The organism is Mucilaginibacter xinganensis (assembly GCF_002257585.1).
GTDB lineage: Bacteria > Bacteroidota > Bacteroidia > Sphingobacteriales > Sphingobacteriaceae > Mucilaginibacter > Mucilaginibacter xinganensis.
The window spans coordinates 2,306,861-2,537,546 of the sequence record NZ_CP022743.1 but is presented as its reverse complement, the minus strand read 5'-3'; the positions used below and the strand labels follow the sequence as shown (position 1 = coordinate 2,537,546).

Sequence of the window (230,686 nt, the reverse complement as noted above, 5' to 3'; positions counted from 1 at the left end):
TCGATATTTATGCCATAGAACTAAAGACTTTCCACTTAAGGTTAGGCTTCCGGTTTATCATCCCGGTGAAGATTATCACTCACTTGGTCGTGGTTTAATTTTGCCTGGATGGCTGATGAACTGTCATTGGCATAAGTACCAAAAGCATTAACCAATACACCCTTTAAGTTGTATTTTTTTGAAGTAACCGCATATACTATAACATTATCATCAGGATTACTGGCACCTTCAAAACGGTAGAACTCATCAATCTCAATATCGTCCGCCGTCATGTGGATATTTTTCTCCTTATCGTCAATGGTATCGCCTTCCAAACTAAGGTTTTCGGTGTACCCTCTTTTCATCAAATCGTTAGTGGCTTCCACTAAATTGTTATATGTTATCATGGTTAAGTTTGTATAAGTAGAGTTATGTTGCTTTTATAACCGTAAAACACGCGGGTTGTTTACTTTTTTGATGATTTGCCATGATTAGTTACATTGGTTAAAAGACTAATTCATCATTTTCCCCGGCGGTGCTGAGCAGGCTTCTGCACCATTTGTACATTATTATCTTAATAAATCAGTTTTTATGTATCTTAGTTTCAATTACCAAAACCTCCTATGAAAACCTGTAAAATACTTATTACCTGCGCATTTCTTTTCTGTGTTAAAATAAATGCAGCTGCACAATCTCCGTCAGATATCAGCGAAAAGATCAGGCGTGTTGAACAAAACCTGCTTCCAAACATCCAAACCGGGAACGAGGGACCTATGACCATACAGGACAGGATGGCATTTTACAAGGTACATGGCGTAAGTATTGCGGTTATTCACAATTACAAGCTGGAGTGGGCCAAAGGGTACGGCTATGCAGACGACAGCCTGAAACTGGCGGTAACACCGCAAACACTCTTCCAGGCGGCATCCATCAGTAAATCAATAAATTCCGTTGGGGTGCTCAAACTGGTGCAGGATAAAAAGATTGATCTTTATACCGACATCAACACTTATTTAACCACGTGGAAATTTCCTTATGATTCACTTTCTAAAAACAAAAAGATAACGGTTGCTAACTTATTGAGCCATACGGGTGGATTGACGGTGCATGGTTTTGGAGGTTACGAAAAAGGGGAGCCACTGCCCACAATCCCGGAAATCCTCGATGGTAAAAAGCCGGCCAATTCAGATGCCGTACGCTCCATGTATGCACCGGGAATAAAGTCCGAATATTCAGGTGGGGGTATTACCATTTCACAACAGATAGTGATGGATGTTACGCATCAGCCGTATGATAAATTCATGTACGACAATGTGTTGAAACCATTGGGGATGACCAGCAGTACCTATGCCCAGCCGCCTGTTAATAATAAGCCCTGGCTACTGGCGACGGCCTACCGCGACAACGGAAAGGCGTTAAAAGGGAAGTATCACATTTATCCGGAGCAGGCAGCGGCAGGCTTGTGGACCAATCCTACCGACCTGTCAAAGTACATTATAGAAACACAACTGGCTTTAAAGGGAACATCTAAAAAGGTGCTTGATCAGCAAACCACAAGATTAAGATTAACTCCATACATTGATAAAAATGCAGCATTGGGCGTTTTTATTGACAGTTTACAGGACGGTGTGAAGTATTTTGAGCATGGCGGAGCAAACGAAGGCTTTAGGTGCCAGTATTACGGTAGAATGGAAGGCGGCAATGGCGTGGTAGTAATGGTAAATTCAGATAACGGCAATATTATGAGCGAGATTGTTAATAGTGTTGCCAATGTTTATGACTTTAAGGGATTAAACCGCTCAAAAGTGAGAAAAGAAGTAGCAGTAGCCGACACCACCCTGCAAAAGTATACCGGTAAATATGAACTTGCCCCGGGTTTTATTTTAACCGTGACCCGAGAAGGTAACAGCTTGTTTGGGCAGGCAACAGGGCAGGGAAAGATACAGCTCTATGCAGAAAGCAACAATAAATTCTTTTTAAAAGTGGTTGACGCCGAAGTTGAGTTTGTAAAAGATGATAAGGGGCAAATAACCAAAGCAGTCCTTTATCAAAACGGGATTCACGACGCTAAAAAGATTGAGTGAAACATTTGAATTTCTGCTATAGCATATAGAAAACTAAATCACATTAGCTAACCTTAAACAAAAGCTAATCAAATGCAAGCATTGAGTGATACCTGAAAAGATTGAAATTATTAATAAAGAATAACATTCCGTTGCCATTTAAATACACAACAATTTACAATCAGTTTTAACTCACAAAGATCACCTAAAAGCATTCTTTGTGAGGTAGGATTTGCCCGCGCTATTTTAATTATTGGGCGTTTTTTGAAGATATATGATGGTCAGGCCGCTTGTTTTACCGGAGCCTGTTTAGTGTTACGTGCTTTAAAACGTTCAAGGTCTTGCTGCAATAAAGCTTTCAATTCAAGGTCAATTGCTTTTAACATTACGATGGTTTTTGTTGAAGTTTTCATGGTTAAGTTTTTAGTTATTTTGTACAATACCAACCTTGTGCCATTGTAATTATAACATCACCAAAAATTCCATTTAAATTTAATTTTTTTCATACCGGAAGCTTTTTTTTCTGCAAATGGCTCAAAAGCACATTTTACAATGTTTACTTCAACACCCGGAGTGTATATAAAAACATCCACTGAAGATATTAAATTTATAGCATATCCGGGGAAAACTAAAAAGCCCCCCATATCGGATGCCTTTTTAGCTTATAGATTATTGTTGTACCGGCGGCGCCTGTTCAACCGGCTTTACGGGCTGAGGCTTTACAACTTCAGTTCTTGGCCTTGGCTGCACCGGCGGCTTTACCACCGGACGAGGTTGCTGCTGAATCGGCCTTGGCCGATCATCAGTTGACCGTTGTTGTACCGGCCTTGGCTGTTGTTGAACAGGTACAGGCTGTTGTTGCACAGGCCTTGGCTGCTGTTGAACAGGTACAGGCTGTTGTTGTACAGGCCGTGGCTGCTGTTGAACAGGTACAGGCTGTTGTTGTACAGGCCGTGGCTGCTGTTGAACAGGTACAGGCTGTTGTTGTACAGGCCGTGGCTGCTGTTGAACAGGTACAGGCTGTTGTTGTACAGGCCGTGGAATAGGTTGCCCTTGCTGTGGGTTAGGATTCGCCTGACCATTATTAGGCCTTGGATATTGCTGGTTTTGCTGCGGGTTGGGGGTTTGATGATTCCCTTCGCCGGTAACCGGCCGTGAATTTGGATTGCTCTGTTGCTGACCGGGATTTTGGTTATTCCCCCGTTCATTATTACCCCTTGGATATTGCTGCCCCTGCTGCGGGTTAGGGTTTACCTGGCCATTATTTGGCCTTTGATTTTGTTGATTGGGGTTACGGTGATCGCCACGATCAAAACTTACCACACGTGCTGGTGCAGGTCTGTTACTGCCCTGGTCGGGGTTTTGTTTAATAACCGGCCTGTAAACATTTAGCTGGTTATTTGACAACGATTCTCCCGGCTTTTGGATAATGCCGATCCGCACCGGCCGTATTGTGGTATTGGTACGGTTTTCGACATCCACAACACGCGGACCACGGTTATAAGTAAAACCACGGTGACCATTACCACCATTGTTATTTCCGCTGCCATTATTATAGTTGTTGGTGGTATAGTTATTAATAATGGTTGTATTGTTAATAACAGTAACATTATTCCTGATAATATAGTTATTAATGTTCCTGCGATTCATATAACCGGCGTGTACATAACTCCAGTCTTCGTTTCGCGGCCTCCAGCCGTTGTTATATCCTCCATTTGGAGATAAAGGTGCCCAGCCGTAATAATCGCCGCTTTGCCCCCAGGTAACCCACGCGGGTGCCCATTCGCTGCCGGGCATCCAAAGCCAGCCGTAACCGCCGTCATAAAACCATCTTCCGTAATGGAACGGCGCCCATCCCCAGCTGTAATTTGACACCCATGTCCATCCATCTTCGCTGTAAACCCAATTGCCGTTGGTATCATAAGGCCTAAAATCCCCGTCAACGTTTGGCTGCCAAACGTATCCAAAGTCAGGGTAATCTATCCATTGACCGTAAGGGCTAAGCTCATCATAAAACACCTGGTCAGTTACCGGCTGCTGTACATATTGCGACTGATCGTTATAAACCGGCTGCGGATTACTGCTATATATGATAGGTGAGCAGGAACTTATCATTGCTGCCACCGGAATTATATAAAATATCTTTTTCATGATAAAGGCTGTTTAATATGTATATAATAATTTCTATATACATATGACAGGCACAAAATTATTAAGTTTAACCGTTGCTAATAATTATTATTCATATTTAATCGGGAAAACCAGCAACGCTGCAGCGTTTAACACTTTTATAAATTCTGCAGGTGTAAAAAAGGCGTAGTTTGGGTTTATACTACACTTTTAAGTTACAATCAGGGAGCAATAGCAGCAGATCTACTTTCGACTCGTCATCAACTGTTTTAACATATTTATTCCCCTGCGGGCATATCGCAGGTATAAGGTAGGTTTTATTGCCTTTATCATCTGTAACGTAAGCCTCACCGTTCCCGTTTTTAATCCAGTCATGAATAAGGGTACGTTCGGTTACGCCAGTAACATTTATTCGTTCATTTATCCATTCAAAATAATCAATTGCTAAATAAGGGTTATCGCTACTGTCTTCATCTTTCTTAATACAAATTATTCGTACAGCCATTTCTAAAGTGTTTAGTTAATCAGGTACTGTAAAAATAGATCAAACAGATAAACCGGCTTTGAGTATTTACCCGCCATTTTAATACGTAAAACTACGTATTGTCCTGCGCCGCATAACCCTCATTTAATTTCATAGAAATAAATTATTTCACAAGGCAACCATATCTACAATACAACCGTGATAGCTATGTAACATTTATTAAATCCAGCGCATATGAAAAAGCAGCTTATTTATTTATCATTGATAGTTTTTGCCGGCATATTAGTTATGTACGGTTGCTCATCAAACAAGGCCAAGGTAAACCCTACCCCCTCTTCCCCTGCCGCTACTGTGTCCATACAAAATTTCGCTTTTGATCCGGCAACAGTAACTATCAAGGTTGGCAGTTCAGTAACATGGACCAATATGGATACCGCTCCACACACTGCCACTGATCTGGGCAATGCGTTTGATAGCGGCAGCCTTGCAACCGGTAAAACCTTCAATTTCACATTTAATGCCGCAGGTACTTACACATACCATTGCCTGATTCATTCAATGATGAAAAATGCAACAGTTATTGTAACTAATTAACCAAAAGACGTTTTTGTGTAAGTGGGGTAAAAAAGGGATACTGCGGAACACCGCAGCATCCCTTTATAATTTAAGCATGACCGTAAAATCCAATGGTGAAACTAAAATTTTATCTTTCGCATCAAATTGTTCTTTTAAATTTACATACACCGGAACGCTTACGCCGCTAACCGGCACCTGGTTAAGTTTAATTTTCTCTGTTTTGGTAACAGGTCATTTAATTACAAAATGATTTACGCCATACCGGGGAGTTTCGTCCTGATAAAAAAGCAGTGAATAATTTCTCTGTTTTCAACTTAAAATTGATTCAGGCATTTTATTTATAATTCACATCCCAGTTAATCAAACCGTTACCTGTGGGATGTAAAGTAATCTTTCTTATTTCGCCATCCTTTTCATTTTTTACCACGGACGCGTTTTTTAGTGTAACGTCTCCAAAATTAAATCCGCTATTTTCATGGATATAAATAACATAATCATCATTTAAAACTGCCTGGCTTATGCCGGACAAGCTATTATTCTTCCATTGCACATTGGTTAGCTCCAGCCCTCCGCAACTGATATGCCTGTTTGTAGCCATTATTTGCGGATGATCTTGTTTTTCCCTGAAACAAAACACCTGGCAGTTAAAAACGGTATCAATTGTACCCGGAGTAAACTGCGTTTTAAATGTACCTTCAAAATGCTTTGTCCAAAATTCAAATACCAGGTATTCTTTTTTGTCATCCAGTCCAAGATCTTTAAAAGGCAGTATTTTATCCCTTTCATCTACGCGCCCGAGTACTATCCAATTTTCAAACGGCTTATTCAGTTCCAGTTCAAACAATCCGGTAGTTGTTGTGCTGCTGGCGTCAAAAGGCCTGGGCCCGCTTCCGCTCATCTCAACATCAGCCTGGCTGATTAACGCCGACCGCGATGGATCAACGTCATAAACCTGGCCCGGCTGGGTGTATAATACCGGGATAGACCGGCGGGCGGCCTCAATAAACGGCGAGTTTTTATAGATGCCGGGTTTGTCGGTAAGCATAAAAAGCGAACCTGTTAGCGATGTAGCAGCGCAACTGCGATAAGCTTCTTTTTGACTTAACACAATATGATCAGGGTCGTTCCGCCAAATAATATTGTTGTACGAATTAAATTGAGCCAAACCTGCATAACTATAACCATCATTACCTATCCTGCACCCGTCAACAAGTCCCACAAGTTCCGGTCGAATCCCCCAGCATGCCAATAGAAATTTTCCTTTTCCGGCTTTCTCCCTTACCTCTCTCACTACATTCCTATAGGCGTCGTTTCTATCAGCGTTTTTTTCGGTAAAATAATTTTTAAACGAATTATAGCCTTCATATTTCAAATGGCGCAAAGCGTCGAGCTTAAAATAATCAAACCCATCATCATTTAAACCCTGGTAAACAGGGCTTATCAATTGCGCAATAGTTTGTGGATTACTGCCATCCATCACGTAACCTACCCAGTTACCCAAAGCTGGTTGTCCTTTTTCATCCTTTACAAAAAGCGCTTTATTTTTATAAGCATCGGCAGAATCGGCAAAGGCCACGTTTGTCCAGATTCCGGGAATCAATCCTTTCGATTTAATATAGGCAGCCAGGCTTTTTAGGCCGGCAGGAAATTTCTGATTAGGCTTAAGCCAGGTATGCGGCAAACCAATTGGCACCGTTTGATAGCCGTCATCCATCTGCAGGTATTCAAGCCCGAAAGGTTTTAACTTTTCACTGATCACATCGGCAGTTTCTTTTATATCCGCCTCCGTTATTTTATCAAAATAAGCAAACCAGCTGCACCACCCTACAACCGGTTTTTTCCATACAGCATAAGCTGATGGTTTAAAATTAGAAAGCCCACGGTGTTTCTGGTAATATTGTGGCCTAAAACGGATAACAATTTCCCATCCATTTGCAGTGAGGCTATAATTATGATCGTCTTTTGGAGTGATTTTTACCTTGGGATAAACTTTATCAATAGAGAGTAACCAATCGTCTTTCCGTTCATATACCGCATTATTTATTAAACTACTGCTTTTGCCTACTACATGCCTTACTATATTTATATGGTTATCGGCAGGCTCACTCTCGCATGCAATTGCCTCATCACTCGTAAACACTGTAGCACTTAATTGAATAGCTTTAAAATTATTACTGGTTATGGTAATGGTTTGATACATACAGCCATTCACCGTTTCATTTTGCCGGCGAAATAAATAGGTGGAATGGGATGCTGATATCCCGGCAGAAAAAATTACTGAATTATTGTATTTAATCAAAAGGGAATCTCCTTTATGATCGATAGTGGCAAAACCTTGCCCAAATGAGTAAATTGTGAAAATTGAAAAAATCAGTGATAGAAAATATTTTTTCATTAGAATTTAGATGATTAGACAGGTTTAATTATCAAACTTAAAATTTAATTTAAAAACCACAAACACCAGCTGTATTATTAATTACCTGTTTCAGTAACGCTGCGTAAGTTAAAAATACTGCACTTCAGTAAAGCGCAAATTATCATATTTTAATAAATTAAGATATTTTATTACCAAATCATCATTTTTTGGAGTTATAAATATTATACCATTTAGAAAAATTTAAAAATTTTAAGATATTTTTAATTCAAACCTGCATTTAGTAACTTCGTAGTTGCACCATTTATAAACTTTTATTAAGACAATGGATCAAGCTGAAAGCCAACAGGGCCTTTACCGGCCAGAATTTGAACACGACTCGTGCGGTACCGGATTTATTACTAACATTAACGGTCATAAAAGTTACCAGATAATTGATGATGCACTCACCATGCTCGAGAACATGGAACATCGCGGCGCTTGCGGCTGCGACCCTGATTCGGGTGATGGCGCGGGAATTTTAATACAATTGCCCCATGAATTTTTCATGGAAGAGTGCTCAGACCTGGAAATAAGTTTACCTGAGCCGGGCGAGTACGGTGTGGGGATGATATTTTTCCCAAAAGAATCAGCGCTTAAAAAAGCCTGTAAAAACATCATTGATAATGCGGTTGAAAAATTAGGACTGCATACGCTGGGTTATCGTAAAATAACCACCAACTCATCTGTTATTGGTGAAACCGCCCGCAGGGCCGAACCAAATGTTGAACAGATCTTTATTTTAAGGCCGCATAACATTACCAATGTAGATGATTTTGAACGCAAACTGTACATACTGAGGCGTTATATTAATAAAACGGTTTCTGAAACCATTAATGCTGCAACTGAGCATTTTTATTTCACATCGCTTTCCTGTAAAACCATCGTTTACAAGGGCCAGTTAACCACTTACCAGCTGCGTAAATATTTTACAGACCTTTCTGATCCACGGATCGCGTCCGGCTTTGCCATGATCCACTCGCGCTTCTCAACCAATACGTTTCCATCGTGGAAGTTGGCGCAGCCTTTCAGGCTGATTGCCCACAACGGTGAAATTAATACACTTACCGGTAACTTAAACTGGTTTTATTCCGGTTTAAAATCATACGCTTCAGCCTATTTCACCAACGAGGAAATGGAAATGCTGTTGCCGGTAATTGACAACAATCAGTCTGACTCTGCATGCCTTGATAATATAATTGAAATACTGCAGCATACAGGCCGTTCATTACCGCACGTAATGATGATGCTGATCCCCGAAGCGTGGGATGGTAATGAGCAGATGGACCCAATTAAAAAGGCATTTTACGAGTTCCACGCAACTTTGATGGAGCCATGGGACGGACCTGCTGCAATTACCTTTACCGATGGCAAACTGGTAGGTGCACTGCTTGACAGGAATGGGCTGCGCCCGCTACGTTTTGTGATCACTAATGATGGCCGTGTTATTGCCGCGTCAGAAGCTGGCGTACTTAACCTTGATGAGAGCCTTGTATTGCGCAAAGGCCGCCTGCAACCGGGGAAAATGTTATTGATAGATACCGAAAAAGGTATGATCATTACGGATGAAGAGATCAAACAGCAAATTGCATCGCGCCAGCCTTATGGCCGTTGGCTGGAAAATTATAAAATAAGATTAGGTGAGCTTGCGGAGCCACGTTTGGCTTTCGCCAGTTTATCTGAAGCATCCGTGTTCCGTTACCAGCAGGTTTTCGGATATACCCGTGAAGATATTGATACCATTATTAAGCCAATGGCTTTAGACGGTAAGGAACCGATAGGCTCAATGGGTACCGATGTTCCGCTGGCTATCTTGTCTGATAAGCCGCAGCACCTTTCAAGCTATTTTAAACAATTTTTCGCGCAGGTAACCAACCCGCCTATCGATCCGATTCGAGAGCGTTTGGTAATGAGCCTTTCAACCTTTATAGGTAACAATGGCAACTTGCTTGACGAGGATAAAATGCACTGCCATTGCGTGGTATTGCAGCACCCTATCCTAAAAAACCATCAGCTTGAAAAATTGCGCAGTATTGATACCGGCATGTTCCATGCTAAAACACTGCAGACTTATTATAATGCCGACGGCATGCCCGGATCGCTGGAAAGAGGTATAGCAAGGCTATGCCGCTATGCGGAAGATTCAGTTGATGATGGTTTTGAAGTATTGATACTATCAGACCGTGCTATTGATTCGGAACATGCGCCAATACCATCATTATTGGCGGTATCTGCTGTACATCATCACCTCATTAAAAAAGGACGCCGTGGCTCAGTTGGGCTGGTTGTTGAAACCGGCGATACCTGGGAAGTGCACCACTTTGCCTGTTTGCTTGCCTTTGGCGCAACCGCAATTAACCCGTACCTGGCACTTTCAACCATTGAAACATTGAAAAACAATGGCAGCCTTGAAACCAGCCTTGATCTGAAAACGCTTTATAAAAACTACGTAAAATCTGTTAACGACGGCTTGCTGAAGATCTTCTCAAAAATGGGAATCTCAACGCTGCAGTCATATCACGGTTCGCAGGTTTTTGAAATACTGGGGATTAATCAGGCTGTTGTTGATAAATACTTTACAGGTGCCGTGACCCGCATTGGTGGCTTAGGCCTTGATGAAATTGCCCGCGAATCATTATGCAAGCACAAAATAGGCTTTGGCGGTTCAAGTTCCGGCGCGCATTTATTGCCCGAGGGTGGTATTTACCAGTGGAAACGCCGTGGCGAACAACACTTGTTTAACCCAACAACCGTACACTTATTACAACACGCTACCCGCAGCAACAACTACCAGGTATATAAAGAATACGCTAAAGCTATAAATGAGCAAAGCGAAAAGCATTTCACCATCCGTGGATTGCTCGATTTTGCTCATCACCGCGAGGCTATAGCTATTGACGAGGTTGAACCTGCCGAAAATATCATGAAGCGCTTTGCAACAGGCGCTATGTCGTTCGGTTCCATTTCGCACGAGGCGCACAGCACAATGGCTATTGCCATGAACCGCATAGGCGGCAAAAGCAATACCGGCGAGGGCGGCGAAGACGAATTACGGTATGAATTGATGCCTAACGGCGATTCCATGCGTTCGGCTATTAAACAGGTGGCATCTGCCCGTTTTGGGGTTACCTCAAACTATTTGACCAATGCCGATGAACTGCAGATAAAAATGGCTCAGGGTGCAAAACCGGGCGAAGGCGGCCAGTTGCCGGGTCATAAAGTTGACGACTGGATTGCAAAAACACGTCACTCAACGCCGGGTGTTGGCTTAATATCGCCGCCACCGCATCATGATATTTATTCTATTGAGGATTTGGCCCAGCTGATCTTCGACCTTAAAAATGCTAACCGTGCTGCGCGCATCAACGTTAAGCTGGTATCAAAAGCCGGCGTAGGCACTATAGCGGCAGGTGTTGCCAAAGCCCACGCCGATGTTATTTTGATTGCCGGTTATGATGGCGGTACAGGTGCCTCTCCTATCAGCTCCGTTAAACACGCCGGTTTACCCTGGGAGCTCGGATTAACCGAAGCACATCAAACACTGGTGCGTAACAAACTGCGCAGCCGCGTGGTCCTGCAAACAGACGGTCAGCTAAAAACCGGTCGTGACCTTGCTATAGCAGCCTTAATGGGCGCCGAAGAATGGGGTGTTGCCACCGCAGCTTTGGTTGCAGGCGGCTGTATAATGATGCGTAAGTGTCATTTAAATACCTGCCCTGTGGGAGTTGCTACACAAGACCCAGAGTTAAGGAAACTTTTCTCGGGCAAGCCGGAACATGTGGTTAACCTTTTCCGCTTTATGGCAGAAGAGTTACGCGAGATAATGGCTGAGCTGGGCTTCCGGACCATTAATGAAATGGTTGGCCGGGTACAGTTCCTGAAGGTAAAAGATGGCCTTAAAAACTGGAAAGCACAAAAGATCGATCTTTCAGGTATTTTGCACCCGGTAAATAATCCTAAGGAGGTTACGCTTTACAACAGCGAAAAACAAGATCATGGTATGGATGCCATTCTTGACTGGCAGTTGCTAGCAGCCGCAAAACCTGCACTGGAAGACAAGACACCTGTATTCGCAACCTTTGATGTGAAAAATGTTGACCGTACAATAGGTACCTTGTTATCAAACGAGATCTCGAAAATATATGGGTCTGCCGGGTTACCGGATAACACCATCAATTATAAGTTTAAAGGCTCGGCAGGGCAAAGTTTTGGTGCGTTTGCTACCAAAGGCATTTCGTTTGAACTGGAAGGCGAAGCAAATGATTATGTAGGCAAAGGCTTATCAGGTGCACAGCTGGCCATCTATCCGTCAGAAAAAGCAACTTTTACACCCGAAGATAACATCATTATTGGCAACGTAGCCCTGTATGGCGCTACATCAGGCGAGATGTTTATCAGGGGTATGGCCGGCGAACGTTTTGCTGTGCGTAACTCAGGCGCTACCACTGTTGTTGAAGGTATCGGCGACCACGGTTGCGAATACATGACGGGTGGCTTTGCTTTGATATTAGGCGAAACAGGCCGCAACTTTGCTGCCGGCATGAGTGGCGGTATTGCATGGATCTATAATCCAAACAATACTTTTGCTGAAAACTGCAACACCGAAATGGTAGATCTTGATCCCCTGTCTATCCGGGATGAAGAGCAAATAATTGCATTGCTGCATAAACACATTCACCTGACAGGCAGTAAGGTGGCACAAAAATTACTTAAAAACTGGAACATCGCCTCAACTCAGTTTGTAAAAGTATATCCAAGAGAGTACAAAAAAGTTTTAGAGAAATTACAATATCAAACTATCAGCTAATGGGAAAACCAACAGGATTCCAGGAGTTTAACAGAGAGCTTCCCGCAAAAACGCCGGTTACAGAACGTGTTAAAAACTATAATGAGTTTGTACACGCCTATTCCGACGAAAAATTAAACCAGCAGTCGGCCCGTTGTATGAATTGCGGCATTCCGTTCTGTCATTCAGGCTGCCCGCTGGGCAACATCATCCCTGAATTTAACGATGCCGTATATCGCAAAAAATGGGAAGAAGCTTACAACATACTTTCCTCAACCAATAACTTCCCGGAGTTTACCGGCAGGATTTGCCCTGCTCCGTGCGAGTCGGCTTGTGTGCTTGGCATAAACAAACCTGCGGTTGCTATTGAAGAAATTGAAAAACACATTATTGAAATAGCTTATTCAAAAAACCTGGTTAAACCAACCGCTCCACTTGTTAAAACAGGCAAAAGCGTTGCCGTTGTAGGTTCAGGCCCGGCAGGTTTAGCCGCCGCCGCGCAGCTGAGCAAAGCAGGTCATGCAGTTACGGTATATGAACGTGATGACCGCGCAGGCGGCTTGTTACGTTACGGCATCCCCGACTTTAAGCTTGAAAAATGGGTAATTGACCGCCGCCTGGAGGTGATGGAAAAAGATGGTGTTGAATTTAAATACAATACCGAAGTGGGTAAAGATATTTCTGCCGATGAGATCGTTCGCAATAATGATGCGGTTATCATAGCAGGTGGCTCAACTATCCCGCGAAACCTTAATATCCCAGGCAGGGAATTAAAAGGAATTTATTTTGCGATGGACTTTTTAAAGCAGCAAAATAAACGCGTTAGCAATATTGAGGTTACTGCCGAAGACATTTTAGCCACAGGCAAGGATGTAATAGTAATTGGCGGTGGTGATACCGGTTCTGACTGTGTTGGCACTTCAAATCGCCAGGGTGCACGTTCTATTAAGCAATTTGAGGTAATGATGCAGCCGCCGGTGCAACGTACCGAGCACATGCCATGGCCAACTTACCCGATGGTGTTGAAAACCACCAGCAGCCACGAAGAAGGTGCTGACCGTTACTGGGGTATTAATACCGAAGAATTTTTAGGTGACGAAGACGGCAACCTGCGTGCGATCAGGGTAAACGAGGTAAGCTGGGAACTGGATGTAATGGGAAGGCCAATTAAATTTAACAAAGTTGAAGGTTCAGAACGGGAAATACCATGCCAGCGTATTTTCCTTGCCATGGGCTTCTTAAACCCACAATACGAAGGAATGATAGAGAGCCTGGGTATTGAGCTTGACCCGCGTAAAAATGTTAAAGCTACCGAAGGTGCTTACCGTACCAGCGTTAGCAAAGTTTTTGCTGCCGGCGACATGCGCCGCGGGCAATCACTCGTTGTATGGGCTATATCAGAAGGCCGGGAAGCTGCAAGAAAGGTGGACGAGTTCCTGATGGGGCATTCCCTGCTGGAAAGCAAGGATGCGGTGAACCAGTTTGAACAGGCGTTTTGAATTAGCGATTAGAGGCTGGAGATTAGAGATTAGCTTTTCTTATCATTTGGACTCGATAAAAAATCAATAAACAAATTAATGTAAACCGGATAGTGAAAGCTGTCCGGTTTTTTTGTTGTATAAAATTATTGGTGATGCGTTAATATTTAAAATAGTTATAAATAACTGAATATAAATACATTACACCTCATCTAACACTCTTCGGGATATTTGTATTTGTTTAAAGGCTTATAAAAACAAATTGTATCATCCCGGTATTATGAAATATGTAAAACCAGTGTACATTATCCCGTGCAAATGAAAGTAGGAATTGCCAGGTATTCGCGAATTTCTGTAATTAACTGATCGGAAAGGTTAGGTAGCGGTGTGGCAGTGAACCTATTGCTAATGTGGATATTGCCAATGAAGTATTTGCTTTAGGCGCTACAACAGTTTCTCTTAGCCTAAAGCTGTTTAGTTGGCCTGCCGGAAAATACCCCGTGGTGCTATCCAAATCTACACGCTTTTGAACTTAAGAGGAAATATACCTGCCTTTATCCTTACCCCGATGGTAAATATCACTAAAGCAATGCGCCTGACACGTTAGTTCTGGTTTAGCGCCATATAGGTCATAGATATTAAAAAATGTGATTATTTTGACACTGTTTGTGAAACATATAACTATGTTTGTCTGACTTAAACGTCAAACAAATTAGTTAAAAAAATGGCTATTAGAGACACCGGCACCGAGCAATTAATTAAGGATACTGCCAAACGAATATTCTTTTCAGAAGGCAAGTTTAATGCCACCACCCAGGACATTGCTGATGCAGCAGGCATCGCCAGGACGGTCATCAATTATTACTTTAGGTCCAAGGAAGCCTTATTTCAACAGGTATTCCAGGAAGCGATGGATGAAATGAAGCTGCGCTTAGAAGAAGTATTACTTTCCAAGCTACCATTCAAAAAAAAAATCGTCCGGTTTATTGATGTGTTTTCAGCAGAACTGCGTGAGTATCCCTATAAAGAAACGTTTATGATCAGCGAAATTAATGCCCACGGTTTTGTTATGCCCGAAAAGGAACCATCGCCGGCACTTCAATATTTTTTTAAGGAAATACAACAGGCGATAGACCGGGGCGAGATCAGGAAAATGTTGCCTGTGAATTTTATGCTCAACCTCCTCTCGCTGATCGCTTACCCTTTACTTACACGCCCTTTATTCAAGCAAATGCTGGAAATTACTGATATTAAATTTGAACAACTGATGCACGAAAGGAAGAAAATAATCGTCGAAATGCTGTTCACCTAATTTTTTTGCTTAAAAACTGACAAAAAAGTCAAACATAAATGTCAATTTAATATTTAACAAGACGCATAAAAAAAATGAAAATACAAACGTTCCAACACCTTGCTTTTTTAAGTTTAGCGCCCCTGCTGCTAATGGCCTGCGGAGGCTCTCAAACCCAGGCGGGAGGCCCGGGTGCAACTCAGCCACCTGCAAACTACCAGGTATTTACAATCGAAGCAAAAGATGCCACCTTAAGTAATGACTACCCGGCCACACTACAGGGAGAACAGAATATAGAGATCCGCCCGAAAATTGACGGCTTTGTGGAAGCCATTTATGTGGATGAAGGTACAGTGGTGAAAAAAGGGCAGTTGCTTTTTAAACTGAATGCCCCTCAATATCAGCAGGATGTAAATAATGCCATAGCGACGATAAATAGTGCTGAAGCGGAAGTTAAAAGCGCTCAGTTGCTAGTCAACAAAACCAAACCGCTGGTTGACAAAGATATCATCAGCCCTTATGAGCTGGAATCAGACCAGTTTGCGCTGAACACCAAAAAGGCTTCACTGGCCCAGGCCCGTACTTCCCTGGCAAATGCCAAAACCAATTTGGGCTATACTACCATTACCAGCCCGGTAAATGGGGTTATTGGTACACTGCCTTATAAAGTGGGTAGTTTAGTGACCAGCGCCACTACCAGTCCATTAACTACGGTATCAAATATTGATAAGGTATACGCTTACTTTTCCTTAAATGAAAAGCAATTGCTTGAGTTTTCAAGAACGGTAAAAGGCAGCACTCTTAAAGAAAAGATTGCCAATACCCCAGCTGTATCGCTCATCCTATCTGACGGATCGAACTACACCGAGCACGGCAAAGTGGAAACCATTGCCGGTTTAATTGATACCCAAACGGGGTCGGCCAGTTTCCGCGCCGCATTCCCTAATCCAATACGTTTACTGCGTAGCGGCAGCAGCGCCAGTGTGCGCATTCCGCAGCCGGTAAAAAGCGGCATATTTATTCCGCAGCGCTCGGCTTACGAACTGCAGGGCAAGCATTTTGTGTATGTTGTTGATCAGACCAATACGGTTAAAAGTGTTGAGGTACAGATTATGGACCTTTTAGCGGGACAATACTATGTTGTAACCGACGGCCTAAAAATTGGCGATAAGGTAGTATACGATGGCAACAGTTCACTGAAAGACGCCGCCCAAATAAAGCCCGAAGTTATGGGCGCCGACAAGGTTTACCAGGACTTAAAATAAGTTATTTCAAATCATTTAACATTAACCAACGTTATGTTACGCAAATTCATTGAACGGCCGGTGCTCTCAACCGTAATATCGGTCATTATCGTTATACTGGGTATATTGGGTTTAACCTCATTGCCCATCTCTCAATACCCCGAAATAGCGCCGCCAACGGTGCAAGTATCCACCTCGTATCAAGGGGCCAACGCTGACGTTGTGATGAGCAGTGTGATTGTGCCGCTTGAAGAACAGATCAACGGGGTAGAGAACATGACCTACATGACCTCTACCGCCAGTAATGATGGTTCAGCATCGATCACGATTTACTTTAAACTGGGAACCGACCCCGACCTGGCTGCTGTAAACGTACAGAACAGGGTATCAAAAGCGACCAGCCTTTTACCGGCTGAAGTGACTAAATCCGGCGTGACTACCAGTAAGCGGCAAAGCAGTATGGTGATGATTTTCTCCTTATACAGCGACAATAAATCATTCGACCAAACCTTTCTCCAAAATTACGCCAACATCAACCTGCTGCCACAGATCAAAAGGATTACCGGAGTGGGCGACGCCAGCGTATTCGGCACCCGCGATTACTCGATGCGGATTTGGCTGAAGCCGGATGTGATGGCCACCTACGGTTTAATTCCGGATGACATTAACACTGCGCTTGCCGATCAGAACGTGGAAGCGGCACCCGGGAAATTTGGCGAAAATGACAACCAGTCTTATCAGTACACTATTAAATACAAAGGCCGCTTAAAATCGGTTACCGAGTTTAACAATATCATTATCCGCGCAACCACCAGTGGCCAGGTTTTACGTTTAAAAGATGTGGCACGTGTTGAACTGGGTTCACAAACCTACTCTGGCAATACCAAAACCAACGGTATGCCATCAATAGGCATTGCCATTAACCAAACCGCCGGCTCCAACGCCCACGAGCTGATCAAGCAGTTGGAAAGCACTATTGCGGGCGCATCCAAGTCTTTCCCGCCGGGTATTAAATATACCTCTCTGCTAAATGCCAACGACTTTTTAGATGCCTCGATTGATAAGGTGATCCATACCCTCATTGAAGCTTTTATCCTGGTGTTTATTGTTGTTTTCGTCTTTTTACAGGATTTCCGGTCTACACTTATTCCGGCCATCGCCGTTCCGGTGGCTATCGTGGGCACATTCTTCTTTTTAAACCTTTTTGGCTTTACCATTAACCTGCTTACCTTGTTTGCCCTCGTGCTGGCTATCGGTATAGTAGTAGATGATGCTATTGTGGTAGTGGAGGCGGTGCATGCCAAGTTAGATGCAGGTGCGAAATCGGCTAAGGGCGCTACCATCGAGGCCATGAACGATATCAGCGGCGCTATTATTTCTATTACCTTAGTAATGGCGGCGGTGTTTGTCCCTGTGTCCTTTATCAGCGGTTCGTCGGGTGTATTTTATAAACAATTTGGTTTAACACTTGCTATCGCTATTATTATTTCGGCAGTAAATGCTTTAACACTCAGTCCGGCGCTCTGTGCCTTGTTGCTTAAACCGCATGCTGAAGGTGAGCATCACAAAACCACCTACAAGCAACGGTTTTATGATGCATTTAACACCGCATTTGAAACCGTTACCGGCAAATACAAAAGATCGGTGAGCTTTTTGATAGACAAAAAATGGCTGGCTGGTTTAGGTATAGCAGTTTTTACGGTTATTTTTTACATCCTGCTAAAAACTACCGCAACCAGCTTTGTGCCTAATGAGGATCAAGGAACATTGTTTGGAAACATAAGTTTACCTGCCGGTTCGTCATTAGAGCGCACAGCAGTTATTGCCGAACAGGTGGACGGTATTATCCGTAAACTACCCGAAGTACAAACTACCTTACGTATTACCGGGCAAAATTTCATAGCCGGTGCCGGCGGTTCATACGCTATGATCGTTGTCAAGTTAAAACCATGGGATCAGCGTACTGGAAAAGGCCAGGATATTAACAGCCTGACCGGTAAACTTTTCGGAATGACCGCAGGGATCAAAAATGCGCAGATCTTCTTTTTCGCCCCTCCAACATTACAGGGTTTTGGTAACAGCAGCGGCTTTGAGTTTCAGCTACAGGATAAAACCGGCGGCGAAATCAACAAATTCAGCGAGGTGAGCGGTAAATTTTTAGCAGCGCTGAATAAGCGCCCCGAAGTGCAATACGCCACAACTTCATTCAATATCAATTTTCCGCAATACCAGGTTGATGTTAACGTGGCTAAGGTCAAGGCTGCCGGTTTAACAGTGAGTAGCATACTGGTTACCCTGCAGGGTTATTACGGCGGCTTATACGCATCAAACTTTAACGAATTTGGTAAGCAATACCGGGTGATGATACAGGCCGATAATAGTTACCGTGGCTCACCGCAAGGCCTTAATAACATTTATGTGCGTAACAGTAATAACATTATGTCGCCCATATCCGAGTTTGTTTCGCTGAAACGCGTTTACGGCCCCGAAGCAATTAACCGCTTTAACCTTTTTACGTCCATTGCTGTACAGGGTTCTCCAAAGCCCGGCTACAGTTCAGGAGATGCAATTAAAGCTATTGGGGAGGTAGCCGCGCAAACTTTGCCTGCGGGTTACAGCTATGAATATTCGGGCCTTACCCGCGAGGAATTATCCAGCGGTAGCCAAACGATATTTATTTTTATGTTGTGTTTAATATTTGTTTATTTTTTATTGAGCGCGCAGTACGAAAGTTATATCCTGCCATTCGCAGTCTTATTTTCATTACCTATCGGGCTTGCAGGAGCATTCATCTTCGCCAAAATATTTGGTGTAGAAAACAACATCTACCTGCAGATCACTTTAATTATGCTCATTGGTCTGCTGGCAAAAAACGCTATCCTGATCGTAGAATTTGCGGTGGCCCGGCGCAGGCACGGACTAACATTGGTAAATGCCGCTATTGAAGGTGCCGTTGCCCGTTTAAGACCAATTTTAATGACCTCTTTCGCTTTTATTTTAGGTTTAATGCCGTTAATGTTTGCATCCGGCGCAGGTGCGGTAGGTAATCGTTCCATTGGTACAGGTGCCGTAGGTGGTATGTTGATCGGTACCCTGTTCGGCGTGTTTGTGATCCCGGTGCTGTTCATCATTTTTCAATCGCTTCAGGAAAAGATAAGCGGGCATCCTACAGCTACCATGCCAGAAGCTACCAGTGAACCAGCCATCTAATAATTTAAATCATGAAAACAAGAAACCAACCATATATCATCTTAGGATTAGCTGGCTTATTAGCCCTTTCATCCTGTAAAGTAAACAAAGTTTATGAACGCCCGGGCGAATTAAAAACAGTGAACCTGTATCGCGACAGCTTAAAAACGGATACGACCACGATGGCAAGCCTGCCATGGCGCTCATTGTTTGCTGATACTATACTCCAAAATTTAATACAGGAAGGGATCAATAACAATCTTGATCTGAAAACGGCCGTGCTTAAAATTGCTGAAGCACAGGCCACCTTAAGGGCCAGTAAGGCGGCTTATCTGCCTTCTTTGGATGCTGGCGTACAAGTCACCAAGGCTAAGTCATCGCAGGCAGCGTTGAACTTCCCCGCAGGTAGTGGTATTAATTTAAATACCACTACCTATCAGGCATCGTTAAATGCCAGTTGGGAAGTTAATATATGGGGACAATTGAGCAGTTTAAAGCGCCAGGCATTAGCCAATTTTTTAAAAAGCGATGCTTCTAAGCGTGCGGCGCAAACACAGTTGATTGCTGATATTGCCAATTATTATTACAACCTCTTATCTTACGATCAGCAGTTGCGCATTACCGAAGAAACGGTACAAAACCGGATAAAGGATGTGGAAACCATGAAAAGTCTTAAGCAGGGAGCTATTGTAAATGGTGCGGCGGTAGTGCAAAGCGAAGCCAACCGTTATGCTGCCGAGGTATCTATCCCTGATTTGAAACAAAGCATCCGCGAAATTGAGAATGCCTTGTGCATCCTGTTAGCCCGGGCTCCGGGCCCAATTAAAAGAGGCGTTCTTGCGGATCAGGTACCAATTAAGCAATTAAATATCGGTTTATCAGCGCAATTACTCAGTAACAGGCCCGATGTGCAGGCATCAGAGTATGCTTTCCGCTCGGCGTTTGAGAATACCAATGTGGCACATTCTTACTTTTATCCAACGCTTACCATTACCGCCAGTGGTGGCTTATCTAGTTTGCAGTTGAAAAACTTTTTTGACAATTCTATTTTTTACAATCTGGTAGGCGGCCTAACACAGCCAATATTTAACAAAGGTCAAAATAAAGCCCGTTACCGTATAGCGCAGGCGCAACAAAAGGAAACGTTTAATACTTTTCAGCAAACGCTGCTAACTGCTGGTCAGGAGGTGTCAAATGCACTGAATTCCTATGAAAATGCTATTAGTAAGCAACAAATACGCGACAAGCAAATTGCCGCTTTGACCAAATCTGTCGACTACACCAACGAACTGCTACGTTACAGTTCGGCTACTAATTATACCGATGTATTAACTTCAGAGCAAAGCCTGTTAGCCGCGCAGTTAAGTGGGGTAAATGATCGTTTACAGGAACTACAAGCCATTGTTAATTTATACAGGGCATTGGGTGGAGGCTGGCAGTAATAACAGGCAAAAGCTACTGCCTGCTTAAACCAATGCATTCTTATGCTACTGAGAAGTGCGAATAGAAATGAGAGTGCCTTTTTATAAAATGGATATTTTTTTTATTCTTCAAGTTCCAGGTATGTGGCTTGCATCAGATAATCAGCCGCCAATGTACCTGTCTTTAAAAGAGTCAAAAAACGTATCGAAACATTATTCGCACAGTTTTGTGATCAATTTATACCAAAAGAAATTATGCCAAGTTTGTCGCTGGTATAACACTAGGAATTTAAAATGGGATAGTCATTATTTGATCTGACAACTTATAAAAACACCAAACTGTCAGATCAAATAATGACTATTACATTTAACTAAACATTATACCCTTATTTTTCAACCTTATCCAGCAAGTCTTCATTTAAAAACACAAACTGGTTGTCGAACATATCGAGCTTGATCTTGCTCTCTTTATCCACCTTCCCGGCAAGAATCTGTTTTGAAAGTTCATTCAGGATCTTTTTCTGAATCACCCGCTTCAGCGGCCTTGCGCCAAATTGCGGATCGTAACCCAACTGTGCCAGCCAGTCCAAAGCTTCGTCTGATGCATCCAGGGTGATACCCATTTCGGCCAGTGTTTGCTGTACCTGTTTAAACTGAAGTTTAACAATATCGGTTATTTCATCACGGGTAAGCGGGGTGAACATAATGATCTCATCAATCCTGTTCAAAAACTCCGGACGGATTGTTTTTCTTAACAGGTCAAACAGCTGGTTCTTGGTTTTAGCAACCACCTCATCCCTATTGCTGTCCTGCAGCTCCTGGAAGTTATCCATTATCAGGTTTGATCCGATGTTGGAAGTCATGATAATGATGGTATTTTTAAAATTTACAACGCGGCCTTTGTTATCGGTTAAACGGCCATCATCCAATACCTGCAACAATATATTAAACACATCGGGATGCGCTTTTTCAATCTCATCAAGCAACACCACACTGTATGGTTTACGGCGCACAGCTTCGGTTAACTGGCCACCTTCATCGTAGCCCACATAGCCCGGAGGCGCTCCAATCAGTCTTGAAACAGCATGCCGTTCCTGATATTCGCTCATGTCTATCCTCACCAAAGCACCTTCATCGTTAAATAAATATTCGGCAAGAGCCTTAGCCAGTTCGGTTTTACCAACGCCGGTAGTCCCAAGGAAGATGAATGAGCCTATCGGCTTGCGTTTATCCTGTAACCCGGCACGGCTGCGGCGGATAGCATCGCTTATAGCTTCGATGGCTTCCTCCTGCCCTGCTACACGTTTATGCAGCTCATCCTCCAGGTGCAATAACTTTTCACGTTCGCTCTGGATCATCTTTGAAACCGGGATGCCCGTCCAGCGTGAAACCACACCGGCAATATCATCAGCGGTAACTTCTTCCTTCAGCATGCGGCTATCGCTCTGGTTTTCAAGTAAGGCCTTTTTCAGGTCTTCAACTTGCTGTTGTGCTTTCACTATGGTACCGTAGCGCAACTCTGCAACCTTCCCGTAATCTCCCGCGCGTTCGGCCTGCTCAGCTTCCAGCTTGTAGTTCTCTATCTGTTCCACCTTCTGGTTAATGCCGTCAACAAGGTCCTTTTCGCCCTGCCATTTGGCACGTAGTGAATCACGCTCGGCAGACAGGTTCGCTATTTCCTCGCTTAATTCTTTGACTTTTTTGTCATCGTGCTCACGTTTTATGGCTTCACGTTCAATTTCCAGCTGCATGATCCGGCGTTCCAGCTCATCAACAACCTCAGGAACCGAGTCCATTTCCAAACGCAGCTTGGAAGCGGCTTCATCCATCAGGTCGATGGCCTTATCAGGCAAAAACCTGTCTGAAATATAACGCTGTGACATTTCAACCGCTGCAATAATAGCCTCGTCTTTAATTCTCACCTTGTGGTGGGTTTCATAACGTTCTTTCAACCCGCGTAAAATAGAAATCGCGTCAGCGGTGTCCGGTTCATCTACCAGCACCATCTGAAAGCGGCGCTCAAGGGCCTTATCTTTTTCAAAAAACTTTTGGTACTCATTTAATGTTGTTGCACCAATCGCTCTCAGTTCGCCGCGGGCAAGTGCCGGCTTTAAAATATTAGCGGCATCCATTGCACCTTCGCCACCGCCTGCGCCAACCAGCGTATGAATCTCATCAATAAACAGGATGATCTCACCATCGGCCTGGGTAACTTCTTTAATAACTGCTTTTAACCGCTCCTCAAACTCGCCTTTATACTTTGCCCCGGCAATCAAAGCGCCCATATCAAGCGAATAAACAGTTTTTGTTTTTAAACTCTCCGGTACATCTCCTTTAATTATCCTAAAGGCTATACCTTCGGCAATGGCTGTTTTACCAACACCTGGCTCGCCGACAAGTATAGGGTTGTTCTTGGTTCGGCGTGACAGGATTTGGATAACCCGCCTGATCTCTTCATCACGGCCAATTACCGGGTCGAGCTTTCCTGATTCGGCATATTCATTTAAATTCCTTGCGTACTTATTTAAAGCATTATAGGTTGCTTCCGCATTTTGGTCGGTCACTTTGTTATCGCCGCGTAAACTTACAATAGCTTTTTTAAGGTCTTTTTCATTTACACCATAATCCTTTAATGCTGTACTGGTTTTATCATTAACAGATAAAATGCCCAGCAAAATATGCTCAACAGATACAAACTCATCCTTAAACTCCTTAAGGTATGCTGTTGCTTTTTGCAAAGCTGAATTTGAACCGGATGACAGGTAAACGTTGCTGCCGCTAACTTTTGGAAATGAAGCGATCTGCTCATCCAACGTAACGTTTAAACGGTTCAGGTTGACGTTCAGTTTTTTGAGCAAATATGAGATTACGTTTTCATCAACCAATAGTAATCCTTTAAGCAGGTGCGCAGTTTCAATGGCCTGCTGCTGGTTCCCAGAGGCAATTTCCGAAGCCTTTTGGACTGCTTCCTGGGCTTTTATGGTAAAATTGTTAAAATTCATAGCGATGTATTTTGTTTTAAATGGGCCGAAAGGGCAACTTTATCTACCCATTCCACTCAACCAACATAAGTAATCAAATCACCTGCCATATTCCTAAAAATGCTAATTTGTCATTACAAAACAAAACCAACCGCTACTTTGTCATTGCGGGTAATTTGATATTTATTGCCGCTTTCTTAGTCAAAAAAGCATACTTTTGCTATAGCCTAAGAATAACCTTGATTGTGGATAAACACCTTTTTAAAAACTTACCCGGTAAATATAAAAATGCCTACCGCAACTACTACACCAGTCAAAACCTGGCTGCTGTGCGCGTGGGGAGCATTATATTTTTAATATTAAATGCCATAATACGGTTATTGTACTTCATTTTTCCGCTTAGCCTTACGCGGGCCGAAAACTTCCCGGAGTTTAATATTGCCAACTGGGTATTCATGATCTCGGCGCTGCTATTTTATATCATCAGTAACTTTTTAATTGAGAACTTTAGGAAAAACAAAGCAACTACTGCCATAATGTCCTTGTTTGTTTTTTCGTTTTCGCTTTACATCATCCTTTGCGGTATGTTCAGTAGTTTTATTGCTACAGCCAACCCGCGCAATGCGTTAACACTTTACCTTATATCGCTTATCATCATTAGCATTTTATGCGTTTTCGAGGTTTATGAAACAATTATGCTCATGGTGGCTGTTGAAGTATTATTTACGTCGCTGCTAACCTTTAGCCATACTGACCCTACCGAAATGATCTACAACCAGTTGGTGTCTTTTATACTGCTGGGCGGCTTTTACCTTATATCAAGGTACTTTTTCTCATACAAAGCAAATTTTTGGATGCAGGTGAACGAGATAAAGGAGAAAAACCTTGAAATTGAACGCGGCAGCGCATTTAAAAGTCAATTATTGGGTACTGTTGCCCATGATCTGCGTAATCCTATAGCGGCGGTTGAAACATTGGCTATGATGATGGAGATGGACGATATTGATGCCGATACACAGGACACCCTGAATTTAATGAAAGCTTCGTGCATAAGGGCCCGTACCATAATTGACGACCTGCTGGAGTCTGCCCGGAATGAGAATTCTGGAGATTTTACAACCGTAAAAACCGAGCTAAACGGTTTGATAAGGGATAATATAGACGTTTGGAAAATTCATCGGGAAGCCAAAAACACAATTGAGCTAATCAGCTCAATAAGCCCCGCTTTTGCAGAGGTAAACTATGAGAAATTTACCCGCGTGCTGGATAACCTGGTAGGCAATGCGTTAAAATTCTCTAAAGAAAAAAGCAAAATAGAAATATTTTTGACCAGGGGCAATCAACAGATTATTATAGAGGTTAAGGACCGTGGCCAAGGTATCCCGGCCGATATGCTGCCGGTTATTTTCACCCCCTTTTCAAAAGCAGGCCGCCCGGGATTAAAAGGTGAGCAATCAACAGGCCTCGGCTTAAGCATTGTAAAACAAATAATAGAAAAACACAAAGGCAAAATTGAGGTAGAAAGCGAAGTGGGCATTGGTTCTACCTTCAGGATAGTATTACCGGAGATTGCGGATTAGTGAATACGAGATATTGCATTAAAGATTGTAACGCAATATTAAAAATCCATCCCGTTCAGGTCCTTAACAATTTTCAATGTGCTATCGAACATAAAACGGCAAGTGTCTGTTTTCACCATACCCTTTTTATCTTTTGCTTTGTAGATCAGTCTAACATCCCAGCCAACCACAACATTTTTAAAGGTCTTTTCCTTCTGCCTGATTGTTGCTTCAGTTTCTTTGATATTAGCGGAATCCGCATTTATGTAGAAATTATTAAGCCCAAGCATTAAGGTCCTGTATTCTTTGGTATCGTGAAAAGTAGTGTAAATGCTATCGGGTTTAAAAAATTGGATAGTATCAACCGAAGCGGCGTTTGAAACTTTGGTTTTTAAATATTCAACCGCTATTTGTTTATAGTTGGCGTTTGAAGCGCATCCGAAACAAAACAAGCCTATTAATAAAGCAGGGATCAACCTTTTCATAATTGCAAAGATATCATTATAAGCAGAAATTCAAGAAGGCAGGAACCTGGTTAACTGATCAAGCTATAGCATTATTAAAAAAGGCAAGCGTTAAGGCCCAGGCTTCCTTTGCAGCCTTTTCATGATAGCTGCTGCGCTCATCGCAATTAAAGCCATGGTCGGCATTTGCGAATTTCACATTAACATAGTCTTTACCGGCCTCATCCATGGCGTTAATGATCGTATCTACCTGGTCCTGACCGATATGTTTATCAAGTCCACCCCAAAAAAACAAGTGCCTGCAACTTACGCCGGGCGCCCTGGCTGCCAGAGCCTGGATATTGCCGCTGTAATAGCTAACACCTGCTTTTATTGGCAGCGTAGCGTTAGCTAAAAACGAAATTCGCCCGCCCATGCAATAACCTATGCTGCATATATTTTCAGGGTTTACCAGCTCATGATGGCACAACCAGCGGTGCGCAGCTTTCAAATCAGCTTCATTATTTTCAAAGGTCAGTGCCATAGCGTGCGATCTGACGGCTTCAAAATTATCATAGCTGCCCTCAAAATAGGGCGGCGCCGTACGGTGATACATTTCCGGCGCTATCACTACAAAGCCCTGTGCGGCAAACCTGTCGGCCATATCGCGAATATGGTGGTTTACGCCAAAGGCTTCCTGAACCAGAATTAAGCCGGGGTTGGTTTTGCCAAAGGCAACCTGCGGGAGCGCTGTGTAGGCCTTCATATCGGTACCATCAGCTATTTTAAGGGTGACATATTTTTCCATCTGGTTATAAATTAGACTATTAACACTTAAAATATTGTTACCGGCACAATAAGTTCAAACCTATTGCGCCCGTTGCCACCAAAAATATCTTCGTCAAGCAAACGGCTATACCTTAAGCCAAAGCTTATGGATGCCTGGTTAAAAAATTTGGTATCAAAAAACACCTCCGTGCCTGTTGACCGGAAAGTACCTTTAAACTGTTTGCCGCTGGTGAAAAAATCGGTAGCGCGGGTATCGTCATAAAAAGCGTTCCCCCGGATGCGAAGCAGGTAAAAAACATTGGCGAAACCAGCATCCGGGTAGGCTATAGGCAACTGGTAACTTGCCCTCCAGTTATTCATATCATGCAGATTTTCTGCCTGGTACCCCCGGGAGAAGGGAAAATCATTAGAAAAACTGATGACATTATTTTTACCTTTTTGCTGGTGTGCCGCGCTTAACACCAGGCTATGATTGGTGAACAAACCCGGAAAGAAAAAACTACCCGAAGCTAAAAACTGGTTAGCTGTTAAACCGGACACAGCCGACTTATACGACAAACTGATCCGCTGGCCGAACATGGGATAAATATTTTTGCGGGCCTGCTGTGTGCTATTGCTGAAAGAAATAAAATTACTGCTATACAGGTATGAACGGTCATTAAAAATACTCCGGTAGGCCTGCTGAAAACTGGTTTGCGAATAAACCAGCCCGCTGCCAAACTGCAGACCGGTTAGGTGCGTACCTGCCGATAAGTTAAGCGGCACCTGCAGTCCGGCATTAATTTGGGTTTCGTTCCAGTAAACATTGGCCCCTTTGTAAAATCCGCGCCTTTCTGCCGTGTAATTAGCTCCTGCTGAAATATAGGGAAACAAAGCGCCATAAATTGCATCAAACCCAAATTGCTTATAGCCCTCATCCCGGTTATAGTTGAAAGAGAGGTTGGTTTGCAGGGTATTCAGCACGTTTTCTCCCGCTATAGATATTTCGTAGTTAGGGTCGCTAATATTTGGGATAAGGCTGTGAAAATTTAACAAATGATAAGACTTGGAATAATTTGATATGCCTAACGGTTCGTTTTTTACCGATGCTAACAGGTTGGCTGATGAATCGCGTTGCAGGGCTGTTATAGCCAGGTCGGGCAGCGTACCCGGAATTCGACCAGACGAGATTTCGTCTGATTTAACATCCTTTTTATCAGCTTCATTCACCTGCCAGCCTGTGGATGTAAAGCCAACCCAGGCAATTTTATTAATGCCAATAGCGGGTTGATAATTCCCAATTGACTTTTTATGGCCAATAACTGCCAGCGCATTCAATTTGCCCGATTGTATGCTGATGGCAAATAAACGATCATTGATGCCACTGGTAGCCGAAAAATAAACCGTATCATTCTTCACTTTCGGAAACACTATTGGCTGATATGAAAATGGCAACAGGTATTTCGCATCCCCCGTTTTTATATTGATGAGCGCTAAAGACATCTTGCCTTTTGAATTCCGTACCGCGGAGATTACCCTATCATCCCCGTAAAATACCGGGAATGTATAATAAAGATTCTGTTTGTTTGGAATAACAGCTAGCAGCTTACCATCAGCAGTATTTATTAAATGCAGATCACTTTTACCTGATGAAGCCTCTTCTACGGTTACTATAGTTTTGCCGTCATTGCTGAACGAGGGTGAAAAGTATTTCGTTTTCCGGGTAAGCCGCTGTTCTTTCCCGGTTTTTGTATCCAATAAAATAAGTTCGCTAAAATTGCGGTAACCCCACCTGGCATCGGGGCGGTACCCGCTATATATTACCTTCCCATCGTGATAATCGAAGTAATCATCAACAGAAAGCCCTCTTACACCAATATTTTTTTCTTTACCGCCATTCCTGATCACAAAAACAGGCACATGATCATAACTGCTTTTTGTATAGATTACCGTACTATCGTTTACAAAAGCCGGGTATTGCCGGTCGGCGTCAAAGTGCTTCGGGGTATTCTTGTCCCGGCCCGCAGTATCACTAACAAATTGCTGCCTGAAATGCGCCAGTCCTTCATTCCGGAATTGAGTAAATGTTTTCCCTGAATACTTTTTTATGGCTCTTTGCATCGGATAAACGCCACCTTTAAATGCGGCAGCATCATGCGTTACCTTTTTCCAGAAATCGTCACCGTATTGCTCACGCCCGTATGCCACCTGCATATATCCTAATGGGTACCAGTCAGGCACAAAATCGCGGTAAGATCCGTTGCGGATCTTCATATAGCTGTAATCTTTCCCCTCCGCCCATAATGATCTGAAACCATTGAAGAAATACGGAAGCCTGCCCCTCCCCTGTTCGCTAACATGGGTTTCGTTAAAAACCGCATCCCCCTCAAAAAACCAATCGGGTACAGATAGTGCGTTACCTAAAGCCTGTCCGCCTTCGCCAAAAATCACTTTCAGCAGGTGAGATACCCCAACATTAAAATTGTTGTATTGCTGCACGTGCCTGAATTCGTGGATCGCCAGCTGCGCATTCCAGGGCAGGCTCCCCAAATCAAAACTATTTTGCTCAGGTGTTAAATAAAACTCACTGCGAAATGGTGCAAGGCCAACGTAAGCATTGGCTACCGTGGTTTGGTTTTGCATAACAATGCTAACCTGCTTTTGCTCATATCCAATGGTTGGCTGGATAGCACCGTTCATCTGCTGCACAATGTTGGCTACCCTCAGCGCCATAGAATCAAGCCCGACCGGAAAAATAACTTTGGCGGCGGGCGTATTCACTTGTTTCCACTTTATAGACGGCGGATTGCCGCCAAAGGTTTGCGCCTTTGCAATACCCGCGACGGCATTTAAAATCAGCAATAGATGGATAAACCTGTGGCAGCGTTTCATTGGTGTGAAAGTAATTACATTTTGGATATATAGTGAGCAGGAATTTAAAGAATTAACGGAATTATCTTCCGCTAAGTTTCCATTCCGGCTATTAAATCAACAATCAAAAACACTGCTATGACACACCATCAGCTAAAACATACTACATTTGCGCGTGTTAATTAATAGTAATGGCTAAAGTTTCTATCAACCTGGCAACAGGTTCTATACAAAAAGAAGAGTTAATAGTTGGGATTGACCTGGGTACTACCAATTCGTTGGTCGCTTTTATCAACCCGGATAAAAACCCGCAGGTAATAAACGATACCGGCAAGGGTGTTTTGGTTCCTTCTATCGTGCACTTTGGGCCCACCGGCGAAATCACCGTGGGTAACGAAGCAAAGGAATACCTTGTAACCGACCCTCAAAATACTGTTTTTTCGGTTAAGCGCCTGCTGGGCCGATCTTACCACGATATTGAAAACTACAAGGATTTTTTCTCCTATAAAGTTATTGACGATGATTCCGAAAGCCTGGTGAAAATAAAGGTAGGCGATAAATTTTATACACCGATAGAGCTTTCCGGCCTGATATTAAAAGAACTGAAAGCCCGTGCCGAACACGCTCTAAAAACCCCTGTCAATCGCGCTGTTATAACTGTTCCTGCGTATTTCAATGATTCGCAGAGGCAGGCAACCCGGGACGCCGGAAAACTGGCCGGACTTGATGTGCTTCGTATTGTTAACGAACCCACTGCAGCCAGTTTGGCTTATGGCATTGGCCTCAACCCCGAAGAAACAAAAACCATTGCCGTATATGACCTTGGCGGCGGAACATTTGATGTTTCCATCCTGCAGATCCAAAACGGTATCTTCGAGGTATTGGCTACCAATGGCGATACCTTTTTAGGCGGCGATGATTTTGACAGTGCCATAGTTGACTACTGGATAGAAAAGAATCAGCTGAACAAAGCCGATCTTATAGCGGATAACAAGCTTGCTCAGCAGCTGCGCCTTAAAGCCGAAGAAGCAAAAAAAGCCTTTGCACATCAAAGCCTGGTTAACGAAAAGATTGGTGACATTTGGTGCACTATTGACCGTAATACCTTTGAACAACTGATATTGGCTAAGGTACAACAAACTATAACGTGCTGTCAGAATGCGCTCAAAGATGCTAAACTAGATATAAGTCAGATTGATGAAGTGATAATGGTTGGCGGCTCAACCCGGACTGCCCTGGTTAAAAAAATGGTGGCGGAATTTTTTGGCCGCCCGGTGCACGATGAGGTTAACCCTGATGAGGTTGTTGCCCTTGGTGCAGCCATCCAGGCTGATGTACTGGCTGGTAACCGGAGTGATATCCTGCTGCTTGATGTTACCCCGCTATCGTTGGGGATCGAAACTATGGGTGGCCTGATGGATGTGATCATCCCGCGTAACTCAAAAGTGCCTACTAAGGCGGGCCGGCAATATACCACCTCGATAGACGGACAGGTAAATATGAAAATTGCCGTGTACCAGGGTGAGCGCGACCTGATAAAAGAAAATCGAAAACTGGCTGAATTTGATCTTAAGGGTATTCCTTCAATGCCCGCCGGCTTCCCTAAAGTAGATATTAACTTTTTGCTGAATGCCGATGGGATACTGAAGATCCAGGCGATGGAATTGCGCTCAGGCGTAAAACAAGAGGTTGAAGTTAAACCGACTTATGGCATTACTGACGACCAGGTTGAACAGATGTTGATGGATAGCATCACCCATGCAAAAGACGACGTAAGCCAGCGGATGCTGATTGAGGCGCGCGTTGAAGGGGAGCAAATGGTAAAAACGGTTGAAGGCTTTTTGAGAAAGAACAATGATTTTATTTCGGTTACAGAAATTGCCGATACACATAAATATATTGAAACCCTAAAAAATTCATTAACCAGCGGCGACAAGGATTTAATTCACAAAGCTATAGATGAACTTAATGAATTTACCCGCCCCTTTGCCGAGCGTTTAATGGACCAGGCAATAAGCCATGCCATGAAAGGTAAAAGCATAGAGTAAAACAAATAAATCCCCTGCCTGGAATAATTCGTTTACAAAAGAATTAATTACACATCTATAAATACCTATTTTGAAAAACATCAAATTTGCCTCGCTTCTGCTGATTCTTTGTTGCTTTTTTAGCATTTCAAATGCAGCTGCAACAAAAATTCACATTCTTAACTTAAGTGATACCACTGGTAAAAAGCTGGATACAGCTTTGTACGATTCATTAATGCACAAATTGGCTAATGGCGATAAACGCTGGCCTGTTAAAACAAAAGCTTATCCGCTGCCGGGCGCTATACTCCCGTTTAACCGCATTATTGCTTTTTATGGTAATATGTATTCAAAAAACATGGGCGTATTAGGGCAATATCCACCTAAAATTATGCTCGCAAAATTAAAAGCTGAAGTAAAGAACTGGGAAAAAGCGGATACAAGCACACCAGTTGTGCCGGCCCTCCATTATATCTGCGTTACAGCGCAGGCTGATGCGGGGAGAAACGGTTTGCATAACCTGCGGATGCCATTTAAACAAATTGACAGCGTGATCAGCATGGCCAAATCAATAAATGCGCTGGTATTTTTGGATTTGCAGGTTGGTTTCAGTACTGTGCAAAAGGAAGTACCCTTACTGGAGAAATACTTAACAATGCCTAATGTGCACCTGGGTATTGACCCGGAGTTTTCAATGAAAGAAGGCAGTGTTCCGGGAAAAAGGATAGGCACTTTTGATGCGGATGATATTAACTATGTAACCCAATACCTGGCTTCGCTGGTTAAAAAATACAACCTACCGCCAAAAATTTTTATTGTGCACCGTTTCACAAAAAAAATGGTGACCAATTACCAAAATATTAAACTGCGCCGCGAAATTCAATTTGTGATGGATATGGATGGCTGGGGCGGCCCCGATTTGAAGAAAGGCACCTACAAATATTTCATTCAGGGCGAACCGGTGCAGTTTACCGGATTTAAGCTTTTCTATAAAAATGATATCAAGAACGGGCCAAAACGCCTGCTAACGATGAAGGAAGTTTTAGATTTGAAGCCTGCTCCTATCTATATCCAGTACCAGTGAGGAGAAACGTTAACAGTTAAAAATAACACAAAAGGTGCAAGGCAGAAGCTAAATTCCGCCTTGCACCTTTTAAATTTTCGGCAATGTACCTCCGTCGATAATAAACTTAATTCAGCTTAGCACACTGATTTTTAGATACATTATCGGAAATATACTTTTCTTATCAGCACGCTTTATTTTTTGCAGTCTGTTATTTTAAACTTAAATCTGCCCCTTTCAAAATCAATTGGTTTGATTTTACTGAAATATGAATTACCTAAATAAGTTTCAATTACCCCTACTCCCAACGCCAGCCCCCCACCTTTTTTTAAAAATGCCAGGGGATTTTTATTAACAATATTTTTTAGGGTTCCTGTTGTGAACGAATAGTCGGCAAATAGCGTATCACCGCTATATTTACCATCCACCGCTCCTTCGTTTTTAGCATCTTCCGCATATTTAAAAATAAGTTTTCCTGATACTTTTTTACTTTTATGTATTTCAATATTTAAAAAGGCTGTGTCTTTATTATCAACGGCTATATAGCATTGTTTATTAAGTACCGCATCATTCCTGTAAAAATCTTTTTTTCCATAGTCCACATTGCAGCTTATCACAAAAAAGGGAGCGATTAATGTCCATAAAATCCATAGTTTTTTCATAATCAGTTTATTATTTTTGAAATTAAAGAACAGGGAAGCGGGCATAATAAGGACAACGGTTTAGATATTTTATACCCTACTATTTAAAGATATAAAACAATTTGCATAGAATAACTAAAAAACATGCTGCAAAAAAGATAAACTTCACGCGCGCTTACCTGAAATTACGCCCTTTATGAAACACTTCCTTCACAGGCGCGGGTGACGTTGTTTCATCTGAACGGGAGAGTGTGAGCACAGGCAAATTCTCATTTTCGGTTGCAGTGAGCCCCCGTAATAAAGCTGACAGGTTAAAGCAACGTTTTACAATAACGTGGATCACTTCGCCTTCTATCTGCAATTTTCCTTCTACCATCAGCAGGCGTGCCTGCAAAATTTCTTTGCGGTGCGTTTCAAAAACTTTCTCCCATACAACCAGGTTAGAGAATCCCGTTTCATCTTCAATGGTTATGAATAAAATCCCCTTGGCTGTGCCCGGCCGCTGCCTTACCGTTACCAGCCCGGCAACTTTAACCGGGTCACCATCTTTCATATTAGCCAATTCACCTGTAGCAGTTACATGCAACAGCCTAAGTTTTTCACGCACAAAACTAACCGGGTGTGCTTTTAAGGACAGCCCTGTGGAAGCATAATCCTGCACCACGTGTTCTGCCTGGGTCATAAAAGGTAAGGTAATTTGCGCTTCGTAATTACTTTCCGAAGGCTGCCCGGCAAATAAACCAACAGGCTTATCACTAAGCGCGGGCACTTCCCATAAAGCTTCACGCCGGTCAAGTTTCAGCGAACGGAATGCGTCTGCATCGGTCAGTCTTTCAATGGCTGCCTGCGACACACCGGCGTCGCTAAGCTGGCTGATACTCGTATAACCTTTCCCCCGGGCCACAATAAGCGCCTGTATATCATCTTCCGCAAGTCCCTTTACCTGCCTGAATCCTAACCGTACCGCAAAATATTTACCTGTCTTTTCCTCAAGTGTATTGTCCCACATAGAATTGTTAATATCCACCGGACGAACCGTAACCTCATGCCTTTCCGCATCAATCACTATCTGCGCCGGTTGGTAAAACCCCATCGGCTGACTGTTTAGCAATGCGGCCGCAAATACATCCGGGTAATGCCATTTTAGCCACGAGGAAACGTACACAAGGTGTGCAAATGAAGCAGCATGGCTTTCAGGAAAACCGTAGCTACCAAAACCTTCCAGCTGTTTAAAAATACGGTTGGCAAAATCTTCAGCATATCCTTTTTTCATCATGCCGTCAACCAGCTTTTTCCTGTGCTGGCTAACCAGGCCTTTTGCTTTAAAAGTTGCCATGCTGCGGCGTAGCTGGTCGGCTTCGGCCGGGGTAAAGCCGGCGGCCACAATAGCTATCTCCATTGCCTGCTCCTGAAATAGTGGAACGCCCAGCGTACGGCCCAATATTTCTTCCAGTTCTTTTGATGGGTATTCAACCGGATCTATACCGTCCCGCCGGCGCAGGTATGGGTGTACCATATCCCCCTGGATTGGCCCGGGCCGCACAATGGCAACTTCTATGACCAGGTCATAAAAACACCGGGGTTTCAGGCGCGGCAACATTGACATTTGCGCCCGGCTTTCTATCTGAAAAACGCCAAGCGTATCGGCATGACAAATCATTTCATACACTGCAGGATCATCCTGCGGGATATTGGCCAGTGTAAGGTCGAGTTCATAATGTTGCTTAGCCAGTTCAAAACCCTTGCGAATACACGTCAGCATCCCCAATCCAAGTACATCCACTTTTAAAATACTCAAAGCCTCCAGGTCATCCTTGTTCCATTCCAGCTGGGTACGGTTTTCCATACGGGCATTCATTACCGGGCAAATATCAGACAGCTTACCCCGGGTAATAACAAAGCCCCCGGTATGCTGCCCCAATTGACGGGGGAAGCCCATAAGCTGTTCTGTGAGTTCGAGCACTTTTCGCAATTGCGGATCATCAGGATTCAACCCCTGTTCCAAAATCCGCTGCCGGTCAAATGCCTCTTCCGAAAAATGCCATATTGCACCTGAAAGCCTTTTGATCGTATCTTCTGATAACTCCATTGCTTTACCCACATCACGAATAGCGCCTTTATGGCGCTCCTGGGTAACTGTAGCAACAATAGCGGCCCGTTCACGACCATAATCTTCATAAATAAACTGGATGATCTCTTCACGGCGTTCATGCTCAAAGTCAACATCTATATCTGGCCACTCATCCCGGGCATCTGACATAAAACGCGAAAAAAGCAGCCTTGACTTCATAGGATTAACTGCAGTAATTGCCAGGCAATAACAAACGGTAGAATTGGCTGCCGATCCGCGGCCCTGGTAAAGAATATTTAACTCTTCTGCTTTACGTGTATATCTATATACCCGCAAAAAGTAAGACGCAAGGTTTTTACGGCCAATAAATTCCAGCTCAAACTCAATTTGCTCTTTGATCCTTTCGGGCACATCAGCTCCAAACCTTTTCCTTGCACCTTCCCAGGTAAACCGGGTTAAACGTTCCTGTGGTGTAAGCCCATCGGGGCTAATTTCTTCAGGTTCGATGTATTTTAAGGTATCAAGAGAGAATGTACATGCTTCAGCTATTTCCAGGGTCAAACCGGTAGCATCAGGATACTGCCGAAACAGCCGCTTCATTTCAGCGCTTGGTTTAAGGTGCCTCTCGGCATTTGGATGTAACAGGAAACCAGCATTTTGGATGGTACGCTTTTCCCGCACACAAGTCAAAACATCCTGTAATTCCCGGCGTGCCGGTTCATGGTAATACACATCATTAGTGGCTACCATTGGCACCCCTAAACGGGATAGGCGGTAAAGGCGTTTAGCATCGTCGCCATTATAAGATTTGCTGGCAGCCAGGTAAAGTTCCCTGCCAAAAACCTCGCGATATTCATTTAAAGCTATTTTAAAGGAATCGTCAAAATCAAACTGTTTATTTAGCGCAGCAGGTGGCACCGCCATAAATTTCATGCCTTTGGCCTGTGTATACACATCCTGCTTATACAAGTAACACTCCCCCTTTTCTGCACGGAGATTGCCGGTGGTGAGTATTCCGCAGAGCCGGCCCCAGGCTTCCTGGTCAGTAGGATATGCCAGTAAACTGGGGCCATCCAGCAAATCAAGCCGGCAGGCAGGGATAATTTTCATTTCTCTTGCTTTGGCTGCTATATGAGCACGTACCACTCCTGCTACGCTGTTCCGGTCAGTAATGGCAATTTTTACCTGTCCATAATCAGCCGCTTGCGTCACCAGTTCCTCCGGGTGCGCCCCACCGCGCAGAAAACTAAAATTGGTTGTTACCTGTAATTCTATGTAACTCATCTTCACCCCTTTCTCATGCAAAGAATCCATGAATAAACCACTGCCCCAATTGTTCGCCTGAATAATGGCCCGACCTAAACAGCCAGTAACGCCGGCCTTCATCGTCTTCCACATGATAATAGTCCCGGTGTTCGCCACTTTCCAGCCACCATTCCCGTTCTATCCGCTCCGGGCCATCCGCTTTTCTAATCTTGTGAACCTTACTTTTATAGATAAATAACATTGGCGGATAATCAGGAACCAGGGAGGTCACTTCCACCCGCTCAGGGTATGGCAATAATAACGAGGGCCGGGGCCTGTCTGTTCGCCATGCCGTTGCAGGTTTTTCCTGTACCGAAGCTGCAAGCCTGATGGACCGCTCCGGCCAGTAATGCTCATCAGGCAAGTACCGATGGATACTTCCCTGTCCAATTTTATTTGCCAGCCTGTCCAGCAATTCCGCTAAACCTATTTCGGCCAGGCCACAGGCTTCAACTGCCCAAAGCGCTTCCTGCCCTGGCAATACATCTTCAACCTTTGGGGCATCAAGTGTAAACAACTCAATCCCCAAAGCAGGTTCTATAGATGCTATTTTAAGTTCGAATAACTTAAATAAATGACTGGCTTGATGTGAGGGACGGTTAGTGCCTATACTGGCTTCAACCAACTTCCCATCTACCCGGTAACATTTTAAAACAGCCGTTCGTAACCCCTTCCCTTCTCCCTGCAAGCGCCGGCAAAGGCTTTCGAGTAAATTTTTTATAGCAATTTCAATACCGGTTGCCGTACGGATAGGCTCCAAACAGGGCAGCCGTTCCTGGTAAGGTTCAACAGGTTTCAATAACTGCATCGGTTCAGCCTCGTTACCCAGAGCCTGGTCCAGTCGCAGTAGAAACTCTTGCCCAAAACGCCGGCGCAGTACTGAACGGCCCATGCCTATAAAGCTTTTAACAGCATAAAAACCAAGCTTTTGCAGCCGTTCCAAAATAACAGGCTCCAGCCGAAGCGCTGCCGGCGGCAAAGAGAGTAAAGCATCTGCTTGCCCGCCGGGTTCAATAATTGGCTTTAACCGCCCAAAACGTGCCACTGCCCAGGCCGTGCCTGCTGTATCGGCCATTGCCCCCCTGGCGTCATAGCCTTTACTTCGCAATACCTTAATAATTGCGCCCAGGTAATCCCGCTCGCTCCCCCATAAATGTGCACACCCCGAAACATCGAGTATTAAACCATCAGGCAAATCCACCGCTATTAAAGGTGTATAACGAATACACCATTCCCCCAGCGCTTTTAATAATTTGGGGGCCTGGCCCGGCAGATCATCTACGACCTCCAATAACGGCACTATAGCTTTTGCATCGGCTGCCGCCATGCCAATTGTTATTCCATGTTTTTCTGCTAATGCGTTGGCAGCCGTAATCACTATCCGCCCCCTTACAGGTGTAACAAAAGCAAAGGGTACTTCACGCAGTTCGGGCCGTCGAAGCGTTAGCCAATCAGTAGTTAAATGACGGAACCAGACAGAGACAAAACGTTTTTTCATATCAGCCGGCTTTAAGTTGCTGCATTTCGTTTACGCTGGATTTTTCTGTTATGGTCACAAAATGGCCATCCGCCCATTCCAGCTGCCAATTGCCCGGGTTTCCGTTACGTACTTTTAGCAGTTGCACCTGCCAGCGCGGAAAGCCTACGCCGGGCAGATCCTCTTCCAGCTCACTTGGCAAATGCATTACCTGCCAGCGTGCCACACAGGTAGTTGAACCTAATTTCCGCGGATCGTTACGTAATATAAAGCCTGTTACCCTGCTATTTTCAACCGCCAGCTGCAAACGACGTGATTGGGCAAAACTAATCTCCCGCAGTTCAGCAACCACCGCAGCAAGCCCCACGCATTTCAATGCTTCTTCTGTGGCCCACAGTACATCTTTTTCACGCTTTACATCAATAAATATCACCCGGTCGGGCTCCACATCAAAAGCCATTAAAGCTGGTGGAAAAAGCTTTCTTGCTGTGCCTATCCACAGGCATATCCCGCCCTGCTGCATTAATGTTGATAGCAAACCAGCCATAAAACCACCTGTTGCTGCCGATTGCTCAGGCGTTGGGCAAACCATTTCATGAATGGCACCTGTAGGAAAAACGCCATTTGGAAAAGCCGCTTCAATGGTCCCTAAGCCCATAATATTACCATTACCTGCTTCGGGCGGCTTAAAGCCTTCCCAAAGCAAAATATCCTTTCGGAGCTGGTTAATAATATCCTTTTTAGTGTCGGGCATAAACTTCTGATTCGGGTTACAAATTTATGCTAAAATTTTTAGCATTTTATGTAAAGATTTACAAAATAATTTCCACTTTTGTTTTATCATGATGAACAACACTTATTTGATAAGAGAAGCCAAGGCATGGATAAAACGCAAACAGGGGCCTGATGAAATTATACGAATTGTTCCCGGTACAGACAATGGCGGTGCGGTACTTAGCTATGAGTTATTTACGGCGTTTGATGAGGTTCCGGATTATTTAGGCCGGATATTGTTTGATACAAAAGGTTACTGGATATATGATGGTGAAACACTAAGCGTTGCCGAACAGGAACAGGTGGCAAAGTTTATTATTAACTATACAGAAACACTATAAGCACGCTAACTGCGTTTTTAATATTCAATTCAGCAAACAAAAAGGATGTAGCTGCCTTAATAAACTATGAAAAAAGAAAAATGGCTGATAGCTTTAGCTGCAGGCGCCGGTGTGGCTGCCGTTGCTTATAAATTATTATCGGAGGATCTTCCGGCAGGTGCGGCACCTTTTCAACCATTTGATAAAAACCGATATATGGGATTGTGGCACGAGATTGCCCGTTTGCCCAATCTTATTGAAAAAAATATCAGGCGCCTTACCGAAGATTATTCCCTTAATGCCGATGGTACCATAAAAGTTATCACAAAGGGATTTAATGTTAAAAAAACGGAATGGAAAGAAGTAACAGGAAAGATAAAATTTAACGGAAACGAAGACACCGGCATGCTTAAGGTTTCCTATTTAGGGCCGTTTTACCTGGCCTATAATGTGCTTGACCTTGATCCCGACTACCGTTACGCACTTGTTTCCGGCAGCAGCCACAACTACCTGTGGATCCTGTCGCGCGAAACAACTATCCCTGATGATATTAAAATGCAATTTTTAGATACAGCCAGCAAAGCGGGTTTTGCGGTGGAGAAACTGGAATGGGTGTAATATATGCCTGGCCTACCCTCCCTATTTATTTACAGGGACTTTAAAAAGCAGACGAACCACCTATGCGCTGGCGTTTTTTGCGGGGAGCACTTTCAACTACCGGTTCAGGTACCGGCTGTTTTTTCTCGGCTATTCTCACGCTAATTGTCCTGTCATCTATTTCTGCGCCATTAAGCGCTGCAATGGCACGCCCTGCCCCTGCTTCGTCTTCCATGTGCACAAAACCAAACCCTTTACTTATACCTGTTTGTATGTCAGTTACAATGGTTACTATTGCAACCTGGCCATAAACGCTGAAAATTTCCAGCAGCTCGGTCTCCTCCATATCCCTCGGTAAGCCTACCACAAATAATTTGGTCATTGTTCTTTGTTTTTTTTTGCAAAGATAAACAGTTGATAATAAATCTGATTATTTTTTATTTGATACCTAAATGGATATAAGAAATAATTCCCTGAATAGCATAATCAAAAAGGGAATAAAAAGTTAAGAGGCCATTATTACCAGGCCTTATCGCCCACCAATGGCACAAACCTGAACGTGTCCAGCACAATTTTTTCATAATCATGCTCGGCAACTTTAATAATGGTTACCATTTTTTGTGAATGCTCATCGCCTACAGGAATTACCAGGATGCCTCCTATTTTTAATTGCTTGAGTAATACATCAGGCACAGTGGGGGCACCTGCTGTTACAATTATTTTATCGTAGGGGGCATGTTTAGCTATCCCTATTGACCCATCGCCAACAAAAAAATTAGCCTTATAGCCAATATGCGGCAAAACCTGGCGGGTGTGGTTGTATAATTTCTCCTGCCGCTCAATAGTGTAAACTTTTGCGCCGAGTTCAAGCAATACACAGGTTTGGTAACCGCTGCCAGTACCAATCTCCAATACCTTATCACCTTTGTTAATGTGCAACAGCTGGCTTTGATAAGCAACCGTGTAAGGCTGCGAAATGGTTTGCCCCTCACCTATCGGAAAGGCTATATCTTTATAGGCCTGGTTCCAGAAAGTTTCGTCAAAAAAATAATGGCGTTTTACTTTACCTATGGCAGCTAAAACATTTTCGTCATCAATCCCTTTTTTCTTTAACTCTTCAACCAGTAGTTTGCGCGCACCCTTTTCGCGGTAATTGTCGATATACTTATAGGCCATTATAAGTACAAATCTAACATGATTTATGGATTAAACAGGTTTAACAGACCAACGATTTATAATCGGTTAATTTCCAGATTTATTTTCTTTTCACAACGCTATCAAAGCCTAAAATCATACCGCAACAAAAGAGGGCTTATGCAAAACAGGGAAGTTAACAGAGTTAGCCACAAAACACATTTTATTAGCTTCATGATGCAACGCGTTGGCTTTCTCAATCATTGATGCATCACTAACTGTAACAACCGGATGTAAAGTTACCTCTTTAAAATGGCCGCTGCCGTTTACTGCTTCAATCATAATACCTGTAGCTTCATCGGTATAATTAACTACCACAACACCTGCCGCGCTGCACAAATGCAGATACCACAACATGTGGCATGAAGAAAGTGATGCAACCAATAATTCTTCAGGATTATACCTTGCTTTATCGCCCCTGAATGAGGGATCGGAAGATGCTGGTATTTCCGGCTTTCCATCCACATTTATAGCATGGTCCCTTTTGTATGCTCTGTAATCACTGGTGCCAACCCCCTGGTTCCCTGTCCAGGTAATGGTTGTTTTATAATTATGTTCGCTCATAAACAAACTTATTAAACCTTAATATCAATAAGGATCAACATCGGGCTGTACAATGCTTCCTTTGCTAAGCCTTGTAGTTTGAAACTGTGTGATGATATCCCTGATGACTCCTTTTACTTTATTAATTGATACGCCATCTTTCTCAAATTTGAGCATAATGGTTTGAATATAGTAATTCCTTATCCGGCTAACCATTGGGGGTTGCGGGCCTATTACCCTGTCGTCAAATTGTTTGCGAAGTTCATTAGCCAAATAAACAGATTGGTTATGCACAATTTCAGGATCCTTATGCTTTATGTCGAGGTTGATGATCCGGTAAAACGGCGGATACTTGAAACTTCGGCGCTCTTCCATTTCTGTAAAGTACAGGCCTTTATAGTCATTTTCAATTACCTGCCTGATCACCCGGTGCGCGGGATCATAGGTTTGGATCACCACTTTGCCCTGCTTACCTCTGCGCCCTGCCCTGCCGCTAACCTGAGCCAGCATCTGGTAGCTGCGCTCATTGGCCCGGTAATCGGGGAACTTCAAAAGGCTGTCTGCGTTAATGATCCCAATAACGGTAACGTCCGAAAAATCCAATCCCTTTGCAACCATTTGCGTACCAACAAGTATATCAATCTTTTTTTCCTCAAGGTTATTCAGTATGGTTTGCAATGAGTTGCGTGACCGGGTAGTATCAAGGTCCATGCGGGCCAGCCTGGCATCGGGCAAAAGCATAGCCAGGTCATCCTCAATCTTCTCGGTGCCAAAACCCTTATATTCCAGATGCGTTGATCCGCATGCCGGGCAAATTTTTGGTGAGTCGTCTTTATAACCACAATAATGGCAATGCAGTTTACCGCTGCTTTTGTGATACGTTAAGCTAACATCACAATTGATACATTTAGGTGTATAAGCACAGATCTTACAGATCAGCAACGGGGCATATCCCCTTCTGTTTTGGAACAATATTACCTGCTCTTTTTTTTCAAGGGCCATATTGATGTCAGCCATCAGCACACTTGAAAAGTGCGATTGCATAGTTTTTTGTTTGGTTTCCAAACCTATACTTACCACCTCAATTTCAGGAAGTTTAACACCGCCATACCTTTCATTGAGTTCAACCAGACCATATTTATGGATCCGGGCATTGTAATAACTCTCAAATGATGGGGTTGCAGAACCTAACAGCACTTTGCCTTTATGCATGTTAGCTAAAAAAATGGCGGCATCACGGGCATTATACCTTGGCGCGGGATCAAATTGCTTGTATGAAGTTTCGTGCTCTTCATCAACAATTATCAGGCCCAGATCATTAAACGGCAGGAACACAGCCGAACGTGCGCCAAGCAAAACTTTATATTCTTTAGTAATAACCTTTTGCCAAACTTCAACCCTTTCATTATCATTAAACCGCGAATGATAGATCCCGATACTAGCGCCAAAATACACCCTCAGCCGCTCAATAATATGGGTAGTGAGTGCAATCTCCGGCAGCAGGTACAAAACTTGCCGCCCTGAGTTTATTATCTCTTCTATAATCCTTATGTAGATTTGTGTTTTGCCTGAAGAGGTTACCCCATGCAAAAGCACCACATCCATTTTATTAAAATGCTCTTTTACTTCGTTTAACGCAACATTTTGTTTTTCGCTTAGTTCAAAGTTGCTATAAAGCTCTTCTTCTTCAAAAAACAAACGACTAACGTTCTTTTCCTCTATAATAAATACTTCTTTCTCTTCCAGCGATTTAATACTTGCTGCACCTGCGCCGCTCTCCTCTATCAATTCAGTTTTTGAAATACTTTTTTGATGACGCGCCAGTTTGATATAAGCCAGTACAGCATCAGCTTGCCTGGGTGCTCGTTTTTCAAGTATGCCAAACAATTCTTTCAGGTTATCAGGATTTTGGTAAACAGGGTTTAGTGTAATAAAACTTCTGGTTCGCGGCTTATACCGCTCACTTACTTCTTCTGATATATTGATTACGTTTTTTTCAAACAACGACTTCAAAATAGGCATAACCGTTTTTTGTCCAAGCAATTTCACAATATCGCTCACGGTTAGCTCCGGCTGTATATCAAGTGCCTCAACAATTAAGAATTCTTTATCGTGCAATACGGAACGGTCAACCTCGAAATCTTTGTTTAATACAATCTTTGTTTCACTGGCCAATTTCAGGGCCGAAGGCAGGGCGGCATTCATTACCTCACCCAGTGTGCACATGTAATATTCCGACATCCACTGCCAAAATCTTAATTGTTCGCCGGTAACAACCGGACGATCATCCAGCAGCTCAATAACATATTTTGCCTGGTATTTTTCGGGCGCCAGTTTACCTGTAGCAGCAATTATTGCTGTATAAAGCTTGCTTTTACCAAACTGCACTACTACCCTTTTGCCAACCATTACCGCATCATTCATTTCAAATGGGACACGATAAGTGTAGTTTTTAGCAATAGCTAATGGCAAAATCACTTCAACAAAAAGTGTTTCCCTTTCGGTAAATTGTGCTTCAGCAAACTCTAACATTCAGTTATTTATTTTTAAAAGCAGCCACTCCCATGGTTATCCAGCCACCAATAAACAGTACCCCACCTAATGGCGTTACAGGCCCTATTATATCTGCCCATGTCCAGCCCGTCAATCCGCGGGTGGCAAGCAGGTATAATGAGCCGGAAAAAAATACAATTCCAAGTGTAAAAAGGTAATAGCAATCTTTAATAAGCCTTGTTTGATACCGGCTAAGGCTTGACAAGCCCAGCAGGGCGAAAACATGATAAAACTGGTATTGAACAGCGGTATTCCAAACCTGCATCTCCTTTGCAGTTAAACGCCCCTGCAAACCATGTGCTGCAAAGGCCCCGGCAATAACTGCCAATGCTCCTAAAACCGAGGCAGTGATAAATATTTTTTTCTTCATGGATTATAAACGGCTAAGTTAAGGTTTATGGGGTGGAAAAAATTGCAATAGCTTCAAAAGTTGCGCTAATTTACAATGCTTATAACAATTAAAAGACAATTAAGGCGCTATGCAAATTGAGAATTTATTGCGTGCGTTTTTTTACACCGCTTATAATCATTACAAACTTTTACCCCTTTAAATAGCTTACATTTGCACAGCAAGCAGCAATGAAAAAGCAGATAATTATTACCCTGATCTTATTGATAGCTACAGCGTACATAACGGTTGTTTATTTTAAAAACTTAACTCCGCCTGGTACGCGTACCAGCCAGGTGATGCACGCAATACCGGATAACGCTGCTCTGATATTTGAATTCAATAACGACAAAGGTTTTTATGATATTTTTAAAGATAATAAATTATTTGAAGCTGTTATTGGCAAACAGAAACTGGGTTGGTTAGACACCTTAAGACAAAAGCTACTTCAGCACCCTTTGCTGGATAAATACTTTGCCGGGCAAAACATCTTTATCTCCTTACATCCTTCAAAAACAGACGGAATAGAATTCCTGCTTTCCATGTCGCCGGCTAAGGGGTTTGAACCAGGTGTATTTGATCAGTTGGCAAAACAGCCAAACAGCGGCTTGCTTATTACACCTATCCGTACTTCGGGAGGAAGTGGTTATAATATTTACATTAATGCTTTAAAAAAACGGTTTTACATCATAAGCAAAGCAAACAATGTCTTTTCAGGCAGTTTTTCAAAAGAATTAACGGAACATAGCGCCTCCCACAAAAATAGTACTGATAAAAAAAGCTTTGTGTTACTTTCTGAACAGCAAAGCAATAATTCGCTGGCTAACCTGTATGTAAATTACAGCCAGCTTTCACCTTTGTTTGAGCAATTATTTAAAAACAAAAATACCGATATCTTTAAGAACTTCCGAATGCTGCCTGCACTTGCAGCATTAAGCCTCAATTACCGCAACGACGCGCTAATGTTTAACGGATCAACTTTTGTGCAAAAAAACGACCTTGCAAGCTATCTAAACCTGTTTACAAGCCAGCAGCCGGTTGTTAACCATTTAAAAGATATCTTTCCATCAACAACGGCATACAGTACAAGTTTTTCAGTCTCAAACCAATCAAAATTTGGCACAGAGCTGGCTGATCATCAAAACAAAACAGGACTGGCAACTGAACGAGATCAGCTGTTCAGCAAAATAAAAACTGAATCGGCAGTAAAAATCAGAACTGAATTCAATAGCTTACTGGGTAATGAGTTTGCCGTTATTACAACCCGTTATTTTGAAAAATTCGCCATAATTAACGTCAGGGATGGATCAAAGCTTAAATTGATCATAACTGCAATAAGCACCATGAACACGGAAGACATAGGCCAGTTAAGCTATGATAAATTACCTTTTTTTTTACTGGGCGATGCGTTCAGCATTTTTAAAAGGCCTTATTTTATAATTATTGATAACTATTTAATCCTGGCCAATAGCAGCGCCGAATTAGCAAGCTATTATGATATTTATATAAATCGTAAATTTTTAAGCAAAAACGAACAATACAACCAGTTTGACAACCTGCAGGCTGCTCAAAGCAATGTTTCTTTCTTTTTCCATTTTAAAAATGCACAACCCATACTTGAAAGAGATATGAATACGGAGACATACGATGATTTTAAATCTAATGAGCCGGGCTGGAAAAATTTTTATGCCGCATCGTTCCAGTTCACGGCTGCCGATAAAAATTTTTACACCAATTTCTGCATTAAATTAAATTCAGATACTGTAGCTACCAAATCAAAATAGCTCACGGTTTAAACAACTATAAATCTTCAGTTTCGTTTAAATGGGTAATTATCATTATTTTTCCATTAATCGATTTGGAATTTTATCTTTAAGACGAATATAAACACCCGGCATTGCGCGATATATGAAGAAGATTTTACTAGTTTTTTTGTTACTGTCATTCTCCGTTAAAATTTTTGGCCAGCAATTTTCCCAGTATAATACAGGTAGTTTGTATGACTCTTTTGAGAACCCTTCGCAAAAAGCTTTCATTACCGACTCGAGCAGACAATTTTCGTCCAATTTCCTGGTACCCAACTTCAATGCTAATTTTTTTATTACCGGCAATGCCCAGGCGACGTTAAAAGGCAGAGCATTTAACAATAGCTATAACAATTCGGCATTGTTAATCAACCAGGGTAAATACAACCACGTAAACACAAATTTAAATGCTTATTTGGTAATGTTTAAAATGTTTTCGAGCCTCAACGGCGATGTGGAACTTGGGTTTGCTGCACAAACAAAAATGGAAGGAAAGGGAGTCTTTACCGATGAATCTATAGCATTATTAAACGGCGCAGGAAGTTTTCCGGCCAACGGGTATTCAGACATTTTCAATAACAACTTCTACTTTCAGTCGTACCACCAAATCAGTTTCACTTATAAAGAGAAGATCAATAAACAGTTTTCTTTTGGCGCGAAATTAAGTGCGTTATTAGGGATTCAGTATGAAGAATTAAAAGTTAATCATTCGCAGGTTGCTTTTAACAAACCCGATGATTCAGCTATTATCGGACTTAACGGCGTTTATTACACCAGTTATATACCGGGACATTTAACCCCCCGTGATTATTTACCTTCTTTCCGCAATCCCGGTGCCGCTATCTCGCTGGGGGGAACATTCAGAACAGAAGACAGCTTTTTTATTCAGGGTAACATCAAAGATCTTGGCTTCATTCACTGGAGCAGCCGCTCGCACGCAGGCGCCTTTAATGATATTAGTACAGTAAAGGGCCTATCAACCCGCGGCCGGGAAGACAGTGTTTACAATGGCGTAAGCAGAATAATTCATGGCAATGCAGTACAAACATCATTCACTACCCCGATAGATGGCCGGGCAGAGTTAAGTGTTCACAAGAAATTCTGGTTAGATGACGATAAGAACTTCAGATATTTACCTACACTTATCGCATCAAAAGAATTATTTTATCCGGGCTTTACCGGTGCGTTGGTTAACCCTTTTCAATATAAAAAATACACTTTAACCTTAACAACAACTTATGATGATTTAAAGCTGTTTAACCTGGGTGCACAATTTATGATGCAAACACCAAACTTTGAGTTTTTCATCGGAAGTGATAAAGTAGCGCAAACAGGCAGTTTATTATCAGCACAATTAAATAAAAGTTCAACACAAGCTTACACAAACAGTGCATTTACCGGGGCTGATATATTTTTAGGATTTTCGCTTAAGTTTGGGCCGGTAATAGAACACCCGATGAACGCCAGCACCATTCCAACAGGCGAAAAAGGATTCCTGGGCCGCTTATGGGGGCGTTTATTTAAAACGAACGAGTAAGGAGCATTTAAGACATATAGTTAACAGAAAAAGCGAATTTTCAGCTGTATATTACCCGGAATTAAACAGCTTTTTTACCGGCAATAAAATCTTTCAGATAGTAAGGTTCAAAGTAAGCAACATCTTCAAATTCTTTACGCTGAAATTTATCAGCAGCTTTTTGAGTAAGCCAGGTGGCTGAGTTTACGAAATCGGGTAAAAAAGAGGCGTTAGGGTTATTATTTAAAACATTAAAGCACTTTTCCGCACCGTCTCCAAAAAAAAGCACTTCATTTCCCGTTAAAAGATCATTAAAGCTACTTTCATCAACTATTGTGGCGGCTGTTGGTTTTATACGCTGGCCACGCACTGTAAACGCAGCTGTGTAAACCTCCATTCGGCGTGCGTCGATCATTGGACATAAAATCAGGTCCTCTCTCGCTGCGTACTGTCCCATCGCAATAACACCGTCGGCCATGGCTGCCAACGTTTCAATTGCTATCAGAGGCTTATCAAGTGCAAAGCATAAGCCTTTAGCAGTTGAAATACCGATACGTAAGCCGGTGTATGAACCTGGCCCGCAACTCACTGCAACAGCGTCTAAATCCGGATAATTGAACCCTGCTGCTGCAATTATCTCCTCAATAAAACGCGTAATTACTTCGGCATGTAAATTACGTTCATTTACCTGTTTAAAGCCCAGCACAACCCCGTCTTTTGCCAAGGCAACAGAACACGATGTGGTAGCGGTTTCAATTTGTAAAATCAGGCTCATTGTTTTAATCTTGAGTTATATCATTTAAGACTTAAAGCTTTATTTCATGGTACAGGATCGTGCCCGTGCCCCCCCCATGGGTTACAGCTGGCAATACGTTTTAACGTTAGCCATCCGCCTTTAAACGGCCCGTGCTTTTTGATTGCCTCCACTCCATATTGTGAACAAGTAGGCGTATACCTGCAAGCAGCACCGGTTAAAGGCGAAATAAAATACTGGTATATTTTAATAAGGAAAACAAATACAGATCCAACTATTAGCTTTAGTATGTTGCTGATAGCTTTCATTTTGCAATTTCAATACACAGTTGTGTTAAAAGCTTCAGCATCTTTTTTTCTGCAAAATCATACTCAACAATTTCTTTACCGATAAAACCTATCGAAAGCATAATCGGGATGTTGCCACTATTCAACACATTGTATAAACACTCCTGCTTATTTAACCGGTAGGCCTCACGCATCCGTCGTTTTATCAAATTACGATCAACTGCACGTTTATAACGTCTTTTAGAAACTGAAAATACAACTTGAACAGGAGCAGATTCACCGGGCTCCTGGACAGGCAGCCACGACGCCTTAAATGGATAACACAAAAAAGAAGAACCGTTATGAAAAAGCTTATCAATAAGCTTCTTATTACATAACCGTTCTTCTTTTTTAAAAGTATACATTGTTGCTGATGCTGAACCGAATTTTAGTATATAACCGGCTCAGGCCCTTATCCGGAAGAGCAACCAGCTTTATGCTTTGTGACTACGCTCGTCAGATACTGATAATCTCTTTCTGCCTTTAGCTCTTCTCGATGCTAATATTCTTCTGCCGTTAGCAGTTGACATACGCTCACGGAAACCGTGTTTATTTCTTCTTTTCCTTTGTGAGGGCTGAAACGTTCTTTTCATGGCTATTTATTCTATTCGTCGTTTTTAAAACAAGAGCGCAAATGTAGTAATATTTTAAATATTTTCAAACATTAGTTTAGGTTGTTGAAAAGTAGTGATATGTTATAAAAGTTTATAGTAGTTAAATTACCTTGCAATTGTATAAATTGCCCTTATTAATCATCGAAGTGATTTACAGCAATCTCAAAAAAAAAACAAAATGAAAGCCTCTTTAATCATCCTCTTTTTCATCCTTCCATTTGCAGCTTTATCGCAGGATTCACTATCTGCACATTATAAAATCTACAGCACATCAAAACAAAAGCTGGTGACTGTTGACGAAATTGTGAGCAATATGGATAAGGCCGATGTTTTATTTTTTGGCGAAGAACATAACGATTCAACCGGCCATTACCTGGAGCAACTGATATTTAAGAAATTGGCTGATAAATATCCCGCCAAACTGGCGTTATCAATGGAAATGTTTGAAACCGACTGTCAAACGCCCCTCAATGAGTATCTATCTGGCTTTATTCGCGAGAAAAACTTTATAACAGAAGCCCGTGCATGGCATAATTATAAAGATTACCGCCCTATGATTGAATTGGCCAAAGCCAGCCATATCCCGGTTGCTGCTGCCAACACCCCGGCACGCTATGCCAACATGGTAAATCGGTTAGGGCTTGCAAGCCTGGACCAACTTGACACCAAAGGCAAAGCTTTTTTACCACCATTACCTATAGACACAGCAACGGGGAAATACTACGATAAATTTATTGAAATAATGGGCGGGCATGGGAGTATGGGGAATATGAAAATGTACCAGGCCCAAAACCTTTGGGACGCAACTATGGGCTATAATATTGCGCAACTGTACAAAAGCCATTCAGGATTCAAGATTTTCCAGGTAAACGGCGGTTTCCATAGCGAAGAAAAACTTGGAACAGCCGCACAATTGAGAAAATACGCACCCAAAGTGCGTATAATTAATATTGCAACCTATGCAGATGATAGTTTTGAGAACCCCGACTGGAGCAAATTTATAAGCAAAGGCGATTATATCATCTTTACAGATCCTAAATTACCCAAAACATTTTAGTTCATATATAGTGGTTCATAGTTCATGCTCGAAAGATTTCGGCTATGAACCATGAACAATCACTATAAGCTTTTACGCTTTCTTAGCCAATAAATCTCTTATTTCAGTAAGCAACACTTCTTCTTTTGTTGGTACCGGATCAGCTGCTGGTGCCGGAGCTTCTTCTTTTTTCAAAGAGTTAATTCCCTTAACCACTATAAAAATACAGAAGGCAACAATAAGAAACTGGATTATGGCATTTATAAAATTGCCGTAATGTATTGCATTTTCCAATATCTTATGCGCCGGGTCAGCTTCTTTCAAAACAATTTTTTTGTCTGCAAAATCAACGCCACCTGTTATATAACCGATGGGTGGCATGATAACGTCCGCTACCAGGGAAGCAACTATCTTGCCAAAAGCCGCACCAATAATAACCCCCACGGCAAGGTCAACAACATTGCCGCGCATGGCAAACTCTTTAAACTCTTTTATTATAGCCATAATTAGTATTTAGTTTATTAAAGGTAATTATAAAAAATAAAGATGAAATGATCTTGATCAACTTTTTAATTATTAAAAACAATTCGCTTATTTTTTTAATTTAACAACATTGTCAACCATCTGCTAACTTATTTTCAAGTTAAAAGTAATTGATGTATTTTTGGCCGATCTATTATGCTAAAACAAAATCTTCAACAGAAACTTTTACAAAAACTCTCTCCTCAGCAAATACAATTTATAAAATTGCTGCAGGTGCCCACTGTATCATTAGATACCCGCATCAAAGAAGAATTGGAAGAAAACCCGGCACTTGAAGATCTTAGCCTTACCAATTTAAACGAGCCTGAAGAACAATATCCCGACCGCGATCCGGAAGACGATAATTTTAACGGTGATGAAGAAAAGGGTGAAGCTGATGAGTTTAACATTGAAGATTACCTGCAGGAAGACAATTTGAATGAATATGGTTCAAAATATGATCAAAACGGTGAGGACGAAGATGAGCGAAAAGAAATACCCATTGCTGTGCAAAGCTCGTTTTTTGAAAGCCTGCAACAACAGCTCGATCTCCTTCCTTTATCAGACAAAGATTTCAGGATAGGGAAACAAATAATAGGCAGCCTGGATGATGACGGCTACCTGCGGCGCCCTATAACCTCGCTTACCGACGATCTCGCCTTTTCGCAAAACGTTTTTGCAGAAGATGATGAGGTGGAAGACATGTTGAGGGTGATTCAAAGTTTCGATCCCGCAGGAGTTGGCGCGCGCAGCCTTCAGGAATGCCTGGTGATACAGTTGAGAAAAAAAGACCCAACAGACCCGATCATAAAAAAAGCCATGCTGGTAGTTGAGCACTACCTTGATGAGTTTACCCGTAAACATTATGACAAGCTTGAAAAATCATTAAACATGACCTCGGCCGAGTTAAAAGCCGTTGTAAATGAAATTTTAAAACTTAACCCAAAGCCTGGTGACTCTAATGAAATAAACACCAAGCAAATGCAGGTGATCCCTGATTTTCATATCAGCAATAATGATGGATTCCTGATCCTTACCCTAAATTCAAAAAACGCACCCGAACTTAGAGTAAGCCGCTCCTACCAGGAGATGTTTGAACACTACGATAAAGCATCGGCAAAAGACAAAAAACTTAAAGAGGCCGTTCAGTTTGTAAAACAAAAGCTCGATTCAGCAAAATGGTTTATTGATGCTATTAAACAGCGCCAGCAAACATTGTTAAAAACCATGAATGCCATTATGCAATATCAATACGAGTTTTTCCTTACCGGCGACGATAAGAATTTGAAACCAATGATCCTGAAAGATATTGCAGACCGCATCAATATGGATATTTCAACAGTATCAAGGGTGGCCAACTCAAAATATGTTCAAACAGAATTTGGTACGTTCCTGTTAAAGTCCTTTTTCTCTGAAGCAATTCAAACCGAAAGCGGCGAGGAAGTATCAAACAAAGAAGTTAAAAAAATATTGGAAGAGCATATCGGTAAAGAAGACAAACGCCATCCCCTGGCTGATGAAAAGCTTACCGAGATTTTGAAAGATGCTGGTTACAACATAGCCCGCCGCACGGTTGCAAAATATCGCGAGCAGATGAATATCCCGGTTGCAAGGCTACGGAAGGAACTGTAGAAAAGTTGGCGGTTATGAATTGGCGATAGCTGTAAATACTTCAAACTAATTTACGCAGGTAATTGTGAACTGCCAACCGCAACTACACTCTTAAAATAGGTGCTGCGGGCAGGTAACTTTATAACGGTTATTAAGCAGTAAGCCAATTACAATTTCATGGGTCCCATTACTTACGGTATTTAACGCTGAAGTGGTGATGTCGTAAGAATACCCAATATTTATAAACGAACTTACATTTACGCCGGCCAGTACACCAAATGAATCGTTATGCCGATAGGAACCGCCAAACCAAAATTTATCACTAAAAGAAAATTTGGCATTCAAATCGTAGGTTATGGGCGTAGGCTCTATAACTTTTATCAGGAATGATGGCAGCAGGGTAATTTCGTCTGTTAGGAAAACCTTCACCCCCCCTGTTAGAAAATACTGTGGAACTGTTTTGCTTTGATTGTAAGAATTATTGGTGCTAAAATAAAGGTTTTGAGGGATCAGTTGCTGCACAGATGCTCCAATATAGTAGTTTGATGAGTACAGCCATCCACCAACACTTACATCCGGCTTCCATTGGCTATTGTTGCCGTTACTTATAGCCGGATCAAGCGGATTCTCAAGGGTGATTAATGAAGTATTAAGGCTAATATGATTAACACCGGCGGAAACGCCTACAGCGAGGTTTAAATTGCCGGAAAGCCCCAGGTGATAGGCATATGATGCAGCAATATTGGTTTGGTTAATAGGCCCTGCCTGGTCACTTACTACCATGAAACCAATACCATGGTGCGGCTCTGCAGCCATATAGTTTTGGGTGTATAACCTGCTCGACGGATTTATTCCTCCGCTGGCCGGGAACGCAGTTGCGTCGCCCTGTAAAAAATTTTGCCCAAGCGGCGCATTTACAGTTAGATAGCTTGTTACGGGGGCTCCCTGCAAGCCCGTCCACTGGCTCCGGTAACCAGCTTTGACATCCGTATAATTTTCAATACCTGCTACGGCCGGATTTAAAAGATAATTATTAAAAACATACTGCGTGTACTGCGGCTTCTGTTGCGCTGATGCAAGTTGCGAACAGGCAAGAAAAATCAGCAATAAGTATAAAAGTTTCTTCATCAATATCTACTGCTCTAATATAGCCACGGCAAATTTTATGAACATCTTTTGGACTATGTTATAATTAACCCAATTAATTATGCTCCTCACGGTGTGCTATTGCTGCAAACCCAAAAAACCAATGTACGAATATACTTTTTTCTCACTATCGCTTGTATATCCTAAAACTGTTTTATTTAAGCAAAAATCAAGTTGTTAGCTAATAATTTAAAGGTTATTATCCCAAATATATAATTTGATGATCTAATATAACACAGTATCATACTATTCAGAAAACAGTTAAGCCTTGACAATACTTTCTTCCCTAAAAAAACTTGTCAGGATTAGGCACTAAATTTAAAAATCTTTCAAAGTTTTCGGTATAGTGTGATTGATCGAGCTTGTAATAAAACGCTCCTTTTTTAGACGAAAATTTATCTTTTTCGGCCAGCTTAACCAGCAAGCCTGTTGATAAAAGTTTGCGGCTAAAGTTACGGTCATCAAACGTGGTGTTATAAACGCCTTCGTAAAGGGCCTGGAGTTGTGGAATAGTGAATTTTTCGGGGAGTAACTGGAATAAAATCGGGTGCAGTGCCGCTTTATAGCGCAACTGCCTTTGAGCTAGTTTAACCATTTCATTATGGTCAAAGATCAGTTCAGGCACATCCTTAAGCAAAAACCATTCTGCATGGTATTCATCACTTATCTGTTGTTCATACTGGTGAATATCAATAAGCGCAAAATAAGCGATGGATAGCGTTCGCTCAACCGGGTCCCGGTCAGGCTTGCCAAATACCTGAAATTGCTCCATGTAAACATTTTTCAAACCAGTACGTAATTCTAAAACCCGGTTCGCAGCATCCTCCGGAGACTCCGATGGCTGAATAAAACCTCCCATAAGGCTCCATTTGTTTTTTTCGGGCTCAATGTTACGCTGAACGAGCAGTAATTTTAAATTCCATCCGTCAAATCCGAAAATTATACAATCTGTAGCAACTAAAATTCGTTTCTGACCTGTATATCTCTGCATAATAGGTTTATAGTTTATTTACAAGTGTATAAAAAAAATTGGAGATTAGCGGTTAGAGTTGAGAGATTAGTTAAGAATAGGGATTAGCCGTTAACAGTTTACAATTAACCGTATATCAGCCTGAAAAGATCTGCTTACACCAACATCAGCGATAGGAAAACAATCTCTTTCCGGTCTATTATCCCTAACCTCAACTAACTCTTTTTCCCTGTAATAACATGTCCATTGCGTGATCGAACGACCCGGCGCGAACCACTTCGCCCGAGTTAACGAAGAATATTTCGTCTGCATTTTCAATCGTATTCAGCCTGTGTGCTATAATTACGCGGGTTGTTGTTGCAGGCAGGTTATTTAAAATATCACTTAATAATTTTTCAGTAATCGTATCAATGTTTGCAGTTGCTTCATCTAAAATAAGTAATTCGGGGTTTCGTAAAACAGCACGCATAAAAGCGATCAGTTGTTTTTGCCCAAGACTGATGCTATCACCACCTGATAGCACTTTTGTATCCATGCCGCTCTCAAATATAGCCAATAAACTACCCAGATTGGCCTCGCGGATTACCTGTTCCAATTGTTCATTGTTATAGTTAACGTACAGATCATTGCCATATAAAATATTTTCACGCACGGTACCCGTAAACAGAAATGGCTCCTGTAAAATAAACCCTATCTTTTTCGTACGATCAACGGGTTCATAACTCCTGATGTTTTTCCCGTTAAGTAAAACCTGTCCTTTATCAGGGTCATATAACCTGGCTATCAATGACGCCGTGGTAGTTTTCCCGCCACCTGTGGGGCCAACAAGCGCATAAGTTTTACCTGATTCGAGTTGAAAACTTATGTTATGTAAAATTTCTTTATCAGCCTCATAGCCAAAATACACATTCCTGAATTCCAAAAGGGGCGCATTTGGCTCTGTTTCGGCGCTCGTCTCAATTGCCAGATCTGAATCCAAAGAAAGAATCTGCGAGATCCTGTCCCAACCCGCCATAGCAACCTGGAAATTTGTCCACAATGCAGCCAGCTGCCTTAAAGGATTGTAAAAGTTGTTAGCATATGATAAAAAGCTTACCGCAAGTAATCCAATGCCCAACTCGCCTTTCGATACCAAATAAATACCATAGGCCAATACAATAAGCTGCGCAAGGCTTGAGAATAAGCCGTACACGGGTACATACGAGTTATTGGCGATACCTGCACCTATGGACGTCCTATAATTCTCCTGATTCGCCTCGTCAAAACGTTTACGAAAATAATCGCGGCGATTAAAAGCAATGATTACCTTGAAATTATTCAGGCTTTCCTGTATTTCGGCACTCATACCTCCAACACTTTTTAAGTTCACTGCATTCTTTCTTTTAACCCATGCTGATGTAGCGCTGGTAAAAATTAAGATAATAACCGCCGGAATAAGCGTTGCTGCACCAAGCTTGATATTAATAGCCAGTAAAAATATCCCTGCGCCAAGCATGGTGGCTATGCTGCCAATAAATTGCATTAAAGACTGCGAGAAGAACTGGTTAAGTTTATCCGTGTCATTATTAACCCGTGAGATGAGATCTCCCGCTTTATTCTGATTGAAAAAACCTACCGGCAATAACTGCAATTTATTAAAAATAGCGTTACGGAGGGTAAATAACATGCGCTGCCCTACTCCACCCATCAGCATAGTTTGCACATAACTGGTTACCAGCGAAACGAGGTACATGCAAAACAAAATACCGCAATTTACCAATACCCCATAATAATTTTTGTGCGCTGTAAAAATGTAATTATCAATGGTTTTACCAATAACCAGCGGCCCCATTAAGTTTATGGTTGAGGTGACCAATATGGTAAAAAAAGCCAGCCAAAGGTTTCTCCTTTCGTGCGCAATCAACTGTAGCAGTTTATTTAAAGACGCCCAGGTTGAGGTTTTTTGCGCCTTTGCCTGCAGCTCATTTAGGTTGTAGTTCATAATTGCTGGTACTTTGTTGCGAATTATAGATCTGTACGTATTCAGGGCTTGTTTTCAGCAGGTCGTCGTGCTTGCCGCTGGCTACAATTTCGCCCTGCATCAATAAAATTATCTGGTCGTAATGTGCTACGGATGCTATTTTTTGAGTGACCGAAAGCAAGGTTAAACCCGGATAGTTTTTTTGAATATTTGCCAATATCTTATTTTCGGTATTGGCGTCAACCCGTGCTGTGAAGTCATCCAGCAACAACACCTTTGGATTGATTGCAAGCGCCCGCGCCAGCATGATGCGCTGCTTTTGTCCCCCGGACAAGCTCGAGCCTCGTTCCGATACTACGGTACTGAGCTTCTCAGGAAGACTTTCGACGAACTCTCTCAATTCGGCAGTATCTATCGCTTTTTGTAACGATTCATCAGTGACAGTGTCGCTGAAAGCTATATTTTCACGAATGCTCATGTTAAAAATAATGCTGTCCTGAAAAACAAACCCCACCTGCTTGTAAAACACCTCGCTGTCGTACTCGTCAATACTCTTGCCATCAAACAATATGGTTCCGCTACCAGGCTTAATTAAACCGGTAAGCAGGTAAAGCAGCTGCGTTTTACCCGCAGCTGTTGGACCTATAACCGCAATTTTAGACCCAGCTTTTATATCCATCGTTATAGATTTAAGCGCAGGCTTTTGCCCATAAGACAATGAAACATCATTTATTTGAATATTTCCCAATAAAGTCGTTTTTAAAACACCGGTTTCAACATTGTCCGACGCATTCAAAACCATGTTTATCCTTTGAAATGAAGCCGTTGCCTGGGCTATAATATTGCTCATGAAGCCAATAACGAGGATTGGAAATATTAACTGCGCCAGATAGCTGTTAAAAGCCGAGAAATCGCCCAGGCTCATTGTCCCATTAATAACAAAGTGCCCTCCCAGCGCCAAAATGCTGAGCATGGCAATATTTGCTGAAAATGTAATTACGGGGATAAGGCCGGCGAATAGCCGCAAAATGGAAAGGCCGAAATCTTTGGCTTTGGTATTGGCCTGTAAAAACTTATCAAACTCCAGCTGTTGCGAATTGATAACCCTTATTAATGCCGCTCCTAAGATACTTTCGTTTATTACCTTGTTCAACCAGTCAATAACCTCGCGGCTTTGTATAAAAAGCTTTCGTACCTTTTTTAACACGTAAAAAAACGTACCCCCAATTATAGGAATGATAGCAATAACGCACAACGCCAATTTCCAGTTGATGGTTAACAGCAAAATACTGGCACCCACAATAATAAATACTGATGATACGATTGATACCAGCGCCTGCGATACAAATAACTTTATGGAATCAACATCTGCAGTAAGGTTGGTTAAAAGCTTTGATGGATTTACCTGCTCAACAAAAGCATAGCTTTGGCGTGAAATCTTGTCCGAAAGCCTTGTTCTCAGGTCGCGGGCCACCCTTTCAGAGGTATAGGTCTGAATGATACTTTGCAGATACGAACAAATAAAAACAAACACTACCGCCAGTGTAAATTTGATAATAACCGGACCTGTATCGAAATGAACCCTCCGCATCATGCTATGAATATAATCATCAATACCATGTGCAATTATTTTAGGGAGCCATAAGTTTACACTGTTGCTAAACAACGCAAATAATATCAGCAAAAATACCAGTCCCGAATATGGCTTTAGCAAGCTGAAAATTCCCGGTTGTTTTGGTTTGTCTGCAGGCATAAGTTGTTATTTTATATTTTAATATAAAAGCAGGTAAAAATAACAATGAATTTTTACTTATTGAGGACGATTGAGTAAAGCAAAGATTTTAAGTGTTATATGATACTATGCGTCAATTGAAAAATAGCAAATAAATGGTGTGCTTCATGCAGTAGAAAAAACTCGGTCCATTCTAATATATCTAACTTTCCATATTGGGGATGCGAGCCCTTTCGGTCAAGCTTATCAGGCGATAATTTAGTTACAAGATTATAAATCACTTCCCTGTCAGTCGAGATCTTTTTCAGCAACTCATAGGTGGTAAACGCGCAATAAATCTCAAAGCCATCATCATCCTCAGCGCTATACTTTTCAAATTCAGGGTTATCCATTAATAATATTTTACGCACCCTGTCGATAAAAACAGGCTGATATTTGGCCAAATGGGCAATATGTTCATGAATGCTCCATTTACCACGAATTACATGTTGTTGTATTTGCCTGTCATTGAGCTTTATAATAATGGGGGTAATTGCCCTGTGCTGATCTTTTAGACGGTGTGTTAAGGAAGATTGGATCATATTTTTATATAACGGATATTATTACGGATGGTTGGCGTCATTTTAAAATTCGCTCATTAATTGTCCTAATTTTTTAAGGCTTTTATCAATTTCTTCATTATATGGCGTTCCAAAACTGATCCTTATAAAATTGGTAAAGCGGCTGTCAGTACTGAAGATTTGTCCCGGAGAGATGCTAATTTTAAATGCAATAGCCTGTTTATAAAGTTCAAAAGCATCAACTTTTTTATTTAGTTCAATCCATAATACATAACCACCCTCCGGCCTGCTAACCTTAACGTCGTCCGGAAAGTATTCAGTAATGGCCTGGGTATATCTTAAACACTGCGTGTGCAGCGCCTTACGCAGGTTTCGCATGTGCAGGTCATATCTGCCTGTTTCGAAAAAGTGGCCGATTGCCGCATGTGTTGGCGATGCTGATGAAAGCGAGTGCATCAATTTTAAATTAATGATCTGCGCCTTAAACCTGCCCGGAATGCACCAGCCTACCCGATAGCCGGGTGCCAGTGTTTTTGATACTGACGAGCATAACATAACCAAACCTTTAGCATCGTAACTCTTGCAGGTGCGTGGCCTGGTTCTGCCAAAATACATTTCACCATAAATATCATCCTCAATAAGTGGCACTTCATTTTTGGCTAACAGTTCAACCAGCTTCTTTTTCTTTTCATTGGTCATACAATAACCTAATGGGTTACTAAAGGTGGGGACAAACAAACAAACTTTTATTTGATGCAGATTGATTGCCTTTGCTAAATAATCCAGGTCGGGGCCTTCGGTTGAGCTGGTAGGGATCTCTACAATTTTAAGGCCCAGGCTTTGTACAGTGCTGAAGATCCCGAAATATGTTGGGCATTCAATTGCTACCACATCGCCCGGTTTGGTTACCGCACTCAGGCAAAACACAAGAGCTTCCATACAGCCTTGCGTCGTTACAACATCGTCAGGTAATATATTACCTCCCCAGGCAAAAGCCTGCCGTGCTATGTGTGTTCTTAAATTTGCATTGCCCTGAACAGCCTCATAGCTGATACAGCTATCAGCGCTTAAACGAACAGCCTCTGCCATTGATTTATTAAGTTTAGCCAGCGGCAACAGAGATAAGGCGGGTGAAGCCATGGATAATTTGACAATACTATCCGCCGAAAAATTACGATACACCATAGCGATCATCTCGTCAAGACTTACCTTTTCTGATTCGCCCGCAAGCCGTTCGCGTTTTGGCTCGTTAAAGGAACGGGCGGGTGTGTACCGCACGTAATAGCCGGATTTTGGCCTTGCTTCTATTAATCCCCTGATCTCTAACTGCACATAAGCCTTATATGCTGTGCTCAGGCTTATCCCTTGCTCCTGACTCAAAGCGCGAACAGAAGGCAATTTTTCTCCGGTCCTTAATATCAGCTGATTGATCTGGCTGCCCAACCTGTCGGCAATTTGCATATACAAAAAGTCTTCATCAGGCTTGGTGGTACGTGTTAAGCTATTAACCATTTATTAGCAACTATCGGGTTTTTAATCTTAATTGAAGGACACAACTTAGCAAAATTTAGAAAATGAACCGCGTAAGCTACTTCTGTTATGTGCAAAAATAGCAAATCTGCATCTGTTTTATTAATTATTTATACGCCACTTTTGTAATGCAAATAACTTTTATGAATGAAATAAGTTCAAAGCCAGAAATTGGGCTAGACCCTGTAGATTGGGATGATATTAAAACTTTAGGCCATCAAATAATTGATGACATGGTCGATTATTTAAAAGGCATTGGTGAAAAACCGGTATGGACTCCGGTACCTCAACTGGTAAAAGCCGAACTAAGTACGCCCCTGCCCCATCAACCTGAAAATATCTTTGATGTTTACCGGGATTTTAAGCAAAATATTTTTCCTTATCACGGCGGTAATATCCATCCAAAATACTTTTCTTGGGTACAGGGTACGGGTACACCAATGGGCGCATTTGCAGACTTACTGGCAGGGGTAATGAACAGCAATACTGCTATTGGCGATCAAAGTGCCTTGTATGTGGATAAGCAGGTTATCAACTGGTGTAAACAATTGATGAATTACCCGGCAACAGGTAGCGGCATATTAGTTAGCGGCGGCTCTATAGCTAATATTACAGGTCTTATTGTTGCACGCAATACCATTATTGCCAATGCAAAAAATGCCGGCGTTTATGCTGCTCCCGGCAAATTAATTGCCTATTGCAGCAGCGAAACCCACAACTGTATTGGTAAAGCCGCCGAAGTAATTGGTATAGGCAACCAGCAATTGAGAAAGATAGCGGTAAATGATAATTTTGAAATTGATACAGAAGCGCTGAAAGCTAAAATTAAGGAGGACAAGGACGCAGGTTTTCTTCCGTTCTGCATAATTGGCAATGCAGGCACTGTAAACACCGGGGCTATTGACCCGTTAAGTGAACTTTTGCAAATAGCACGCAAAGAAAAGATCTGGTTTCATATTGACGGCGCTTTCGGCGCATTGGCCAAATTAGCCCCGGCTTACAGGGACAAGCTTAAAGCAATTGAAGAAGCCGACAGCGTTGCCTTTGACCTGCATAAGTGGATGTATATGCAATATGAAGTAGGCTGCGTGTTATTTAAAGATGCGACAGCACACAAGGCTGCCTTTGCAACAACAGTTAACTATCTGACTGCCCATGACAGGGGCCTGGCAGCCGGTCCCGAAACCATTTCGAACTATGGCATGGAACTTTCAAGGGGCTTTAAAGCCCTGAAGGTTTGGATGAGCCTAAAAGAACATGGCGCTGATAAATATGCCGCTATGATATCACAAAACATTGACCAGGCGTTTTACCTGGGCAACCAGGTTAGTAAGCATCCTGAGTTAGAATTGATGGCTTCAGTTACCATGAACGTAGTGTGCTTTAGGTACAACCCGGGAAATATGGATGATAATCAGTTAAATATTTTAAACAAAGAACTATTGATGAGGATGCAGGAAAAAGGAATAGCTGCCCCTTCGAGCACATTATTAAATGGTAATTATGTTATTCGCGCAGCCATAACTAATCATCGTACCCGGCGCAGCCATTTGGATGAAATGATAAACGGCACCATTGCAATCGGTGATACCCTGGTAAAAACGTACGATTCAAGATTATTCAAATTTGACTTTTTAATACAGTAAATATGACAGCGCTAAACTATGATCAAAATATGAACTACATACTGGAAGACGAGCGCGTGTTGCTGAGGCCCTTGCTTGAAAGCGATTACTATAATCTGTTGCCTTTTGCGCTGAACGAACCTGATACATGGAAATATTCTTATTTAAGCGCCCGCGGGGCCGATGGCATGCGCAGGTATATTGATGACGCTGTTACCAACAAAGCTACAGGGAAAGAATACCCGTTTATTGTATATGATAAGCAAAGCCAAAGCTATGCCGGCAGCACCCGTTTTTATGATATTTTGCCTGCATGGCAAACCGTTCAGCTAGGTTACACCTGGTATGGCGAAAAATTCAGGGGTACCGGCTTAAACAAGCATTGCAAATATTTGCTGTTGCAGTTTGCCTTTGAAACGTTAAATGCTTTAAGGGTTGAATTTAGAGCCGACGCAAGAAATGAACTAAGTATTTCAGCAATGAAAAGCATTGGCTGCGTACCGGAGGGGATATTGAGAAACAATATGCCGCTGCAGGAAGGCGGACGGCGGGACTCAATTGTTTTAAGTATATTACAGGAAGAATGGGAAAGCGTAATTAAAGCCCGCTTAAAACAAAGACTATAAGCGTGTTTTATAGTAGCCTCTTTTAAAGCAGGAACGAACATCAACATAAGTACTGGCAGCAACGTATGTCATTGAAGTATAACTTTTACAACATTTGCAACAACTGAAACTCAATTTAGCCTGAAATAAGTAACAAAAACATATTTTCACTATCTATAAATAAATAAGGCTAATAGTGGAAAATATCCTTCGTATTTCAAATCTTACAAAAACATATCAAAGCGCAGGTAAAACCCTTACTGTGCTTGATCATATAAATTTCGCCGTTATCGCCGGATCAACAAATGCCATTGTAGGGCCATCGGGCAGCGGTAAAACAACGCTGCTTGGCCTTTGCGCAGGGCTTGACAGAGCCACATCTGGAATTGTAGAATTAAACGGCATTAACCTTGGTACACTTACCGAAGACCAGCTGGCCCAGGTGCGTAACCAATATATCGGCTTTATTTTCCAAAATTTCCAGCTGTTGCCTACCTTAACCGCGCTGGAGAATGTAATGGTTCCGCTGGAGCTTCGCGGCGAAAAAAATATCCGTACAAGGGCAATGGATCTATTAGACAAGGTGGGGCTTGCGGACCGAAGTCACCATTACCCTACCCAATTATCCGGCGGCGAACAGCAAAGGGTGTCGCTGGCCCGGGCATTCTCAAATGCGCCGAGGATCTTATTTGCTGATGAACCCACCGGAAACCTTGACGCCGAAACCAGTGAAAAAGTTGTAAAGTTACTTTTTGACTTGAACAGAGAGGCTGGTACAACGCTGGTTGTAGTAACGCACGACCTGGAACTTGCAGCCAAAACGCAGAGGATCATCCGCATTAAAGGTGGTAAACTGGTGGCTGATGATTTAACTGATAAAGGATAACCGGGCGATGGACATCAATTCAATTACTAAAAGAAAAATAAATATCTCCTGGCTTTTTCAAATGGCCCTGCGGGATAGCAGGAAAAACCGCTCGCGGTTGTTGCTGTTCATTTCGGCCATTGTATTTGGAATAGCTGCTTTGGTGGCTATTTATTCATTCAGGTATAACCTGCAAAATGATATTAATGCACAGGCGGCAACGTTGATCGGTGCCGACCTGGTGATATCGGGAAACAAACCCGCGGATACTGCAGTAAAACCATTACTTGATTCGCTCGGAAACCAGCGATCAGAAGAACGCGACTTTGCTTCAATGATCTATTTTCCAAAAACGCAGGGAACCAGATTAGTACAGGTACGGGCATTACAGGGAGGTTTTCCCTATTACGGCAGCCTCGAAACTGAACCGGTGGCAGCAGGCTCTTCCTTTAAAAAAGGAAAAACAGCCCTGATTGATAAAACATTGGCCTTACAGTTTAATGTGCATGTAAATGATTCTGTCAAAGTAGGCGAGGTTACCTTTTTAATTGCCGGGATCCTGGACAAAGCACCCGGACAAACAGGTGTTTCGTCGGGCATAGCACCAATTGTCTATATCCCCCTGCAATACCTCCAGCAAACCGGCCTCTCCAAAAAAGGCAGCCGCATCAGCTACAACTACTATTATCAATATAAAAAGCCGGTAAATATATCAAAGCTGGTAAAAGCCATCCAGCCAAAGCTGGACAAAGCGGAAATGAACGTTGAGACTGTCGAGATCCGAAAAGAAAACACCGGCCGCTCTTTTGGTGACCTCACCCGTTTTTTATCGCTTGTTGGCTTTATTGCTTTGCTGCTAGGCTGCGTGGGCGTAGCCAGCGCCATTCATATTTATATCCGCGAAAAGATTGCATCCATAGCTATAATGCGTTGCCTGGGCGTGAAAGCTTCAGAAGCATTTTTAATCTACCTGATCCAAATTGTAGGTATAGGCATCATTGGGGCTGTAGCGGGTGCGGTGCTGGGCACATCTATTCAGCGCCTTTTACCAATGGTAATGAAGGATTTTTTACCGATCACTATCTCTACCGACATTTCCTGGCTGGCCATAGGACAAGGAATTTTACTGGGCGTAATTATTTCCATCTTATTTGCGCTGTTACCGCTCATTTCCATTCGCAATATCTCGCCGTTAAATACGCTGCGAATGAATTACGACAGTGTAAACGTGGCCCGCGACCCGTACAGGTGGCTGGTTTATTTGCTCATCGTACTTTTCGTGCTTTCTTTCACCTTTTTACAACTCGACAGCTGGCTGGCGAGCATATTTTTTACCATAGGCATTATCATCGCTTTCATGGTACTGGCTTTCACCGCATGGCTTTTAATGACCTTAATGCGGCTTTTTATCAAGAGCACCTGGAGTTATTTATTCAGGCAGGGTTTTGCCAACCTTTACCGCCCCAACAACCAAACTATCATCCTGATAGTATCAATCGGGCTTAGCACGACGTTTATTTGCATCCTGTTTTTTATTCAAAGTATTTTGATGGGGCAAATCAGCCTTTCGTCAAGCGGCAACCAATCAAACATGATCCTGTTTGATATTCAAACCGGCCAGCAAAAAGCAGTGGCCCAATTAACTAAACAGCAAGGCTTGCCGGTACTTCAGCAGGTGCCAATTGTAGCCGTTAAACTGGAGAAAATCAACGGTAAAACTGAGGCTGATGTAAAAAAAGACACCACGCTTAAAATCCCTGTTCGTGCTTTTACATGGGATTACCGGGTTACTTACCGCGATACCCTTAGCGCCACCGAGAAAATAATAAAAGGCGAGTGGGTTGGTAAGTCGGCACCGGGCAAAGAGATCCCGGTTTCTATTGAAGATAACTTCTCTAAACGCAACCATGTGAACGTGGGCGATCATCTGGTGTTTAATGTGCAGGGAGTGCCCATGCCCGCCATTGTTAGCAGTGTAAGGCAGGTAAACTGGAACAAGATCCAAACTAATTTCCAAATCGTATTCCCGGCCGGAGTTTTGGAGGATGCACCACAGTTTCATGTGCTGCTTACCCATGTTCCGTCGGCAAAAGCGTCGGCAAAATTCCAGCAGGCGGTAGTTAGGCAGTTCCCTAATATCTCAATAATTGACCTCGGCCTGGTTTTAAATGTAATTGACGGGCTTTTAGATAAAATAGGCTACGTTATCCGTTTCATGAGCGCTTTCAGCATCATAACAGGGATAGTAGTTTTAGTTGCGTCAGTAAGGATCAGTAAATACCAGCGCATCCAGGAGAGCGTGTTACTGCGTACACTTGGCGGCAGCCGTAAACAAATATTTACCATCGCCGCTTTGGAATACCTGTTTTTAGGATCATTATCCGCACTTACCGGAATAGTTATAGCAATTTCCGGTAGCTGGCTTTTAGCTAAATACAGCTTCGAAGTGCCGTTTACTATTAATTTATTGCCCGCAGTAATATTGTTTTTTATAATATCGTTGCTAACTATAATCATCGGCTTATTGAACAGCCGCGGTGTCTTGAATAAACCTCCTTTAGAGATTCTAAGAGGAAATTAGTTAATCGACCCGGAACTTTTAATTGAAAATTGACATGCACAAATTAAAGATCATCTGCTTACTAACTGCACTTTTTTTTCTGGGAGCCTGCGGCGATAAAAAAGCAAAACCAGCAGAGCCACAAGTAGCTGCTAATAAACCTGACTCTTCGTTTAGTGATAAAACCGTTTTGTTTTTTGGCGATAGCCTTACAGCCGGCTATGGGCTCGATGATCCGTCACAGGCGTTCCCGGGAGTGGTACAACAAAAAATAGATGCGGCAAAGCTCCATTACAAAGTGGTAAATGCGGGCGTAAGCGGCGAAACCTCTGCCGGAGGGAAAGCGCGGATCACCTGGATACTGAAGCAAAAAGTTGATGTGTTTGTATTGGAGCTGGGTGCCAATGATGGCTTGCGGGGTATCCCGGTGAGCGAAACCGTTCAAAACCTGCAGGCTATAATTGATACTGTTAAAATAAAATATCCCAATGCCAAATTAGTGATGCTGGGCATGCAGGTACCTCCGAACATGGGCAGCGCCTATGCCTACAGTTTTAAAGCCATTTTTCCTGAACTGGCAGCCAAAAACAAAATGACCCTGATGCCTTTTCTTTTAAAAGATGTTGGTGGTGTACCTGCGTTAAACCAAAAAGATGGCATCCATCCAACCGTTGAAGGCGCTAAAATAGTGGGTAATAATGTTTGGCAGGTGCTGGAAAAAGTATTACTCAGCAATAGCTAATTTAAATCAAGGTTCAGGAAGCAGGAAGTTACGCAGCACCCGAAAGGCCTTATTCAAACTGGATAAAGCCTGTATTGATTGTATCAATTATCCTTCCGGTACGCCTAAAAACACCTACCTGGCCATCGCTGCTGTTTGCACATACGTTACCTTCAATTGTGGTTAACATGCCATTTTCGTTTTTCTCAACAAATCCGGAATGCCCCAATCCCGGCCCTGTGGAAATAATGAATACCTGTCCGGGTAAAATAAGTGAGGTATTTAGCTTGGCATCATGGTTGGTTAATATTTTCCCTTTTGCTTTTAACCATCCCTGTGTTACATCACCAGTTTTAAAAACAGGGTTTTCCATTACTAAATTTGTACAAGCCTGATTAAAACACCAGTAAACAAACGCCATTGACCAGCGCTGTCCACTAGCAATACCGGCGGCATCATGGTATTTATATACGCTTGGGCCATCATTACTTCCGGCGGGAAACTCTGTAACACCAATTTGCGACCTTGCGATGTCCAAAACTGCGGAAAGCAGCCTGTTTGGCGGTGTAACTATAGCCTTAATATTTTTCACGCCAAATAACGCAGCCCAGGTAATAGGGCCAACAATGCCGTCAGCGTCCAGCGGGTTTCCGTTTACGTCATTAAATCGTGTTTGAAAAAGCATAACCGCATAGCATGTGTCAAGGTCATAGTCGCCATTAACTTTAACAGGGCCACAGCCCTTTTCATTTAATTGTTGTTGGATGGCTTTAACACTTGTGATATCAACAGCATGCTGCTGAATGGTATAACCGGGGTACGTCATAACTGGCTTAGGTAAAATATATAATTGGTTAAAAAGGCGTTGGTTTATTAAAGTTCAAAATATTTTTTTAATATTCCTCAACTGCTTGGTTCTACTAAATAACGCAGTTTCCGTAAAAAATTGCATCTGTTATTTAATTAGAATTTATCTATATAAGCAACATTTTATTACTGATGCCAAAAGGATATGTTACCTTCGCAAAAATCAAAATTTATGGAAAAAACTAAACTTACTATAAACAATAATGGCTCTGTAAAAATAGAGGGCGACTTTGAAATTGTTGATATGCAGGGTAACGAATATGGCTTACAAGGCCGTACTATTGTTTCCATTTGCCGCTGCGGCCTTTCAGCAAACAAACCATTTTGCGATGGGTCTCATAAAGGTCACTTTGAACATAATGCAATTGCATTTGATCTCCCCCCAAAGAAAGTGTAATTTGATCTTTCAAAAACTTACGAAGCCTTAAAAACTTCGTAAGTTTGGGTTCTGTAAAAAATCCCTTTCAAATGCCTGTAATTTTAGCTAATAACGTAAAAATTTACTATAAACTAACCGGGCAGGGAGACCCAATCCTGCTGGTGCACGGGCATCCTTTTGACCACACTATGTGGGCCCCCCAAATCGCATCGTTTTCAACTTTATACCAGGTTATTACACCTGATTTAAGGGGATATGGAAAAAGCGGCTTACCCAAACTAACCAGGTTTGAAGATTATGCGACAGATCTGCTGGCGTTAATGGAAGCTTTGGAGGTTGATCGCTTCCATTTAGCAGGGTTATCGCAGGGCGGGCAAATCATCATGGAAATTTTCAGACAGGCGCCCAAAAGAATAAAAAGTTTAATTTTTGCCGATACATTTGCCGGCATGGATACGCCAGAAGTAAAGCAGGGCCGGTATGATACCGCTGATCGTTTGGAAAAAGAAGGGATGGACTCTTATTCCAACGAGGTAATCTATAAAATGTTAAAACCCGAACATGTTTCATCCCAACCGGAAGCAGCTGCCCATGTTTTAAAAATGATGAAAGCATCTTCACCGAAAGGAGCCGCAACTGCTTTACGGGCAAGGGCCGAACGGATTGACTATCTCAAAGTAGTTTTACCAACCATAAACATCCCTACCCTTGTAATAGTTGGCCGGCAGGATGAATTTACCCCGGTTGCCAAAGCAGAAGAATTACAGCAAAACCTTCAAAACTGCAAATTGGTTGTGATTGAAGACGCCGGCCATCTGCCTAACCTGGAGCAACCCAACGCATTCAATGCAGCAGTACTTGATTTTCTGAAAGGGATAAGTAATTCGGGCTCTTTTTAACAGGTTGATTATTCATCTAAAGAAACCATTGCCTTTATTACCCCCGTTTCGGGCTTTAACCAGCTTCCAAACTCCCTTTTCACTTTACTAAAGCCAACCTTATGTGTTATGTAAGTTTTGGGATCAACTAACCCATTTTTCATACAGGCAATTACGTGCTCAAAATCCTTGCGGGTAGCGTTCCTGCTGCTCATTAAAGTTGCCTCCCGCTTATGAAATTCAGGGTGACTAAAACTAAGGTCTCCTTTCTGCAAGCCAATCAGCACAAACCGTGCACCATGCGCCATGTATTGGAAGGCATTATTAATCGCTTTCAGGCTTCCTGTGGCATCAATCACTACAGCAGGCATGTCGCCCCCGGTTATTGTTCTTAACTCTTCCGACACATTTGCATCTGCCGCATTAATTACATGATCGATTTTCAAATGGACTTTACAAAACTCAAGCCGCGAAGCATTTACATCCATGGCTATTACCCGGGCGCCTGCTATTCTTGCAAATTCCATCACACCCAAACCTATAGGGCCCGCTCCAATCACCAAAACAAATTCTCCGCTCTGTACATAGGCGCGGCTAATACCATGCGCACCAATGGCCAAAGGTTCAACCAACGCCAGTTCATCATAGCTTAAGCTGCCGCCATGCACCAGAGAATAAGAGGGCACAGAAAGATATTCTACCATTCCGCCATCAATATGCACACCGCAAACTTTTATGTTTACACAGCAGTTAGGTTTTTCGCTGCGGCAGGCTATGCAAGTTCCGCAATTAAAATATGGAATAAAGGTCACCTGCTCACCGATGTTGAACCCGGGAGCGTCGTCAAATTCAATTAACTCACCCGAAAGCTCATGCCCCAGGATGCGCGGGTAGTCAAAATAAGGCTGCGTGCCTTCAAAGGCATGCAGGTCTGTTCCGCAAATGCCTATACGTTTTACTTTTATAATAGCATGGCCTTTTTGCAAAACAGGCTTTTCACCCTTTTTATATTCCAGGCTGCCAGGAGTGGTACAGATCAATGTCTTCATTTTATAATTCAACTCTTTTCATGGTGGGCGAAAGCAGGTGCATAATTAACCAGGCCAGTAAATAAGCAAACCCGCAAATGGTGAAAATAATATTATAACCAATTACAAGGTGCCCGGCTTCTTTATAGGTTTCCAAAATATAGCCGATTAGCGCAGGAAAGAATATGCCCCCTACAGCACCCGCCATGCTCCCAATACCCACTACAGAACTTATTGCCCTTTTTGGAAACATATCTGAGGCCGTAGTAAAGATGGTTGCGCTCCAGGCCTGGTGAGCGGCAGCCGCCAGCGCTATTAAGCCAACTGCCTGCCAAATTCCCGTAGCGAACCGCGCTGTTATAATCGGCACTACACAAATTGCAAATATCAGCATAGAAACCTTCCGCGCCTTAAAAACCGGCCATCCTTTTTTTATAAGCCACGAAGAAAGATAACCACCACCAATACTACCGATAGTAGTTGCAGAGTAAACTATTACCAAAGGCAAACTTGGCTTTTTCAAGTCGAGGTTAAACGTACTTGCGAAATATGAGGGCAGCCAGAATAAAAAGAAATACCAAATGGGATCTGTTAACAGCTTTCCGGCAACAAATGTCCAGGTTTGTCTTTTGCTCAAAAGCGTTTCCCATTTAACTTTCGGCTCATCAACTCCGTCAACCACAACTTCATCTTCGTCGCTGTGAATATGTTCATATTCGGTTGTAGTTACCTTTTTATGCTTTGAAGGGATTTCATAAAATATCAGCCAAAATATAAGCCAGATAAAACCAATTGCACCCGTAATTATAAATGCCATTTGCCAGCCGTAAATCCCTAAAATCCACGGGACGAGCACAGGTGCAGTAACCGCACCGATGTTAGCTCCTGAATTAAATATCCCCGTAGCGAACGCGCGCTCTTTTCTGGGAAACCACTCCGCAACCGCTTTTATGGCTGCCGGAAAATTACCTGATTCACCAATACCCAACCCCATCCTTACAAATATAAACCCTGTGGTACTTTTAACAATAGCATGAAGCATCGCCGCTAAACTCCACAGAATTATAGAAATAGTGTATCCTAATTTGGTGCCTATTCTATCAATGATATTACCAAAGATCAATAAACCGGCAGCATAGGCAGCTGTAAATGCTGTTACAATATGTCCATAATCAATTTCAGTCCACCGGAACTGCGTTTCCAGTGTTGGTTTCAATAAACCAATAATCTGCCTGTCCAGATAGTTAATTGTTGTCGCAAAAAACAAAAGGGCTACTACTACCCACCGGTAGCTCCCTACCCTATTTTCTTTCATACTTATTGATTTTCGGTTAATTACATTGCAGCTTTAACCAGTTCAATAGCTTTAATAGTATCGGTATATAACTTGTCGTAAAGCTTTTTATCGGTAATTTCTTTTGTAATTAATTTGCTGCCCATGCCAACCGCGCAAACCCCGGCATGGAACCAGGAACTTATATTTTTTGTGGTTAGCTCAACCCCGCCAGTCGGGATAAAAAGCTGCCCCGGAAAGAGTTCTCTGATAGAACTTATAAACGCCGGACCCAATACGTTGGCCGGAAAAATCTTGATCAGGTCTGCACCGTGTTTTTGCGCCAGGTAGATCTCTGTAGGCGTCATACAACCGGGGATCCAAAGTAGTTTATGTTTATGGGCAACTTTGCCAACCTCCGGGTTTATGATCGGCGAAACAATAAAATCAGCACCCACATCAATAAAGGCTTCCGCTTCCGATACGTTTTTGATGGTGCCAATCCCTAAAAGAAGATCGGGCATCTCTTTGTTCGCCGCTTTCTTTAAGGCCTTAAAATTATCTAAAGCCTGTTTCCCTCTGTTGGTATATTCAATTACTCTTATACCCGCTTTATAAAGCGTGCGGGTTACCTGCAGGCTTACTTCAGTATCTTCGTTAAAAAACAAAGGCAGCATTCCCTGGGTTAAAATACTGTTTAATACCGCTTTTTTTATCTTCATTTCATCGCTTTTTTTATATCCATGACCGTTTTATCAGTAGCATCGCTTTTTACAAACAGCTGCTCAAAAGCCGCTGCGGTGGCAAATTCTAAAGTTTCAACCGGATCTGAATTATTAAAGAACCCATAAATTATTCCGGCCATAAAACAATCGCCGCTGCCAACCTTGTCCGTCACCTGTTTAGTTTCATACTGTTTTGAACTGTAAAACTTCCCGCCGGTGTAAAGCGTCGTATAATAATCGATATTTGCTGATGCATCGAACCGGAAAGTATTTGCTACTGCTTTACATTTTGGATATAGCTGCATGATACGCTCCGATGTTTTCAACGCTTCCTTTAAGTAGGTGCTTTTTTGACCCGATTCATGAATATTGGGTTCAACAGCAATTCCAAGCATGGTTTCAGCAGCCCAAACGTTACCCATTATCAAATCGCAGTATTTTGCCAGCCCTGGCATTATCTCTAATGGCGTTTTACCATATTGCCATAATTTTGAGCGGTAATTTAGATCAACCGAAATGGTGATCCCTTTTTTTGACGCCGCTTGCAAGGCTTCCGAACAAACGTCGGCCACTTGTTGATTAATTGCCGGACAAATAGCGCTGAAATGAAACCAGCTTACATCCTGCAGCATCTTGTCCCAATCAATAGTACCCGTTTTTAGCAGCGAAAATGCCGAACCTGCACGGTCATATATTAAGGCATCATGTTTAAGGTCCTGCCCTTTTGTTAAATAATAAAGGCCCAGCCTGCCCGCACCAAAAGAAACCGAGCGGGTATCAATTTTTTGCTGCTGCAGATATTTAACAATTTGAACTGATAAACCATTATCAGGCAAAACCGTAAAATATTGAGATTGCAATCCCCATAAAGCTAAAGCTGTTGCCACATTTAGTTCAGCTCCGCCAACATAAAATGGCAGCTGATTATTATTGAGCCACTCGCCATTGGCATCCGGCGTTATCCTCAGCAATAGCTCGCCAAAAGATAATATTTTACCCGATCTGTTTATTTTAAAGGCTGCGCTCATTTTATTTTGTCAAAATCAAAGTATTTTTTGGCGTTGTAATAACAAATATCACTTATCACTTTACCTGTCCATTCCAGGTCATTTGGCAGTTCCCCGTTCTCAATATCGTTACCAAACAAATTACAAAGGATCCTTCTAAAATATTCATGCCGGGGAAATGACAAAAAGCTACGGGAATCAGTAAGCATCCCTACCATACGGCTTAAAAGCCCCATGTTGGACAGGGCGTTAATTTGTTTGATCATCCCGTCCTTCTGATCTAAAAACCACCACGCCGAACCATATTGCATTTTTCCTGCAATTGTACCGTCGTTAAAATTACCCGCCATTGTTGCCATTAGTTCGTTGTCTGCCGGGTTAAGGTTATATAAAATGGTTTTAGTTAATCTATTTCCTGATTCAAGCTTATTCAAAAATCCCGACAATGCTTTTCCCTGCGAAAAATCACCCATGGAATCATAACCGGTATCAGGCCCGACTTCACTTAGCGCCCGGGTGTTATTATTGCGCAGCGCACCCAGGTGGTATTGCTGAACCCATCCTTTTTCATTATCCCAACATGCAAAATGGTACAGCATGGCCGATTTAAATTGTGCTGCTTCATCTGTAGTCAGGCTTTGCTCATTTCTTATTTTAGTAAAAATGATCCTTATCTCCAGCTCTGTATAATTTTCAGCATACAAATGCTCCAATCCGTGATCAGACAAGCAACAGCCGTTTTCCGCAAAGTAATCATGCCTGCTCTTGAGGGCTGCCAGGTATCTGTTAAAATCAAAAATTGAGTAGCCCGCCAGCGTTTCCAAATTGCCGATATAGGCGTTTAACGTTTTGGTATCATTAGCTTCCATTGCTTTATCAGGCCTAAAAGCGGGTAAAACCTTTACGCTGTAACCATCATTTTTTATTTTTTTGTGATGTGACAAGCTATCCAAAGGATCGTCGGTGGTACAAACTACCTCCACATTCCTGCTTTTGATAATACTCCTTACGCTGTATTCCGGCGAACTCAGTTTTTCATTGCACTCCTCATAAATCCTTTTTGCCGTTGCCGGTGATAAAATCTCGTTGATATCAAAGTATCGTTGCAGTTCCAGGTGTGTCCAGTGATATAATGGATTCCGCAGAGTATAAGGAACGGTAGCGGCCCACTGCTCAAATTTCTCCCAATCAGTTTTATCACCTGTTACATAGGCCTCGCTTATCCCGTTTGCGCGCATTGCACGCCATTTGTAATGATCTCCGTTGAGCCATATTTGTGTTAGGTTTTTAAAGTTGAGATCTTCGGCTATCTGGTCGGGTGGCAAATGGCAGTGATAATCAATTATGGGTAACCCGGCAGCATAGTCGTGATACAGCCGCTGTGCCGTTTTGGTTTCCAGTAAAAAATCTTCATTTAAAAAACTTTTCATTTCAATTAGTAACTGCCGGTGGGAAGCAGGCTTATAGGTTTAATTTGCTTTTAGTTTTGCAGGGGCAATATACTTTTTATCCAACCATAATCCCAAAATAAAGCCTGATTTACAATCTGAATATATTTTTTTTATTTCACGCTGTTTTTCACGCCTGATACTGAATACCATTATTAGCTGTAAGTTTTAATTTTAATAATATTGAAAAGCATATTATTATAGTGGAATAATTATAAAAGCCAGGCACGATTCAGGTCAATAAGGAATACTGCTTTTTATTATGCTGTTTTATTGGTTGACAGGAACATTGTATTGTAAACTGACGTTTGTCCAACGCTCTTAACTATATTAATTGTTAGTTTTGCAACCGATAAAAACCTTAAAAATGTCTATAACTACCGAAAGCGAAAGAATTGGAATGCAAGAGGCAAGCGACGCTGTTGCCATTACACTTAAAAAGATGCGTGAGTTTGCCAAACCGGGGCTTTCAACAAAGGAACTTGACGAATACGGCGGTGAATTGCTGGCACAAATGGGTGCAAATTCTGCACCCAAGCTAACCTACGGTTTTCCGGGCTATACCTGTATAAGTGTTAATGAGGAGGCTGCGCACGGCATGCCATCGGCAGATAAAATATTGAAAGAAGGCGACCTGGTAAATATTGATGTATCGGCAGAATTAAACGGCTATTGGGCAGATAATGGCGGTTCGTTTGTATTAGGCGAGGATATCCACGGCCATGGCAAACTGGTGGCAGCATCCAAAGACATTTTAAGGAAAGCAATCAGCAACATTAAAGGTGGCGTAAAAATATCAGAGATTGGCAGGTTGATTGAGACTGAAGCAAGGAAAGCCGGCTACATGGTAATTAAAAACCTCACCGGTCATGGTGTTGGCCGCAGCTTGCACGAAGAACCCCACGAGATAGCTAATTACTGCGACAGGTATAACACCGCGCGGTTCAAAAAAAATTCGGTAGTAGCTATAGAGACATTTATTTCTACACGGTCTACAATTGCCGATACACAAGCTGATGGCTGGACACTAAGCGGCAACAAAGGTGGTTTTGTTGCGCAGCACGAGCATACCATTATGGTAACCGGAGGCCAGCCGATAATCTTCACAGCACAGAACGGGATCTGGGATTAATTATCGCCTAAGTACAAAAAAGGAATATCAAGACAACCTTATCGACTGTTTGTCGGCTGTTTAAAGCCTGCTTTTGTTTCTAAGGAAGAGAGTAAGTGTTGTATGATCAACCGCTTCGCTGCTTCTATTACATGTTGCGCAAGGCTTCCACCGGCACCAATAATTATTACTTTCTTCATAACATCAAATTATTCAGTTTTTGGGGCAAGTTCACCGTACCAATACGCCGCAGTGACGCCGCCATCCATTAAAAAGTCACTGCCGGTAATAAATGCGCCGTGGGGGCCCATTAATAGTTCCCCGACTGCTCCAACCTCATCGGGCGTTCCGGCGCGACCTGCAGGCGAGATTGCTATCATTTTGCGATATCCTTCGCCGCGCGGGCCGGACAATTCATCTTTGGCAAGCGGCGTAATAATTATTCCCGGGCTAATGGCATTGATTCGCGCCCCGCGCTTACCCCAGTTAACGGCCTCTGCCATAACGCTTAACGAGTTTCCCCTTTTAGATAGCTGGTAAGCATGCAGAGAATCTTTAACCTGGCCCGGCTGCAGGAAATCCAGCGAAAGCAGTTCGTCGGCAGGGGTGGTAGCCAGTGCTTTATCCTGTTCGGGTGTTAATGCAGGCAGCCGATGGCCGCTTCTCCAATTTTAGCCAAGTCGGCTGCTGTCAGTTCCACCGCAACCGCCCCCAGGTTTTCGCGCAGGCGATGTGATTTTGTGGGTCCGTTAATCGAACTATCCAGGGCTTTTGTTCCAGCAACCAGCCCAGCGCTATTTGTGCGGGCGTTGCACTTTTTTCTTTCGCAATACCTGTAAGCAAATCGACCATTGCCTGGTTGGCTTTACGCGAATCCGCTGAAAAGCGGGGTAAGCTTCAAACGAAATTTCCCACCTTCCGATATGCTGGCTCCTTGACGCTAACAATAACTCTTCAGAAGCACCCGGATTTAATTTTAAAATCCACTTATACAATTTAACGGCAAAGAAATATTCCTGCGGCTCACTTACACCATCAAGGGCAAGACTGCGTGGGTCCTGCTTGTTGTAAGCATCAAAAAGCTCAAATGCGCTGTCCGGTTTATTCATCGGTTCAAAATAAATTATTTATTATAAAAGTACTACAGTTTTGAAATTGATCGTAAACAGGAGTGTGCAGTTAATTCAACTTGTTAACATCTTTTCAGCGAAACCGCTTACGCTATCCAGCAGGCGTAGCCGATTGCCGGTTACACCCTTTATAACGTTGATAACTTATATTGTACCAGGTTTGTTACATAACTTAAGTTTACTAACTTTACTTAATAATTAACCGCAAGGGTTTCGTAATAATTAACAGGACTTTTAAACAAAAAGAATGCCCGCTGCGTAAAAGCAGTAATATAAATGACTGACAGTCATTTATAGCCGATAAATTAAGTTAGAAAATTGAAGCTCATAGCTATTTATGAGAAAATGTTTATTTGCCCTTGTCTTTTTTTTATTGTCAGTAGCAGGGTACGGCCAATGTACATTAAGCGTTAACTTGTCGGCATCAGCTACCAGTATCTGTTCCGGGAATAAAGTAACGCTTACTGCCAATGCTTCCGGGGGAACCGGCCCTTATACCTATGCCTGGAAAACCGGCCAAACCACGCCATCAATAGACGTTAATAAGGAGGATACCTATACGGTTATTGTAAGTGACAAAACGCCGGGTTGCCAGCCTGTATCAAAAAGCATAACCATTCTTACCGCGGCCACACCCGATGCTCCCTCTGTAAACCCGTCAAGTGCGCTGGTTTGCACCAATACTTCCGCAACGCTTAAAGCAACTTCCCCGGGCGGCTTTTATCAATGGTTTGACGCCCCTACGGGTGGGAATTTTTTGGGAAGCGGGGATACTTTTGTAACACCACCCATTAATTCAGGAATAACTTTTTATGTGCAAACAACAGTAAACGGATGCACGAGTTTACGAACCGGTGTTTTTGTAAATGCCACCGGCAATCCAACGGTTACCGGGATGACTGTTTGCTACGGTAACGGCGCTGTTTTAACTGCAAGCGGCGGCAGCAACTACGAGTGGTATGCTGCTTCAACAGGGGGCGCGATATTGGCTACAGGGCCAGCTTTCTCAACTCCGGTACTTACAGCAACAACTACCTATTATGTTGTAGCTACAATAAATGGGTGTACCAGTGCGCGTACGCCTGTGATAGCTAAAGTAACGCCGGCTCCGCAAACACCGGTTACCCAAAACATTTCCATTTGTTCGGGTTCAAAGGCCAGCCTGCATGTAACTCCGGGACAAGGGATTTATTCGTGGTTTGACGTTCCCAGCGGCGGACAACCACTGATATTAAGCCCCGATTACACCACCCCGGCGTTAACGGCTTCTAAAACTTATTATGTTCAAAACTCTATAAATGGATGTGAAAGCGCAAGGGCTTCGTTAACAGTTACAGTGAATCAAATCCCGGCTGCACCGGGCGACCAGGTTCAAACTACCTGTAAAGGATCGTCCATATTACTAACCGCTTCTACCACACCTACCGGCATATATCAATGGTATGATACTGCGGTTGGCGGAAATTTACTAAAAACGGGCATTACTTATCAAACTCCGGTCTTAAACTCGTCAACCAATTATTACGTAGAGGCTAATAATATTGGCTGTTCAAGTCTCCGTTCGCTTGTAAGAGTTGTTATTACCCCTCCTCCTGCGGCACCTTCTGTTTCCGGTACCATTATTTGTAACGGGTCTTCAACAACATTAACGGCAACCGGGCCGGGCGGCACCTATGAATGGTATGATGCAGCAGTAAACGGAACTTTATTGCATACCGGCACCAGTTTTACCACACCTGCGTTAACGGCAACTACAAAATATTATGTACAAACTACTGTAGGTGGCTGTACCAGTGCCCGCACCGTTGTAACGGTTTCGGTAAATCCCATAGTTTTACCCCCGGCAGCAAGTAACGCAACTACCTGTGCGGGCAGCACGGCATCACTTGCTGCAAGCGGCGGCGCAGCGGGGAGCACTTATGAATGGTATGACAGTGCAACTGGCGGTGCATTGCTGGCATCAGGCCAGGCTTATACCACGCCCGCCCTAAACTCAACAAGCATTTATTATGTGCAAATAACAAAAAACGGTTGTTCAAGCGCGCGAAAAGCAGTTACCGTAACGGTTAATGCGGTGCCATCCGCCCCGGCTGTAACTGGAAATACAGCTGTATGTACCGGCAAATCAACAACTTTAACCGCAAGTGTTGCTGCTGGCACGGTTCAATGGTATGATGCCCCTGTATCGGGTAATTTGGTTAAAACAGGTGCCGTATTTGTCACACCAGCCCTGTTTGCAAATACAACCTATTATATACAAAACACAGTTGGACAGTGCGTTAGCGGCAGAACACCGGTAACCATAACCATAAATTCACCCGCACAGCCGCAATTTAAATACCCAACCGGTTCGGCTTGTATTTTCGCGCCAAACCCAATACCTGTTATTTATAATCCTGCAGGCGGCACTTTCAGCGCCACCCCGGCTGGGATGGCTATTAATCCAACAACCGGCGAAATTGATCTTGCTAACAGTACCGCCGGAACTTATACTATTACTTTTGCCGGCAACGGTACCTGCGCGGCACCGACAAAAATTCAATTCAAAATATTTACCAATGCGGTAGCAAACTTTAGCTACAGTGCCGTTTATTGCCAGGATGCAGGTAACCCGCTCCCGGTTATCGGCGCGGGTGCCAGCAGCGGTACTTACAGTGCAACACCTGCCGGCCTGGTATTCGTTAATACCAGCACCGGCGAAATAGATCTTAAAAAAAGTATTCCGCAAACGTACACTGTTACCAATACTATTCCTGCAGTTGGCAGCTGCGGAGGTGCTACAGCGTCATCTACCGTTACTATTGATCCGGGGGTTATCATCAGTGCAGGTCCTGATCAAACAGTGCCCGCGGGCAGTAACATCCAGCTAAACGGCAGCGTAAGTGCCGGTGCCACTGCAAAATGGTCGGGAGGAACAGGATCTTTTTCAAACATAAATCTCCCAAATGCGATTTATACGCCGGGTGCGGCAGAGACTTCCGCCGTGCTTACGTTTACCTCCAGTGACCCGCCCGGCTCATGCGGGCCAAAATCAGACAACGTTACAATAACTTTTAAAAACACGCCTTTATCACCAACAGTTACGGGCAATGCTACTTGTTTGGGCAGCAGTGCAACTTTATCAGCCATTGCACCCGGCGGCACCTATAACTGGTATGATGCTGCAACGGCGGGCACATTGCTGTTTATCGGCGCCAGTTACACTACCCCAGCGCTGCTAACAAATACTACCTATTATGTTGAAACGGTGAACAGTATTGGGATTGCAAGCCCGCGCACCGCTGTAACGGTAACTGTTAATTCGGTACCCAATGCGCCGGTTGTGCCTAACGTACCGGTATGCTCCGGCAATAGCGCTATCCTTACACCAACAGATTTAACGGGAAGCTTTGTATGGTACGATGCGGCAGTAAACGGTAATATTTTATCCGTCAACCCTACGTATACAACACCTGCATTAACTGCCAGCCAGTCATACTATGTTCAAAAAACAGTAAATGGCTGCGTTAGTCCGTTAACACAGGTTGACGTTACGGTATCACCGCTTCCGGCGATTACCAGTTCCTCAATAGCATCAGTTTGTAGTGGCAACGCATTAAATTATACTATAACAGCTAACATACCAACTGCTACTTTTTTGTGGAGCAGGGCGCAGAAGGCCGGAATAAGCAACCCAGCCGCAGCAAATCAAACCAGTAATACGATTACTGAAACTTTGATTAACACCAGCAGTGCAGCTGTTGATGTTACCTATATTATAACGCCGGTAAATAACGGTTGTTCCGGAAATCCATTTAACTATGTTGTTACTGTTTACCCCACTCCTGCTGTTATTAGCCCTCCAACTGCTACTATTTGTGATCAAAACCCTGTTAATTATGAGATTAAATTTAATACGGCAGCAAACTTTGAATGGAGCAGGGCGGCAGTTGCCGGAATTGGGAACACCGCTATTTCGGGGCAAAACACAGGGACTATAAGAGAAACGCTGATCAACACCACTAACGTGCCTGTTGATGTAAAATACATTATCCAGTCAGCAACAAGTACCTGCGCCGGAGCACCTTTCATATTGACCGTAACCGTTAATCCTTCGCTGCATATAACCAGTTCGCAAACCGCAAATGCATGCAGCGGGGAGCCGCAGGATTATACCATTACCTCGAGTTTACCGGGGACAACTTACAGGTGGAGCCGTGCAGCAGTACCAGGTATCAGTAACCCTGCGGTATCCAATCAAACATCGGCAACTATTACCGAAACATTAATAAATACAGGTACTGTAGCTACACACGTGGTTTATATTATAAACCCATCCGCTAACGGCTGCTCCGGGCCAACCTTTTTTTTAGTAGTAATTATTAATCCGCAGCCTGCAAAGCCCATAGCCAACAGCAACTCGCCCATATGTATTGGCAGTACAATTAAATTACGAACAACCGACCTGGCTAATGCTACTTTTCAATGGACAGGACCTAACGGGTTTACATCTACACAGCAAAATCCGGATATTCCAAATGTAACGCTGGCTAATTTAGGCACCTATAATTTAAACGTGTTTGTGGATGGTTGCCCCAGCGTTACCTCAACAGCTGCCGTAGTGGTACGGGAACCTCCGCATGCCAACGCAGGCCCGGACCAGTTTGTTTGCGTTTTAGCACCGGATATTATACTCAATGGCCAGGTTACCGGCGGTACATCAACCGGGATATGGTCCACCACTGGCACCGGAACATTTTCCCCTTCAATAACCGACTTGCACGCGCAGTATTTACCTACCGCAGCAGATAAAGCCAATGGCAGAGTTAATTTTGCCCTGACTTCAACAAGCGACGATGATTGTGCGATATCTGTAGACAGTGTAAGCGTGTTTTTTGGCCCGGCACCGGCAGTGAATGCCGGTCCTGATCAAAGCGTATGTTCACAAACAAGCAATGTGCAACTGGATGGAAACGTTAAAATAGCCGGTGGCGGTTTATGGAAAACATCAGGAACAGGAACATTCAGCCCTTCGGCAAACCAATTAAATGCAGCATATATGCCAAGTGCGGCAGACGTTGCGGCAGGCTCCGTTAACTTAATTTTATTTGCCACCAGTGCCGGGCCATGTGATATTGCCAGCGACACGATGAAAGTGAGCTTTATACCTCCGCCAACCGTAAATGCGGGTGGCACACGATACGTTTTAAGGAACCGGACAATAACCTTAATGCCAACAGTAGGCGATGAAAATGTACAATATTTGTGGACGCCAAACCTTGATATAAGCAGCAACACGGTAAAAAACCCGGTGATTACAGGTGTTGTTGATCGTACTTATACATTGCAGATCACTGACGCGCGCGGCTGTATCAACACAGATACTGCAAGGGTCATTGTCTCGCCGGAGATAATTACTCCCAATACTTTTACCCCAAATGCTGATGGTGTTAATGATCAATGGAATATTAAAGGGTTAATAGCATACACAGATGCCACTGTTGACATTTTTACCAGGTATGGCCAAAAGGTGTATCATTCCATAGGTTATAGTAAACCATGGGATGGCGTATTTAACGGCAAAAAATTACCGGCGGGCGTTTACTATTATGTAATTGATACTAAACTTTTTCAACAGGTTTTATCGGGCAGCCTTACCCTGATAAGGTAAAATGCAAGCAGGCGGAAGTATTTTTGGTGTTATTTCCTTTTATAAAAAGATATGGTGGCCAGTTTACCCGGATGGTCTCTTATTTCTGTGCTGGTATAATATCCTGACCCGTCTGCCGCAAAGCAGATTCCTTCTCCCTGCGGTTCATTGTTAAAATAGGGCGCTCGTTGCGGCTGAGTAAGTAAACCTGCCGAAACGGTTACGCCGGAGGCCAGTTTCCAATACCAGATTAGTTCATTGCTTCTGAGTAAAATTTCAGACCCATCGGCTGAAATGTCGCCACTGGTTGCTTTGTTAAAAAACAGCTGCACTACAGGTGTCATTACCGTAGCTGAAGTAATACTTTGCGGGTATCTGGCAACAAATATTTGTGAAAGGTTACTTGATTTACTGGCGATATAAATATCTTTTGTAAGCGGGTCAACCATCAATGTTTCAGCATTGCACGGCCCGGTCGGATATTTTAATTCTATTATATCAACGTTTGAAATAGCTGCAATGTATGGTGATGCTGCTCCTTTTAAATCAGGTTCAGGAAATCTGTAAACAAATACAGAGGAATAAACGGAGCGGTTATCGCCTATATCGCCAACATAAATATAATTTACGCCAGCTACGGGGCCAGGGCCAACAGCTATATCTTCCCAATCCCTGTTACCAACCGGAGTTAAGGTAATAGTTCCCCTGTCTGCTCCACTCCCATCCGTAAGATAAATTTGGTTGAGATTACCACTGTCATTATGAATGTACAGTATACCGGGATTAAGCCTGCTGGCTGCAACACCAGAGATTTCCAGAAGATCTTTTCTCGAAAGGTTATTAACAACCGGGATAGGATTAAACTGCGTGGTGGTATCAAGGGCCGACGGATCGTACGTTGTTTTTGGGAATGAAACCGTTACCGGTGGCACAGTACCGGTGGAATCCTTTAGGGGTGCTATCGCAGTACCTGATTTTTTGCAGGATAATACCGCAAATATTAAAAAGCATAACAACCCGGTTTTAAAGTATTTCATATAATTATCTTTTTAAAAATGGGTTGTTATGCTGTACGGGGTTTATAAAAAATTAGTGTTGATTTCCTGTGCCATCCAACTGGTAAGCGCCGATGTCTTTACCAGGACCGGTTATACCGCTTGAACCAAAATTCGGATCAATTTTAATGCCCGCGGTAATAGGTTGGAATGCGGTGGTGGTTCCTTTACCAACAGCTGGCGAACCTGCCTGTAAATGAAAGTTAAAACCATCAACAGAAGCCTGTGTGATCCAGGCATTATTAGCTGCGGGAAGTGGGTAGTTTACAAACATTGGGTTGTTTTTACCTACTAATGAGCTACCGTCATAAACAAAGCCAAACGTGTATGATGCACCTAAAAATGCAGCCATATTTGGAATATCGGTAGCCTGGGGATGCGTTACAACGGGTTGCGCAACGCTGGTAGGCACAAACTGGCCTGTCATTGCGGCATTATCACCATAAAAGAAATTGTAACCATAAGCAGTTTTTTTGATTACGCTGGATGCATTATACAAAGTATCGGCCAGGTAAACTTTTGCTCCGCCTGGTCCGCCGGCAATACGTACGCCAAAATTACAATCAACAATAAGGTTGTTATAAACTAAAGCCCTTGAGTTGTTTTCTATTTCCACCGAGCCGCTTCTTGCACCGTAAACACCGTCATTCCTGAACCCGTCATTAACATAGGTGTTATTGTACATGGCAAACTGGCATTCGCCTGCTGTGGTTCCGTCACTTGCGCTTTTTGTACCATTGGTTGCGCCGCCAATAATTAAGTTATAAGCCATGTTACCTACGCTGCTGCCTTTTGCATTAAAGCCGTCGCCGCCTGTGCTTCCGCATTTTTCCATGGTATTTCTCATGATATTATATGTACCTCCATAAAAACGAGTTGCATCATCCGGCGATCCATACATCCACGAATCCTCCATTATAAACAACCCATTAGGGTTCTCAAAATATAGGATATACTGTGAGCCTGCTTTTAAGCCGGTAGCCTGCGGAAAAGGAAGTGCCTTTAATGCTGCGCCGCCAAAATCAAGGTGTGTCCATTTTAACACTACCAGGTTTGCCGAGTTGCTGCAGTAAATACCACCCCAGCCGCCTACGTATGCAGAATCTGTAGCCACGGTTGACGAACCGGTAGTTTTGGTGCGGCGCGGGTCGGTAATGGTTACCGGAGCGTCTTTTGTACCCAGGCTTATTAAATCGCCGTTGACGATAAAATTGGCACCTTTTGCCATATTTATTTTAACACCTTTTTGTATCAGCAGGGTATCACCCGCATTAATGGTGATGTCGCCGCCAACGGTATAAGTTTGGTTAGCCAGCATGGTGCCTTTATAATTACCTGCCGGCAAAGTGGCGGAATTGCTGATTGCTTTACCAATCTGGATCTGTGGTACTGACACCACAACGCTATCACTTTTCTTACTGCACGCGGCAAGGGCGAAAAGCGATATACATAATGAAATAATTTGTAGTTTTTTCATGACTGATGAAATGAATAATGGTTAATTTATTTTATTGCTTTGTTAATGATTAAAAATTAAAGCGGGCACCTAAGTTGTACCGGGCGTAATACTGATCGTACTGGATGGTGGTATAATTGGGGCTTTCCTGGTGAGGATATTTTAAAATGCCCGTGTAATTATTGATGTTGTTTTGTTTGATGAATAACTGATAAGGTGTGTTTAATATGTTGTTGACCTTTACAAAAATCACCCAGTGTTTGCTAAATGATTTTTGCGCCGAAAAGTCAAGGTTAACTGATGCTTTTTCCCAGGTATCAAGCCCATAATACTCAGATACAGCCCTGATCCTTTCACCGGTGTAGGCTACGGCTAACTGGGCATCCAGGCCGTTCCTGGTATCTTTATATAATAGTGAAAAGTTGCCGATATGGGTTGCCTGCCCTTGCAACGGGCGTGTTTGATCGCGATAGGTAGGCTCTGACTGGTTTACCACGTCAATTCTTTTAACTGAGGTGATAACTGAATGGGTATAAGTATAATTTGCACCGAAGCCAATATTCCCGAAGTATTTTTTCGCGGAGAATTCAAGCCCGTAGTTGTGGGCATTGCCCAGGTTAACAGGCTGTAGTACCAGGCTTTCGCCGGTACCGTGTATAAATTGCTGCTCAATAGGGTTGATCAGGTATTTGTAAAAAGCGCCAAACAACAGTTCATCAAACGCACCGGGAAACGCCTCGTAACGTAAATCGAAATTATTGATGGTGGTGTGCTGCAAATATGGATTTCCCTGGGTTACATAGGTTTCGCCTGTAGCATCCGGGTACGGAATAAGATCAGCATAGGCAGGCCTTAAAACCGACTGAAAATAAGAAGCCCTGATAGCCTGGTTTTCCGTAAGCGAATACTTGGCGTTTATGCTTGGTAAATAATCGGTATAATTTATGGTTGCTGTTTTGCCGGGGAAGGTTACCGGAAGCGATGAATCATAATGCTGGTAAGTTTTCTCGCCCCTTAACCCAAAAAGTATATTTAAACGGTCACTTAAGATATATTTTAAGTCCGCATATACGCCCTGGATATTTTCGGTAAAAGTATATACGCCCGGATCGCTGTAGGATGATCCGCGTGCATACTCAGGTGAGTTAAACTGAAATTTTGAATCGGGAACAGACACATACAATTCATCGGAAGTTGGCGAACCCGGATCAGACCCATGGTTTAAAGTGTACCTATCCACAAAATTGTCCCTGGTTTTATGCCTGAACATACCACCGGCGGCAAATAAAGCCTTGCGTCCAAAAATTCTGGTATCGTAATGCAGGTTTAAATATGCAGAAATATCTTTATCGGTGTTATGAGTCCAAACCCTTGATTCGTCCTGCACATATCGAGGGCCATTAATTATGGTGGAGGCCACATAGGTTGAGCTTCCCGGGTTTCCGGGGGTGGGTTCATTGGTGCCGTTGGGCCCCGGGCTGGTATTATAAGCAGTTTTAAATTCAGCAATATCCGGTTGCTTGTGCTGTGCCTCGGAGTTTGCTACCGTCCAGTCAAATGCAAACGCATTGTTTATTTTATGATTGCCCTTGAGGGTAACGTTATAAATGCTTTGCAGGTCTGTACGGGTTTCGGTTAAATTATCAATCCCGTTAGTGTAATGATAGCCCTGGTAAGAATATCCGCCATATACAAAGTTTTCGGTTTCCCTAACCCGGTGCTCATTCAGCTGTAAATAGGATCCAAATAAGTTGATAGAATTATTGGCATCGAACTTATAATCAACGGACGCAATGGTACCTAGCCTGCTGATTTGAGATGAATATTTGCGATTATAGGAACTCTGAAAGTTTGTTTCTGTATTTACAGAATTAACGTCTGGCGCAGGGCCTACGGTATGGGTTTGCACCATTTCAAAGCTATTGTTACCGGCGTAATCATTGCGGTACGAGCCCGAAAAAATCACGCCTAACTTTTTATCCAGGAAACGATCGCCAATGGTTAAACTAAAATCAGCATTAGGCGGAGCGTTCTTTGAACGGGTAACCAGGTTTTGGTATGGAAAATCGTTGATGGAAGCTAAGCCGAGCGGAGGTAACGTTTCGCCGGGGGCTTTACTGCGCACCTGGCCCGAATTAAAGGTTTTAAATCCCCTGTTAATAAATAACTGGCTATACCCTGTACCTAAGTAGCCATCTATCCTTAATTTATCAGGTGCGGTTTTCATCACCAGGTTTATCACGCCGCCGGAGGCATCACCTTCCATTTCGGGTGTAAGTGACTTTGAGATCTCTATTTTTTCAACCAGTTCCGCAGGAAAAATATCCAGGGGAACATACCTGTTTTTATTATCAGGACTTGGGATTTTTACCCCATTGATTAAAGTAGTGTTATATTGCTTGTCCATACCGCGGATGATAGCATGCTGCGCGTCTCCGGTATTACCCCTATCTACCGAGATGCCCGAAACACGGCTAAGTACGTTGGATACCAGCACATCCGGCGAGATCGCAATGGAATGGGCCGATACCGCATTCATTGTATTATTAGCGTTCCGCTCGTCGCTTCTGGCCGACTTATCGCTTTCTTTGCTTGCGTGCTCGGTAATGGTCACCTCGTTAAGAGAAGTGGAATTATCAGCCATGGCCACATTTAACACAGCTGTTTCAGTACCGGTTACTTCAACGGAATAATCGTTGGTGGTTTTATAGCCAACAAACTTTACCTGTAAAGTGTAAATTCCTGCCGGTACATTTTTAAAAACATAAGTACCATCAAGCCTAACGGTAGTATTGAGGTTAAAATCGCCTTTTTGAATATGGACAGTGGCCCCTATTAATGTTTCGCCGTTTTTAGCGCTGGTAACGCTCCCTTTTATGGTTTGCGCAAAAGAAACAGCGTTACAAAGTACAAAAAGTGCAGTAAGTAAAAAGCTTATTTTAATTGATCGTAATTTTGATTTCATTAATGATGTGTGTATAAATTGTTTTCAACAGGGGGTTTGAAAAAAAGAACGGCATGAAACCCAATCAGATGGATCGGTATATGGAGAATAAAAGGGTACCCAACACGTTTTTAAGGGACACAGAAAAAGAATTTACGTTATTGAATAATTGCTCCATGACGAGTTTTTTTTGCAAAGAGAGCTGCCAGAATTTGTAGAAATTCTGAAGTTTTGCCCCCGGATTACTTTGTTAATAAAATGGTTTTATTTAATTAACATTAGGGGAATTATACCTCAGAAAAAAGCTAAACATCCGCTCATTTCTTAATATTAAATTAAAACACAATTAAGCCCTGCGAGATGCGCCGGTGTACTTGTGTAACAGCCCTGATAGTTTATATTTGAGGTTAAAACAGCAATCAAACATTTATTACATGCATACAACTTTACGTTACAGCAATTTCCTCAAATTTGCAGCCCTCACCCTTTTAACTTTTGCCTGTCATCTGTCATTTGGCCAATCAAAGTACAATCCGTCTGATTTATTCCCGGCGCTACCGATTTTACCGGCGGGTAATGAGTACCGGGCAGCCACCGGGGAGCCAGGCCCTGCGTACTGGCAAAACCAGTCGGATTATGTAATAGATGTAAGCCTTGATGATAAAAATAACCTGGTAACGGGAACCGTAACAGTAACCTATACCAATAATAGCCCTAAAGCGCTTTCTGCTTTGTGGATGCAGCTGGAACAGAATGTGTATAAAAAAGATTCAAAAGGCGTGCTGGCGGGCCTGTTCCTTTACAAAAACCCCGAAGAAAAAATAACCGACGGCGGATTCGATATTACAGATATTAAGCTGAATGATAATAACGGGGCGAAAATAGATTACCAGGTTTACGACACCCGGATGCAGCTGCATTTGCCACAGACGTTAAAAAGCGGGCAAAAAATAAGCTTCAGTATTCATTACAGCTACCGGTTCCCGGTAAACTATAAGAATGCCGATTTCCAGGTTAACCGGACGGACCTGCTGCAAACCAAAGACGGTAATATTTATGCTGTTGCTCAATGGTACCCAAGGATGTGTGTTTTGGACGATGTTGAAGGATGGAATACCCTACCCTACCTGGGCAACGGTGAATTTTACCTCGACTTTGGCAACTTCAACGTGAACATTACGCTCCCCTCTTCCTATATTGTTGAAGCCTCCGGCGACCTGCTGAACCCGGAGGAGGTTTTAACCCCTGAACAGCTAAAACGCTGGAAACTGGCAAAGGATAGCTCAGAACCTGTTTTTATAAGATCGGCAAAAGAGGTAAAAGATGCAGGCTCAAGGCCGGCGAAGCCTACCTGCACGTGGAAATTTAAAATGGATAACACCAGGGATTTTGCCTGGACGGCCTCAAAATCGTTTATCTGGGAGGCACTGAGTTTTCCGGTTAGCGATGAAAAACGCATTATGGCCTGCTCACTGTACCCGGCTGAGTCGCTAAAGCCTAACAGTTGGGCCCGGTCATCCGAATATGTAAAGTTCACGCTGCAGTATTTCTCAAAAAAATGGCTCACCTATCCTTTTAACAAGGCGGTAAACGTGGCATCAAATCTTGATGGTATGGAGTACCCGGGTATGGTGTTTTGCGCGGCAAAAGATACCGGGAACATGTACTGGGCAGTGGTAAACCACGAATTGGGCCATACCTGGTTCCCGATGGTGGTGGGCAGCAATGAACGCAAGTATGCATGGATGGACGAAGGGTTTAATCTTTTTATGGATAACATGGCAACCAAAGAATTCAACAAAGGCGAATTTATTGGGTACAAAGAAATTGACATTCCGGTAACCGCGCTTTTTGCAGATACGCTGAAACCGATTATTACCCGGCCAGATGCCATACCCGGCAACCAGGTTTATACTATAGAATACCAGAAGGTTGCTTATTTACTGGCACTGTTACGCAACCAGGTGCTTGGAGCCGGGCGTTTTGACCGCGCTTTCAGCCAATACATCCGCAACTGGGCATACAAGCACCCTACCCCGTTTGATTTTTTCAGAAGCATTAACAATTCAACAGGCGAAGACCTTACGTGGTTCTGGAAATCAATGTTTATAGAAAATTTCAAGCTCGATCAAAAAATAACCAGGGTAGAAAACTCTGCTAAAAACAAAACCCGGATCGCTATTGAAAACATGGAAAAAGCAGTCATGCCGCTGGTAGTTGAAATAACCTACGCCAGCGGGCAAAAGGAACTGCGGACCTTCCCTGTCGAAATTTGGGAATATACCCACTCCTATACCTTTACCGCCAACAAAGCTGAACCCGTTACCAAAGTTATTATAGACCCTGAACAGGTTTACCCGGATGTAGACAGGACGAATAATGTTTACCAGGCCAACTAGGTTAAATCATTCACTTTTAATACCAGTGAATGAAATTGTTATTTGGCTAACATGGCTTCAATATCGGCAATCACACTTGCCGGGGTTGAACGTGTTGACCGGTTAACTTTTTCTTCCTGTAAATGACAATAGCCCCATTTAACTATCGTTTCAATAACCGGGATGAGCGTTAAACCCTGGGGCGTAAGCTTGTATTCTACCCTTGGGGGAATACAGGCAAATATTTCTTTTTGAACGATCCCTGCCTGTTCAAAAAACTGCAAGTCCTGCGACAATACTTTATCACTAATTCCCGGCAGCATATTTTTCAATTCCACAAATCGCGCTGGCTGCTTTTTCAAATTTGAAAGTATGGCAATTTGCCATTTCCCGCCCAGGTATTTCCGCGCGTGCTGCACGGGGCACCCAACATATAATTCTTTTGCTGACATAGTGTTTGTTTTATTACCTAAAGGTAAGTCTATTACCTTTAGGTAAATCATTCTAATTCACATTTTTTAACTGTACTTTGCTTTTGATTTACAGCAGCTTAACCTTCACTAAGTAAAATAAAAAATGAAAAAAGACATGAGCGTGTCAAGACGCAATTGGGTGCAAAACATGGCAATGGCTACAGCGGGTGTTGGCCTGGCACAGTTTGCTTTCGGCAGGGAACAAACCCAAAGCAGAGATGAACAAAAGGACTCCCAGCCCCTTTTACCTTTTTATTTGCCGCCGCAACAACCTTTGCAGCCGGGCTCCGGCGGAATTGACATCCGTACCTGGGTAAGAAGTTCGAAAACAAACATGCAATTTTCGTGCGTGGAAACAGCAGTTGCCCCCCGCACCATGGGGCCCGCACCGCATGTTCATAAAGGACTGGACGAATTGATGCTGGTACTTGAAGGAACTGCTACCGTTATAGTAGATGGCAATGTGGAAGAAATCAGAGCCGGTGGCTGGCATTTCAGGCCGAGAAAACTTGAGCACACATTTTGGAATGGGTCTGAAAAGCCGCTTCGGTTTATTGATATGTATTTCAATCAAAATTTTGAAGATTTTTTGGAAGAACTATTTCACCAGATCTTCCCGGATATGGTGAAGAATAACCTGTCGCCGCAAGACCCTCAAATTGCCGCCAGGTTAAAAAATCTGGATAAGCGGTTTGGGATAACAACCTTCCCCGAAAAAAGACAGCCAATTATTGAAAAATATGGTTTAAAGGGTTAAGTCAGCTAAAATGCAAGCCAATTTTTAATAATGCAGTCTTAAGCAACCCTATCGGGCCCGGTTTAAACGAATAGAAAACACAAAGAAATACAGCCTTCACTTTATTAATTTATTTATGAAACGCGACGATAATTCACCTGGGAATTTTCCCATAGCTCCGTTATTCCCTGTAAACGCCAAAATAATATTATACTTTTTTATCGGCATTTTATTTATATCGGTTTTGCTTTTTACCGAGTTGCCGCTCATTACCGTCAATAACGATAACCACAGGCGGATGGCAGAGATGCTATGGCTAATATTTCCGCATGCTTTATGCGGCGTAACTGCGCTTATCGCGGGGCCGTTGCAATTCTCGTCGCGGGTGCGCAAAACAAACCCGCTGTTGCACCGCAGGCTTGGCACAGTTTACATTTGCGCTGTTTTGGCTGCTTCGGTGCTGGCGCTGATTATCCAGGAAAAATACCCGGTTCCCGGAAGCGGAGTTCACCTGGAATCAGCGGGGACTGCACAGGCTATACTTTGGTTTGTAACAACGCTTATTGCTTATGCCGCCGCAATTAACGGGCAGATCGCAGCGCATAAGGTTTGGATGAGCAGGAGTTATGGAATCACTCTCATCTTTGTTTTGTCGCGCGTGCTAAATCCGCTTCCTTTTTACAGCAGGATAACACCCGACGATTTTAGTATTGTGCTATGGTCATTAATGCTTTTTGCGCTGGTTGTTCCGGAATTACTGCTAAATGGAAGGGAAATATTCACCCGCAAAAAAAGTTACCGGATTAAATTGCAAAACCGCTGATTGGAAGGCAGATTATCTGAAGCTACGCGATCATGATCTATCTAAAACTTAATTTATTGATTGAAAGGATTTTATCGACCGTTTCAATCAAGAGCTACGGCTCTTTCTAGTCTTTAAAATATTATATATTTTTGAGTTCAAACCTCAGGCATGTTCAATTATCGCAATTCAATCCATGTTAGCTTTTCGTATCCCGGGAAATTAATCATCGCATCTTTAATTTTACTTAACCCGTTTATTACTAACTGTTTCGGGCAAAAATTAAAAAACGCACCCGGCTCGCCGCTGCCCATCCACACTTATCCAATTACCGACAGCCTGAATGTTTTGCTGGCAGATAGAAACCATATCAGGGCGCTAAAGGAACAGTTGAAAAAAGACCTTTTGTCGGACCTGGGCCATTTTGAAATACGGGACACCGCCGTTTTAAAATCATATTATCGGATTTTAGGCGACCTTGCCTTTTATGAAAGGAATAATGATCAGGCATTGGCCTATTATGACACCTTAAGAACGCTGGAAGTTAAACCCGCTGCCCAGGCAACAAGTGCTTTGGTTAAAAGATCATTAATAGCGTCCGGCGATCCGGAATCGGCTGATTACATGGTCAATTTCCACGCTGTGTTTACAAAAAAGATAAATGCCATCGCTTATGAGTCTGCTGCGTCGTCATTGCAGCGCATAAGGCAGCAATACGCCAACCTCACCGCAGCTGAATATGTTAAAATAGCTGCAAGTGATTTAAACCCGCCAATTGCTAATGGACCGCTTTCTATCAGGAACCTGGATTACGTGTTATTCCTTTTTTATGAAATGCACGATTTCGACAAAGTCAGCAAGGTAGTTACCTTAGTTATGGATAGTGTAACCCGTGCCGCAGCACGCAAACAGGTGAATATATGGCCCGCACGCGAGTTGACCCTGCCACCGGGAAAGCCTTACACGCCGGTAGTTATTTGTGTTTTTGACCTCGGTACCGACATATCTGTTTTTAAAGACAGGTTATATACCAATAAAAAAGAGAAGATTGACGGCCTGGATAATGATCATAATAGTTATGTGGATGATGTTCACGGTGTGGCGTACGATTTACAGGAAAATAAAGACAGCCACTTGCTGATGCCTTTAACAGCAGAAAGGCAAAAATCGTACCCGGATGCCGTAAAGCTGCTGAAGGGCTATGGCGACGATGAAGCCGGCATAGAAAGCACTGAATTCAGGTACTTCAAAGATGTAACCACCAAAGCAAATGTGGTACAACGCGATTCCATTTGGAACTTGATTAATCTTGTTGCCGACTATGTGCATGGCACCCACGTAGCAGGAATTGCGATGCGTGGTAACCCGTATGCCAGGTTACTTACGGTAAGATTTAGTGAAGATGTAGGATTTACACCGGACGCAAAATCTCCTGCTGTAGAAACAGAGTTGAAAGTGGCCAAAAACTTGAAAGACCTTGTAAAATACTGGAAGGCGGCCAACGTTCGTGTAGTTACCATGAGTTGGGGCTACTTTATCAGCGACTATCAAACTGATATTGCCAAATACAACCCAAAGATGCCCGCAGATGAGCAAAAAAACCTTGCTGTAAAATTATGGACCATGCGTAAAAACGCCCTTTACGAAGCGTTCAGTTCTGCACCCGGGATTCTTTTCGTAGCCTCCAACGGGAATAAAAATTCTAACTCGGATATGGATTTAAGATATCCTGCCGCGCTTGATATTCCAAATATGATAGGCGTTGGCTCAGTTAACAGCGCAGGTTTGGAAACTGATTTTACTGCCACCGGGAAAAAGGTTGCAATCCATGCAAACGGGTACCTGGTTGAAAGCTTTGCACCTGGAGGCTCTAAGATCTTGCTATCCGGCACCTCAATGGCTACGCCTTATATAGCTAACCTGGCGGCGAAACTTATCGCAATGAAACCATCGCTTAGCCCGGCAGAAGTAATTACGCTGATCAAAAAGGGAGCCGACATTTCAGCCGACGGACGCATTAAACTGGTTAACCCAAAACGTTCCTTTGAATTGTTGACCGCATTGAAATGAGATTTTAGCAGGGAATAATAAGAAAGGGTCGCAATCACTAAAAGTGCACAAACCCATCCTTCGGTATTTATGTAATATTAAAAAGCCTTCAGATGTATTTATCTGAAGGCTTAATCATGTTATCGAATTATATTATTGAATAATCTTAATTATATCAGTTCCGTTATCTTTCATGTATAAATTACCTGCACCATCTGACTGGAACAAAAGGCCGATATTTGATCGCGGCTGAGTATAAGCCGGCACATTAAATGGCGTTGTAAATTTGAGCAGTAGTGAACTGGCTGCGGCTGTGCCATTTTTAGTTTTGCGAATTACATAGTAATCATTATAAAAAGACGCTGCATCACCGGCAATAGGATATAAGGCATAAAAATTTTCGCTGTTATCTATAGCGTATCTTGACTGCACATCCAAACTGTGGCTGTTGCTGCCTATATCGGCGTTATCCTGCTTAAACAGGGCTTGCAAGGTAAAATCTGTCGATGTGCCATTTTTGGTTAAAAGGTTGTATTTAACAAAGCCAACATCTGTGCCTGACGCATTGTCAACATAAATTCCATCGCCCTGGTAAAAAGTGCTGGTATAGCTGGTGTAAGGAAAGGTAGCATTTCGGTCGAATTTATTAGTTGCGGTATTTAGTTTTTGGCCATATCCATTCCAGATACCTCCTTGTGAATCTACGACTAAGGGATAGTTACCCCCACCCAGATTTACATTGGTGGCAAGCCCGGTAACAGATCCTGTCCCCGGATCTACTTTATACACATTTACATTAATGCCTTGTTTATCTACGCCTGTAAACACAATCACATTACCAGTCGCATCTACCCCTAAATTAAATACGGTGTTTATGCGGCTATCAGTAGTGAGGGGTGTGGGCGCGCTGCCGTCCAGCTTCAATTTATAAACGGTGCCCGCGTGTGAAGCAGCAAAAACTGTATAGTCAGCATAATAAAGCACATTATTTTTTTTATCGACTACCATTGCGCCGATTTCTGCCGGTGCAGAAGCTATTTTAGAAACTGTGGCTGTTCCGCCTAAAACTTTAATATAGTTTATAGGTGAACCTGTACCGCCTGTTGAAGTATTAATGGTAAACGAAGGACCGGTAATTATGGCTGCGCTCTTTACACTTAAAGAGATTGTGCCCGTTGTTGCTGTGGCGGGCACACTAACAGTTAATGCGGTAGTGGTAGCAGCGCTTACCGTAGCAGTTACCCCGTTAAACTTTACTACATCATCTGTTGCGGTTGCACTGAAATTTGTGCCTGTAATAGTTACAACGTCACCCACTTTTCCCGATGTTGGATTAATAGATGTGATAGTTGCTGCCGGAACCAGCGATGGTTTAGGAGTAATTGTAGCCTTTTGAGGGTCTGTATTATTGGCTATTACATTTTTAATCGCCACGGCAATATCGCCTGCAGTTATCCCAGCTGGCAGTGTAAATTTGATTTCGGTAGTTGTAACCGATGTTATGGTAACGACCTGTGCACCGATGGTTACTTTTACATCAGTGGCTATTGAACCAAAGCCGGTTCCGGTAATGGTTACCACATCACCGGGCATAGGATCTTTCGGTTGCACATTGGTAACCACGGGCTTTACAGCGGGGGGCGGGTTGGTTTGATTATCCTTTTTACAGGAAATAATGGCGCTTACTATTAAAAAACAGGAAACAGCAATTCTTAAAACAGGAGTAAAATTTTTCATAAAATTTAAAATGAATGGGTTATTTGGAAATTTTTGTGAGCAGCATATGGCCTTCGGTAATGGTTTTGGCGGTACCCGTATAGGGATACTGTTTTGCAACAAAATTAAAATCGCCTTCAATTTTTTTACCTAAAGTATCGCAAGTGGTTAATGTTAACACGCCGGATTGTGAATCGTAGCTTTGGGTTGCCGATTCCATATAAGTTAAAAATGCGCCGGCACCTAATACAGTTCCCGCCGCCTTCACTCCTGTTTTTGGGTCAAAATGAAATTCCAGGATCTGGGTGCCGCTTTTATAAGCAAATACATCCATTTGCCTGCCCATTGGCGTTGAATACAAGATAGCATTGGCAGAATCAATAACAATCCGCGCGCCGTCTAACTTAAAAACAAACTGCCCGGTGGTATTCGCAGGCTTGGCTTCGGCACCTGAATTTTTTTTGCAAGCATTAAATGTGCCCGCCAGTAACAGTAAGAAAAAGATGAGTTTTAGCTGTTTTTTCATGACATTAAGATTTATATAAATATCTTAATGCGCTGTTATTCAAACAATACCGAGCAATCGGCATATTCAGCTACGTACCTTTCGCGCTAACAATACAGGCTTAAATGATCTTTCTTTCGTACGCGTATTTGAGTAAACCAACAACCGTTTGTGTATTGGTTTTATGGAGGATATTTTTACGATGGGTTTCTACGGTACGTTCGCTGATGAACAGGGTTTCCGCAATCTCCCTGGTGGTCATATCCTTTTCAATCATCCGGATAATTTCTACTTCCCGGTCGGTAAGTTTAGTTTCTTCCTGGTTGCGTTTAAAGGATTTCATCAACTGTAAGGTAATTTCCTGGCCAAAGTAATTTTGCCCGTCTGAAATCTTTGTCAGGGCTTCAACCAGTTCTTTTTTTCCCGCGTTTTTTAAGATATACCCGGAAATGCCGGCGTCAATCATTTCTGCAATAATTTGGCTGTCGCCAAACATTGAAAGGGCAAGTATTTTGATGTGAGGGAATTTGTTTTTTACAGCCCGGGCCAGTTCAACACCACTCATACCGGGCATGCCCACATCGGTAATTAAAATGTCTGCCGGAATATTAGCCAACAATTCTAAAACAGCAAGCGGTTGCGTACTTTCACCAACAGTTAAAAATTCAGGCCTGCCTTCAATCATCAGGTTAATGCCGTCAATCACCATCTGGTGGTCATCCACTATAAAAATACGCTTGGGGTCGGTTTTTTCCATACTAATTCAAAGGGATAAAGATGGCAACCAAGGTTCCTTTACCAGGAGCAGAAGATATATCTACCGTTCCCTTCAAATATTCTACCCTGCTAATCATATTTTTTAAACCAATACCCGCGAATTTACTTTTATCCACACTATCGAACCCTTTACCATTATCTTCAATTGATACCGTTATTTCCTTAGCATCGCACAATAACAAAATATCAAGTGATGTAGCACCTGCGTGTTTAATCACGTTGTTTACAGATTCTTGTATCACCCTGTATAATACTGTTTCGGTGGTACTTTCCAGTGATTTATCAATCCCCTTGGTTTCGAGTGCTATTTTTAACTTATCAGTTGGTATTTTATTGATAAAGTCGCGCAGGGCAGACACCAGTCCACTTTTAATTAAAGCATTCGGCATCATTTGATGGGCTATAGATCTTACTTCAATACAACTTTCATCAACCATCGCCATTGTTTTTTCAGCCAGCTGATCGGCGTCCGGTTGCCTCACCAGGAAACGCTCCATTAAAATTTCCAGGTTCATTTTAACGGTAGTGAACAATTGCCCTACACCATCGTGCAATTCGGCGGCTATACGCTTGCGTTCGCATTCTTCAGCTTCAATTATACCTTTAGAAGCCAGCGTTTGTTGATTGATCACTTCCGCCTGTAAGCGGGCATCTTGTTTAAGCTTATAGCGGTTATAAAATAGACCGCCCATTAATATTGAGAATATAAATAATAATATGATGATTAATATGGTAGTATTTCTACTTGAGATAGAGAGTTTTTGTATAATATTTTCTTTGTTCAGCAATACAATTTTTTGCTCCTTTTTTTCTGTCTCAAATTTGGTTTGCATTTCTGCGATCTGGCCCGTTAGACTTTTCTGATAGATGGTGTCCTTCAAGCGCTCCAGCTTGTCTTTATAGTCGTACGCAGTTTTGTAGTCTCCCGTTTTGGTATAAATATTACTAATGTTGATCAGCGCATTCTCCAGGTCCTCGTTGTTATGATTTGCCTTAGAAAGTGCTATTGATTCTTTACAATAAGCAATAGCCTTTTTATAGTCCTTTGTGTTTTCATACAATTCGCCCAGGTTGGTTAAGCAACTGGTTACTCCCTGGATGTTGTTTATTTTTTCGAATTGCATTTTCGCATTCAACAAGTTTACTTCGGCCTTTTTATAGTTCTTTAACAACACGTTAATGCCACCTACATTTAAATAAGCGTTTGCTAACGCGAGCGGGTCTTTCAATTTTTCGCGAATACGCATTGAGGCTTCAAAAAACTGCGCCGACTTAAGAAATTGATTGTTTTCGCCATATAAAATGCCGTAGTTATTGTATAGTTGGGCCAATCTGCCGGCATTTTCCAGTTTTTTAAAAATTATGTCTGCCTCGCCGTATTGTTTTTCAGCTTCGGTAACAAGGTGCTGCTGTTGAAAAAGGTAGCCGAGGTTAACATAAAGGTTACCAACAGCAAGGTCATTGTTTTGGGATGAATATATCCTCATGGCATCAACGTAGGCAGCTTCGGCATCTTTGAAATTCCTTTTGGTCATGTACGCATTGCCTTTTAAATTAAGCGCAGCGGCTTCAACCTGTCGGTTTCCTAATTTGGTGGCCAGTTCAAAGCTTACATTGGCATATTTAATTACACTATCAGGTTTTCCGGTATTATCATAATAATCTGCATAACCTTTGTTTAATAGCATTGACACCTCGGCTGTCATTTTCAATTTCCCGAACTTGCTGGCGGAGTCCAGGTAACTTTTTGCAACATCCATTTCACGGTGCGACAGTAATTGAGATAATTGAAGATAATTCTTGGCTTTGATATTAGGGTCTTTAGTTTGGCTTATCCTGTACTTTAAGCTATCGGCAGTTCTGTTTATTTGAGAAAAAGCGGAGATAGGTACCAGGAATAAAATACACAAAACTATTAAGCAGTTTTTTTTTCTTTGAAACTCAATTATAACTGGCTGCATTTGTTTAAATATGATTGGGTTCGATGAATATAGGTATTAGCAACAGATTGCACAATATTAAATAAGTTGAAACCCATAATAATAGTAATAATAATAATAAACATTATTCTACACCAGATCCATGGCATTTATAACAACTTGAATATACCCGCTCTAACCGGTAGGTTTCCCTACTGCCACCTTGTGCAGCTCCGTAGTTAGACCAATCCTCTGTTTTGGAAATCTTTCCTGTACCAAAGCATACCGAACACGGCATTTTAACCCTTTCGGTTGAGGCTTTGGCCTGGCGGGTGTCCCCCCGCAGGTCGGCGCCCATTGGTATCACGGGTGCCGGAGGTATTACGGCCCTACCATTTACATAAGGGATAGACATGCCCGTAACCGAAGTAATTATACCATTATATTCATTTCCGTTACTATCATAGTTACCTGTGTATTTAGCCCCCGTGTTAAAATAATAAGTTCCGTTGGCTTTTTGATTATTAAGCCATTCTCCTTCAAATTTATCGCCGCCGGCAAAGTAAAATATCCCTCTGCCTTCCCTCCTGCGGTCATTAAACATTCCGGTGTATTTATTGCCCGACGGAAACTGGTAAGTGCCGTAACCGGTAATACAGTCGCCACTTAAACAATGTACATCCTGTACAACAACGGGCTTGTAGTCTTTTTCGGCAACTTTAGCCAAAACAGAGGTTACTTTTTTACCGGCCAGGTACGTTACGTTTTCCCGCGATCCGTCGGCATGCGTGATTATCCCCTCCCCGTCTTCCAGCCCATTCTCAAAATGCCCGGTGTAGGTATAATCATCATACTTCATGCTGCCTCTGCCCTGGGGTTTGCTGTTTTTAAATTCACCGGTGTAAATGCACCAGCCATAATTATAGGTCCCGGTGCCGGTAATACAGTTGCCTGATGTACATTGGGCATTTAGGTTACCAATGGCAAGGCTAAGTAATGTGAGTGCGGCAAAAGTTTTCATCTCATTTAATGTTAGCCGCTAATTGTTTGGCTTTCAAATCATCGGCATCCGCAAGGGAAACAAATCCCTTATCCCTGTACATAGAAGCCCGCAGACTATAAAGTAAATAATATTCAGGATTGATGGTTATGCCCTGGCTAATGGTTTTTATGGCCTCATCGTATTTTTCCTGGTTAAAAAAGGCAGACGCTTTCCACATATAGCCCTCCGGCGCTTTTGGGTTAAGTTCAACAGCCTTATTGGCTGCTGTTAAAGCGTCACTGTTTTTATCCGTATATAAATACAACCGCGCCTGGATCCAATAATACTCCGCTGCGTTTGGTATCAGGGCAATTGCCTTATTAATTAATGGCAATGCGGCGGCATAGTTTTTTATTTCCAAATAAGTCCCAGCCGCCTGGTAATATGCCGGAGCATAATTAGGGTTGATAGTGACAGCCATATTAAAATCAGCAATAGCCTTGCCTATTTGTTGTAACGCCTTGTAAACCTCGCCGCGAAAAGTTAAGATCTCTGCATTTTGCGGCGTTAGTGCAATCGCTTTATTACAGTCGGCCAGGGCTTCGTTGAGTTGGGCGCTATGATAATAGGCAATCCCCCGGTGGTAATAGGCTTCGGGGTCATCATCCCGTAATGAAATGTATTTATCGTAATCTTTTAATGCCTGCGGATAACGGCCAATCCCCTCAAAGTCTTCACCCCGCGCCAGGTAAGCATCCGGAAAACCTGCATTGGCGGTAATGCTCTGGCTAAACAGGTTTAAGGCCTGCTGCCTGTCGCCCAACACATTATACGCGCCTCCTTTTAAAAAAAGCATCATAAAATCGGGCTGGTGCGTAGCCAGATATTTATCTATCATGTTTAAAGCTTCCTGGGCCTTATTTATCCTCATAGCCGCCTTAGCCTTTACTACTATAAAGTTTGGTGCGCCATTTGAAAGCGCGATCCCCTTTTCAGCCACCAGGTATGCATCCTGGTATTTTTTATCCATTAAGTAAAGGTTACCCAGGGCATTTATGCTGTATAAGCTGGTTGGCTTTTCAAGCAACGCTTTTTTAAATGATGCAATGGCGGCTTCTGTTTTACCCTGTTTATAAAAATCGGTGGCTTCTGTTTCGGTGGCGGTTATATTAGCCTGGCTAAATACCGATAATGATGCAAAAAGCAGCATTATACCGGCGATATAATTTTTTATGCTATTCATTAGTTTTTGCTTTTGTACTTAAGTAGCCTTAGTATAAATCTTTTAAATAGTCGCAGTCATACGAGGTGGAGACTTTTCCATCGTTATCATAATCAACTTTTACAACCATCAGGTCCTTTTTACCTGTTTCCTTTTGCCGCACAACTGTTACCGTACAGGATTTATTATCTGCAGTAGTACAAAGAAAAGCCACCCACATTACCAGGATATTGTTCCCGGTAACGGCCGTCTGTTCCGGAGCGATAACTGAAATCAAAAGCTTTTTGGCAGGATTTTCATTTATCACAATAACTGAATCTTTGGTATTGATATGAATGTCGCCCTCTATTTTACTTTGATTTGCAGGATTGGTAGTAGTGATTTTTGTAAAATGAATTGGATTGAAATTTTTTTGTGCGAAAGTTGTACCTATTAAACAATGTAATACAAGTACCATTAATAATTTTTTCATTGGTGATATCAATTAGTTATGCCGGTTTATTAAAGTTCTTTTAAGTAATCGCAGCTGTAAACAGTATAAGTGTCGGCAGCATATATCACGAAAATCTGCATCGCATCTTTTTTACCAGGCTGGGTTTGTCTGAATATTTTAACCGCACAATTAGCGTTGTCTTTGTCCTTACAAAAAAAAACAAGGGTTTTAAGCGACACATTATCTTCATAAACGGCGGTTTTTTCGGGAGCCAACTGGTAGAATTTAAAGCTGGTTACCTTCGTATCGTTTATGGTAATAACCGAATCTTTGGTGTCAATGCTGATAGTGCCATTAGCCATGCCTTTTGTTATCCCGCCCTTTCCCCAAAAACTGCTGGTAAACGTAAAATGAATTGGCTTAAAGGTTTGCTGGGCAAATGCGGTAAAGAAGATACCGCTTAAAATGATGGTTGTAATTAATTTTTTCATGTTGCTGGTTTATTTAATTGTGATTGATCCGTATATATAAATGCGTTGAATTACTGTATCACTGTTGCATCGCCAGTGTATCCTAATATCATATTATCGGTTACGTCTGCCCCTGTACTATTTTTATAATCCTTGGTTTGGGCCCGGGCGGCAAAATGGAAGGTAAAAAGAGTAAAGAAGGGGAACAGATTTTTCATGATTTGTTAGCAACTGATATTTATCAAAGCTAACCCGGTTGAAATAGCACTACAATACCGATGGATCGGTATATTAAACTACGTAGTTGCTGTAAAGTGGCAGGAAGTAATTTTTACTATTGATTTTCAACCCGTTACAGGGTAGGTGATCTTTGTCGTCCGTTGAATTCAATGGAAGCAATCATAAAACTTATGCGATCGCAATCAGCAGCGCGGTTTCAAGTTTGGACTCGTCGTTAGTCCAATGCCCGTATATTTCGATGTACGGCAGACCGGGATTCAGCCCCAGCTTATATATTTCATTTCGCATATTGTCGCCGGCTTGTTTTAACCCGCTGTACGGGCCAATATGTTTGTACCGGGCGTATTTTGAAAGTAAAATTATTTTCCGCTCCAACCCTGTACCGGTTAAGGCCGGATCTTCCAGTTGTACGCCGGCAAATACTTTTTCCCGTTGTTCGTAGATCCAGATATTTAACCCCTTATGCTTTAGATTCTTTGATTTAATTACCGGCCAAATCTTATCCATTAATGCAAAAGCGGTACCCGCATAGTTTTTATTTTGCGCGATCCCCGAAAAGCCGGAAACATCCAGCTCAAGTTGTTCCGTTATTATTTCAATTTCCATTTTGGTAAAGTTTTCGTATTGACCAGGAAGACCTGTTTCAAAAGTAGCAGTGTAAAATAAAAGAAACAAATAATGTTTTGAATGTTTTTAACCCCTTATGTTTTAGATTTTTTGATTTAATTACCGGCCAAATTTCATCCATTAATCGTCTTATTGATTTGACTTTTGCGCCTCTGTTGACCGAGACTACGTTTACGAACGTTAACTTTTGCATTACAAAAATCATGATTGAAATCCAACAGAACTCTACGGTTATTATACTTTCTTCTCAAGTGTTTTGTCTAACGATAACAAATCTATTTTTACCCTTACAGCTTTTTTTATTGACAAACGCTCATCAATTGGCTTAATGAAGTGATGCCAACTGAATTTGCAAATGTATATGGACCCCGTTACTCGTTTCAAACGATGCATCGCCATTTATTTCTTTCATCCTTTTCTTTATGTTTTTTAACCCGTTTCCAAAGAGATTTTCGTTTGATAAGCCCCCGCCGTCATCATGTACAATTAACGTCAGGAAATTGTTAGACATGCCAATATCTATCCATGCATTTCTTGCTCCCGAATGTTTAAACACATTATTCAGCGCTTCCTTCACACACAAAAAAATGTTTTTGCGCTGTAGTCCGCTTAACTGTATGTTAGCAGCGACATCCGGTAAATTGCATTTAAATTCAATAAGACTGTCTTCAAAAAAAGCAAACCCATATAGCCTGATATACTCACTAAGGCTTTGAAGAGTATCATTTTCCGCATTTAAGGCCCAAACAATGGTGTTCATCCGTTGGGTTACTTCTTTAGTGATGCCCGATATTTTAAGGGCATATTGGTTCAATTGTTCTGTTTGTTCTTTCTGCTCAGCTATCAGGTCGCTTACCATTCTTATCGTACTTAGCCCACCGCCAACATCGTCATGCAAGTCGGCAATAATACGTTTGCGTTCATCATCCTTTGCATCGGCTATTGCTTTTTGCATTTTTCTCTCGTTCTCTGTCAAAATTTCACTAATTTTTTGTTTTTGCTTCTGTTTCCTGTATTTAAGTATCATTAAGCCTAAAACGGATAATAACAGCAGCAAACCCGTTATTCCATAAATAAAATATTGTTTCCTGTCGAGATCATATTTTTGTTTAATGATGGTGTTTTCTTTTTTTTGAGTTTCATATTTGGTTTGCATTTCAGCAATAGCTTCGGCAGTGTTTTCTTTATAAATGGAATCCCGCAACTTTAATTGCTCAAGCTGTACCTCGCCGAGTTTTTTGTAATTACCCGCAGATGAATAGATTTCGGCCATGACATCGTAAACAGCCGCTTTAGATAAGATGTCCCCGCCATTCTGGTTGGCAAGAAGAAGCGCCTGTTGGTTGATGGCTATTGCTTTCGCATTATTATTGCTCTTTTCATATAGTGTAGAAAGCAAGGTCATGTCGCCTATTATAGAATGGATATCACCTATTTTTTTTCTCACCTCTATCGCTTCGTTAAGCGCAATTTTAGCGGGTTTTAGCTTTCCATATTCTGCCAGGGTGCTGCCGTACATCACGAGGCCATTCGCCAGGTTAGTTAGGTCATAGCCCTTTCTGGCATAACGAATGGCCTTTTGCTGGTACATCTCAATGGAGTCTTCGTTTGCGCGGGTGTCATTCAATGTAGCAATATGGTAGTAAACTATGGCAATATTTATATAGACAAAACTGCATTTGGATTTAAGTTCATCGGTACGCATTAAACTAAGGGCCCTGTAGTGCCATTGCAGAGCATCTGCTAACTTCTTCAGCCTCAGGTAAACATTACCAATACCTGTACTAAAGCGTATAAGCGAAACGGTATCATTATGTTTTTCGGCCAATGGCAATAATTTGAAGTTTTGTTTAAGCACCTCACCGAAATGTAGTCCCCTCATTAAAATGTTCGCGCGTAGCCCATAATAGATGGAATACCTGTTGGCGTAAGGGGTAGTTTTTGATATCTGCTTTATAACATCATTAATGGTATTGAGTGCCGTATCTAACTTGTTGTTTTGAAATAAATAAGCGGCTAAATAATAATCGCACTGCAACAAGGCATCTTTGTTTTGAACGCCAACGGCAACTTTATGAGCCATTTGGGTGTATTTGTGCAAGGTATCGGGCGTCATAGATTCCCATTCATCGCAAAAAGTAAGTAGTGCCTGCAATTTTAATTGTGGTGCAGCCGCCTTGTTGATATTATGTTTTAAGCTGTCAAGCCTTGTTATTTGGCCAAAACAAGTTACCTGCATTACCGCAGTAACAAAAAGGAACAACACTATTGCTTTTCGCATATTTATCTTTTTTTAGGCGTAATATCTTAATCGCCCGAAGTGAAATTCGGGCTTACCGTTTTAAGTACAAATTCACTGCTTCCACCCGGGTGTTTACATGCAATTTTTCGTAAATATGCTGTATATGTGTACGAGCCGTTGCCGGGCTCATATTTAGTTCATTGGCCACTTCTTTATTCATCAGCCCGGTGGCAATCAGTTCTAATACTGCTTTTTCCCTGTCTGTAAGCGTTTGGATCAATGCGTGTTCTATTTCTAAATGAGCAAAACTGCTTACCACTTTGCGGGCAATACTGCTGCTCATCGGGCTTCCGCCGGCAAGCATCTCTGCCAAAGCATCCATCATTTTGGCGGGACCCTCGCTTTTCAATATATAACCGCTCGCGCCCGCTTTCAGCGAGTTGAATATTTTATCATTGTCTTCATAAGCTGTACACATCAAAAAAAGCATTTTTGGAAAACGGTTTTTTAACGCCGCCACGCAAGCGATGCCCGAGCTGCCCGGAAGGTTTATATCCATCAATACTGCATCAGGCACAATCCTCGTAATGGAAGGCACAGCTTCTTCCGCACTGGCATAACTCCCGCCAATAACAAGTCCATTGGTTAACTCTACCATCATCACCATAGCGTTGCGCAATTCGGGTTTGTCCTCTACAATGCATATTATTTTTTGATGATTCATTTTGCAAAACTACTATACTTTTTTGTTGTCCGGACTACGTAATTGTGATGAGGCCGGTACATGCCAATCGGTTCATGACAATGTGGCTATAACAGCTAATCTCTTCAAAATCAAGGCTAATAATTACTTTAAGACTTGACATATACGACTAATTACGTATTGTGGGCGCAGGGCCGAAGCCCAATATTTGTGACCATAACAGGTTTGATTTAAAAATAACAAAAAGACAGTTCATGAAAACAAACAACTATATAAAAACACATGAACTACCAAACTAAAATAGATATTATGAAAAAGAAAATTACAATCACTTTACTAGCTACTGTATGTTTAGCGTTGTTTACAGTTCTGTCCGCAAACGCGCAATTTTCCGGAGGGGTTAGAGCAGGAACCAACCTCGCAACACTAAACGGGACTTTTGATGGCTACCACAAAGTTTTCCCCAGAATCTATGGCGGCATTTTTGCCAATTACAAAACCTCCGATGCCTTTGCTTTGCAGCTGGAATTGAGTTATACTGGTGCGGGCGATAAACTAAGTGCTTCATCCAGTGACGCCACTATTACCGAACGCCTGAAGGCAAATTACCTCGCCGTGCCTTTGCTGGCGCAGTACAGGTTTCCATTCGGAGGTTTTATAGAACTAGGCCCACAGCTTGGTTTTTTACTTTCGGCAAAAGACGAGGCAGATGGCACTACCACCGATATTAAAGAGAATATTAAAAGCACCGACTTTGAAGCCGTATTGGGGATCGGATACGAATTGAAAAAAACCTCCCTCGCCGGCCTGGGCATTAATGTACGCCTTGTACGCGGATTAACCGATATTTCAAAAATACCATCTGAAGGTGGGAAAATTACAAACAGGGGATTAAATATTGGCTTGACTTACAGATTTGGGCAGCATAAATAATTATCCAAGTTCTTAACATGCTAAACAAACGTTTTTAACTAATAACACGATGAGAATATTTAAACTATTCAGCGCGATATTTTTACTGGCAACTATTGTATCCTGTAGTAAAAACAATCCGGTAGCCCCGGTTAACCCTGTAACGCCTTCCGGTGCTAAAGATGTGTATATGGCAGGTTTCCAACTGAGTGGAAGTAAGTTTGTTGCCACCATCTGGAAAAACGGGTTGGCCACAGCTATTAGTAATGGTACCCAAAATGCATATGCCAATTCAATTTATGTAAGCGATACAGATGTTTATGTTGCCGGATATGAAAGTAATGGGGCTCATAATATTGCCACTATGTGGAAAAACGGTGTGGCAACAGCCCTTAGCGATGGCACGCAAGATGCTACTGCCGCTTCTGTATTTGTTGCAGGCACAAATGTTTATGTGGCCGGGAGTGAAAATAATGGGACATATCAAATAGCCAAATTATGGAAAAACGGCACGGGAACCGCGTTGATTAGCGATAATAAAGCCTCTTCAGCAAGTTCTGTTTTTGTTATTGGCACAGATGTATATGTATCAGGTTTTGAAGACAGTGGAAATAAGGCAACAATAGCCAAATTATGGAAAAACGGTACGGCTACTGCCCTTACCAACGGAAGCCAGAGTGCACTTTGCAGTGCTGTTTTTGTTGCAGGCGCAGCTGTTTATGTAGTAGGGCAAGAACAAAGCGGCGTATTTCTTCATGAAGCCTCTATAGCTAAAGTGTGGAAAAATGGGGTAGCTACGGCACTTACTGATGGAAGCCACGATGCCAGTGCCTTTTCGGTTTTTGTTGCAGGATCCGATGTTTATGTAGCCGGTGAAGAATATAATGGCAGTAATGCTGTTGCTAAAATATGGAAAAACGGCGCGCCAACTGCCCTAACCGACGGCACCCAAAGTGCTTATGCTGTTTCGATGTTTGTTGCCGGCACAGATGCGTATGTAGCCGGATATGAAAGTAATGGGACTCATATTGTTGCGAAATTATGGAAAAATGGGGCCTCTATCCCACTTAGCGATGGAACTAAAGACACGTATGCCTTTTCGGTTTTTGTTGCAGATAAATAAGCCCGATGAAAATACCAAAAGACCATAAAAATCAAATCATGAAAAAATTAAAATTATTATCCGCTATATTTTTACTGGCAGTTATTGCATCGTGCAGTAAAAACAGTGTAAAACCTAACACACCTGGTAAAAAAGATAGTACCACCACAACCGGAGTAACCGTAAACGGCGGTCCGGGCGTTTACGCAGTTGGGCATGATGCGTCGAAGGTAAATCCGGGCAACCTTTCGCGTTTTGCCACGCTGTGGAAAAATGGCAAGGCTTATAGGCTAAGCGACGGTAATTTTAACGCCACCGGAAATTCGGTATATGCAGACGATAAGGATGTTTATGTAGCAGGTTTTGAAACCAATAGCGCCGGTATAAAGGTGGCTAAACTCTGGGTAAACGGCGTTGGCACTAATCTTACCGATGGAAAATATGAAGCCGTTGCCAGTTCTGTATTTGTATATAATGGCAAGGTGTACGTAGCAGGTTACGAAGTTTCGGACTATGATGCCAGCGGTGGGTTTTATAAGTCGGTAGCCAGACTCTGGATAAATAAAGTAGCCTCTACGCTCAACGGAGGCGCCCTGGCAAGTTCAGTGTATATATATAAAAATGATGTTTATGTAACCGGCAGCACTTATGAGGCCAATGCAGTGATATGGAAAAACGGCGTACTTACTGCATTGAATGGCAGCGGGGCGCAGGACTACCCACCAACATCAATTTTTGTAGCGCAAGACCATGTATATGTAACCGGCCAGGGATACCCAACGGGCAGCTTGGACGCCAAATGGTTTCTAAAGCTGGATTCTGTTGGGAAGGCTTATCTCAAAACCGGCAATTTCATTAATGGGAGTTACGTATATGGTTTCCCCTACCATATAGCCGTAGTGTGGAAGGATGGGAAGGCAGACAACCCTGTGATAGGTGATAATTACCAGGCCCTAACTTATGCAAGTGCAGTTTTTGTAAGTGGTGGCGATGTTTACATAGCAGGAGGCAATCAAATCGGTGTAGCTACATTATGGAAAAATGGCGTAAACACCGATCTGACTGCCTATACCAGTCCTTCACTGGCATATTCGGTATATGTAAACGGTTCCGACGTATATGTGTCCGGTATGGGGACCAACGCGAATGGGAAACGGGTAGCCACAATATGGAAAAATGGGGTAGCCACCAACATCGGGAGTAGCGATAATGACGCAAGTACGCCCGGTCAAATTGGTGGTGGCGTAGCAAATTCGGTTTTTGTGGTACAATAGCAACTAAGCGGCAACAATAAACAAATGCCATAAAAACTTAAAAGCTGTAATAAGCTTTCAAAATACCTTTCAATCAAAGTAATCATGAAAACTTTAAAACTATTATCCGCTATATTTTTATTGGCAGTTATTGCATCCTGTAGTAAAAATAATCCGGTAGCACCGGTTAAGCCTATAACACCAACAGGGACAAAAGACGTATATGTGGCAGGAGCCATTAATAATGTAGCCACTATATGGAAAAACGGCGCAGCTACTGCACTAAAAGCTACCGGGATGCACGCTACTACTGCTGTTGCGGTTTGCATAAAAGCATCTGATGTATATGTAGCAGGAAATGGGTATGATGCGAGCAACAATAGCTTTGCCATACTATGGAAAAACGGATCGGCTACGTTGTATGCTAAGGGTACTATTGCCAATTCGCTTTCTGTTGACGCGGCCGGAACTGTTTTTGTAGCCGGAACTTCAACTATCCAGTATCAAAGTAATAGCCCATACCCATACAACGGAACCCAAACCTACCAGGCGGCAACTTTATGGACAAACGGCACAGCCAAAGTGTTAACCGACGGCAATAAAGCTTTTTATGATAACAATGCAAAATTTTACGGTGGAGAAATTAACCGGAATGCCGGGGCTACCTCCGTTTACGCCGGTGTCACAGGTGCCTATGTGTCGGGTTGGGAATTTCAGGGCGCTTATGGGCAAGAGAGTGCCACACTGTGGAACAACAAAAACAAGTTGGCACTCTATAACAGTATTGGCGGCAATTACCAGGCTAACGAACCGTACCCCGGCCTGGTAGGTAAATTTTTCGGCGGCGACACGGCTTACATTATTCCGCCCACTTTTTCGCTGATCAGCCTTAACCAGGCCTCTTCAGTTTTTGTAGATGCTGCGAATAATGTTTATGCAGCAGGCTATGTAACACAGGGAAACTTTACTGCTGCTTACGGCGCAACTCCTCCTCCTCATAAAGCCACGCTATGGAAAAACGGAATAGCCACAAGGCTGGGCGACAGTACGGTGTACGCTAATCCTCAATCGATTTATGTGAGTGGTGCCGATGTGTATGTAGCGGGCATGTCAATTTCAAAAGATGCCAAGAATGAAGCCACGCTGTGGAAAAACGGGGTAGCTGCGGCGCTGAGCACCAATACTTCGAACGCTGCTTCGGTTTTTGTTGCCGGTACTGATGTGTACGTTGCAGGGATAACCTATAACGGAACAATAGCTGTAGCCACCATCTGGAAAAACGGCATAGCTACCGTACTTATTGATGGAGCCCAAACCGCATACGCTAACGCTGTTTTTGTTGTTAACGGTATTCATTAAAATAAAAGAGTATAAAAAAACGACTATCATATATTAACCTATAAAACTTAAAAAATGAAACCCATTTATTATTCATTATCAATTATAGCCATATCATTTTTATCTATATTATTCTCCTGCTCAAAAAAAAGTGGTACGCCAGCACCTTTGCCTCCGGCAGGCGGAAGCAAAGATGTATATGTTATGGGTTATATTGGAAATGTAGCCACCGTATGGAAAAATGGGGTAGCTACTTCTGTAAGCGATGGGAAACTATTTCCTTACGTGAATGCGGGTTTTGTGTCCGGGAATGATTTGTATGTAGCGGGATCACAATATACTGGTCCAAATCCGGTTGGTGGAAGTTATTATGTGCCCACGCTATGGAAAAACGGAATAAAAATGTCTTATAATACCGTAGGGGATCCTTTTGGTAAATATCTTTTTGTGTCCGGGAATGATGTCTATCAGGCAGGGGTAGCGCAAGTAGGGGCATACGGTCAGATTACTGTGTGGAAAAACGGTAAAGCTACTCCGGTAAATGATGGGAAGAATCCCTGCTCTTTTATTGCGCTTTATATAGCTGGAACCGATGTATATGTGTTAGGCGAAGAGCATAATGGCATTACAGGTTTGAATAGGGTTGCCCTTTGGAAAAATAGCGTAGCCGTTTCGTCTTTCAATGCAAATAGTGGTTTTTTACCAAATATGCTTTATGTATCCGGAGGGGATGTGTTTTTAGCACAAACCGGGATAGGAAGCACGAATACTAAAATATATAAAAATGGGACGGCAACGTCTTTAGTTGATGCCGATAGTTATATAACGTCTATTTATGAGGGGAAGAACGGGGTTTATGTAACAGGCGTTAAGAGTTACGGGCAATATGAATGGGCTACTGTATGGAAAAATGGCGTGGCCGCCTCTCCGCTAACCAATGGGATGGTTAATTCTTATCCATTTTCGATTTGTGAATCAGGGAATGACGTGTATGTAGCCGGAATGGAGGGTAATAATTACGGAACTGGTGGCGTGGCTAAGCTATGGAAAAACGGGGTCGCGACTGACCTTGGTGGAGGTGGCAGTATTGGTGCTAATACCCTTTCTGTTTTTGTGGTGGATAAGCCCTAACCAAAATTTCACAACCCTGAACGGAATATTTTATTGGTTATTAATAACTTAAAAAACATAAAAAATGAAACAAACACTAAACTTCACAATTGTACTATTGATTTTTTCTGTAGCTTTTGTGGCATGCTCAAAAAAAGGAACTCCTGCTCCTCCTGCTACCACAGGCAGTAATTTTTACCATGGTAACATTCTTGGGTCTCCTACCACTATTATTGGCCCCGGAAATGCAATTTTATTAAGGAGCGATGGCACCATGAGGGAGTATGCCAACGATTATTATTCGATCGGAACAAGTATGACAGCAGCCGACACGGCGAGCGCAAAAATAAAAATCGACGGCACTTATAAAACCGTCGTTAATGGCAGTGTTCCTACAATTACCGCAACCTGGATTCAGCCGAATGGCTCGCCTGTGCTGACTTACACACTTATAGGCACCATTAACGGCCACGTTATGACAGGTACTTTTTCATCTGCAGGAAACGGGATCGGCTCATCCACACAATTTAAATTTAGCGACCTTACCCAAAATTAGTCCATCAGTAGGGTCAGCAATTTTATTAATCGTCTACACGAAAACATTCTACACCACCTACCCAAATAATTAAGAAAAAGGGGCTGTTTCTACACTTATGAGACAGCCTCCTTTAAGTTTGGTGTTTGGTGGGGTACTTTAAGGCCATAATCTTTGAAATAGTCATAAAAAAACCCTTAAATCGATGATTTAAGGGTTTTTGATACTGGTTGGTATCGCTTTTGTCGGGATGGCAGGATTCGAACCTGCGGCCTCCACATCCCAAATGTGGCGCGATACCGGGCTACGCTACATCCCGAAAGGGAACGCAAAGGTAAGATTTTAACTTACTGTTGCAAACTTTTTTTTCAATTAAATTGAAGCGGATTTTAGTAGTACCTTATGCATAAAACCGCCAAAAGATGTACCCGCTTAAATTCAGCAACTTAGGTATAAATGTATTGAATAACCGCCGCCTTAATTAATGGCGTGTGAGGTAAAAACTCCTCATTTATTTTTATACTTTAACCGTAACTGACCAATTAATTACAATTATGGCCAGGCAAACGGCGCAAATTAATCCCAGGATCACCATCGTATAAAATATAAATCTTTTCATCAGCGGTTGGATATAACTTAGGGTATCAAATCAGGACTAAAGCTAGCGAAAAAATTCTGCCCGCAAAAGTCCTTCTTCCTGATTTTCTGCTGTTTCAATAAACGGATTCAATGCTGCTGATTCTCCCCTTATGAACCTTTCGGGTGCTTTTTTTGTTTCAATTGCCCTGGTTGCGGGCTATGGATTAAAAAACAATGCTTTTATATAACCCGATTTATGTTGATTTTTGAGAAAAGCAATTTTGTATGCAAATTAAATTTTTTTGCCCCAAATGGGGTTCTGACGGTATCACCTGGGATAATTTCTGCGCAAAAGTAAAGGCTGCAGGTTACGACGGCATTGAAACGCCTGTTCCATTTGATGCAGGCGAAAAGAAAGACATTGCTGCCGCTGTAACAAAGCATGGCCTGCTGCTGATCGTCCAGTATTACCAATCGTTCGAAAAGGGTTTTGAGGCGCATAAAATAAATTTTAAAAAGCACCTCGAAAACTTAACAGGGATGCGGCCTTTACTTATTGATTCGCAAACGGGAAAAGACTATTTCAGCGCGGGTCAAAACCGGGAGCTTTTTGAAATGGCCGCTGCCGTAACCGCCGATTCCGGGGTACCGATAGCACACGAAACCCACCGCAACAAGGCGCTGTTTGCTGCACACGTAACCCAGGCGCTGCTAACAGAAAACCCGGACGTGAGGATTACCGCAGATTTTTCGCATTGGTGCAACGTATCTGAAAGCCTGCTGGAACAGCAACAGGAAGCGGTTGACCTGGCTATCAGCAGAACCATTCATATCCACGCCAGGGTTGGCCATGCGGAATCGGCCCAGGTAACAGACCCAAGAGCGGACGAATGGCAGCCGGAAGTAGCAGCACACCTGCTATGGTGGGATGCTATTATACAACAACGGCTAAAAAATGGCGCCCGATTTACAACCATAACCCCGGAGTTCGGCCCGGCCCCTTACATGCCTGCATTGCCTTATACTAAAATGCCGGTGGCAAACCAATGGGATATTAATGTTTACATGATGGAGCTGTTGCGGAAAAGGTACGCCGGAAAAATAACCGGTAAGTAAAAAATGTCATAAGCATTGATTTTTTACGGCCGATTTTGTTCCGCTTGTTCACATTTGTTCCACTTGTTCCACATCGCCAATTCCTGTTCCACTTGTTCCGTGTGTTTCGCCTGATCACACTTGTTCCGCGGAACAGCGATTGTAACCCATGAATTTATGAGCGAAATTGCCGGAATTTTACCTATTTTGCCGTACCCTAATTTTGTTTAACCAAATTTGATATAATTACTCCCCGTGCTCATAAAAAAACTATTCCGTTTTGTATTTAAGGATAAACAGGCCATTGCTTTAAAAGCCTGGTACAATGACAACGGTGATGAAACCCTGCGCTTAAATTATCCCGGCCTGAATAACAGTTCAGTTGTAATGGACCTTGGAGGATATGAAGGACAATGGGCAAACGAGATCTTTATAAAATACAATTGCACCGTATATGTATTTGAACCTTACCTGCCCTACGCGGAAGGGATTGAACTACGATTTAAGGATAATAGCAAAATAAAGGTATTTGCTGTAGGACTAGGCAAAACTGATGCTGATGAAACGCTTCATATCTCGGCAAACCGGTCATCCCTGTTCAAAAAGGAAGGCCCTAAAAGCGAAGCAGCAGCAGATTATACCACAACGATCAAAATAGTTAAAGCAACCGACTTTATAAAGCAACACGGAATTGACGTGATCAGTTTAATGAAGATCAATATCGAAGGCGGAGAATACGATCTTTTGGAAGAACTGATTGACGAGGGCACGATCCAGAAAATAGAAAACATCCAGGTTCAATTCCATGATTTCTTCCCGGCTGCGGTAAAAAGGATGAAAGCCATCCGGAAAAAACTGGCTGTTACCCACCAGTTAACCTACCAATATGACTTTGTTTGGGAAAACTGGAAATTAAACGCGGTGGTTAACACCCGTTAAAGGGGCATTCCACCAAATAAAATTTGGTTTACCCAGTTAAATATCAAAAAAATAAAATTTTCTATTGACAATTACATTTTAACGTGTACATTTACATCGCAAACAAAAACAAATGAAATTTAACAGCGCATATTTTTATGGTTACTACTTTTACTTTAACAGTAAGAGCCGGGACTAATATGCGATAACAAACATATAAGAAACTGAAAAGTCCCGGCCAAAAACCGGGACTTTTTGCTTTAAAGGGAATTTAGGAACCAAATTAATGAAAAACGAAAATCTGAGAGTTGCAATACAGGGAATCCGCGCTTCTTTTCACGAAGAGGCCGCACTGAAGTATTTTGGTGAAAACATACAAACCATTGAGTGCAACTCTTTCAAACAAACGTTCGAGGCATTAAAAAACAAAAATGCGGACTATGTGGTAATGGCTATTGAAAATAGCATTGCCGGTAGTATTTTACCTAATTACTCTCTACTGCTTAGCTATGCCTTCCCCGTTGTTGGCGAAATTTACCTGCCCATCCAGCTGCATTTAATGGCATTGCCGGGCGTAAAGTTTGAGGACGTTAAAAACGTAACCTCCCACCCTATTGCCATCCGTCAATGTGTTGACTTTTTTGATGAATATCCCCATTTAAACATTGTTGAAAGCAACGATACTGCAGCCTGTGCAAAACGCATCCGCGATGAGCAGCTTACTGATACGGTTGCCATAGCAAACACCTTAGCGGCACGGCTGTACGGATTGGACGTTTTGGAGCGTAGAATTGAATCGAACAAAAAGAACTTTACCCGTTTCCTGATTCTTACCCATCATGAAAATGTAGTTAAAAAGAATCCTAACAAAGCGTCGTTATGTTTCCAGGTGAGCAACAAGGTTGGCGCATTGGCAAAAGTGCTGAACATTTTTGCCGAGCAAAGCCTTAACATGAGTAAAATACAGAGTATGCCCATACTGGGGAAACGTAATGAATATAACTTTTACGTAGATGTTGAATGGGATGATGCCAAACAATATGATACTGCCATCAGGCAGATCCTTAAATACACGCAAAATTTCAATATACTGGGTGAGTATGAAAGACATGATGAAGAGAACAGCACTTTACCCAAAACAGTAAGAAATGAAAAAGTGCCGCGCACGTATATAAATATGAAAAAGATGAGTTGAGGGAGCAGTCGGAAAACTCCGGAAGCCGGAAACTCCGAAAGAAACATGCAAAACAGAAAACCTGATTTCTGAAAATAAAAGAGCAAAAAAACAATTAAAATATATAAAAATCATTCCCCGGATTCGGGACAAAAAAAATAAACGATGAAACTGAATTTAAACATACAACCATTAAGTTCCTGGATTAAAACGGGCAGTGAACCCTTATTAATTGCAGGGCCATGCAGCGCCGAAACAGAAGATCAGCTGGTAGCAACCGCGCATTTATTAGCAAAAACAGGCCGTGTATCGGCTTTGCGCGCAGGGATCTGGAAACCGCGTACACGTCCGGGTGAGTTTGAAGGTATTGGAAGCATTGGTTTGGAATGGCTTAAACGGGCTAAAGCAGAAACCGGCTTGCCTACCGCTGTGGAAGTGGCTACCGCGAAACACGTTGAAGAAGCTTTAAAAGCAGGTGTTGACATTTTGTGGGTTGGCGCACGTTCAACTGTAAACCCTTTCACTGTACAGGAAATTGCTGACGCTTTACGCGGCGTTGATGTACCCGTGATGGTTAAAAACCCTGTTAATCCTGACCTTTCATTGTGGATTGGCGCACTGGAGCGGATTAACAACGCAGGCATAACCAAGCTGGCCGCCATTCACCGCGGGTTTTCATCACACGAAAAGAGTGCTTTCCGTAACGAACCAATGTGGGACCTTGCTATCGGACTTAAAACGCTTGCTCCGGAATTGCCTTTAATAAATGATCCAAGCCATATTACAGGTAATCGTGACCTGATTGGCTATATCTCACAAAAAGCGCTTGATCTTGATATGCAGGGACTAATGATTGAATCGCATATTGACCCAAGTGTAGCGTGGACCGATGCTAAACAACAAGTTACACCTGATGCGTTGGTGGAGATAATTAAACACCTGACACTACGCAAACCCGAGATCCGCAACTCAGAGGTTAAAGATAAGCTGGAAGAACTGCGTAACCAGATTGACAAAATTGATGACCTGGTAATCCAAAAGATGGCTGAGCGAATGAAGATTGTTGAGCAGATAGGTAACTATAAAAAGGATAACAACATCACCATTTTACAGGTTAACCGTTGGGATGAGATCCTTAACAAACGTACCAACTATGCTAAGGCTTTAAAACTTAACACTGATTTTACAGAGAAATTGCTGGAACTTATCCACGCTGAATCTATCCGTAAACAAACCGAAATAATGAACAAGGACGAAGCAGGTCAGGCAGCTGATAAATTAACGCACGCGTAAACCAAACTCCGCAGAGACGCAATATATTGCTTTTCTTGAACTGGAAATCATATACAGAGACGCAAAATATTGCGTCTCTACAGGAATATATTTTAATGAAACATAACATCATCCTTACCAAAAAAGGCAAATCAGTAAAAGGTACGGTGCAACTCACCGGTTCAAAAAGTGAATGTAACCGTGCATTGATCATTGAGGCGCTAAGTAATGGCAAGGTTAAGGTTGAAAACATATCAGACGCTGCAGATGCCGTTTTACTTGCCGGAATTTTGCGCGCAGAAGTTAAAGACAGGAAATTAGAGATCAGCGGTGCGGATGATTCCCGCATTGAACATCCGCTATCCGAAATAAATGTTGGTCCTGCCGGTACAGCTATGCGCTTCTTAACTGCCTACCTCGCTTTGCAGGATGAAGGAGTAATACTAACCGGCAGCGAACGGATGAAGCAACGCCCGATAGGCATTCTGGTGGAGGCATTGCGTGAACTGGGTGCTCAAATTGAATATGTAGAAAACGAGGGCTTTCCTCCTATCAAACTAAAAGGCAGCTTAGTGCAGCAGTCTAATAAGGTCAGTATAAAAGGAAATATAAGCAGCCAGTACATTACTGCGCTCTTGCTTATAGCAGCCCGGCTGCCTTTTGGTTTAGAGTTGCATATCGAAGGCGATCTTACGTCGCGCCCTTATGTAGAAATGACGTTGGCCATGCTGCAAACTGCAGGTATTCAGCATACATGGCAGGTCAATGTGATAGCCATTAAAAATCAGGATTTCACAACTACTTCCCTGTATATTGAACCGGATTGGAGCGCTGCCTCATATTGGTATGCCATTGCGGCATTAGCTGATGAGGCCGAACTATTTTTACCGGGACTAACACAGTATAGCTTACAGGGCGACAGTGTAATCACCGAGATTATGGCCAACTTCGGCATCACTTCACAATTTAAGGATGGTGGTGTTTACCTGCAAAAGGAAGCAAAGGCTATCTCCCGGAAGATCTTTGACTTGAAGGAATGCCCGGATCTTGCACAAACTATTGTAGTGATATGCGCCGCATTAGGGCACGAAGCTACCTTTACCGGGCTGGAAACTTTGAAGATAAAAGAAACAGACCGCATAAAGGCTTTGCAAAACGAGCTTGCCAAGATTGGGGTGAAACTGACAGAAAAAGGCCAGGTTTATAAGCTGGATTGCAGCGAAAAACAAATTCCCGAATACGTTTTCATAAACACCTACGACGACCATCGCATGGCGATGGCCTTTGCGCCGCTGGCCTTGCTAATCCCGCAGGTTGAAGTTGAAGATGCAGATGTGGTTGAAAAATCATATCCGGCGTTTTGGAAAGATTTGGAGAAGGTAGGATTTGAGGCAGAGGCGACAGGATAAAGGCAAAAGGCGAAATTTTTAATAAACTTGTCATTACGAGGTACTAAGCAATGACAATGGAAAAAATCAGTAGAATCATTCACCAATCGGTGAAATCAAAAAAATAAAAATGGCAGGCAATTCATTCGGACAACTATTCAGGATAACAACATTTGGCGAGTCGCATGGTGAAGCTATTGGTGTAATAATTGATGGCTGCCCGGCACAGCTGGCAGTTGATATGGATTACATCCAGGGGGAACTTGATAAACGCAAACCGGGGCAATCAAAAATCACTACACAGCGCAAGGAAAGCGATACAGTAAAAATACTTTCAGGTGTGTTTGAAGGCAAAACTACCGGCACCCCAATTGCTATGCTGATCCCGAATGAAGACCAGCGCTCAAAGGATTACACGCATAATGTGGATGTGTTTCGCCCTTCGCATGCTGACTATACCTACCAAACAAAATACGGCATCCGCGACCATCGGGGTGGTGGCCGCTCATCTGCCCGCGAAACTGCTGCCCGCGTGGCGGCGGGTGCCCTGGCTAAACTGCTCTTAAAAACACAGGGCATTGAAATTGTTGCCCACGTAAGCAGCGTTGGTAAAATTGATGCCCCAAACGTTGAAATAAAAGCCGCCCAGGAATTTATTGACGAACGTGAAAAAAACATCGTTCGCTGTGCAGACCCGGCAACTGCGGAAGAAATGATCGAATATATTGATTCCATTCGCAAACAAGGTGACACGGTTGGCGGTAAAGTAAGCTGCCATATTTTAAACTGCCCGGTTGGTTTGGGCGAGCCTGTATTTGACAAGTTGCACGCAGATTTGGGTAAGGCCATGCTGAGCATCAACGCGGTACACGGTTTTGAGTATGGCTCGGGCTTTTCGGGCAGCGAAATGCGCGGCTCAGAACACAACGACATCTTCATCAAAAATCATTTGGGCGATATCAGCACCCTTAGCAATTATTCGGGCGGTATCCAGGGTGGTTTAAGCAACGGCATGCCTATTGAATTTAAGGTAGCCTTTAAACCGGTTGCCACCATTATGCATAACCAGGCCACTATTGACAGTGAAGGCAACGCTGCAGAGATCTCAGGCAAAGGCCGTCATGATCCATGCGTGGTTCCACGTGCAGTACCCATTGTTGAAGCAATGGCAGCCTTGGTGCTGGCCGATCACTGGCTGCGCAACAGGAACGCGATATTGAGGTAAAATGCGAAAGGAAAAAGGCAAGACGGCTTCAGTTTAAAACCTTTCGCCAATTACTTTTAACCTTTCGCCTCAACCATCTAACTTTGTGCAACCATGTTTACCTCCTTTATCCAATTATATAAAAAAGCTTATAGCGGCCTTTCGCGTAACAGTTGGTTCCTTAGCATTGTAATGCTGGTTAATCGCAGCGGTACCATGGTGGTCCCTTTTATGAGTATATATTGTATCAAGCAATTACACTTCAGCATAGTTGAGGCCGGGACCGTTATGAGTTTGTTTGGTGTAGGATCAATAAGCGGCGCATTTATCGGCGGTAAACTAACCGATAAATTTGGCTTTTATGACCTTCAGGTAGGTGCCTTAATAAGCGGCGGCCTGCTATTTCTAGTTTTAGGCTACCAGCATACCTTCTTAACCGTTAGCATCGGCACGTTTATATTAAGCCTCTGCAATGAATCCTTCAGGCCGGCAAACTCAACAGCTATAGCGCATTACAGCACGCCCGAAAACAAAACCCGGTCCTACTCGCTCAACAGGCTGGCAGTAAATTTAGGATGGGCAGTTGGAGCAGGCCTGGGTGGCCTGATAGCGGCGGTAAATTATCACTTATTGTTTTGGGTTGATGGGCTGACAAATATTACAGCTGCCCTGTTTTTGCTGAGATTAATGCCAAGGTCCAGCGTGGTTAACAGCATAAAAAAAATAGAAAAAGGGATTGTAAAGATCTCAGCCTACAAGGACCGTATCTACCTGGTTTTTATCTTCTTCTCAACCTTGTTTGCTATGTGTTTTTTCCAGTTTTTCATCATGGAGCCTGTGTTTTATAAGCTCCAGTGGCACTTTAGTGAAAGTTTTATCGGTTTCCTTATGGCGTTAAACGGCATACTGATAGGGGTTGTTGAAATGGTGCTGGTCCATAACCTCGAAGGCAGGCGAAACGGTTTACTATATATCATAACAGGTGTTTTAATGGGCGCCTTTGGGTTTGTAATGCTGGTGTTTTTACCAGCGGGAACGGTGGCCGCTATATTTATAGTTTTGTTGATGACTTTTAGCGAAATGCTGGCTATGCCGTTTATGAATACATTCTGGATCAGCCGCTCAACAGACTATAACCGTGGCGAGTATGCCGCTTTGTACACCATGTCATGGTCGGCAGCACAGGTGGTTGCTCCGCTCACCGGTGGTTTAATAATTGCCTATGGCGGTTTTAGCCTACTGTGGTGGGCACTTTGCGGGTTGAGCATGGTAGCAGCTGGTGGGTATTACTTATTATACAGGCTTGTAAAAAGCCTGTAGTTTTATGTTAAATTCCTATCCCTGAACCAAACCTCATCCGGCTTAATCTCAATATTATCCATTAGGTTTACCAATTCGATAGCATCGCCTGATGTTAAAACCAGGGCTCGGTTAGCCGGCTTCAGAAATTTTTGCTCAACCATTACATCCATTTGTTTGAGGAGCAGGTCATAAAACCCATTGACGTTTAATACGCCTACCGGGTGGGTGTGCAGGCCAAGCTGTAGCCAGGTTAAAACCTCAAAAAATTCCTCCAGCGTGCCAAAACCGCCTGGCAGCATAATTATCCCATCACACAAGTCATTCATCAGTTGCTTTCGCTGGTGCATATTCTCAACTATATGCAGTTCGGTTAAGCCGCGGTGCCCAACTTCCTTATCCATCAAAAACCGGGGAATAACTCCCACCGCCTTTCCTCCCCTGTTTAAAACAGCATCAGCTAAAATTCCCATTACCCCAACCTTCCCGCCGCCGTACACCAGGGTAATTTCCCGGCTCACCATAATTGCGGCCAATTCTTCAATTGCCTGTTGCAATAGCGGGTCACCGTTGAAATTGGCACCGCAAAAAACACAGATTGCTTTCATAGTAATGGTTTTATAGTGCCGAAGGTCGTAAAAAGTAGATGACTAAAAAAAGTTTATGGTATTATTTTGTTAAAATTGTAAACCGTTATTTACATCCGCTATTCAACAGGCTATTAGCCGTCATTAAACCTGAATAATGAAAAAACTTATACTCTTTGCATTGCTTTGTATTGCCTGCCGGTTTTCATTTGCACAGCAGGCATCAGAAAACTATCGCTTACTGTTAAAGGAAGGCTGGAACATGCAATCAGCCGTTACCGACCAATCAACAGGTGCCAAGGTATCCAATACGGGATTTAACACCGGCAAGTGGTATAAGGTAAGTGTACCCACAACCGTTATTGCCGGCTTACTGGCCAACAAGGTATATGATTTTGATCCGTTTTATGGGAGGAATTTCGAGAGGCTTAATGATGCGCGGTTAGATAAACCATGGTGGTTTCGCAAGCAATTTAAGTTGCCCGGATCTGAAAGAGGTAAAAATGTAGTACTAAAGCTCCAGGGGATAAACTATAAAGCCAATGTTTGGCTTAACGGAAAACTAATTGCTGATTCAACGCAGGTAGTTGGTCCTTTCCGGATTATTGAACTGGATATCACTAAACAGATAAAATACAACAGCCCAAACGTATTGGCCGTTGAAGTAAAACGCCCTTTTGATCCTAATAAAAGAGGCGGAGACCTGGCAATTGACTACGCCGACTGGATCCATTATCCGCCCGATTTTAATAACGGTATCATAAATAATGTTGAAATAAAAACCTTTCGGAAAGTTGGGGTCGAATACCCGCTCGTAACAACCAAATTTGATCTGCCTTCATTGGCGGTAGCACATTTAGAAGTTGATGCTATAGCCGTTAATTACACAGATGAGCCGCAGGATGCTCTGGTAAAAGGTAAGATCAATGGTAACAGCAGCTTTGAGCAGAAAGTTCGTTTATTACCCCGCCAAAAGAAACAGGTAACTTTTAATGCGCTAAATTACCCGCAGCTGAACATTAAAAATCCACGTATCTGGTGGCCGTGGGAATATGGCAAGCCGGAGTTGAACAGGATACAGCTTTCAATACATAGCAGCGGGAAAATCAGCAATGAACTGGCAGAGAATTTCGGGATCAGGCAGGTATCTTCTGTTATGATAGACAGCAATAAGGCCAGGAAATTCATCATCAATGGCAAACCAATTATGCTGCGCGGTGCGGCATGGTCGCCTGATATTTTCCAGCGCCGTTCAAAGGAACGCCAGGAACAGGAACTGAAACTTGTGAGGGATATGAACATGAATATTGTTCGCTCGGAGGGCAAACTGGAGGACGATAATTTTTACGCTATATGCGACCGTGAAGGCTTATTGGTAATGACGGGATGGATGTGCTGCGGCGCCTGGCAATACCCCGAAAGGTGGGATGCCGCGAAAAGGACGGTAGCCATGGCATCAGACAGCAGTGTGATGTACTGGCTGCGTAACAAACCGTCAATGCTTACCTGGCTTAACGGAAGTGATATGCCGCCCCGGGATAAAAAGGTAGAAGCTGACTGGCTGTCAATCGAGGCAGACCTAAAATGGCCAAACCCTACCATAGCGAGTGCCAATGAAACCCCGTCAAAAATATCGGGGCCCACAGGCGTTAAAATGGCCGGTCCTTATGATTGGGTGCCACCCGCGTACTGGGAAGCCGATACGGGCAAGTATGGCGGCGCATGGAGTTTCGCGACAGAGATCTCGCCGGGCCCTTCAATCCCCCCTTATGAAAGCTTGATAAAATTTTTACCAAAAGATTCTATAAACACCAGGAGCCTTGATTGGCTGTACCATTGCGGCACCATGCAGTTTGGGAACACCCGCATATTCGACAGCGCACTTTATGCACGTTATGGTACCTCGGCATCTATAATAGATTATCTAAACAAGGCCCAATTGCAGAACTATGAAGGGCACCGCGCCATGATGGAGGCTTATGGGTTGAGGAAGTATAACAATGCAACAGGCGTAGTACAATGGATGCTGAGCAACCCATGGCCCAGCCTGATCTGGCACACCTATGATTACTACCTCTATCCTGCCGGCACCTATTTCGGCATGAAGAAATCGCTTGAGCCATTACACATTATGTATTCTTATAAATCAAACGGGGTGGATATTATCAACTCCACACTCCGGCAATATAATGGCTTACAGGTGAAAGCAAGCATTTACAACCTTGACGGCACGTTAAAATACACCAAAGAAACTACTGCAGAGGTTGCCGAAGATGGCACAAAAGAATGTTTCCGCTTCCCAATGATTGACGGCTTAAGCGATGTTTATTTTGTTAGATTAGAATTAAAAAATGCAAAAGGCAAGGTTGAAAGCATCAACTGGTATTGGATTTCCGGCAAAAAGGATGAACTTAACTGGAAAAAATCGACGTGGTATTATACCCCGCAATCAAACTTTGCTGATTATAAAGCTTTGGGCAGTATGCCAAAAACTACTCTTAATATAAATAGCAGCACCGCTAAAGCGGATGCCGGCGGGTTGTACAACATCTCGCTTACAAATACCGGTAAAACAGTTGCGTTTTTTTTACATATACGTATGTTAAAAGAAAAGGGCGGAGATGACATTCTTCCCATTATTTTTGAAGACAACTATATTACCCTTGCACCTGGCGAAAGCCGCACTATTAAATGCAGGTATGAAGATAAATATGCAGGAAAAGGCGCGCCTTACATTTTAGTAAATGGCTGGAATATTGACGCTGCGGGCAGCAAAACTGGTGAGCATATCGGAATTGAAAAGTAATTGACGGAACTTATGAGCGTTATTATTAAACTATGAAATTATTATTTTTATCGATAGTATCTCTTATAACCATTTTTGCTGTCACATCATGGGTCATCCCAGCAGATGACTCTGTTACGGCAGGACAGCAACCTCAAGTAACCAGCGACAGCAAAGGGGTGATAAGAGTTGTGTTTGGACGGCAGGATGAAATATTTTGCGTAACCTCGAACGATAATGGCGTTACTTTTTCAAAACCGGTTTTAGTGGCTAAAGTGGCTGACATGCACCTGGGTATGTCGCGCGGCCCGCAAATTGCAAGCTCCGCCAATTTTTCAATTATTACCGCTATGGACAAAGCAGGCAATATCCATTGGTTCAGGCTTGACCACAAATCTAATAAATGGAAAGATGCGGGAACACTAAATGACCTGAATAAAAGTGCCCCAGAAGGTTTAATGAGTATAACTGCGGATAATAAAGATAACTTTTATGCCACCTGGTTGGACACTCGGTCAGGCGGCAATAATCAAATTTACTTCTCCTCAATATCCGCAAAAGGAGTTAACTGGTCAAAAAATATTATGGCTTACCGGTCGCCCGACGGGCATGTCTGCGAATGCTGCAAGCCCAACATTGCGGTAAAAGGCGCGCACGTCGTTATTATGTTTAGGAACTGGATAAACGGATCAAGAGATCTGTATCTGACAGCATCTGCCAACAATGGCAAATCTTTTACGCCTGCCGAAAAGCTCGGACTTGACTCATGGAAGCTCAATGGCTGCCCTATGGATGGTGGCGGCGTTATTATTGGTAACAGCAATAGTGTTCAAACCACCTGGCAGCGTAAAGGAATAATATATTATGCAGAACCCGGCAAACCTGAAGTTTATATTGGAAAAGGAAGAACATGCAGTATTTCGGAAAGCAATACCGGCAGCGCCTTCATAGCTTTGCAAAACAATGATACCGTTAAACTGGTTGCTGTTAAAAACAAAACCGTAACAGTTATCGGCAGCGGAGGCTTCCTGAGGGCGGTTAGTTTACCCGGCAACAAAACCCTTTGCGTATGGGAGCAAAATAACCAGGTTAAATTCAAAAGAATTTAGCAACAAGCCTCAATCACGACGCAATATTTCCGGTAAATGCCGTTACACTTGGGCTAAATTACGATTTGTTTAAATTAGGGCAATAATGTGGCAGTCGGCGGACAGCTCACTTATTATAGTGTTGATGCCAGGCTTCATAGCTTGTATGGAAGCGGCCCAATGGGCGGCGAAGTGTTTTTGAGGATTTACCCGGGTTTTATGTGATGCAGGCAGATCTTCTGACAAAAGAAGAAATACTGAAACTAAATTATTTATAAATAACTTTGATAAAACAATAATTATGAAAATCTTAAAAAAATTGGCATTGATGCTTTCACTTGCATTAGCCAGCGTATATACAAACGCCCTTCCTGCACCTAACACTTCTGTTGATAAAATAGTTAATGCATACCTTAGTGTTAAAAATGCATTGGTGAGCGGTGATGGAAACGTTGTAAAGATCAAAGCTAAAGATTTGCTTGCCGCACTATCTGCAAAACCGGAAGCAGGCTTAACGCCAGAACAACAAAAAGTACTGGCAAAGTACCAGGAGAAACTAATATTTGACAGCAGGCACATGAGTGAAACCGCCGATATAGAGCATCAGCGTGAACATTTTGCAAACCTGTCTAAAAATATGTTTGAAGTTTTAAAAGGTGCTAAGCTCAATACCGCCACTATTTATGAGCAGTATTGCCCTATGAAGAAGGCTTACTGGTTAAGCGAAAGCAACCAAATCAAAAACCCTTACTATGGCGACAAAATGCTTACTTGCGGCAAGGTAACAGAAACATTGGCGCCGGCGAAATAGTGCCCCTGATTTTGACCAGGCATAACTTATAAAACATCGAATAGCTTATAAAAGCTATTCGATGTTTTTGTTAACATTAGAACCTTGAACATACAGAAGTGGCATAACTTACCCCATTTACTGTACAGCCGCATAGGCCGGTTCCGAAATTGATGCCATCGCAAGTACCATATAGCGTAATTCCTACTGAATTGACTACGGCACAAGTACCTGAACTCAGGCAGTTAGGATCAACCTTTCCGCCTGTTACTTTTTTCATTTCTGTTCTGCTGAGTTTACTGAATTTTTTCATGATTTTTTGGTTTAGTTTTTTACCGGACAGCACCCCGGTATTAAGCGGCATGTTTTAACAAAGGGCATGCTCCTTTACTTTGCAAAGTATTTTTACCATATAGCCAATTAACAAATACGGTTTCCCGGTTAATCAGCATTGCTATGTGAATAAGTTAATTAAAGTTTTGAGCCTGCTATTTAAGTTTAGGAAAAAACAGCGGTCTCATGCAAGTGTAGAAACTCAACAGCAAGGTATAAAATATTTTTCAAAAACGCTAAGCGCTTTTGACTTATGAGAAAAGAAGCTGACGATCAACGTTATTATAATGCTTGCGTTATTACCAGATCGCCCGTCGTCAGCTTCTAATTGTTGGCTTACCACCATTTGAGCGGAAACTCAATGGCATCAACAGAGCTTACCACATGGTCGGGTTTAAAAGCGTAATAACCCAACTGCTCTTTTTTTGCGATGCCGGATAAAACCAAAATAGTTTTATATCCCATTTGTACGCCGCCCTGGATGTCGGTTTCCATGGTGTCGCCAACAACGGTAGTCTCGGCAGTTTCCAAACCAAGGTATTTCCGTGCCGAACGCATCATTACCGGACTTGGCTTACCGGTAACAAAGGCTTTACGCCCGGTAGCTTCTTCAATCATAGCTGTAGTTGCGGCAATACCCAAATTATTCCAACCCGGCTTTTTTGGCGATGGATCGCGGTTAGTAGTGATAAACTTGGCGCCGGCAAGGATCATATCCACGGCACGCTGAACCATTTCAAGTGTAAAGTTCCGACCTTCCCCCAAAACCACAAATTCCGGGTCGCTGTCAACCAGCGTAATCCCGTTCTCGTGCAAGCTGGTTATCAAACCGCCTTCGCCTAACACATAAGCGGTTGCGCGGGGACTTTGGTCGCCCAGAAATTTCCCGGTGGCCATAGCGCTGGTGTAAACATGTTCTTCCGACACTTCAATGCCAAGCCTTTTTAATTTCCTGACCGCTTCCAAACGGGTGCGCTGGCTGTTATTGGTCATAAAGGTAAAAGGGATCTTTTTTTCGAGTAAAGTGGCAATAAATTTATCTGCCCCGGTAATTAATTCCTCGCCGCTATATATCACCCCGTCCATATCAATCAGTAGTCCGTGTTTCATAAATTGTTGGTTTTTGTTGTTAAATTGAGTGCTTTAACTTTTCGCATTCATATAATCAAAGATAACACAATGCTTGCTAACAATAAAAATATCGCAACAAAATCGAGTCAACATTAACAATACATTATTAAATCAAATAATTAATTTTAATATTTTAAAACCGATGGCAAATGCATTTTAAAAAAAGGCTATCAAAACCTGCAACGATAACCTGGTGGGCTAAATGAAATTTTTATTTCATAATATTTGTTTCGTACGAAACTTTTTCTACCTTTGATTCGCAATGAATATAAAAGATCAAAACAAACAGCTGGAACCTACCAAATCAGAACTTGAAATTTTACAGGTGCTTTGGGAACTGGGGCCGTCAACTGTGCGCAACGTAAATGACGAATTGCTTAAACAAAAGGATGTTAATTATACCACCACGCTTAAATTAATGCAAATAATGGCTGATAAGGGAATTCTTAAGCGTGATGAAAGCCAGATGAAGCACATCTACCGCGTTGCCGAAGCAGAGGAAAAAACTAAGGAGCACCTGCTTGACAAATTTGTGGATGCTATGTACAAAGGCTCGGCGAGTAAGCTGGTGATGCAGTTGCTGGGCAATAAGAAAACATCTGCTCAAGAATTAGCGGAAATTAAGGACCTGTTGAAAAAACTGGATCAATAAAATATTGTATTTAAACCACGGGGTATGGATCTTTCAATCTTAAAACTTTTTCCGGACAATTTAGTCAGCGCGCTTTGTAATACGCTTCTCCATTCTTTATGGCAGGGTTGCGTTTTAGCAGCGGTAACCGGCGCTATAATGATGCTTACCCACCAATCAGCACCTGCAAAACGCTACAAGCTGCTTATTACAGCGCTTGCTTTATTTGCTGTTGCCACCGCCTTCACTTTTATATATGGCATAACCAGGGCATTGCCCCAGGCAAGCCATGCGGTGTATGATAACCAGGCTTTAGCTATAAAGATGCAAGCAGCTTCCAATTATGATTATCCTGTAAAGCAGCAATCAATTACCGGTACAGTTATCGGCTATTTTAACAGGAATTCCGCCACCATTGTATTTATCTGGTTTATGATTGTTTGTGCACGTTCATTGCAGTTGGCCACCGGCCTGCAGGGAATTTACTACTTGCGCCGCAAGAATATATTTGGTGTCGGTCCGGCCTGGGAAAAACGGGTAAATGAGCTCGCACAAAATCTAGGAGTAAAGCGACTGGTAAATATTGTGGAATCAGGCGTTGCTAAGGTCCCGATGGTGGTGGGGCATTTAAAGCCCCTGATATTAATCCCGGTAGGTTTATTAACAGCTTTACCGGCTGAGGAGATTGAGGCTATTTTAATCCATGAATTGGCGCACATTCGCCGGTCCGACTACCTGGTAAACCTTTTACAAAGTTTATTGGAGATTGTATTTTTCTTTAATCCGGCGGTATTATGGATCTCTGCCCTGATTAAAATCGAACGTGAAAATTGCTGCGATGATATTGCGGTAGCACAAAGTAACAGTAAGGTTAATTATATTAAAGCCCTGGTGTCATGCGAGGAATATCACACCTCCTCCCCTGCCTATGCAATGGCGTTAAAAGGAAACAAGGGCGATCTAAAAAACAGGGTAACACGCATTATATCAAACCGAAATTATTCGTTAAATCGTATCGAAAAATCGCTGCTGGCTATTTGCCTTTTAACTGCCGGCATATTTACTGCCGCCTTTACCAACTCCGAAAAAATAAATAAGCTGGTAGCTGATAAAACAAAAGCAACAATGTATGTTGCCGGCAATATTAAAAAAGCGTTTTCGCCAAAAAACAAATTTGTTGAAATTGCACAGGTATCTGATAGCAGAAAAACTGACACATCGACCAATACAACGCTGAATGTGGTTAAAGCTAAACTCAATGAAAGCACTACAGATACCGGCAGACAAAATATATTATCCCAGCTTGGCATTATCAAAGGAAGATTAAAAACACGCGAACAAAGCCTTGGTTCTCTCCGTTCGAAAAATCCCTTGACGCAAAAAAAGCTGGCAATAAGTGATTCAATAAGTGCCGTAGCTAAAATAACGACGCTACCCACACCACCTGTGGCTGTACCTGCGGTACCAGCCGTCCCCGCCCAACCAGCCAAGCCTTATTCAGCAGTCGCTGCAAAACCAAATTCTTCCTACACACCGTATAGTTCTTTAAAAAGCGATGAACGGCGTGATAAAATGATAAGTGAATTGATGAAAGATGGTATAATTTCGTCGAAAGATAACCTGTCATTTAAAATAAGCACTTCAGATTTTATAGTAAACGGTAAAAAACAAACCGAGAATATCTACCAGAAATACAAAGAGAAATTTGTAGTTCTACCCGGTAACAGGAAGGGTGAATGGTCATGGATGTATAATTACGATACTGATGCCGGACGCGAAACCAACAGTATTACCGACAAGCAAAAAAACTAGACTCATAAAATAAATCAATAATCAAATTCGCAAAAAGAGCGGATAGGCTTACCCATGTCTAAAAAATAAAAATCACAGCACTAACTTAACCATCCACTAATAGCACATATGAAACTAAACTTAACGGCTTTTTTAGCCGCATGGCTCACTATTGCCTCTACTCTCGCATTTGCACAACCACTTTACAGAATAACAGGTAAAATAAGCGACACTAACGGCAAACCGCTCGATGGGGCTACCGTCTATTTAAAAACTGCAGCAGACTCTGCACTGGTTAAAACAGCATTGGCAGATGCAGGCGGTCTTTTTTCGTTAGATGTTGATAAAAAGGGAGATTATCGTATTTCTGTTACCATGATAGGTTTTAAGCCTTACAAAAGTGATCCCTTTCAATTGAATAACACCAAAGCCGTACCCGCTATTACACTCATCCAAAGTGGCAATGTTTTGAAAGAAGTAATTGTGTCTTCCCAAAAACCTTTAATTGAACGTAAAATTGACCGGACGGTAGTTAATGTCGATGCGCTCATCAGCAATTCGGGTTCAACCGCGCTGGACGTGCTGGAAAAGTCGCCTGGCGTGCTTGTGGATAATAATGGTGCTGTAAGCCTAAAAGGGAAAGGCGTTAAAATATTCATTGATGATAAACCCACTTATCTTGAAGGCACGGAATTAGAAAGCTATTTGAGATCCCTTTCATCTTCAACAATTGATCAGGTTGAACTCATGAGTAATCCACCCGCTAAATATGATGCTGCCGGCAATGGCGGGATCATAAATATCCGCACAAAGCGGTCAAAGATGAAAGGTTTTAATGGGGGCTTAAATCTAAGTTATGCACAAGGGATATATGGCAAAACCAATAATAGTTTTAACTTCAACTATCGCAACAACAAGCTAAATATCACCGGAAACCTTGGATATATAACAGGTAATGGTTTTAATGACCTGGATATTAACCGGCATTTTTTAAATTCCGACGGCAGCATTCAGTCTAACTTTTTACAAAATTCTTTCATCCGCAGAACGTCAAGGTCTTATAGTGCAAAATTTGGAATAGACTACTACGCGTCTGACAAAACCACTTTCGGAATTGGGTTTAACGGTCTTATCCATCCGGCAGATCAAAATACCATAGCTACAAGCAAGCTGATGGACGCCCAAAACATCCTTGATTCAACTATTATCGCAAACAATAAGGAACACTATAATTTTAGAAACGGCGATATCAACCTCAATTATCGCCATCTATTCGATAAAAACGGAAAGGAGCTTACCGCTGATTTTGATTATATTAAGTACAGCAACTCCAGTAACCAATCGTTCGATAATAAAACCTATTTACCCGATAATAATTTGATAAACAGCGATCTGCTCACGGGTAGCCTTCCCTCGCACATTAACATTTTTGCAGGAAAAGCAGACTACACACATCCCCTGTCAGGCGGTGTAAAGTTAGCGGCAGGCTTAAAATCAAGTTATACAAAAACCGACAATATTGCCGATTACTTTTATACGGCAGCCGGCGTCACTACGCCCGACTACGGAAAAACAAATCATTTTATTTACCAGGAGCAAATAAATGCCGCTTATTTGAACGCAAACCGGGATTTTAAAAGATTTTCGATGCAGGCAGGACTGAGATTTGAAAACACAATCTCGAACGGGCACCAGTTGGGCAACATTCAGAAACCCGATTCCGTATTTAAAAGAGATTATAATGGGCTGTTCCCAACCCTTTATATACAATACAAGCTTGATACCGCAGGAAAACAATCATTAAGCCTTAATTATGGCAGGCGAATAGACCGCCCTTACTATGAGGACCTGAATCCGTTCCTTTCGCCCATTGATAAGTTTACCTATTATACCGGTAACCCCTTTCTTAAGCCATCGTACACCAACAATATTGAACTTTCTTATACCTGGAAAAATATTACAGCTGGTTTAAGCTACGGCAAAACAAAAGACAATGTAGATGAAACTATTGAGATTATTAATGGCATATATTATAGCCGTCCGGGAAACATTGGCAGTACAGTTAATAAAACATTGACCGTTGACGCTAGTTTTGAGCCGGCTAAATGGTTCAACTTTCATCTGTTTGCCTATGTGCAAAATATCCACACGGTAAGCAGCTTTTATACCGGGACCTTAAACACGCAGGGTACCTTCTTCTTTATCCGTCCGATAACAGAATTTAAATTAGGAAACGATTGGACCGCGCAATTGGACGGCGGGTATCAGAGTAAAATTACCAGCAGCCAGTTTGTAGTTGGCCACCGGGGAAAAGTAAACACCGCTTTATCAAAAAAATTATCCCCTGCCACAACGCTCAAGTTTATAGTTAATGATATCTTCCACACGTTTGTTAATAGCGGAGATATTAACAATTTGGCTAATACCCTGGCCAATTACAGAAATATAAGTGACACCCGAACTGCCGTTGTTTCGCTAAGCTACAGGTTTGGAAAAACAATTTCCGATCAGCACAAACACAATGAAAATGCTGCAGAAAGTGAGCAGAACAGGGTTAAGAATTAGCCAAAACCCAACTGTTACCACAATTAAATTCACTTTGCCAAAAATGTAAACAGGCATAAAAAAGCGCCCCTCAAATTATTGAACGGCGCTTTTTTTACGATTTTTAATATTATAGATTTAATTATTGACCCGGTGCTTTTTGAGCGGGATCTTTACCAATAAGCGTCATAAACTGATCCAATTTTGGTGTAATAATAATTTGTGTACGCCTGTTTTGTGATTTACCACCCGGGGTGCCATTGTCAGCAACCGGGTTATACTCGCCACGGCCACCGGCTGTTAACCGTTTCGGATCAACATTGTAAGTTGTTTGTAGCGCCTGTACTACTGATGAAGCCCTTAAAGCACTTAAATCCCAGTTGTTGCGGATGTTTGTTTGCTTGATAGGAACGTTATCCGTGTTACCCTCAACCAACACGTCATAAGTTGAATAATCGTTTATGATTTTAGCTACTTTACTTAACAAAGTTCCGGCTTTATCTGAAATTTCATAACTGCCCGATTTATAAAGCATATTATCAGAAAGTGAAACATAAACTACACCTTTAAGCACCTTAATATCCACATCCTTTGTTTCATCCGCACTTAACGATCGGGTAAGGTTATTGGTAAGTACCTGATTTAATGAATCGCTCTTGTTTTTCAGGTCAACCAGATGGCGAATGTACTGCGATGAGGCAGAAATTTGGTCAGCGAGTTTGGCAATGTTTACATTACCCTGGTTATTACCGGCTAAACATTTATTCAACGCATCCTGTAAAGCAGCCGCATTTGTTTTGGCTGAAGCTATTTGTTCTTCAAGACTCTGCACACGGCTTCTTGAACCTGCCAGTTCCTGTTGGGTAACCTGCCAGCTTTGTTTTAACTTACTGTTTGTATCCAGTGATTTATTATAATTCGCTTGTAGTTCGGCGTATTTCTTATTGCTTACGCAACTTTGAGCAACAACCGCTAACAGCATTATCAGCGGCAATAAAAATTTAATTTTCATGAGTCTGTAATTTAATTAGCAATTGATCATAATTCATTTATCATCAATACCCTTTAAACAAAACACCTTCCTTAAAGTTTTAAATATTTAGCTACGTGCACCTTCTAAAAAACAATCGCTTTTAAAAGTAAACGCACAAACCTCTGCAATAACAAATACAATTTCAGATACCGGTGGGTTGGCCCGCTTAATTGCAATTAACTATAATTTTATTTTGTTACCTAAAATCCCCTAAAAAAAGAAAAAAAGGCATTTATGCATTTTCTAAAGCCATCCTTGCGCTAAAAATTGTACTTTTAAAACGTAAATAACTGCCCCTATGGATACCCTTCACAATAAAGATATTGGGACAAAACAGAAAGCGCTGGCTATCAATCTGGATCCTGAAATTTATGGTTCGTTCGCTGAAATTGGCGCAGGCCAGGACGTGGCGGCAAATTTTTTCAAAGCAGGCGCATCATCAGGCACTGTAGCCAAAACCATGTCGGCCTATGACATGGTGTTTTCTGACGTAATTTATGGTACACAAAAAGGTGGCCGCTACGTAAGCGAGCCAAGGCTGATAGCAATGCTGGACCATGAATATGGCTTGTTAATAGAGCGACTGGCTAAACAACGTGGAGATTCAACCACTTTTTTTGCTTTTTCTGACACTTTTTCTGCCTTAAATTATCACAAAACAAACGACGGGCATGGATGGATGGGAGTCCGTTTTCAGCTGGAGCCAAATGGCGCGTTTAACGATGTGGTGTTACACGTTAAGTTACTTGATAATGATAACAACCTGCAACAGCAGGCAGTGGGGATACTAGGTGTAAACCTTATATATGCGTGCTTTTATTACAACGAGTACCCACCCGTTTTCTTGCTGTCTCTGATGGATAACCTTTCCAAAGATGGCATCCAGATAGATATGATCCGTTTTGAAGGGCCTAATTTCAGCAAGGTTGATAACCGGCTGATGAGCCTCCACCTAGTGAAATACGGATTTTCGGACGCAGCCTTGTTTGGACCCGATGGCAAAAACCTGCAGCCATCAGAGGTGTTATATAAAAAACACATTGTGGTTATCCGCGGGCGCTTCCGCCCTATTATTAATGTGCATTTGGATATGCTGAACACCGGGGTTAAACAATTTATGCAGGAGCCGGATGTTGACCAGAAAAATGTAATGGTGGTTACCGAGCTTACCCTGCAATCACTAAAAGAACGCGATGCAGACCACTCTGCCGATATTGATGAAAAGGATTTTCTTGACCGTGTGGATATTTTATGCTCTCTCGGGCAAACGGTAATGATCTCAAATTTCCATGAGTATTATAAACTGGTAGCGTATATGTCAAAAATCACCAAGTTAAAGCTTGGCGTGGTTTTAGGTTTTCCCAACCTGGAATATATTTTTTCGGAAGAACACTACCAGGACCTTCCGGGAGGAATTTTGGAGTCGTTCGCCACTTTGTTTAGCCGTAAGGTAAAACTCTTTATATACCCCACACTGCGCGACGGCGTGATCTGGAATTGCCTGCGCTACCATCCACCCGCACATTTGATTGACCTTTACCGTTACCTGATAGCCAACAATAAAATTGAGGATATCAGGCATTATAAAGAAAGTAACCTTAGCGTACAAACCGATAAGGTACTTAACCTGATAAAGCGGGGCACCCCCGGTTGGGAAGAATACGTGCCTGCAGAAGTAGCTGATATGATTAAAGAGCGTTGCTTATTCGGGTATGCCTGCGAAGTTGATGATAGTAAAAGAAATAATGGGCCTGATAACACAGCCGATCTGATAGATACAGTCTAAATAAGGCTGGGGCCCTGCATGCCTGTTAGATTATACAACAGTGAAGTAGTCTGTTCAAAGATTTCCGGATTTTTTTGGGAAATACCGGCAAATAATATCCTGATAAAAGACGCGAAACTTATTCGCTATACCGGTCGTTCCGCCATGGATACGCTGTGTTAGAATAGCCTCTATCCTCCCAAAAACCCGGTTTATCAGCTGTCAGGAATTCAATTCGTTTGATCCACTTGGAACCCTTCCAGGCGTAAAGCTGTGGCGTAATCATCCTGCAGGGGCCGCCATGCTCTCTGGCCAGCGGCTGCCCGTCAAAAGTATGTACCAATAAAACATCCGGTTTCAGCACTTCTTCCAGCGATAAATTTGTGGAATAGGTATCATAGCCGTAACACATTACATGGGTTGCCGTTGCTTTTGGGTGTACCAGTGCCGCCAGGTCAAGCAGGCTTACGCCTTTCCAGTGCATATCAAATTTCGACCAGGTGGTAACGCAATGAAAATCAGAAGTATCCTTGGTTTGCGGCAGATCCATAAAGTCTTTCCAGCTAAATTTCATAGGATTTTCCACTGCGCCATCTATCGTCAAACGCCACTTGCTCAGCGGAATATCCGGATGATAACCTAAATCCAGCACTGGCCATTTGTGAGTTATGGTTTGACCAATTGGCAGTGCGGGCATTCCATGCCGATTAGTATTGCCCGACCCTTTCGGCTTCTCATCAGCCAGGGATGGCGTTAAGGCCATCTTTTCTTCAAACCTCGCCTTAAGTTTCATCCGGGCCTCAACAATGCGATCCAATTTTTCAGGTTCTTCCATATTCCTAATTTAAGCTAAATTTAACACCTCGGCAAATAACCGGAAGGATTTTAATTTGGCCTGATGATCATAAATATGCGAAGTAGCCATAATCTCATCAATGCCCGTTTCATTTACAAAATCTGTTAGCATTGCCTTAATTTTTTGTTTACTGCCGATAAAGGAATAAGCCAGCATCTGCATTACGGCTTCCTCTTCAAATACATTCCATATCCCCTCCATGCTTTCGGCAGGCGGCTGTAACAGTCGCCGTTTACCGGTTACTATGCCCATAAACATTTGTTTTACAGAAGTTGCAAGGCGATCGGCCTCTTCGTCAGTGTCGGCAGCCACTACATTTACGCAAGCCATAACATAAGGTTCCTTCAATTGAGCCGATGGTTTAAAGTTATTGCGGTAGATCTCAATTGCTTCCCTAAAATAAGTAGGCGCGAAATGACTGGCAAAAGCATAAGGCAACCCTTTGGCAGCAGCCAGCTTCGCACTATCGGTACTTGAACCCAATATCCAAATAGGTATGTCCAACCCCTCGCCCGGAATAGCACGAACAGCAGCATTTGCGTTATTGTCTGAAAAATATTTCTGCAAGGCATCCACATCTTGCGGGAAATAAAACGAGGCATTCATATTTTCACCACGAATGGCCATAGCTGTCGCCTGGTCTGTTCCTGGCGCTCTGCCCAGGCCAAGATCAATTCTGCCTGGGTAAAGCGTTGCTAGCGTGCCGAATTGCTCAGCCACTACCAGCGGCGAATGATTTGGCAGCATAATACCGCCTGAACCCGCCCGGATACTGGTTGTATTGCCTGCAATGTACCCTATCAGCAGCGAAGTAGCCGAACTGGCTACACTGATCATATTGTGATGTTCTGCAAACCAGTAACGTGTATAACCCAACTGCTCGGCCTGGCGTGCATTTTCCAGGCTATTATGATAGGTATCTGCTATCGATTGTCCCTCAACCACGGTAGCAAGGTCAAGCACTGAATAAGAAATTTCTTTTAATGAATTTAAGCCCATCCCCAAATTTAAAGCATATAAAGAGCATGAGCAGGCTGGACTGCCAGATATGACGCTGCCTAAACAAAGGAAGGCCACTAATTTACCCATGGATTATATATTACGGCGAGTATCCTTAAAAATAGCAAGCGCGGCTTAAGCTTATTTAAACTAATTATAAATAATGTTTGCTTTTTAAAATCATGCCATTATCTTTGCGCTTAATTAGACTTAATCTAAATAATAAATGAAAACACACTATACCTTATTTATCAGGCTTACTTTTTTAATGTTACTACTATGCAGCATTGTAAAGGCTGATGACGACCTCGCAAATGGCAAAATTTCAGGCACAATAAAAACTTCAGACGGACAGCCGGCTGCATTTGTAACCGTATCTGTTAAAGAATTAAACAGGTCGGCCAGCACAACTGATGATGGCAGTTTCCTGATCAGCAATATTAAGCCGGGCAGCTATACGCTGGTGGTTTCATTTGTTGGTAGCCGGGTTCAGGAAAAGCAGATTACCGTAATGGCCTCAAAAACAACAATAGTCGATTTTACATTAACTGAGAACGCTTCGCAGCTAAACGAGGTAATTATAAATGCCAACAGGGCTCCTAAACCGGTAACTCTAGATAAAGCGAATATCCGCGCGCTCGACCTGCCCCAAAGTACAGGCACCGTAAGCAAGCGTATAATTGAAGACCAGCAGATTAACCGTTTAGGCGACGCTGTTAAAAATGTAAGCGGCGTTTCGCTAACCCAAACACGCGGCGGCGTGGGTGAAACATTTTCGGCCCGCGGATACAGCATAGGCATCACTGGCGCGTCCGGAAGCATTTTTAAAAACGGCGTATTAACCAACACCGCAGGTTTCCCGGAGGCTAGTACACTTGAATCAATTGAGATACTAAAAGGAAGCGCAGCGCTGCAATATGGAAACGTATCAGGCGGCCTGATCATTAATATGGTTACCAAAAAGCCCCAATTTGAAAGCGGAGGTGAAGTTGCAATGCGTTACGGCAGTTACGCAATGTTTAAACCCAGTGTTGACGTTTACGGTCCGTTAAGTCAAAATGTGGCCTTCAGGCTTATAGGTGTTTATGAAAACGATGGCAGCTACCGTAATCATGTTTATACCGAACGCAAGTATGTTAACCCTTCACTACTTTTTAACCTTGGTAAAAATACAACCCTGCTTATTGAAGGCGATTATCTGCGCGAAAGCCTGACGCCTGATTTTGGTATAGGTTCGCTAAATAACGGCCAGGCTATTCCAACAATGGTGCCGCGCTCTCAATATATTAACACTGCATGGGCGTATAGCCACATGAACCAATTTTCGGCTATGGCAACGCTAAACCATAAGTTTAATGATAACTGGCATTTAAACGGTATTCTTTCGGCCCAAGGCACCGATATTGATTCGTACCAGGCCAGCCTCCCAAACACGGTAAGCGCGACAGGTGAATGGAACCGCGGACTGGCGCGGGCAAAGACTACCGAAAATGACTATACAGGGCAAATAAACTTAACCGGTAAATTTAAAACCGGTTCCATAAGCCATCAGATTTTAGTGGGGACGGACGTTACCAAAGTTTTAAATATCACCAACGGATTTAGTATTGGTGGTAAAAATATCAGCACCTACGCTTATGATAAGATCAACACTATTGATTTGGGTAAATATACACAGCGCACAGATATTCCAAACGCTTTGGACACGGCACGAATCAAGGCCCCTGTTTACCGCGTAGGAACTTATGCGCAGGACCTGGTAAGCTTTACCGATAAAATTAAAATGCTCGCTGGCATTCGCTGGTCATGGCAGCAAACTTATCAAACCGATATTCAATATCTGCAAAAACAAACAACAGGCCAAGGCGCAGCTATCACCCGGTACGATCGTGCCTTTTCGCCAAAAGTGGCGTTCATATACCAACCTGTTAGCACCAGTTCAATATATGTGAGCTACAGCAACAATTTTATAGTAAACAGCGGCACAGATGTTACCACCGGGCAGGGCCTGAAACCATCATTGGTTAACCAATATGAGGTGGGTGCAAAAAACGAATTGTTTAACGGTAAAATCATTGCAAATTTAAGCGTTTACAGGATAATTAACAGCAACCTTGCTGTGGTTGCTCCCTTTAAGGCAGACGGTACAATTAATAGCGACAACACGGTTAAACAACTAAATGGCCAAACCACCAGCGATGGTTTTGAGGTTGATATTACAGGGCACATTTCCAAAAACCTTTATTTTGTAACAGGTTATTCTTATAACAATGCGCGATATACTAAAACGTCAGGTTTAAAGGGCTCACCAATTTCGGGCGAACGACTGGTTATCGGCCCTAAAAGCACTGCAAATGCCACCCTGTTTTACACCTTCAACGATCCGGCATTCAAAGGATTTAAAGTTGGGGCAACCGCATTTTACACCGGTAACCGCATGGCCGGTTATAACAACACTGTCGGGCAAACCCAGGCTTACAGCAGGCTGGTTCCGGTTGGCGGATTCACTACATTGGATCTTACAGCGGGATATACCTATAAAAAGATCTCTCTTTTGGCAAGTGTAACCAACATTACCAATACGCTGAATTATTTAATTCACGATAACTACAGCATTACGCCAATTGCACCACGCCAGCTTTTAACAACTTTGGCTTATAAATTTTAGCCGTATTTTCCGGCTGCATAGGGTCTGGGGTTTATTTGCCTTTAATTCAGGCAAATAAACTCCAGACCCTATTTTATTAGCCAGTTCATTAAACTGTGTTAATTAAAATCCTGAGTCATCCAGTGCAAAGGTGTTTTTCCTGTCTTTCCAGCGCCCTTTGGTAAAATCAGGAAATTCTTGTGAAGCATTGCCTTCTTTCAATGATTTTATTGAAAGCGGCATGATAACGCTCATAGTAACTGAGTCATAAACATCTATTGGGGTTTGTTTTTTTTGCTTAACCGATTCTATAAATGCGTTAAATACAAACCAGTCCATACCGCCATGCCCCGCACCTTCTGCCAGTTTTTCATATTTTTTCCATAATGGATGATCATACTTTTCAAACCAAACTTTTGCCGGGTCCCAGGAATCATCTTCCTTCGATTGATGATCAATATATACGCTATTAGCCACATCCATCCAGATGCCTTTAGTTCCCTGTACCCTAAACCCTAATGAATAAGGCCTGGGCAAATGTGTATCGTGGCTCAGCAATACTGTTTCGCCATTCGCGCAATTCAGCATGGTTGTTGTCACATCGCCATTTTTATAATTGATCTTAGCATTTTTATTGCCTGGTGATTGTTCCTCAACATAAGCAGATAAACCGCGCGCTTTTGAACTAAAGGACACCAGGTTGGTAAACCTGTTGCCGGCATTTATACTGGCATAATGCATACAGGGACCCGCACCGTGCGTTGGATAAATATCACCATCCAAATCAATATTAAACTGGGTGCGCCACTGCGCCTCGCTAATTGCGTTCGGCCCATACTCTACCCCACCACCATAATACTGCTTGCCATTGTTAAACAATACACCGCGCAGGTTGTGCTGGTACCCTCCTTCAAGATGCACAATTTCACCAAAAAGGTTTTGCCGTACCATATTAAGCGCTGCCATTACATCGCGGCGATAGCACACATTTTCGAGCGTCATGTAGGGTATTCCTGTTTTTTCTGATGTATGTACTATATCCCAGTGATCTTCCACTGTAAGGCCTGCAATAACCTCGCAGCCTACGTATTTACCGGCTTTCATAGCATCAATTGCCTGCGGATGGTGAAATTGCCATGGTGTAGCAATAATTACCGCATCAATATCTTTACGATCCAGCAGATGCTTGTAAGCATCTAATCCGCCGGTATACTCTGTTATAGGCTTATGGCCCTTTTTTGCAATAAATTCTCGAAACACTTTAAGGGAACTTTCCTGTGTATCGCAAACGGCTACAATTTCTACATCATCGCGTAATAATCCTTCGGATACGTGGCTCATGCCGCGTGCACCGACACCTATATAGCCTAACCTTACTTTGTTTTGTGCTGAGGCAAAAAGACTGCTTGATGGCAAAACAGTAAAGCCGGCAGCAGCAATCGCGCTTTGTTTAATAAATGTTCTTCTCTCCATTTTTTAAATATAATTTCAATAAACTAATATTATTGGCACTACAGCTTAGCGTGACATACGAATAATGTGTTCGCCCACTTTACTGATAAAACCTGATATTTTAATTTTACTAAATATAGCGTGTTCGGACACACAAAAGCAAATAAATTAAAAAAATAATAATAGTAAGTCTTTATCAAAGCGCGGCCCCGTCAGATTGGCGATTATTTGACAGCAGCAACCACTCTTTTTCTATGATTCCGGTAAGTTTATCTTCATGCAACTCCAGCATTTTAAGCAATTGCATCTGCGCGAGGGTGCGTTGTAAATTATGTCCGGCAAAACGGGTCTTATAGTAAACATCCCCATCAAGATAATCGGTTAAAAACCGAACAGCCTGCATGTAAGGTAATAAAAGGATGCCCTTCATCAATGATTTTAACTCGTTTCCGGTTAGAAAGGAAAACGTCTGGCTCAGGTATCCCCTGGTAAATTTTTTAAATAAGGGAATATCAAGTAGAATAGTGCCAAGATCAGCCTCATCTTCGGCAGCGGTATTTATAATACTGCGTATGGCATCCCCAAAGTCATAAGCTACATAGCCTGGCATTACGGTATCCAAATCTATAACGCATTGGATATTACCGTGCTCGTCAAGCAGGATATTGTTGAATTTAGTATCATTGTGGGTAACCCGTAAAGGGAGAATCCCCTCCCTGCCCCACTGCAACAAAAGTTTCATGTCATCAGCACGACTTTTAATAAACTGCAATTCGGGCAGTACTTCCTTCAATCTGCCGACCTTATCATTCTTAATGGCGTTGGTTAACTGAGCAAGCCGGTGTTCGATATTTAAAAAATCGGGAATTACTTCAACCAGCAAGTCCGGCTTCATGTCGCACAACAGGTACTGAAACCGCCCGAACGCTATACCCCCCTGTTGCGCCTGTTTGCCCGTGGTAACCATGTCATAACTTTTTGTATTCTGTAAAAAACAGGTCATCCGCCAATAATTGTCGTCATCGTCTTTGTAATAATATTTACCATTTTTACAGTTAATAAACGTCAATACCTCCTTGTCAGGATTACCTGTTGCGGCAACTTTTTGTTTTAAATGATGGGTAATATAAACCATATTATCCATCAAACCTTTAACGTCCTTAAACACGTAATTATTGATCTTTTGAAGCAGATAATCCTGCCCCAAGCCAAGCGTTTTAACCAGGTAGGTATCGTTGATATGCCCTGATCCGAACGGACTTACTTTAAAATCACTTCCCTGGATGTTGAACTGCGCTATTATATTTGGAACGTTGTTAATCATTTTTTATTAATCTAAAGTAGTCGGCGAATTTCCGCAGCATTCATTTATAATGGCTTCACCAGCCTACAAATGTATAATTGATATAAATACCTCTACAAGCAATATTATAACATTATTGATTGTGCACTAGCCCTCACCAAACAAATATGCGATATTTCTGCGTGTTCGCGCACATATAAACAATATTTTGTTATTTTAACTTGATAAGTAATTTATCACAGCTCTTTCCTGAATTGCCATTCATAAAAATAATATTGTTCCGAAAAACCCGGGGAGGTGAAATTCCGGATATGGGTGTTCAACCGGTGCCCAGGTTAAAAAATGAGGTTCGGGCAAATCGTCGCCACATTTATAAAAATTAGCGCGGCAGGCAAGCCCGCTCAACCCTGTTAGCTGATGATTAACGAAGACCTCAAACGGGATAAAGATGGTCAACTCCCATCTGTGCAGCATGCTGACTAAATCTTGCGGGTTTACCTTACTAAAGGTCTTTATTCGTGAAAGTATCACGCGTGGTATCTCTACCCTGTTAAATTTATCCGTGCCGTAACCGCCCAAAACTACGCCGGCGCCGTTAAACTCCAGGTTATAATATCCGGCATCGTTATTAAATGAAAGAAAAGCCTCTACGCAGCTGTCTTTGTAAACAGGGTCATTGATGTTTTTGTAAAATGCCCGGAAATACCTTTCCAGCACCCAGTATTTTAAATAAATACCGTTTTTGTCATGCGCTATTGCAAAAGACACCTCCGGCTTCTGTCCTTTAAAATCCCAGGGGAGCTGGTGAATATATTCGCGATCCTGAAGGTCAAATAAAGCCGAAACATTCTCAATACCTGTAACAGGTATCCCCTGATTTAAAATCCCGCAATAGATATTTTTCACAACATGCCATTAAAAATGTGTGTAATAATACAAGAGTTAAAAAAATCAGATATCCACAAACGCATCGTCCTTTTCGTCAATAAAATAATTGAGATTTTCGGCGGTAACTATATCTAAAGGCAGATATTTAAGGATAGGAACCTCCCTTTTGAAAACTATATGCTCTGCCAGCTGGTTGATTCCCCAATAACCCTGTCCCTTTGGGTTTTGATTAATAAGAAAGCTAATGTCCCCCCTTTCAAGGTAATAAAGATTCGGTGGAATAAGATCATAACCAATCAGCCTGATATTTTTTATATGTCGCTGCTCAAGATATTTGGCTATATCGTATGCTTGCGATGTGGTTACAAAAATCTGCCTGAGGTCAACGGTACTCTCAATAATCTCATCAAGTTTTTTAATAAAGCCCGACTGGCTTGACCTGTTTAACTCAACCCGTAAAATATTATAATGATGACTAAGGTTATTTTGAATAAAGTAATTCCTAAAGCCCTGCTCCTTTTTTACAAGGTGTTGTGCATTGTTAATTTCCTCATCAATATGGGCAATGAGTATTGAACAGGGATTAGCCTGGCCGTAATGAACAAGTTTGGCAGCTACTAACCCGCTTTGATATGAATCCTGCCCAATATAACTCAAAGGATCATAATCAGCTATCTGGGTATTAAAAAGCACGAATGGAATTTTAGCCTCGTTCCACTTTTTAAAAAAAGGCAGCGTTTCATTGTAGTAAATAGGTGATAACAAAACACCATCAGGTTGCATTTTTGTTAGTTTAATAGCCTTTTTTACATAATCCTGCGGGTCATGAGGATTAAACACATATTGCTCTACACGAACTCCATATTGCTTAAGATCGCGTTCAGCTTTTTCTATGCCCAATTTTGGCGCAAGCCAAAAAGCATCAAAAGCGTGATCCGGAAGTAATGCAGCAAATACGTACTGTTTTTTTGACCCTAACATCCTGGCCATTAAATTCGGTTCGTAGTTAAGTTCTTTAAGTATTTTTAGCACACGCTCTTTTACGTCTTCGGCAACGCGGCCACGATTATGTATAACACGATCTACAGTACCGGTAGAAACTTTGGCTTTCAGCGCAATATCTTTTATTCGTACAATAGTGTTTTTTTCTGATGGCATTTCAATACAAGATAGTTATAAAAACCATGCAAATATAGCGTATTATATATTGAAGAGACAGTGGCGCATCATAGTTCTAAAAGTAAATTGTAAGTATTAAGGCCCTACTAAAAAGTTCTTTTTTTTCGCCCATTAAAGCTGTTACCGGCGAAGAATAATAGTGTTACTTTAAACAGAAACACCTTTAATACTGGCGCAAGCTTATTAAATACAGCAAAAATCACACGCCAACATGTGTGCGACCACATTAAAATTATGTTGGTTTTACACATCCCGTCGCAGTTTGCGTAACTCATCAAGGCTCCGGGTTGGCTTATTAGCGGAATGTTACCCGTCTTCGTTTTATTTCGCCGGCACCCCGATGGATCTTTTTACGTTGAATTTTAGAGGGGGGGCGGTCGCCACTTACTTGTTCAGGTAACTCCCGGCCACCGTTATAACACTGTCCAGGTATTTTTTATCCATCCTATCAAAATCCTTATTCATAGCGGCTTTCTTTACGGGCTCTTTTTCCAACATAGCCCCCATTTTCAAAATAACACGGTCCATCCATGACAATTTGGAAACTATACACCTGCCGGGCAGAAAAAACACCTTGGTGGTGTTCCTGATCAAAGGGTCAAGGTTATTATTTATCAATTGCTGTTGCTGTGACTTGTTTTCGGAGGTTGTGCCACAAACTATAAACATGATAAGTTTTTTACCGGTGAACAGGCTGAGGTTTTGCTCCAGCCACTTACGCATAACCAGCTTACCGACGTACACGGAACTTCCCAAAATTATGAGATCATAACCAGCCAGGATCTCTGGTGTAGCATCCCCTGCTTTCATGATGGATAAATGTAATGATTCGTTCAGCCATTGCGCATACCGCTCAGTGGCGCCGTATTTACCCTGGTAAATAATAATCCCTTTCATATTGCGCTTTTTAATATTTGCAAGTTTACACCACAGGCTGGCTTAACGAAATGATAAAGGTCATATCATTCGCTGATAGGAATCACACCGGCGATACAGTAAATCAGGAAATGACATTAGTGCAGCGAAATGAATAAAGAATGCCCAAACTGCCTTTTGTTTAAAGTGGGCCGGGAAAAAAGATATACGTTAACGAAACCTACTCCATAACCCGAATAGCGAGTTCTGACGAAGTAAATGGAACCATCTTTCTAACAGGTTTACCCAGCGATAGCTGCTGGATGTTCCAGGTTACAAAAGGAGCCATCAACGTTTACTCTTACTTAAGTGAAAGCGACAAAACCGCATTTAACCCAGGAACCATAGTTGCTGTGCAATTAAATGATGGCCCGATCATGAAGTTGAATGAAGATAATTTGAAGCTTATATTGGCTGCCAATAGTAATGCACTTAAATTTGTTAAACGAAAAGACTATCTTAAAGCGACAACAAAATACAATGAGGATATGGATATGGCGGTTAAAAAATAAAGCAGACCCATATTTAAATAAAAAGGCGAAAGACAAAATTTTAAGATTCTGTCTTTCGCCTTTTAGCTTTAATTCTACTATATTTTAGCTATGGCTTCCTGTTCTTTCAGTGCTGCTATATTGTTTTTATCACTGAAGCTTTCAGTTTGATTAGCAAAATCTTCCAGGATGCTGGCTATAGTATCAAGGTTATCTGCCACACGTTGGTGCATATCAGGCAAATCTTTGTCTAACCTTTTATTGCCAAGCTCAATGTTATCAACCTCTATTTTAGCAAGTTTTTGAATGATCGCCTGCTGACTATTTTTTAAATCTTCCAGTTCATGGACAATTTTCTCCATTAACCCAAATTTCTTTAACTTATCCATAATGTTGTGTTTTTAATGATTATAATAAGATAACAGGATACGATAAAAAATGTTTGAAATTTGGTTTTTTGATTTATAACTAATAATTTAGTTGAATGAAAAGCATCTTTACATCCATCCTCATCCTATGCGCCTTCATTAGTGCATCGGCCCAGCAAAATAAAATTGACGATGCTCAGTTGATGGAATATTTTCAAAGCCAGCGTTATAACGACGCTGCTTTATATCTTAAGAAAAACTTCCCCGAGCCTGTTACGGACCTGAAAATCCTCTCCCGTTTAGCGTATGCTTCGCAAATGGCAAATAAACTGCAGGATGCTGAGGGTTATTACCAGCGGGCCTACGAAATGGATACAAGTAACTACACCATCCTCTTCAATATGGCAGGCATAAACTTAAGACGTGGCAATTACCCAAAAGCAGAACAATTTTACAAACAGATTGTATCGCGGGATACCAGCAATTTCTCCGCTTACACTCAGCTGGCAAGCCTCGCAGAGCGAAAAAACGACACATTAGGCGCAATTGGTTATTTTGAACATGCTAACCGGATAAACCCGGCCGATGTTGATGTAGCGAGTGAATTAGGTGATTTTTATACCGCACTAAAACACTTTGACAAGGCGCTTAAAGTGCTGAATAAAGCTGCAGAAACGGACCCTGACAATGTGATCATCCTTTTAAGCACTGTAAAACTAACCTATAGTGAAAGCAAATGGCCCGAAACCATAGCCATTTGTAACCGGCTTATTCAACTTGGTTCGTCAAATGCCATGATCCTAACCAAACTAGGAATCGCTTATTATAATATGAATAATTATGTATGCGGAGCCGAAACATTAGCCGGACTACACGGTATGGAACAAACCGAATACACTGATTATTATACAGCCCTTTGTTATAAAGCGCTTAAAGATAACCGGCAGGCCATTTATTTTTTAAACCTGGCTATAGTGCAGGGAATTTCAGACAATATTGCCACCTATTACGGCGAAATTGCCGATTGCGAAGTAAAACTAAATAAGAATAAAAAAGCAGCAATGGCTTACGAAAAAGCTTTACAGTTTAAAGATGGACCAATATTGTATTATTTACTGGCTAACTTGTATGACACCAAATTGCATGACAAAAAGAATGCCCGTATTTATTACAGAAAATTCCTGGCATCAAATCCTCGCGGCAAACAACAAACCTACATAGCCTATGTTAAAAGCAGGATAGATGAGTTAAAGAATTAGCGTTGCATTAATCGTGCAACGTATTTGCCTATAATATCAAACTCCAGGTTTACTACTGATCCCTCGCGCACATGCTGCAGGTTAGTATGTTCAAAGGTGTAAGGGATTATCGCAACTGAGAAACTGTTATTACGAGCGTTAACTACCGTAAGGCTAATGCCATTTACACAGATAGAGCCTTTTTCAACTGTTACATTTCCGTTAACCGAATCATATTCGAAGGTATATTCCCAACTGCCGTCCAGCTCTTTGTAAGCAATACAGGTTGCTGTTTGATCAACATGCCCCTGTACAATATGGCCATCAAGCCTGGCATTCATTTGCATGCAACGTTCCAGGTTTACCAGGTCGCCGGTTTTAAGAAGGCCCAGGTTGGTCTTACTTAAAGTTTCTTCAATTGCCGTCACTGTATGCTTCCCGTCGGCCAGCGCAATAACTGTTAAACACACCCCATTGTGCGCAACAGACTGATCAATTTTCAATTCGGCAGCTATTGATGATTCAACAGTAATATGCAGGTTACCCTGATCGTGCCTTAAATCGGTTATTAAGCCTAAAGTCTCTATTATTCCTGTAAACATATTCCCACTTAACCCTTTACCGGGATTTTTTTGAATTGCGCAAATGTAATTAATTGCAGTACTTTTTATGTCAGTTAAATATGGTATTATAAAAAGCTACCTGCTATCTAACCATTACATTCCTTTGTACAGAATGATACTGGGGAAGGATATTATACTTATCCCGCGCTTTCACTCCATCTGTAACTGGCATTATCCAAACCAATCAGGTCAATAACACGATTTACAACCGTCATTGCCAGATCTTCAATTGTTTTAGGCTTACTGTAGAACGAGGGTATTGCCGGACAAATAATCGCTCCGGCCTCTGTAACTGTCGCCATGTTACGGATATGGATTAGGTTAAGAGGTGTGTCGCGCGCAACCAGGATCAGTCTCCGGCGTTCTTTTAACATCACATCTGCGGCGCGGGTTATCAGGTCATCTGAAATCCCCGAAGCAATGCGGCCGAGTGTTCCCATTGAACAAGGAACTATTACCATCGTATCAAACCGGGCAGAGCCTGACGCAAATGGCGCCATAAAGTCCATCTTACCATATATCTTATAAGGAAGGTCATTATATTCCTCGTTATCAAGTTCAAACCGCCAAACTTCTTTAGCGTTGTCAGACATAACAACAGCAACTTCAGCTATTTGCTCACTTAAATGTTGCAATTGCTGCAACAGCAACTTAGCATATACAGAACCGCTTGCACCGGTTATTGCAACAACAATCTTTTTCTTCGTATCCATTTTAATAAAACCGGTTAATTGAAGTTAAAAGGCATAAAAAAGGGTCGAATATAAATACTCGACCCTACATCTACCTATGAAAAACATGCCCTTTGAGAGGGCACTACAAATGTACTAACAGTTTTTTAATTTTTAAATAATTTCTTTAAATAAATTTAACCTGCTTTTGGAAAGTTTTTTTCGATAAGCGTTTGAATGATACCATCAACCAAACCAACAGTTGGGACATATATATTTTTGATATTAGCCCATTTCATAACCGTTAAATATATTTCACAAGCGGGGATAATTACATCTGCTCTGTCCTGGTTCAAACCGAGTACATTGATCCTGTCCTTAAGCGAAAATGAAGTCAAATAACTATAAAGAGATTTCAATTTTCCAAAACTTAGGGGCGCTTTATCTTTCTCTTCCGATAACTTATACAATTTATTGATATTCCCGCCCGTTCCGATGCCGGAAATTAGCTTAAACTGTTTGGTATTGTCCCTGATAAATTCTTTCATATCATTCCAGGTTTCTTCGGTATCCTGGTTATCCAGCATCCGGATGGTACCGATATTAAAAGACTTCGAGGCCCACATTTCTCCTGATGAAAAAAATGACAGTTCTGTACTTCCGCCGCCTACATCAATGTACAGGTAGTTCTTACTCTTATCAATGGTTTGATCAGGATGGCTGGCATATATCATCCCGGCTTCCTTTTGCCCGTGAACAATTTCAAGATCAACACCTGCATCAATTTTAATTTGCGCCACCACTTCAGCCCCGTTTTTTGCTTCACGCATTGCGGACGTTGCATAGGCCATATAATCAACCACTTTATATACCTCCATGAGTTTGCCAAATGCCTGCATGGTTTTCACCAGGTCGGCAATCTTCTTATCAGAAAGCCGTTTATCCAGAAAGGCATCATCGCCAAGCCGTAGCGGCACCCGGATCAATGTATTTTTTTTAAACGAAACCGAACCATTGTTTTCAATAATATCAGCAATAAGCAGGCGCACTGCATTTGAACCTATATCTATAGCGGCGTATCTCAATTTTATTGGGCTTTATATTTTAAGTAATTGTAAGTATCTACCTGTGCTCGGTGCGGGATACCTGAACGTGTTTTGTGGTATTTATTGGTATTGTGGCTGTTAATTTCGCGCGATTTGGTGTTATCCTCCAATTGCAGGTCAATGATATCCCGTATCTCTTTTTTTAGCTGTTCATCATATATTGGGAAACCAACTTCAACGCGGGTATCAATATTACGGGTCATAAAATCGGCAGAGGTTAGATAGATCAGTTCATTACCTCCATTGCAATATATATGTACGCGTGCGTGTTCAAGATATTTATCGACTATACTCACCACCTCAATATTTTCACTGTAACCTTTCATGCCCGCAATAAGGCAGCACATTCCTCTTATAATTAGCTGAATCTTCACACCCGCATTGCTGGCCTGGTATAGTTTGGTTATCATTTGCTCATCGGCAAGGCTGTTCATTTTTAAGATCATGTAAGCCTTTTTACCCGCTTTGGCATTCTTTATTTCATTGTCTATCAGTTTATAAATTGCCGGGCGCGCGTCAATCGGCGATACTATTAAATTTTTTAATCCTTTAGGTAAACTATTTTTGCTCAGTGCCTTAAAAACATCAATGAGATCCGCTGTTATTTTTTTATTGGAGGTAAGCAGGGTATGATCGGCGTACATGCGGGCGGTTTTTTCATTGAAGTTCCCGGTAGATAAACACGCATAATACGCCGGCTTTTCTTTTTCGGTTCGCATTACCAGGCATATTTTTGAATGCACCTTATAACCTTCAATACCATATAGCACCGTAACACCCTCTTCTTCCAGCCTCCGGCTCCACGAGATATTGTTTTGTTCATCAAACCTTGCCCTTAACTCAACCAAACAGGTAACCTTTTTTCCATTTTTTGCTGCGCTCATCAGCGCGTGCATTATACGTGAGTTTTCTGCAAGGCGATAAACAGCAATACTGATTTCCTTTACCTTAGGGTCGATGGCCGCCTCACGTAAAAAATGGATCACGTAATCGTATGATTGGTAAGGGGTACTAATAAGAAAATCCTTTTTCGCGATCATTCCCATTAAGCTTTTGCCAAATGATAAACCATCAACAGGCAAAGGGATGCTTTTTTCATATTCCAGTTCAGGGCGCCCAACATTAGGGAATGAAATAAAATTCTTAAAGTTATGGTAGCGATTGCCGGGGATTAAACTTTCGCCGTTCAGTCCCATTTTATTCACCAGATATTTCAACATATCCAGTGGCATTTCAGAGTCATACAATAAACGCATCGGTTTACCTTTTTTGCGTTTTTGAAGACTTTTTGATAACGAATCAATAAACTTTTCACTTACCTCTTTATCCAGGTCTAGTTCAGCATCGCGGGTTAGCTGGATAGAATAAGCTTCAATTGAATCATGCTCAAAAATGAAAAATATGTCTTCAAGGCTGTACCTGATGATATCATCCAACAAAATGATAAACTTTAGATTATTGGTCTCGGGCAAAACAATAAACCTTGAAAGCGAATCGGGGAATTCAATAAGCGCCAGCCGCGATTTCTTATTTTTTGTGAGCTTCACAAAAAAATAAATGGCGCGGTCGCGAAGCTCAGGCAACGGCAGGCTTTCATCAAGCATAATGGGAACTAATGTTGCCAGCAAACTTTCCCTGAAATACCGCTTCACAAACTCCCCCCTGCTTACATTTAACTGTTTATCATTCAGAATAAAGATCTTTTCTTCGGCCAGTTGCTTAACGATTATATTTTCGTACAAATTGTTAAACTTCCGCTCCTGCCGCACTACGATGTTTTTAATCTGGTTCAGGATCTTTTTGGGATTATAACCCAAAATCTCTTTGGCCTTTTCATTCAGATTGGCCAACCTGCTTAGCGTAGCGACCCTTACCCGGTAAAACTCGTCAAGGTTAGACGAAAATATAGCCAGGAACTTTATCCGGTCGATCAGCGGCACGCTCGGATCTGCGGCCTCCTGCAAAACCCGGTCATTAAAATACAACCAGCTTATTTCACGATTAATTAAGGGTACGTGTTTACTATCCATATAAAAAGACAGGCCCTTCAGCCACTTTTACAAATCTGCTTATTTAAATGTTAACTTAATATTAACTGATTGGTGTTTTAATATGTTTTTATTGTTTATAAATGGTTCGCTATTGATAGTTAATGCATGACAGCGATTGTGCTGGGAAAGATATCACCTACCGAGCTTCCATGAACCACAGACAATCAACCATAAACTAAAAAACACTAACTTTGCCCTACACAAATTTACCTTTAATATGCCAACCTTTGATATTGTAAGCAAGATAGACGGCCAGACGCTTGATAATGCAATTAACATTGCGAAAAAAGAAATTTTGAACCGTTATGACTTCAACGACTCAAAAAGCACCATCGACCTGGATAAGAAAACCAATACCATTACTGTGGTAACCGAAAATGATATGCGGTTAAAAGCTATCAGCGATTCCATCATCAGCCGTATGGTAAAACAACAACTCGACCCAAAAGCTTTGGATTTAGACGGCAACGTACAATCCGTTTCCGGCAATATGCTCCGTAAGGAAATAAAGATAAAAGAGGGCATTGATAAGGAAGCTGCAAAAAAAATAGTTAAAAAAATAAAAGACAGCGGGCTAAAAGTCCAGGCATCCATAATGGAGGACCAGGTACGTGTGCAGGCTAAAAAGATAGATGATCTTCAAGCTGTTATCAGTCTTTGCCGAAAAGACGACTTTGGGCAGCCTTTACAATATATCAATATGAGAGATTAAATATCGCTGTATGTCCAATGATTCGATTTCTGAATATTAAAATGTGAAGTGCCTGACATTGATTGATAAAAACATATGCTTTATCAATTAATGTCAGCAATCCACAGTAAACAAAAAGACCGCTCCTTGTGAAGCGGCCTTTTTAAACTAAACCAACTATTATGAAAACACTCTTTATTTTAGAACTTCGGGGGTTCGATTCCGGAACTAACTCACTGCTCCAACTTCGCTTTCCGGTTATCGAACTTTCCGATTTTTAATACTTATTTTACTGAAATTTCTCTTGACTGCACTTTAGCTTCTTCTTTTTTAGCTACATTCAACTTTAAAATACCATCATTATATTCAGCTTCAATTTTTGACTGGTCAGCTGTTTCAGGCAAGGTAAATGACCTGGTAAATGAATTGTAGCTATACTCACGCTTGCTGAATTTCTTACCTTCTTCAACGTTTTCCACTTTTTTATCAGCAGATACGCTCAATACGTTTTTGTCAAGACTAATCTTAAAGTCTTCTTTTTTTAAACCTGGCGCAGCCAATTCAATCTGAAATTCATTTTCTGTTTCAGCTATGTTAACAGCAGGAACACGGCTTGCTAACTTGTCACTCAAAAATGAGTCGTTTAAAATCGAATCAAACACGTCGCTGAAAAATGGATTCACTGCGTGATTTTTTTGTCCGTTTGCAAATTTTACTAATGTCATGATTATGTTCTCCTAAGTTTATCTTTTAATATATTTGCTAACTGTTAATCAACTGTTATACCAACGGGCTAAAATCAACAAAAAAAGACATAATGTCTACTTCAACCCGAAACATACAGACAATATGACATAAAATGAGTGAAAAAATATCCGATTATAAATTCAAAACTCCCATTTCTATCCGATTCTCAGATATTGATGCAGTAGGTCATGTAAACAACGCTATTTATTTAACTTACTTTGAGGTAGCCCGGCTTAATTATTGGAAAGAAGTTATAACCTGGAATATTCGTGAGCAGGGTGTAATAGTTGGCCGTTCTGAAGTTAATTATCTAAAACCAATAACCCTTGATGATAATATATTTTGTTATGTGCGTACAACAAGGATAGGCAACAGCAGCTTTGATATGATGTATCTGCTGGTTAGGGTTACTCCCAACGGCGAAGAGATTTGTACAACGGGCAAAACGGTATGTATAAGTTATGATTATTCAGCCAATAAATCTATAGCTATACCAAATCGCGAAAGAGAAAAGATGATTGCTTATGATGAACCCCGGTTAATCACTAATACAAATTAAGCAGCCTCGTTTGTTAGCTTTTTTTTACCTGCTAAAATGATTTTACCTGTTCCATTTTAAGCAGTTTTTCGTCGAGTTTACTTATTCGCTTGCGGTGGCCGGTAACCAGTATGGCAACCTGCAGGCAACCATCTTTTTTAGAAACCTGTACTCGGCGCGACGTTAACTGCAGCTCAATTATCGCATCTTCAACTTCGGCCATATTTTCAAAAATGGAATTGGTAAACACTATAACAAATAATTTATCACGGTGAACTTTATCGATATATCTCTCAAGCAGGTTAAAAAGCAGTAGCACACACAGCGTAATAACAGTACAAAGTAAGGCTATGGTATAATTACCTGAACCGGCGGACATTCCTATAGCTGCTGAAATCCAGATTACGGCAGCTGTTGTTAAGCCGCTTACTTCTATATTACCCTTGAAGATAACCCCGGCCCCGATAAACCCGATCCCTGTTACGATATTGATGTTTACGCCAGCACCTGCCCGCTGCGCAATCATTGTGTAAATGGTTGAACCAAGGCAAATTAATATTATAGTGCGAAAGCCTGCTGTTTTATTTTTATACTGCCGTTCTAAACCCAATAAGCCACCGCAAATAACGCCAACGGCTATTTTTATCAGATCCTGGTCTGTTATATTAAATTCCAACGCAGATGTGCCCATAAATCTTAAATCAATGTGTTACGAAAAAACCGATCAAACAGGTTAATTAACAACAATTTGCAAGCTAATTATTTATAGCTGTCAAAAAATCTTTCCGGGGTTCAATATACCGTTTTTATCAAACACCTGTTTTATTCCACGCCACAAGGCAAAATGAGTTTCATTGTATTTTATAGCCATAAAACCTTTCTGTACCAGGCCAATACCGTGCTCTCCAGACAATGTTCCGCCCAAAGAAACGGTAAGCTCAAATATTTCGCGAATCCCGTCCTTTAATTTATCGTTCCAGTCATCATCACTCATTTGACCTTTTATAATATTCACGTGCAGATTGCCATCTCCTGCGTGGCCGTAACAAACTGATTCAAAACCATATTTACCCCCTGTTTGTTTTATTCCTTTAATTAGTTCCGGAAGACTTGCACGGGGAACTACTGTATCTTCTTCCTTATAAACTGAGTTTGATTTCACAGAAACAGCCATTGTTCTCCTTAACCGCCATAGTTCTTCTTTCTGCGCTGACGTATCGGCAAATAACACTTCCTTACAGTCAAATTCTTCAAGTACATGGTTAATTTTTTCGCAATCAGCGAATATTACGTCCTGGTTTGTGCCATCGACCTCTATTAACAGGAACGCTCCGATCCCGTCTTTTAAGTCGAACGCTATTCCGTCATTTTCCTTTACCCACTCCACTCCTCTTCTCTCCATAAATTCCAGGGCAGAAGGAATAATTCCTGCTCTGAATATCGCCGAAACGGCGGCACATGCTGCCTCATTTGTAGTGAACGATGCCAGCATTAAAGCATCGATAGTCGGCCGGGGAATTAGCTTAACCACTATCTTGGTAATAATCCCGAGGGTGCCCTCCGACCCTATCATTAGCTGGGTTAAATTATATCCTGAAGCATATTTCAAGGTATTGGCGCCTGTCCAGATGATCTCGCCTGATGGCAGCACCACTTCCAGGTTCAGAATATATTCGCGGATGGTACCATATTTAACCACCCTGGGCCCGCCCGACCCGTGCGATACATTGCCACCAATAAAACAGCTGCCCTTACTGGCCGGATCAATAGGGTACAATAGTCCTTTTTCTGCAACCTGATTCATGAATTCTTCGGTGATCACACCGGGCTCAACGGTGGCCTGCAGGTTCAGCTCATCTATTTGCAACACTTTATTAAACCTTTCCATAGCCATCACCAACCCGCCCATCACCGGCAATGCGCCGCCACTTAAGCCGGTACCTGCCCCGCGTGGCGTAACGGGGATCAAATTTTCATTACAAAGCTTCATTAATGACGAAACCTGTGCGGCAGTGCATGGCTTGACTACCACTTCAGGATAAAAGTGGAGATCTTCCGTTTCGTCATGACTATACTTCTCCAATTCCGGCTGGGCCGTTATAACCCAATCGTCACCAACTATAGCTTTAATAGCGGCAAGTACCTGTTCTGTTATTTTATTATAGATCATACGGTAATCACGATGTTTGAATATTCCACCTTGCCTTTAAGCGGCGGGTTCAATTTTTTAATGGAAACCCTTATTTTATCTGCGAAAGAAAATTGCATTTTAATATCCTCTGCAATATTTTGGGCCACCGTTTCAATAAGCTTAGCCGTTTTACGCATCTGCTCTTCAACTATATTATAAACCTTTTCATAATCAACGGTATTGGCAATTTTATCTTCCCTAAGGTCTGTCACCGGTGTGAAATCTACATCAACATCAACTATAAATTTATTCCCAAGTTTTTGCTCTTCAGGATAAAATCCGTGAAAGGCAAAAAATTCGGCGCCATGGAGTGATATTGTAATCATGTTTCAAAAGTAGTTTTTGATTTTGGTTTTTTTACAAATTTTAAAATTGGGACGGCATATTTCCGTTTTACATGAGAAATACATATTTAAAGAATTCCGGTATACTAAACATCCGAAATCCAAAATTCCCCACTATCTTTGACCACCAATTAGATACTGTATGTCCAGAAAAGATCTTTACGAATCGCCCGATTATTATTTAGCTGATGAATTGCTTACTGAAGAGCATAAACTGATCCGCTCAACGGTGCGTGATTGGGTTAAAAAAGAGGTAAGCCCTATTATAGAAGATTACGCGCAAAAGGCTGAGTTTCCAAAGCATTTAATAAAAGGGCTTGGGGAAATCGGGGCATTTGGTCCAACTATTCCTGTAGAATATGGTGGCGCAGGGCTTGATTACATGTCATACGGCATCATCATGCAGGAAATTGAGCGGGGAGATTCCGGCATCAGATCTACAGCATCAGTACAGGGCTCACTGGTAATGTACCCTATTTATGCCTATGGATCAGAAGAACAAAAACATAAATACCTGCCAAAATTGGCTACTGGTGAATTAATGGGTTGCTTCGGACTAACAGAACCAGACCATGGCTCTGATCCGGGAGGGATGACTACAAATTTTAAAGACGCAGGCGATCATTACATTTTGAACGGAGCCAAAATGTGGATCTCGAATTCACCATTTGCTGATATTGCTATAGTTTGGGCCAAGGACGAAAGCGGGAAAATCCGGGGCTTAATCGTTGAGCGCGGCATGGAGGGTTTTACAACGCCCGAAACCCATAATAAATGGTCATTAAGAGCATCTGCAACGGGCGAATTGGTTTTTGACAATGTTAAAGTTCCGAAAGAAAATCTTTTACCTAATATTTCGGGTTTAAAGGGGCCGCTGGGCTGCCTTAACCAGGCCAGGTATGGTATTGCCTGGGGTGCCCTTGGTGCCGCAATGGATTGTTATGATACAGCTTTAAGATATTCAAAAGAACGCAGACAGTTTGGCAAACCTATTGCGGCATTTCAACTACAGCAAAAAAAACTGGCCGAAATGATTACCGAAATCACAAAGGGCCAATTGCTGGTATGGCGTTTAGGGACTTTAAAAAATGAAAACCGCGCAACACCTGCACAAATATCAATGAGCAAGCGCAATAGCGTGGAAACAGCTATAAATATTGCGCGCGAAGCACGCCAAATGCTTGGAGGTATGGGAATTACAGGCGAATATCCAATAATGCGGCATATGATGAATTTAGAATCTGTTGTAACCTATGAAGGCACACATGACATCCATTTATTAATAACCGGCTTAGATATAACCGGCGAAGAAGCCTTCAAATAACGGCAACTTTAATCAGTAAATAAACGTTTAATTACGATGTAATACTTACCCCAAACAGGGGTGAACGTTATATTTGTATATTATATATTGGTTAATGGTCTTTTATTCCCTGATTTATAAAAACTTCACGATTAATAAGCTGTTGCTCTTATTGATCTTTTTCTGCCTGCTATTGTCATGCCGGAAGAAAGAGGCTGATACAGGGGACTATTCTGATGCATTCAAATCCTTTTTTGCTGAGCTACCTCATCCCCAGCACCATCTAACTTTGGAAATGGAGCAGAAATTTATCGACTCATCATTCCGGACAATTAAAAAACCTTATGTAAATGACCTTTTCAGATATTATGGATTAAAATATCTTTACTATAAAAAAGGCATTATACAACCCAAAAAAGCTTTATTATATGCTGATAGTATGTTAATAATGGCTAAAAAGAGTGTGGACAGAAAACAGTATGTCAGCAACTATGCGGAGGCCAATTTTGCCATGGGCGATGCCTATTTTAGCCTCGAAAATTACAGCAACGCCTACCAATGCTATTACCAGGGGTATTTCATGGGTAAAAACAATCTTAAAAATGAAATACTTGCTGAATATACTTACAGGATGGGTATGGTTATGTTTAAGCAGGCTCATTACAGCGAAGCCGCTAATTATTTTAAGTTAAGCTTCAAACAAAGTCTGTCATATAAAGAGAGCTTCTATTCGCTTTATCAACGCCAGGAACTGCTAGACAATATTGGTGAAAGCTTCAAAAATAATGGCGATATAGATAGTGCGGATATCTATTTTAATAAAACACTGGCATATCTAAACAGTAATAGCAACAAGTATCCAACAAAACGCCGGTTAATTGAGGTTGCCCGCGCGGTTGTTTATGGCAACCAGGGTGAAATTGCGATGTTAAGGGGGCAAAATGAACAGGCCGAAAAACTTTTTCAAAAAAGCATTAAAATAAACCTTACTAACCTAAATGATTTTACAAATGCCCAATTGGTTGAAATGAATCTTGCTAAATTATATTTCAACACCGGGCAATTACAGCCATTTCTTAAATTATCAGAAAATATTCGCAAACAACTGGATACAGTAAAAAATGAAGAAGTTGAAACCAGCCTGAACTTGCAAATGAGCAAGTACTATGCTAAAACAGGCGATGTTGCGAAAGCTTATAAACACCTTGAAACTTATAACGCGTTAAAAGATTTAATGCTGAAACGCTCAAGCTTATTAAAAGAGACTGACGTGAACCAGCAACAGGCCAATTACGATAAGCAATACCAAATTGACAACCTCAAAGACAATAATAAACTACAGCTAATTTACATATACATAGCCGTAACCGGCGCTATAATGGCCGTAATAATTGTAGCCTTGGTGTACCGTAACTGGAAAAAATCAAAAAGTGATGTAAAAATTGTAAGCGAATTAAATAAGCAGATAAGTCAACAAAAAACTGGCTTGGAAGCTACACTTGACGAACTTAAGTTAAGCAGCCAGGAAAAAGACAGGATATTAAGAACAGTTGCACATGACCTAAGAAACCCAATTGGTGGTATAGCCGCATTAACCCAGGTATTGATGGATGATGAATGTACAGACGATCAGAAAGAACTGCTTTCGCTAATAAAAGAAACTACTACAAATTCACTTGAACTAATCAATGAGATCCTGGAAGTTACCAATACCGGTGAAACGGCGCTGAATATGGAACTGGTGAACATCAATTCTTTGATAAGTAAAAGCGTTGAACTGCTGCGTTTTAAAGCTGCAGAAAAAGATCAGAAAATTATTCTTGAGCTATTAAACAAACCTGAAGAGCTGCTTATCAGTCGGGAAAAAATATGGCGTGTTATGAGTAACCTAATTATTAACGCGATAAAATTCAGTCCTATAGGCAGCACTATTTGCGTAAATATTGCTAAAAATAAAGATAAATTAAGAATTTCGGTTAAAGACTTGGGTATAGGCATACCGGAAAACATTGGAAACAATGTTTTCAATACGTTTACAGAATCTAAACGAACGGGAACATCAGGCGAAAAATCATTTGGGCTTGGTCTTTCCATCAGCAAGCAGATTATTGAGCTTCATAATGGAAAAATATGGTTTGAAAGTGAAGTTAACAACGGCACCACTTTCTTTATTGAATTACCGGTAACTAAAACCAGCCTTGCCAAAACAGCCGGCAATCCAAAACTTGAATCGAAAGTTTATTCATGAGAACTATTTTATACAACCGGAATATTGTAAACTATCAGAACTTGTAAACTAATTCCCTTTTAAAAAGTCGGCATACCAGTGCCCTGATGATTTAACGATGCGTTGTTGTGTCTCAAAATCAACGTGTATTATTCCGAAACGCGGATGATATCCTTCAGCCCATTCAAAATTATCGGTCAACGTCCATATAAAATAGCCATCTACCTTTAAACCTTCATTTTTAGCCCTTAAAACCTGTTCAAGGTAGCTCTTTAAATATTCAACACGCTTAGGGTCATCAACCATGCCGTCAGTCACCTGGTCCGGAAAGGCAGCTCCATTTTCGGTGATGTAGATACTTTTTATCTGCGGATAGTTATTGAACTGTTTTATCATTTGATAAATGGACGGAGGATAGACTTCCCATTTCATATTGGTTAATGGCACCCCTCTTTTTTCAGCCTTAACCAGCGATGCCCCAACATAGGGTGTAAAAAACGAATTCTTTACAATTTCACGGGTATAATTTTGTACTCCTATGAAATCAAAATCGAACTTCATTAAATCTTTGTCGCCAGGCTGAAAGTATTTTTCAATATCTTTCAGGGCCGAAACCTCGTGTACCGGGTAGCCAAGCCCTAAAACGGGCTCTATAAATAGCCGGTTTAGCAGGGCGTCAACACGTTTAGCGGCATTGACATCTTTTTGTTTATCAGTGTGCGGTTCAACGTATGAGCATGAAAATGTTGTGCCGATATGTGCATCCTTCACTAAATCTCTCAAAATCCGCCCCCCGGCAGCCATACATAAAACAGCGTGGTGAATAGCGGGTAAAAAATTCCTAAGTCCCGTTCGGCCTGGTGCATGAATCCCTAAAAAGTAACCTGCCCCTGTAAATACGCCGGGCTCATTCATCACCATCCAGTTCTTTACCCTGTCACCAAAATTTTTAGCGCATATAGTAGCAAAGGCCTTAAACCATTCTACTACATCACGATTAGTCCAGCCACCTTTCAGTTCAAGTGCATGAGGCAGGTCCCAATGATAAATAGTTACCCATGGCTCTACACCTTGCTCAAGGCAATAGTTAATAACACTGTTGTAAAAATCTATCCCTGCCTGGTTTACTTCACCCGTACCGTTAGGTAAGATCCGGGTCCATGATATGGAGAACCTGAAACACTGTATATTAAGCTGTTTAATAAGATCAATGTCCTGTTTGTACTGATTATAGAAATCGCAGGAGATGGCCGGATCGTCACCATTTAATATTTTCCCCTTTTTAGCTGCAAAAACATCCCAGATAGACGCCCCTTTTCCTTCTGCATCACAGGCCCCTTCAATCTGGAAAGCTGCTACAGAAACTCCCCATTTAAAATTGTCGCCAAAAAGTTTTTTATTAATACGGATATCCTGAGAAGTGCTTTCCATTAAAGAGCTATTGTAAAGCAAAATTGTGCAATACAATTAAATAATTGAGACTTTTGAATAAATAATTTTAATGAATAAAAGATGACCTCATACTCCTGAGGATCATCCACTCCCTAAAATGTGAGATTAGCTTCGGAAAATTTAAAATGAATTTCATAACAAAAGCGTTTTTATTTATTACTAAGATAAGCCCCCTGTATAACCCTGGCATGTTGCTATCATTATATTATTGTTAACAGGTAAACAATGTCTCCCTGCTTTGATTTGTTTTGTTGTACGCTATATTTATATTTTTACCACATGAAAACTTATTTTATCCGGCTGTTGAATTACGACCGATACGCCAATGAAGTCATGTTAAATTCAATTATAGAAGCTGAAATGCCGCGGAAATCAATTGAACTGATGGCTCATTTATTGTCTGCCCAGCAAATCTGGCTTAGCCGCTGCAAAGGTTTAGTTCCTGTCGGAAGCATTTTATGGCCTGACTGGGATTCGGAGACTTTAAATAAAGTAATTAATAACAACCATAATGAATGGCTTGAATACCTTAATGGTTTGCAGCCGGGCGACTTCGAAAAACCCATAAGCTACAAAAACCTAAAAGGCGATAGTTTTGAGAATAAGCTGGCTGATATACTTGCGCATTTAATCAATCACGGTACTCACCACCGTGCACAGATAGGCCAGCAATTAAAATTTTCCGGAGCTGAAACCCTGCCCGTTACCGATTATATTGCTTATACCCGACAATTTGATTGTTAACTAACTTCATTGTTGATTAAATTTGAACCCAAATAACCATTAAATGAAAAAAACACTATTACTATTGTTTGCCTGCGGTGTACTGTTTAGCTGTAGCAATAAAAAGGCTGAAAAAAGCGCTATTATGGATGACGTTATGAAAGTGCACGAAAAAGTAATGGAAGTTGACGGAAAAGTGATAGCAAACCGAATGAAGCTGGACACAATTTTAAAGCAGAACACATTAGCCACAAAGGACACCGCCATTATGCTTAGTAAAAAACTTACTGCAGCCGAGGATGCCATGGAAGACTGGATGCATAAATTCGACTACGAACAAAAAGGAAAATCTGACGAAGAAGTTATAAGATACATGAATGATCAGAAAAAGCTGATAATGAACATAGATTCACAATTGAACGTTGCCGTTAAAGAATCAGATTTATATCTTAAAAAAATCAAATAACATGAAGAAACTGGTTTATGCAATAGCATTGACGATGCTGTGGAGTGCGTGCAAACTTAATAGCAATACCAATACTACCTTGCCGATTTATGGCAGTAAACAAGCAGTTACAAAAAGCGTTAACGGCCAACAAGTAACCGACACCATTTACCAAACTATCCCTGCCTTTAAATTTGTTAACCAATATGGCGATACCATAACTGAAAAAAGTCTGGATGGGAAAATTTATGTAGCCGATTTCTTTTTCACTACCTGCCCAAACATTTGTCCTGTTATGCATCGTAACATGTTACCTGTTTACAATGAGTTTAAAAGCAATAACGATTTCAGAATTATATCGCATACCATCGACCCCAAATATGATACGGTACCTGTGCTGAAAAGATATGCCGATAAGCTGGGCATCACCGGTAATATCTGGTGGTTATTACACGGGCAAAAAAACGATACTTACACCATAGCAAAAAGCTATTTAGTGTCGCTACAGGAAAAAAACCCGCAAGGGCAATACGTACACGACGGCTACTTTATACTCATAGATAAACAAAAACGCATCCGCGGCACTTACCAGGGCACCGACCCTAAAGAAGTTGAAAAAATGACTGCAGACATTAAAATACTGATGGCTGAGCCCGATCAAAAAGCGTCCAAATGAGATTGAAATTTATAATCGTCATCTGTTTCGCGCTGGTTGCAATGGTAGTATCGTGTCAAAGTGATGAAATCATAGAGTTTAACCGGTATTATGTAAACGGAAGTACAGTTTACCAGGTTCATTGCCAAAATTGCCACGGTGCAAAAGGGGAAGGCCTTCAAGGGCTTATACCTTCTTTAACCGACTCGGCTTATCTAAAAAATAACCGGGAAGTACTTGCCTGCTTCATTAAAAAGGGCCTGAAAGGAAATATCACCATTAACAATAAAAACTATGAGGGCGAAATGCCGCCGGATGATCTAGCCCCTTTAGAAATAGCGCAGGTACTTACCTATATCACCAATTCTTTTGGCAATAAAATGCCGACTATAAATACTGAAAAAGTTAATGCAGACCTGGCAAAGTGCCGCTAGTTAATTATCAATATCAACAATGGCTTATACGCTTAAGCTATATTCAAGCAACTATAAACTAAAAAGCCTATTTTTACGCCGCAAAACGTTCTATCGCTGTTCTGATTTATCAGGACGGAGGAAAGTCCGGGCAACATAGAGCATCCTGCTTCCTAACGGGAAGGCGCCGTCAGCCGGCGACAGCAAGTGCCACAGAAAATAAACCGCCTGGTTCCGGCATCTGCCAGAACCAGGTAAGGGTGAAAACGTGAGGTAAGAGCTCACGGCTTTTCCGGGCGACCGGGATCGCGGTAAACCTCAGGAGTTGAAAAACCAAATAGGTCCTGAAAGCGGAGCTGCTCGTTCCCGAATCCCGATTTATCGGGGTCGTCAGGATGGGTAGGTTGATTGAACCTGCCAGCAATGGCAGGGCCAGATTAATGATAGAAACCATAATAACTTTTAGCTATTATGGCACAGAACCCGGCTTACAGGTTTGCTGCTGATATGCCCCTCTCCGTGAAAAGAGAGGGGTTATTTATTTTTGTAAGCCTGGGTAAATATGCAAGACCCTTAACCTGCTTCAAAAAATACAGTTCTTAAAACCTTCCTTCAAAAAAAGTGTTTGTTTTTCTATACAATTATATATATTCGCGATATCATACTACCAACAGAAAACATAAAACCGAAATGGCTAAAATTTTAATAATTGATGATGAACGTGCGATCCGGAGCACCCTTCGCGAAATACTGGAATACGAAGATTACATAGTAGAAGATGTTGATAATGGCATCGACGGGCTGGAACTAATTAAAAAGAACGATTACGATCTTGTGCTGTGCGATATAAAAATGAACCGGATGGACGGAATGGAAGTACTTACAGCGGGCCTGAACATTAAACCCGATCTTCCTTTTATTATGATATCTGGTCATGGAACGGTTGAAACAGCTATTGAGGCCAGCAAAAAAGGGGCATTTGACTTTATTTCAAAACCACCAGATCTTAACCGCCTGCTCATCACGGTAAGGAATGCGCTTGACAGAGGGAGCCTGGTTACCGAGGCTAAAGTATTAAAGAGAAAGGTTTCAAAAGTACGCCCTATCCTTGGCGATTCACAAGCCATTTTAAAAATAAAAGAAACCATTGACCGCGTGGCCCCTACCGACGCGCGCGTACTGATTACCGGTGCGAACGGCAGTGGTAAAGAACTGGTTGCCCGCTGGCTGCACGAAAAATCCAATCGCTCAAACGCGCCATTAATTGAGGTTAACTGCGCTGCAATACCCTCAGAACTGATTGAAAGTGAATTATTTGGACATGAGAAAGGTTCATTTACATCTGCTATAAAACAACGGATTGGAAAATTTGAGTCGGCAAACGGCGGAACGCTGTTTCTTGACGAAATCGGGGATATGAGCTCATCAACCCAGGCTAAGGTATTACGCGCACTTCAGGAAAACAAAATAACCCGTGTAGGCGGTGAAAAAGAGATTGAAGTGGATGTTCGTGTTGTAGCTGCAACCAATAAAGACCTATTAAAAGAAATAGAGGCCGGCAATTTCCGTATGGACCTTTACCACCGTCTGAGCGTAATATTAATCCATGTCCCACCACTTACTGACCGTAAGGATGACATCGCTCTGCTTACGCAAAGCTTTTTAGACGAGGTTTGCAATGATTATGGCATGCCGGTTAAAAAAATCTCTGAAGCGGCACTCGAGGCCCTTAAGGCACTTCCGTGGACAGGAAACATTCGTGAGCTGAGGAATATGGTTGAGCGTTTAATAATTTTAAGCGACAGAACAATTACCGACAGCGATGTAAGGGCATTTGCAAATCCATCAACGCCGGAGGTGCCGACGATTGGTAATGCAACCCCTCAAACTGATTTTGACCAGTTTACAAATTTCCAGGAATATAAGGATTTTGCCGAACGCGAGTATATTAAATTTAAGCTCGAGAAAAACAACTGGAACGTGTCAAAAACTGCTGATGACATTGACATTCAACGAAGCCATTTGTACAGCAAAATTGAGAAATTTGGATTGAAACGCGGGGAATAGACACCCATGCTGTAAATGTTGTACAGGCGTAAACAAAATTGTTGTTTTTTTGGTACGGGCAACATTTACAGCTTTTTTAACAAAGCAAATCCACTTTGAAAATTTATTTAAAAACTATATCTTTCCTGTAATTATAACCTAATAATTAAACAGGAATGACCCTATCAGCAAAACAACAACCGGCAGACGATTTCGATGCCACTCCTACCCGACTGTTCTCTCTAGATGCCCTCAGAGGGTTCGATATGTTCTGGATTATGGGTGCAGACGAGATCTGGCATGCCATGAAAGAAGCCACACATGGTCAATCTCCTTTTTGGAATACCCTTGCAAATCAGTTTACCCATCCGGACTGGAATGGGTTTCATGTTTACGATCTGATCTTTCCGCTATTTCTGTTTATGGCGGGGGTTTCGACACCTTTTTCTGTTGGCCGTGAGTTGGAGAAAGGAAAAACAAAAGAACAATTATTATTAAGGGTGTTAAAAAGGACCCTTATATTAATACTTTTAGGGTTCTTAGTAAATAATGGCCTTCAATTAAGGCCAATTGCCGAGTTCCGCTTTCCAAGCGTACTGGGGCGCATCGGTATTGCTTACCTGTTTGCAAATATTATTTACCTGTATGCAAAGGAATATGCGCTTATTTTTTGGTTCTTTTTCTTTATCGTGGGTTATTACCTGCTGCTGAAATTTACGTCAGCTCCAGGCTTTCATCCGGGCGATCTCACCCCTGAAGGCAACTTCGCGTCGTATATTGACCGGTCTATATTACCCGGGCATTTATACGTACCATTCCCTAACGGCAAGCCTAACATGCATGACCCGGAAGGTTTGTTCTCTACTATTCCTGCTATCAGTACCGGGTTATTAGGCATAATGGCCGGGCTAACGTTAAAGAATAAAACATTGTCACAAAATGCAAAAACACTGCGCCTAGTAATTGCGGGCGTTATATTTCTGCTCGTTGCACAGATCTGGAATATTGATTTTCCCATAAACAAAAATCTTTGGTCAAGTTCATTTGTGATGCACGTAGGCGGCTTAAGCCTGTTGTTAATGGCGCTTTTTTACTATGTAATTGATGTTTTGGGATTTCAGAAATGGGCGTTCTTTTTCAAGGTAATTGGTATGAACTCCATCCTGATCTATATTTCAGGTCACTTTATAAAATGGAACTACACTAACGAAGGGTTTTTCAAATGGCTGGGGCAATTAGCCGGTGAACCTTATGGGGCCGTATTAATGGCGATAACTTTTGTTTTGGTAAAATGGGTATTTCTTTATTACCTGTATCAGAAAAAGACTTTTTTGCGGGTGTAAGAAAATTCCGGACTATATTATAACATAAAAGGCATGCCTTCACATTGAGGAGCATGCCTTTTATGTTGATCCGTTATTTCTCTAAAATTGATTTAAGAGCAGCGGGCGAATAGTTTATAGATTTTAAAGTTTTATGATCACCGGCGCGGTAAACTAAAAACAAGCCGTCAATTTCTTTATGATAGGAGTCTGTACCGGCTGTGGTTTTGTAATGTGCTATTGTTTTTTCAGCCTCTTCTACTGTACTGCAAGCCTTACTCATATTTGAACGGTGAACCTCATCAAATAATTCTTTAAATTTTTCGCCCAAGCCGAATTCCAGTATGGCACCTGAAAGTACATATTGCAGATCGCATAAGGCATCGGCAACTTCAACTAAATCATTGTCGTCTACCGCTTGCTGCAGTTCCTTCAATTCCTCAGCCAGGAGAGAAATCCTTAATGCGCTTCTTTCTTTTGATGGTATGGCTGGTTGTTTTAGAACAGGATGTTTAAACGTAGTATGAAACTCGGCCACCTGGTTTAACGAATGGGTATCTTTTATCATTTTTTATCTGATTTAATTAGGTGTTTGATTTAAAAATCAAACACTGCTAATATATAAATATCAAAGAATTTTGAATAAGCCTTATCAAAATAAACTGCTGAAAATTATGCAGGCATAGTTATTGAATAAAATAATTATCTGAACATTAAACCGTTTTAATAATTAATAGTCAATTAAAAAAGGAACAGTATAAACTGTCATAAATATCAACATGAAAAAGGCATTAAAATATTTTGCATTCACAAGCCTGAGCGGGTTGCTTTGCTTGTTTTTAGCTTTTCCGGCTAACGCTCAACACAGGGGCGGCAGCGGAGGTGGTGGCGGCGGCGGACACGTTGGCGGCGGTGGCGGTGGTCACTTCAGCGGTGGCGGCAGCGGTGGACGTGTTAGCAGTGGCTTTTCCGGTGGATCACGCTCCGGCGGATTTTCTGGTGGATCACGCTCCGGCGGGTTTTCAGGCCGTACGATGGTTTCTCCACGATCAGGTGGCTTTAGTCAGCGGCCAAATATTTCTTCACCAAGGGGTAATTCATTTGGTTCACGTCCTTCAACTCAGGGATATTCCCGCTTTAACGGTGGCCGTGCCGGCGTAACCCGCGGCTATTCAGGCGCTCGCGGATACATTGGTGCACGGGGTTATACCGGGTCTCGCAGTGGATATTACGGTCGCGGTGGATATTATGGTCGCGGTGGATATTATGGTCGCGGCGGTTATGGCGGGCGTTATTACGGCCGTGGTTATTATTACGGACCAAGCTATTGGGGTGGCCGCAGTTACTGGGGTTACCGTGGCGGTTACTTTTACAATGGTGGCTTTTATGGCAGCTTGTATTATCCAAGGTTAGGCTTTAGCATAGGTGTTTTACCTTACGGCTATTATCCTTTTTATTGGGGAGATCTTCAGTACTATTATAGCAATGGCTTTTACTATCAATATAATAACAGCCAATACACTGTTGTTGAACCACCGCTTGGTGCTGAGATCAGCCAGTTGCCGGCAAATGCACAAGCAATTACTATTAACGGCGAGCAGTATTATGAACTTAACGGGGTTTATTATCAACCGGTTACAAAAGATGACGGCACACAAACTTATGTTATTGCCGGAAAGGATGGCCAGTTAGAGACCAACCAGGGACAGGGTGTTGATAACGGACAGGCCGCGCCGATGCCTAAATCGGGTGATATTTATAACGAATTACCGGAGGGCTCAAGAACGATACACATTAACGGCCAAACACTTTACGTTTCGCCGGATGATGTATATTACCAGGAAACAACAGACACCAGCGGCAACAGGGTGTACAAAGTTGTAAGTACTCCTGCCGATGAGCCCCAAAACTAAAAATTTATAAAATTATCCTTTTAAGGGTGGACCGCTGGTTCACCCTTTTTTGTTGCCTCGCCCGCCAATTTTTCAGCTTCACCTAAGTATATTTATAACCTAAATTAACGGCTGCTATTTTCACCCTATGAACAAAACTGAAAGGCGAATTTGTTGGTATAGTTCTTTGCTCATAGCTGTAATGATGAACAGCCCGAGATTACTCGCACTCAAAACCGATGGGCTTGTTGCACACTATTGGCATTTTAACCTTGCAGAACTTATTTTCCAGGTTACTTTCAACTTTGGCTTTTGTTACCTGCTGTTTTACCTAAACTTAACAACCAGCAGTATTTTATTTATCTACCGCAATAATCAACGAAAACTGCTCGCGTACTTTCTAAACTTCCTGCTCTTATTATTTTGCTGCATTGTTGGCGGAATCGTACAACGCCATAGCTTTATACACACACAGTTGCGTAATATTTACTGGTTAGGATACATTTCAAGATATTTTTTAACAACAATTCTGGCAGCTATCCTTATAAAAATCATCCTTTTGCTGCGTATCGCTCAAAAAAAAGAAAAGGAGAATGAGCAATTAAAAACTGTATACCTTGAAGCGGAGCTTGAACTATTAAAAGAACAGCTTAACCCCCATTTCTTATTTAATTCACTAAGCACACTTTCAGGCGTTGTTAGAGAAGATCCGGTTAAGGCACAGTATTTCATCAATCATCTTTCAAAAATATTCAGATATTCACTGGACCAGTCTGGAAACCAGATGGCAACTATTGAGGAGGAGTTAAACATGATCCGATCGTATGAACAACTGCTTAAAATGAGGTTTGAAGAAGCATTTGTTTTAACGATAGCTATTGATACTGAATACCTTAATTTCAAAGTCCCTCACCTATCACTGCAACCATTGCTTGAAAACGCAGCGAAGCACAATTCAGCTTCGAAAAAAAAACCTTTAAGGGTGGAAATTTTCATTGCCGATTATCAGCTGGTTGTCAGTAATAACCTGCAGGCAATACCGCGGCCTGAAAACAGTACCGGCATAGGCCTTTCTAACTTAAGCAGCCGCGTTAGAATACTTATGCATGATGAAATAGTAATCAATAAAACAACCGATAGCTTTAGCGTTAAATTACCCATACAAAGATGAAGCAAATTAGAATTGCCATAATTGAAGATGAACCGGTTACGGCTCGTAATCTTGCATATGTACTGCAAACGATTGACCCGGTGATAAAGGTAATTTCTATACAAACAGGAGTGGAAGAGGCGGTAGAATGGTTTATCGAAAACCCCAATAACTACGACCTTATTTTTATGGATATCCGTTTAAACGACGGACTTTCTTTCGATATTTTCAAACACGTGAACCTTGTTAAACCTGTAATATTTGTCACGGCATATAACGATTATGCCATACAGGCTTTTAAAAATAATGGCATTGATTATATCCTTAAACCTTTTGATCAGCAGGAGGTTGAAAAAGCCATCAACAAATTTAAAACGCTGGTAACTTCTGTAAATGAAGAATCCGTTGCGTTTAATGTCTCCGAAATTATAGCGCAGCTAAATGCAGCCCCAGTATCCTACAAAAGGTCTTTTCTTGTGCACTTCAGGGATAAATTGATTCCGGTAGAAACTGCGACGATTGCATGGTTTTATACAGCTAATGAGCTGGTATATGCGCATACAAACGATGCACGCCAATATATAGTTGATTTTACGATGGAACAATTGGAGCAGCAGCTTGATCCCATGTTATTTTTCCGTGCTAACCGACAATTCATCATCAACCGAAAAGAAATTAGCGAAGTTGACTTTTATTTTAACGGGCGCTTGTCTGTTAAAGTTAAGCCTGCTCCACCCGAAAGCATAATCATCAGCAAAGTTCGCGTGCCCCAGTTTAAAAGCTGGATGAATAGCTAAACGCTTCACCCACGCTTTTTTCAGCTTCGCCCTGTTATCAGTTACCCTTATTATTTTTTTGAGTCACATTTACACTGTTCATCTAAATAATTACAAAAATGTAATTGTAAATGAATTTAAAATAAACTCGAAACAGGGGATATGAAAAATATAACAGGACCATACAAACTTTGGATATTAATCTTTTTACTGCTTTTAATAGTAGCAGAAATTGCCTGGAGCTGGCGGAACGATAAAAAATCGTACGAGGTAAAGGAAACTCTTTCCAACCTCGCAGTTTTGGCGGGCTTTCAGCTCTCAAAGATCATATTTGCCGGATACCAGCTAATAATACTTGGCTTTTTTAATGCTTTAGCGCCTTTTAGTCTTCCTCACACGGGCTGGGTATTTATCTTAACGTTTATTGTAACAGATTTTATTTATTACTGGTTTCACCGGGTTTCGCATATATGGAAACCGTTGTGGGCGTTTCACATGGTTCACCATTCGGCTATGCATATGAACCTTACCGCCGCCTATCGCCTAAATTGGTTATCTGTACTAATAAGCCCCTTATTCTTCATTCCTGCTGTGCTATTAGGCATGCCTGTGGATTATATTATTATATCCTATGTTATTAATCTCCTTTATCAATTTTTTTTACATACCGAGGTAGTTGACAAATTGGGAGTGCTTGAGGGAATAATTGATACCCCGTCGGCACATAGGGTACATCATGGGAGCAACCCGCTTTACATTGATAAAAACTTTGGGGGTGTACTGATTATTTGGGACAAATTATTTAAAACATATCAGCCCGAAACAGAAAAAGTAAACTATGGCCTAACTACCGGATCAATGGGCTACAACCCTTTCAAACTTGTATTTAAAGGATTTGCCGACCTGTTTACAGGTAAAATCAAACTCAAAAATTAATTCTCAACCACATTAAATAGTTCAACACAAAAACAAAACCACAAAATCATGAAAATCAAATTCATTAAATCCAACATCGTATTTGCAGCATTTATCGCTACGGCATTAATGCTAAATTCATCATCATGTAAAAAGGACAGCGCTAACACAACCGATGCAACCGTAACAGAAGCTGACGCTGCCGAGCTAACAACAGCAGCGGTATCGCCTGAAACAGGTGGGATGACTGCTCAGTTAAGCAGTTCAATAACAATTAACAATACAGTTACACTAAGCTGTGGCGTTACAAAGGATTCAACTATTGTAAAATCGAGCGCCGCCGGGGCATCGCCTTCCTATAGCTATAATTTAAACTGGAATTATTTGTTAACCTGTAATGGGATTTTCCCATCTCAATTAGCTTTTAATTTTTCAGGTACAGGAGTTTATGATGGTCCACGAATTTCATCAAATGACAAAAGCGCGGGATCGTTCGTCCTAACCGGTTTGCAAGGTTCGGCATCACAGTATTCATTTACTTCAGCCTATACCCGAACTGGTACAACAACATCAAAAATTGCGCGGCAATACACCTTCACCAGCAATATAAAAATAACGTCATCAAATATTGTTGTAAATAAGTCAACCCAACAAATTGTGTCAGGTACAGCTGCTGTTACCATAACCGCTACATCAACATCAGGAAAAACGTTTAACTTTAACGGTACCATAACCTTCCTTGGCGGTCAAAAAGCAAGCGTAGTTTTAAACAGTGGTACAGCTTACACTATTCAATGGTAATAACATAACAAAATGAAAACAAACAGTAAATTATTGGTAATCCTTTTTATTGCAGCAATTAGCTTATCAACCGTAAGCCGTACCAATGCACAGCCCGGCACGAAAAATATGAAAGATAGCACTCCTGAGGAGCGGGCACAATTTCAAACAAATATGATGAAGAGCAAGCTAAAGCTAGACTCGGGCCAGGTATCCAAAATCCGGGAGATAAATTTGAAATACGCTAAAAAAATTCAGCCTATTATTACAGGCAGCGACGGGCGTTTTTCAAAAATGAAACAGGCTATGGCATTACAAAAGCAAAAAGACAGTGAATTGCAAAACGTTTTTTCAAAAGATCAGTACCAACAATACCAGGCGTTTGAACAGGAGATGAAGAACAAGCTAACAGAAAAGCTTAAACAGAACTAATTTACTTACTGAAAAACATGGCTTGTTACCGAAGCTCCTGCCCCGCAGCGGCTTCGGTAATTTTGCTGACATTATAAATCAAATTCTTAGCGTCAAAATATATTGGGTATTAAAACCTTTTTCATTTTTAATAGTTGTGTTTATCTCTGCCCAAATTATAAATGAAGATGCGTGTATTATACAGGTTGTTAGTACTTGTAATTTTTTTGCAATTGTACACCGGCAAAGTCAAGGCCTACTCTGTTTTAACCCATGAAGCCCTGATTGACGCCAGCTGGGCTAAAAGTATCCGGCCATTGTTAAAGCTGAAATACCCGGAGGCTACAGACGCTGATTTAAAAAAAGCCCACGGTTATGCTTATGGCGGGTGCCTGATGGCCGATATGGGGTACTTCCCTTTTGGCAGCACTTATTTTACAAATCTTTCTCATTATGTACGCAGCGGTGATTTTGTTGAGAACATGCTGCAGGAAGCACAGAACTTAAATGAGTATGCTTTCGCGCTTGGCACCTTATGCCATTATATGGCTGATAAGTATGGTCACTCCATTGGTACCAACCATACCGTGCCAATTGTTTACCCTAAAATAGCTAAAAAATTCGGCAATGTGGTCACTTACGAAGAGGACCATTCATCGCACAGCAAAGTGGAACTTTCCTTTGACGTTTTAGAAACTGCTAAAGGTAATTATGCTCCCGAAGCTTATCATGATTTCATTGGTTTTGAAGTAGCTAAACCGGTACTTGAACGCGCTTTTTTGAAAACCTACGGCGAGGATGTAAATAGTGTATTTGGAGATCTTGACCTCGCCATTTCTACTTATCGGTGGTCGGTAAAAAGCTTAATGCCTACGGTTACCCGCGCCGCATGGAAGCTAAGAAAAAATGATATTCTTAAAGCAAACCCAAGCGCTAACAGCCATACGTTTAGGTATAAGATGAGAAAGAAAGCTTACATTAAAGAGTTTGGCAACACAAGAATTAAAGGCACGTTCGGCGAGCGGGCAGTGGCATTCCTGATCAGTATTTTACCGAAGGTTGGCCCATTAAAGGCGCTGACCTTTAAGGATCCCGGGCCGAAAGGCGAGGAATTGTTTATCCGCAGTTTCGATACCGTGTTGGTACACTACCATAACGCGCTTGAATTACTGCATCACAGCAAACTTAACCTGCAAGATGTTGATTACGATACCGGTAAGCCCACAATGATTGGAGAATACAAACTGGCGGATAAAACTTATGCAAAATTGGTGGAAAATTTGGAAGACACAAAGTTTAATAACCTTACCCGACCGTTAAAACAAAACATCCTGAATTTTTACAGCAAGGCTGATACCGCTAAACTTGCCCGTGAATCTGCTGATGATTGGAAAAAAACTTACAAAGGCTTACAGGCGCTAAAAATGGCAAATACCGTTGGCGTGGACAGTTTGAAAACAGCAAAGGGATTAAACTATAAACTAAACGAGCCTGTTACTAAAGTGAGCGGAAGTAAATAAGTGTCGCAAGAGCGTTCCATTTTTGCATGCGGAACACCCGGAACAAAGTGAAACATGCTGATTATCAGCACATTTCACTTTATTCGCGAAATAAGTAGATGTAATTAACTGATAATAAGCATGTTTCATCAATAACCATATCTAATTCACCTTATTTAGCGTAATTTACTTCCATTCCTTTTAAACCAGCCACCCCGCAACGGCTATTTCAAATACTTGTCAAACCACACAATGTAGCGCTGCAACCTGTCAACCTGGTAACTGGGTACAGTAATACCATGATATTGATTGGGGTACAGGATAAGTTCGGTTGGTAAATTTTGCGATTTAAGCGCCATGTACATTTGTTCGCTTCCCGCTGTTGGTACGTTAAAATCCTTTAACCCCGACATAAACAAAACCGGTGTTTTAATCCTGTCTGCATGAAAAAAAGGATATGATAACTTTATCCATTTATCCTGGTTTTTCCATGGCTGGCCCAATTCATTATCATACTGTAATACATACTGGTCGCTACCATACATACTGGTTTGCAACGCGCTGCCCGCACCGCTGGCACCTGCTTTAAAACGGGTATCCGTAGCAATAGTATAATCGGTCAATATTCCGCCGTAACTCCAGCCGCCAATGCCTAAATGATCCGGATCTGCTATTCCTTTTTTAACCAGCTCATCAACAGCACCTAACAAATCAATTACTTCTTTATTTCCCCAATCAGCATTTATCGCATTGATATATTTAAGTCCGCGGCCATTGCTCCCCCTGTAGTTTACCCCCGCTACCGCGTATCCGGCACCTGCAAGTATCTGCCTTGTAGCATCAAAAGTGTAGTCATCCTGATCAACGGGGCCGCCATGTATAAAAAGTATGAACGGAAGTTTTTGCGTATGTATGCTATCAGGGGTATATAATAAACCCGAAACGGAAGTACCATCCTTGCTTTTTGAGCGAAAGCCTTCCACGTGCGCCAGCTTAAACTCCTGGAGCCAGTTCTGGTGATGTGTTAGTTTTCGCAGCTTTCCACTTTCTACGGCAAATAGCTCGTTTGGCATATAGGGGGTACTAAGTTCAACCACCCAATTATCCGTCGCGTATGAAACAACGTTTACTATCCCATAATCACCACTGTTTATTGTACTTATGCTCTTGGCATCAACATCATATTTAGCCAGGTAACTCCTGCGATCATCACTGACTAAAAAAGCAATCTCCCTGCTATCCTTACTCCATGCTGGTGTTGATACCGGCCTGTCCATTTGTTGTGTAATTACCTTGCTGTTACTCCCGTCGGCATCCATTATACATAGCAAATCCTGGTCATATATGGTATAATGTTCCCCTGCGGTTGAACGTAAATAAGCGATATGTTTACCATCAGGGCTCCATTTGGGACCGATATCGTGGCCCTTCCAAGTGGTCAGCTGGGTGAGCTGTCCGTTTGGCTTTGCTTCAATCGTAAAGATATCTGAATTATCGTCACGTTCCGGCTCGGGTGTGCGGTTGCTTACAAAGGCAATCCTTTTCCCATCGGGCGACCACTCCGGCGATTGCTCATCGGCACTACCTTTTGTTAAGGTATCGAGCTTTTTCGCCTCTATATTAAAAAGATACAAATGCGTGTACTGGTGTTTTAAATAGCCTTCGATATCCTGTTTAAAATGATACCTGTCAATCCTTACGGGTAGCGGATTTTTTGGTTCCTCTTTGGCCTTACTTTCCGGGTCTTCAATAACCAGCAGTAATTGTTTCGAATCGGGCGACCATGAATAGTCGTTCAAATCTCCTTTAATATCAGTTAATTTTTTAGCCTCTCCTCCCCTTCGGTCAAGCAGCCAAACCTGCGAGGCATTTTTTGAGTCGCGGGATGAAAGAAAAGCCAGGTATCTGCCGTCAGGACTCCAGCGCGGGTTTGATGCAGGATCCGCTCCGTGGGTAAGTTCTATTGATTCATTAGTGGTAAGACTTTGCATCCATAAATGTGAAACACGGGCATCCTTTGCCGTATCTACCTCCGAAAGACTATAGGCCACCCACTTATCATCAGGGGAAACCCGGGGCTCGCTCAGGCTTTTAATTTTTAAAAAGTCGGCAGGTTTAAATATTGGTTTTACGGCTTGAGCGTAGGTAACGGTTGAGATAAAAAACGGGATGGCAAGTAAAATGCTTTTCTTCATTGTTCTGATAATATTGGTAGTAATTTACAAATCTTTTGCAATAATATTTTAGCGATAAATAAATAGTCAAAAAAAAGCGGGATCCGTTAAGACCCCGCTTATTCTTATTTAAAGTATAACATTAATTACCGTAACCCGGGTTTTGAACCAACTTTGAGTTAGCGTTTATTTCCTGCTTTGGTATTGGAAAAACCAACTTATCTGAGTTAAAAGGAAGCGCGCCTATCTTTTGTGCTGTCCTTTTTCCATCATGGAAGAAGAAGCCGCCTTCAAAGTAAAGTTCATGCACTCTTTCAGTTAATATCTGGTCAATGGTTACCGTGAGTAAAGGGCTTAATTTAGCACGGGTCCTTATAACATTTATATCATTTAACGGTGTATCTCCGGTTGCTGTTGAAAGCCGAAGATTAGCTTCCGCCCTGATCAGGTAAAGCTCGGCAAGCCTTATCACATGCACGTTACCGTCAAGGTTATCAAATTTATGGTTTCTTAAAGTAGTGGTATTATCAGCCGGATCATCGTATTGAATTAAGTTTGCACGATCGTCGCCAGCCTCAAAATCACCTAAGAAACTATCGTTAACATGGATATCTCCCCGCCCGCCATAAGTTTTTGAGGCGTAATAAGTATTTAAAGCATTTACACCCTGCTGATCCGTAACCTGGATGGCAAATATATCTTCGGCAGTGTTGTCAATATGAACAGCAGTTTGGTTTGGAAAGGGGAACTCGTCAGCATAGTTCTTATTCAATGTAAACTGCCCTGATTCAATTACCGTTGTTGCTTCGGCGGCAGCTTCAACATAATTTCCCTGCTGCAGGTATAAACGCGCCAATATGGCCGCAGCCGAATATTTGTTGGCAAAGTAGCTGTTTGATTCCGGCAGCTTGGTTTCCGCTGTTTTGAGGTCCGTTATAGCCTGTTGATATACCTGCGAAACAGTTGAGCGTGTTACATATGACGACTGGCTGATGACTGTGGTTGGTGTTAAAACTATTGGTACGGCAAGGTTTGTTGCCGGATCGCCATCATTCCAGGCTTTTCCAAAAATTCTCGCCATATCAAAATAAACCAGTCCCCGTAAGAAACTCGCTTCCCCCTCCGTACGATCTTTATTGTCTGCGGCCACTTTATCCAAATTTGCCAATACGTTATTGGCCTGGTTGATAACCTCGTATGCGTCCAGCCAGGTACTGTTTACAAAACTATTGTCAACAGGTATAGCCTGGTTGGTCATTTGCGTTAGCCCCTGGTAGGTTCCGTGCCAGCTAAAAACGGTTTGAGTAGCCATTAAATCAGGATATAAGAATACACCGCCACCGTAAAGGTCAGATAGTCCCATCCGGTTATAGGCTCCCACAAGCGTACTTTGTACATCCTGCGCGGTTAGTATAGCCTGGCTTTGTTCTATTGATTGATGAGGCTTCAGATCGAGCTGCTTATTACATGCTGCCAATAACAACAGGGTACTTATAGCTCCTATGTATATATGATTAAGTTTTCTCATTGTCTTACTATTTAAATTATAATCCAACATTTACACCAAAAGTAATAGTACGGGGTTGCGGTGCTGAATAAAAATCATTACCCAAATTAATGTTGCTCGCAAGGAAATCCGCATTCACTTCAGGATCCCATCCTGCATACTTAGTTATCAAAAACAAGTTATAGGCATTTACAAAAACCCTTAATTTATCGATTTTGATTTTTTTAAGCATATCCGGCGGAAAAGTATAGCCTAACGTTACTGTTTTTAAACGCACGTATGACCCACTGGAAAGGTACCGGCTGGATGGGTCGGTTCCGTTTGCATAAAACTCGCGTGGCTCAGGGACATTGGTAATATCCCCCGGCTTATCCCAGTATTTAAGCTGATCAATGGTTTGGTTATCCAGGCCATTACTTGCTGATGAGCTCATATATTGCCCACCGCCATTATATATTTTATTTCCGAAAGAACCGTAAATAGTAAATGAAAGATCAACTCCTTTAAAAGAGAAGCTATTGGTTAAACCACCTGTATATTTCGGCGTCGGGTTACCTAAAGGGACACTTGTTGCCTGGTTAGGGTCGTTTGTTGTACTTCTGTCAATTGTTCCGTCGGCCTTCTTCGCGTTTTTGTAATAAATAGCATCCCCATTTGCCGGATCAACCCCTGCGTACTCACGTCCATAAAAAACGCCTATCGGCTGGCCTTCAATAACGCGGTTCAGATCGGCACCATCGTCAATAATCTGGCCGTTGGTATAGGTCACCTTATTTACGTTATAGGAAACGTTAAAACTCGTATTCCATCTAAACTTCCCAACAAAATTATCTGACGACAATGTTAGTTCCAGGCCCTGGTTATATAATTTACCCAGATTTTGGGTTTGAAAAGCGATACCCAAAGTTTGAGGGACATTAACATTTAAAAGCAGGTCGCGGGTGTTTTTGCGATAATAATCAAACCCGCCTGAAAACCTATTATTGAAAAAGCCGAAATCAAGTCCTAGGTCAAACTGAAGTGTCTTCTCCCATTTCAGATTAGGATTTGCCAGTTGTGTAAAACGCTGACCGGGCGTACCATTGTAACCCGCATCCCCTGAAAATAGTCCCAGTGATGAATAATCTCCTATTTCACCGTTCCCGGTTAAACCATAACTGGCCCTTAACTTCAATTCACTTAAAGGCTGCCAGTTTTTCAGAAAATTTTCCTGGCTCAATACCCATCCAACAGACGCCGACGGGAACGTGCCGTATCTATTGTTGGCACCAAATCTGGAAGAAGCGTCCTCACGAACACTTGCAGAGAGCAGATATTTGCTTTTGTAAGCATAATTTGCCCTCGCGAAATAGCCAACAAAATTATATTCAGACTGGCTTGAAGACCCGGCTGATTTAACCGCTGCCGAGGAGATCTGCTTATAGGCGTCCGAGGGAAATTGTTTTCCCTGGATATCGTTACCAAGCATATGGCTGTATTCATAACTGGTACCCGCTGTTATATCAAGCGAATGATCCTGCGAAAAAACATTCTTGTAAGTAATGAAATTATTTACCGTGTAGTGCACAATACTCTGATTGGTATTTTGACCAAATCCATTAGGTGTGCCGGTATTAGCCGCCGTTAAGCTATTATAATAGCTGTCTTCATTCTGGTTCGTTTGGTCAACACCAAATTCCGACCGGAATGTTAAATGTTTTACTATCTCCCAATTTGCATAAACATTACCAAGGGTGCGGTAAACGTTGGTATGAAAATATGCGTTCTGCACATTAATAAGTGCGTTATAATATAAAGGGTAATCGCCATTGTGATCTCCGGGAGGCGTACCGCTCAGCAAACCTGTACGCGGGTCAATTACCGGCGTTATGGGCGAGAGTGCAACAATTTGCAGCGGGGTTGAAAACTGATCATCATTGCTTAACCTTTGATTATAGCTATGGGTAAAGTTAAGGTTCATCCCAACGCTGAAGTTAGAGAATATTTTGGTGTCGATATTTAGCCTTCCGCTGTAACGCTTTAATGAATTACCCTTAAGTATGCCTTTTTGATCCAGCGCCTGCATCCCAATAAAATAGGTGGTCTTTTCGCTCCCTCCTGAAAAGTTCAGATCGTACTGCTGCATTGGCGCGCTTTGAAATGCTTGCTTTTCCCAATCCGTATTGGTACTGTTCCATTTGGTATTCCCCGCAGCTAAACCCGTAAAAGTATTATCCAGGTTTTCATAATCCAGCGCGTCCTGAAGCGTTTCAAAATACCCGTTTAAAACATCCTGTTTTGCCGCTCCAACAACCGACCGCTGTTCTATCTGAAGCCATTGATCGCTATTTAAAAATTTGCGGTGCCGGGAGGGTACGCTTGAACCGTATTGCGCGTTGAAATTGATTTTTGCAGTACCTGCCTTACCCTTTTTTGTTGTTATCAGGATAACACCATTGGATGCGCGTGCACCGTATATTGCTGATGCTGCCGCATCCTTCAATACCTGATACGATTCAATATCGTTAAAATTGATGTCGGCAAGTGGGTTTGACGTCGCCCCGTTACTTGACAGATCGGTTTGATTAACAATAATACCGTCAATAACCACCAACGGTTGCGTTCCTGCCGAAATTGATGACTGCCCCCTAACGCTGATCTTTATACCCTGCCCAAGTTTACCACCCTCGGCCTGGATATTAACTCCTGCCGTTTTGCCCTGTATGGCCTGCTCAAATGTGGTTACGGGCGTTTCGGCAACATCCTTGCCCGAGACAGACGCTATTGAACCAGTAAGGCTACCTCTTTTTTGTGTACCGTAACCCACCACTACCACCTCCGTGAGCTGCTTGGGATCGGCCTCCATTTGAACGTCTAAAACTGCCCCGCTAACCGGTAAAATTGCTTCCTTGTAACCAATATATTTAAACGAAAGTGATTTTATACCATCTGGTATTGTCAGGGTGTATAAGCCGTTCAAATCTGTTTGGGTGCCGGTTGACGCGGCACCTTTTGCCATCACCGTTACCCCGGGCAACGGCAATCCATCTTTTTGATCAGTTACTTTACCTTTTATCACCCGGTTTTGAGCAAAAGCAGATGAAAAACAGAAAAGCAAAAGAAAAAAGGAGAGTAAATTTTTCTTCATATATAGTTAATTATTGTTTTTAATAGTTAAGATTTTCTAATTTATCAATAAAACAACTTTTATACAATAAAAAATGTAAATTTTTTTATCAATCATTAAAAAAACATCACCCCCAAAACAATTCACATATATGATACCATATTAGAAAGTCGAAAGATTGCTTATTAATCACCTTAGCAAACGATAAATGTCTATTGTAGGGCCATAATCAAATATGAAAGAAAGTCAAATAAAAAAGAACGATGACAAATTAGTGTTCATAAGAACTTTATCGTGGCATATTGATGCCCGGAAGGGTAAGTTAATGGCAATTTAAAGGTCGTATTTTTCTCTCAATCGTTTACTTGCGCTAACAGCTGCATTAATAATTGATTGAGGATAACCCAGGCGGCTCAAAACGTTTATTCCGTTTTTATTTTTAAGTACGCCCTCTTTTATTTTGTAATCAAATACCAAACCGCTGTCATTAATCAGCTCCTCAAATGAATATACAGCATTATTGTCACCCAACAGTTCAGCCAGTTCCAGATCGTGGGTTGATACAAAAACAAAATTTCCATTTTCAATAAGGTGAGTTAAAACAGACATTGCAGCAGCAATTCTTTCTATAGTGTTCGTTCCGCGAAAGATTTCGTCAATTATTACGAGGCTTTTTATCTTTTCATTTAACGAGCTGGTATTGATGATATTTAATACAGATAAAGCTTCGGCCTGGAAATAGCTTTTGTGTTCATCCATGTCATCATTCATATGGATGCTGGTCTGTATTTTTAATATGGGGGCCTGGTAACTCCTGGCGCAACAGGTATTAATTGTTTGGCCCATTAGGGTATTTAAGGCGACTGCCCGGATAAAAGTTGTTTTTCCTGACATATTTGAACCGGTCACCAATATCACCTTGTCATTACTCCCCCTTATTGAATTGGCTACGCAGTCGTTAATTAAAGGATGATACAAATCTTCAATCATAAATGCTGATGAGGGGCCGTCAAAGGCGGGCGTACAATAATAAGGAAGTCCGTCCCGTACTGATTGGATGGAGATACAAACATCAACCTCTGCCACTGCAACATACAAAACCTTAATATTATCCAAATATTTATTGACTTTTGCTATTGATGAAACAAAAATTATAGGCTCAATAAGAAACAACATTTTGAACCATTCATTTAATACATAAGTTACATCTGTAGGATCGTTCACCATCCCATTTTGTGCATTGATCAATACAAGCGATCTTTTAAGTTTGGAAACCTTTTTGAGGCTTTCAGTTAAAGCTTCATCTGCGCTCAAAACACTTTCATCAATCAACCATCGGGTTACCCTGATCAATTTAAGTAATTGAGGTAATGAGTGCGTATATTTTAAAATATTCCTTTTGTTAAAAAAATGAATGGCAGCATTGGACAGTAATAAAGCCAATAACCATAAAAAAAACACCTGGCTACCTGTTATGCTTAACGCTACAATGGAAGTAATAACCAATATGGGTGAAATCTTTATATAAATTTCAACCAGCGGATTAAAGAGCGAACGATGTTTTTTTGAGAAAAGTTCCGGAAGGTAATAGGCATCGTCGTTATTGAGTTCCGACAGCTTAAGTTCTATTTGTTCTCTCCTGTCCTTATCTATATTTAATCCTGCAATTCGCGACTCAATACTATTAGAACTATCCGCAGAAGTGTCGCAGCAATGAAGCTTTTTATATAAAAACTGCTGCCCAGGCCTGGAGTTCGTCCTGTCAATGAAGCTGAACACGCTGTCAATATCCAAATCTGCGGCGGTAGCCGCAGAAATATTTGCTTCCGCCCCGTATGCAAACAGGTAACTGCCAATAAGTTTAATATTTCTGTAGGCTTCAATGGGTTTACCCCACCGCTCCCTGATATTCTTCAGTTTTTTCCGGGTCAATAATTTCGACCTGAAATGCCCGCCAAGCAGCACTATTAAACCTATAAGCAGTCCTCCGATAAGCCAGTAAATCATCCCTAAAAATAGTTTTATAAACTTACCGGCGCATAATTTTAAAGGTTAATTGCCCGTAAATTTCATGTTACAGGTCTTTTAAATTATCATTTGGCATCTTATCTACAAGTTTGCCATATGGATCAATGCCAACGCTTACCGGTTTTCCGTTAACAATAATTTCAATAGTATGCTTGCCGCCGGTTAGCTTCTGCTTTTTAAGATAAAGCGGGTTCACCTGCGACCGTCCTTCTTTATCTTTGGTTTGCGCAGCAAAAACTGCAACATCAACGTAGTCATTCATTGGTGCAGCTGCATAATTTCCTTTGCCTGTTATATATGATTTACCGGTACTTAAATTTAAAGTGACCTTGTATTTGTTATTACCAATAGCTACTGCTTTCACACTATTTACTTTATTATCGTAAAACGTTATCTTCTCCCAGGTATCAGTTAAGTAGTACTTTAACGAATCAGGGGTATATTTTTTCAGGTAACGGTACAGGTCATTACTTCCCGCGTACGGTGGCTCCTTTTTAAAAGCATACTCCTTTTTAAACTCCCGTAAGGCTGTATTCATATTGTCGTCTCCAATCAGGTCCCGCAAACCATATAAAACCGTACCTGCTTTGTTTTCCCATTCAAACCATGCGTTGGCCTTTAATATAGGATGTTCGGCCTCTTCGCTCCTGCCATGCAGGTACAGGTATCCCCACATTTGGTCAACCAGTAAGCCGCGCATGTTATTTTTACCATACCGTTTTTCGGCCATTACATAGGAATCATACTTAGCAAGTCCTTCGGGGATTACCAGGGAACCTACGGTATTATTAGGTGCCACCTGGAAGCGCCACCATTGCTGGGCCAGCTGCTGCGTTGCCATATAATAGCAGTAATCTAATTGGTCAGCTTTATTAAAATCGGCATTCCAGCCAAGTTTTTCTTTATAAGTATTAAGCGTTGTAGCTGATGACGATCCCGGGCCGTAAGCGCTTGTTTCGGCCAGGCTCAGATCCTTAAAAGGATAGTTACCGTAAACACTTGAATAATAGTTTAACCCATCTTTAAAAGCGTTCATAAAACGATTAATGTTTGTTTTATGTTCAGGATGGTAATAGATGTTCACATTAACACTTTTCCCGCTATCAATTTTAACATCGCTGTGTAACACCGCATACCTTGCGCTGATAAAGCCGAAGGGCGGGTACATTCCTGGCTGATTCTGTACATAATGAAAATAGTTACGCCCGTTTGAGGTCCATTTTTTCTGAAGCGCCCCCGGTGCAATAGCTATTTGATCGCCCGAAGTGCTGACGGTAAGATACATTTTGGCTAACATGGCGGGGTTACCCGCTTTGAGCCTGTTTATTCCTTCAGGATCATTTTGGGCGACTTCTTCTTCCATTTTGGGCGGAAGATGATTTTGCTTACGTTCATAAGGACTGCTTAGTTCATCATCATCGTCATAACCTAAACCAGGCAATCCGCCCTTATAAAAGGTACCATTACGAAGGATATTGGGGCTGAAAAGATCGTTACCAAAACCATTATAAAATGTAGCGGAATTAATTTCGACAACTATCGAATCCCCCGGCGCCAAAGCTTTGCTAAATTGATAAAGCCGGAAGTCGGAAGTATCGTGCTCTGGCCTGAAAAAATTGAGTTTGTCTCTTGAATAAATTAGCGGAGATGTGAATGGAATTTCCTTCCCTTCTGCTTTTAAATTATATTCTGTTACGCCATCAGCATCCAGCAGCATTTTGCTAATGGGTTTACCTGTTTTGTTAACCAAAGTAATAAACCCATGTGTCTGCGCCCGCTGCTCATCAGGAAAAAGATCAACGGCCAGCGTCATAGCGCTTACTTTTGGTAGAGGAAGTTTGTCATAAGGCTTTAAAGTTCTTTCATAAAGCACGGCACGTTTATTATTTTCTGAATTTGTGAGGTAACTGTTTAAATAACTCACATTATAATAAATAAAGGAACCCATTACTAAAAAGCAAACCAACAAAACACCCGATATTATCCGGGTTCTGTTATCGAACCTTTCCTTAACAAGCTGCCACCTTTCTTTAAAAGTTGATGAGATGCCCCGGTAATAAAACAGTGCCGCTATTATTATGAATATGCCTGCTGTGAGCAACCAATATAAATTAAACCATGCTACCGGGCCTGCCATATGGCCAATACCATCCATATCCGATATTTCATAATAAGGGGTGTATGAATATAAAAGCGGCCTGTAATTAAATATTGAAGTAATGTTCATAAAAAACATAACCACCCATATGGCTATCCCGATGCCATGCGCAGCAAACTTATTATTAACCACAACGTGTATCAGATAAGCAAAAACTACCATCTCCAAAAACCTGGGGAGCACAAGTGTAAACACCGTCATTAAATAAACGGGCAGGTTAAGCGCGGTGTAGCCCTTCATCAACTGAACTATTATTCCCAATATCATTGGTATTAGCGAAAGGCCGAGCCCAAGTACCAGCAGGCTCATCAGCTTTGATCCGTTTAAAACCCAATTTGGCGCCGGTAACGAATCATTGATAAAAGCATAGCGGGTAATGCGGTCACGGTGAACAGTTTCGCCGGTATAGAATATAATAATAAAGAAAATAAAAAACAGGAATACCTCGTTAAAGATTGCAATTAAAGAAACAGTACGCGGAAAATCAGGGACGCCATAATTATTGCCATTCCCCATATAAAATGCAAATCCTAAAAAGAATAACCCACACGACATAATGATCCAGAAATAATTATCCCGGATGATGTTCAGCAATTCAGTCCTCGTTAAACTCAAAAGAGTTTTGATGTTATATGACCCGGCGAAGCTTACTGCTACCTGCGGCCGTACCGCGTTACGATTTATTTTCAACTCATCTTTAACATTACGCTTATCACGCTTGCCGCTAAAAAAGTCTTCAAAGTTAAACCTGATATAAGTGAATAATAAAACAGCTATTCCTAATAAAGGCCATATTATCCTGTTTAGTAATAGCGATCCGCTAAAAGACATCATGGTAACATTCTTCGCTTCATCGGTCACATCCATAAACTGCATCCTAATTCCGCTAAATGCGAAGGGATCGGCCAGGTTAATTACATCATGGTTGTTGGTATGCGCCAAAAAGAAGGTTGAGATCAGGTAACCTAAAAATAAGATGATGCCGCTGCTGTAAATAACCTTTATATTGCGGGTTATAGCAACCAAACCATAAAATATAGAAGAGGTAAAAACAAGGTTGGGAACACCGATCAGCAAAAATGGCTGCAGGTAATACTTCAAATTATTAGGGCCGTACCTGGCCGCAATGTTAAAGCCCATAAGCGGCCCCAACTTTGTACCCGCATAGGCTCCAAGCATCACCGCGCTGCCTATGATCAGCACAAATAACAATGAGCTAAAATACCGCCCCCAAAAGTATCCGAATTTGGTTATTGGATAAGTAAGATAATAATCTTTGGTATTATACTCAATATCCTTATAAAGCGGCATCCCCATTATTGCGGATGTAACCAGCATCATAATAATTGAAATCCAGCCCATAACAAAAGCAAGAAGCCGGGGGCTGTTAATGTGCTCTTTTTCGCCTACCGGCAATGCACCTGCGGTAAAAGTGAACAGCATAAAGAGAAATGCAGCCGCGAAATAAACATAAACCGCGGGCCTTCTGAGCTTGTTTTGAAGCTCGAAAATGAAAATTTTCCAGAACATGACAGGTTGATTTATAAGGTTTAAATAGTGGTTACATCTACGCGGGTGGCAATATTGCTAAAGTATACGTCCTCCAGGTTTGGAACGGCCGGTATAAAACCACGACCGGGGTCAGTGTCCTGCAAAATACGGATATGCAGTTTGCCTGTTTTTAACTGGGTAGATATTACTGTAAAATCATCCTGGTAGAAACTTAACTCCGAGTTGTTGATAGCTTTGGTAAATATTTTACCTTCCATTTCGTTAACAGCGTTATCCGGTTGCCCTGCATATAACACCTCGCCCTGGCAAATAATTGCAAAATTTGAACATAGGGTGCTTACATCTTCAACAATATGGGTAGATAAGATTACGATCGTATTTTCTCCCAACTGGCTAAGCAGGTTATAAAACCGGTTCCTTTCCGCCGGATCAAGACCCGCGGTGGGTTCATCAACAATTATCAATTTAGGGTTACCAATTAACGCCTGGGCTATTCCAAAGCGTTGTTTCATACCGCCTGAATATGTGCCTAAATTTTTCTTCCTGTCTTTACTCAAATTTACATTTTCAAGTAAAGCGGAGACCAGTTCTTTTCGTTCCGCAGCGTTGCCAACACCTTTAAGCTGCGCAATATGATCCAGCATCCGCTCGGCAGAGATCTTGGGATATACACCAAACTCCTGGGGTAAATATCCAAGCAATTGCCTTACCCGGGTTTTGTTATTTAATACATCCAGGTCGTCTAAAAAAATGCTGCCGGCATCTGCTTCCTGTAATGTAGCTATAGTGCGCATCAGAGATGATTTACCGGCACCATTAGGGCCAAGCAAACCAAACATGCCGTTATTTAAGGTTAACGAAACATCCTTTATGGCTTTCACCCCATTGGCGTAGGTTTTTGAAAGTGAATTTATTTGTAATTTCATATCTGCTAAAGTTTAAGTACTATTTTTTTATTATTTGTTTTTTAAGCGCTCCGGTTATTATTAGTTTGGCGCTGTCCGCCAGTTGGTATTTTAGGTTAGGAATAGATGCCTCATGCAGGAAAAGCTGGCTTTTATTAAGTATGTGCAAATCAGCATCCTGAAATTCATTATTCTTTAAAATAACCATGTTTGATCCGCTCCCCTCTTCCAGACCTATTACGGCTTTTAATCCCTTAATTTTGTTATTCTGCAAAATGACAGAACCCGCATGTTTTTCTGTAATCAGCAAACTATCGAGCGTAAACCCTCTAATTATACTTGGGCGCCATTTAAAATCAGCGCTTGCAATAGTGTCTATAACTAATTGATCACCAGACATATACCTCGAATCAACAGCAATACTTGCAAGACTAGGGCATGATATAATGAGCACATATTCGGCACGGCTATTTTGATAGTTTCCGGGAAATGCAGTCTCGATGTGAAGTGTTTGGTCGCGCTGACTTACCTTAACAAATTGATCTGCTGTAGGCTCAATTCGCACACTAAAAGGCCCCTGCTCCACTATAATATTTGAAGCGGTGCACGAGCCAAGATTGATTGACTTAAAATCTTTAAAATTTAAGGCAACAAAATCTCTGAACTGATCCTTATAAGTTCCGCTCATATATGATGCTTTAAGCATCAGGTCGTAATATACCAGGGATACTAATACCAATAAAATAGCTGCTATGGTGAGTTTATTACTTGTTTTCATTATCCTTTTTATCTGGGGTTGATGAGTAATGAGTCGATTTAAAACTTTCATACCTTTCCTGAATCTCTTTGGCAGAAATACCTAACAGGTACATATTTTTGAACAGTTCGGGCAGTTTTTGCTGCAGGAAATTCTCTTTGCGCAGCCTTTTTACCGTTTCGTAACCATTGGGGCCTACAAATAAGCCCAGCCCTCTTTTATTGTAAACCACTTCCTGTTTCTGCAAAAACTCATACGACCGCATTACCGTATTCGGGTTTACTTCAAGCTCAATAGCCAGTTCCCTAACTGATGGGATTTTTTGCTCGGGCGGCCACTTATCCAGTAATATATTATCGCACACATAGGCTGCTATTTGCAGGTATATGGCTTCGTTATCTTTAAATTCCATAATCAGCCATTCCCTTAAACTTGTTTTTCTTTTAAACGATAATACGCTGCAGCCCATAAAATAAGCGATGCAAAAATCAGGATGTATATCACCAATGCATCGTTCTGCCTTATACTTGCTACGGCCACGTTCCTGTTATTTTCAAAAAACATAATATTACTAAATGGTGTAGCCGGGCGTACTTCCCTTTTTATTAGCGTCTCAATAAACCGGGTATTCATCAACGTAAGCACTACTATCGAGATAAAAAAACAAAATGCTGTTTTTATAAAATGAAGCTTTTCAAAAAACACTGCCCCCCACATAGCAATGCTATGCAGTAAACTAAAAACTACAAAAAGAATCGTCATTGGCTCAGCAAAAACATTAAACACTTCGGTATGCTGATGAGGCCAATGTTTAAGGCTCAACAACAGCATCAGGATAAGATAAAAGCAACCTGTATAAATAAGCGAAAATATCACATAGGAAAACAGCCAGCCTACAAGAAATTTTTCAAAATGAGAAGCAGGCAAAGTAAGATACCCTATTGCTTTTTTCCTGTCACCTAAATCGGTAAATATGATGCTTGTAAATATTGCTCCGGCTAAAAAATAAATAGCTACAAACAGCAGGGTTTGCATGCTTAAGTCTATTGGTGCAGGTATTAAGTAAACCAAAAAACTGCCTCCCACAAGCATAACACCAAGCAATACCGTCAAGCTCATCAGGTACGTTTTATAATGCTCTGTAAGTTGTTTTATAAACAGCAGTGTAAATCTTTTTGCATTAAATATGTTATTCATATTAGCTGGCTTTAAGCGTTTTTATGAGTGTGCCGTTACCGTTGGTTATGGCATTAAAAAATAGCTCCAGGTCTATTTTGCTGAATTTTCCGGTTGTGTTTTTAAGGATAGCATTTTTGCCGCGCATGCCATCTTCCTCATATAATACTTCCAAACCGCTGGTATCATTAAAAACGCCGAAAGTTATTTTTTCAGTAATTTCTTCTACCGAATGGTTTACAACAATTTCACGATCATGCAGAATCAAAAGAGTATCAATCAAACTGTCCAGATCCCGTACCTGGTGGGTGGAGATCACAATACAACGATCTTCGGTTAAAATGGACGCGATCAGTTTCCGGAATTGAACTTTTGAGGGGATATCCAGGCCATTGGTAGGCTCATCCATAATCAGTAAGCTTGTATTGGTAGCAAGCCCGAAAGCGATCATAGCTTTTTTTTGCTGCCCAAACGACTGTTTGTCCATCATAGAGGCGGGGTCAACATCCAGCGCTTTTAAATATTGATAAAAATCAGCGTTGCTGAATTTTGGATAAAAGCCTGCCGTGCTTTTTACAAATTGTTCAGGCGTTAATGAGGGAACAAATAACTCCTCAGCCAAAAAGTACACATCTTCCAAAACACTTACAGGTCTCCCGGAAACATTAATGTCATTAAATAAACAACTCCCCTGTTCGGGGTATGCCAGGCCCACTATATTTTTTAACAAGGTTGATTTGCCTGCTCCATTTTTGCCCAGCAATCCGTAAATATGGCCTCTTTGTAAGAAAAGGCTCAGATCTTTAAAAAGCAGCGGTTTGCCCCGGTAACCAAAACTTAAGCTCTTAATTTCTATCATATCGACAATATAGTGTATTAGTATAATAGTACACTACAAATATAAATTAGAAATTTTATCATATCCTAATAAATCAGGAAATAAATTTTGAGCGAAGGGTTATGGGGAAATTAAAGCAGGGGCGCAAATAGCCTGCAAAGTTTTTCGGGCAATTGTTTAAAAAGCGTCCGCTTTCTCCACGCTTTGGGATCTATCTTCACGGCATCTTTAAGGTCATCTAAAAATGCAGCCTTAAGTTGGGCCGCAATTTTGTCATCATATATAACACTGTTTACTTCAAAATTAAGCTCGAAGCTGCGGTGATCCATGTTTGCTGTTCCAACTACAGCAAGTTTATCATCTGCTACGATAGTTTTGGCATGCACAAATCCTTTTTTATACAGATAAATTTCTGCGCCACAATCCATTATTGATCCGTAATACGAGCGGGCCGCCGCATTAACAATAAATGAATCGGACTTTTTGGGTACCAGCAATTTTACCCGTACCCCACTTAATGTGGCCATATTAAGTGCATTCAGTATGGTTTCGCCTGGTATAAAATAGGGAGAAGTAATTAATATTTCCGTCTGCGCCATGCCGATAACTTCCATCAGAGACAGCATTATTGTTGGCGTTTCCGAATCAGGTCCGCTGGCAGCTATTTGTACAACTGCATTACCTTTTGGGCTTTTTTCACTGCAAAAAAACTCCGGTATTATCTTCAGATGCTGGCCTGCGCTAAAGTTCCAGTCTGCAATAAACAGGTATTGTAAATAAAATACTCCCGGGCCATTAATTTGCACGTGCGTGTCCCGCCAAAATACCTGTTTTTTATTAATCGGTTGGTTTATGTACCGGTCGCTAACATTAATTCCTCCTACAAATCCTGCACAGCCGTCCACCACTATTATTTTACGGTGGTTACGGTAGTTGGTTCGGTTTGAAAACGCGACAAAAAATATCTTATAAAAAGGAAATGCTTCTACTCCTCCAGCTATCAATTCGGGAACAAGGGTATGCCTTATAGAACGGCTGCCAAAATCATCATAAATAAATCGAACCTTTACCCCTTCCCCAGCCTTTTGAATCAGGATATCCTTGATTTGGTTGCCAATATTGTCATTTTCAAAAATATAATATTCAATGTGGATATGATGCTTTGCATCTTTTAGGGCTGCTATAACTTCAGGGAATTTATTTTCACCGTTTAGTAGCAACTTAACCTCGTTGTTTCCACTTAACGGGCTGTTATCATTTAATAACAGGCGCGCCAGTTTCTTATGCGATCTTACCTCAGCTTCGCCCGAGTTCCATGATTTCTCAGACTCCAGAACTATCTTTTCACGAATTTCTTTCAGTAACTTGCTATCAGTAGCGATCTTTTTACTGTAGATCTTGTTTTTACGATAATTAGCACCAACTGCAAAATATATGATGATTCCAAAGCCGGGAAATAAAATAGCAACCAATAAGTAAGCAAAGGTTTTACCGGTAGAAACGGTATCATATAAAATACGCAAGCATACCAATATTACTATTATTACATAAATGGAACCAAGGATATACCAATGCATAAATTAAAAATTTGCTTGTCCGGCAATACGACGCAGGTAGCGTTGCAAGTTACTTAAGTTTAGGTCCTGTAGTCTTCTCTTTTGCAATAACAAGCCGTCACTATCATTTACAGTGGACAACGGATAACTGAATATAAATGGCGTTCCCGGCTTTGCCCAGCCCTGCACTTGCCCAAACCGCAGGATATTAAAGTAATAATTATTGCCCGATTGTGAAATGGTATAATCACCTTCACTCAAAGCTTTTAAGTTATTTACCAAAGTAGTATCTCTGATCAGGTTTAATGCAATTTCATTTTTCAGGTGTTTGTCATAGGCTATCTTTTTATCGTCAAAAATTGAAATGTAGCCAGTGTAGTAACTGCTGTCTGTAGCTGCCACTATGTACCAAAGCATACTGTTTAAAGGTGCCGGGGTACTAAAATACCTTACGGCAGTTATTTTTTGATCTTGAAAAGATTTATTTACCCTGTTATTAATAATGGTTTTGTTAAATCCGGCAAAACCGAGATAAACCACGGAAAACAGTATGGCAGCCGAAGACCATTTACTACGGTTAGGATTAGCTGTGCTTTTAAAGATTAAAAAGATCGTTGCAATAATTAAGCTGATGGTAAATAAGGGGTCTGCAACGTATAATAAATTAACGGAAAAACGATGATGGCTAAACGGTTCCAATAATCCGGTGCCATAGCTATTGCAGGTATCTAATAAATCGTGCAAGGTTAATTGGAAACAAAAGAAAAATAGGAATACCTGCAGCGGTATATTACTGCGCCTGTGAATTTTATACGCAAGCAGCGACAACAGCACCCCTGCTAAAATTGCAAATAGCAAAGAGTGTGTTATCCCCCTGTGGATCAAAAACCCTTGAATAACTGGATAAAACGGACTGAAAAATGTATCTATATCCGGCAGACTTTGGGCAAATGCTCCCCACAGCAATGCCTTTTTACCCATTTTTTTACCGAGTATGATCTCGCCAACACAAGCACCTAATGTTAAATGAGTGATGGAATCCATCTTGCCGTTGTTTGTATAATTAAGATCACCAGGAGTAAATGTTTTTTGGAAACCGCAATTTATCAAATAAGCGCAATACACAGCCGTTTTCAAACAATTATTATGATATTGGGGTTAATCTATCTTTGTAAATTCCACGCCAGCACATAAAGCCTGGCTTTTAAATAGTTGTAATCACCAACCATAAACTAAATGCAATTAACCGAGCGTAAGAAAAAAATAATGGTGTATGTTATTGGTGGGATTATAGTTGGTTTTCTGCTGCTCACAGCATTTGTTATTATTTTTCAAACCACATTTATTGATAAAGAATTTTCCGAAGAGATCCAGGAGCACCAGAACCCCTTTTTAGATACAGCAATGAAATTTGTAAGCTGGTTTGGATACATGCCCAATGCGGCGTTAACAGTATTAGGCACCTGCTGCATTTTTTTATTCTATGGCTATAAAAAAGAGGCCATTTATCTTGCTATGTCGATGCTTTCAGGTTTAGTGAGTACTATTTTCAAATTTGTTATTAACCGGCCCAGGCCAGCAGAACCACTGGTACGTATTGTAGCGAAAGCCAGCCAGCAAAGTTTCCCAAGTGGGCACATGCTTTTTTACGTGGTGTTTTTCGGCTTTTTAACGTTGCTGATGTTTCAGCTAAAAAATATTGCGGTATTTGTTCGGGTTACAGTTGCTGTTATATCCCTGCTGCTGATATTTGTTGTCCCTTTTTCACGTATTTACCTGGGCGCGCATTGGTTTACGGATGTACTGGGAGGTTTCCTTTTAGGTTTACTATGTTTATACCTGCTCAGCTTTTATTATTTAAAGAGCCCGAACAGTAAATATTTTTAACGCTTTATTTGTCATTACCTTTCCTTAAAAAGAGTTAACCATGGAAATTGCCAAAGTTTTTTTTATCATAAATCCATTTGCAGGCCAGCAAATACCGGTGTTAGAATCTATAAGCGATATTTTTGACGGAAGTAAAATTGAGTACCAGGTATATGAGCTTAAAGAAGGAGAAAGCGCCGAAACTATTGCCCGTGCTCAAATCGGAAGCTATGATCTGATTGCTATTTATGGCGGCGACGGCAGTGTCACAGCAACCGGATCTGCACTTATTGGTACTAGCACCCCTCTGGCTATTATCCCGGGAGGAACCGCAAATGTGCTTGCTAAAGAAATGGGGATCCCAACGGAAGCTAAAGAAGCATTAACTCTTATTCATAACGGGCGATATAAGCTTAAAACCATAGATACCGGCCGGGTAAACGGCCAGCCTTTTTTATTGCGGGTAAGTCTGGGAATTATGGCAACGATGATAACGGAAGCAGTGCCCGAACTTAAGGACCAATTGGGGCAAATGGCTTATGGTGTATCAGCAATAAAAACAATTTATGAAGCTGAGCCGGTTAATTATACCATTGATATTGACGGGAAAATAATACATACGCAAGGAGTATCACTCACCATAACAAATTCAGGCAGTATGGGCATCGGCGACCTGCAACTGCAACCGGGAATAAGTATCAGCGATGGTTTGCTCGACATTATTTTGTTAAAAGACGCCGGTATTTTATCATTAGTTAAAGCTGCCGGAAGCAGCTTACTTCAATATAAAACCGATGCGATCAGTCATTGGGCGGGCCGAAAAGTAAAGGTTACAATGCAGCAGCAACAGGTGTATTTACTTGATGACTGTGGGTACGAAGCAAAAGAGCTAAACATTGAGGTTATTCCTTCATCGCTTTCAGTGGTAATACCGGTAAAAGATTGATGCTTATAACCTGTCAACAACACTTAGTATTCACTTGAAACCAGGCTTAGAGAACGGTTCAGCCTGATTGGATTAACGCAGTTCAATATAGTGAACAGGATATTACTGACATTTATCATCTTTTTTAATGACTACAAACATTGAAGAGCCAGCGTCAGAACACTAGTTTTGATTGATGAGTAAAAAGCTATACTTTTTAATTGCAGCATTATTTTGCAGCGCGTGTCATAGCGATAACGAAAAAACCAAACCCGTCATAGCTCCTATCACTGAATCTGTTTATGCTGCAGGGATAATTAAGAGCAAGGATCAATACCAGGTATTTCCTAAGGTTAATGGTATTATCCGCCGCGTATTTGTAACTGAAGGCGATAGTGTGAAAATTGGCACGCCATTGCTCTCTATATCTAATGATCCGGAGAGAATCACAAAAGAAAATGCTGAACTGGAGGCCAATTTCTTTGATTTTAGCACCAACCAGGGTCAAATAAACGAGGCGCAAAAGCTTAAAGATGCTGCCAAAAGCAAAATGCGGAACGATTCGGCATTGTACTCAAGACAACAGGCATTGTGGAAGCAACAAATAGGTACTAAAGTGCAATTGGAACAAACTGCGCTTAATTATGAAAACTCGCAAACAGCATACTTTTCATCGGTTGTAAAATATAACGACCTAAAGCGGCAATTAAAATTAAACTCCCAACAGTCAAAAAAGAAACTGGCCATTGCGACCAGGCAGGAAAGCGATTTTATTTTAAAAAGTGAGGTAAACGGCACGGTGTACAGGGTTTATAAAACCAAAGGTGAATTGGCCGGATCTCAAACGCTCCTGGCATTGATTGGTTCAACCAATAAATTCCTCCTCGAAATGCAAATAGATGAGTATGAAATAATTAAGGTTAAAATAAACCAGGAAGTACTGATCACAATGGACAGCTATAAAGGAAAAGTATTTATTGGGAGGGTAACTAAACTTTACCCAATAATGGATGAAAAAAGTAAAACGTTTTTGGTGGAGGCTGAATTTATTAAACAACCAGATACTTTGTACCCAAACACAACATTTGAGGCAAACATAGTAATACGAACCAAAAAAAATGCTTTACTGATTCCAAGGGATTATTTATTGAATGACGCATTTGTTATTAAGGGTAAAAATGATACAGCGCGTGTAATAACAGGTTTAAAAGACTACCAAAAGGTTGAGATTTTATCGGGGGTAAAAGCAACCGATGTGTTAAGGAAACCGAAGCAATGAAGTATAAGCTGATAAGGGATATATCGTTTGCACTGTTACTTGCCCGCTGGCGGCAAACGCTGGTGGCAGCAATAGGCGTTACTTTTAGCATCGCCATGTTTATTGCGCTGTTAAGTTTTATGGGCGGACTTAACCAACTGCTTGATGGGCTGATCATTAACCGCACACCGCATATCAGGCTTTACAATGAAATTGAACCATCAAAAAATCAGGCTGTTAATTTATTTCCCGAATATAAAAAATACCACAACTTTATAAGTTCAGTTAAACCCAAAAATGAACTGCTAAGAATCCACAACAATAGTGCAATTATTAAAATGCTGCAGGCTGATCCGGCAGTTGCCGGGGTAGCCCCCAAAGTTACGGCACTGGTGTTTTATAACTCAGGGGCAATTGATCTTACAGGCAATGTCGCCGGAATTGATGTGGACGCTGAGAACAGGCTTTTTTCACTTAAAGATTATATTACCCAAGGCAATTATATTGATCTTAAGAATGTACCTAACAGCATAATACTTGGCGTGGGCGTTGCTAAGAAAATGATGGCGAATGTTGGCGACGTGATTCGTTTAACTACCAATACAGGCCAGCAGATGCCCTTAAAAGTTGTTGGCTATTTTCAATCCGGCGTACAGGATATAGATAATGTGCAAAGCTATACTTCCATTGGCACGGCCCAAAAATTATTAGCAGAATCAAACAATTATATTACTGATATACAAATTAAACTTAAACATATAGAACAAGCCCCGCAATTAGCCAGGCAATACCAAAAGCTGTTTGATGTAGATGCGATTGATATACAAACGGCAAATGCACAGTTTGAGACCGGCTCGTTTATCAGAACGCTCATCTCGTATGCTGTCGGTGTTACGCTGTTGATCGTTGCTGGGTTTGGCATCTACAACATCCTCAATATGATGATTTATGAGAAAATGGATTCGATTGCAATTTTAAAAGCTACCGGCTTTTCGGGTAGAGACGTGAATAGCATATTTATAACCATTGCTTTGTCGATCGGGATTTTTGGGGGCATTGTTGGTTTATTAGTGGGCTTTGGATTGGCGGAGATCATTGATCAAATCCCCTTTAACACGGCGTCTTTGCCCACCATTAAAACCTACCCGGTTTCTTACAATCCCGCTTTCTATCTTATAGGCGGCACATTTTCAATAATCACCACCTATTTTGCCGGGTTCTTACCGTCAAGAAAAGCGAGTAAAATAGATCCGGTAGTTATTATAAGAGGAAAATAATATGGAGAAGATATTGGAAGCTGTTAGTATTACCAAATATTTTCATGACCCGCATACGGTTAAGGTTTTGAATAATATCAATTTTACATTATTAAAAGGCGAATTCGTTTCGATAATCGGCAAATCGGGCTGCGGGAAATCCACCCTGCTTTATATCCTGTCAACCATGGACACTGACTATGAAGGAGCGGTTTTAATTGAGAATGTAAGCCTGGTAAACAGAAGTGAAGCGGAACTCGCCCATATCAGGAACGAAAAAATTGGTTTCGTTTTCCAGTTTCATTACTTATTGAACGAGTTTTCCGTTTTAAAGAACGTAATGTTACCGGGACTAAAGCTGGCAAAACTGTCTGCAAATGAAATTGAGCAAAGGGCATACGAAAAACTCAAGATTTTAGGTATTGAAGCTGAGGCCTTAAAAAAACCCAACCAGTTATCCGGCGGGCAAAAGCAACGCGTGGCTATTGCCCGGGCTTTAATAAATGATCCGCTGATTATAATGGGTGATGAGCCGACCGGAAATCTCGATAAAAAAAACAGCGAAATTGTTTTCGACATCTTTAAAGAGCTGGCTGACACTTATCATCAAACGCTGCTGATTGTTACCCACGACAATGAATTTGCAGGCAAAACGCAAAGGATCATTGAAATGGAAGATGGAGTAATATTGAAAACCATCAACAACTCCCCTGCTCTTCCGTTACATTAATTTTAAAATAGCCCTGAAAATGCGCTGATCATTAATTCATTTTACAATTTAACAGTGGCAGGAAAATACTTAGCCAGTAAATCTTCATAATACGGCTTAAGTTCTGACACTACCGGCGGAACCGGACTTTTTGAGTAAAGATCGTAAGGATTAAATTTATCTACCCATTTAAACATTTCCTGGTCATTGGCATTAAGCAAATGATCGTACTCATGCTCACGGTGTTGCGCGTAAAAAGAGTGATAACGGATCATATACAGTGCAGGCTCGGGCAGGTAATCTTTGGTGATATGGTATAAATATTCGTCGTGCCCCCATGACATGTGGATATTATCCAACCCGCATTGGTGCGAATAAACACCGTAACTGGTATTATATCGTTCATCATAAGTATCCGGGTTGTCTGCAAAAAACTCCGGGTAAACAATTTTATCAGAAAACTTACAACCTACCGGGAATGTGTCTCCAACAACATTCCATTGTGGTTCGCCAAATAAACATAACACTTTACCCAGGTCGTGAATAAAGCCGGTTAACACAAACCAGTCAGGGTGTCCATCGGCACGGATCGCTTCCGCCGTCTGCAGCAAATGCTGTAACTGATCAAGTGAGGTATCGGGGTCTGAATCGTCAACAAGGGTATTTAAGTACTCCATAGCCTGCCACCAGGGCATTTCCTTTTTATCAAACTTCAAAAAGTTTGCCTTTTTGGCCAACACATTCTCATAGGTTTGATATTTATGGTTTAAACGGTAGAACTCTCGTACCCCATCAAGTTCCGGTTTATCGTAATTCCTGAATTCCTCTTTGCTTTTAGCCGGCCCACCGGGTTCCGGGTAACGGCTTAATACATCGTCTTCCCAAACGTCTAAACTCGCCAGGGGTGTTCCCTCGTCATTGTTTAAATTATTCATAGCTTACAGGTTTTTAATTGGTTGAGGAACCTAATCCTTGTTAAAATTCACAAAAATTTCAATTGGATTCACATTAACAAGCCTATTTTTTTACGTAAACGTTTACGTAAAAACTGTACTTTAGAAGTTAATTCAGGAGCTTATATTTATAGGAATGGGTAGTGTTAATATAAAAAAACTTGCGCTTGAGCTCAATTTATCCGCAGCCACGGTTTCAAGAGCGTTGCACGACAGCTATGAAATAAGCACGGAAACCAAACAGCGGGTTTGGGCCCTGGCTAAAGCATTAAATTATCAACCCAACCATTTTGCAAGCAACCTGCGGCAGCAAAAAAGCATGACCATAGCCGTAATTGTTCCCGAAGTAGCCAACAACTTTTTTTCGCAGGCAATAAACGGGATCGAAGAGATTGCCCGGCTTCATGATTATCACGTGCTGATTTATCAAACCCATGAAAGTACTGAAAAAGAAATAGCACTTATAAAGCGTTTATTAAGCGGCCGGGTTGATGGTATTTTAATTTCAGTAGCCAGCAATGCCAACGACAGTGAGCACTTTAAAGAACTGATAACCCAATTGCCGCTCGTTTTTTTTGACAGGCTGTATGAAGACATAGAGGCAATTACTGTCACAACCGATGATTACGAAAGCGCGTTTAATGCAACGCAGCACTTAGTAGATTGCAACTGTAAAAAAATCGCCTACCTGCAGGCGTTGAACAACCTTTCAACAGGAAAGAAACGGCTTGCCGGTTATTTGGATGCTTTAAAAAACAACGGTATTATTTCCGATGAAGCTTTGATTATTAAAAACTGCGACGATGAAAATAAGAATTATGAACAGGTAAAAGGCTTACTCATCACTCATAAACCGGATGGTATTATCGCATCTATTGAGGACCTTGCCCTACCCTGTTACTATGCTTGTAACGATTTGAATTTGAATATCCCGGCTGACGTTAAAATAGTTAGTTTTTCTAACCTTAAAACGGCGCCGCTTTTAAAGCCCTCCCTTACCACTATAACGCAACCAGCGTTTCAAATCGGGAAAGAAGCAGCCACCATACTATTCAGCGTGCTTAATAAAAAGGACATTCAGCCAAACGAAACAAAGGTTTTAAAATCAACACTTATGATCAGGGAATCAACCGGCATGGGTTAATAAAATGGTGTGGCAACAACGGTAACGCTTGAAAAGCTGCTTCATTTTCGACACTGGCTATTATTAATAAGAATGTTTATGATGCGACATTCCTAGTAGGCTTGTTGTTTACAGAATATTTTTAAGCAACACCTTAAACTCAACCATGCTTATGTAAAAAATTAACTTATTTAATGTGGAGATCTAGCAGGTTAATAGATATTCTAACTAAATTAGTTGCTATAAACCAATTCAATAAAACATGGAAAATAACGGATCTCAAAGCCTGGCTGAGCTAAACAAAAGCACCGCCAAATGCCCTTTTTTGGGCGGAGCTCTAAAACAAAGCGCAGGCAGCGGCACCCGAAACCGCGACTGGTGGCCTAACCAGCTAAAATTGAATATACTGCGTCAAAACTCATCACTGTCCAATCCAATGGGTGAAGCATTCAATTATGCGAAGGAGTTCAGCAGCCTTGATCTGGACGCCGTAAAGAAAGACATCTTCGAATTGATGACCACCTCACAAGAATGGTGGCCTGCTGACTACGGGCACTACGGACCATTTTTTATCCGGATGGCCTGGCACAGTGCAGGTACTTACCGCATTTCTGACGGCCGCGGTGGCGCGGGCTTCGGTACCCAGCGTTTTGCGCCGCTCAACAGCTGGCCTGATAATGCAAACCTCGACAAAGCACGCCTGTTGCTTTGGCCAATCAAGAAAAAATACGGCAAGAAACTATCCTGGGCGGATCTGATGATCCTCACCGGCAACTGCGCGCTCGAGTCAATGGGCTTCGATACCTTCGGTTTTGCCGGCGGGCGTGCCGATGTTTGGGAACCTGCGGAAGATATTTATTGGGGGGCTGAAAAAGAATGGCTCGGTGACACCAGGTATTCGGGCGACCGGGAGCTGGAAAATCCGCTTGCTGCTGTGCAAATGGGTTTGATATATGTGAACCCGGAGGGGCCTAATGGAAACCCTGACCCCGTCGCTTCAGCCCGCGATATCCGTGAGACTTTTGGCCGCATGGCAATGAACGACGAAGAAACAGTAGCATTAATTGCAGGCGGACACACCTTTGGTAAAACACACGGTGCCGCCGACCCTGGTAAATATATTGGTAAAGAGCCTGCCGCCGCTGGCATAGAAGAACAAAACCTGGGCTGGAAAAACAGTTACGGAACAGGTAACGCAGACAACACCATTACAAGTGGTCTTGAGGGCGCTTGGACCACTACCCCAACAAAATGGAGCAATAATTATTTTGAAAACCTTTTCGGTTACGAATGGGAATTAACTAAAAGCCCCGCCGGTGCACATCAGTGGAAACCGAAAGATGACGCAGGTGCCGGTACCGTACCGGATGCACACGATCCGTCAAAACGCCATGCACCTTTTATGCTGACAAGTGACATCGCCCTGCGCGTAGATCCTGCCTATGAACCCATTGCCAGGCACTTTTTTGAGCACCCTGATGAGTTTGCAGATGCTTTTGCACGGGCATGGTTCAAGCTTACACACCGTGATATGGGTCCGCGTGCCCGCTACCTTGGGCCGGAGGTACCCTCGGAAGAGTTGATCTGGCAAGACCCTGTTCCTGCTGTTACGCATGAACTTATTGACAGCTACGACATCGTTGCACTAAAAAGTAAAATTCTGGCTTCCGGGCTATCTGTAGCCCAATTGGTATCAACTGCATGGGCATCAGCGTCAACTTTTCGCGGGTCTGACAAGCGCGGCGGTGCAAATGGTGCACGTATCCGGCTGGCTCCGCAGAAGGACTGGGAAGTTAACAATCCTGCTCAGCTTGCCAAAGTATTAGAAACGCTTGAAGCCATTCAAACGGAATTTAACAACAATGCGGTTGGCAATAAAAAGGTATCAATAGCTGACTTGATTGTTTTAGGCGGATGTACAGGCGTTGAACAGGCCGCAAAAAATGCAGGGTATGACGTAAAGGTTCCCTTTTCTCCGGGACGTACAGATGCATCACAGGAGCAAACCGATGTACAATCATTTGCCGTGCTGGAGCCCAGTGCAGATGGGTTTCGCAATTACTTAAAGCCGGTGCATGCGGCGTTGGCAGAAGCAATGCTTGTTGATAAGTCACAATTATTATCGCTTACCGCCCCGGAAATGACGGTATTGATAGGCGGCATGCGTGCACTGAATACAAACTTTGATCAGTTTCAACATGGGGTATTCACTAAACGCCCGGGCTTGCTTACTAATGATTTCTTCATCAATCTGATTGATCTTGAAACAAAATGGAGCGCTGTTCCGGGATCACAGGACATCTTTGAAGGGCGTGATCGCAAGACAAATGAAATCAAATGGACTGGTACCCGCGTTGATCTTATCTTCGGTTCTAATTCTGAGCTTCGGGCTGTAGCAGAAGTGTATGCGTGTGAAGATTCAGAGGAGCAATTTATACATGCCTTTATCGCAGCATGGGCTAAAGTGATGAACCTGGATCGCTTCGATCTGGCCTGATTAATAACTATTTTGAATTACGAAAAAGGTGGATTTACAACGATCCACCTTTTTTTGCACTCTTTAGGGAATTTATCTTAGCAAATCAAAAGGCTGTTGCTCGTATTCGGCAAATGATGTAACCTGTTTCAGTCTTTAATATTTACTTAAATATTTTTTGCGCAAAAATATTGATCACTTCTACAAGGATCAGAATAATGATAACCAATTCGAGCCGGTAACTATTCCTATACTGTAAAAGGTCTCTGAAAAGCTCCAGATTGTCTTTTACAATACTTAGCCCTTCCTGAATATCCCTAAACCTTTCCTGCAAATCAAATGTTCGCTTAAGATCTGTATGGATTTTATTCAGGTTTTCATCGTCCCAGGTTTCCGGAGGCGAATCAAAAATGTACAGGTTCTCGGCAATACGGTTTTTTAACACCAGTGTTTTTCCGATATACTTCTTTAGGTTTATTCCGGATATATTAAGGCGCCCCTTTGCCTCCAATATTTGGGTATGATAGTTTGTTTCCTCAATTAATTTAGTAGTTTGCTCTTCGTAATAATCAAGCGCAACCGATTGTGACACGGTAAGCATAATCAATCGTAAAACTTCAATAGCTGCTCCCTCGATCTCAATTGAATTGAAACCTATTTTATTTTTGCCCGCATTGGTTTGAATTTTAAATTCCTCTGTAAGGTTTTGGTCGAAGGCATTCCTGCAATTAGATGATATGAGCCTTAAAAATTCAGAAATCCTGATGGGATCGTAATTTAAAAAACAAACTACGCCATATTTAAAAACATAAATGTACTGGCCTTCATCTACCGTATAAAACAATTCATCGGTATCGCTAAAATATAGTTCGGCCTTAAATGCTGATTTGAACGCTTTCAGGTCAATGCTATCGGCTATTTGGTATGATAAAACTTGTTGTAACATATTTTACAGCGTTTTTGTTAAATATACCGTGTATTGCGATTAAAAGTTAACCTACTTATCACAAAATAAAAAGCCACCTCATAAACCAGTTATGAGACGGTCTTTATTATATTATCTGAAATGCGACCTAACATACGCCTATTTCCCGATACAAAACTTACTAAAAATATGCTCCAGCAAATCATCGGTGGTAACTACACCGGTGATCTCACCAAGGTAGTACAGCGCCTGTTTAATATCCATCGACAGGAAATCAGAAGTCACGCTATCTATCCCGTTGAGTACCCTTATTAAGGACTCTTCTGTTTTTTGCAAAGCTTCCAGGTGGCGGATATTTGTAACCATTGTTTCATCGCCGGTAAGCTGGTCTTTTATGGCTGTGGTGTAGATCTTGCTTTTGAGCTCGTCGATATGCAGTTTCTGTTTGGCGGAGACGGTAATAAAGTTCGGGAGCCCCTGCGCCTGCAAATGTGTAAGTTTGGCCGTTTGATCCAGCAGGTCTATCTTATTGGCAACCATCAGCATGTTTATACCCGGCTTTTGTAGACTTGCAATGTCCTGTTGCAATTCTTCATTGCTTATTACGTCAGCGTCAAAAACGTAGATCAGCAACGCCGATTGACTGATTTTTTCCATAGTCCGGGCCACCCCTATCTGCTCAACGGCATCGGTAGCTTCACGAATACCTGCTGTATCTATCAGCCTGAAATTGACACCTTGTATGTTCAGCACCTCCTCAATAGTGTCGCGCGTAGTACCGGGGATATGGCTTACAATAGCGCGTTCTTCGTTCAGTAACGCATTCAACAAGGTTGATTTTCCGGCATTCGGCCGGCCGGCAATAACCGTATTTACGCCTTGTTTTATGGCGTTCCCCAGCTCAAAAGACCGGATAAGGCTGCCGATAACTTTATTTATTTCATAGATAAGCTTTTTGAGCTGATCGCGGTTGGCAAATTCAACATCTTCTTCAGCAAAATCAAGTTCCAGTTCTATTAACGAGGCAAACTGCACCAGTTGATCGCGCAGTCCCTGAAGTTGACTGCTAAACCCTCCCCTCAGCTGGTTTAAAGCAACCTGCTGCGATGCTTTTGAGTTGGAAGCTATCAGATCGGCAACGGCTTCTGCCTGCGACAGGTCGAGCTGCCCGTTTAAAAAGGCTCTCAGCGTAAACTCCCCTGCCTTTGCGGAACGGGCCCCTTTCTTAATCAGCAGTTTGATAATGGACTCAATAATATATGCCGAACCATGGCAGGAAATCTCTACCACATTTTCGCGGGTGTAGGATTTAGGCCCTACAAAAATAGATACCAGCACTTCGTCCAAAACCAGTTCACCATCAGCAATGCTTCCAAAATGAATAGTGTGGGATGGCTGTTTGGTTAGGTCCTTACCCTTAAAAACGCTATTGGATATTGTAATGGCTTCCGGCCCCGAAAGGCGGATGATGCCAATGGCGCCTGTTCCGCTGGGTGTAGCCAGGGCAACTATTGTTTCTTGTTGGTTCATAGTTTACAGTTCATGGCTTACAGCAATTTGTGATTGAATTATAAACCATTTTAATATTGGCCAAAGTTCGTTATTTACCTGCGGTTTTTTGTTAGCGTTTTGCCATAAACAATTCCGGCCATAACTATCTGCACTGAACCGTGAACGTGACCTAAAAATCTTACCTTCGTACCCGATTATGGTAACTTTTTTTGAAGCTTCGCTCGATACTATTTCTGTTCATCATGTTGGCAACCCGTCAATAAATGAGCTGTACTCCCTGTCTGACCATCCGCTTGAACTGAAGGATGAGGTGATCCCTAACCTGCTGATGCAGTACTTTTTAAAACCTTTTGAAAAAGCTAATGAGGTTTACCACCTTACCCACAGTAGCGGCGATTTAAGTCTCAACGAGATCCACCATTTTGTTACCCGGGTGTTTGACCAAAAGGAGAAATTTCATGAAGCATCGGAGCTGATCGCAAAATTTTTATTTAAGGTTACCACCCATCCCAATATTAAAGGCGGTGAACTTTACGTGGTTTACTTTAACAAGGTACAGATAGAGGGTAACCCGCTTGATGCCATCGGCATTTTTAAATCGGAAAATAAGGAAACCTACTTAAAGGTGTATCCCGACAAAGGCGGGTTCCAGGTTGATTATGAAGAAAATGCCATCAACATCAATAAACTTGACAAAGGCGTGCTGATCTTTAATATCGAAAAGGAGAATGGCTATAAGGTTGTGGTGATTGATAAGAACAATAGCGGCGGACAGGATGCGGCCGTTTATTGGAAAGATGATTTTTTACAGTTAAAGATCCGCAACGACAGCTACAACCAAACCACCAACACGCTGGGGATCTACAAGAATTTTGTTACCGAAAAACTGGACGAAGAGTTTGAAATGAGCAAGGCCGATAAGATAGACCTGCTGAACCGCTCCATGAAATATTTCAAGGAGAAAGACACATTTGACATGGATGAGTTTACGGGCGAAGTGCTGGGAAATGAAAAAGCCATTGAATCATTCAAAAATTTCAAAAGTCAGTACGAGCAGGAATTCGACAGCCCGATTGCCGATACCTTCGAGATCTCTGACAATGCCGTAAAAAAGCAGGCCAAAGTTTATAAGAGCGTTTTAAAACTCGATAAAAACTTTCACATCTACATCCATGGCGATAAAGACCTGATTGAAAAGGGTTTTGATGATGGCAAAGCAATGAATTACTATAAGGTTTATTTTAAGGAAGAAGCGTAAGCGTTCCATTTTTCACAGCGGAACGGGTGGAACGATCTGAAACATATTGATTATCAACACGTTGACATTTAAACACATTGTAATTAATTGATAATCAGCGTATTGTTTTTTTAACTTGCTAGTAACAGAATCGTAATATTCTGAATTTCAACATGTTTCATATCTAAAGAATATTGACATAGTTATATTCGTAACCTGAAAAATACGTCCAAAAAACTATAATTAGCGATAAACCTTTCCTTGCTCTTCGGGTCCAACCAACAAAGCACCAACTTTATTTATTACCGGGATCTAATCACATCACTTATGAAAAAACTACTATTTGCCGGCTTGCTGTCTCTTATCGTTATTGCGGGTTGCACAAAACAAATCTATTATGCTATCGGAACTCCCGAAACAGAATTCAAAGCGCACACCAAAGGCCGTCTTGCCCTTATTGAGCAAACAGAACATTCAGCAACTTATAGAAAGTATTATACTTTCATGGGGCAGGCTTCTAATGATGACAACGGCATGTACTATTATTTTACCGATGGTAAGTTAGTCCGCATGGACAGAACAGGCCCAAACGTGAGTGTTTTCATACAGCATAACGGTAATTAGTATCGGTTAACCGGGGGATAGAGGAAAATTCAAAAATTTTCCTCTATCCCCAACGCAAACAAAGCAAAATCGTACTTAACGGGATCGTTAGGGTCAAATTCCCTTAAGCGTTGGGTAAGTTCCACCGCTGTTTGCCAGTCTGTTTGTTTGCGGGTGATCAGGTTAAGCTTGCGGGCTACGCGGTCGACATGCAGATCGCAGGGAACTATCAATTCCGATGGCATGATGTGGTTCCAGATCCCGAAATCAACGCCGCAATTATCTTTGCGCACCATCCAGCGTAAAAACATATTCAATCTTTTACAGGTAGATTTTTGCGACGGCGAAGAAATGTGCTTTTTGGTGCGATGCGGAAAATCAGGCAGGGAAAAGAAATAGCTTCTGAAATAATTCAGGTACTTCTCAATTGGTTCTTCACCAACCAACTCCCCCTTTAGCGGGCTCGGGGGTAAAAACGCCGACTCCAGCGATTCGTTATTTTCATAATGATACCTGAAAAATGATATAAAATATAAGGTATCGGTATCATTAAATGTACGGTGTTTAAATTGCAGCAGCTTTTTTAGGTCCACATCTTCATGATTCATAATAAAATCATACGGCGCGCCATCCATCAGGGTAATGAGTTCCTTACACTTGTTGATAATGGTTACCCTTTGCCCCCAGGCCAATACTGCAGCCCATAACCCCATAATTTCAATATCCTGCCGTTTGGCAAACAGGTGCGGGATAGACACAGGGTCGTTCTTTATAAAATCAGGCTGATTGTACTGAATGACTTTGCTGTCCAGGAAAGCTTTGATGTTAACCGTATCCTGAAAATTATCTTTGAACATATTAGTAGATCAAATCAGAATTGGAGTTTATCTTATCAACAATTTGTTGAAATGAATGCGCGATAAATTCTCCATCTTCAGTGCTATATACTTTAAAAACACCTGCTCTATTTTTATTAAAACCGATAAAATGACTTGCCATCAGAAAATCGCAAAACCCGATAAAATTTTTGTTACTATTACCGTCAAACTCTTCTATAATTAAATCGAGAGGAAATATAGTAAACATATGTTGCTGCCAATCTAAACCATTAAAGCCGTTAGCTCGTAAATAAAAATCCTTGAAATCTTGCGGGAAATTAAAATGCAAGACTGATTCAGCTTTTTCAATATCTTCAATAGAAGATGGAGGATTTAATTTAACACCCTCAGAGTTCCATTTGGATAAAACATCGTCAATCCAGCTTTCCATTTTAAACCAGCGCTTGTTTCAAATCCTCCAGCAAATCATCCACATCCTCTACTCCTACGCTTAAACGCAGGAGGTTATCAACCACACCAACTTTTTCCCGTTCTTCTTTTGGGATCGAGCCATGCGTCATACTTACCGGGTGATTGATCAGTGATTCAACACCGCCCAGTGATTCTGCCAGTGCAAATACTTTAAATGATGATGCAATCCGGAAAGTTTCCTGCAGATCGGCATCTTTAAGCACAATGGAGATCATTCCGCCAAAATCGCGCATTTGTTTTTTGGCGACATCGTGATTTGGATGGTCTTTAAATCCGGGCCAGTAGATCTTCTCTACTTTAGGGTGCGTTTTTAAGAATTCAGCTATTATACGGCCATTCTCGCAATGAGCTTTCATTCGCAGGTGCAGGGTTTTAATTCCGCGCAGCACTAAAAAGCTATCCATCGGGCCGGGTGTGGCGCCGCAGGCATTATAAATAAACCAAAGCCTTTTATATAACTCCTCATCATTCAGCATCAAAGCCCCCATCACTACGTCGCTGTGGCCACCTATATACTTGGTAACGGAGTGCATTACAATGTCCGCACCAAGGTCGATAGGGTTTTGCAGGTATGGCGATGCAAAAGTGTTATCAACCGTCAGCAGGATGTTCTTTTCTTTGCTGATTGCGGCAACTGCCGCAATATCAACAATCTGCATGGTTGGGTTGGTTGGGGTTTCAATCCAGATCAGCTTCGTATTTTCATTGGCATATTCCCTGATGATCTCCGGGTCAGAAAGGTTCAAAAAATGAAACTTAATGCCATAATTAGCAAAGATCTTGGTGAACATCCGGTATGACCCACCATAAAGATCATTCCCTGTGATAACTTCATCGCCAGGCTTTAACAATTTCATCACGGCATCCGTAGCGCCCATTCCGCTCGAAAAAGCCAGGCCGAATTGTGCATTTTCCAGCGCTGCCAAACAATTCTCCAGCGCCTTGCGGGTTGGATTGGTACCACGCGAGTACTCATAACCTTTATTGTCTCCCGGCGATTTCTGCCAGTAGGTTGATGTTTGGTATATTGGTGTCATCACCGCCCCTGTTGTGGGGTCAGGCTCTTGTCCTGCGTGTATGGCTTTTGTTGCGAATTTCATGTGTGTGCTTTAACACAGTCCATAGCCGATAGTCCATGGACCATAGTAAAAAAATAAACCTCCATAGCTATGGACTATCGACCATAGACTATGAACTTTTTCTTTATGCTCTCCGCTTGTTGGTCACAAGACCAACAAGCGGAGAGCATTATTGCGCGTAAAAAGCCGTCGGCAATCACGCGGATCCTTCAAAACATAAACCTTATCGGTTGTTGGTGACAACACCAACAACGGCGAAACCTCAATAGCTATGGACTATCGACCATTGACTATGGACTTTTCCTTAGTACGCCCTGGCAAATAACACCCTTTGGCTACTTGGCTTTCCTGTTAAAATACATTTCCCCGCTTCCTGTTTATTATCTAAAGGAATACACCTTATTGTAGCTTTAGTTTCGTCCTTTATTTGCTGTTCAGTTTCAGGTGTACCATCCCAATGGGCTGATATAAAGCCGGGCTGTTCGTCCAGCATGCGTTTAAACTCATCGTAAGTATCAACTTCAGTAGTGTTTGCTGTTCTGAAATTTAATGCCTTTTGATAGATATTCTGCTGGATCTCTTCCAGTAAGGCTTCAATATGATCAGCTAAGCCAGCCTGGTTCACCGTTTCTTTTGTTTTAGTATCACGGCGCGCCAGCTCAACGGTTCCGTTTTGCATATCGCGGCTGCCTATGGCTACGCGCAAAGGCACACCTTTAAGTTCGTATTCGGCAAATTTAGCTCCGGGCCGATGGGTGTCGCGGTTATCAAACTTAACCGAAATACCTTTGGCTTTTAGTTCTTTGGTAAGGCCTTTTACAAAACCTGATATATTTTCAAGCTCTTCTTCGTGTTTATAAATAGGTACCACAACAACCTGGATAGGCGCCAGTTTTGGTGGCAATACCAGTCCGGCATCATCAGAGTGCGCCATTATCAATGCGCCAATTAAACGGGTTGATACGCCCCATGAAGTGGCCCAAACAAAGTCCAGTTTATTTTCTTTATTGGTGAATTTTACATCAAAAGCTTTGGCAAAGTTCTGCCCCAAAAAGTGTGAGGTGCCGGCTTGCAAAGCTTTACCATCCTGCATTAATGCTTCTATGCAATAAGTATCCAGCGCTCCCGCAAAACGCTCATTAGCAGTTTTTTTACCTTTTACCACAGGTAACCCCATCCAGTTTTCGGCAAAATCGGCATAAACACCCAGCATTTGTTCCGTCTCAGCAATAGCTTCCTCGGCAGTAGCATGGGCGGTATGCCCCTCCTGCCATAAAAACTCAGTAGTGCGCAAAAACAAACGGGTACGCATTTCCCAGCGTACTACGTTAGCCCATTGGTTTACGAGGATAGGCAGGTCGCGGTACGACTGGATCCACCCCCGGTAAGTATTCCAGATAATGGTTTCTGATGTAGGCCGCAAAATAAGTTCTTCCTCAAGTTTAGCTGTCTCGTCAACCACTACCTGCCCGTTCTCGTCTGTTTTTAAACGATAATGGGTAACTACTGCACACTCTTTGGCAAACCCTTCAACGTGGCTGGCTTCTTTCGAGAAAAAGGATTTGGGTATCATCATGGGGAAATAAGCATTCACATGCCCGGTTTCTTTAAACATACCGTCAAGTACGGCCTGCATTTTTTCCCATATCGAATAACCATAGGGCTTAATGATCATGCATCCTTTAACCGGCGAATACTCAGCCATATCGGCTTTTATTACCAGGTCATTATACCATTGCGAATAATCTTCGTCCTTGCTTACAACCCCTTTGCTCATATTAATATATACTTTGTGATATTTTGAATTTATAAAGAGGCCAAATTTAAACTAAGATTTATAAGATTTATAGGATTTATAGATTTTAATGCAAAAAGCCCTGTTAAATAACAAGGCTTTATTTATAATAGTTGATAAACCAACTAATATTTAATCTCCGGTCTCTACTCAGCTAACATCAGTCTTCATTAACGAATGAACGCAGCATCCAGGTGTTTTTTTCTTTAAACTGCATAAAGCGGTTCACCATATCGTTTGTACCATCATCGCCGGCTTCGGCAGTAATTTCTAAAATTGCGCGTTCCATTTTAATTAAGGTGGCCATATCCTCAATAATAGCCTTAACCATGGCGGTATCTTTTAAACCAATGGTGTCAATTTCCTTCAGTTTAGCCTTTTTAATATAATCATCAAAAGTACTGTAAGGCGCTTTGCCAAGGGTTAAAATCCTCTCTGCCAGTTCATCAATGGTAGTAAGGGCGGCGGTGTAAAGCTCTTCGAACTTAACGTGCAGGGTAAAAAAACTTTTACCTTTAACATTCCAATGGCAACCCCTAACTTTTTGGTAATGGATATGATAATTAGCCAGAAGCTCGTTTAAATGATCAACTACCGGTTTTTCTTTTGATTCTTTGAGGCTTATTTTGTCAGCTTTCATTGTGTTTGTGTTTATTTTACAACAGTAAATAGGTGTGATTGTTTATCACAACAAAAATAACAACCTCAGCTATTTTTATTCATATTTGTGCGTAATATGACACTGCTGCCACACATTAGCCAACAATTTCCGGGAATAATCTGGCGTATGGAAATTGACGCGCTAACCGAAACGCTTTTTGTTGAGATCAGGGACAATGATGAGAAAAAAGTTTGTTTTGGGTCGGCAGGTTTACAGAACGGCAAAATATATTTTGACAGCCTCACTACCCCCGAGCGCTGGCTCACCGGCATTGAAACCGCGTACGATGGGGTACTGCTGATCCATTATTACCAGTCAGAAACCGGCCCGGCGCATAAAGGATTATTAGCCGTTGATGCTTTTACCGGTAAAACATTGTGGAGCAATTACACGCTGGGCTTTGACCACCTTACTGCAAACGGCCCGGTGGTTTACGACAGCCGGCTACAGCCCCGCAAACTTTTTTTGGCTGACATAAAAACCGGGGCCACCATCCGCATTTATGAACCTTACCTGTTTAACGATCCTGCAAATAACATCCGCGTACCCGAACAGTTAGCGCCGGAATTATTACCGCCAAACCTTATTATACATCATTCCTATTCAAATTGGGTACATTACCTTGAGCACAATAATTTTAGAATTGTATCTTTGCACGCGCTAAAGGCCGGGCAGCTTGTTCAGCTGCTGTATGTATTTGACGGGCAAAATAAAGTTTACGAAGATTTATTAAACTCAGATATACAAAAAATTCAGCCGGAGGCGTTTATAATGCATAAAAACTGTTTAATTTATATAAAAAACAAGGTAGAATTGAAAGTTTTATCCCTATAAATACTGATTCAAAGTTCATTATGAAATTCAAACTTCTATTATTAACTATATTATCGTTTACATTTTCCGTATCACTCTTTGCTAATCCGCTAATTGACTCCGTAGGTGTAAAAAACAACGACGGTAAAAAGATGGTATTGTTTAAAGTTAAGGCGGGCGATACCTATTATTCTATCGGGCGGCGTTATAACATAAAGCCCGCTGTTTTGATGAAATTTAACGGCGCAAAAAAAGAGACATTATCGCTTGGTAAGATTGTAGAGGTTCCAACCGACATGCCTTTCAAAAAAAGCAAAAAGGAAAAGGAAGAAGCGGCGGTAAAAGAAACTAAAAAAGAGAAAAAAGCAAGGCTTGCCCGCGAAGAAAAAGAAGCGATGGAAGAAGCCCGAAGCAAAAAACACAAGGAAAGCGAAAATGTGGAAGTAAATACCACTGCAGAACAGCCAATCCGACCTGTAGTTGTGCAGCAACCTGTGCAGGTGCAGCAACGGCCGGTTCAGCAGCCACAGGCGCAGCAGGACAATACCCCGCCCACTCAATACAAGGTGTCAGCAGGTGAAACATTGTTCTCTATAGCTAAACGCTTTAACACCAGTGTTGATGCCGTTACTAAGCTAAATAACTTAACATCAACAAACCTGCAGCCCGGCCAGATCCTGCTGGTAAACCCATCAACCGGGCAACAGGCACCCGCCCCGGTGCAACAGGCGCAGCAAACCATTCAGCAGGTTGCTGCCGATACCCAACGGGTAATAGCCAGGCGCGATTCAAACCTGGCGCCTGCTATTGCAAAAGACAGCAGCGGCCATTTAAACTCCAACCGTTACGGCTTGTATGAGAAAAACGAAAAAGGTGTAGCCAGCTGGATTGATGACCCAAGTCTTGATCCCAATAAAAAACTGGTATTGCACCGCACGGCCCCTATTGGCACCGTTATAAAAATTACCAACCCAATGACTAACCGTACTACTTTTGCAAAAGTAGTTGGCCGTTTTACAGATAATGAATCAACAAAAGATGTTATTTTGGTAATGACAAAAAATGTTGCCGAATCATTAGGCGCTTTGGATAAACGCTTCCATGTAAACATAAGCTACGGTAGCCCGAATGAATAAACCATATGTATTGGGTATTGCCGGAGGAAGCGGATCCGGCAAAACTTTTTTTTTGAAGTGTTTTTTAGAGCATTTTTCTGCAAGTGAAGTTAGCCTGGTCTCGCAGGACGACTACTATTTTCCGGTAGCCCATAACATGACTAAAGAGGAAAATAAACACTACAACTTCGACCTGCCATCAACCATTGACCACGATCATTTTGAAGCAGACATCGAAAGTTTGCTGAATGGTGAAGCCATCCTGAAAAAGGAATACACCTTTAATAACCCGGATGCCGTTCCTAAAATGCTGGAGATACAGCCCGCTCCTATTTTAATTGTAGAAGGCCTGTTTATCCTGCACTTTAAAAAAATTTCAGAAATGATTGATTTAAAGATCTTCATTGATGCTGATGATGAAATTGCCCTGCAACGCCGCCTTAAACGCGATTTACTTGAACGCGGCTACTCGCACGATGATGCGATGTATAAATGGATAAATCATGTTGCACCGGCATACAAAGAATTCTTGCTACCCTACCGGGACGAATGCGACAAAATTATTGTAAACAACTCTCACAAAGCAGAAGATATTATTTGTGTAACGGGGGAGATATCCAAGGATTTGAGAGCGAAGTTGTTTTAAAAGTCGATAGACGATAGTCCATAGGCCATGGCTAAAATTTCTTCACACCATGGTCTATCGACTATGGACCATGTACTAAATAATCATCTCCGGCACATCTCCCTCAATAATCAATTTCCCGGCTGTTGCTTTTATAATTTCTTCAACACTAACACCGGGTGCGCGCTCCAGTAATTTAAACCCGCCTTCGGGTAATACATCAAGTACTGCCAGTTCGGTTACTATTTTTTTAACGCAATTAACACCGGTTAACGGCAATGTACACCGGGGTAACAGTTTTGATTCCCCTGCTTTGTTTACGTGCTGCATGGCTACAATTATATTTTCTGCCGATGCTACCAGATCCATCGCACCGCCCATGCCTTTAACCATTTTACCCGGGATCTTCCAGTTGGCGATGTCGCCGTTCTCAGACACTTCCATAGCGCCCAATATGGTGAGATTTACTTTTTTAGCCCTGATCATTCCAAAGCTCATAGCCGAATCAAAAATAGCTGAGCCGGGAAGCATGGTAATAGTTTGTTTACCTGCATTGATGACATCGGCATCCTCCTCTCCCTCAAAAGGAAAAGGCCCCATGCCCAGCAATCCATTTTCAGACTGCAGCACCACATCAATATTAGCAGGTATATAGTTGGCTACCAGTGTAGGGATCCCTATGCCCAGGTTTACATAATAACCGTCTTTTATTTCTTTAGCAATTCGTTTTGCTATTCCTTCTTTGTCTAACATTATATTGATTTGAAAATTTGGTAAAACGTCACGTCATTGCGAGGAACGAAGCAACCTCTCCAAAGGACGATCACGGACCGGTATGCTGGTGGCACCTTACAGCCGCAGCTCGGTTGCCACATAGTTTTTACTCCTTTATATGTATAGTTCAGCGTTTGCTTCATACCAGGCTGCAAACAGTCTGGCTCGCAATGACGCCTAGTTTATTGTCGCTTCCTAACAGTCCTTTGTTCGATGCGCTTCTCATAGTTCACTCCCTGGAATATCCTATGAACATATATCCCTGGCGTATGAACATGGTCCGGATCAATTTCTCCGGGTTCAACCAGTTCCTCAACCTCAGCAATAGTAATTTTTCCGGCTGTGGCCATAACCGCGTTAAAGTTACGGGCAGTAGCGCGGTACACCAGGTTGCCCATGGTGTCGCCTTTCCAGGCTTTCACTATTGCAAAGTCGGCTTCAAAAGCCATTTCCATTAAATAGTCTTTCCCGTTAAAATTCCGCACTTCTTTGCCTATGGCTACTTCTGTTCCGATACCCGCCGGCGTAAAAATTGCAGGCATCCCATAGCCGGCGGCCATGCACCGGGTTGCCAAAGTACCCTGGGGGATCAATTCAACTTCCAGTTCACCGCTTAATAATTGCCGCTCAAACTCAGCGTTTTCACCTACGTAGGATGAGATCATCTTTTTCACCTGGTGCTGCTTCAGCATCAGCCCAATGCCGAAATCGTCAACGCCGGCATTGTTGGAGATACAGGTTAGGTCTTTTACACCTTTTTTCACTAATGCTGCTATACAATTTTCGGGCAATCCGCTCATGCCAAATCCGCCTATCATTAAGGTCATACCGTCCGTAATGTCGCGGATCGCTTCATCTGCATCCTTAACCGTTTTGTTCATATTTTATAATTGGTATGGCAAAGTTAATTCTTTTTGACCGATGGTTTCGGGCTTATCTCCCGCATCGCGGAAATTATTTATGAAGAGGGGCAGTCCATAAAAATACCCTATCAACCAAAAAATAAAAAAAACAATAGGGCACCTCCGGGCGTAATTATTAACAGATCAATGAACTAAACTATGGAATTTGATAAAAACAAGCATTTGGATGATTGGGATGATCATTCAGGCAGTAAGGCTGACAAGCCAAACGCATGGCGGGTTGAGGACGACAAAAACCTTAATGAAAAGAACCTGGAAAGAAATCTTTACGGCAAAAGCGAAAGTAATATGAAACCCGTAAAAGAAGGACAGGCAATGGGCGGGCATAGCCTTGGCAAAAACAACAATACCCCCGCCGGCGACGACAAAAATAACCCATCGCAAAATGCTGGTTATACCAACGCCTATTTTGCACGCACCGAACCGGCTGAGGAGCACCCCGAAAACAATAACTTTAAAGTTAAAAATCAGGAAGGGTCGCCAGATTATACCAAAGCGCAACCCTACGCCAACTGGAACAGCGAATCACCAAAACCTGCCCGGCCGGAAGAACGCGGCGACGGCGAGAATGACCGGCCGCACGAAGAAAGCGGCTACCAGGAGGGCACTGCCGATAACGAAAATGAGCCCAACATAGCCGGACCAAATGAAGTACCTGACCAACAAAAGGTTGGGGAAGATATTGACGCAGATGATATTGAACACACCGAAACGTAGCTAAAGCACGAAAGAAAGATTTAATTTTAATAGTGTTTTCAGGGCTTGCATTTTACCAGGAAACGGTTTTATCGATAAATACGATCAGATCATTGGCCATGGCTTGCTGTTCTTTGGCGCTGGGGTGCCCGTTGGTATTTTTATAGGGTATAAAATGAGTAGCTATGCGCTTATCATTCAGCCCTGCCACGGCTTTGTCAATATAGCCCGGCCAGGCAGAGCCGGCTTTGGTGGCATCCATGCTCCCTAAAATGCATACTATCTGAGCTTTTGGATATTTAGACCTTACACTTTTAAGGAAGCTTTGATAAGCGCCAATTATAAATTCCGGCTTTGGGGGCATAGTGCCAAATTTTGCTTTAAACTGTTCATTACCCGGCATATTTACCAGCCAAGAATCATTTTGAAATAAGTTAACGATAACCAGGTCAGGCGTGTATTTCGAAAAATCCCATTTGCTGTTGGGATCGGTAGCATCCAGCCGCCCATACATTTCAGACATTACCAGCGGGAACCAGCTGATGGTTATGCCTATGCCACTTTTTGAAGTGTTATAAAATTCTGCGTTATAATGGCGGGCAGTTAAAGCCGCATAACTGATATAACCATTTTCATAAGCACTGGTGCCCCTGTCTTGCCCTGTTGTATCCTCATCGGCATATCCACAGCTTATCGAATCGCCAAAATATTCAATTTTATGTTTCTGGCGCCTGGGGGCAGGTAAAATTTTGTCGCCTTTATTAAACTTAAACTGGTAGAACCAGGTTTTTCCCATTGCCCATTCTGTGCGTTTGAAAAGCTCAAGGGTATGTTTTCCCGCCGGTAACCCCGCAGCAAGCACGTAGTCTTTTTTTGCAGCCTCCGGATGCAGTTTACCAATCACTTTTCCATCAACAATAATATTATAGTTGTTATCAGCGCGCTCATCTTTTAAAGTGGCGCTTACACCCGTCCCTGTAAAGTTGATTTTTATAGAATTCGCAGACCATGAAAGTTCGGCTGCTGAATCGCGCATAGCAATTCTGCCTGAATAACGGATATGCGGATCATTGAATTTAATAACCGGTTGTGCAACACAGTTAATGCTTATTAAAATTGCAGTTAACGAAATCCAAAATTTAGTCTTCATATTTTAAAATCAGGTATGCATAAAATCCGCTCAGCTGCGAAGCTTCCTTAACGCTTTGATAAAACGACCATCCAATAAAAAGTCCGGTTTTTATTTCAAATATACATAAGTAATGCCATCCCCGCCTCTGTCCAGGTGCTCATCTTCCATCCGGTCAACCTGCTCATATTTTTTCAGATATTGCCTGATCATTTTGCGCAATATGCCATCGCCTTTGCCATGAATAATCTTTAAGTTACCAAAACCCATCATTACGGCACGATCAAACAGCCGTTCAATATTATTAAGTGCATCTTCCGTCCGCTGCCCGCGCACGTCAATTTCCGGGCTGAAGGAAGCCATATCATTGGTTTGACTATAACTTTTCCTGATTTCTTTTGGTACTGATGATTTGGATACTTTCATCACCCGTTTCTTTTTGGCAACGGTGCGCAAATCGCCAATGGCAATTACCACGTTATCTTTTATTACTTCTATAACCTGGCCCGTGGTTTCGCTGTCCGTAAGTTTAACCCAATCGCCCGGCTTTAATTCCTCATCAGCAACCGTTGTTTTTACCACAACAGGTTTAACCGTATTTTTTTGGAGTTCTGTATTTAAATTTTCACGTAGCGTACGGGTTGTCTCCTTATCGGCATTACTGCTTTTAATTTCTGAGATGGTATTTTCTACCAGCTTATTAGCATTCAGGATGATATTCTTCGCCTGGTCTTTAGCTTCCCTGATCAGTGTTTTCTTATTTTCGTCAAGATAACTCTTTAGTTTTTCATTTTCAGCCAACAGCACATTCACGTGCCTTTGTTGCTTTTCAAGTTTTATCCGGGTGTCCAGGATTTCTTTTTTCTCCCGCTCCAGGTCAACCAATAACGTATCCACCTTTTTTTGCCCTGCACTAACTTTATTTTTGGCGAGGTTAAGTACATTTTGGGGCAAGCCTATCTTTTGCGCTATCTCAAATGCGTACGAACTGCCGGGTTTTCCAACTTCAAGCATGTACAGCGGTTTCATCTCAACGTTATTGAACAACATCGAGGCATTCTCTATTCCCTCCGTATGGCTTGCAAATATTTTAAGGTTTGAGTAGTGGGTAGTAACCATCCCCTTCACCTTTTTGTGATTTAACGACTCCAATACGGCCTCGGCAATAGGCCCGCCAAATTGAGGATCTGTTCCGGTTCCAAATTCGTCAATCAGGATCAGCGTTTTGCCGTTAGCCTGCTCTACAAAATTTTTCATTTTTGAAAGATGAGCACTATAGGTGCTCAGGTCGCTTTCAATAGATTGATCATCGCCGATATCCACAAAAAGCTGCTTAAAAACACCGGTAACACTCCCTTCGGCGGCCGAGATCAATAAGCCTGCCTGCACCATCATTTGCAGCAGCCCTACGGTTTTCATACAAACAGATTTACCACCCGCATTTGGCCCCGACACTACAATTATCCGTGTGCCCTCATCAATCCGGACATTTAATGGAACAACTGTTTTACCTTCCTTCTTGAAATTCAAAAGTAAAAGGGGATGGCGGGCGTTGCTCAATTTTAGTGTGGCATCATTCACCACTTCGGGCATATTGCCCTCTATATCTATCGCAAAAAGTGCCTTGGCCCTAACAAAATCAAGTTTTGTTAAAAGGCCGTGGTAAGAAAGTAATAGCGGAACATAAGGCCTGAGTTCATCCGTTAAAGCCGTTAAGATCTTGATTATTTCCCGCCGGCGTTCAAATTCCAGGTCGCGAATTTTGTTATTTAAGGTAAACACCTCCTCTGGCTCCATATAAACGGTCTGGCCGGAAGCTGATTCGTCATGAATAAAACCTTTCAGCTTGCGTTTATTTTCTGCCAGCAAAGGGATACACAAACGCCCGTCGCGAATGGTTAATGAACCGTCTGCGGTCCAGCCGTTACCGGAGGCACTCTTAAATATCACATCAATTTTCTTGCGGGCCTCCTGCTCTGCCTTTGCAATTCCGGACGTAATGTCCTGTAAGTCGCGCGAGGCATTGGGCCTTATTTTCCCTTTTTGATCAATAACCAGGTCTATTTTTTTAAGGATGGCTTTTTCAATTGGAAGGTGTTCAAACAGGGCCTCCAGGTTGGGATATTGCCCTTCGCGCTCGTTAAAATAACCAATTACCGCAAAAACGGTGGTTAGCGATGCCCGCACCTGGTAAAACTCTTCTTCGCTTAAAAAAGCGCCTTCTATTTTCGCCTTGTTGGCCAGTGATTTTATATCAAAAAAATGATGAATAGGTAATGGCGCGTCATTCTCCAAAATATTTTTAAACTCATTCGCCTGGTAAAGAAACTTGCGGATCTGATCGTAATTATTCATTACCTGGATCTTATCGACCATTTGCCGGCCCATTTCACTCAGGCAATGTGCTTTTATCAGTTCTTTTACCTCGGTAAAACCAAGTTTATCAGTACTATTACTCGGGTAAAGCATTATTCTATATTAGGTTTATTCTGTTGTTTTATCCTGTTCAATGAGTCGGCTTTATGCTGAACCTTCACCAAAGAATCATTTTTTTGTTTCAGATTGATTAGAATCTGGTCATACATTTTTTGAAGCTCAACGGGTTGCCTGGCATAATACTTAAAGCTCTTCGTAAATTGAGCAGAATCGGTATGGTATCTTTTAAAAAGCGCATCGTACCTGCTGGTGCCATACTTATTAAGGCTATCCTGTGATTGGAACAGACCATACATCCGGCCGTCAATAAGATGAACTTCGGTGAGTAGCCTGGTCATCTGTTTATTGTTTATAACCCCATCAGGAGCATTGCTGCCCTTACATGAAAATAAAAAAAGGGATACTGAAAAAAACAAGGTTATATATTTATGCATTCTGTAATTTAGCGGCGTATTAATTAAGCAAATTTACGGATAAATGAGCATAGCAGAGAACATCAAAAGCTTAAAAAAAGAAACTGAACTTATACATGTAAGCCTGATTGCGGTATCAAAAACAAAACCTGTTGAAGATGTGCTGGAAGCTTACCATACAGGACAACGCTTATTTGGTGAAAATATGGTGCAGGAGCTGGTAGAAAAGTATGAACAGTTGCCAAAAGATATCCAGTGGCATTTGATAGGGCACCTGCAGAGCAATAAAGTTAAATATATTGCCCCCTTTGTGAGCATGATCCAGTCTGTGGATAGCTTAAAGTTACTGCAGGAGATAAATAAGCATGCCGAAAAAAACAACCGCATTATTGATTGCCTGCTGCAGGTTTATATTGCAGATGAGGACACAAAATTTGGGCTGGGTTTTGACGAGGTGATAGAGCTGCTGCGATCAGAAGAATTCGCCAAACTCGGGCACATCAAAATCCGCGGTTTGATGGGCATTGCCACCAATACCGATAATGAGAAACAAGTAAAGGACGAATACTACGAATTGAAAACTTTTTTTGATGGCATAAAGCAAAGTTTTTTCCGCAAAGACGATGCTTTTGACACCCTTTCAATGGGCATGTCGGCCGATTATAAAATAGCTGTGGAACAGGGAAGCAATATGGTAAGGCTGGGCAGCACTATTTTTGGCAAACGTATTATTAAGCACTGGAAGAACAATTAGAGGTTCCAAATTATTAAATCATATCGAACTTACTATAAAGCAACAATAGCATAATGACAGATCAGGTCAACATAAGAATAGCAAAAAAAGAAGATTGCCCCCGTTTAATGGAACTGGTAAATGAACTGGCCCTGTACGAAAAGGCGCCGGAAGAAGTGACCGTTACTTTACAGGAGTTTGAAGAGGCCGGGTTTGGCCAAAAACCGGTTTGGAAAGCCTTTGTTGCCGAAGTAAATGATTTAATAGTTGGTTTTGCCGTTTATTACATCCGCTATTCAACCTGGAAAGGCAACAGGATGTATCTTGAAGACCTGATAGTAACCGAGAGCATGCGCGGCAAAAAAGTAGGAAAGCTGCTTTTTAACAGGTTAATTAATGAAGCAAAAGAAATGGGTTTTAATGGAATGTCGTGGCAGGTGCTCGACTGGAACGAACCTGCCATCAATTTCTATAACAAATATGAAGCAAGCATTGAAGCGGGATGGCTTAATGCATCCTTATCAAAAGAACAGCTTTTAAATTATTGAGGTATGAGAACAGGTTATTTAGCAATTTGTTTATTAACCGTGCTGATAAGTTCATGCATGTGGGGTAAACCCGGCAAAAAGGTGCCTGACATAAACAGAGATACTTTAGCTTACAAATACACCGCGTTTAAACAACGCGCTGCCGATTGCGGCAATAAGGCGGACAGCGATTGTACTGTAGCAAAATTTAATTACCCCGATTTTAAAGGCCAAAAAGCTTTAAACGACACTATTGCCGGCAAGCTGCTTAATATGTTTCAGCTTGGTGAAAAGCCTGACACCAGCCTTGCTACGCTGACTAAAAACTTTATGACGGACTACATAAGTTCAAAACGCGGTGACGGTTCGTCAATGTTTTACGCACTTGATGTTAACGTAAAGGTGCTGAGGCAAGATTCAAGCCTTACCACGCTGGAAACAAACGGCTATGTCTTTACCGGCGGCGCACATCCTTCGTCATACACCGGCTTTATAAACTGGAATACAAAAGCTGATAAAAGCATAACATTAACAGACCTTTTTACCCCCGGCAACATCAGCAAGCTTGAAGCAGTTGCAGAACGAATTTTCCGCAAAAACGAAAAACTAAGTGATACAGCCTCACTCGCCGATAATTACTTTTTCAAGGACAATAAATTCGCTTTAAACAGCAATTTCTCTGTAACACCAACCGGGCTCAGGTTTTTATACAACCAATACGAAATAAAGCCCTATGCAGCAGGTACTACAGAACTTGTTATACCCTACACACAAATCAAATCACTGCTTCGGCCAAATTCGGTTGTTGCCCAATATATTAAATAATGCTTGTTTTTAAATTCGGTGGTGCATCAGTAAAAGATGCCGGGGGCATAGTTAACCTTGTCAACGTGGTTAAAAAGTATGATGGAAACCAGCTGTTAATAGTGGTTTCGGCAATGGGTAAAACTACCAATGCGCTTGAAAAGCTCACCCGGGCGTATGTTGACCGGGATGAAGAGGTCCATGCTATTTTTGATGAAATAAAAAAATATCATTATGAAATTATCGAGCAGCTGTTTGAACCATCTGATTCGGTATTTGATGACGTGGCCAATACGTTTGTAGAGATTGATTGGGTAATTGAAGAAGAACCACACGATGATTATGATTTTATTTATGACCAGATGGTGTCTATCGGAGAACTGGTATCCACGCGAATTGTGAACGCTTACCTGAATAAGGCAGGCATTAAAAGTCAGTGGCTTGACGTCCGCGGGTACATCCATACCGATAATACCTATCGCGAAGGTGTGGTACAATGGGATAAAACAAGGGCTGCGATCAGTTCAGAAATCCCGGCCCTATTGCAAAAAGGACATGTAGTAACACAAGGCTTTTTGGGCGGAACATCCGAAAATTTCACCACTACCTTAGGTCGGGAAGGATCTGATTATACCGCATCTATATTTGCTTCATGCCTTGGAGCCGAGTCGGTAACCACATGGAAGGACGTACCGGGAGTGCTGAATGCTGATCCTAAATTCTTTAAGGATACCCTTAAATTTGATGAGCTGTCCTATTCAGAAGCTATTGAAATGACCTATTACGGCGCTACGGTAATCCACCCTAAAACTATAAAACCGCTTCAAAACGCTAAAATACCTTTACTGGTAAAGTCGTTTACAAATCCGGACCAACCCGGCACTGTAATAAAGGAAAATGGTCGAAACGAATTTTTAAAACCTGTAATTATCCTTAAACATAACCAGGTTTTGGTTTCCCTGTCAGCTAAAGATTATTCCTTTATTTCTGAAAACCATTTAAGCGACATTTTCGGAATGTTTGCAGCGAGCCATGCAAAGGTGAACATGATGCAAACATCCGCGCTGAGCTTTAGTGTTTGCATTGACCTTAATGAAGATCGCTTCAAAAAACTACTGCATTTATTAGGTAAGGATTTCAACGTAAAATATAATGAGGGTTTAACCTTAATTACAGTAAGGCATTACTCAGACAAATGGCTAAACGAGCTAAAAACAGGTAAAACCATATTGATGGAGCAACTTAGCCGCAACACCATACAAATGGTAGTTAAGTAACATTGCTGTTTAAAACTGTAAAAATATGTTAAACCCGGCGGCATTTTATCGTATTTAAATACCAATGGGCTATATTTAGCCCTTGCATCAGGCTTAATCTAATTTCATGAGATTTATCAGGACTTTTCTTTTACTATCGTTATTTGTTCCATTCTTTTATTTGACCGCTGCCGCGCAGGATATATCAGTATTAAATAAAATAATGACGAAAACCGCTAAGCTCTATGAGGCAATGCCTATAGAACGCGTTTATCTTCATTTTGATAAACCTTATTATGCATTAGGCGATACCATTTGGTTTAAGGCCTATCTTACAATGGACAATCACCAGCCGTCTGCAATAAGCAAAATAATTTATGTTGATGTATTAACTGCTAAAGACTCGCTGGTACAATCATTAAAGCTCCCTGTTAAAAATGGCGTTGGCTGGGGCGATGTTTCACTGTCGCAATTCGCTTATAAGAAGGGGAATTATAGAGTAGTAGCCTATACTAACTGGATGAACAACTTTGGTTCATCGTATTTTTTCAATAAAAGCATTACCATTGGCGATGCTATAAACAACAACCTGTCGACCCAGATCTCTTTAAAAAGGGCCATGGTAAACAAATTCACAAAAGTTTCTGCCGGAATTTACTACAAAGATGATGAAGGCAAACCGTACAGCGATAAGAGAGTGACCTGGACAGTTGAAAAAGACTATGATGAGCTTATAAAAGGTAAAGGAACAACAGATAAAAACGGATTTATTGATATTAGCTTCACCAACACCAAAAACATAGGTTTAGATTCTGCTGCCTTAATTACGGTTATTGACCGCGGTGAAAGAAGGCAGGGCACCAGTAAATTTTCGTTAAAATCTGTTTCACAGCCTAACGATATACAATTTTTCCCTGAAGGCGGCCAATTAATAAGCGGAATCCCTTCAAAAGTAGCGTTTAAAGCCTTAAAGCCGGATGGCCTCGGAATTGATGTAAAAGGCACCATTATTGATAACACCAACAAGGTTGTAGCGGAGTTCTCTTCGTCACATTTAGGAATGGGTGTTTTTCAAATAACACCCGAAGATGGTAAAACATACTCAGCCAAAGTAACTTTTGCTGATGGCACAACGGCAGCCCCTGATATGCCAAAAGTACTTTCTGATGCTACTACCATTAATATAGAGAATACTGATCCGGAAAATTTAAAGATAAAACTACTATCAGATCCTGCATTTGTAAAAGAAAATGAGGGCAAAACCTTTTTTATCCTTGCAAAATCAGGCGGGGTTATTGCATTTGCGGCTCAAACCAAATTACAAAACCAGGTTTACATCGCCTCGGTGTCAAAGAGTAAATTTCCTACGGGTATTGTACAGGTAACCCTTTTTGCTGATGACGGAGAACCCTTGAGTGAGCGCATTGCTTTTGTGATGCATAAAGACCAGCTTAACCTTTCCATAGCCAGCGATCATCCCTCTTACACCACCAGGCAAAAAGTTAAGCTTAGTGTAGTAGCCAAAAATAATGACAAGCCGGTCGAAGGTAATTTTTCGGTAACGGTAATTGACGACACAAAAGTGCCGGTTGATGAAAATTCAGAAACCACCATTCTTACTTACCTGCTATTAACGGCAGATATAACTGGTTATATTGAAAAGCCAAACTACTACTTTAATAACCAGGATGAAAAAAAGCTCGCAGATCTTGACATATTATTGCAAACACAGGGTTACAGGCGCTTTTCGTACGATGGGATAATGAATGACAAATACCCGCCGATAAGCTTTCTTCCGGAACAGGGAATAACGCTTACCGGAACATTGAGAGCATTTAACGGGATGGCAGTCCCGAATGGCAATATAAGTTTAAAGATAAAGGATAAGAATTATTCAGCGAATACTGTCACTGATGCCGATGGCCGTTTCAGATTTTCAAATCTTGTATTTTCAGATTCTACGCAGGTTTTCGTAAGCGCCCGCAATAATCCGCGTGCCAGTGACCTGGTATTAAGTGTTGATGGCGACCCCTACCAAAAAATTGCCGTAAACCCTGCCCAGGCTGATGAAATAATGAATATCGACAGCGCATTGAGCCCGTATTTAAAAAACAGCAAAATACAGGCTAATAGCTCGCATATTTTAAAAGAGGTGGTTATCAAGGATACGCGGATTAAAAAAACTGTTACTCACAAAGATTACAGTAGTTTATCCAGCTTAAGCCAGGAACCCGATCATTTGATAACGCCTAATATGCTGGAAGGCTGCAACAACCTTTTAAATTGTCTTAAAGTTGCAGCAAGCGGTATGATTTTCGAAAATTATAACTTTTATGTTATGCGCGATTATAACGCCGGAAAAAGAGTGCCGGCGCAGGTATTTGTAAAAGGAATGCCGGTTGACGTAAGCTACCTGGAGAACATGACTGCTGATGGCGTAGAATCTATTGAAGTATTTTTAAAGGATGAACTTGGCCTGGTAAATAGCGCCTACAATTCAAATGGTGCAATTGTGGTTAACATGAAAAAAGCACCTGAAGGCCAAAAAATAAGCCTCGCCCAATTAAGGGACATGATACCCGCTAAAAACGAATTGACTATTTCGCCAAGAGGCTACATCGTAAAAAAATCATTTTATTTACCGCGTTATAGCGGCCCCAGGGCACAACAAACTAACCAGATTGACACGAGGAGTACAATTTACTGGAACCCAAATATTGTAACAGACCCGGTAACAGGAACGGTTTCGTTTGAGTTTTTCAACGCTGACGGAACAGGCACCTATCGCGCGATAGTTGAGGGTATTGATAAAGATGGCAACCTGGGCAGGCAATTATTCAGGTACACGGTGAAATAAAGCTGATAGGATTAGATTAGTCAACCAAAAAGATGAGCAAACTAACCCCGTTTCATGTAGCGGTACCTGTTTATGACCTTGAAGAGTCAAAAAAGTTTTACCGCGAAGTTTTAGGCTGCAGCGAAGGCCGCAGTTCTGATCATTGGACAGATTTCAACCTTTATGGTCACCAGTTTGTGATCCATTTAAAACCACGCCCTGCTGAAAAATTACAGCTGCATTTTAACCCGGTTGACGGGCACGATGTTCCGGTACCGCATTATGGTGTTGTTTTGGAATGGGACGAATGGCACAAGCTGGAAAAAAGGCTGAGAAGCCATCATATAAAATTTGTAATTGAGCCTTACATCCGTTTTAAAGGTCTGCCCGGCGAACAGGCAACACTTTTTTTTCTTGACCCTTCAGGCAATGCCCTTGAGTTTAAATCGTTTAAAGATTTTGGTCAGTTATTTGCGGTATAGGCAACCGGTTACCGATATTTACGGTACACTTTAGTAAAGACAAGATTCAAGAAGCCGGGAAGAAAAAAAGCGCTGCCAATCCTTCTCTCCTGGCTTCCAAATGTTGTTGTCCGCTGATCTTACAAAGGAAACTATGGATGTAAAAGAAGTTGAACGCCTGATAAAAATCAGCAAGGAACGCCCGCTGATGCCGGAGACGTATATTCCGTGGCACCTGGAACCTGCTGCCGAAGACGTTTTTTTGCCGGAGATATTAACCTCTTTACAGGGGCTGGAAATTTACCACACGCTTACCCCTGTCCAAAAATTAGAACTTGGCAGGCACGAATTAGTACAGGTAATTGCATCTTATGCCTGGGGCGAATGCCTTTTTTGTCTTTTTATGACGCGGCACATTCTTACCCTCCCGCTTGATCATATTGAACACCGCTTTTTGTTACGGGAATTAATAGAGGAGTTCAGGCACCAGGAAATGTTTGGGCAGGCCATAGCCAAATTGGGCGGAAACCCCATAAAGCAATCCGGAATGCATAAGTTTTTTGGCGAGTTCAGTAATAAATACCTGCCCGCCGATTACTTATTTATGGGCAGCGTATCTGTTGAACTGGTTACCGATGTGTATGGCAATTATGCGCGCCGTTCCCCCAACATTTACCCCGTATTAAAAAAGATGTTCGACCTGCATAATATTGAGGAGGGCCGTCATATCCTTTTTACCAAAAGCCTGTTAAAAGAATACGCTGCAAAGGCTGGTTACATAAAACGCACCGCCTACAGCTTTGTGATCCTGTTCAATATCCTTTTTGTACGCACCATGTACGTAAAGAAGGAGATCTTTGAACGGATAGGGCTTGAAAACCCGGACCATGCTTATAAACTTGCACGGGCTAATTTCAAAAAGAAGTTCAGCGAAAATTGCCTGAAGGATATTATTGCTTTTGTTGACAGCTGGAAAGGCTTTAACCGCTTAACCCGCTGGGCATGGCGAAGCGTATTAGGCGCCAATGTTTAAAATGAAGATTAGCTTCAAGCTATTGAACTATTATTGATCTGTTAACTTAACAGCCCCGCGTTGTCTTTCAAATTAACACCTGATATTTTTCTTTTAAACGCCTCATTAATCAGGTAAAAGATCTTACCAGCTGCCTGTTTGTAGTTCAAACCGCCCTTCCTGATGTTTGAAATACAATTACGTGATTCGTCTGTTAAGCCAGGCTTTGGATCATAGGTAAGGTATGCACCCATACTGTCTGCCGAGCTTAAGCCGGGCCTTTCCCCTATCAGCAATACGGATAACTTAGCATTTAAGCCGTGCCCTATATCATCACCAATAGCAACCCTGGCCTGCTCAACCAGGCAAAGCGGGGCAACACTAATTTTGGCGGCATCCAACATGGGGATCAATAACTTGAGCAAGCCGGGTGCATTTTCATTTACGGCAGTTGCCGAAAGCCCGTCTGCTATAATAATTGCAACCCCGAAGCTTGTTATCGGTTCAGTAAACTGTTCCTTTGATTCTTCGCTGAGCTTTCTGCCGAGATCCGGGCGCTTAAGGAATTTTTGCCTGCTTGTGGCCTGGCTATGTAAATGCAATACGGGTAACCGGAACGGGTGAAATTTTTGTGTCAATCCTTCTATGTCCAATACAGAGTAAACCGCATCCCTTGCATGGGCATGCGCCAGCTTAAACTCCATCGACTGCTTTAAAGGTATACTGTTTCCCACCCGGCCAATGGCTATCCTGGCCGCCGTAAATTCACGCAACAACGCTAAAGGATCATTGATTAATTCTTCGTCGCTCATATCAAACCTGACAATAGTTTATGCGATGTATTTAATGGCAGTAAGCCCCCCTCACCATTATAAATTCCCTGTTTTATCAGCCATTTTTCAAATTCCGGCGCGGGTTTCAATCCCAGCGTATTTCTTAAATACAAAGCATCGTGAAACGAGGTGGACTGATAATTCAACATAATATCATCGGAACCGGGAATGCCCATTATAAAATTGCACCCGGCCACGCCTAACAGCGTAAGCAGGTTATCCATATCATCCTGGTCGGCCTCGGCATGGTTGGTATAACAAACATCCACCCCCATTGGCAATCCAAGCAGCTTGCCGCAAAAATGATCCTCCAAAGCCGCCCTTATAATCTGCTTGCCATCATATAAATACTCAGGCCCTATAAACCCAACTACCGTATTGACCAACAGCGGCTTATACTTTCGGGCAATAGCATACGCCCGCGCCTCACAGGTTTGCTGATCCACACCATGGTTCGCATTTGCAGAAAGTGCACTCCCCTGCCCGGTTTCAAAATACATTACATTTTGACCTACAGTCCCGCGGTCTAGTGATAATGTCGCGTGGAAAGCCTCATCAATTAACGCAAGGTTTACCCCAAAACTGGTATTCGTTTTTTCGGTGCCGCCGATTGACTGGAAACACAGGTCAACAGGGGCTC

Annotated in this window: 193 protein-coding genes, 1 tRNA gene, 1 other RNA gene and 2 pseudogenes (1 of these 197 only partly in view); 93 read left to right on the top strand and 104 right to left on the bottom strand. The window is 42.0% G+C overall.

Annotated features, from left to right (window positions below):
- Window positions 1–41: 41 nt before the first annotated feature.
- On the bottom strand, window positions 42–386 hold the full coding sequence (locus tag MuYL_RS10960) for a phosphoribosylpyrophosphate synthetase (RefSeq protein ID WP_094570610.1): 345 nt from the start codon (window positions 384–386) through the stop codon (window positions 42–44).
- A gap of 216 nt (window positions 387–602) precedes the next feature.
- Between MuYL_RS10960 and MuYL_RS10955 the strand changes: the two genes are divergently transcribed.
- Window positions 603–2,063 (top strand): serine hydrolase, encoded by a 1,461-nt coding sequence (locus MuYL_RS10955; RefSeq protein WP_094570609.1) that lies wholly within the window; start codon window positions 603–605, stop codon window positions 2,061–2,063.
- 260 nt (window positions 2,064–2,323) lie between these two features.
- Here the strand turns inward: MuYL_RS10955 and MuYL_RS23745 are convergent, their stop codons facing one another.
- The 3 genes from MuYL_RS23745 to MuYL_RS10945 form a co-directional block, all read right to left on the bottom strand.
- Window positions 2,324–2,455, bottom strand: a complete 132-nt coding sequence (locus MuYL_RS23745; RefSeq protein ID WP_262493681.1) for a hypothetical protein — start codon at window positions 2,453–2,455, stop codon at window positions 2,324–2,326.
- 256 nt (window positions 2,456–2,711) lie between these two features.
- A complete protein-coding gene (locus MuYL_RS10950; protein WP_094570608.1) occupies window positions 2,712–4,193 on the bottom strand; it encodes a DUF6600 domain-containing protein in 1,482 nt (493 codons plus the stop codon).
- A gap of 181 nt (window positions 4,194–4,374) precedes the next feature.
- Complete coding sequence (locus MuYL_RS10945; protein ID WP_094570607.1) at window positions 4,375–4,677, bottom strand: DUF3892 domain-containing protein; 303 nt, start codon at window positions 4,675–4,677, stop codon at window positions 4,375–4,377.
- A gap of 213 nt (window positions 4,678–4,890) precedes the next feature.
- Here MuYL_RS10945 and MuYL_RS10940 point away from each other — a divergent pair, with 213 nt between their 5' ends.
- On the top strand, window positions 4,891–5,250 hold the full coding sequence (locus MuYL_RS10940) for a cupredoxin domain-containing protein (protein WP_094570606.1): 360 nt from the start codon (window positions 4,891–4,893) through the stop codon (window positions 5,248–5,250).
- 316 nt (window positions 5,251–5,566) lie between these two features.
- Here the strand turns inward: MuYL_RS10940 and MuYL_RS10935 are convergent, their stop codons facing one another.
- Window positions 5,567–7,627 (bottom strand): glycoside hydrolase family 36 protein, encoded by a 2,061-nt coding sequence (locus MuYL_RS10935; RefSeq protein WP_094570605.1) that lies wholly within the window; start codon window positions 7,625–7,627, stop codon window positions 5,567–5,569.
- A 304-nt stretch (window positions 7,628–7,931) separates the two neighbouring features.
- Here MuYL_RS10935 and gltB point away from each other — a divergent pair, with 304 nt between their 5' ends.
- The 7 genes from gltB to MuYL_RS10905 all read left to right on the top strand — a co-directional run bounded on the left by gltB (window position 7,932) and on the right by MuYL_RS10905 (window position 21,075).
- Window positions 7,932–12,452 carry a glutamate synthase large subunit gene (gene gltB, locus MuYL_RS10930; RefSeq protein WP_094570604.1) on the top strand — a complete coding sequence of 1,507 codons (4,521 nt, stop codon included), beginning with the start codon at window positions 7,932–7,934 and terminating at the stop codon, window positions 12,450–12,452.
- Window positions 12,452–13,930 (top strand): glutamate synthase subunit beta, encoded by a 1,479-nt coding sequence (locus tag MuYL_RS10925; protein ID WP_094570603.1) that lies wholly within the window; start codon window positions 12,452–12,454, stop codon window positions 13,928–13,930. The genes gltB and MuYL_RS10925 overlap by 1 nt, the downstream gene beginning before the upstream one ends.
- 175 nt (window positions 13,931–14,105) lie before the next feature.
- Entirely contained in the window at window positions 14,106–14,231 is a 126-nt protein-coding gene (locus MuYL_RS23860; RefSeq protein WP_394339001.1) for a DUF4372 domain-containing protein, read from the top strand.
- 402 nt (window positions 14,232–14,633) lie between these two features.
- A complete protein-coding gene (locus tag MuYL_RS10920) occupies window positions 14,634–15,221 on the top strand; it encodes a TetR/AcrR family transcriptional regulator (protein ID WP_094570602.1) in 588 nt (195 codons plus the stop codon).
- A gap of 74 nt (window positions 15,222–15,295) precedes the next feature.
- Window positions 15,296–16,465, top strand: a complete 1,170-nt coding sequence (locus tag MuYL_RS10915) for an efflux RND transporter periplasmic adaptor subunit (RefSeq protein WP_094570601.1) — start codon at window positions 15,296–15,298, stop codon at window positions 16,463–16,465.
- A gap of 33 nt (window positions 16,466–16,498) precedes the next feature.
- Window positions 16,499–19,654, top strand: coding sequence for an efflux RND transporter permease subunit (locus MuYL_RS10910; protein WP_094570600.1), 3,156 nt, complete (start codon window positions 16,499–16,501; stop codon window positions 19,652–19,654).
- A gap of 11 nt (window positions 19,655–19,665) precedes the next feature.
- The gene (locus tag MuYL_RS10905) at window positions 19,666–21,075 is read left to right on the top strand and encodes an efflux transporter outer membrane subunit (protein ID WP_094570599.1); all 1,410 of its coding nucleotides are present in this window, start codon (window positions 19,666–19,668) and stop codon (window positions 21,073–21,075) included.
- A 365-nt stretch (window positions 21,076–21,440) separates the two neighbouring features.
- Here MuYL_RS10905 and clpB read toward each other — a convergent pair whose 3' ends face one another.
- Entirely contained in the window at window positions 21,441–24,056 is a 2,616-nt protein-coding gene (clpB, locus tag MuYL_RS10900) for an ATP-dependent chaperone ClpB (RefSeq protein WP_094570598.1), read from the bottom strand.
- Between the two features lie 224 nt (window positions 24,057–24,280).
- Between clpB and MuYL_RS10895 the strand changes: the two genes are divergently transcribed.
- A complete protein-coding gene (locus MuYL_RS10895) occupies window positions 24,281–25,615 on the top strand; it encodes a sensor histidine kinase (RefSeq protein ID WP_170309743.1) in 1,335 nt (444 codons plus the stop codon).
- A 38-nt stretch (window positions 25,616–25,653) separates the two neighbouring features.
- On the opposite strand, the gene MuYL_RS10890 is transcribed toward MuYL_RS10895, so the two are convergent.
- The 3 genes from MuYL_RS10890 to MuYL_RS10880 are packed head-to-tail and all read right to left on the bottom strand — an operon-like array spanning window position 25,654 to window position 29,697.
- Window positions 25,654–26,079 carry a hypothetical protein gene (locus tag MuYL_RS10890; protein WP_094570596.1) on the bottom strand — a complete coding sequence of 142 codons (426 nt, stop codon included), beginning with the start codon at window positions 26,077–26,079 and terminating at the stop codon, window positions 25,654–25,656.
- Between the two features lie 58 nt (window positions 26,080–26,137).
- Window positions 26,138–26,845: a dienelactone hydrolase family protein gene (locus MuYL_RS10885; RefSeq protein ID WP_094570595.1), complete on the bottom strand. Its 708-nt coding sequence runs from the start codon at window positions 26,843–26,845 to the stop codon at window positions 26,138–26,140.
- Between the two features lie 26 nt (window positions 26,846–26,871).
- Complete coding sequence (locus tag MuYL_RS10880) at window positions 26,872–29,697, bottom strand: TolB family protein (protein WP_094570594.1); 2,826 nt, start codon at window positions 29,695–29,697, stop codon at window positions 26,872–26,874.
- 170 nt (window positions 29,698–29,867) lie between these two features.
- Between MuYL_RS10880 and hscA the strand changes: the two genes are divergently transcribed.
- Window positions 29,868–31,724, top strand: coding sequence for a Fe-S protein assembly chaperone HscA (gene hscA / locus MuYL_RS10875; protein WP_094570593.1), 1,857 nt, complete (start codon window positions 29,868–29,870; stop codon window positions 31,722–31,724).
- A 70-nt stretch (window positions 31,725–31,794) separates the two neighbouring features.
- Window positions 31,795–32,787 carry a hypothetical protein gene (locus MuYL_RS10870; protein WP_094570592.1) on the top strand — a complete coding sequence of 331 codons (993 nt, stop codon included), beginning with the start codon at window positions 31,795–31,797 and terminating at the stop codon, window positions 32,785–32,787.
- A 173-nt stretch (window positions 32,788–32,960) separates the two neighbouring features.
- Here the strand turns inward: MuYL_RS10870 and MuYL_RS10865 are convergent, their stop codons facing one another.
- The 4 genes from MuYL_RS10865 to MuYL_RS10850 all read right to left on the bottom strand — a co-directional run bounded on the left by MuYL_RS10865 (window position 32,961) and on the right by MuYL_RS10850 (window position 39,014).
- A complete protein-coding gene (locus tag MuYL_RS10865; RefSeq protein WP_094572914.1) occupies window positions 32,961–33,428 on the bottom strand; it encodes a hypothetical protein in 468 nt (155 codons plus the stop codon).
- 154 nt (window positions 33,429–33,582) lie between these two features.
- Window positions 33,583–36,876 carry an error-prone DNA polymerase gene (locus MuYL_RS10860; RefSeq protein ID WP_317043876.1) on the bottom strand — a complete coding sequence of 1,098 codons (3,294 nt, stop codon included), beginning with the start codon at window positions 36,874–36,876 and terminating at the stop codon, window positions 33,583–33,585.
- Window positions 36,776–38,281 carry a Y-family DNA polymerase gene (locus MuYL_RS10855; RefSeq protein ID WP_094570590.1) on the bottom strand — a complete coding sequence of 502 codons (1,506 nt, stop codon included), beginning with the start codon at window positions 38,279–38,281 and terminating at the stop codon, window positions 36,776–36,778. The genes MuYL_RS10860 and MuYL_RS10855 overlap by 101 nt, the downstream gene beginning before the upstream one ends.
- 1 nt (window position 38,282) lies before the next feature.
- Entirely contained in the window at window positions 38,283–39,014 is a 732-nt protein-coding gene (locus MuYL_RS10850) for an ImuA family protein (RefSeq protein ID WP_094570589.1), read from the bottom strand.
- Window positions 39,015–39,102: 88 nt separating this feature from the next.
- Here MuYL_RS10850 and MuYL_RS10845 point away from each other — a divergent pair, with 88 nt between their 5' ends.
- Complete coding sequence (locus MuYL_RS10845) at window positions 39,103–39,375, top strand: hypothetical protein (protein WP_157740759.1); 273 nt, start codon at window positions 39,103–39,105, stop codon at window positions 39,373–39,375.
- A 66-nt stretch (window positions 39,376–39,441) separates the two neighbouring features.
- Window positions 39,442–39,972 (top strand): lipocalin family protein, encoded by a 531-nt coding sequence (locus MuYL_RS10840; RefSeq protein WP_094570587.1) that lies wholly within the window; start codon window positions 39,442–39,444, stop codon window positions 39,970–39,972.
- Window positions 39,973–40,012: 40 nt separating this feature from the next.
- Here MuYL_RS10840 and MuYL_RS10835 read toward each other — a convergent pair whose 3' ends face one another.
- The 5 genes from MuYL_RS10835 to MuYL_RS10815 all read right to left on the bottom strand — a co-directional run bounded on the left by MuYL_RS10835 (window position 40,013) and on the right by MuYL_RS10815 (window position 44,611).
- Window positions 40,013–40,333, bottom strand: coding sequence for an RNA recognition motif domain-containing protein (locus tag MuYL_RS10835; RefSeq protein WP_094570586.1), 321 nt, complete (start codon window positions 40,331–40,333; stop codon window positions 40,013–40,015).
- A 137-nt stretch (window positions 40,334–40,470) separates the two neighbouring features.
- Window positions 40,471–41,127 carry a protein-L-isoaspartate(D-aspartate) O-methyltransferase gene (locus MuYL_RS10830; RefSeq protein WP_094570585.1) on the bottom strand — a complete coding sequence of 219 codons (657 nt, stop codon included), beginning with the start codon at window positions 41,125–41,127 and terminating at the stop codon, window positions 40,471–40,473.
- Between the two features lie 114 nt (window positions 41,128–41,241).
- The gene (locus tag MuYL_RS10825) at window positions 41,242–41,709 is read right to left on the bottom strand and encodes an OsmC family protein (protein ID WP_094570584.1); all 468 of its coding nucleotides are present in this window, start codon (window positions 41,707–41,709) and stop codon (window positions 41,242–41,244) included.
- A gap of 24 nt (window positions 41,710–41,733) precedes the next feature.
- Window positions 41,734–44,220 (bottom strand): replication restart helicase PriA, encoded by a 2,487-nt coding sequence (priA, locus tag MuYL_RS10820; RefSeq protein WP_094570583.1) that lies wholly within the window; start codon window positions 44,218–44,220, stop codon window positions 41,734–41,736.
- 4 nt (window positions 44,221–44,224) lie between these two features.
- A complete protein-coding gene (locus MuYL_RS10815) occupies window positions 44,225–44,611 on the bottom strand; it encodes a DUF423 domain-containing protein (RefSeq protein ID WP_094570582.1) in 387 nt (128 codons plus the stop codon).
- Window positions 44,612–44,820: 209 nt separating this feature from the next.
- On the opposite strand from MuYL_RS10815, the gene MuYL_RS10810 reads away from it, so the two are divergent.
- Together MuYL_RS10810 and MuYL_RS10805 are read left to right on the top strand one after the other, a co-directional pair.
- A complete protein-coding gene (locus MuYL_RS10810; protein ID WP_094570581.1) occupies window positions 44,821–46,413 on the top strand; it encodes a hypothetical protein in 1,593 nt (530 codons plus the stop codon).
- A gap of 124 nt (window positions 46,414–46,537) precedes the next feature.
- Window positions 46,538–47,971, top strand: coding sequence for a DUF5723 family protein (locus MuYL_RS10805; protein WP_094570580.1), 1,434 nt, complete (start codon window positions 46,538–46,540; stop codon window positions 47,969–47,971).
- Between the two features lie 61 nt (window positions 47,972–48,032).
- On the opposite strand, the gene tsaB is transcribed toward MuYL_RS10805, so the two are convergent.
- From tsaB to rpmH, 4 genes are all read right to left on the bottom strand, one after another.
- Window positions 48,033–48,725, bottom strand: a complete 693-nt coding sequence (gene tsaB, locus MuYL_RS10800) for a tRNA (adenosine(37)-N6)-threonylcarbamoyltransferase complex dimerization subunit type 1 TsaB (protein WP_094570579.1) — start codon at window positions 48,723–48,725, stop codon at window positions 48,033–48,035.
- Window positions 48,726–48,769: 44 nt separating this feature from the next.
- Window positions 48,770–49,012, bottom strand: a complete 243-nt coding sequence (gene yidD / locus MuYL_RS10795) for a membrane protein insertion efficiency factor YidD (RefSeq protein ID WP_094570578.1) — start codon at window positions 49,010–49,012, stop codon at window positions 48,770–48,772.
- Window positions 49,009–49,395, bottom strand: a complete 387-nt coding sequence (rnpA, locus tag MuYL_RS10790; RefSeq protein WP_094570577.1) for a ribonuclease P protein component — start codon at window positions 49,393–49,395, stop codon at window positions 49,009–49,011. The genes yidD and rnpA overlap by 4 nt, the downstream gene beginning before the upstream one ends.
- A gap of 69 nt (window positions 49,396–49,464) precedes the next feature.
- A complete protein-coding gene (gene rpmH / locus MuYL_RS10785; RefSeq protein ID WP_094570576.1) occupies window positions 49,465–49,623 on the bottom strand; it encodes a 50S ribosomal protein L34 in 159 nt (52 codons plus the stop codon).
- 199 nt (window positions 49,624–49,822) lie between these two features.
- On the opposite strand from rpmH, the gene MuYL_RS10780 reads away from it, so the two are divergent.
- The gene (locus tag MuYL_RS10780; protein ID WP_094570575.1) at window positions 49,823–50,701 is read left to right on the top strand and encodes a ChaN family lipoprotein; all 879 of its coding nucleotides are present in this window, start codon (window positions 49,823–49,825) and stop codon (window positions 50,699–50,701) included.
- Between the two features lie 72 nt (window positions 50,702–50,773).
- Here MuYL_RS10780 and mscL read toward each other — a convergent pair whose 3' ends face one another.
- A complete protein-coding gene (gene mscL, locus MuYL_RS10775) occupies window positions 50,774–51,184 on the bottom strand; it encodes a large-conductance mechanosensitive channel protein MscL (protein WP_094570574.1) in 411 nt (136 codons plus the stop codon).
- 174 nt (window positions 51,185–51,358) lie between these two features.
- Here mscL and rpoN point away from each other — a divergent pair, with 174 nt between their 5' ends.
- Window positions 51,359–52,834 (top strand): RNA polymerase factor sigma-54, encoded by a 1,476-nt coding sequence (gene rpoN / locus MuYL_RS10770; RefSeq protein WP_094570573.1) that lies wholly within the window; start codon window positions 51,359–51,361, stop codon window positions 52,832–52,834.
- A gap of 90 nt (window positions 52,835–52,924) precedes the next feature.
- On the opposite strand, the gene MuYL_RS10765 is transcribed toward rpoN, so the two are convergent.
- The 6 genes from MuYL_RS10765 to MuYL_RS10740 all read right to left on the bottom strand — a co-directional run bounded on the left by MuYL_RS10765 (window position 52,925) and on the right by MuYL_RS10740 (window position 60,693).
- Window positions 52,925–53,941, bottom strand: coding sequence for a PorP/SprF family type IX secretion system membrane protein (locus MuYL_RS10765; protein WP_094570572.1), 1,017 nt, complete (start codon window positions 53,939–53,941; stop codon window positions 52,925–52,927).
- Between the two features lie 304 nt (window positions 53,942–54,245).
- Window positions 54,246–54,950: an NUDIX hydrolase gene (locus MuYL_RS10760; RefSeq protein WP_094570571.1), complete on the bottom strand. Its 705-nt coding sequence runs from the start codon at window positions 54,948–54,950 to the stop codon at window positions 54,246–54,248.
- A gap of 190 nt (window positions 54,951–55,140) precedes the next feature.
- A complete protein-coding gene (locus MuYL_RS10755; protein ID WP_094570570.1) occupies window positions 55,141–56,910 on the bottom strand; it encodes an ABC transporter ATP-binding protein in 1,770 nt (589 codons plus the stop codon).
- A complete protein-coding gene (locus MuYL_RS10750) occupies window positions 56,891–58,642 on the bottom strand; it encodes an ABC transporter ATP-binding protein (protein ID WP_094570569.1) in 1,752 nt (583 codons plus the stop codon). Before MuYL_RS10750 ends, MuYL_RS10755 begins: the two co-directional genes overlap by 20 nt.
- A gap of 95 nt (window positions 58,643–58,737) precedes the next feature.
- A complete protein-coding gene (locus tag MuYL_RS10745; protein ID WP_094570568.1) occupies window positions 58,738–59,202 on the bottom strand; it encodes a DinB family protein in 465 nt (154 codons plus the stop codon).
- Between the two features lie 42 nt (window positions 59,203–59,244).
- Complete coding sequence (locus tag MuYL_RS10740) at window positions 59,245–60,693, bottom strand: aminotransferase-like domain-containing protein (RefSeq protein ID WP_094570567.1); 1,449 nt, start codon at window positions 60,691–60,693, stop codon at window positions 59,245–59,247.
- 161 nt (window positions 60,694–60,854) lie between these two features.
- Between MuYL_RS10740 and MuYL_RS10735 the strand changes: the two genes are divergently transcribed.
- The 5 genes from MuYL_RS10735 to MuYL_RS10715 all read left to right on the top strand — a co-directional run bounded on the left by MuYL_RS10735 (window position 60,855) and on the right by MuYL_RS10715 (window position 67,108).
- Window positions 60,855–62,357: a pyridoxal phosphate-dependent decarboxylase family protein gene (locus tag MuYL_RS10735; protein WP_094572913.1), complete on the top strand. Its 1,503-nt coding sequence runs from the start codon at window positions 60,855–60,857 to the stop codon at window positions 62,355–62,357.
- A 2-nt stretch (window positions 62,358–62,359) separates the two neighbouring features.
- Window positions 62,360–62,962: a GNAT family N-acetyltransferase gene (locus MuYL_RS10730; protein WP_094570566.1), complete on the top strand. Its 603-nt coding sequence runs from the start codon at window positions 62,360–62,362 to the stop codon at window positions 62,960–62,962.
- A 175-nt stretch (window positions 62,963–63,137) separates the two neighbouring features.
- Window positions 63,138–63,827: an ABC transporter ATP-binding protein gene (locus MuYL_RS10725; protein ID WP_094570565.1), complete on the top strand. Its 690-nt coding sequence runs from the start codon at window positions 63,138–63,140 to the stop codon at window positions 63,825–63,827.
- Window positions 63,828–63,834: 7 nt separating this feature from the next.
- Window positions 63,835–66,387: an ABC transporter permease gene (locus tag MuYL_RS10720; RefSeq protein ID WP_211710265.1), complete on the top strand. Its 2,553-nt coding sequence runs from the start codon at window positions 63,835–63,837 to the stop codon at window positions 66,385–66,387.
- A 34-nt stretch (window positions 66,388–66,421) separates the two neighbouring features.
- Window positions 66,422–67,108, top strand: a complete 687-nt coding sequence (locus MuYL_RS10715) for an arylesterase (RefSeq protein WP_094570564.1) — start codon at window positions 66,422–66,424, stop codon at window positions 67,106–67,108.
- A gap of 49 nt (window positions 67,109–67,157) precedes the next feature.
- Here the strand turns inward: MuYL_RS10715 and MuYL_RS10710 are convergent, their stop codons facing one another.
- The gene (locus MuYL_RS10710; protein ID WP_094570563.1) at window positions 67,158–67,913 is read right to left on the bottom strand and encodes a peptidoglycan-binding protein; all 756 of its coding nucleotides are present in this window, start codon (window positions 67,911–67,913) and stop codon (window positions 67,158–67,160) included.
- Between the two features lie 213 nt (window positions 67,914–68,126).
- On the opposite strand from MuYL_RS10710, the gene MuYL_RS10705 reads away from it, so the two are divergent.
- Both MuYL_RS10705 and MuYL_RS10700 read left to right on the top strand, forming a co-directional pair.
- Window positions 68,127–68,351 carry a CDGSH iron-sulfur domain-containing protein gene (locus MuYL_RS10705; RefSeq protein WP_094572911.1) on the top strand — a complete coding sequence of 75 codons (225 nt, stop codon included), beginning with the start codon at window positions 68,127–68,129 and terminating at the stop codon, window positions 68,349–68,351.
- 71 nt (window positions 68,352–68,422) lie between these two features.
- A complete protein-coding gene (locus MuYL_RS10700; RefSeq protein ID WP_094570562.1) occupies window positions 68,423–69,232 on the top strand; it encodes an alpha/beta fold hydrolase in 810 nt (269 codons plus the stop codon).
- A gap of 8 nt (window positions 69,233–69,240) precedes the next feature.
- Here the strand turns inward: MuYL_RS10700 and MuYL_RS10695 are convergent, their stop codons facing one another.
- Genes MuYL_RS10695 through uxaC form a run of 5 tightly spaced genes read right to left on the bottom strand, consistent with a single transcriptional unit; the run spans window position 69,241 to window position 74,674 of the window.
- The gene (locus tag MuYL_RS10695; RefSeq protein ID WP_094570561.1) at window positions 69,241–70,260 is read right to left on the bottom strand and encodes a zinc-binding alcohol dehydrogenase family protein; all 1,020 of its coding nucleotides are present in this window, start codon (window positions 70,258–70,260) and stop codon (window positions 69,241–69,243) included.
- Between the two features lies 1 nt (window position 70,261).
- A complete protein-coding gene (locus tag MuYL_RS10690) occupies window positions 70,262–71,554 on the bottom strand; it encodes an MFS transporter (RefSeq protein ID WP_094570560.1) in 1,293 nt (430 codons plus the stop codon).
- Between the two features lie 20 nt (window positions 71,555–71,574).
- Window positions 71,575–72,234 (bottom strand): beta/alpha barrel domain-containing protein, encoded by a 660-nt coding sequence (locus tag MuYL_RS10685; protein WP_094570559.1) that lies wholly within the window; start codon window positions 72,232–72,234, stop codon window positions 71,575–71,577.
- Window positions 72,231–73,265 (bottom strand): sugar kinase, encoded by a 1,035-nt coding sequence (locus tag MuYL_RS10680; RefSeq protein ID WP_094570558.1) that lies wholly within the window; start codon window positions 73,263–73,265, stop codon window positions 72,231–72,233. The genes MuYL_RS10685 and MuYL_RS10680 overlap by 4 nt, the downstream gene beginning before the upstream one ends.
- Window positions 73,262–74,674, bottom strand: coding sequence for a glucuronate isomerase (gene uxaC / locus MuYL_RS10675; RefSeq protein WP_094570557.1), 1,413 nt, complete (start codon window positions 74,672–74,674; stop codon window positions 73,262–73,264). The genes MuYL_RS10680 and uxaC overlap by 4 nt, the downstream gene beginning before the upstream one ends.
- A 385-nt stretch (window positions 74,675–75,059) precedes the next feature.
- Here uxaC and map point away from each other — a divergent pair, with 385 nt between their 5' ends.
- Window positions 75,060–75,824 (top strand): type I methionyl aminopeptidase, encoded by a 765-nt coding sequence (map, locus tag MuYL_RS10670; RefSeq protein ID WP_094570556.1) that lies wholly within the window; start codon window positions 75,060–75,062, stop codon window positions 75,822–75,824.
- A 38-nt stretch (window positions 75,825–75,862) separates the two neighbouring features.
- On the opposite strand, the gene MuYL_RS23175 is transcribed toward map, so the two are convergent.
- The 3 genes from MuYL_RS23175 to MuYL_RS10655 all read right to left on the bottom strand — a co-directional run bounded on the left by MuYL_RS23175 (window position 75,863) and on the right by MuYL_RS10655 (window position 76,912).
- On the bottom strand, window positions 75,863–76,003 hold the full coding sequence (locus MuYL_RS23175) for a hypothetical protein (RefSeq protein WP_157740757.1): 141 nt from the start codon (window positions 76,001–76,003) through the stop codon (window positions 75,863–75,865).
- A 9-nt stretch (window positions 76,004–76,012) separates the two neighbouring features.
- Window positions 76,013–76,387 carry an SDR family oxidoreductase gene (locus tag MuYL_RS10665; protein WP_262493685.1) on the bottom strand — a complete coding sequence of 125 codons (375 nt, stop codon included), beginning with the start codon at window positions 76,385–76,387 and terminating at the stop codon, window positions 76,013–76,015.
- Between the two features lie 210 nt (window positions 76,388–76,597).
- Window positions 76,598–76,912 (bottom strand): DUF4202 family protein, encoded by a 315-nt coding sequence (locus tag MuYL_RS10655; RefSeq protein WP_094570555.1) that lies wholly within the window; start codon window positions 76,910–76,912, stop codon window positions 76,598–76,600.
- A 358-nt stretch (window positions 76,913–77,270) separates the two neighbouring features.
- Here MuYL_RS10655 and MuYL_RS10650 point away from each other — a divergent pair, with 358 nt between their 5' ends.
- Window positions 77,271–82,583, top strand: coding sequence for an Ig-like domain-containing protein (locus MuYL_RS10650; protein ID WP_094570554.1), 5,313 nt, complete (start codon window positions 77,271–77,273; stop codon window positions 82,581–82,583).
- Between the two features lie 29 nt (window positions 82,584–82,612).
- On the opposite strand, the gene MuYL_RS10645 is transcribed toward MuYL_RS10650, so the two are convergent.
- From MuYL_RS10645 to MuYL_RS10635, 3 genes are read right to left on the bottom strand one after another with little or no spacing between them, the layout of a single operon-like run.
- Window positions 82,613–83,599 (bottom strand): hypothetical protein, encoded by a 987-nt coding sequence (locus MuYL_RS10645; RefSeq protein ID WP_094570553.1) that lies wholly within the window; start codon window positions 83,597–83,599, stop codon window positions 82,613–82,615.
- Window positions 83,600–83,651: 52 nt separating this feature from the next.
- A complete protein-coding gene (locus MuYL_RS10640; RefSeq protein ID WP_094570552.1) occupies window positions 83,652–85,094 on the bottom strand; it encodes a hypothetical protein in 1,443 nt (480 codons plus the stop codon).
- Between the two features lie 49 nt (window positions 85,095–85,143).
- Window positions 85,144–88,038 carry a TonB-dependent receptor gene (locus tag MuYL_RS10635; RefSeq protein WP_094570551.1) on the bottom strand — a complete coding sequence of 965 codons (2,895 nt, stop codon included), beginning with the start codon at window positions 88,036–88,038 and terminating at the stop codon, window positions 85,144–85,146.
- Between the two features lie 413 nt (window positions 88,039–88,451).
- On the opposite strand from MuYL_RS10635, the gene MuYL_RS10630 reads away from it, so the two are divergent.
- The gene (locus tag MuYL_RS10630; RefSeq protein WP_157740755.1) at window positions 88,452–90,416 is read left to right on the top strand and encodes a M1 family metallopeptidase; all 1,965 of its coding nucleotides are present in this window, start codon (window positions 88,452–88,454) and stop codon (window positions 90,414–90,416) included.
- A 38-nt stretch (window positions 90,417–90,454) separates the two neighbouring features.
- Here the strand turns inward: MuYL_RS10630 and MuYL_RS10625 are convergent, their stop codons facing one another.
- Entirely contained in the window at window positions 90,455–90,847 is a 393-nt protein-coding gene (locus tag MuYL_RS10625; protein WP_157740753.1) for a winged helix-turn-helix transcriptional regulator, read from the bottom strand.
- 124 nt (window positions 90,848–90,971) lie between these two features.
- On the opposite strand from MuYL_RS10625, the gene MuYL_RS10620 reads away from it, so the two are divergent.
- The 3 genes from MuYL_RS10620 (at window position 90,972) to MuYL_RS10610 (ending at window position 94,476) form a co-directional block, all read left to right on the top strand.
- A complete protein-coding gene (locus MuYL_RS10620; protein WP_211710264.1) occupies window positions 90,972–91,625 on the top strand; it encodes a cupin domain-containing protein in 654 nt (217 codons plus the stop codon).
- Window positions 91,626–91,740: 115 nt separating this feature from the next.
- Window positions 91,741–92,427, top strand: coding sequence for a DUF2306 domain-containing protein (locus tag MuYL_RS10615; protein WP_094570548.1), 687 nt, complete (start codon window positions 91,741–91,743; stop codon window positions 92,425–92,427).
- A gap of 150 nt (window positions 92,428–92,577) precedes the next feature.
- Complete coding sequence (locus MuYL_RS10610) at window positions 92,578–94,476, top strand: S8 family serine peptidase (RefSeq protein WP_094570547.1); 1,899 nt, start codon at window positions 92,578–92,580, stop codon at window positions 94,474–94,476.
- Between the two features lie 132 nt (window positions 94,477–94,608).
- On the opposite strand, the gene MuYL_RS10605 is transcribed toward MuYL_RS10610, so the two are convergent.
- The 12 genes from MuYL_RS10605 to MuYL_RS10555 form a co-directional block, all read right to left on the bottom strand.
- The gene (locus tag MuYL_RS10605; protein WP_094570546.1) at window positions 94,609–96,192 is read right to left on the bottom strand and encodes an IPT/TIG domain-containing protein; all 1,584 of its coding nucleotides are present in this window, start codon (window positions 96,190–96,192) and stop codon (window positions 94,609–94,611) included.
- Between the two features lie 19 nt (window positions 96,193–96,211).
- Window positions 96,212–96,697 (bottom strand): hypothetical protein, encoded by a 486-nt coding sequence (locus MuYL_RS10600; protein WP_094570545.1) that lies wholly within the window; start codon window positions 96,695–96,697, stop codon window positions 96,212–96,214.
- A gap of 100 nt (window positions 96,698–96,797) precedes the next feature.
- Window positions 96,798–97,433: a response regulator gene (locus tag MuYL_RS10595; RefSeq protein ID WP_094570544.1), complete on the bottom strand. Its 636-nt coding sequence runs from the start codon at window positions 97,431–97,433 to the stop codon at window positions 96,798–96,800.
- Window position 97,434: 1 nt separating this feature from the next.
- Window positions 97,435–99,414 (bottom strand): tetratricopeptide repeat-containing sensor histidine kinase, encoded by a 1,980-nt coding sequence (locus tag MuYL_RS10590; protein WP_094570543.1) that lies wholly within the window; start codon window positions 99,412–99,414, stop codon window positions 97,435–97,437.
- A gap of 103 nt (window positions 99,415–99,517) precedes the next feature.
- Window positions 99,518–100,393: an MORN repeat-containing protein gene (locus tag MuYL_RS10585; RefSeq protein WP_094570542.1), complete on the bottom strand. Its 876-nt coding sequence runs from the start codon at window positions 100,391–100,393 to the stop codon at window positions 99,518–99,520.
- A gap of 1 nt (window position 100,394) precedes the next feature.
- A complete protein-coding gene (locus MuYL_RS10580; RefSeq protein ID WP_094570541.1) occupies window positions 100,395–101,597 on the bottom strand; it encodes a tetratricopeptide repeat protein in 1,203 nt (400 codons plus the stop codon).
- Window positions 101,598–101,625: 28 nt separating this feature from the next.
- Window positions 101,626–102,048, bottom strand: a complete 423-nt coding sequence (locus tag MuYL_RS10575; RefSeq protein ID WP_094570540.1) for a hypothetical protein — start codon at window positions 102,046–102,048, stop codon at window positions 101,626–101,628.
- A gap of 29 nt (window positions 102,049–102,077) precedes the next feature.
- Window positions 102,078–102,500 carry a hypothetical protein gene (locus MuYL_RS10570; protein ID WP_094570539.1) on the bottom strand — a complete coding sequence of 141 codons (423 nt, stop codon included), beginning with the start codon at window positions 102,498–102,500 and terminating at the stop codon, window positions 102,078–102,080.
- A gap of 50 nt (window positions 102,501–102,550) precedes the next feature.
- Window positions 102,551–102,697: a hypothetical protein gene (locus tag MuYL_RS23170; protein WP_157740751.1), complete on the bottom strand. Its 147-nt coding sequence runs from the start codon at window positions 102,695–102,697 to the stop codon at window positions 102,551–102,553.
- A gap of 190 nt (window positions 102,698–102,887) precedes the next feature.
- Window positions 102,888–103,325: a hypothetical protein gene (locus MuYL_RS10565; RefSeq protein ID WP_094570538.1), complete on the bottom strand. Its 438-nt coding sequence runs from the start codon at window positions 103,323–103,325 to the stop codon at window positions 102,888–102,890.
- A 346-nt stretch (window positions 103,326–103,671) separates the two neighbouring features.
- Window positions 103,672–105,627 (bottom strand): tetratricopeptide repeat-containing sensor histidine kinase, encoded by a 1,956-nt coding sequence (locus MuYL_RS10560; protein WP_094570537.1) that lies wholly within the window; start codon window positions 105,625–105,627, stop codon window positions 103,672–103,674.
- A gap of 52 nt (window positions 105,628–105,679) precedes the next feature.
- The gene (locus MuYL_RS10555; protein ID WP_094570536.1) at window positions 105,680–106,312 is read right to left on the bottom strand and encodes a response regulator; all 633 of its coding nucleotides are present in this window, start codon (window positions 106,310–106,312) and stop codon (window positions 105,680–105,682) included.
- 288 nt (window positions 106,313–106,600) lie between these two features.
- Here MuYL_RS10555 and MuYL_RS10550 point away from each other — a divergent pair, with 288 nt between their 5' ends.
- From MuYL_RS10550 to MuYL_RS10525, 6 genes are all read left to right on the top strand, one after another.
- Entirely contained in the window at window positions 106,601–107,224 is a 624-nt protein-coding gene (locus tag MuYL_RS10550; protein WP_157740749.1) for a porin family protein, read from the top strand.
- 49 nt (window positions 107,225–107,273) lie between these two features.
- Window positions 107,274–108,326, top strand: coding sequence for a hypothetical protein (locus tag MuYL_RS10545; RefSeq protein ID WP_094570534.1), 1,053 nt, complete (start codon window positions 107,274–107,276; stop codon window positions 108,324–108,326).
- A 38-nt stretch (window positions 108,327–108,364) separates the two neighbouring features.
- Window positions 108,365–109,579: a hypothetical protein gene (locus tag MuYL_RS10540; RefSeq protein WP_157740747.1), complete on the top strand. Its 1,215-nt coding sequence runs from the start codon at window positions 108,365–108,367 to the stop codon at window positions 109,577–109,579.
- Window positions 109,580–109,663: 84 nt separating this feature from the next.
- Window positions 109,664–110,917: a hypothetical protein gene (locus MuYL_RS10535; protein WP_094570532.1), complete on the top strand. Its 1,254-nt coding sequence runs from the start codon at window positions 109,664–109,666 to the stop codon at window positions 110,915–110,917.
- A gap of 54 nt (window positions 110,918–110,971) precedes the next feature.
- Window positions 110,972–112,027 (top strand): hypothetical protein, encoded by a 1,056-nt coding sequence (locus MuYL_RS10530; protein ID WP_094570531.1) that lies wholly within the window; start codon window positions 110,972–110,974, stop codon window positions 112,025–112,027.
- Window positions 112,028–112,091: 64 nt separating this feature from the next.
- The gene (locus tag MuYL_RS10525) at window positions 112,092–112,562 is read left to right on the top strand and encodes a hypothetical protein (RefSeq protein WP_094570530.1); all 471 of its coding nucleotides are present in this window, start codon (window positions 112,092–112,094) and stop codon (window positions 112,560–112,562) included.
- A 224-nt stretch (window positions 112,563–112,786) separates the two neighbouring features.
- Here MuYL_RS10525 and MuYL_RS10520 read toward each other — a convergent pair.
- Window positions 112,787–112,860: transfer RNA gene (locus MuYL_RS10520), tRNA-Pro, on the bottom strand.
- A 545-nt stretch (window positions 112,861–113,405) separates the two neighbouring features.
- Between MuYL_RS10520 and MuYL_RS10515 the strand changes: the two genes are divergently transcribed.
- The 7 genes from MuYL_RS10515 (at window position 113,406) to MuYL_RS10485 (ending at window position 121,491) form a co-directional block, all read left to right on the top strand.
- The gene (locus MuYL_RS10515) at window positions 113,406–114,236 is read left to right on the top strand and encodes a sugar phosphate isomerase/epimerase family protein (protein ID WP_094570529.1); all 831 of its coding nucleotides are present in this window, start codon (window positions 113,406–113,408) and stop codon (window positions 114,234–114,236) included.
- Window positions 114,237–114,470: 234 nt separating this feature from the next.
- Complete coding sequence (locus tag MuYL_RS10510; protein ID WP_094570528.1) at window positions 114,471–115,154, top strand: FkbM family methyltransferase; 684 nt, start codon at window positions 114,471–114,473, stop codon at window positions 115,152–115,154.
- Between the two features lie 265 nt (window positions 115,155–115,419).
- Window positions 115,420–116,328, top strand: a complete 909-nt coding sequence (locus MuYL_RS10505; RefSeq protein WP_094570527.1) for a prephenate dehydratase — start codon at window positions 115,420–115,422, stop codon at window positions 116,326–116,328.
- Between the two features lie 144 nt (window positions 116,329–116,472).
- Window positions 116,473–117,600 carry a chorismate mutase gene (locus MuYL_RS10500; RefSeq protein WP_094570526.1) on the top strand — a complete coding sequence of 376 codons (1,128 nt, stop codon included), beginning with the start codon at window positions 116,473–116,475 and terminating at the stop codon, window positions 117,598–117,600.
- Between the two features lie 95 nt (window positions 117,601–117,695).
- Window positions 117,696–118,988 carry a 3-phosphoshikimate 1-carboxyvinyltransferase gene (gene aroA, locus MuYL_RS10495; protein WP_094570525.1) on the top strand — a complete coding sequence of 431 codons (1,293 nt, stop codon included), beginning with the start codon at window positions 117,696–117,698 and terminating at the stop codon, window positions 118,986–118,988.
- Between the two features lie 109 nt (window positions 118,989–119,097).
- Window positions 119,098–120,192: a chorismate synthase gene (gene aroC, locus MuYL_RS10490; RefSeq protein WP_094570524.1), complete on the top strand. Its 1,095-nt coding sequence runs from the start codon at window positions 119,098–119,100 to the stop codon at window positions 120,190–120,192.
- A 93-nt stretch (window positions 120,193–120,285) separates the two neighbouring features.
- A complete protein-coding gene (locus MuYL_RS10485; protein ID WP_094570523.1) occupies window positions 120,286–121,491 on the top strand; it encodes an MFS transporter in 1,206 nt (401 codons plus the stop codon).
- 2 nt (window positions 121,492–121,493) lie between these two features.
- Here MuYL_RS10485 and MuYL_RS10480 read toward each other — a convergent pair whose 3' ends face one another.
- Window positions 121,494–122,078, bottom strand: coding sequence for an LOG family protein (locus tag MuYL_RS10480; RefSeq protein WP_094570522.1), 585 nt, complete (start codon window positions 122,076–122,078; stop codon window positions 121,494–121,496).
- A gap of 136 nt (window positions 122,079–122,214) precedes the next feature.
- On the opposite strand from MuYL_RS10480, the gene MuYL_RS10475 reads away from it, so the two are divergent.
- The 3 genes from MuYL_RS10475 (at window position 122,215) to MuYL_RS10465 (ending at window position 126,741) form a co-directional block, all read left to right on the top strand.
- Window positions 122,215–124,863: a glycoside hydrolase family 2 protein gene (locus tag MuYL_RS10475; protein WP_094570521.1), complete on the top strand. Its 2,649-nt coding sequence runs from the start codon at window positions 122,215–122,217 to the stop codon at window positions 124,861–124,863.
- 32 nt (window positions 124,864–124,895) lie between these two features.
- Window positions 124,896–125,951 (top strand): hypothetical protein, encoded by a 1,056-nt coding sequence (locus MuYL_RS10470; protein WP_094570520.1) that lies wholly within the window; start codon window positions 124,896–124,898, stop codon window positions 125,949–125,951.
- A gap of 280 nt (window positions 125,952–126,231) precedes the next feature.
- Complete coding sequence (locus MuYL_RS10465) at window positions 126,232–126,741, top strand: DUF3347 domain-containing protein (protein WP_094570519.1); 510 nt, start codon at window positions 126,232–126,234, stop codon at window positions 126,739–126,741.
- A gap of 76 nt (window positions 126,742–126,817) precedes the next feature.
- Here MuYL_RS10465 and MuYL_RS10460 read toward each other — a convergent pair whose 3' ends face one another.
- On the bottom strand, window positions 126,818–127,033 hold the full coding sequence (locus tag MuYL_RS10460; protein ID WP_157740745.1) for a bacteriocin-like protein: 216 nt from the start codon (window positions 127,031–127,033) through the stop codon (window positions 126,818–126,820).
- Between the two features lie 356 nt (window positions 127,034–127,389).
- Window positions 127,390–128,163, bottom strand: coding sequence for an HAD-IIA family hydrolase (locus MuYL_RS10455; RefSeq protein ID WP_094570517.1), 774 nt, complete (start codon window positions 128,161–128,163; stop codon window positions 127,390–127,392).
- A gap of 283 nt (window positions 128,164–128,446) precedes the next feature.
- Here MuYL_RS10455 and MuYL_RS10450 point away from each other — a divergent pair, with 283 nt between their 5' ends.
- The 3 genes from MuYL_RS10450 to MuYL_RS10440 all read left to right on the top strand — a co-directional run bounded on the left by MuYL_RS10450 (window position 128,447) and on the right by MuYL_RS10440 (window position 133,171).
- The gene (locus MuYL_RS10450; protein ID WP_094570516.1) at window positions 128,447–128,836 is read left to right on the top strand and encodes a BlaI/MecI/CopY family transcriptional regulator; all 390 of its coding nucleotides are present in this window, start codon (window positions 128,447–128,449) and stop codon (window positions 128,834–128,836) included.
- Window positions 128,837–128,860: 24 nt separating this feature from the next.
- Entirely contained in the window at window positions 128,861–130,627 is a 1,767-nt protein-coding gene (locus tag MuYL_RS10445; RefSeq protein ID WP_094570515.1) for a M56 family metallopeptidase, read from the top strand.
- 108 nt (window positions 130,628–130,735) lie between these two features.
- Entirely contained in the window at window positions 130,736–133,171 is a 2,436-nt protein-coding gene (locus MuYL_RS10440; protein WP_094570514.1) for an outer membrane beta-barrel family protein, read from the top strand.
- A 121-nt stretch (window positions 133,172–133,292) separates the two neighbouring features.
- Here MuYL_RS10440 and MuYL_RS10435 read toward each other — a convergent pair whose 3' ends face one another.
- Window positions 133,293–134,162, bottom strand: coding sequence for an OmpA/MotB family protein (locus MuYL_RS10435; RefSeq protein WP_094570513.1), 870 nt, complete (start codon window positions 134,160–134,162; stop codon window positions 133,293–133,295).
- A gap of 319 nt (window positions 134,163–134,481) precedes the next feature.
- Between MuYL_RS10435 and MuYL_RS10430 the strand changes: the two genes are divergently transcribed.
- On the top strand, window positions 134,482–135,969 hold the full coding sequence (locus MuYL_RS10430; RefSeq protein WP_094570512.1) for a nicotinate-nucleotide adenylyltransferase: 1,488 nt from the start codon (window positions 134,482–134,484) through the stop codon (window positions 135,967–135,969).
- Between the two features lie 118 nt (window positions 135,970–136,087).
- On the opposite strand, the gene MuYL_RS10425 is transcribed toward MuYL_RS10430, so the two are convergent.
- Window positions 136,088–136,783 (bottom strand): sulfite oxidase-like oxidoreductase, encoded by a 696-nt coding sequence (locus MuYL_RS10425; RefSeq protein WP_094570511.1) that lies wholly within the window; start codon window positions 136,781–136,783, stop codon window positions 136,088–136,090.
- Window positions 136,784–136,792: 9 nt separating this feature from the next.
- Window positions 136,793–137,893: an LLM class flavin-dependent oxidoreductase gene (locus MuYL_RS10420; protein WP_317043875.1), complete on the bottom strand. Its 1,101-nt coding sequence runs from the start codon at window positions 137,891–137,893 to the stop codon at window positions 136,793–136,795.
- Between the two features lie 136 nt (window positions 137,894–138,029).
- On the opposite strand from MuYL_RS10420, the gene MuYL_RS10415 reads away from it, so the two are divergent.
- Window positions 138,030–140,471, top strand: a complete 2,442-nt coding sequence (locus MuYL_RS10415) for a TonB-dependent receptor (RefSeq protein WP_094570509.1) — start codon at window positions 138,030–138,032, stop codon at window positions 140,469–140,471.
- A 102-nt stretch (window positions 140,472–140,573) separates the two neighbouring features.
- On the opposite strand, the gene MuYL_RS10410 is transcribed toward MuYL_RS10415, so the two are convergent.
- The 5 genes from MuYL_RS10410 to MuYL_RS10390 all read right to left on the bottom strand — a co-directional run bounded on the left by MuYL_RS10410 (window position 140,574) and on the right by MuYL_RS10390 (window position 146,169).
- Window positions 140,574–141,923 carry a Gfo/Idh/MocA family protein gene (locus tag MuYL_RS10410; protein WP_094570508.1) on the bottom strand — a complete coding sequence of 450 codons (1,350 nt, stop codon included), beginning with the start codon at window positions 141,921–141,923 and terminating at the stop codon, window positions 140,574–140,576.
- 175 nt (window positions 141,924–142,098) lie between these two features.
- Window positions 142,099–143,226, bottom strand: a complete 1,128-nt coding sequence (locus tag MuYL_RS10405) for a phosphotransferase enzyme family protein (protein WP_094570507.1) — start codon at window positions 143,224–143,226, stop codon at window positions 142,099–142,101.
- A gap of 240 nt (window positions 143,227–143,466) precedes the next feature.
- Window positions 143,467–144,111, bottom strand: a complete 645-nt coding sequence (locus tag MuYL_RS10400; protein WP_094570506.1) for a carbohydrate-binding family 9-like protein — start codon at window positions 144,109–144,111, stop codon at window positions 143,467–143,469.
- A 45-nt stretch (window positions 144,112–144,156) separates the two neighbouring features.
- Window positions 144,157–145,251, bottom strand: coding sequence for a substrate-binding domain-containing protein (locus MuYL_RS10395; protein WP_094570505.1), 1,095 nt, complete (start codon window positions 145,249–145,251; stop codon window positions 144,157–144,159).
- Between the two features lie 405 nt (window positions 145,252–145,656).
- Window positions 145,657–146,169: a flavodoxin domain-containing protein gene (locus tag MuYL_RS10390; protein ID WP_094570504.1), complete on the bottom strand. Its 513-nt coding sequence runs from the start codon at window positions 146,167–146,169 to the stop codon at window positions 145,657–145,659.
- Between the two features lie 281 nt (window positions 146,170–146,450).
- Here MuYL_RS10390 and MuYL_RS10385 point away from each other — a divergent pair, with 281 nt between their 5' ends.
- Entirely contained in the window at window positions 146,451–146,699 is a 249-nt protein-coding gene (locus tag MuYL_RS10385) for a hypothetical protein (protein ID WP_094570503.1), read from the top strand.
- 77 nt (window positions 146,700–146,776) lie between these two features.
- Here the strand turns inward: MuYL_RS10385 and MuYL_RS10380 are convergent, their stop codons facing one another.
- Window positions 146,777–147,067 (bottom strand): hypothetical protein, encoded by a 291-nt coding sequence (locus MuYL_RS10380; RefSeq protein WP_094570502.1) that lies wholly within the window; start codon window positions 147,065–147,067, stop codon window positions 146,777–146,779.
- A gap of 95 nt (window positions 147,068–147,162) precedes the next feature.
- Here MuYL_RS10380 and MuYL_RS10375 point away from each other — a divergent pair, with 95 nt between their 5' ends.
- The gene (locus tag MuYL_RS10375) at window positions 147,163–148,305 is read left to right on the top strand and encodes a tetratricopeptide repeat protein (RefSeq protein WP_094570501.1); all 1,143 of its coding nucleotides are present in this window, start codon (window positions 147,163–147,165) and stop codon (window positions 148,303–148,305) included.
- Here the strand turns inward: MuYL_RS10375 and MuYL_RS10370 are convergent.
- The 4 genes from MuYL_RS10370 to ppk1 form a co-directional block, all read right to left on the bottom strand.
- Window positions 148,302–148,886 (bottom strand): riboflavin synthase, encoded by a 585-nt coding sequence (locus MuYL_RS10370; protein ID WP_094570500.1) that lies wholly within the window; start codon window positions 148,884–148,886, stop codon window positions 148,302–148,304. The two genes, MuYL_RS10375 and MuYL_RS10370, sit on opposite strands and share 4 nt — an antisense overlap.
- Window positions 148,887–149,044: 158 nt before the next feature.
- Entirely contained in the window at window positions 149,045–149,620 is a 576-nt protein-coding gene (locus MuYL_RS10365; RefSeq protein WP_094570499.1) for a UbiX family flavin prenyltransferase, read from the bottom strand.
- Window positions 149,621–149,775: 155 nt separating this feature from the next.
- Window positions 149,776–150,663, bottom strand: a complete 888-nt coding sequence (locus MuYL_RS10360; RefSeq protein ID WP_094570498.1) for a Ppx/GppA phosphatase family protein — start codon at window positions 150,661–150,663, stop codon at window positions 149,776–149,778.
- 2 nt (window positions 150,664–150,665) lie between these two features.
- Window positions 150,666–152,714 carry a polyphosphate kinase 1 gene (gene ppk1, locus MuYL_RS10355; protein ID WP_094570497.1) on the bottom strand — a complete coding sequence of 683 codons (2,049 nt, stop codon included), beginning with the start codon at window positions 152,712–152,714 and terminating at the stop codon, window positions 150,666–150,668.
- Window positions 152,715–152,952: 238 nt separating this feature from the next.
- Between ppk1 and MuYL_RS10350 the strand changes: the two genes are divergently transcribed.
- Window positions 152,953–153,447 (top strand): YajQ family cyclic di-GMP-binding protein, encoded by a 495-nt coding sequence (locus tag MuYL_RS10350; RefSeq protein WP_094570496.1) that lies wholly within the window; start codon window positions 152,953–152,955, stop codon window positions 153,445–153,447.
- Between the two features lie 263 nt (window positions 153,448–153,710).
- Here the strand turns inward: MuYL_RS10350 and MuYL_RS10345 are convergent, their stop codons facing one another.
- A complete protein-coding gene (locus MuYL_RS10345; protein WP_094570495.1) occupies window positions 153,711–154,151 on the bottom strand; it encodes an Hsp20/alpha crystallin family protein in 441 nt (146 codons plus the stop codon).
- A gap of 134 nt (window positions 154,152–154,285) precedes the next feature.
- Between MuYL_RS10345 and MuYL_RS10340 the strand changes: the two genes are divergently transcribed.
- Window positions 154,286–154,732, top strand: a complete 447-nt coding sequence (locus MuYL_RS10340; protein ID WP_094570494.1) for an acyl-CoA thioesterase — start codon at window positions 154,286–154,288, stop codon at window positions 154,730–154,732.
- Between the two features lie 31 nt (window positions 154,733–154,763).
- Here MuYL_RS10340 and MuYL_RS10335 read toward each other — a convergent pair whose 3' ends face one another.
- The 3 genes from MuYL_RS10335 to folB all read right to left on the bottom strand — a co-directional run bounded on the left by MuYL_RS10335 (window position 154,764) and on the right by folB (window position 157,228).
- On the bottom strand, window positions 154,764–155,402 hold the full coding sequence (locus MuYL_RS10335; protein ID WP_094570493.1) for an MgtC/SapB family protein: 639 nt from the start codon (window positions 155,400–155,402) through the stop codon (window positions 154,764–154,766).
- A gap of 81 nt (window positions 155,403–155,483) precedes the next feature.
- Entirely contained in the window at window positions 155,484–156,881 is a 1,398-nt protein-coding gene (locus tag MuYL_RS10330) for an FAD-binding oxidoreductase (protein ID WP_094570492.1), read from the bottom strand.
- On the bottom strand, window positions 156,878–157,228 hold the full coding sequence (folB, locus tag MuYL_RS10325; protein WP_094570491.1) for a dihydroneopterin aldolase: 351 nt from the start codon (window positions 157,226–157,228) through the stop codon (window positions 156,878–156,880). Before folB ends, MuYL_RS10330 begins: the two co-directional genes overlap by 4 nt.
- A gap of 160 nt (window positions 157,229–157,388) precedes the next feature.
- Here folB and MuYL_RS10320 point away from each other — a divergent pair, with 160 nt between their 5' ends.
- Together MuYL_RS10320 and MuYL_RS10315 are read left to right on the top strand one after the other, a co-directional pair.
- A complete protein-coding gene (locus tag MuYL_RS10320) occupies window positions 157,389–158,570 on the top strand; it encodes an acyl-CoA dehydrogenase family protein (RefSeq protein WP_094570490.1) in 1,182 nt (393 codons plus the stop codon).
- 274 nt (window positions 158,571–158,844) lie between these two features.
- On the top strand, window positions 158,845–160,797 hold the full coding sequence (locus MuYL_RS10315; protein WP_170309742.1) for a tetratricopeptide repeat-containing sensor histidine kinase: 1,953 nt from the start codon (window positions 158,845–158,847) through the stop codon (window positions 160,795–160,797).
- Between the two features lie 48 nt (window positions 160,798–160,845).
- On the opposite strand, the gene MuYL_RS10310 is transcribed toward MuYL_RS10315, so the two are convergent.
- Window positions 160,846–162,207, bottom strand: a complete 1,362-nt coding sequence (locus MuYL_RS10310) for a GH1 family beta-glucosidase (protein ID WP_094570488.1) — start codon at window positions 162,205–162,207, stop codon at window positions 160,846–160,848.
- A gap of 300 nt (window positions 162,208–162,507) precedes the next feature.
- Here MuYL_RS10310 and MuYL_RS10305 point away from each other — a divergent pair, with 300 nt between their 5' ends.
- The 7 genes from MuYL_RS10305 to MuYL_RS10275 all read left to right on the top strand — a co-directional run bounded on the left by MuYL_RS10305 (window position 162,508) and on the right by MuYL_RS10275 (window position 167,853).
- Window positions 162,508–162,972, top strand: a complete 465-nt coding sequence (locus MuYL_RS10305; RefSeq protein ID WP_157740743.1) for a DinB family protein — start codon at window positions 162,508–162,510, stop codon at window positions 162,970–162,972.
- Between the two features lie 43 nt (window positions 162,973–163,015).
- Window positions 163,016–163,417 carry a hypothetical protein gene (locus tag MuYL_RS10300; RefSeq protein ID WP_094570486.1) on the top strand — a complete coding sequence of 134 codons (402 nt, stop codon included), beginning with the start codon at window positions 163,016–163,018 and terminating at the stop codon, window positions 163,415–163,417.
- 1 nt (window position 163,418) lies between these two features.
- Window positions 163,419–164,072 (top strand): SCO family protein, encoded by a 654-nt coding sequence (locus MuYL_RS10295; RefSeq protein WP_094570485.1) that lies wholly within the window; start codon window positions 163,419–163,421, stop codon window positions 164,070–164,072.
- On the top strand, window positions 164,069–164,485 hold the full coding sequence (locus MuYL_RS10290) for a c-type cytochrome (RefSeq protein WP_094570484.1): 417 nt from the start codon (window positions 164,069–164,071) through the stop codon (window positions 164,483–164,485). The genes MuYL_RS10295 and MuYL_RS10290 overlap by 4 nt, the downstream gene beginning before the upstream one ends.
- Before the next feature lie 77 nt (window positions 164,486–164,562).
- Window positions 164,563–164,971: RNase P RNA component class A (gene rnpB / locus MuYL_RS10285), an RNA gene on the top strand.
- 183 nt (window positions 164,972–165,154) lie between these two features.
- A complete protein-coding gene (locus MuYL_RS10280; protein ID WP_094570483.1) occupies window positions 165,155–166,531 on the top strand; it encodes a sigma-54-dependent transcriptional regulator in 1,377 nt (458 codons plus the stop codon).
- Window positions 166,532–166,686: 155 nt separating this feature from the next.
- Window positions 166,687–167,853, top strand: a complete 1,167-nt coding sequence (locus MuYL_RS10275; RefSeq protein ID WP_094570481.1) for an acyltransferase family protein — start codon at window positions 166,687–166,689, stop codon at window positions 167,851–167,853.
- A gap of 73 nt (window positions 167,854–167,926) precedes the next feature.
- Here MuYL_RS10275 and MuYL_RS10270 read toward each other — a convergent pair whose 3' ends face one another.
- Window positions 167,927–168,400 carry a pyrophosphohydrolase domain-containing protein gene (locus MuYL_RS10270; protein WP_245845835.1) on the bottom strand — a complete coding sequence of 158 codons (474 nt, stop codon included), beginning with the start codon at window positions 168,398–168,400 and terminating at the stop codon, window positions 167,927–167,929.
- A gap of 211 nt (window positions 168,401–168,611) precedes the next feature.
- On the opposite strand from MuYL_RS10270, the gene MuYL_RS10265 reads away from it, so the two are divergent.
- From MuYL_RS10265 to MuYL_RS10235, 7 genes are all read left to right on the top strand, one after another.
- A complete protein-coding gene (locus tag MuYL_RS10265; RefSeq protein ID WP_094570480.1) occupies window positions 168,612–169,745 on the top strand; it encodes a DUF6515 family protein in 1,134 nt (377 codons plus the stop codon).
- A 127-nt stretch (window positions 169,746–169,872) separates the two neighbouring features.
- Window positions 169,873–170,895 (top strand): sensor histidine kinase, encoded by a 1,023-nt coding sequence (locus tag MuYL_RS10260; protein ID WP_094570479.1) that lies wholly within the window; start codon window positions 169,873–169,875, stop codon window positions 170,893–170,895.
- Window positions 170,892–171,671: a LytR/AlgR family response regulator transcription factor gene (locus MuYL_RS10255; protein WP_094570477.1), complete on the top strand. Its 780-nt coding sequence runs from the start codon at window positions 170,892–170,894 to the stop codon at window positions 171,669–171,671. Before MuYL_RS10260 ends, MuYL_RS10255 begins: the two co-directional genes overlap by 4 nt.
- 141 nt (window positions 171,672–171,812) lie before the next feature.
- Window positions 171,813–172,586, top strand: a complete 774-nt coding sequence (locus MuYL_RS10250) for a sterol desaturase family protein (RefSeq protein WP_094570476.1) — start codon at window positions 171,813–171,815, stop codon at window positions 172,584–172,586.
- 48 nt (window positions 172,587–172,634) lie between these two features.
- On the top strand, window positions 172,635–173,366 hold the full coding sequence (locus MuYL_RS10245) for a hypothetical protein (RefSeq protein WP_094570475.1): 732 nt from the start codon (window positions 172,635–172,637) through the stop codon (window positions 173,364–173,366).
- Window positions 173,367–173,378: 12 nt separating this feature from the next.
- A complete protein-coding gene (locus tag MuYL_RS10240; RefSeq protein ID WP_094570474.1) occupies window positions 173,379–173,777 on the top strand; it encodes a hypothetical protein in 399 nt (132 codons plus the stop codon).
- Window positions 173,778–173,938: 161 nt separating this feature from the next.
- Complete coding sequence (locus MuYL_RS10235; protein WP_094570473.1) at window positions 173,939–175,276, top strand: zinc dependent phospholipase C family protein; 1,338 nt, start codon at window positions 173,939–173,941, stop codon at window positions 175,274–175,276.
- Window positions 175,277–175,479: 203 nt separating this feature from the next.
- Here MuYL_RS10235 and MuYL_RS10230 read toward each other — a convergent pair whose 3' ends face one another.
- The 12 genes from MuYL_RS10230 to MuYL_RS10175 all read right to left on the bottom strand — a co-directional run bounded on the left by MuYL_RS10230 (window position 175,480) and on the right by MuYL_RS10175 (window position 194,016).
- Window positions 175,480–177,450: a S9 family peptidase gene (locus tag MuYL_RS10230; protein WP_094570472.1), complete on the bottom strand. Its 1,971-nt coding sequence runs from the start codon at window positions 177,448–177,450 to the stop codon at window positions 175,480–175,482.
- Window positions 177,451–177,571: 121 nt separating this feature from the next.
- Window positions 177,572–178,957, bottom strand: a complete 1,386-nt coding sequence (locus MuYL_RS10225) for a RagB/SusD family nutrient uptake outer membrane protein (protein WP_094570470.1) — start codon at window positions 178,955–178,957, stop codon at window positions 177,572–177,574.
- Between the two features lie 16 nt (window positions 178,958–178,973).
- On the bottom strand, window positions 178,974–182,063 hold the full coding sequence (locus MuYL_RS10220; RefSeq protein WP_094570469.1) for a SusC/RagA family TonB-linked outer membrane protein: 3,090 nt from the start codon (window positions 182,061–182,063) through the stop codon (window positions 178,974–178,976).
- Between the two features lie 312 nt (window positions 182,064–182,375).
- A complete protein-coding gene (locus MuYL_RS10215; RefSeq protein WP_094570468.1) occupies window positions 182,376–184,049 on the bottom strand; it encodes a MutS-related protein in 1,674 nt (557 codons plus the stop codon).
- Window positions 184,050–184,116: 67 nt separating this feature from the next.
- Window positions 184,117–187,758: a hypothetical protein gene (locus MuYL_RS10210; RefSeq protein WP_094570467.1), complete on the bottom strand. Its 3,642-nt coding sequence runs from the start codon at window positions 187,756–187,758 to the stop codon at window positions 184,117–184,119.
- 20 nt (window positions 187,759–187,778) lie between these two features.
- Window positions 187,779–188,666 (bottom strand): ABC transporter ATP-binding protein, encoded by an 888-nt coding sequence (locus tag MuYL_RS10205; protein WP_094570466.1) that lies wholly within the window; start codon window positions 188,664–188,666, stop codon window positions 187,779–187,781.
- Window positions 188,667–188,685: 19 nt separating this feature from the next.
- A complete protein-coding gene (locus MuYL_RS10200) occupies window positions 188,686–189,423 on the bottom strand; it encodes a hypothetical protein (RefSeq protein WP_094570465.1) in 738 nt (245 codons plus the stop codon).
- Window positions 189,410–189,814 carry a GntR family transcriptional regulator gene (locus tag MuYL_RS10195; protein WP_094572908.1) on the bottom strand — a complete coding sequence of 135 codons (405 nt, stop codon included), beginning with the start codon at window positions 189,812–189,814 and terminating at the stop codon, window positions 189,410–189,412. The genes MuYL_RS10200 and MuYL_RS10195 overlap by 14 nt, the downstream gene beginning before the upstream one ends.
- A 14-nt stretch (window positions 189,815–189,828) precedes the next feature.
- Window positions 189,829–190,599 (bottom strand): hypothetical protein, encoded by a 771-nt coding sequence (locus tag MuYL_RS10190; RefSeq protein ID WP_094570464.1) that lies wholly within the window; start codon window positions 190,597–190,599, stop codon window positions 189,829–189,831.
- 1 nt (window position 190,600) lies between these two features.
- Entirely contained in the window at window positions 190,601–191,437 is an 837-nt protein-coding gene (locus tag MuYL_RS10185; RefSeq protein ID WP_094570463.1) for an ABC transporter ATP-binding protein, read from the bottom strand.
- Window positions 191,438–191,547: 110 nt separating this feature from the next.
- Complete coding sequence (gene cls, locus MuYL_RS10180) at window positions 191,548–192,993, bottom strand: cardiolipin synthase (protein ID WP_094570462.1); 1,446 nt, start codon at window positions 192,991–192,993, stop codon at window positions 191,548–191,550.
- 3 nt (window positions 192,994–192,996) lie between these two features.
- A complete protein-coding gene (locus MuYL_RS10175; protein WP_157740741.1) occupies window positions 192,997–194,016 on the bottom strand; it encodes a metal-dependent hydrolase in 1,020 nt (339 codons plus the stop codon).
- A gap of 192 nt (window positions 194,017–194,208) precedes the next feature.
- Here MuYL_RS10175 and MuYL_RS10170 point away from each other — a divergent pair, with 192 nt between their 5' ends.
- The 5 genes from MuYL_RS10170 to MuYL_RS10150 all read left to right on the top strand — a co-directional run bounded on the left by MuYL_RS10170 (window position 194,209) and on the right by MuYL_RS10150 (window position 199,007).
- On the top strand, window positions 194,209–194,859 hold the full coding sequence (locus MuYL_RS10170) for a phosphatase PAP2 family protein (protein ID WP_094570460.1): 651 nt from the start codon (window positions 194,209–194,211) through the stop codon (window positions 194,857–194,859).
- A gap of 40 nt (window positions 194,860–194,899) precedes the next feature.
- Window positions 194,900–195,784, top strand: a complete 885-nt coding sequence (locus MuYL_RS10165) for a diacylglycerol/lipid kinase family protein (protein ID WP_094570459.1) — start codon at window positions 194,900–194,902, stop codon at window positions 195,782–195,784.
- Window positions 195,785–195,959: 175 nt separating this feature from the next.
- Complete coding sequence (locus MuYL_RS10160) at window positions 195,960–197,042, top strand: efflux RND transporter periplasmic adaptor subunit (protein ID WP_211710263.1); 1,083 nt, start codon at window positions 195,960–195,962, stop codon at window positions 197,040–197,042.
- Entirely contained in the window at window positions 197,039–198,298 is a 1,260-nt protein-coding gene (locus MuYL_RS10155) for an ABC transporter permease (protein WP_094570458.1), read from the top strand. The genes MuYL_RS10160 and MuYL_RS10155 overlap by 4 nt, the downstream gene beginning before the upstream one ends.
- Window position 198,299: 1 nt before the next feature.
- Entirely contained in the window at window positions 198,300–199,007 is a 708-nt protein-coding gene (locus MuYL_RS10150) for an ABC transporter ATP-binding protein (protein WP_094570457.1), read from the top strand.
- Between the two features lie 41 nt (window positions 199,008–199,048).
- On the opposite strand, the gene MuYL_RS10145 is transcribed toward MuYL_RS10150, so the two are convergent.
- Window positions 199,049–199,921 carry an inositol oxygenase family protein gene (locus MuYL_RS10145; protein ID WP_094570456.1) on the bottom strand — a complete coding sequence of 291 codons (873 nt, stop codon included), beginning with the start codon at window positions 199,919–199,921 and terminating at the stop codon, window positions 199,049–199,051.
- A gap of 154 nt (window positions 199,922–200,075) precedes the next feature.
- Here MuYL_RS10145 and MuYL_RS10140 point away from each other — a divergent pair, with 154 nt between their 5' ends.
- Window positions 200,076–201,083, top strand: coding sequence for a LacI family DNA-binding transcriptional regulator (locus tag MuYL_RS10140; protein ID WP_094570455.1), 1,008 nt, complete (start codon window positions 200,076–200,078; stop codon window positions 201,081–201,083).
- Between the two features lie 241 nt (window positions 201,084–201,324).
- Window positions 201,325–203,559 carry a catalase/peroxidase HPI gene (gene katG, locus MuYL_RS10135; protein WP_094570454.1) on the top strand — a complete coding sequence of 745 codons (2,235 nt, stop codon included), beginning with the start codon at window positions 201,325–201,327 and terminating at the stop codon, window positions 203,557–203,559.
- 142 nt (window positions 203,560–203,701) lie between these two features.
- Here katG and MuYL_RS10130 read toward each other — a convergent pair whose 3' ends face one another.
- A complete protein-coding gene (locus MuYL_RS10130) occupies window positions 203,702–204,484 on the bottom strand; it encodes an RMD1 family protein (protein ID WP_094570453.1) in 783 nt (260 codons plus the stop codon).
- A gap of 120 nt (window positions 204,485–204,604) precedes the next feature.
- Here MuYL_RS10130 and MuYL_RS23855 point away from each other — a divergent pair.
- Window positions 204,605–204,661 (top strand): annotated as a pseudogene (locus tag MuYL_RS23855) (hypothetical protein); the annotation flags it as partial.
- Between the two features lie 24 nt (window positions 204,662–204,685).
- On the opposite strand, the pseudogene mnmE reads toward MuYL_RS23855, so the two are convergent.
- Window positions 204,686–205,993: pseudogene (gene mnmE / locus MuYL_RS10125) on the bottom strand (tRNA uridine-5-carboxymethylaminomethyl(34) synthesis GTPase MnmE); the annotation flags it as partial.
- A 178-nt stretch (window positions 205,994–206,171) separates the two neighbouring features.
- On the opposite strand from mnmE, the gene MuYL_RS10120 reads away from it, so the two are divergent.
- Window positions 206,172–207,233: a nucleoid-associated protein gene (locus MuYL_RS10120; protein ID WP_094570451.1), complete on the top strand. Its 1,062-nt coding sequence runs from the start codon at window positions 206,172–206,174 to the stop codon at window positions 207,231–207,233.
- Window positions 207,234–207,539: 306 nt separating this feature from the next.
- On the top strand, window positions 207,540–207,836 hold the full coding sequence (locus MuYL_RS10115; protein WP_094570450.1) for a hypothetical protein: 297 nt from the start codon (window positions 207,540–207,542) through the stop codon (window positions 207,834–207,836).
- Between the two features lie 29 nt (window positions 207,837–207,865).
- On the opposite strand, the gene MuYL_RS10110 is transcribed toward MuYL_RS10115, so the two are convergent.
- The 5 genes from MuYL_RS10110 to MuYL_RS10090 all read right to left on the bottom strand — a co-directional run bounded on the left by MuYL_RS10110 (window position 207,866) and on the right by MuYL_RS10090 (window position 212,639).
- Entirely contained in the window at window positions 207,866–208,672 is an 807-nt protein-coding gene (locus MuYL_RS10110; RefSeq protein WP_094570449.1) for a TIGR02757 family protein, read from the bottom strand.
- Between the two features lies 1 nt (window position 208,673).
- Entirely contained in the window at window positions 208,674–209,084 is a 411-nt protein-coding gene (locus MuYL_RS10105; protein WP_094570448.1) for an SMI1/KNR4 family protein, read from the bottom strand.
- Between the two features lies 1 nt (window position 209,085).
- Window positions 209,086–210,225, bottom strand: a complete 1,140-nt coding sequence (locus MuYL_RS10100) for a cystathionine gamma-synthase (RefSeq protein ID WP_094570447.1) — start codon at window positions 210,223–210,225, stop codon at window positions 209,086–209,088.
- 283 nt (window positions 210,226–210,508) lie between these two features.
- The gene (gene proS / locus MuYL_RS10095; protein ID WP_094570446.1) at window positions 210,509–211,981 is read right to left on the bottom strand and encodes a proline--tRNA ligase; all 1,473 of its coding nucleotides are present in this window, start codon (window positions 211,979–211,981) and stop codon (window positions 210,509–210,511) included.
- 178 nt (window positions 211,982–212,159) lie between these two features.
- A complete protein-coding gene (locus tag MuYL_RS10090) occupies window positions 212,160–212,639 on the bottom strand; it encodes a Dps family protein (protein ID WP_094570445.1) in 480 nt (159 codons plus the stop codon).
- 96 nt (window positions 212,640–212,735) lie between these two features.
- On the opposite strand from MuYL_RS10090, the gene MuYL_RS10085 reads away from it, so the two are divergent.
- The 3 genes from MuYL_RS10085 to MuYL_RS10075 are packed head-to-tail and all read left to right on the top strand — an operon-like array spanning window position 212,736 to window position 215,234.
- The gene (locus MuYL_RS10085; protein WP_094570444.1) at window positions 212,736–213,494 is read left to right on the top strand and encodes a DUF4905 domain-containing protein; all 759 of its coding nucleotides are present in this window, start codon (window positions 212,736–212,738) and stop codon (window positions 213,492–213,494) included.
- 20 nt (window positions 213,495–213,514) lie between these two features.
- Entirely contained in the window at window positions 213,515–214,609 is a 1,095-nt protein-coding gene (locus MuYL_RS10080; protein WP_094570443.1) for a LysM peptidoglycan-binding domain-containing protein, read from the top strand.
- Window positions 214,602–215,234 (top strand): uridine kinase family protein, encoded by a 633-nt coding sequence (locus MuYL_RS10075; RefSeq protein WP_094570442.1) that lies wholly within the window; start codon window positions 214,602–214,604, stop codon window positions 215,232–215,234. Before MuYL_RS10080 ends, MuYL_RS10075 begins: the two co-directional genes overlap by 8 nt.
- Window positions 215,235–215,309: 75 nt before the next feature.
- Here the strand turns inward: MuYL_RS10075 and MuYL_RS10070 are convergent, their stop codons facing one another.
- Window positions 215,310–215,966 (bottom strand): 3-oxoacid CoA-transferase subunit B, encoded by a 657-nt coding sequence (locus tag MuYL_RS10070; protein WP_094570441.1) that lies wholly within the window; start codon window positions 215,964–215,966, stop codon window positions 215,310–215,312.
- Window positions 215,967–216,169: 203 nt separating this feature from the next.
- On the bottom strand, window positions 216,170–216,868 hold the full coding sequence (locus MuYL_RS10065) for a CoA transferase subunit A (protein WP_094570440.1): 699 nt from the start codon (window positions 216,866–216,868) through the stop codon (window positions 216,170–216,172).
- A gap of 180 nt (window positions 216,869–217,048) precedes the next feature.
- Between MuYL_RS10065 and MuYL_RS10060 the strand changes: the two genes are divergently transcribed.
- Complete coding sequence (locus MuYL_RS10060; protein ID WP_094570439.1) at window positions 217,049–217,627, top strand: hypothetical protein; 579 nt, start codon at window positions 217,049–217,051, stop codon at window positions 217,625–217,627.
- Between the two features lie 52 nt (window positions 217,628–217,679).
- Here the strand turns inward: MuYL_RS10060 and MuYL_RS10055 are convergent, their stop codons facing one another.
- The 3 genes from MuYL_RS10055 to MuYL_RS10045 all read right to left on the bottom strand — a co-directional run bounded on the left by MuYL_RS10055 (window position 217,680) and on the right by MuYL_RS10045 (window position 221,605).
- A complete protein-coding gene (locus MuYL_RS10055; protein WP_094570438.1) occupies window positions 217,680–218,756 on the bottom strand; it encodes an SGNH/GDSL hydrolase family protein in 1,077 nt (358 codons plus the stop codon).
- Between the two features lie 90 nt (window positions 218,757–218,846).
- The gene (locus tag MuYL_RS10050) at window positions 218,847–221,204 is read right to left on the bottom strand and encodes an endonuclease MutS2 (protein WP_094570437.1); all 2,358 of its coding nucleotides are present in this window, start codon (window positions 221,202–221,204) and stop codon (window positions 218,847–218,849) included.
- Window positions 221,204–221,605 carry a DUF4296 domain-containing protein gene (locus MuYL_RS10045; RefSeq protein WP_094570436.1) on the bottom strand — a complete coding sequence of 134 codons (402 nt, stop codon included), beginning with the start codon at window positions 221,603–221,605 and terminating at the stop codon, window positions 221,204–221,206. The genes MuYL_RS10050 and MuYL_RS10045 overlap by 1 nt, the downstream gene beginning before the upstream one ends.
- 43 nt (window positions 221,606–221,648) lie before the next feature.
- On the opposite strand from MuYL_RS10045, the gene MuYL_RS10040 reads away from it, so the two are divergent.
- The 7 genes from MuYL_RS10040 (at window position 221,649) to MuYL_RS10010 (ending at window position 229,234) form a co-directional block, all read left to right on the top strand.
- Window positions 221,649–222,338 carry a YggS family pyridoxal phosphate-dependent enzyme gene (locus MuYL_RS10040; RefSeq protein ID WP_094570435.1) on the top strand — a complete coding sequence of 230 codons (690 nt, stop codon included), beginning with the start codon at window positions 221,649–221,651 and terminating at the stop codon, window positions 222,336–222,338.
- Window positions 222,339–222,391: 53 nt separating this feature from the next.
- Window positions 222,392–222,865, top strand: a complete 474-nt coding sequence (locus MuYL_RS10035; RefSeq protein ID WP_094570434.1) for a GNAT family N-acetyltransferase — start codon at window positions 222,392–222,394, stop codon at window positions 222,863–222,865.
- 3 nt (window positions 222,866–222,868) lie between these two features.
- On the top strand, window positions 222,869–223,669 hold the full coding sequence (locus tag MuYL_RS10030; RefSeq protein ID WP_094570433.1) for a DUF3298 and DUF4163 domain-containing protein: 801 nt from the start codon (window positions 222,869–222,871) through the stop codon (window positions 223,667–223,669).
- Entirely contained in the window at window positions 223,669–224,925 is a 1,257-nt protein-coding gene (locus tag MuYL_RS10025; RefSeq protein ID WP_094570432.1) for an aspartate kinase, read from the top strand. The genes MuYL_RS10030 and MuYL_RS10025 overlap by 1 nt, the downstream gene beginning before the upstream one ends.
- A gap of 202 nt (window positions 224,926–225,127) precedes the next feature.
- The gene (locus tag MuYL_RS10020) at window positions 225,128–227,761 is read left to right on the top strand and encodes a carboxypeptidase-like regulatory domain-containing protein (RefSeq protein WP_245845832.1); all 2,634 of its coding nucleotides are present in this window, start codon (window positions 225,128–225,130) and stop codon (window positions 227,759–227,761) included.
- 32 nt (window positions 227,762–227,793) lie between these two features.
- The gene (locus MuYL_RS10015; protein WP_094570430.1) at window positions 227,794–228,222 is read left to right on the top strand and encodes a VOC family protein; all 429 of its coding nucleotides are present in this window, start codon (window positions 227,794–227,796) and stop codon (window positions 228,220–228,222) included.
- Between the two features lie 133 nt (window positions 228,223–228,355).
- Window positions 228,356–229,234: a diiron oxygenase gene (locus MuYL_RS10010; RefSeq protein WP_157740738.1), complete on the top strand. Its 879-nt coding sequence runs from the start codon at window positions 228,356–228,358 to the stop codon at window positions 229,232–229,234.
- 41 nt (window positions 229,235–229,275) lie between these two features.
- Here MuYL_RS10010 and eutC read toward each other — a convergent pair whose 3' ends face one another.
- Entirely contained in the window at window positions 229,276–230,025 is a 750-nt protein-coding gene (gene eutC, locus MuYL_RS10005) for an ethanolamine ammonia-lyase subunit EutC (protein ID WP_094570428.1), read from the bottom strand.
- Window positions 230,022–230,686, bottom strand: partial view of an ethanolamine ammonia-lyase subunit EutB gene (locus tag MuYL_RS10000; RefSeq protein WP_094570427.1) — the final stretch only. 712 nt of this gene lie beyond the right edge of the window; the window shows 665 of its 1,377 coding nt (coding positions 713–1,377); its start codon lies beyond the right edge, outside the window — the gene reads right to left on this strand; it ends in the stop codon at window positions 230,022–230,024. The genes eutC and MuYL_RS10000 overlap by 4 nt, the downstream gene beginning before the upstream one ends.

Coding starts and splice junctions, on each gene's coding strand:
- MuYL_RS10215 (WP_094570468.1), bottom strand. CDS start 184,049: ATGATTTACTGGCTTATCGGAGGACTGCTTATAGGTTTAATAGTGCTG.
- MuYL_RS10475 (WP_094570521.1), top strand. CDS start 122,215: ATGAAAAAACTTATACTCTTTGCATTGCTTTGTATTGCCTGCCGGTTT.
- rpmH (WP_094570576.1), bottom strand. CDS start 49,623: ATGAAAAGAACGTTTCAGCCCTCACAAAGGAAAAGAAGAAATAAACAC.
- MuYL_RS10615 (WP_094570548.1), top strand. CDS start 91,741: ATGAAACGCGACGATAATTCACCTGGGAATTTTCCCATAGCTCCGTTA.
- aroA (WP_094570525.1), top strand. CDS start 117,696: ATGAAACATAACATCATCCTTACCAAAAAAGGCAAATCAGTAAAAGGT.
- MuYL_RS10300 (WP_094570486.1), top strand. CDS start 163,016: ATGAAAAAAACACTATTACTATTGTTTGCCTGCGGTGTACTGTTTAGC.
- MuYL_RS10560 (WP_094570537.1), bottom strand. CDS start 105,627: ATGCGAAAAGCAATAGTGTTGTTCCTTTTTGTTACTGCGGTAATGCAG.
- MuYL_RS10690 (WP_094570560.1), bottom strand. CDS start 71,554: ATGAAAGAAAATAGGGTAGGGAGCTACCGGTGGGTAGTAGTAGCCCTT.
- MuYL_RS10105 (WP_094570448.1), bottom strand. CDS start 209,084: ATGGAAAGCTGGATTGACGATGTTTTATCCAAATGGAACTCTGAGGGT.
- MuYL_RS10270 (WP_245845835.1), bottom strand. CDS start 168,400: ATGATAAAAGATACCCATTCGTTAAACCAGGTGGCCGAGTTTCATACT.
- MuYL_RS10345 (WP_094570495.1), bottom strand. CDS start 154,151: ATGACATTAGTAAAATTTGCAAACGGACAAAAAAATCACGCAGTGAAT.
- priA (WP_094570583.1), bottom strand. CDS start 44,220: ATGTTAGAGTTTGCTGAAGCACAATTTACCGAAAGGGAAACACTTTTT.
- MuYL_RS10855 (WP_094570590.1), bottom strand. CDS start 38,281: ATGAAAAAACGTTTTGTCTCTGTCTGGTTCCGTCATTTAACTACTGAT.
- MuYL_RS10645 (WP_094570553.1), bottom strand. CDS start 83,599: ATGAAATACTTTAAAACCGGGTTGTTATGCTTTTTAATATTTGCGGTA.
- MuYL_RS10210 (WP_094570467.1), bottom strand. CDS start 187,758: ATGTTCTGGAAAATTTTCATTTTCGAGCTTCAAAACAAGCTCAGAAGG.
- aroC (WP_094570524.1), top strand. CDS start 119,098: ATGGCAGGCAATTCATTCGGACAACTATTCAGGATAACAACATTTGGC.
- MuYL_RS10065 (WP_094570440.1), bottom strand. CDS start 216,868: ATGAACAAAACGGTTAAGGATGCAGATGAAGCGATCCGCGACATTACG.
- MuYL_RS10950 (WP_094570608.1), bottom strand. CDS start 4,193: ATGAAAAAGATATTTTATATAATTCCGGTGGCAGCAATGATAAGTTCC.
- MuYL_RS10935 (WP_094570605.1), bottom strand. CDS start 7,627: ATGAAAAAATATTTTCTATCACTGATTTTTTCAATTTTCACAATTTAC.
- MuYL_RS10375 (WP_094570501.1), top strand. CDS start 147,163: ATGAAAAGCATCTTTACATCCATCCTCATCCTATGCGCCTTCATTAGT.
- folB (WP_094570491.1), bottom strand. CDS start 157,228: ATGATTACAATATCACTCCATGGCGCCGAATTTTTTGCCTTTCACGGA.
- MuYL_RS10410 (WP_094570508.1), bottom strand. CDS start 141,923: ATGGAGAGAAGAACATTTATTAAACAAAGCGCGATTGCTGCTGCCGGC.
- MuYL_RS10590 (WP_094570543.1), bottom strand. CDS start 99,414: ATGCAGCCAGTTATAATTGAGTTTCAAAGAAAAAAAAACTGCTTAATA.
- MuYL_RS10960 (WP_094570610.1), bottom strand. CDS start 386: ATGATAACATATAACAATTTAGTGGAAGCCACTAACGATTTGATGAAA.
- MuYL_RS10025 (WP_094570432.1), top strand. CDS start 223,669: ATGCTTGTTTTTAAATTCGGTGGTGCATCAGTAAAAGATGCCGGGGGC.
- MuYL_RS10710 (WP_094570563.1), bottom strand. CDS start 67,913: ATGACGTACCCCGGTTATACCATTCAGCAGCATGCTGTTGATATCACA.
- MuYL_RS10755 (WP_094570570.1), bottom strand. CDS start 56,910: ATGAACTACAACCTAAATGAGCTGCAGGCAAAGGCGCAAAAAACCTCA.
- MuYL_RS10575 (WP_094570540.1), bottom strand. CDS start 102,048: ATGAAAAAATTATTAATGGTACTTGTATTACATTGTTTAATAGGTACA.
- MuYL_RS10260 (WP_094570479.1), top strand. CDS start 169,873: ATGAACAAAACTGAAAGGCGAATTTGTTGGTATAGTTCTTTGCTCATA.
- MuYL_RS10160 (WP_211710263.1), top strand. CDS start 195,960: ATGAGTAAAAAGCTATACTTTTTAATTGCAGCATTATTTTGCAGCGCG.
- MuYL_RS10850 (WP_094570589.1), bottom strand. CDS start 39,014: ATGCCCGACACTAAAAAGGATATTATTAACCAGCTCCGAAAGGATATT.
- MuYL_RS10735 (WP_094572913.1), top strand. CDS start 60,855: ATGAATGAAATAAGTTCAAAGCCAGAAATTGGGCTAGACCCTGTAGAT.
- MuYL_RS10225 (WP_094570470.1), bottom strand. CDS start 178,957: ATGAGAAAACTTAATCATATATACATAGGAGCTATAAGTACCCTGTTG.
- MuYL_RS10940 (WP_094570606.1), top strand. CDS start 4,891: ATGAAAAAGCAGCTTATTTATTTATCATTGATAGTTTTTGCCGGCATA.
- MuYL_RS10605 (WP_094570546.1), bottom strand. CDS start 96,192: ATGAAAAATTTTACTCCTGTTTTAAGAATTGCTGTTTCCTGTTTTTTA.
- MuYL_RS10445 (WP_094570515.1), top strand. CDS start 128,861: ATGGATCTTTCAATCTTAAAACTTTTTCCGGACAATTTAGTCAGCGCG.
- MuYL_RS10470 (WP_094570520.1), top strand. CDS start 124,896: ATGAAATTATTATTTTTATCGATAGTATCTCTTATAACCATTTTTGCT.
- MuYL_RS10075 (WP_094570442.1), top strand. CDS start 214,602: ATGAATAAACCATATGTATTGGGTATTGCCGGAGGAAGCGGATCCGGC.
- MuYL_RS10845 (WP_157740759.1), top strand. CDS start 39,103: ATGATGAACAACACTTATTTGATAAGAGAAGCCAAGGCATGGATAAAA.
- MuYL_RS10830 (WP_094570585.1), bottom strand. CDS start 41,127: ATGGCCTATAAGTATATCGACAATTACCGCGAAAAGGGTGCGCGCAAA.
- MuYL_RS10915 (WP_094570601.1), top strand. CDS start 15,296: ATGAAAATACAAACGTTCCAACACCTTGCTTTTTTAAGTTTAGCGCCC.
- MuYL_RS10840 (WP_094570587.1), top strand. CDS start 39,442: ATGAAAAAAGAAAAATGGCTGATAGCTTTAGCTGCAGGCGCCGGTGTG.
- MuYL_RS10630 (WP_157740755.1), top strand. CDS start 88,452: ATGCATACAACTTTACGTTACAGCAATTTCCTCAAATTTGCAGCCCTC.
- MuYL_RS10650 (WP_094570554.1), top strand. CDS start 77,271: ATGAGAAAATGTTTATTTGCCCTTGTCTTTTTTTTATTGTCAGTAGCA.
- MuYL_RS10955 (WP_094570609.1), top strand. CDS start 603: ATGAAAACCTGTAAAATACTTATTACCTGCGCATTTCTTTTCTGTGTT.
- MuYL_RS10430 (WP_094570512.1), top strand. CDS start 134,482: ATGGATACCCTTCACAATAAAGATATTGGGACAAAACAGAAAGCGCTG.
- MuYL_RS10185 (WP_094570463.1), bottom strand. CDS start 191,437: ATGATAGAAATTAAGAGCTTAAGTTTTGGTTACCGGGGCAAACCGCTG.
- MuYL_RS10765 (WP_094570572.1), bottom strand. CDS start 53,941: ATGAAGAAACTTTTATACTTATTGCTGATTTTTCTTGCCTGTTCGCAA.
- MuYL_RS10435 (WP_094570513.1), bottom strand. CDS start 134,162: ATGAAAATTAAATTTTTATTGCCGCTGATAATGCTGTTAGCGGTTGTT.
- MuYL_RS10685 (WP_094570559.1), bottom strand. CDS start 72,234: ATGAAGATAAAAAAAGCGGTATTAAACAGTATTTTAACCCAGGGAATG.
- MuYL_RS10220 (WP_094570469.1), bottom strand. CDS start 182,063: ATGAAGAAAAATTTACTCTCCTTTTTTCTTTTGCTTTTCTGTTTTTCA.
- MuYL_RS10465 (WP_094570519.1), top strand. CDS start 126,232: ATGAAAATCTTAAAAAAATTGGCATTGATGCTTTCACTTGCATTAGCC.
- MuYL_RS10385 (WP_094570503.1), top strand. CDS start 146,451: ATGTTCCAGGTTACAAAAGGAGCCATCAACGTTTACTCTTACTTAAGT.
- MuYL_RS10760 (WP_094570571.1), bottom strand. CDS start 54,950: ATGCAGAGATATACAGGTCAGAAACGAATTTTAGTTGCTACAGATTGT.
- MuYL_RS10715 (WP_094570564.1), top strand. CDS start 66,422: ATGCACAAATTAAAGATCATCTGCTTACTAACTGCACTTTTTTTTCTG.
- MuYL_RS10040 (WP_094570435.1), top strand. CDS start 221,649: ATGAGCATAGCAGAGAACATCAAAAGCTTAAAAAAAGAAACTGAACTT.
- MuYL_RS10545 (WP_094570534.1), top strand. CDS start 107,274: ATGAGAATATTTAAACTATTCAGCGCGATATTTTTACTGGCAACTATT.
- ppk1 (WP_094570497.1), bottom strand. CDS start 152,714: ATGGATAGTAAACACGTACCCTTAATTAATCGTGAAATAAGCTGGTTG.
- gltB (WP_094570604.1), top strand. CDS start 7,932: ATGGATCAAGCTGAAAGCCAACAGGGCCTTTACCGGCCAGAATTTGAA.
- MuYL_RS10070 (WP_094570441.1), bottom strand. CDS start 215,966: ATGTTAGACAAAGAAGGAATAGCAAAACGAATTGCTAAAGAAATAAAA.
- MuYL_RS10305 (WP_157740743.1), top strand. CDS start 162,508: ATGAAAACTTATTTTATCCGGCTGTTGAATTACGACCGATACGCCAAT.
- MuYL_RS10240 (WP_094570474.1), top strand. CDS start 173,379: ATGAAAACAAACAGTAAATTATTGGTAATCCTTTTTATTGCAGCAATT.
- MuYL_RS10315 (WP_170309742.1), top strand. CDS start 158,845: ATGGAGCAGAAATTTATCGACTCATCATTCCGGACAATTAAAAAACCT.
- MuYL_RS10835 (WP_094570586.1), bottom strand. CDS start 40,333: ATGACCAAATTATTTGTGGTAGGCTTACCGAGGGATATGGAGGAGACC.
- MuYL_RS23745 (WP_262493681.1), bottom strand. CDS start 2,455: ATGAAAACTTCAACAAAAACCATCGTAATGTTAAAAGCAATTGACCTT.
- MuYL_RS10030 (WP_094570433.1), top strand. CDS start 222,869: ATGAGAACAGGTTATTTAGCAATTTGTTTATTAACCGTGCTGATAAGT.
- MuYL_RS10100 (WP_094570447.1), bottom strand. CDS start 210,225: ATGAAATTCGCAACAAAAGCCATACACGCAGGACAAGAGCCTGACCCC.
- MuYL_RS10200 (WP_094570465.1), bottom strand. CDS start 189,423: ATGAAAACAAGTAATAAACTCACCATAGCAGCTATTTTATTGGTATTA.
- MuYL_RS10485 (WP_094570523.1), top strand. CDS start 120,286: ATGTTTACCTCCTTTATCCAATTATATAAAAAAGCTTATAGCGGCCTT.
- MuYL_RS10035 (WP_094570434.1), top strand. CDS start 222,392: ATGACAGATCAGGTCAACATAAGAATAGCAAAAAAAGAAGATTGCCCC.
- MuYL_RS23170 (WP_157740751.1), bottom strand. CDS start 102,697: ATGAAAAATCTGTTCCCCTTCTTTACTCTTTTTACCTTCCATTTTGCC.
- rnpA (WP_094570577.1), bottom strand. CDS start 49,395: ATGTATACTTTTAAAAAAGAAGAACGGTTATGTAATAAGAAGCTTATT.
- MuYL_RS10050 (WP_094570437.1), bottom strand. CDS start 221,204: ATGCTTTACCCGAGTAATAGTACTGATAAACTTGGTTTTACCGAGGTA.
- MuYL_RS10145 (WP_094570456.1), bottom strand. CDS start 199,921: ATGAATAATTTAAACAATGACGAGGGAACACCCCTGGCGAGTTTAGAC.
- MuYL_RS10020 (WP_245845832.1), top strand. CDS start 225,128: ATGACGAAAACCGCTAAGCTCTATGAGGCAATGCCTATAGAACGCGTT.
- MuYL_RS10740 (WP_094570567.1), bottom strand. CDS start 60,693: ATGGTTAATAGCTTAACACGTACCACCAAGCCTGATGAAGACTTTTTG.
- MuYL_RS10905 (WP_094570599.1), top strand. CDS start 19,666: ATGAAAACAAGAAACCAACCATATATCATCTTAGGATTAGCTGGCTTA.
- MuYL_RS10620 (WP_211710264.1), top strand. CDS start 90,972: ATGAAAAAAGACATGAGCGTGTCAAGACGCAATTGGGTGCAAAACATG.
- MuYL_RS10865 (WP_094572914.1), bottom strand. CDS start 33,428: ATGAAAAAACTATGGATTTTATGGACATTAATCGCTCCCTTTTTTGTG.
- MuYL_RS10455 (WP_094570517.1), bottom strand. CDS start 128,163: ATGAAACACGGACTACTGATTGATATGGACGGGGTGATATATAGCGGC.
- hscA (WP_094570593.1), top strand. CDS start 29,868: ATGGCTAAAGTTTCTATCAACCTGGCAACAGGTTCTATACAAAAAGAA.
- MuYL_RS10880 (WP_094570594.1), bottom strand. CDS start 29,697: ATGAAACGCTGCCACAGGTTTATCCATCTATTGCTGATTTTAAATGCC.
- MuYL_RS10555 (WP_094570536.1), bottom strand. CDS start 106,312: ATGAATCATCAAAAAATAATATGCATTGTAGAGGACAAACCCGAATTG.
- MuYL_RS23175 (WP_157740757.1), bottom strand. CDS start 76,003: ATGAAGAAAGTAATAATTATTGGTGCCGGTGGAAGCCTTGCGCAACAT.
- MuYL_RS10440 (WP_094570514.1), top strand. CDS start 130,736: ATGAAACTAAACTTAACGGCTTTTTTAGCCGCATGGCTCACTATTGCC.
- MuYL_RS10890 (WP_094570596.1), bottom strand. CDS start 26,079: ATGAAAAGGTTGATCCCTGCTTTATTAATAGGCTTGTTTTGTTTCGGA.
- MuYL_RS10340 (WP_094570494.1), top strand. CDS start 154,286: ATGAGTGAAAAAATATCCGATTATAAATTCAAAACTCCCATTTCTATC.
- MuYL_RS10230 (WP_094570472.1), bottom strand. CDS start 177,450: ATGAAGAAAAGCATTTTACTTGCCATCCCGTTTTTTATCTCAACCGTT.
- MuYL_RS10550 (WP_157740749.1), top strand. CDS start 106,601: ATGAAAAAGAAAATTACAATCACTTTACTAGCTACTGTATGTTTAGCG.
- MuYL_RS10415 (WP_094570509.1), top strand. CDS start 138,030: ATGAAAACACACTATACCTTATTTATCAGGCTTACTTTTTTAATGTTA.
- MuYL_RS10810 (WP_094570581.1), top strand. CDS start 44,821: ATGAAAAAGCAGATAATTATTACCCTGATCTTATTGATAGCTACAGCG.
- MuYL_RS10080 (WP_094570443.1), top strand. CDS start 213,515: ATGAAATTCAAACTTCTATTATTAACTATATTATCGTTTACATTTTCC.
- MuYL_RS10295 (WP_094570485.1), top strand. CDS start 163,419: ATGAAGAAACTGGTTTATGCAATAGCATTGACGATGCTGTGGAGTGCG.
- MuYL_RS10640 (WP_094570552.1), bottom strand. CDS start 85,094: ATGAAAAAACTACAAATTATTTCATTATGTATATCGCTTTTCGCCCTT.
- cls (WP_094570462.1), bottom strand. CDS start 192,993: ATGCATTGGTATATCCTTGGTTCCATTTATGTAATAATAGTAATATTG.
- katG (WP_094570454.1), top strand. CDS start 201,325: ATGGAAAATAACGGATCTCAAAGCCTGGCTGAGCTAAACAAAAGCACC.
- MuYL_RS10695 (WP_094570561.1), bottom strand. CDS start 70,260: ATGAAGACATTGATCTGTACCACTCCTGGCAGCCTGGAATATAAAAAG.
- MuYL_RS10920 (WP_094570602.1), top strand. CDS start 14,634: ATGGCTATTAGAGACACCGGCACCGAGCAATTAATTAAGGATACTGCC.
- MuYL_RS10525 (WP_094570530.1), top strand. CDS start 112,092: ATGAAACAAACACTAAACTTCACAATTGTACTATTGATTTTTTCTGTA.
- MuYL_RS10085 (WP_094570444.1), top strand. CDS start 212,736: ATGACACTGCTGCCACACATTAGCCAACAATTTCCGGGAATAATCTGG.
- MuYL_RS10700 (WP_094570562.1), top strand. CDS start 68,423: ATGCCTGTAATTTTAGCTAATAACGTAAAAATTTACTATAAACTAACC.
- MuYL_RS10745 (WP_094570568.1), bottom strand. CDS start 59,202: ATGATCCAATCTTCCTTAACACACCGTCTAAAAGATCAGCACAGGGCA.
- MuYL_RS10460 (WP_157740745.1), bottom strand. CDS start 127,033: ATGAAAAAATTCAGTAAACTCAGCAGAACAGAAATGAAAAAAGTAACA.
- MuYL_RS10595 (WP_094570544.1), bottom strand. CDS start 97,433: ATGGAAAAAACCGACCCCAAGCGTATTTTTATAGTGGATGACCACCAG.
- MuYL_RS10680 (WP_094570558.1), bottom strand. CDS start 73,265: ATGAGCGCAGCCTTTAAAATAAACAGATCGGGTAAAATATTATCTTTT.
- MuYL_RS10280 (WP_094570483.1), top strand. CDS start 165,155: ATGGCTAAAATTTTAATAATTGATGATGAACGTGCGATCCGGAGCACC.
- MuYL_RS10060 (WP_094570439.1), top strand. CDS start 217,049: ATGGAATTTGATAAAAACAAGCATTTGGATGATTGGGATGATCATTCA.
- MuYL_RS10155 (WP_094570458.1), top strand. CDS start 197,039: ATGAAGTATAAGCTGATAAGGGATATATCGTTTGCACTGTTACTTGCC.
- MuYL_RS10450 (WP_094570516.1), top strand. CDS start 128,447: ATGAATATAAAAGATCAAAACAAACAGCTGGAACCTACCAAATCAGAA.
- MuYL_RS10480 (WP_094570522.1), bottom strand. CDS start 122,078: ATGAAAGCAATCTGTGTTTTTTGCGGTGCCAATTTCAACGGTGACCCG.
- MuYL_RS10365 (WP_094570499.1), bottom strand. CDS start 149,620: ATGGATACGAAGAAAAAGATTGTTGTTGCAATAACCGGTGCAAGCGGT.
- MuYL_RS10885 (WP_094570595.1), bottom strand. CDS start 26,845: ATGGAAAAATATGTCACCCTTAAAATAGCTGATGGTACCGATATGAAG.
- MuYL_RS10265 (WP_094570480.1), top strand. CDS start 168,612: ATGAAAAAGGCATTAAAATATTTTGCATTCACAAGCCTGAGCGGGTTG.
- MuYL_RS10910 (WP_094570600.1), top strand. CDS start 16,499: ATGTTACGCAAATTCATTGAACGGCCGGTGCTCTCAACCGTAATATCG.
- MuYL_RS10805 (WP_094570580.1), top strand. CDS start 46,538: ATGAAGAAGATTTTACTAGTTTTTTTGTTACTGTCATTCTCCGTTAAA.
- MuYL_RS10205 (WP_094570466.1), bottom strand. CDS start 188,666: ATGAAATTACAAATAAATTCACTTTCAAAAACCTACGCCAATGGGGTG.
- MuYL_RS10825 (WP_094570584.1), bottom strand. CDS start 41,709: ATGAGCGAACATAATTATAAAACAACCATTACCTGGACAGGGAACCAG.
- MuYL_RS10720 (WP_211710265.1), top strand. CDS start 63,835: ATGGACATCAATTCAATTACTAAAAGAAAAATAAATATCTCCTGGCTT.
- MuYL_RS10115 (WP_094570450.1), top strand. CDS start 207,540: ATGAAAAAACTACTATTTGCCGGCTTGCTGTCTCTTATCGTTATTGCG.
- MuYL_RS10600 (WP_094570545.1), bottom strand. CDS start 96,697: ATGAAAAAACAGCTAAAACTCATCTTTTTCTTACTGTTACTGGCGGGC.
- tsaB (WP_094570579.1), bottom strand. CDS start 48,725: ATGAGCCTGATTTTACAAATTGAAACCGCTACCACATCGTGTTCTGTT.
- MuYL_RS10350 (WP_094570496.1), top strand. CDS start 152,953: ATGCCAACCTTTGATATTGTAAGCAAGATAGACGGCCAGACGCTTGAT.
- MuYL_RS10275 (WP_094570481.1), top strand. CDS start 166,687: ATGACCCTATCAGCAAAACAACAACCGGCAGACGATTTCGATGCCACT.
- MuYL_RS10585 (WP_094570542.1), bottom strand. CDS start 100,393: ATGAAAACTTTTGCCGCACTCACATTACTTAGCCTTGCCATTGGTAAC.
- uxaC (WP_094570557.1), bottom strand. CDS start 74,674: ATGAAAAGTTTTTTAAATGAAGATTTTTTACTGGAAACCAAAACGGCA.
- MuYL_RS10730 (WP_094570566.1), top strand. CDS start 62,360: ATGACAGCGCTAAACTATGATCAAAATATGAACTACATACTGGAAGAC.
- MuYL_RS10750 (WP_094570569.1), bottom strand. CDS start 58,642: ATGCCTGCAGACAAACCAAAACAACCGGGAATTTTCAGCTTGCTAAAG.
- MuYL_RS10055 (WP_094570438.1), bottom strand. CDS start 218,756: ATGAAGACTAAATTTTGGATTTCGTTAACTGCAATTTTAATAAGCATT.
- MuYL_RS10860 (WP_317043876.1), bottom strand. CDS start 36,876: ATGTGGAAGACGATGAAGGCCGGCGTTACTGGCTGTTTAGGTCGGGCC.
- MuYL_RS10405 (WP_094570507.1), bottom strand. CDS start 143,226: ATGATTAACAACGTTCCAAATATAATAGCGCAGTTCAACATCCAGGGA.
- MuYL_RS10395 (WP_094570505.1), bottom strand. CDS start 145,251: ATGCCATCAGAAAAAAACACTATTGTACGAATAAAAGATATTGCGCTG.
- MuYL_RS10420 (WP_317043875.1), bottom strand. CDS start 137,893: ATGGGTAAATTAGTGGCCTTCCTTTGTTTAGGCAGCGTCATATCTGGC.
- MuYL_RS10335 (WP_094570493.1), bottom strand. CDS start 155,402: ATGGGCACATCTGCGTTGGAATTTAATATAACAGACCAGGATCTGATA.
- MuYL_RS10425 (WP_094570511.1), bottom strand. CDS start 136,783: ATGGAAGAACCTGAAAAATTGGATCGCATTGTTGAGGCCCGGATGAAA.
- MuYL_RS10090 (WP_094570445.1), bottom strand. CDS start 212,639: ATGAAAGCTGACAAAATAAGCCTCAAAGAATCAAAAGAAAAACCGGTA.
- MuYL_RS10235 (WP_094570473.1), top strand. CDS start 173,939: ATGAAGATGCGTGTATTATACAGGTTGTTAGTACTTGTAATTTTTTTG.
- rpoN (WP_094570573.1), top strand. CDS start 51,359: ATGCTAAAACAAAATCTTCAACAGAAACTTTTACAAAAACTCTCTCCT.
- clpB (WP_094570598.1), bottom strand. CDS start 24,056: ATGAATTTTAACAATTTTACCATAAAAGCCCAGGAAGCAGTCCAAAAG.
- MuYL_RS10565 (WP_094570538.1), bottom strand. CDS start 103,325: ATGGAAATTGAAATAATAACGGAACAACTTGAGCTGGATGTTTCCGGC.
- MuYL_RS10635 (WP_094570551.1), bottom strand. CDS start 88,038: ATGAAATCAAAATTACGATCAATTAAAATAAGCTTTTTACTTACTGCA.
- MuYL_RS10140 (WP_094570455.1), top strand. CDS start 200,076: ATGGGTAGTGTTAATATAAAAAAACTTGCGCTTGAGCTCAATTTATCC.
- yidD (WP_094570578.1), bottom strand. CDS start 49,012: ATGAAAGCTATCAGCAACATACTAAAGCTAATAGTTGGATCTGTATTT.
- MuYL_RS10515 (WP_094570529.1), top strand. CDS start 113,406: ATGCAAATTAAATTTTTTTGCCCCAAATGGGGTTCTGACGGTATCACC.
- MuYL_RS10370 (WP_094570500.1), bottom strand. CDS start 148,886: ATGTTTACAGGAATAATAGAGACTTTAGGCTTAATAACCGATTTAAGG.
- MuYL_RS10245 (WP_094570475.1), top strand. CDS start 172,635: ATGAAAATCAAATTCATTAAATCCAACATCGTATTTGCAGCATTTATC.
- MuYL_RS10130 (WP_094570453.1), bottom strand. CDS start 204,484: ATGTTACAACAAGTTTTATCATACCAAATAGCCGATAGCATTGACCTG.
- proS (WP_094570446.1), bottom strand. CDS start 211,981: ATGAGCAAAGGGGTTGTAAGCAAGGACGAAGATTATTCGCAATGGTAT.
- MuYL_RS10500 (WP_094570526.1), top strand. CDS start 116,473: ATGAAACTGAATTTAAACATACAACCATTAAGTTCCTGGATTAAAACG.
- MuYL_RS10195 (WP_094572908.1), bottom strand. CDS start 189,814: ATGGAATTTAAAGATAACGAAGCCATATACCTGCAAATAGCAGCCTAT.
- MuYL_RS10165 (WP_094570459.1), top strand. CDS start 194,900: ATGGAAATTGCCAAAGTTTTTTTTATCATAAATCCATTTGCAGGCCAG.
- MuYL_RS10540 (WP_157740747.1), top strand. CDS start 108,365: ATGAAAAAATTAAAATTATTATCCGCTATATTTTTACTGGCAGTTATT.
- MuYL_RS10255 (WP_094570477.1), top strand. CDS start 170,892: ATGAAGCAAATTAGAATTGCCATAATTGAAGATGAACCGGTTACGGCT.
- MuYL_RS10010 (WP_157740738.1), top strand. CDS start 228,356: ATGGATGTAAAAGAAGTTGAACGCCTGATAAAAATCAGCAAGGAACGC.
- MuYL_RS10015 (WP_094570430.1), top strand. CDS start 227,794: ATGAGCAAACTAACCCCGTTTCATGTAGCGGTACCTGTTTATGACCTT.
- MuYL_RS10580 (WP_094570541.1), bottom strand. CDS start 101,597: ATGAATAGCATAAAAAATTATATCGCCGGTATAATGCTGCTTTTTGCA.
- MuYL_RS10190 (WP_094570464.1), bottom strand. CDS start 190,599: ATGAATAACATATTTAATGCAAAAAGATTTACACTGCTGTTTATAAAA.
- MuYL_RS10110 (WP_094570449.1), bottom strand. CDS start 208,672: ATGTTCAAAGATAATTTTCAGGATACGGTTAACATCAAAGCTTTCCTG.
- MuYL_RS10320 (WP_094570490.1), top strand. CDS start 157,389: ATGTCCAGAAAAGATCTTTACGAATCGCCCGATTATTATTTAGCTGAT.
- MuYL_RS10250 (WP_094570476.1), top strand. CDS start 171,813: ATGAAAAATATAACAGGACCATACAAACTTTGGATATTAATCTTTTTA.
- MuYL_RS10705 (WP_094572911.1), top strand. CDS start 68,127: ATGGAAAAAACTAAACTTACTATAAACAATAATGGCTCTGTAAAAATA.
- MuYL_RS10170 (WP_094570460.1), top strand. CDS start 194,209: ATGCAATTAACCGAGCGTAAGAAAAAAATAATGGTGTATGTTATTGGT.
- mscL (WP_094570574.1), bottom strand. CDS start 51,184: ATGGCTATAATAAAAGAGTTTAAAGAGTTTGCCATGCGCGGCAATGTT.
- MuYL_RS10175 (WP_157740741.1), bottom strand. CDS start 194,016: ATGGATTCCATCACTCATTTAACATTAGGTGCTTGTGTTGGCGAGATC.
- MuYL_RS10045 (WP_094570436.1), bottom strand. CDS start 221,605: ATGCATAAATATATAACCTTGTTTTTTTCAGTATCCCTTTTTTTATTT.
- eutC (WP_094570428.1), bottom strand. CDS start 230,025: ATGAGCGACGAAGAATTAATCAATGATCCTTTAGCGTTGTTGCGTGAA.
- MuYL_RS10390 (WP_094570504.1), bottom strand. CDS start 146,169: ATGAAAGGGATTATTATTTACCAGGGTAAATACGGCGCCACTGAGCGG.
- MuYL_RS10535 (WP_094570532.1), top strand. CDS start 109,664: ATGAAAACTTTAAAACTATTATCCGCTATATTTTTATTGGCAGTTATT.
- MuYL_RS10655 (WP_094570555.1), bottom strand. CDS start 76,912: ATGAATAAACCGGACAGCGCATTTGAGCTTTTTGATGCTTACAACAAG.
- MuYL_RS10815 (WP_094570582.1), bottom strand. CDS start 44,611: ATGAAGAAAAAAATATTTATCACTGCCTCGGTTTTAGGAGCATTGGCA.
- MuYL_RS10610 (WP_094570547.1), top strand. CDS start 92,578: ATGTTCAATTATCGCAATTCAATCCATGTTAGCTTTTCGTATCCCGGG.
- MuYL_RS10290 (WP_094570484.1), top strand. CDS start 164,069: ATGAGATTGAAATTTATAATCGTCATCTGTTTCGCGCTGGTTGCAATG.
- MuYL_RS10780 (WP_094570575.1), top strand. CDS start 49,823: ATGAAAGCCTCTTTAATCATCCTCTTTTTCATCCTTCCATTTGCAGCT.
- MuYL_RS10505 (WP_094570527.1), top strand. CDS start 115,420: ATGAAAAACGAAAATCTGAGAGTTGCAATACAGGGAATCCGCGCTTCT.
- MuYL_RS10150 (WP_094570457.1), top strand. CDS start 198,300: ATGGAGAAGATATTGGAAGCTGTTAGTATTACCAAATATTTTCATGAC.
- MuYL_RS10530 (WP_094570531.1), top strand. CDS start 110,972: ATGAAACCCATTTATTATTCATTATCAATTATAGCCATATCATTTTTA.
- MuYL_RS10945 (WP_094570607.1), bottom strand. CDS start 4,677: ATGGCTGTACGAATAATTTGTATTAAGAAAGATGAAGACAGTAGCGAT.
- MuYL_RS10380 (WP_094570502.1), bottom strand. CDS start 147,067: ATGGATAAGTTAAAGAAATTTGGGTTAATGGAGAAAATTGTCCATGAA.
- MuYL_RS10925 (WP_094570603.1), top strand. CDS start 12,452: ATGGGAAAACCAACAGGATTCCAGGAGTTTAACAGAGAGCTTCCCGCA.
- map (WP_094570556.1), top strand. CDS start 75,060: ATGTCTATAACTACCGAAAGCGAAAGAATTGGAATGCAAGAGGCAAGC.
- MuYL_RS10570 (WP_094570539.1), bottom strand. CDS start 102,500: ATGAAAAAATTAATTACAACCATCATTTTAAGCGGTATCTTCTTTACC.
- MuYL_RS10625 (WP_157740753.1), bottom strand. CDS start 90,847: ATGTCAGCAAAAGAATTATATGTTGGGTGCCCCGTGCAGCACGCGCGG.
- MuYL_RS10330 (WP_094570492.1), bottom strand. CDS start 156,881: ATGATCTATAATAAAATAACAGAACAGGTACTTGCCGCTATTAAAGCT.
- MuYL_RS10310 (WP_094570488.1), bottom strand. CDS start 162,207: ATGGAAAGCACTTCTCAGGATATCCGTATTAATAAAAAACTTTTTGGC.
- MuYL_RS10120 (WP_094570451.1), top strand. CDS start 206,172: ATGGTAACTTTTTTTGAAGCTTCGCTCGATACTATTTCTGTTCATCAT.